At 63.8% G+C, this 225924-nt stretch carries 216 protein-coding genes, 2 pseudogenes and 1 riboswitch (2 of these 219 running past the window's edge); of the genes and pseudogenes, 102 read left to right on the top strand and 116 right to left on the bottom strand.

What is annotated here, in order from left to right; translation table 11 throughout:
* Window positions 1-233 carry the beginning of a GlxA family transcriptional regulator gene (locus tag J4P02_RS05095; protein WP_426188404.1) on the bottom strand. It extends 727 nt beyond the left edge of the window, so the window shows 233 of its 960 coding nt (coding positions 1-233); the start codon lies at window positions 231-233; the stop codon falls past the left edge of the window.
* Window positions 234-426: 193 nt separating this feature from the next.
* Between J4P02_RS05095 and J4P02_RS05090 the strand changes: the two genes are divergently transcribed.
* The 5 genes from J4P02_RS05090 to J4P02_RS05070 all read left to right on the top strand — a co-directional run bounded on the left by J4P02_RS05090 (window position 427) and on the right by J4P02_RS05070 (window position 5191).
* Complete coding sequence (locus J4P02_RS05090; RefSeq protein WP_426188402.1) at window positions 427-1371, top strand: choline ABC transporter substrate-binding protein; 945 nt, start codon at window positions 427-429, stop codon at window positions 1369-1371.
* Between the two features lie 86 nt (window positions 1372-1457).
* Window positions 1458-2345, top strand: coding sequence for a 3-keto-5-aminohexanoate cleavage protein (locus J4P02_RS05085; RefSeq protein WP_426188400.1), 888 nt, complete (start codon window positions 1458-1460; stop codon window positions 2343-2345).
* Window positions 2346-2458: 113 nt separating this feature from the next.
* Window positions 2459-3424: an L-carnitine dehydrogenase gene (locus J4P02_RS05080; RefSeq protein WP_426188398.1), complete on the top strand. Its 966-nt coding sequence runs from the start codon at window positions 2459-2461 to the stop codon at window positions 3422-3424.
* Window positions 3425-3529: 105 nt separating this feature from the next.
* Complete coding sequence (locus tag J4P02_RS05075; RefSeq protein ID WP_426188396.1) at window positions 3530-4006, top strand: thioesterase family protein; 477 nt, start codon at window positions 3530-3532, stop codon at window positions 4004-4006.
* A gap of 24 nt (window positions 4007-4030) precedes the next feature.
* The gene (locus tag J4P02_RS05070) at window positions 4031-5191 is read left to right on the top strand and encodes a gamma-butyrobetaine dioxygenase (RefSeq protein ID WP_426188394.1); all 1161 of its coding nucleotides are present in this window, start codon (window positions 4031-4033) and stop codon (window positions 5189-5191) included.
* A gap of 244 nt (window positions 5192-5435) precedes the next feature.
* Here the strand turns inward: J4P02_RS05070 and J4P02_RS05065 are convergent, their stop codons facing one another.
* Window positions 5436-5864 carry a DUF4952 domain-containing protein gene (locus J4P02_RS05065; RefSeq protein ID WP_426188392.1) on the bottom strand — a complete coding sequence of 143 codons (429 nt, stop codon included), beginning with the start codon at window positions 5862-5864 and terminating at the stop codon, window positions 5436-5438.
* A 264-nt stretch (window positions 5865-6128) separates the two neighbouring features.
* On the opposite strand from J4P02_RS05065, the gene J4P02_RS05060 reads away from it, so the two are divergent.
* Window positions 6129-6392: a hypothetical protein gene (locus J4P02_RS05060; RefSeq protein ID WP_426188390.1), complete on the top strand. Its 264-nt coding sequence runs from the start codon at window positions 6129-6131 to the stop codon at window positions 6390-6392.
* 65 nt (window positions 6393-6457) lie between these two features.
* The gene (gene aac(6') / locus J4P02_RS05055) at window positions 6458-6904 is read left to right on the top strand and encodes an aminoglycoside 6'-N-acetyltransferase (protein ID WP_426188388.1); all 447 of its coding nucleotides are present in this window, start codon (window positions 6458-6460) and stop codon (window positions 6902-6904) included.
* Here the strand turns inward: aac(6') and J4P02_RS05050 are convergent, their stop codons facing one another.
* Both J4P02_RS05050 and J4P02_RS05045 read right to left on the bottom strand, forming a co-directional pair.
* Window positions 6905-8008, bottom strand: coding sequence for a GlxA family transcriptional regulator (locus tag J4P02_RS05050; RefSeq protein ID WP_011063935.1), 1104 nt, complete (start codon window positions 8006-8008; stop codon window positions 6905-6907).
* Window positions 8009-8450: 442 nt separating this feature from the next.
* The gene (locus tag J4P02_RS05045; protein ID WP_426188386.1) at window positions 8451-9827 is read right to left on the bottom strand and encodes an L-serine ammonia-lyase; all 1377 of its coding nucleotides are present in this window, start codon (window positions 9825-9827) and stop codon (window positions 8451-8453) included.
* 427 nt (window positions 9828-10254) lie between these two features.
* Here J4P02_RS05045 and J4P02_RS05040 point away from each other — a divergent pair, with 427 nt between their 5' ends.
* The 3 genes from J4P02_RS05040 to choV all read left to right on the top strand — a co-directional run bounded on the left by J4P02_RS05040 (window position 10255) and on the right by choV (window position 13288).
* A complete protein-coding gene (locus J4P02_RS05040; RefSeq protein WP_426188384.1) occupies window positions 10255-11202 on the top strand; it encodes a choline ABC transporter substrate-binding protein in 948 nt (315 codons plus the stop codon).
* A gap of 65 nt (window positions 11203-11267) precedes the next feature.
* Window positions 11268-12113 (top strand): choline ABC transporter permease subunit, encoded by an 846-nt coding sequence (choW, locus tag J4P02_RS05035; protein ID WP_426188382.1) that lies wholly within the window; start codon window positions 11268-11270, stop codon window positions 12111-12113.
* Window positions 12110-13288, top strand: coding sequence for a choline ABC transporter ATP-binding protein (gene choV / locus J4P02_RS05030; protein ID WP_426188380.1), 1179 nt, complete (start codon window positions 12110-12112; stop codon window positions 13286-13288). The genes choW and choV overlap by 4 nt, the downstream gene beginning before the upstream one ends.
* Window positions 13289-13522: 234 nt before the next feature.
* Here the strand turns inward: choV and J4P02_RS05025 are convergent, their stop codons facing one another.
* Together J4P02_RS05025 and J4P02_RS05020 are read right to left on the bottom strand one after the other, a co-directional pair.
* Window positions 13523-13885 carry a hypothetical protein gene (locus J4P02_RS05025; RefSeq protein ID WP_426188378.1) on the bottom strand — a complete coding sequence of 121 codons (363 nt, stop codon included), beginning with the start codon at window positions 13883-13885 and terminating at the stop codon, window positions 13523-13525.
* A gap of 44 nt (window positions 13886-13929) precedes the next feature.
* Window positions 13930-15475 (bottom strand): annotated as a pseudogene (locus J4P02_RS05020) (BCCT family transporter).
* A 486-nt stretch (window positions 15476-15961) separates the two neighbouring features.
* Here J4P02_RS05020 and betI point away from each other — a divergent pair.
* The 9 genes from betI (at window position 15962) to yccS (ending at window position 29768) form a co-directional block, all read left to right on the top strand.
* Window positions 15962-16555 carry a transcriptional regulator BetI gene (gene betI / locus J4P02_RS05015; protein ID WP_011063941.1) on the top strand — a complete coding sequence of 198 codons (594 nt, stop codon included), beginning with the start codon at window positions 15962-15964 and terminating at the stop codon, window positions 16553-16555.
* A 106-nt stretch (window positions 16556-16661) separates the two neighbouring features.
* Window positions 16662-18134 (top strand): betaine-aldehyde dehydrogenase, encoded by a 1473-nt coding sequence (betB, locus tag J4P02_RS05010; RefSeq protein ID WP_426188376.1) that lies wholly within the window; start codon window positions 16662-16664, stop codon window positions 18132-18134.
* A gap of 196 nt (window positions 18135-18330) precedes the next feature.
* Window positions 18331-20034 (top strand): choline dehydrogenase, encoded by a 1704-nt coding sequence (gene betA, locus J4P02_RS05005; protein WP_426188374.1) that lies wholly within the window; start codon window positions 18331-18333, stop codon window positions 20032-20034.
* Between the two features lie 234 nt (window positions 20035-20268).
* The gene (locus J4P02_RS05000) at window positions 20269-21711 is read left to right on the top strand and encodes a TldD/PmbA family protein (protein WP_426188372.1); all 1443 of its coding nucleotides are present in this window, start codon (window positions 20269-20271) and stop codon (window positions 21709-21711) included.
* A complete protein-coding gene (locus tag J4P02_RS04995; RefSeq protein ID WP_426188370.1) occupies window positions 21711-23048 on the top strand; it encodes a TldD/PmbA family protein in 1338 nt (445 codons plus the stop codon). The genes J4P02_RS05000 and J4P02_RS04995 overlap by 1 nt, the downstream gene beginning before the upstream one ends.
* A gap of 96 nt (window positions 23049-23144) precedes the next feature.
* Window positions 23145-24575 carry a multidrug transporter subunit MdtD gene (gene mdtD / locus J4P02_RS04990; RefSeq protein WP_426188368.1) on the top strand — a complete coding sequence of 477 codons (1431 nt, stop codon included), beginning with the start codon at window positions 23145-23147 and terminating at the stop codon, window positions 24573-24575.
* A 165-nt stretch (window positions 24576-24740) separates the two neighbouring features.
* Entirely contained in the window at window positions 24741-26078 is a 1338-nt protein-coding gene (gene dbpA, locus J4P02_RS04985; protein ID WP_426188623.1) for an ATP-dependent RNA helicase DbpA, read from the top strand.
* Window positions 26079-26203: 125 nt separating this feature from the next.
* On the top strand, window positions 26204-27382 hold the full coding sequence (locus J4P02_RS04980; RefSeq protein WP_426188366.1) for an NAD(P)/FAD-dependent oxidoreductase: 1179 nt from the start codon (window positions 26204-26206) through the stop codon (window positions 27380-27382).
* A 211-nt stretch (window positions 27383-27593) separates the two neighbouring features.
* Window positions 27594-29768, top strand: a complete 2175-nt coding sequence (gene yccS, locus J4P02_RS04975; protein WP_426188364.1) for a YccS family putative transporter — start codon at window positions 27594-27596, stop codon at window positions 29766-29768.
* A 78-nt stretch (window positions 29769-29846) separates the two neighbouring features.
* Here the strand turns inward: yccS and J4P02_RS04970 are convergent, their stop codons facing one another.
* Window positions 29847-30584, bottom strand: coding sequence for a substrate-binding periplasmic protein (locus J4P02_RS04970; protein ID WP_426188362.1), 738 nt, complete (start codon window positions 30582-30584; stop codon window positions 29847-29849).
* Between the two features lie 277 nt (window positions 30585-30861).
* On the opposite strand from J4P02_RS04970, the gene J4P02_RS04965 reads away from it, so the two are divergent.
* Window positions 30862-31314, top strand: coding sequence for a GNAT family N-acetyltransferase (locus J4P02_RS04965; RefSeq protein ID WP_426188360.1), 453 nt, complete (start codon window positions 30862-30864; stop codon window positions 31312-31314).
* Here J4P02_RS04965 and J4P02_RS04960 read toward each other — a convergent pair whose 3' ends face one another.
* The 3 genes from J4P02_RS04960 to J4P02_RS04950 are packed head-to-tail and all read right to left on the bottom strand — an operon-like array spanning window position 31315 to window position 34302.
* Window positions 31315-31611 carry a winged helix-turn-helix domain-containing protein gene (locus J4P02_RS04960; protein WP_426188358.1) on the bottom strand — a complete coding sequence of 99 codons (297 nt, stop codon included), beginning with the start codon at window positions 31609-31611 and terminating at the stop codon, window positions 31315-31317.
* A 21-nt stretch (window positions 31612-31632) separates the two neighbouring features.
* Entirely contained in the window at window positions 31633-32136 is a 504-nt protein-coding gene (locus J4P02_RS04955) for a M48 family metallopeptidase (protein ID WP_426188356.1), read from the bottom strand.
* A gap of 42 nt (window positions 32137-32178) precedes the next feature.
* Window positions 32179-34302, bottom strand: a complete 2124-nt coding sequence (locus J4P02_RS04950) for a putative bifunctional diguanylate cyclase/phosphodiesterase (RefSeq protein WP_426188354.1) — start codon at window positions 34300-34302, stop codon at window positions 32179-32181.
* A 313-nt stretch (window positions 34303-34615) separates the two neighbouring features.
* Between J4P02_RS04950 and J4P02_RS04945 the strand changes: the two genes are divergently transcribed.
* On the top strand, window positions 34616-35287 hold the full coding sequence (locus tag J4P02_RS04945) for a polysaccharide lyase family 7 protein (RefSeq protein WP_426188352.1): 672 nt from the start codon (window positions 34616-34618) through the stop codon (window positions 35285-35287).
* A gap of 156 nt (window positions 35288-35443) precedes the next feature.
* On the opposite strand, the gene fba is transcribed toward J4P02_RS04945, so the two are convergent.
* The 6 genes from fba to tkt all read right to left on the bottom strand — a co-directional run bounded on the left by fba (window position 35444) and on the right by tkt (window position 41775).
* Window positions 35444-36508, bottom strand: a complete 1065-nt coding sequence (fba, locus tag J4P02_RS04940; protein ID WP_003229012.1) for a class II fructose-bisphosphate aldolase — start codon at window positions 36506-36508, stop codon at window positions 35444-35446.
* Window positions 36509-36720: 212 nt separating this feature from the next.
* Window positions 36721-37050 (bottom strand): MliC family protein, encoded by a 330-nt coding sequence (locus tag J4P02_RS04935; RefSeq protein WP_426188349.1) that lies wholly within the window; start codon window positions 37048-37050, stop codon window positions 36721-36723.
* 59 nt (window positions 37051-37109) lie between these two features.
* Window positions 37110-37331, bottom strand: coding sequence for a hypothetical protein (locus J4P02_RS04930; protein WP_426188347.1), 222 nt, complete (start codon window positions 37329-37331; stop codon window positions 37110-37112).
* A gap of 32 nt (window positions 37332-37363) precedes the next feature.
* A complete protein-coding gene (locus J4P02_RS04925; protein WP_426188345.1) occupies window positions 37364-38527 on the bottom strand; it encodes a phosphoglycerate kinase in 1164 nt (387 codons plus the stop codon).
* A 17-nt stretch (window positions 38528-38544) separates the two neighbouring features.
* Window positions 38545-39624, bottom strand: coding sequence for an erythrose-4-phosphate dehydrogenase (gene epd / locus J4P02_RS04920; RefSeq protein ID WP_426188343.1), 1080 nt, complete (start codon window positions 39622-39624; stop codon window positions 38545-38547).
* Window positions 39625-39777: 153 nt separating this feature from the next.
* Window positions 39778-41775 carry a transketolase gene (gene tkt / locus J4P02_RS04915; RefSeq protein ID WP_426188341.1) on the bottom strand — a complete coding sequence of 666 codons (1998 nt, stop codon included), beginning with the start codon at window positions 41773-41775 and terminating at the stop codon, window positions 39778-39780.
* Between the two features lie 261 nt (window positions 41776-42036).
* On the opposite strand from tkt, the gene J4P02_RS04910 reads away from it, so the two are divergent.
* The 4 genes from J4P02_RS04910 (at window position 42037) to J4P02_RS04895 (ending at window position 46638) form a co-directional block, all read left to right on the top strand.
* Entirely contained in the window at window positions 42037-43032 is a 996-nt protein-coding gene (locus J4P02_RS04910; RefSeq protein ID WP_426188339.1) for an ArsR/SmtB family transcription factor, read from the top strand.
* An 18-nt stretch (window positions 43033-43050) separates the two neighbouring features.
* Entirely contained in the window at window positions 43051-44241 is a 1191-nt protein-coding gene (gene metK / locus J4P02_RS04905; RefSeq protein ID WP_426188337.1) for a methionine adenosyltransferase, read from the top strand.
* 212 nt (window positions 44242-44453) lie between these two features.
* Entirely contained in the window at window positions 44454-46121 is a 1668-nt protein-coding gene (gene ligB, locus J4P02_RS04900) for an NAD-dependent DNA ligase LigB (protein ID WP_426188335.1), read from the top strand.
* A 121-nt stretch (window positions 46122-46242) separates the two neighbouring features.
* A complete protein-coding gene (locus J4P02_RS04895; RefSeq protein ID WP_426188333.1) occupies window positions 46243-46638 on the top strand; it encodes a DUF1090 domain-containing protein in 396 nt (131 codons plus the stop codon).
* Between the two features lie 57 nt (window positions 46639-46695).
* On the opposite strand, the gene J4P02_RS04890 is transcribed toward J4P02_RS04895, so the two are convergent.
* Window positions 46696-47145 carry a c-type cytochrome gene (locus J4P02_RS04890; RefSeq protein WP_426188331.1) on the bottom strand — a complete coding sequence of 150 codons (450 nt, stop codon included), beginning with the start codon at window positions 47143-47145 and terminating at the stop codon, window positions 46696-46698.
* Window positions 47146-47277: 132 nt separating this feature from the next.
* On the opposite strand from J4P02_RS04890, the gene mltA reads away from it, so the two are divergent.
* The gene (mltA, locus tag J4P02_RS04885; RefSeq protein ID WP_426188329.1) at window positions 47278-48453 is read left to right on the top strand and encodes a murein transglycosylase A; all 1176 of its coding nucleotides are present in this window, start codon (window positions 47278-47280) and stop codon (window positions 48451-48453) included.
* A gap of 50 nt (window positions 48454-48503) precedes the next feature.
* On the opposite strand, the gene J4P02_RS04880 is transcribed toward mltA, so the two are convergent.
* A complete protein-coding gene (locus J4P02_RS04880; protein ID WP_426188327.1) occupies window positions 48504-48887 on the bottom strand; it encodes an MAPEG family protein in 384 nt (127 codons plus the stop codon).
* A gap of 36 nt (window positions 48888-48923) precedes the next feature.
* On the bottom strand, window positions 48924-49757 hold the full coding sequence (locus tag J4P02_RS04875) for an EamA family transporter (protein ID WP_426188325.1): 834 nt from the start codon (window positions 49755-49757) through the stop codon (window positions 48924-48926).
* A gap of 315 nt (window positions 49758-50072) precedes the next feature.
* Here J4P02_RS04875 and J4P02_RS04870 point away from each other — a divergent pair, with 315 nt between their 5' ends.
* Window positions 50073-51332, top strand: coding sequence for a cation:proton antiporter (locus tag J4P02_RS04870; RefSeq protein WP_426188323.1), 1260 nt, complete (start codon window positions 50073-50075; stop codon window positions 51330-51332).
* 48 nt (window positions 51333-51380) lie between these two features.
* Here J4P02_RS04870 and J4P02_RS04865 read toward each other — a convergent pair whose 3' ends face one another.
* Window positions 51381-51776: an acyl-CoA thioesterase gene (locus J4P02_RS04865; protein ID WP_426188321.1), complete on the bottom strand. Its 396-nt coding sequence runs from the start codon at window positions 51774-51776 to the stop codon at window positions 51381-51383.
* Between the two features lie 205 nt (window positions 51777-51981).
* Window positions 51982-52088, top strand: a riboswitch (S-adenosyl-L-homocysteine riboswitch).
* Between the two features lie 21 nt (window positions 52089-52109).
* Here J4P02_RS04865 and ahcY point away from each other — a divergent pair.
* The 4 genes from ahcY (at window position 52110) to J4P02_RS04845 (ending at window position 57587) form a co-directional block, all read left to right on the top strand.
* Window positions 52110-53519, top strand: a complete 1410-nt coding sequence (gene ahcY / locus J4P02_RS04860) for an adenosylhomocysteinase (protein ID WP_426188319.1) — start codon at window positions 52110-52112, stop codon at window positions 53517-53519.
* Between the two features lie 187 nt (window positions 53520-53706).
* Window positions 53707-54552, top strand: coding sequence for a methylenetetrahydrofolate reductase [NAD(P)H] (gene metF / locus J4P02_RS04855; RefSeq protein WP_426188317.1), 846 nt, complete (start codon window positions 53707-53709; stop codon window positions 54550-54552).
* Between the two features lie 118 nt (window positions 54553-54670).
* The gene (locus J4P02_RS04850) at window positions 54671-55486 is read left to right on the top strand and encodes a substrate-binding periplasmic protein (protein WP_426188315.1); all 816 of its coding nucleotides are present in this window, start codon (window positions 54671-54673) and stop codon (window positions 55484-55486) included.
* Window positions 55487-55709: 223 nt separating this feature from the next.
* Entirely contained in the window at window positions 55710-57587 is a 1878-nt protein-coding gene (locus tag J4P02_RS04845) for a DEAD/DEAH box helicase (RefSeq protein WP_426188313.1), read from the top strand.
* Between the two features lie 162 nt (window positions 57588-57749).
* Here J4P02_RS04845 and J4P02_RS04840 read toward each other — a convergent pair whose 3' ends face one another.
* The gene (locus tag J4P02_RS04840) at window positions 57750-58346 is read right to left on the bottom strand and encodes a YceI family protein (protein WP_426188311.1); all 597 of its coding nucleotides are present in this window, start codon (window positions 58344-58346) and stop codon (window positions 57750-57752) included.
* A 32-nt stretch (window positions 58347-58378) separates the two neighbouring features.
* On the bottom strand, window positions 58379-58930 hold the full coding sequence (locus J4P02_RS04835) for a cytochrome b (RefSeq protein WP_426188309.1): 552 nt from the start codon (window positions 58928-58930) through the stop codon (window positions 58379-58381).
* A 353-nt stretch (window positions 58931-59283) separates the two neighbouring features.
* Here J4P02_RS04835 and J4P02_RS04830 point away from each other — a divergent pair, with 353 nt between their 5' ends.
* Together J4P02_RS04830 and J4P02_RS04825 are read left to right on the top strand one after the other, a co-directional pair.
* Window positions 59284-60690, top strand: a complete 1407-nt coding sequence (locus tag J4P02_RS04830; protein WP_426188307.1) for an adenosylmethionine--8-amino-7-oxononanoate transaminase — start codon at window positions 59284-59286, stop codon at window positions 60688-60690.
* Between the two features lie 173 nt (window positions 60691-60863).
* Window positions 60864-61583 (top strand): 16S rRNA (uracil(1498)-N(3))-methyltransferase, encoded by a 720-nt coding sequence (locus J4P02_RS04825; RefSeq protein ID WP_426188305.1) that lies wholly within the window; start codon window positions 60864-60866, stop codon window positions 61581-61583.
* 90 nt (window positions 61584-61673) lie between these two features.
* Here the strand turns inward: J4P02_RS04825 and J4P02_RS04820 are convergent, their stop codons facing one another.
* Genes J4P02_RS04820 through J4P02_RS04810 form a run of 3 tightly spaced genes read right to left on the bottom strand, consistent with a single transcriptional unit; the run spans window position 61674 to window position 64224 of the window.
* Window positions 61674-62576: a transporter substrate-binding domain-containing protein gene (locus J4P02_RS04820; protein ID WP_426188303.1), complete on the bottom strand. Its 903-nt coding sequence runs from the start codon at window positions 62574-62576 to the stop codon at window positions 61674-61676.
* 2 nt (window positions 62577-62578) lie between these two features.
* A complete protein-coding gene (locus J4P02_RS04815) occupies window positions 62579-62956 on the bottom strand; it encodes a RidA family protein (RefSeq protein WP_426188301.1) in 378 nt (125 codons plus the stop codon).
* 26 nt (window positions 62957-62982) lie between these two features.
* Window positions 62983-64224 (bottom strand): D-amino acid dehydrogenase, encoded by a 1242-nt coding sequence (locus tag J4P02_RS04810; protein ID WP_426188299.1) that lies wholly within the window; start codon window positions 64222-64224, stop codon window positions 62983-62985.
* 106 nt (window positions 64225-64330) lie between these two features.
* Here J4P02_RS04810 and J4P02_RS04805 point away from each other — a divergent pair, with 106 nt between their 5' ends.
* On the top strand, window positions 64331-65236 hold the full coding sequence (locus J4P02_RS04805) for a LysR family transcriptional regulator (protein ID WP_426188297.1): 906 nt from the start codon (window positions 64331-64333) through the stop codon (window positions 65234-65236).
* A 117-nt stretch (window positions 65237-65353) separates the two neighbouring features.
* Here J4P02_RS04805 and trhA read toward each other — a convergent pair whose 3' ends face one another.
* The gene (gene trhA, locus J4P02_RS04800) at window positions 65354-65971 is read right to left on the bottom strand and encodes a PAQR family membrane homeostasis protein TrhA (protein WP_426188295.1); all 618 of its coding nucleotides are present in this window, start codon (window positions 65969-65971) and stop codon (window positions 65354-65356) included.
* Between the two features lie 161 nt (window positions 65972-66132).
* Between trhA and J4P02_RS04795 the strand changes: the two genes are divergently transcribed.
* A complete protein-coding gene (locus J4P02_RS04795) occupies window positions 66133-67050 on the top strand; it encodes a LysR family transcriptional regulator (protein WP_426188293.1) in 918 nt (305 codons plus the stop codon).
* Between the two features lie 21 nt (window positions 67051-67071).
* Here the strand turns inward: J4P02_RS04795 and madM are convergent, their stop codons facing one another.
* The 11 genes from madM to J4P02_RS04740 form a co-directional block, all read right to left on the bottom strand.
* Window positions 67072-67839, bottom strand: coding sequence for a malonate transporter subunit MadM (madM, locus tag J4P02_RS04790; protein WP_426188291.1), 768 nt, complete (start codon window positions 67837-67839; stop codon window positions 67072-67074).
* Window positions 67840-67844: 5 nt separating this feature from the next.
* The gene (madL, locus tag J4P02_RS04785) at window positions 67845-68246 is read right to left on the bottom strand and encodes a malonate transporter subunit MadL (protein ID WP_426188289.1); all 402 of its coding nucleotides are present in this window, start codon (window positions 68244-68246) and stop codon (window positions 67845-67847) included.
* A 67-nt stretch (window positions 68247-68313) separates the two neighbouring features.
* Window positions 68314-69252, bottom strand: coding sequence for a malonate decarboxylase subunit epsilon (gene mdcH / locus J4P02_RS04780; RefSeq protein WP_426188287.1), 939 nt, complete (start codon window positions 69250-69252; stop codon window positions 68314-68316).
* Window positions 69249-69875 carry a malonate decarboxylase holo-ACP synthase gene (locus J4P02_RS04775; RefSeq protein ID WP_426188285.1) on the bottom strand — a complete coding sequence of 209 codons (627 nt, stop codon included), beginning with the start codon at window positions 69873-69875 and terminating at the stop codon, window positions 69249-69251. The genes mdcH and J4P02_RS04775 overlap by 4 nt, the downstream gene beginning before the upstream one ends.
* Window positions 69872-70675 (bottom strand): biotin-independent malonate decarboxylase subunit gamma, encoded by an 804-nt coding sequence (mdcE, locus tag J4P02_RS04770; protein ID WP_426188283.1) that lies wholly within the window; start codon window positions 70673-70675, stop codon window positions 69872-69874. Before mdcE ends, J4P02_RS04775 begins: the two co-directional genes overlap by 4 nt.
* Window positions 70672-71523: a biotin-independent malonate decarboxylase subunit beta gene (locus J4P02_RS04765; protein WP_426188281.1), complete on the bottom strand. Its 852-nt coding sequence runs from the start codon at window positions 71521-71523 to the stop codon at window positions 70672-70674. Before J4P02_RS04765 ends, mdcE begins: the two co-directional genes overlap by 4 nt.
* On the bottom strand, window positions 71516-71815 hold the full coding sequence (locus tag J4P02_RS04760; RefSeq protein WP_426188279.1) for a malonate decarboxylase subunit delta: 300 nt from the start codon (window positions 71813-71815) through the stop codon (window positions 71516-71518). Before J4P02_RS04760 ends, J4P02_RS04765 begins: the two co-directional genes overlap by 8 nt.
* Window positions 71815-72690 carry a triphosphoribosyl-dephospho-CoA synthase gene (locus tag J4P02_RS04755; protein WP_426188277.1) on the bottom strand — a complete coding sequence of 292 codons (876 nt, stop codon included), beginning with the start codon at window positions 72688-72690 and terminating at the stop codon, window positions 71815-71817. Before J4P02_RS04755 ends, J4P02_RS04760 begins: the two co-directional genes overlap by 1 nt.
* Window positions 72690-74366 (bottom strand): malonate decarboxylase subunit alpha, encoded by a 1677-nt coding sequence (mdcA, locus tag J4P02_RS04750; protein ID WP_426188275.1) that lies wholly within the window; start codon window positions 74364-74366, stop codon window positions 72690-72692. Before mdcA ends, J4P02_RS04755 begins: the two co-directional genes overlap by 1 nt.
* A gap of 107 nt (window positions 74367-74473) precedes the next feature.
* Complete coding sequence (locus J4P02_RS04745; RefSeq protein WP_426188273.1) at window positions 74474-74890, bottom strand: hypothetical protein; 417 nt, start codon at window positions 74888-74890, stop codon at window positions 74474-74476.
* Complete coding sequence (locus J4P02_RS04740) at window positions 74853-75482, bottom strand: nucleotidyltransferase domain-containing protein (RefSeq protein ID WP_426188271.1); 630 nt, start codon at window positions 75480-75482, stop codon at window positions 74853-74855. The genes J4P02_RS04745 and J4P02_RS04740 overlap by 38 nt, the downstream gene beginning before the upstream one ends.
* 172 nt (window positions 75483-75654) lie before the next feature.
* Here J4P02_RS04740 and J4P02_RS04735 point away from each other — a divergent pair, with 172 nt between their 5' ends.
* Window positions 75655-76215, top strand: a complete 561-nt coding sequence (locus tag J4P02_RS04735) for an NADAR family protein (RefSeq protein ID WP_426188269.1) — start codon at window positions 75655-75657, stop codon at window positions 76213-76215.
* 130 nt (window positions 76216-76345) lie between these two features.
* Here J4P02_RS04735 and J4P02_RS04730 read toward each other — a convergent pair whose 3' ends face one another.
* The 6 genes from J4P02_RS04730 to pilG form a co-directional block, all read right to left on the bottom strand.
* On the bottom strand, window positions 76346-76804 hold the full coding sequence (locus J4P02_RS04730; protein WP_426188267.1) for a chemotaxis protein CheW: 459 nt from the start codon (window positions 76802-76804) through the stop codon (window positions 76346-76348).
* Window positions 76797-82688: an Hpt domain-containing protein gene (locus tag J4P02_RS04725; RefSeq protein ID WP_426188265.1), complete on the bottom strand. Its 5892-nt coding sequence runs from the start codon at window positions 82686-82688 to the stop codon at window positions 76797-76799. The genes J4P02_RS04730 and J4P02_RS04725 overlap by 8 nt, the downstream gene beginning before the upstream one ends.
* Window positions 82689-82716: 28 nt before the next feature.
* Window positions 82717-84780 carry a methyl-accepting chemotaxis protein gene (locus tag J4P02_RS04720; RefSeq protein WP_426188263.1) on the bottom strand — a complete coding sequence of 688 codons (2064 nt, stop codon included), beginning with the start codon at window positions 84778-84780 and terminating at the stop codon, window positions 82717-82719.
* Between the two features lie 133 nt (window positions 84781-84913).
* The gene (locus J4P02_RS04715; protein ID WP_426188261.1) at window positions 84914-85453 is read right to left on the bottom strand and encodes a chemotaxis protein CheW; all 540 of its coding nucleotides are present in this window, start codon (window positions 85451-85453) and stop codon (window positions 84914-84916) included.
* Between the two features lie 10 nt (window positions 85454-85463).
* Window positions 85464-85829, bottom strand: coding sequence for a twitching motility response regulator PilH (pilH, locus tag J4P02_RS04710; RefSeq protein WP_011064000.1), 366 nt, complete (start codon window positions 85827-85829; stop codon window positions 85464-85466).
* Between the two features lie 57 nt (window positions 85830-85886).
* Window positions 85887-86291 carry a twitching motility response regulator PilG gene (pilG, locus tag J4P02_RS04705; RefSeq protein WP_426188258.1) on the bottom strand — a complete coding sequence of 135 codons (405 nt, stop codon included), beginning with the start codon at window positions 86289-86291 and terminating at the stop codon, window positions 85887-85889.
* A 245-nt stretch (window positions 86292-86536) separates the two neighbouring features.
* On the opposite strand from pilG, the gene gshB reads away from it, so the two are divergent.
* The 7 genes from gshB to J4P02_RS04670 all read left to right on the top strand — a co-directional run bounded on the left by gshB (window position 86537) and on the right by J4P02_RS04670 (window position 92680).
* The gene (gshB, locus tag J4P02_RS04700) at window positions 86537-87508 is read left to right on the top strand and encodes a glutathione synthase (RefSeq protein ID WP_426188256.1); all 972 of its coding nucleotides are present in this window, start codon (window positions 86537-86539) and stop codon (window positions 87506-87508) included.
* A gap of 128 nt (window positions 87509-87636) precedes the next feature.
* Entirely contained in the window at window positions 87637-88536 is a 900-nt protein-coding gene (locus J4P02_RS04695) for a TonB family protein (protein ID WP_426188254.1), read from the top strand.
* A gap of 224 nt (window positions 88537-88760) precedes the next feature.
* The gene (locus tag J4P02_RS04690) at window positions 88761-89330 is read left to right on the top strand and encodes a YqgE/AlgH family protein (RefSeq protein WP_426188252.1); all 570 of its coding nucleotides are present in this window, start codon (window positions 88761-88763) and stop codon (window positions 89328-89330) included.
* A complete protein-coding gene (gene ruvX / locus J4P02_RS04685) occupies window positions 89330-89767 on the top strand; it encodes a Holliday junction resolvase RuvX (protein WP_426188250.1) in 438 nt (145 codons plus the stop codon). Before J4P02_RS04690 ends, ruvX begins: the two co-directional genes overlap by 1 nt.
* A 108-nt stretch (window positions 89768-89875) precedes the next feature.
* Window positions 89876-90382, top strand: a complete 507-nt coding sequence (pyrR, locus tag J4P02_RS04680) for a bifunctional pyr operon transcriptional regulator/uracil phosphoribosyltransferase PyrR (RefSeq protein WP_426188248.1) — start codon at window positions 89876-89878, stop codon at window positions 90380-90382.
* 25 nt (window positions 90383-90407) lie between these two features.
* Window positions 90408-91412: an aspartate carbamoyltransferase catalytic subunit gene (locus tag J4P02_RS04675; RefSeq protein WP_426188246.1), complete on the top strand. Its 1005-nt coding sequence runs from the start codon at window positions 90408-90410 to the stop codon at window positions 91410-91412.
* Window positions 91409-92680, top strand: a complete 1272-nt coding sequence (locus tag J4P02_RS04670) for a dihydroorotase (RefSeq protein WP_426188244.1) — start codon at window positions 91409-91411, stop codon at window positions 92678-92680. The genes J4P02_RS04675 and J4P02_RS04670 overlap by 4 nt, the downstream gene beginning before the upstream one ends.
* A 59-nt stretch (window positions 92681-92739) precedes the next feature.
* On the opposite strand, the gene J4P02_RS04665 is transcribed toward J4P02_RS04670, so the two are convergent.
* Window positions 92740-93159: an NINE protein gene (locus J4P02_RS04665; protein WP_426188242.1), complete on the bottom strand. Its 420-nt coding sequence runs from the start codon at window positions 93157-93159 to the stop codon at window positions 92740-92742.
* Between the two features lie 250 nt (window positions 93160-93409).
* Between J4P02_RS04665 and J4P02_RS04660 the strand changes: the two genes are divergently transcribed.
* Window positions 93410-94036 (top strand): C40 family peptidase, encoded by a 627-nt coding sequence (locus J4P02_RS04660; protein WP_426188240.1) that lies wholly within the window; start codon window positions 93410-93412, stop codon window positions 94034-94036.
* A 78-nt stretch (window positions 94037-94114) separates the two neighbouring features.
* Here the strand turns inward: J4P02_RS04660 and J4P02_RS04655 are convergent, their stop codons facing one another.
* Window positions 94115-95149 carry a type IV pilus twitching motility protein PilT gene (locus J4P02_RS04655; RefSeq protein ID WP_426188238.1) on the bottom strand — a complete coding sequence of 345 codons (1035 nt, stop codon included), beginning with the start codon at window positions 95147-95149 and terminating at the stop codon, window positions 94115-94117.
* Window positions 95150-95319: 170 nt separating this feature from the next.
* Between J4P02_RS04655 and J4P02_RS04650 the strand changes: the two genes are divergently transcribed.
* The 11 genes from J4P02_RS04650 (at window position 95320) to J4P02_RS04600 (ending at window position 102867) form a co-directional block, all read left to right on the top strand.
* Window positions 95320-96018 carry a YggS family pyridoxal phosphate-dependent enzyme gene (locus tag J4P02_RS04650; protein ID WP_426188236.1) on the top strand — a complete coding sequence of 233 codons (699 nt, stop codon included), beginning with the start codon at window positions 95320-95322 and terminating at the stop codon, window positions 96016-96018.
* A gap of 34 nt (window positions 96019-96052) precedes the next feature.
* The gene (proC, locus tag J4P02_RS04645) at window positions 96053-96871 is read left to right on the top strand and encodes a pyrroline-5-carboxylate reductase (RefSeq protein ID WP_426188234.1); all 819 of its coding nucleotides are present in this window, start codon (window positions 96053-96055) and stop codon (window positions 96869-96871) included.
* A gap of 24 nt (window positions 96872-96895) precedes the next feature.
* Complete coding sequence (locus J4P02_RS04640) at window positions 96896-97483, top strand: YggT family protein (RefSeq protein WP_426188232.1); 588 nt, start codon at window positions 96896-96898, stop codon at window positions 97481-97483.
* On the top strand, window positions 97483-97776 hold the full coding sequence (locus J4P02_RS04635) for a DUF167 domain-containing protein (RefSeq protein ID WP_426188230.1): 294 nt from the start codon (window positions 97483-97485) through the stop codon (window positions 97774-97776). Before J4P02_RS04640 ends, J4P02_RS04635 begins: the two co-directional genes overlap by 1 nt.
* Window positions 97777-97937: 161 nt before the next feature.
* Window positions 97938-99077, top strand: coding sequence for a homoserine O-succinyltransferase MetX (gene metX / locus J4P02_RS04630; RefSeq protein ID WP_426188228.1), 1140 nt, complete (start codon window positions 97938-97940; stop codon window positions 99075-99077).
* Between the two features lie 7 nt (window positions 99078-99084).
* On the top strand, window positions 99085-99705 hold the full coding sequence (metW, locus tag J4P02_RS04625) for a methionine biosynthesis protein MetW (protein ID WP_426188225.1): 621 nt from the start codon (window positions 99085-99087) through the stop codon (window positions 99703-99705).
* A gap of 29 nt (window positions 99706-99734) precedes the next feature.
* Window positions 99735-100169 carry a DUF4426 domain-containing protein gene (locus tag J4P02_RS04620; protein ID WP_426188223.1) on the top strand — a complete coding sequence of 145 codons (435 nt, stop codon included), beginning with the start codon at window positions 99735-99737 and terminating at the stop codon, window positions 100167-100169.
* Window positions 100166-100762, top strand: a complete 597-nt coding sequence (gene rdgB / locus J4P02_RS04615; protein ID WP_426188622.1) for an RdgB/HAM1 family non-canonical purine NTP pyrophosphatase — start codon at window positions 100166-100168, stop codon at window positions 100760-100762. Before J4P02_RS04620 ends, rdgB begins: the two co-directional genes overlap by 4 nt.
* Window positions 100759-101961: a radical SAM family heme chaperone HemW gene (gene hemW, locus J4P02_RS04610; protein ID WP_426188220.1), complete on the top strand. Its 1203-nt coding sequence runs from the start codon at window positions 100759-100761 to the stop codon at window positions 101959-101961. The genes rdgB and hemW overlap by 4 nt, the downstream gene beginning before the upstream one ends.
* A 9-nt stretch (window positions 101962-101970) precedes the next feature.
* Complete coding sequence (locus tag J4P02_RS04605) at window positions 101971-102294, top strand: DUF3392 domain-containing protein (protein ID WP_426188218.1); 324 nt, start codon at window positions 101971-101973, stop codon at window positions 102292-102294.
* 24 nt (window positions 102295-102318) lie between these two features.
* Window positions 102319-102867, top strand: a complete 549-nt coding sequence (locus J4P02_RS04600; protein ID WP_426188215.1) for an RNA 2'-phosphotransferase — start codon at window positions 102319-102321, stop codon at window positions 102865-102867.
* A gap of 66 nt (window positions 102868-102933) precedes the next feature.
* Here the strand turns inward: J4P02_RS04600 and trmB are convergent, their stop codons facing one another.
* The 4 genes from trmB to J4P02_RS04580 form a co-directional block, all read right to left on the bottom strand.
* A complete protein-coding gene (trmB, locus tag J4P02_RS04595; RefSeq protein WP_426188213.1) occupies window positions 102934-103659 on the bottom strand; it encodes a tRNA (guanosine(46)-N7)-methyltransferase TrmB in 726 nt (241 codons plus the stop codon).
* Window positions 103660-103668: 9 nt separating this feature from the next.
* A complete protein-coding gene (locus tag J4P02_RS04590) occupies window positions 103669-104463 on the bottom strand; it encodes a thiazole synthase (RefSeq protein WP_007921204.1) in 795 nt (264 codons plus the stop codon).
* Window positions 104464-104625: 162 nt separating this feature from the next.
* Window positions 104626-104826, bottom strand: coding sequence for a sulfur carrier protein ThiS (gene thiS / locus J4P02_RS04585; protein WP_426188210.1), 201 nt, complete (start codon window positions 104824-104826; stop codon window positions 104626-104628).
* Between the two features lie 112 nt (window positions 104827-104938).
* The gene (locus J4P02_RS04580; protein WP_426188207.1) at window positions 104939-105319 is read right to left on the bottom strand and encodes a DUF423 domain-containing protein; all 381 of its coding nucleotides are present in this window, start codon (window positions 105317-105319) and stop codon (window positions 104939-104941) included.
* A 74-nt stretch (window positions 105320-105393) separates the two neighbouring features.
* Here J4P02_RS04580 and mtgA point away from each other — a divergent pair, with 74 nt between their 5' ends.
* The 3 genes from mtgA (at window position 105394) to J4P02_RS04565 (ending at window position 106884) form a co-directional block, all read left to right on the top strand.
* On the top strand, window positions 105394-106116 hold the full coding sequence (gene mtgA / locus J4P02_RS04575; RefSeq protein ID WP_426188205.1) for a monofunctional biosynthetic peptidoglycan transglycosylase: 723 nt from the start codon (window positions 105394-105396) through the stop codon (window positions 106114-106116).
* Window positions 106117-106279: 163 nt separating this feature from the next.
* The gene (locus tag J4P02_RS04570; protein WP_426188621.1) at window positions 106280-106594 is read left to right on the top strand and encodes a hypothetical protein; all 315 of its coding nucleotides are present in this window, start codon (window positions 106280-106282) and stop codon (window positions 106592-106594) included.
* Window positions 106594-106884 (top strand): helix-turn-helix domain-containing protein, encoded by a 291-nt coding sequence (locus tag J4P02_RS04565; protein ID WP_426188203.1) that lies wholly within the window; start codon window positions 106594-106596, stop codon window positions 106882-106884. The genes J4P02_RS04570 and J4P02_RS04565 overlap by 1 nt, the downstream gene beginning before the upstream one ends.
* A 108-nt stretch (window positions 106885-106992) precedes the next feature.
* Here the strand turns inward: J4P02_RS04565 and rpoH are convergent, their stop codons facing one another.
* From rpoH to ftsY, 4 genes are all read right to left on the bottom strand, one after another.
* Complete coding sequence (gene rpoH / locus J4P02_RS04560; protein WP_011064028.1) at window positions 106993-107847, bottom strand: RNA polymerase sigma factor RpoH; 855 nt, start codon at window positions 107845-107847, stop codon at window positions 106993-106995.
* Window positions 107848-107960: 113 nt separating this feature from the next.
* Entirely contained in the window at window positions 107961-108983 is a 1023-nt protein-coding gene (gene ftsX, locus J4P02_RS04555; protein ID WP_426188200.1) for a permease-like cell division protein FtsX, read from the bottom strand.
* Window positions 108980-109651: a cell division ATP-binding protein FtsE gene (ftsE, locus tag J4P02_RS04550; protein WP_426188197.1), complete on the bottom strand. Its 672-nt coding sequence runs from the start codon at window positions 109649-109651 to the stop codon at window positions 108980-108982. Before ftsE ends, ftsX begins: the two co-directional genes overlap by 4 nt.
* On the bottom strand, window positions 109648-111183 hold the full coding sequence (gene ftsY, locus J4P02_RS04545; RefSeq protein WP_426188195.1) for a signal recognition particle-docking protein FtsY: 1536 nt from the start codon (window positions 111181-111183) through the stop codon (window positions 109648-109650). Before ftsY ends, ftsE begins: the two co-directional genes overlap by 4 nt.
* A 352-nt stretch (window positions 111184-111535) precedes the next feature.
* Here ftsY and J4P02_RS04540 point away from each other — a divergent pair, with 352 nt between their 5' ends.
* From J4P02_RS04540 to J4P02_RS04520, 5 genes are all read left to right on the top strand, one after another.
* Window positions 111536-112891, top strand: a complete 1356-nt coding sequence (locus J4P02_RS04540; protein ID WP_426188193.1) for a M16 family metallopeptidase — start codon at window positions 111536-111538, stop codon at window positions 112889-112891.
* Window positions 112884-114374, top strand: a complete 1491-nt coding sequence (locus J4P02_RS04535; protein WP_426188191.1) for a M16 family metallopeptidase — start codon at window positions 112884-112886, stop codon at window positions 114372-114374. The genes J4P02_RS04540 and J4P02_RS04535 overlap by 8 nt, the downstream gene beginning before the upstream one ends.
* Window positions 114374-114994, top strand: a complete 621-nt coding sequence (gene rsmD, locus J4P02_RS04530; protein ID WP_426188189.1) for a 16S rRNA (guanine(966)-N(2))-methyltransferase RsmD — start codon at window positions 114374-114376, stop codon at window positions 114992-114994. Before J4P02_RS04535 ends, rsmD begins: the two co-directional genes overlap by 1 nt.
* A gap of 62 nt (window positions 114995-115056) precedes the next feature.
* Window positions 115057-116058 carry a hydrolase gene (locus tag J4P02_RS04525; protein ID WP_426188187.1) on the top strand — a complete coding sequence of 334 codons (1002 nt, stop codon included), beginning with the start codon at window positions 115057-115059 and terminating at the stop codon, window positions 116056-116058.
* A complete protein-coding gene (locus J4P02_RS04520) occupies window positions 116051-116878 on the top strand; it encodes an AraC family ligand binding domain-containing protein (RefSeq protein WP_426188185.1) in 828 nt (275 codons plus the stop codon). Before J4P02_RS04525 ends, J4P02_RS04520 begins: the two co-directional genes overlap by 8 nt.
* Window positions 116879-116935: 57 nt before the next feature.
* Here J4P02_RS04520 and J4P02_RS04515 read toward each other — a convergent pair whose 3' ends face one another.
* Window positions 116936-117790 (bottom strand): sulfurtransferase, encoded by an 855-nt coding sequence (locus J4P02_RS04515; RefSeq protein WP_426188183.1) that lies wholly within the window; start codon window positions 117788-117790, stop codon window positions 116936-116938.
* A 33-nt stretch (window positions 117791-117823) separates the two neighbouring features.
* On the bottom strand, window positions 117824-118495 hold the full coding sequence (locus J4P02_RS04510; protein ID WP_426188181.1) for a TetR/AcrR family transcriptional regulator: 672 nt from the start codon (window positions 118493-118495) through the stop codon (window positions 117824-117826).
* 100 nt (window positions 118496-118595) lie between these two features.
* Here J4P02_RS04510 and J4P02_RS04505 point away from each other — a divergent pair, with 100 nt between their 5' ends.
* From J4P02_RS04505 to J4P02_RS04485, 5 genes are all read left to right on the top strand, one after another.
* Entirely contained in the window at window positions 118596-120071 is a 1476-nt protein-coding gene (locus J4P02_RS04505; protein ID WP_426188620.1) for a coniferyl aldehyde dehydrogenase, read from the top strand.
* A gap of 29 nt (window positions 120072-120100) precedes the next feature.
* Window positions 120101-120646, top strand: a complete 546-nt coding sequence (locus J4P02_RS04500) for a twin-arginine translocation pathway signal protein (protein ID WP_426188619.1) — start codon at window positions 120101-120103, stop codon at window positions 120644-120646.
* A gap of 101 nt (window positions 120647-120747) precedes the next feature.
* The gene (locus J4P02_RS04495) at window positions 120748-122343 is read left to right on the top strand and encodes a GMC family oxidoreductase N-terminal domain-containing protein (RefSeq protein ID WP_426188179.1); all 1596 of its coding nucleotides are present in this window, start codon (window positions 120748-120750) and stop codon (window positions 122341-122343) included.
* A 115-nt stretch (window positions 122344-122458) separates the two neighbouring features.
* Window positions 122459-122938, top strand: a complete 480-nt coding sequence (gene coaD / locus J4P02_RS04490) for a pantetheine-phosphate adenylyltransferase (protein ID WP_426188177.1) — start codon at window positions 122459-122461, stop codon at window positions 122936-122938.
* Window positions 122939-123073: 135 nt separating this feature from the next.
* On the top strand, window positions 123074-123325 hold the full coding sequence (locus tag J4P02_RS04485; protein ID WP_426188175.1) for a YfhL family 4Fe-4S dicluster ferredoxin: 252 nt from the start codon (window positions 123074-123076) through the stop codon (window positions 123323-123325).
* Window positions 123326-123392: 67 nt separating this feature from the next.
* Here J4P02_RS04485 and mutM read toward each other — a convergent pair whose 3' ends face one another.
* Together mutM and J4P02_RS04475 are read right to left on the bottom strand one after the other, a co-directional pair.
* Window positions 123393-124205 (bottom strand): bifunctional DNA-formamidopyrimidine glycosylase/DNA-(apurinic or apyrimidinic site) lyase, encoded by an 813-nt coding sequence (mutM, locus tag J4P02_RS04480; RefSeq protein ID WP_426188173.1) that lies wholly within the window; start codon window positions 124203-124205, stop codon window positions 123393-123395.
* Window positions 124206-124238: 33 nt separating this feature from the next.
* Window positions 124239-125051: an HDOD domain-containing protein gene (locus J4P02_RS04475; protein ID WP_426188618.1), complete on the bottom strand. Its 813-nt coding sequence runs from the start codon at window positions 125049-125051 to the stop codon at window positions 124239-124241.
* Window positions 125052-125265: 214 nt separating this feature from the next.
* Between J4P02_RS04475 and J4P02_RS04470 the strand changes: the two genes are divergently transcribed.
* Window positions 125266-126462: a class I SAM-dependent rRNA methyltransferase gene (locus J4P02_RS04470; protein ID WP_426188171.1), complete on the top strand. Its 1197-nt coding sequence runs from the start codon at window positions 125266-125268 to the stop codon at window positions 126460-126462.
* Window positions 126463-126599: 137 nt separating this feature from the next.
* On the top strand, window positions 126600-127808 hold the full coding sequence (locus tag J4P02_RS04465) for a multidrug effflux MFS transporter (RefSeq protein ID WP_426188168.1): 1209 nt from the start codon (window positions 126600-126602) through the stop codon (window positions 127806-127808).
* 19 nt (window positions 127809-127827) lie between these two features.
* Here J4P02_RS04465 and J4P02_RS04460 read toward each other — a convergent pair whose 3' ends face one another.
* Window positions 127828-128400 (bottom strand): hypothetical protein, encoded by a 573-nt coding sequence (locus J4P02_RS04460; RefSeq protein ID WP_426188166.1) that lies wholly within the window; start codon window positions 128398-128400, stop codon window positions 127828-127830.
* Window positions 128401-128711: 311 nt separating this feature from the next.
* Between J4P02_RS04460 and ilvD the strand changes: the two genes are divergently transcribed.
* Complete coding sequence (gene ilvD / locus J4P02_RS04455; RefSeq protein WP_426188164.1) at window positions 128712-130553, top strand: dihydroxy-acid dehydratase; 1842 nt, start codon at window positions 128712-128714, stop codon at window positions 130551-130553.
* A gap of 130 nt (window positions 130554-130683) precedes the next feature.
* Here ilvD and J4P02_RS04450 read toward each other — a convergent pair whose 3' ends face one another.
* The 4 genes from J4P02_RS04450 to J4P02_RS04435 all read right to left on the bottom strand — a co-directional run bounded on the left by J4P02_RS04450 (window position 130684) and on the right by J4P02_RS04435 (window position 135773).
* Complete coding sequence (locus J4P02_RS04450; protein WP_426188162.1) at window positions 130684-131907, bottom strand: SGNH/GDSL hydrolase family protein; 1224 nt, start codon at window positions 131905-131907, stop codon at window positions 130684-130686.
* Between the two features lies 1 nt (window position 131908).
* Window positions 131909-133048 (bottom strand): DUF459 domain-containing protein, encoded by a 1140-nt coding sequence (locus J4P02_RS04445; protein ID WP_426188160.1) that lies wholly within the window; start codon window positions 133046-133048, stop codon window positions 131909-131911.
* A complete protein-coding gene (locus tag J4P02_RS04440; RefSeq protein ID WP_426188158.1) occupies window positions 133035-134435 on the bottom strand; it encodes an MBOAT family O-acyltransferase in 1401 nt (466 codons plus the stop codon). The genes J4P02_RS04445 and J4P02_RS04440 overlap by 14 nt, the downstream gene beginning before the upstream one ends.
* Window positions 134436-134717: 282 nt before the next feature.
* Window positions 134718-135773, bottom strand: coding sequence for a haloacid dehalogenase-like hydrolase (locus J4P02_RS04435; protein ID WP_426188156.1), 1056 nt, complete (start codon window positions 135771-135773; stop codon window positions 134718-134720).
* A gap of 240 nt (window positions 135774-136013) precedes the next feature.
* Here J4P02_RS04435 and J4P02_RS04430 point away from each other — a divergent pair, with 240 nt between their 5' ends.
* Window positions 136014-137405, top strand: a complete 1392-nt coding sequence (locus tag J4P02_RS04430; protein WP_426188154.1) for an L-cystine transporter — start codon at window positions 136014-136016, stop codon at window positions 137403-137405.
* A gap of 83 nt (window positions 137406-137488) precedes the next feature.
* On the opposite strand, the gene J4P02_RS04425 is transcribed toward J4P02_RS04430, so the two are convergent.
* Window positions 137489-138001 carry a dihydrofolate reductase gene (locus J4P02_RS04425; protein WP_426188152.1) on the bottom strand — a complete coding sequence of 171 codons (513 nt, stop codon included), beginning with the start codon at window positions 137999-138001 and terminating at the stop codon, window positions 137489-137491.
* 96 nt (window positions 138002-138097) lie between these two features.
* On the opposite strand from J4P02_RS04425, the gene J4P02_RS04420 reads away from it, so the two are divergent.
* A complete protein-coding gene (locus J4P02_RS04420) occupies window positions 138098-139477 on the top strand; it encodes a DUF2868 domain-containing protein (RefSeq protein ID WP_426188150.1) in 1380 nt (459 codons plus the stop codon).
* Window positions 139470-140855, top strand: a complete 1386-nt coding sequence (locus J4P02_RS04415; RefSeq protein WP_426188148.1) for a GTPase/DUF3482 domain-containing protein — start codon at window positions 139470-139472, stop codon at window positions 140853-140855. Before J4P02_RS04420 ends, J4P02_RS04415 begins: the two co-directional genes overlap by 8 nt.
* A 61-nt stretch (window positions 140856-140916) precedes the next feature.
* On the opposite strand, the gene J4P02_RS04410 is transcribed toward J4P02_RS04415, so the two are convergent.
* From J4P02_RS04410 to J4P02_RS04365, 10 genes are all read right to left on the bottom strand, one after another.
* Window positions 140917-141471, bottom strand: a complete 555-nt coding sequence (locus tag J4P02_RS04410) for a phosphonate degradation HD-domain oxygenase (RefSeq protein ID WP_426188146.1) — start codon at window positions 141469-141471, stop codon at window positions 140917-140919.
* The gene (locus J4P02_RS04405) at window positions 141471-142604 is read right to left on the bottom strand and encodes a TIGR03364 family FAD-dependent oxidoreductase (protein WP_426188144.1); all 1134 of its coding nucleotides are present in this window, start codon (window positions 142602-142604) and stop codon (window positions 141471-141473) included. The genes J4P02_RS04410 and J4P02_RS04405 overlap by 1 nt, the downstream gene beginning before the upstream one ends.
* Window positions 142605-142800: 196 nt before the next feature.
* Window positions 142801-143826, bottom strand: a complete 1026-nt coding sequence (locus J4P02_RS04400; RefSeq protein WP_426188142.1) for a putative 2-aminoethylphosphonate ABC transporter substrate-binding protein — start codon at window positions 143824-143826, stop codon at window positions 142801-142803.
* A 47-nt stretch (window positions 143827-143873) separates the two neighbouring features.
* Window positions 143874-145598 carry a putative 2-aminoethylphosphonate ABC transporter permease subunit gene (locus tag J4P02_RS04395; RefSeq protein ID WP_426188140.1) on the bottom strand — a complete coding sequence of 575 codons (1725 nt, stop codon included), beginning with the start codon at window positions 145596-145598 and terminating at the stop codon, window positions 143874-143876.
* A 1-nt stretch (window position 145599) separates the two neighbouring features.
* Complete coding sequence (locus tag J4P02_RS04390) at window positions 145600-146676, bottom strand: putative 2-aminoethylphosphonate ABC transporter ATP-binding protein (protein WP_426188138.1); 1077 nt, start codon at window positions 146674-146676, stop codon at window positions 145600-145602.
* Between the two features lie 130 nt (window positions 146677-146806).
* Window positions 146807-148486: an IucA/IucC family protein gene (locus J4P02_RS04385; RefSeq protein ID WP_426188136.1), complete on the bottom strand. Its 1680-nt coding sequence runs from the start codon at window positions 148484-148486 to the stop codon at window positions 146807-146809.
* Between the two features lie 23 nt (window positions 148487-148509).
* Window positions 148510-149253 (bottom strand): hypothetical protein, encoded by a 744-nt coding sequence (locus J4P02_RS04380; RefSeq protein ID WP_426188134.1) that lies wholly within the window; start codon window positions 149251-149253, stop codon window positions 148510-148512.
* Window positions 149254-149442: 189 nt separating this feature from the next.
* Window positions 149443-149655: a hypothetical protein gene (locus J4P02_RS04375; protein WP_426188132.1), complete on the bottom strand. Its 213-nt coding sequence runs from the start codon at window positions 149653-149655 to the stop codon at window positions 149443-149445.
* A gap of 288 nt (window positions 149656-149943) precedes the next feature.
* The gene (locus tag J4P02_RS04370; RefSeq protein ID WP_426188130.1) at window positions 149944-150813 is read right to left on the bottom strand and encodes a LysR family transcriptional regulator; all 870 of its coding nucleotides are present in this window, start codon (window positions 150811-150813) and stop codon (window positions 149944-149946) included.
* A 121-nt stretch (window positions 150814-150934) separates the two neighbouring features.
* Window positions 150935-153292, bottom strand: coding sequence for a heavy metal translocating P-type ATPase (locus tag J4P02_RS04365; protein WP_426188128.1), 2358 nt, complete (start codon window positions 153290-153292; stop codon window positions 150935-150937).
* An 88-nt stretch (window positions 153293-153380) separates the two neighbouring features.
* Between J4P02_RS04365 and cadR the strand changes: the two genes are divergently transcribed.
* On the top strand, window positions 153381-153830 hold the full coding sequence (gene cadR, locus J4P02_RS04360) for a Cd(II)/Pb(II)-responsive transcriptional regulator (protein ID WP_426188126.1): 450 nt from the start codon (window positions 153381-153383) through the stop codon (window positions 153828-153830).
* Window positions 153831-153845: 15 nt separating this feature from the next.
* Here the strand turns inward: cadR and J4P02_RS04355 are convergent, their stop codons facing one another.
* The 4 genes from J4P02_RS04355 to J4P02_RS04340 all read right to left on the bottom strand — a co-directional run bounded on the left by J4P02_RS04355 (window position 153846) and on the right by J4P02_RS04340 (window position 157299).
* The gene (locus J4P02_RS04355; RefSeq protein WP_426188124.1) at window positions 153846-154433 is read right to left on the bottom strand and encodes an undecaprenyl-diphosphatase; all 588 of its coding nucleotides are present in this window, start codon (window positions 154431-154433) and stop codon (window positions 153846-153848) included.
* A gap of 175 nt (window positions 154434-154608) precedes the next feature.
* A complete protein-coding gene (locus tag J4P02_RS04350) occupies window positions 154609-155580 on the bottom strand; it encodes a thymidylate synthase (RefSeq protein ID WP_426188122.1) in 972 nt (323 codons plus the stop codon).
* Window positions 155581-155626: 46 nt separating this feature from the next.
* Window positions 155627-156436 (bottom strand): prolipoprotein diacylglyceryl transferase, encoded by an 810-nt coding sequence (gene lgt / locus J4P02_RS04345; protein ID WP_426188120.1) that lies wholly within the window; start codon window positions 156434-156436, stop codon window positions 155627-155629.
* 80 nt (window positions 156437-156516) lie between these two features.
* Window positions 156517-157299 carry a sulfite exporter TauE/SafE family protein gene (locus J4P02_RS04340; RefSeq protein ID WP_426188118.1) on the bottom strand — a complete coding sequence of 261 codons (783 nt, stop codon included), beginning with the start codon at window positions 157297-157299 and terminating at the stop codon, window positions 156517-156519.
* A gap of 122 nt (window positions 157300-157421) precedes the next feature.
* On the opposite strand from J4P02_RS04340, the gene J4P02_RS04335 reads away from it, so the two are divergent.
* Window positions 157422-158168 carry an NRDE family protein gene (locus J4P02_RS04335; RefSeq protein WP_426188116.1) on the top strand — a complete coding sequence of 249 codons (747 nt, stop codon included), beginning with the start codon at window positions 157422-157424 and terminating at the stop codon, window positions 158166-158168.
* 37 nt (window positions 158169-158205) lie between these two features.
* On the opposite strand, the gene ptsP is transcribed toward J4P02_RS04335, so the two are convergent.
* Window positions 158206-160485 carry a phosphoenolpyruvate--protein phosphotransferase gene (gene ptsP, locus J4P02_RS04330; protein ID WP_426188114.1) on the bottom strand — a complete coding sequence of 760 codons (2280 nt, stop codon included), beginning with the start codon at window positions 160483-160485 and terminating at the stop codon, window positions 158206-158208.
* Window positions 160486-160507: 22 nt separating this feature from the next.
* Window positions 160508-160987, bottom strand: coding sequence for an RNA pyrophosphohydrolase (locus J4P02_RS04325; protein ID WP_011064073.1), 480 nt, complete (start codon window positions 160985-160987; stop codon window positions 160508-160510).
* A gap of 144 nt (window positions 160988-161131) precedes the next feature.
* On the opposite strand from J4P02_RS04325, the gene J4P02_RS04320 reads away from it, so the two are divergent.
* Window positions 161132-161788 (top strand): HAD family hydrolase, encoded by a 657-nt coding sequence (locus J4P02_RS04320; RefSeq protein WP_426188112.1) that lies wholly within the window; start codon window positions 161132-161134, stop codon window positions 161786-161788.
* A 50-nt stretch (window positions 161789-161838) separates the two neighbouring features.
* Here J4P02_RS04320 and J4P02_RS04315 read toward each other — a convergent pair whose 3' ends face one another.
* The 4 genes from J4P02_RS04315 to ilvA are packed head-to-tail and all read right to left on the bottom strand — an operon-like array spanning window position 161839 to window position 165560.
* Window positions 161839-162306: a DUF2269 family protein gene (locus tag J4P02_RS04315; RefSeq protein WP_426188110.1), complete on the bottom strand. Its 468-nt coding sequence runs from the start codon at window positions 162304-162306 to the stop codon at window positions 161839-161841.
* Window positions 162303-163559 (bottom strand): SDR family oxidoreductase, encoded by a 1257-nt coding sequence (locus tag J4P02_RS04310; RefSeq protein WP_426188108.1) that lies wholly within the window; start codon window positions 163557-163559, stop codon window positions 162303-162305. The genes J4P02_RS04315 and J4P02_RS04310 overlap by 4 nt, the downstream gene beginning before the upstream one ends.
* Before the next feature lie 16 nt (window positions 163560-163575).
* Window positions 163576-164004: a DUF2269 domain-containing protein gene (locus J4P02_RS04305; RefSeq protein WP_426188106.1), complete on the bottom strand. Its 429-nt coding sequence runs from the start codon at window positions 164002-164004 to the stop codon at window positions 163576-163578.
* Between the two features lie 41 nt (window positions 164005-164045).
* The gene (ilvA, locus tag J4P02_RS04300) at window positions 164046-165560 is read right to left on the bottom strand and encodes a threonine ammonia-lyase, biosynthetic (protein WP_426188104.1); all 1515 of its coding nucleotides are present in this window, start codon (window positions 165558-165560) and stop codon (window positions 164046-164048) included.
* A gap of 211 nt (window positions 165561-165771) precedes the next feature.
* Between ilvA and rpiA the strand changes: the two genes are divergently transcribed.
* Window positions 165772-166443 (top strand): ribose-5-phosphate isomerase RpiA, encoded by a 672-nt coding sequence (gene rpiA, locus J4P02_RS04295; protein WP_426188102.1) that lies wholly within the window; start codon window positions 165772-165774, stop codon window positions 166441-166443.
* Between the two features lie 22 nt (window positions 166444-166465).
* On the opposite strand, the gene J4P02_RS04290 is transcribed toward rpiA, so the two are convergent.
* The 4 genes from J4P02_RS04290 to J4P02_RS04275 all read right to left on the bottom strand — a co-directional run bounded on the left by J4P02_RS04290 (window position 166466) and on the right by J4P02_RS04275 (window position 170665).
* Window positions 166466-167374 (bottom strand): SdiA-regulated domain-containing protein, encoded by a 909-nt coding sequence (locus J4P02_RS04290; protein ID WP_426188100.1) that lies wholly within the window; start codon window positions 167372-167374, stop codon window positions 166466-166468.
* Window positions 167375-167471: 97 nt separating this feature from the next.
* Window positions 167472-168398: an SdiA-regulated domain-containing protein gene (locus J4P02_RS04285; protein WP_426188098.1), complete on the bottom strand. Its 927-nt coding sequence runs from the start codon at window positions 168396-168398 to the stop codon at window positions 167472-167474.
* A gap of 162 nt (window positions 168399-168560) precedes the next feature.
* On the bottom strand, window positions 168561-169226 hold the full coding sequence (locus J4P02_RS04280) for a fumarylacetoacetate hydrolase family protein (RefSeq protein ID WP_426188096.1): 666 nt from the start codon (window positions 169224-169226) through the stop codon (window positions 168561-168563).
* Window positions 169227-169270: 44 nt separating this feature from the next.
* A complete protein-coding gene (locus tag J4P02_RS04275) occupies window positions 169271-170665 on the bottom strand; it encodes an FAD-binding oxidoreductase (RefSeq protein ID WP_426188094.1) in 1395 nt (464 codons plus the stop codon).
* A gap of 204 nt (window positions 170666-170869) precedes the next feature.
* Here J4P02_RS04275 and serA point away from each other — a divergent pair, with 204 nt between their 5' ends.
* A complete protein-coding gene (gene serA, locus J4P02_RS04270) occupies window positions 170870-172099 on the top strand; it encodes a phosphoglycerate dehydrogenase (protein WP_426188092.1) in 1230 nt (409 codons plus the stop codon).
* Between the two features lie 88 nt (window positions 172100-172187).
* Here the strand turns inward: serA and J4P02_RS04265 are convergent, their stop codons facing one another.
* Complete coding sequence (locus J4P02_RS04265; RefSeq protein WP_426188090.1) at window positions 172188-172625, bottom strand: DUF4399 domain-containing protein; 438 nt, start codon at window positions 172623-172625, stop codon at window positions 172188-172190.
* 132 nt (window positions 172626-172757) lie between these two features.
* Here J4P02_RS04265 and J4P02_RS04260 point away from each other — a divergent pair, with 132 nt between their 5' ends.
* Window positions 172758-173528, top strand: a complete 771-nt coding sequence (locus tag J4P02_RS04260) for a transporter substrate-binding domain-containing protein (protein WP_426188088.1) — start codon at window positions 172758-172760, stop codon at window positions 173526-173528.
* Window positions 173529-173585: 57 nt separating this feature from the next.
* Here the strand turns inward: J4P02_RS04260 and J4P02_RS04255 are convergent, their stop codons facing one another.
* Together J4P02_RS04255 and J4P02_RS04250 are read right to left on the bottom strand one after the other, a co-directional pair.
* The gene (locus tag J4P02_RS04255) at window positions 173586-174068 is read right to left on the bottom strand and encodes a DUF523 domain-containing protein (protein ID WP_426188617.1); all 483 of its coding nucleotides are present in this window, start codon (window positions 174066-174068) and stop codon (window positions 173586-173588) included.
* 2 nt (window positions 174069-174070) lie between these two features.
* A complete protein-coding gene (locus tag J4P02_RS04250) occupies window positions 174071-174700 on the bottom strand; it encodes a 2OG-Fe(II) oxygenase (RefSeq protein ID WP_426188086.1) in 630 nt (209 codons plus the stop codon).
* A gap of 161 nt (window positions 174701-174861) precedes the next feature.
* Between J4P02_RS04250 and J4P02_RS04245 the strand changes: the two genes are divergently transcribed.
* Window positions 174862-175614, top strand: coding sequence for a DUF2059 domain-containing protein (locus J4P02_RS04245; protein ID WP_426188084.1), 753 nt, complete (start codon window positions 174862-174864; stop codon window positions 175612-175614).
* Window positions 175615-175638: 24 nt separating this feature from the next.
* Here J4P02_RS04245 and J4P02_RS04240 read toward each other — a convergent pair whose 3' ends face one another.
* Entirely contained in the window at window positions 175639-176577 is a 939-nt protein-coding gene (locus tag J4P02_RS04240) for an alpha/beta hydrolase (protein WP_426188082.1), read from the bottom strand.
* 112 nt (window positions 176578-176689) lie between these two features.
* On the opposite strand from J4P02_RS04240, the gene J4P02_RS04235 reads away from it, so the two are divergent.
* From J4P02_RS04235 to J4P02_RS04225, 3 genes are all read left to right on the top strand, one after another.
* The gene (locus J4P02_RS04235; RefSeq protein ID WP_426188080.1) at window positions 176690-177268 is read left to right on the top strand and encodes a DUF6436 domain-containing protein; all 579 of its coding nucleotides are present in this window, start codon (window positions 176690-176692) and stop codon (window positions 177266-177268) included.
* Window positions 177269-177378: 110 nt separating this feature from the next.
* Entirely contained in the window at window positions 177379-179790 is a 2412-nt protein-coding gene (locus tag J4P02_RS04230) for a penicillin acylase family protein (protein WP_426188077.1), read from the top strand.
* 246 nt (window positions 179791-180036) lie between these two features.
* Window positions 180037-180378: a carboxymuconolactone decarboxylase family protein gene (locus tag J4P02_RS04225; protein ID WP_426188075.1), complete on the top strand. Its 342-nt coding sequence runs from the start codon at window positions 180037-180039 to the stop codon at window positions 180376-180378.
* An 81-nt stretch (window positions 180379-180459) separates the two neighbouring features.
* On the opposite strand, the gene J4P02_RS04220 is transcribed toward J4P02_RS04225, so the two are convergent.
* From J4P02_RS04220 to J4P02_RS04185, 8 genes are all read right to left on the bottom strand, one after another.
* The gene (locus J4P02_RS04220; protein WP_426188073.1) at window positions 180460-181350 is read right to left on the bottom strand and encodes an ABC transporter permease subunit; all 891 of its coding nucleotides are present in this window, start codon (window positions 181348-181350) and stop codon (window positions 180460-180462) included.
* On the bottom strand, window positions 181347-182228 hold the full coding sequence (locus J4P02_RS04215) for an ABC transporter permease subunit (protein ID WP_426188616.1): 882 nt from the start codon (window positions 182226-182228) through the stop codon (window positions 181347-181349). The genes J4P02_RS04220 and J4P02_RS04215 overlap by 4 nt, the downstream gene beginning before the upstream one ends.
* 35 nt (window positions 182229-182263) lie before the next feature.
* On the bottom strand, window positions 182264-183406 hold the full coding sequence (locus J4P02_RS04210; RefSeq protein WP_426188071.1) for an ABC transporter ATP-binding protein: 1143 nt from the start codon (window positions 183404-183406) through the stop codon (window positions 182264-182266).
* A 71-nt stretch (window positions 183407-183477) separates the two neighbouring features.
* Window positions 183478-184572, bottom strand: coding sequence for a polyamine ABC transporter substrate-binding protein (locus tag J4P02_RS04205; protein WP_426188069.1), 1095 nt, complete (start codon window positions 184570-184572; stop codon window positions 183478-183480).
* 189 nt (window positions 184573-184761) lie between these two features.
* Entirely contained in the window at window positions 184762-185859 is a 1098-nt protein-coding gene (locus J4P02_RS04200; RefSeq protein ID WP_426188067.1) for a polyamine ABC transporter substrate-binding protein, read from the bottom strand.
* 197 nt (window positions 185860-186056) lie between these two features.
* A complete protein-coding gene (locus J4P02_RS04195) occupies window positions 186057-187421 on the bottom strand; it encodes an aspartate aminotransferase family protein (protein ID WP_426188065.1) in 1365 nt (454 codons plus the stop codon).
* Between the two features lie 56 nt (window positions 187422-187477).
* The gene (locus tag J4P02_RS04190; RefSeq protein WP_426188063.1) at window positions 187478-188836 is read right to left on the bottom strand and encodes a glutamine synthetase family protein; all 1359 of its coding nucleotides are present in this window, start codon (window positions 188834-188836) and stop codon (window positions 187478-187480) included.
* Window positions 188837-188874: 38 nt separating this feature from the next.
* On the bottom strand, window positions 188875-189657 hold the full coding sequence (locus J4P02_RS04185; RefSeq protein WP_426188061.1) for a gamma-glutamyl-gamma-aminobutyrate hydrolase family protein: 783 nt from the start codon (window positions 189655-189657) through the stop codon (window positions 188875-188877).
* A 278-nt stretch (window positions 189658-189935) separates the two neighbouring features.
* Between J4P02_RS04185 and J4P02_RS04180 the strand changes: the two genes are divergently transcribed.
* Window positions 189936-191312, top strand: coding sequence for a glutamine synthetase family protein (locus J4P02_RS04180; protein ID WP_426188059.1), 1377 nt, complete (start codon window positions 189936-189938; stop codon window positions 191310-191312).
* 115 nt (window positions 191313-191427) lie between these two features.
* Window positions 191428-192066 carry a TetR/AcrR family transcriptional regulator gene (locus J4P02_RS04175; protein ID WP_426188057.1) on the top strand — a complete coding sequence of 213 codons (639 nt, stop codon included), beginning with the start codon at window positions 191428-191430 and terminating at the stop codon, window positions 192064-192066.
* Here J4P02_RS04175 and coaA read toward each other — a convergent pair.
* The 11 genes from coaA to argE all read right to left on the bottom strand — a co-directional run bounded on the left by coaA (window position 192063) and on the right by argE (window position 203575).
* A complete protein-coding gene (coaA, locus tag J4P02_RS04170) occupies window positions 192063-192980 on the bottom strand; it encodes a type I pantothenate kinase (RefSeq protein ID WP_426188055.1) in 918 nt (305 codons plus the stop codon). The genes J4P02_RS04175 and coaA overlap by 4 nt on opposite strands.
* Window positions 192981-193099: 119 nt before the next feature.
* On the bottom strand, window positions 193100-193315 hold the full coding sequence (locus J4P02_RS04165; protein WP_011064106.1) for a TOBE domain-containing protein: 216 nt from the start codon (window positions 193313-193315) through the stop codon (window positions 193100-193102).
* A gap of 109 nt (window positions 193316-193424) precedes the next feature.
* Window positions 193425-194231 (bottom strand): aliphatic sulfonates ABC transporter ATP-binding protein, encoded by an 807-nt coding sequence (gene ssuB / locus J4P02_RS04160; protein ID WP_426188053.1) that lies wholly within the window; start codon window positions 194229-194231, stop codon window positions 193425-193427.
* Window positions 194228-195016 (bottom strand): aliphatic sulfonate ABC transporter permease SsuC, encoded by a 789-nt coding sequence (ssuC, locus tag J4P02_RS04155; RefSeq protein ID WP_426188051.1) that lies wholly within the window; start codon window positions 195014-195016, stop codon window positions 194228-194230. The genes ssuB and ssuC overlap by 4 nt, the downstream gene beginning before the upstream one ends.
* Before the next feature lie 9 nt (window positions 195017-195025).
* Window positions 195026-196174, bottom strand: a complete 1149-nt coding sequence (gene ssuD, locus J4P02_RS04150) for an FMNH2-dependent alkanesulfonate monooxygenase (RefSeq protein WP_426188049.1) — start codon at window positions 196172-196174, stop codon at window positions 195026-195028.
* A gap of 24 nt (window positions 196175-196198) precedes the next feature.
* Complete coding sequence (locus J4P02_RS04145) at window positions 196199-197164, bottom strand: sulfonate ABC transporter substrate-binding protein (RefSeq protein WP_426188047.1); 966 nt, start codon at window positions 197162-197164, stop codon at window positions 196199-196201.
* A 90-nt stretch (window positions 197165-197254) separates the two neighbouring features.
* Window positions 197255-197848 (bottom strand): NADPH-dependent FMN reductase, encoded by a 594-nt coding sequence (ssuE, locus tag J4P02_RS04140; protein ID WP_426188045.1) that lies wholly within the window; start codon window positions 197846-197848, stop codon window positions 197255-197257.
* 315 nt (window positions 197849-198163) lie between these two features.
* Window positions 198164-198802 carry a peroxiredoxin gene (locus J4P02_RS04135; RefSeq protein WP_426188043.1) on the bottom strand — a complete coding sequence of 213 codons (639 nt, stop codon included), beginning with the start codon at window positions 198800-198802 and terminating at the stop codon, window positions 198164-198166.
* A 282-nt stretch (window positions 198803-199084) separates the two neighbouring features.
* Complete coding sequence (locus tag J4P02_RS04130) at window positions 199085-200482, bottom strand: OprD family porin (protein ID WP_426188041.1); 1398 nt, start codon at window positions 200480-200482, stop codon at window positions 199085-199087.
* Between the two features lie 500 nt (window positions 200483-200982).
* Window positions 200983-202281: an amino-acid N-acetyltransferase gene (argA, locus tag J4P02_RS04125; protein ID WP_426188039.1), complete on the bottom strand. Its 1299-nt coding sequence runs from the start codon at window positions 202279-202281 to the stop codon at window positions 200983-200985.
* Window positions 202282-202417: 136 nt separating this feature from the next.
* Window positions 202418-203575, bottom strand: coding sequence for an acetylornithine deacetylase (gene argE / locus J4P02_RS04120; protein ID WP_426188037.1), 1158 nt, complete (start codon window positions 203573-203575; stop codon window positions 202418-202420).
* Window positions 203576-203734: 159 nt separating this feature from the next.
* Here argE and J4P02_RS04115 point away from each other — a divergent pair, with 159 nt between their 5' ends.
* A complete protein-coding gene (locus J4P02_RS04115) occupies window positions 203735-205102 on the top strand; it encodes an inorganic triphosphatase (RefSeq protein ID WP_426188035.1) in 1368 nt (455 codons plus the stop codon).
* Window positions 205103-205108: 6 nt separating this feature from the next.
* Here the strand turns inward: J4P02_RS04115 and J4P02_RS04110 are convergent, their stop codons facing one another.
* Window positions 205109-205579 (bottom strand): Lrp/AsnC family transcriptional regulator, encoded by a 471-nt coding sequence (locus J4P02_RS04110; protein WP_426188033.1) that lies wholly within the window; start codon window positions 205577-205579, stop codon window positions 205109-205111.
* A 124-nt stretch (window positions 205580-205703) separates the two neighbouring features.
* Here J4P02_RS04110 and J4P02_RS04105 point away from each other — a divergent pair, with 124 nt between their 5' ends.
* The 7 genes and pseudogenes from J4P02_RS04105 (at window position 205704) to J4P02_RS04075 (ending at window position 211386) form a co-directional block, all read left to right on the top strand.
* The gene (locus tag J4P02_RS04105; RefSeq protein ID WP_426188031.1) at window positions 205704-206027 is read left to right on the top strand and encodes a hypothetical protein; all 324 of its coding nucleotides are present in this window, start codon (window positions 205704-205706) and stop codon (window positions 206025-206027) included.
* Window positions 206028-206130: 103 nt separating this feature from the next.
* On the top strand, window positions 206131-207894 hold the full coding sequence (locus J4P02_RS04100; RefSeq protein ID WP_426188029.1) for a GspE/PulE family protein: 1764 nt from the start codon (window positions 206131-206133) through the stop codon (window positions 207892-207894).
* A 69-nt stretch (window positions 207895-207963) separates the two neighbouring features.
* Window positions 207964-208713: pseudogene (locus tag J4P02_RS04095) on the top strand (HAMP domain-containing protein); the annotation flags it as partial.
* On the top strand, window positions 208705-209568 hold the full coding sequence (locus J4P02_RS04090) for a methyl-accepting chemotaxis protein (protein WP_426188615.1): 864 nt from the start codon (window positions 208705-208707) through the stop codon (window positions 209566-209568). The pseudogene J4P02_RS04095 and the gene J4P02_RS04090, both read left to right, overlap by 9 nt.
* 49 nt (window positions 209569-209617) lie before the next feature.
* On the top strand, window positions 209618-210538 hold the full coding sequence (locus tag J4P02_RS04085; RefSeq protein ID WP_426188027.1) for an SPFH domain-containing protein: 921 nt from the start codon (window positions 209618-209620) through the stop codon (window positions 210536-210538).
* A 10-nt stretch (window positions 210539-210548) separates the two neighbouring features.
* Window positions 210549-210998, top strand: coding sequence for an NfeD family protein (locus J4P02_RS04080; protein WP_426188025.1), 450 nt, complete (start codon window positions 210549-210551; stop codon window positions 210996-210998).
* Window positions 210999-211068: 70 nt separating this feature from the next.
* Complete coding sequence (locus J4P02_RS04075; protein WP_426188023.1) at window positions 211069-211386, top strand: DUF2388 domain-containing protein; 318 nt, start codon at window positions 211069-211071, stop codon at window positions 211384-211386.
* A 71-nt stretch (window positions 211387-211457) separates the two neighbouring features.
* Here J4P02_RS04075 and J4P02_RS04070 read toward each other — a convergent pair whose 3' ends face one another.
* Window positions 211458-212132, bottom strand: coding sequence for a TetR/AcrR family transcriptional regulator (locus J4P02_RS04070; RefSeq protein ID WP_426188021.1), 675 nt, complete (start codon window positions 212130-212132; stop codon window positions 211458-211460).
* Window positions 212133-212272: 140 nt separating this feature from the next.
* On the opposite strand from J4P02_RS04070, the gene phlG reads away from it, so the two are divergent.
* On the top strand, window positions 212273-213157 hold the full coding sequence (gene phlG, locus J4P02_RS04065; RefSeq protein ID WP_426188019.1) for a 2,4-diacetylphloroglucinol hydrolase: 885 nt from the start codon (window positions 212273-212275) through the stop codon (window positions 213155-213157).
* A gap of 51 nt (window positions 213158-213208) precedes the next feature.
* On the opposite strand, the gene J4P02_RS04060 is transcribed toward phlG, so the two are convergent.
* Window positions 213209-213811, bottom strand: coding sequence for a TetR/AcrR family transcriptional regulator (locus J4P02_RS04060; protein ID WP_426188017.1), 603 nt, complete (start codon window positions 213809-213811; stop codon window positions 213209-213211).
* A 459-nt stretch (window positions 213812-214270) separates the two neighbouring features.
* Here J4P02_RS04060 and J4P02_RS04055 point away from each other — a divergent pair, with 459 nt between their 5' ends.
* From J4P02_RS04055 to J4P02_RS04030, 6 genes are all read left to right on the top strand, one after another.
* A complete protein-coding gene (locus J4P02_RS04055) occupies window positions 214271-215359 on the top strand; it encodes a hydroxymethylglutaryl-CoA synthase (RefSeq protein ID WP_426188015.1) in 1089 nt (362 codons plus the stop codon).
* A 29-nt stretch (window positions 215360-215388) separates the two neighbouring features.
* On the top strand, window positions 215389-216585 hold the full coding sequence (locus J4P02_RS04050) for a thiolase family protein (RefSeq protein WP_426188013.1): 1197 nt from the start codon (window positions 215389-215391) through the stop codon (window positions 216583-216585).
* Between the two features lie 12 nt (window positions 216586-216597).
* On the top strand, window positions 216598-217038 hold the full coding sequence (locus J4P02_RS04045; RefSeq protein WP_426188011.1) for a Zn-ribbon domain-containing OB-fold protein: 441 nt from the start codon (window positions 216598-216600) through the stop codon (window positions 217036-217038).
* 208 nt (window positions 217039-217246) lie between these two features.
* On the top strand, window positions 217247-218296 hold the full coding sequence (locus J4P02_RS04040) for a type III polyketide synthase (RefSeq protein WP_426188009.1): 1050 nt from the start codon (window positions 217247-217249) through the stop codon (window positions 218294-218296).
* Between the two features lie 110 nt (window positions 218297-218406).
* Window positions 218407-219684, top strand: a complete 1278-nt coding sequence (locus J4P02_RS04035; protein ID WP_426188007.1) for an MFS transporter — start codon at window positions 218407-218409, stop codon at window positions 219682-219684.
* 6 nt (window positions 219685-219690) lie between these two features.
* On the top strand, window positions 219691-220623 hold the full coding sequence (locus tag J4P02_RS04030) for a fumarylacetoacetate hydrolase (protein WP_426188005.1): 933 nt from the start codon (window positions 219691-219693) through the stop codon (window positions 220621-220623).
* Between the two features lie 6 nt (window positions 220624-220629).
* On the opposite strand, the gene gcvP is transcribed toward J4P02_RS04030, so the two are convergent.
* Complete coding sequence (gene gcvP, locus J4P02_RS04025) at window positions 220630-223503, bottom strand: aminomethyl-transferring glycine dehydrogenase (RefSeq protein WP_426188003.1); 2874 nt, start codon at window positions 223501-223503, stop codon at window positions 220630-220632.
* A 191-nt stretch (window positions 223504-223694) separates the two neighbouring features.
* Between gcvP and J4P02_RS04020 the strand changes: the two genes are divergently transcribed.
* A complete protein-coding gene (locus J4P02_RS04020; protein WP_426188001.1) occupies window positions 223695-224834 on the top strand; it encodes a DegT/DnrJ/EryC1/StrS family aminotransferase in 1140 nt (379 codons plus the stop codon).
* Window positions 224835-224891: 57 nt separating this feature from the next.
* Here the strand turns inward: J4P02_RS04020 and gcvH are convergent, their stop codons facing one another.
* Together gcvH and gcvT are read right to left on the bottom strand one after the other, a co-directional pair.
* Entirely contained in the window at window positions 224892-225275 is a 384-nt protein-coding gene (gcvH, locus tag J4P02_RS04015) for a glycine cleavage system protein GcvH (protein ID WP_426187999.1), read from the bottom strand.
* 52 nt (window positions 225276-225327) lie between these two features.
* Window positions 225328-225924, bottom strand: the 3' portion of a protein-coding gene (gcvT, locus tag J4P02_RS04010) for a glycine cleavage system aminomethyltransferase GcvT (RefSeq protein ID WP_426187997.1). The gene runs 486 nt beyond the window's last position; 597 of the gene's 1083 nt are visible here — the last part of the coding sequence; its start codon lies beyond the right edge, outside the window — the gene reads right to left on this strand; its stop codon occupies window positions 225328-225330.

The following is a 225924-nucleotide window of genomic DNA, read 5'->3' as shown; positions in this document are numbered from 1 at the left end:
TCGAAGCCGGCCACCACCCACAGGGTCGCGCCCTTCTTCAACGGCTCCAGGGCCGCGTCGACATTCACCGACATGCCATTGCTGGCCAGCACCGGGCCGCCATCGGCGCTGAGCACATGCCAGCGGTACAGCTCGCCGCGAAAGCGATTGGCCACCCGCAAGGGCTCGATGGCGGAGATAAAGCCAATGGCGGAAAAACCCGGCATCAGCAGGAAATAGAAGTCCTGGGACATGCAACGCACTCCGGCGACAACCCGCGTGGGCCCTGTGATACGCCAAATGCCCAAGCCTCACAAGGGCCAGGTCGCTGCAGTGCAAGACTCGGTCGCCGCTGTGCGTTTTCCGCCTCCAGGCCCTGCGTACCTTGGCATCACCCGCGCATCAAGACGCCGGGGCCGACAATAACGACCTGCCGAGGGAACCACCATGAAACGACTGATCAGCAGCTGTGTTCTTGCTCTAAGTGGTAGCGTTTTTCTGAGTTCGGGGGCTGTCGCCGCCGACGCCGCCAGTTGTCAGAATGTGCGCCTGGGGGTGGTCAACTGGACCGACGTGATCGCCACCAGTGCCATGACCCAGGTACTGCTCGACGGCCTCGGCTACAAGACCAAGCAGACCAGCGCCTCGCAGCAGATCATCTTCGCCGGCATCCGCGACCAGCGCCTGGACCTGTTCCTGGGCTACTGGAACCCGCTGATGACCCAGACCATCACCCCCTTCGTCGACGCCAAGCAGGTCAAGGTGCTGGCCGAACCCAGCCTCAAGGACGCCCGCGCCACCCTGGCCGTGCCCAGCTACCTGGCGGACCAGGGTTTGAAAACTTTCGCCGATATCAGCAAGTTCGAGAAACAGCTGGGGGGCAAGATCTACGGCATCGAGCCCGGCTCCGGGGCCAATACCCAGATCAAGGAAATGATCGCCAAGAACCAGTTCGGCCTGGGCAAGTTCCAGCTGGTGGAGTCCAGCGAGGCCGGCATGCTCTCGGCGGTGGCGCGGGCGGTGAAGCGCAACGAGGCGATCGTGTTCTTCGGTTGGGCGCCGCACCCGATGAACGTCAATATCAAGATGACCTACCTCAACGGCAGCGACGACGCCCTGGGCCCGAACGAGGGCCAGGCCACGGTGTGGACCGTCACTGCGCCCAGCTACGCCGAGCAGTGCCCGAACGTGCATCGGTTGCTGAGCAACCTGACCTTCAGCGCCGACGACGAGAGCCGCATGATGCAGCCGCTGCTGGATCACAAGGACGCCCTGGAATCCGCCCGGCAGTGGCTCAAGGATCACCCGCAAGACAAACAGCGCTGGCTTGAAGGGGTCACCACCTTCGATGGCAAGCCAGCTGCCGAACACCTGCAACTGACCCGCCAGTAAACCTCAGCCACGCCAAGCGCAGCCCGCCCCGGGCTGCCACCGGCAACCTCACGCCCCCAGCAAACATGCCTGTAAGGAATCGCACCATGAACCACGACGTCATCATCACCTGCGCACTCACCGGTGCTGGCGACACCGCCGCCAAGAGCCCCCATGTGCCGGTCACCCCGAAACAGATTGCCGCCGCCGCGGTAGAGGCCGCCAAGGCAGGTGCCACCGTGGTGCATTGCCATGTGCGTGACCCGGCCACCGGCAAGTTCAGCCGGGATGTGGCGCTGTACCGCGAAGTGATGGAGCGCATCCGCGAGGCCGACGTCGACATCATCGTCAACCTCACCGCCGGCATGGGCGGCGACCTGGAGATCGGCGCCGGCGAGAAGCCCATGGAGTTCGGTCCCCATACCGACCTGGTGGGTCCCCTGACCCGCCTGGCCCATGTCGAGGAACTGCTGCCGGAAATCTGCACCCTGGATTGCGGCACCCTGAATTTCGGCGACGGCGACACCATCTACGTCTCCACCCCGGCCCAACTGCGGGCCGGCGCCAAGCGCATCCAGGAACTGGGGGTGAAGGCCGAGCTGGAGATCTTCGACACCGGCCACCTGTGGTTCGCCAAGCAGATGATCAAGGAAGGCCTGCTGGACAACCCGCTGTTCCAGCTGTGCCTGGGCATTCCCTGGGGCGCCCCGGCCGACACCACCACCATGAAGGCCATGGTCGACAACCTGCCGGCGGACGTGGTCTGGGCCGGCTTCGGCATCGGCCGCATGCAAATGCCCATGGCCGCGCAAGCGGTGCTGCTGGGGGGCAACGTGCGGGTCGGCCTGGAAGACAACCTGTGGCTGGACAAGGGCGTGCTGGCCACCAATGGCCAGTTGGTGGAACGGGCCACGGAGATTCTCAACCGCCTCGGCGCCCGGGTCCTGACCCCCGCCGAGGGCCGCAAGAAAATGGGCCTGACGCAACGCGGCTGAGCCGAACCATTCTCCCCTTGTAGGAGCGAGCTTGCTCGCGAAGAGGCCCGCAAGGCCGCCAACAGCTTCGCTGGCAAGCCAGCTCCTACAGACTCTTTTCTCAGGAAGACGCGATGACCTTTATCACCGAAATCAAGACCTTTGCCGCCCTGGGCAGCGGCGTGATCGGCAGCGGCTGGGTGGCCCGCGCCCTGGCCCACGGCCTGGACGTGGTGGCCTGGGACCCGGCCCCCGGTGCCGAGGCGGCTTTGCGCAAACGCGTGGCCAATGCCTGGGGCGCCCTGGAGAAAAACGGCCTGGCCCCCGGCGCCTCCCAGCAGCGCCTGCGCTTTGTCGCAACCATCGAGGAATGCGTGAAGGACGCCGACTTCATCCAGGAAAGCGCCCCCGAACGCCTGGAACTCAAGCTCGAGCTGCACAGCAAGATCAGCGCCGCGGCCAAACCCAACGCCCTGATCGGCTCCAGCACCTCGGGGCTGCTGCCCAGTGAATTCTACGAAGGCTCGACCCACCCGGAACGCTGCGTGGTGGGCCACCCGTTCAACCCGGTGTACCTGCTGCCGCTGGTGGAGGTGGTGGGCGGCCAGCGCACCGCACCCGAAGCGATCCAGGCCGCGATCAAGGTCTATGAATCCCTGGGCATGCGGCCCTTGCACGTGCGCAAGGAAGTCCCCGGGTTCATCGCCGACCGCCTCCTCGAAGCCCTGTGGCGCGAGGCCCTGCACCTGGTCAACGACGGCGTGGCGACCACCGGCGAGATCGACGACGCGATACGTTTTGGCGCCGGCCTGCGCTGGTCGTTCATGGGCACCTTCCTCACCTACACCCTGGCGGGCGGCGATGCCGGCATGCGCCACTTCATGGCCCAGTTCGGCCCGGCGCTGCAACTGCCCTGGACCTACCTGCCGGCCCCGCAGTTGACCGACAAGCTGATCGACGACGTGGTCGAAGGCACCACCGAGCAACTGGGCAGCCAGAGCATTTCGGCCCTGGAGCGCTACCGTGATGACTGCCTGCTGGCCGTGCTGGAGGCGGTAAAAACCACCAAGGCCAAGCACGGCATGCACTTTCACGACTAACCCCCCGTAGGAGCTGGCTTGCCAGCGAACCGGCCCACACGCCTGGCAGCACTCAGGCAGAAGCCTTCGCCGGCAAGCCAACTCCTACCTTCAACTGGTGACCCCATGCCTGCCCTGACCACCTACAACACCCGCATCAGCCGCGACTGGGTCGACTACAACGGCCACCTGCGCGATGCCTTCTACCTGTTGATTTTCAGCTACGCCACCGATGCCCTGATGGATCGCCTGGGGCTCGACAGCGACCACCGCGAGGCCAGCGGCCACTCGCTGTTCACCCTGGAACTGCACCTGAACTACCTGCACGAAGTGAAGCTCGACACCGAGGTCGAAGTGCGCACCCAGATCATCGGCCACGATCGCAAGCGCCTGCACCTGTACCACAGCCTGCACAAGGTCGGCGACCCGCAGGAGCTGGCCGGCAATGAACAGATGCTGCTCCACGTGGACCTGGCCGGCCCGCATTCGGCGCCCTTCAGCGAGCCGGTGCTGCAACGCCTGCAAGCCATGGCCGCGGAACAGGCCGAACTGCCGCGCCCGGCCTATATCGGCCGGGTAATCGGCCTGCCCGAGGCAAGATAATCAGCTAAAGAACAGGAGATCGCCGTGAACACCGCCGTCCTTGCCGACTACCGCAGTTATCCGTTGATCAGCCCATTGGCCAGCCTCCAGTTGCTGCCGGACCAGGTCCAGGTGCACTGGGCCGACGGCCGCGCCAGCCCCTTTCATCATCAGTGGCTGCGGGACAACTGCCCCTGCCCGCACTGCGTGTACAGCGTGACCCGTGAACAGGTGCTGGAGATCATCGATGTGCCCGACGACCTCGGCTGCGCGGCGGCGCATATCGATGAACAAGGTTGTCTGGCACTGAGCTGGACGGACGGCCACCGCAGCCGCTTCGACCCCGGCTGGCTGCGGGCCCACGCCTACGACCGGCAATCCCGCGAGGAACGCCAGGCCGCCAGGGTTCAACGCCAGCTGTGGGACGCCAGCCTGCAACTGCCGGCATTCGAGTATCAGGCACTGATGGACGATTCCCAGGCACTGCTGCAATGGCTGCTGGCCTTGCGTGATACTGGCCTGACCCAGGTTCGTGGCGCGCCAACCGAACCCGGCTCACTGGCGCAGATCGCCCGACGCATCGCGTTTATCCGCGAGAGCAATTTCGGCGTGCTATTCAATGTGCAGTCCAAGGCCGATGCCGACAGCAATGCCTACACCGCCTTCAACCTGCCGCTGCACAGCGACCTACCGACCCGCGAGCTACAACCGGGGCTGCAATTTCTGCATTGCCTGGTGAATGACGCGGTGGGTGGCGAAAGCATTTTCGTCGACGGTTTCGCCATTGCCGAATCCCTGCGCCGGGAAGATCCCGAGGCGTTCCGCGCCCTGTGCGAGATCCCCGTGGAGTTTCGCAACAAGGATCGCCACAGCGACTACCGCTGCCTGGCGCCGATCATCGCCCTGGATGCCCTGGGCCAGATCGCGGAAATCCGCATGGCCAACTTCCTGCGCGGCCCCTTCGACACCTCGGAACAGCAGATGCCCCTGCTTTACCGCGCCTACCGGCGCTTTATCGGCATGACCCGCGAAGCCCGCTTCCGGGTGATCCGCCGCCTCGATCCGGGCCAGCTCTGGTGCTTCGACAACCGCCGCACCCTGCACGCACGCAACGCCTTCGACCCGGCCAGCGGCGCCCGGCATTTCCAGGGCTGCTATATCGATCGCGATGAGCTGCTCTCACGCATCCTGGTCCTGCAACGTTGACTCGCATCCACCCGGCAAGCCGGCTCCACCTGTAGGAGCCGGCTTGCCGGCGAAGCACTCCACAGGCAAAAAAAAGCCCCGATCAAGCCGTGACAGGATCGAGGCAGGGACTACTTCTGAGGAGCTGCAGTGAGAGGGTGACCAAACCATCACGACGCCAGCTGGGTTCAGTCTGCCCATTCCGCCCAGCCGCGGGTTAGCCGAAAGCGACCTGGCCATAGGTAAAAAGGTCACGGGGCGTGCATCAGATCTCTTCGGTATAAAGCACCACGGTCACATAGAAATAACCGATCTTGGGCCACTGCTCCCGCCGGTTGTAGAGCGTCTCCTCGGAGCCCATGCCGATCTGGTATCCGCGGCCGCTCCTGGGCTCTCGATAGAAGGTGAAGCCCTTGGTTTCCCAACCGCAACAGGCGAATTTCAAGTCGCCCTGCACGCCCCAATGGCGCTGCAGGTAGCGCTCAACTTGATGGGCGTCGCGACCCTTGACCCGGTAGGTGGCGGTCAGCGGTGCCCCCTGGTCCTGCGGCGCGGATTCACAGCGAACAAACTCGAGCACCGCCGGCGGATCGCCAGCCTCGCGCAGAAAGTCGGCACACACAGGCGCCGCCCAGGCAGCACTGCAAAGCATCCACAACCCAGCTGCTAGGCCTCCTTTGAACAGCACTTTCATCGACTACAGCTCCATGGTTTGCAAGTGAGCGGCCACCCTGCCAGACACCGACCGCGTGCGCAGAATACCTCCGCGCGCAACGACCGGTGCTGGTTTCTCTGCAACTCGGGTCGCCACCATGACAAGCAGGCCTGGGTGCCGGACTTAGCCGAAAACGACCTGTTCATAGGTAAACGGGCCATCGCGACAATCTGCCCTTGCCGCCACCTGGACGGCCTACCAGAATCGCCTGACGACCACCGCCCCTGAAAAAGGACAAGCGTCATGATGCATGCGGATTTGATTGATCAGGACGACCTGCTGGGACAACTTCGCGCCCTGGGTTTCGAGATGCCCGCCGGCGCCAGCGCCGAGCAGGCCTGCGAATGTGCGGTAAGGGGCTTGAGCGATGCGCGAGCCAAGGCGCTCAAAGGCATGGTGGAGCAGATGCTCACCGGCAATGCGACCATTCTGCCCGCCGTGCGCCAGGCCATCGACCGCCAGCTGCTGCCGGCCCTGGCCGAGTTCCAGCAGCACAAACGCGCGTGAATTTCCCCGGGGCATGAGCCGGTTGCTAGAGTGCGCAGCCACAGTGCAGAAACAGGTAACCCCTCATGCTCCCCATTCAACCCGGTTCACTCGCCAACGCCAGCGGCTGGCTGCAATTGCGCCAGGAGCTGTGGCCCGATTGCCCGCAGGACAAGCACCAGGCTGAAATCCACCACATCCTCGCCGAGCCTGAGCGCTACGGCTGCTGGTTGTCCTTCAACGAGAAGGGTGACGCCGTGGGCCTGGCCGAAGCGGCCTTGCGCCACGACTACGTCAATGGCACCGACCACTCGCCGGTGGTGTTTCTCGAAGGCATCTATGTAGACCCCGAGCACCGGCGCCAGGGCATCGCCCAGGAACTGATCGAGCAGGTCGCCAATTGGGGACAGCAGCAGGGGTGCGTGGAAATGGCCTCGGACACCAGCCTGGACAACCTGGCCAGCCAGAGCCTGCACCAGGCGCTCGGCTTCGAGGAAACCGAGCGCGTGGTGTATTTCAAGAAACGCCTGTGACTACAGGCGCACGCTGGCGAAGGTCGACTCGTTGCGCGCCTGGCTCAGGGCCGACAGCGGGCCGGACAAAGGCGCCAGGACCATGGCCTGCGGCAGCGGCATCATCGCCACCTGCTGGGTGGTGTTGGAGCCGATGCGCTCGTCCCGCGGCGGAATGCCGAAGTACTCGCGGTAGCACTTGGAGAAGTGCGGCGTGGAGACGAAACCGCACACCGACGCCACTTCGATGATCGACATCGGCGTCTGCTTGAGCAGTTGCCGGGCACGGATCAGCCGCAACTTCAGGTAATAGCGCGACGGCGAGCAGTGCAGGTACTTCTGGAACAGCCGCTCCAACTGGCGCCGGGACACCGCGACATACACCGCCAGCTCGTCGAGGTCGATCGGCTCTTCAAGGTTGGCCTCCATCAGCGCGACGATTTCCTGGAGCTTGGGCTGGTTGGTGCCGAGCATGTGCTTGAGCGGCACGCGCTGATGATCCTGCTCGTTGCGGATGCGCTCGTAGACGAACATTTCCGAGATCGCCGCCGACAGCTCGCGGCCGTGATCGCGGCTGATCAGGTGCAGCATCATGTCCAGCGGCGCGGTGCCGCCGGAGCTGGTGAAACGGTTGCGGTCGAGGGTGAACAGACGAGTGCTCATGGCCACCCGGGGGAAGGCTTCCTGCATCGACGCCAGGCATTCCCAGTGCACGCTGCAATCGAAACCGTCCAGCAGGCCGGCACAGGCCAGGGCCCAGCTGCCGGTGCACACCGCGCCCAGGCGCCGCGACTGGCGGGCCTGGCTCTGCAACCAGGAAACATGCTCGCGGGTTACGGTGCGCTGGATGCCGATACCGCCGCAGACGATCACGGTGTCCAGGCTCGGGGCTTTGTGCATCGCGGCATCGGGGGTGATTTGCAGGCCATCACTGGCCCAGACCTGGCCGCCATCGACGCTGAGGGTGGTCCAGCGGTACAGCTCGCGACCGGACAGTTGATTGGCCATGCGCAGCGGTTCGACTGCGGAGGCCAGGGAAATCAGCGTGAAATTGTCCAGCAGCAGAAAGCCGATGGATTGAGGCGCACGGTTCTGGGGTTGGGCCCCGGAGTTGAACGACGTCATCGCGATATCTCCTCACACAAAGCGGGTGATGGCCTCAGGCGGAGGCTCTTTTTATGTGCCCTGTCACTCGAGGGACGGGCTTGCTGATCACAGAGCAATTGCCATGCCTAAAGTTGAATGGGTATTCAATAACTCCTGAAAACGACGTCGCGATGCGTCTATATAGCCCTTGCCAATGTGCGGATTAGAAGCGCCGTAAACCAGGACGGCAGGCGCGCAGGGAAGGCTGTGAGCAGTTAGGTAGCACTTGCCCGGGGCACACCGCGCGCCAGGCGCGGTGAGTGTCACTCAAAGCACAGTCGGCCGACGAGCGGCGACGCCCTCCCGGCCCCTGGGCAACGTGTCTATTCACGACGCGCTAAAAGGTGGCGTGGGCCCCATCCAGTGAGCGATTTGTGCGCGCATCCGTGGGCAAAGGGCCGGAGTTTCGCCGAGAAAAGCCTTAGCACTCCACCGCACTGACCGCCAGCCCGCCGCGAGAAGTCTCCTTGTACTTGTCGTGCATGTCGGCGCCGGTATCGCGCATGGTGCGAATCACCCGGTCCAGGGAAATGAAGTGCTGGCCATCACCGCGCAGCGCCATCTGCGCGGCGTTGATCGCCTTCACCGCGGCAATCGCATTGCGCTCGATGCAAGGCACCTGCACCAGCCCGCCTACCGGGTCGCAGGTCAGCCCGAGGTTGTGCTCCAGGCCGATTTCCGCGGCGTTGCACAACTGCTCCGGGGTGGCCCCGAGAATCTCCGCCAGGCCGGCGGCGGCCATGGCGCAGGCCGAGCCCACTTCCCCCTGGCAACCCACTTCGGCGCCGGAGATCGAGGCGTTTTTCTTGCACAGGATGCCGATGGCCGCCGCACCGAGGAAGAAGTCCACCACATTGGCGTCGGTGACCTGCTCGCTGAACTTCATGAAGTAGTGCAGCACCGCCGGAATGATCCCTGCCGCGCCATTGGTGGGGGCGGTGACCATGCGCCCGCCGGCGGCGTTCTCCTCGTTCACCGCCAGGGCGAAGAGGTTGACCCATTCCATGGCGCTCAAGGTGGAACCAATCACGTTGGGCTTGTTCAGCTCCTGCAGGCTGCGATGCAGCTTGGCCGCGCGGCGCCGCACATTGAGCCCGCCGGGCAGGATGCCTTCGTGCTTGAGCCCCTGCTCCACGCAGTCCTGCATGGCGCGCCAGAGGGTCATCAGGCCGCTGCGGATTTCCTCCTCGGAACGCCAGACCTTCTCATTGGCCAGCATCAGCTCGGCCACCCGCAGCTGGTGCGTCTGGCACAGGTCGAGCAGTTCCTGGGCGCTGGAGAAGTCGTAGGGCAGCTCGCTGCGATCCAGGTCCGCCACACCGCTGCTGGCCTGGGCCTGGTCGACAACAAAACCGCCGCCCACCGAATAGTAGGTATCACGGTGCAGCTCGCCGCCCGCGCCTTCGGCTACCAGGCGCATGGCATTGGGGTGAAAGGGCAGGTTCTCGTCCAGCAGGCGCATGTCCCGGGACCATATAAAAGGCAGCGGCAGGCGCCCATCCAGCAGCAGCGTGTCGGTTTCCCGCAGGCGCTCGATGCGGGGGCCGATCAGCGACGGGTCGATCGCGTCCGGCCACTCGCCCATCAGGCCCATGATGACCGCGTTGTCGCTGCCGTGGCCGATACCGGTGGCGGACAGCGAACCATAGAGCTGCACCTCGATGCGCCTTACCTGCTCCAGCAGCTGTCGCTCCTTCAGCGCCTGGACGAACAGCGCCGCCGCGCGCATGGGTCCCACGGTGTGGGAACTGGAAGGACCGATACCAATTTTAAACAAGTCGAAAACACTGATAGCCATGGCTGCGCGACTCCTCGATGAGCACAGTCCGGGCGCCAAAAACGCCCACTGACGGAGCTGCTACGCTCAAGCTGCAATCCGCCGAGAAGGGCGCATCATCAGGCTTTTACCAAGGCCCTCGACGTCTGACACCGACTCACTCATGCCCACCAACGCCGCCTGGCGCCAGGCTCGGGTTGCGGGCGTTTTTTGCGGCTCAGATGGAGGAAAAAAGGCCCGAAAACACTGTAAGCGACCTCACCGACACTGGATGCGACCCTCCCTGTACTGGATACGACGCACCCCGTAGGCGACAGTTTTTCACTGGTACATGATCAGTCTCGACTCGATTGCAAGGCACGGTGGTAGAGCTGTCCCCGGCACACCAACCGCCACACTTATAAGCGCGGTCCACACGCCGCCAGAAAAACATCCAGGAGTCCCCCCTATGAAAGGTTCCCCGTCGTTGTTGTTGGCCGCCATGCTGAGTCTGCCGCTTCTGGCACAAGCCGCAGAACCGGCGCAATGCAGCACCGTAAACTTCTCCGATGTCGGCTGGACCGACATCACCGTGACCACCGCCACCACCAGCTTCGTGCTCAACGCCCTGGGCTACAAGACCAAGACCACCATGATTTCCGTGCCGGTGACCTACAAGTCCCTGGCCGACGGCAAGAACATGGACGTGTTCCTCGGCAACTGGATGCCGACCATGGAAAACGACATCAAGCCCTACCGCGATGCCGGCACCGTGGAAACCCTGCGCGCCAACCTGGAGAACGCCAAGTACACCCTGGCGGTGCCCGAGTCGCTGTATGACAAGGGCCTGAAAGACTTCGCCGACATCGTCAAGTTCAAGAAGGAACTGGACGGCAAGATCTACGGCATCGAGCCGGGTAACGACGGCAACCGCACCATCCAGAGCATGATCGACAAGAACGCCTTCGGCCTGAAGGACGCCGGCTTCAAGGTGGTGGAGTCCAGCGAGGCGGGCATGCTGTCCCAGGTCGAGCGTGCCCAGCGGCGCGACACCGCGGTGGTGTTCCTGGGCTGGGAACCGCACCCGATGAACACGCGCTTCAAGATGAAGTACCTGACCGGCGGCGACGACTACTTCGGCCCCAACTTCGGCCAGGCCACCATCTACACCAATACCCGCAAGGGCTATAGCCAGGAATGCAGCAACGTTGGCCAGCTGCTGAAGAACCTGTCGTTCACCCTGAACATGGAAAGCTCGCTGATGGGCAACGTTCTGGACGACAAGATGAAGCCTGACGCGGCCGCCAAGGCCTGGCTGAAGAAGAACCCACAGGTGCTCGATACCTGGCTTGCGGGAGTCACCACCATTGACGGTAAACCTGGCCTGGACGCCGTGAAAGCCAAGCTTGACCAGTAGTCGTTTACGCCGGGCGGGCCTGCCCGCCCGGGCTGTTTTTTCCTCGCATGCGGACGTTCAATACCATGCTCATTGATCAGAAAATCCCCCTGGGTCAGTACATCGCGGCTTTCGTAGAGTGGTTGACGAAGCACGGCGCCAGCACCTTCGACGCGATTGCCACCACCCTGGAAACCATGATCCACGGCGTGACGTTCGCGCTGACCTGGTTCAACCCCCTGGCCCTGATCGGCCTGATCGCCCTGCTCGCGCACCTGATCCAGCGCAAATGGGGCCTGACCCTTTTCGTTGTGCTGTCGTTCCTGCTGATCCTCAACCTGGGTTATTGGCAGGAAACCATGGAGACCCTGGCCCAGGTGCTGTTCGCCACCCTGGTCTGCGTGCTGATCGGCGTGCCCCTGGGCATAGTCGCCGCGCACAAGCCGCTGTTCTACACCATGATGCGTCCGGTTCTGGACCTGATGCAGACCGTACCCACCTTCGTCTACCTGATCCCGACCCTGACCCTGTTCGGCCTGGGCGTGGTGCCGGGGCTGATCTCCACCGTGGTATTCGCCATCGCCGCGCCGATCCGCCTGACCTACCTGGGCATTCGCGATGTTCCACAAGAGTTGATGGACGCGGGCAAGGCCTTCGGCTGTTCGCGCCGTCAGTTGTTGTCGCGCATTGAGCTGCCCCACGCCATGCCGAGCATCGCCGCCGGCATCACCCAGTGCATCATGCTGTCGCTGTCGATGGTGGTGATCGCCGCCCTGGTGGGCGCCGACGGCCTGGGCAAGCCGGTGGTCAACGCACTCAATACCGCCGATATCGCCCTGGGTTTCGAAGCCGGCTTGGCGATCGTGCTGCTGGCGATCATGCTCGACCGTATCTGCAAACAACCTGAAGCCAAAGTAGGAGGTGACGCATGAGCATTATCCGCTTCGACAAGGTAGACGTGATTTTCTCCAAGGACCCGCGCGAGGCGCTCAAGCTGCTGGACCAGGGCATGACCCGCAACGAGATCCTGAAGAAGACCGGGCAGATAGTCGGCGTCGAGAAAGCCAGCCTGGATATCCAGAAAGGCGAGATCTGCGTGCTGATGGGCCTTTCCGGCTCCGGCAAGTCGAGCCTGTTGCGCTGCATCAATGGCCTCAACACCGTGAGCCGCGGCCAGCTGTTCGTCGAGCATGAAGGGCGGCAGATCGATATCGCTTCCTGCACCCCGGCGGAACTGAAGATGATGCGCACCCAGCGCATCGCCATGGTGTTCCAGAAATTCGCCCTGATGCCCTGGCTGACGGTGCGCGAGAACATCAGCTTCGGCCTGGAGATGCAGGGCCGTCCCGAGAAGGAACGGCGCAAGCTGGTGGACGAGAAGCTCGAACTGGTGGGCCTGACCCAGTGGCGTAACAAGAAGCCCGATGAATTGTCCGGCGGCATGCAGCAGCGCGTGGGCCTGGCCCGCGCCCTGGCCATGGACGCCGATATCCTGCTGATGGACGAACCCTTCTCGGCCCTCGACCCGCTGATTCGCCAGGGCCTGCAGGACGAGTTGCTGGAACTGCAACGCAAGTTGAGCAAGACCATCGTCTTCGTCAGCCACGACCTGGACGAAGCCCTGAAGCTGGGCAGCCGCATCGCCATCATGAAAGACGGGCGAATCATCCAGTACAGCAAGCCGGAAGAGATCGTGCTCAACCCCGCGGACGACTATGTGCGCACCTTCGTCGCCCATACCAACCCGCTGAACGTGCTCTGCGGGCGCAGCCTGATGCGCAGCCTGGACAACTGCAAGCGGGTCAACGGCTCGGTCTGCCTGGACCCGGGTGGCGACTCCTGGCTCGACCTGGCCGAGGGCAACACCATCAAGGGCGCGCGACGCAACGGCTCGCACCTGGACCTGCAGAACTGGGTGCCCGGTCAGTCGGTGGAAGAACTGGGCCGGCGCCCGACCCTGGTGGATTCCAATATCGGCATGCGCGACGCCTTGCAGATCCGCTACCAGACCGGCAACAAGCTGGTGCTCCACGACGACCAGAAAGTGGTGGGGATTCTCGGCGACAGCGAGCTCTACCACGCCCTGCTCGGCAAGAACCTGGGCTGATTGGCAGAAACGAAAACGCCGCGAGCAATCGCGGCGTTTTCATTGGTACGACCTTAAGTATGTGTGGCGAGGGAGCTTGCTCCCGCTTGGTCGGGCTGGCGCGCCAGCGCGAAGCAGATGTAAAGCCTGGCTCCGCGATCCGCCTGTTGGAACCCGATGCAGTCATCGGGGTGGCGGTGCCACCCAGCGGGAGCAAGCTCCCTCGCCACAGAGTCGCACCGCCCTCTTCAACCTTCAGCTATAGACACGGCCAAGGAGCTGCCGATGGCTTTCGAACTGATCGAGCACATCACGGGTGATCTGCTCCTGGGTGAAGCCCATCAAGTCGTATTCCTGGCTGCCGTTGTGCAGGTACACCTCGGCCCGGTAGAAACGACTGCGCACTTCGGTTTCAGCGCCTTCAGGCTGGGTCGATTCGCTCGGTGCGGCCAGGTAGCCGTCCAGGCTCACTTCGTAGACGAAGGGATTGCCTTCATCCATTTCCACCCGCAGGCCCAGCAGGCTCTTCGACTTGCCGAGGTTGGTCTGCACCTGCAGGCTCAGGTTGCGCAGTTGCGCCGCCGCTTCTTCCAGCGCGGGGCTGACGTGCTTGTCCATGTAGCGCTGCACCACCGACTGGGTCGGTTGCAGGTCCAGCTGGGTCAGGCGCTCGCTGAAACCGCGACGGCCACGGGCCGCCAGCTCCGCCTGTTCCTGTTCGACCTGAGTGTCCTGGGCCATGGCCTTGTACAGGCCGAACATGAAGAACACCAGCACCACCGAGAACGGCAGGCCGGCCAGCACCACCATGGTCTGCATGGCTTCGAAGTTACCGGCGAACAACAGGCCGATGGTCACCAGGGTGATCACCGCCGACCAGAAGATCCGCAGCCAGTGCGGGGCGTCTTCATCGACGTTACCGCCCTTGCAGGACAGGTTGGCCATCATCACCGCACCGGAGTCGGCGGGGGTCAGGAACAGCACGAAGCCAACGAAAATCGATACACCGATGACGATCTTCGACGCCGGGTAATGCTCGAGCAGCTGGTAGATGGCCATGGACGGCTGTTCCAACGCCGTCTTGCCCAACTCCACCGCCCCCTGGTTGAGCACCAGGTCCAGGGCCGAGTTGCCGAAGATCGACAGCCAGGCCAGGGTGAAGCCCAGAGGAATCAGCAGCACCCCGGCCACCAGTTCACGCACCGTGCGACCACGGGAAATACGCGCGATGAACATGCCTACGAAAGGTGCCCAGGAAATCCACCAAGCCCAGTAGAACAGGGTCCACAGGCCCAGCCAGCGATCGGACTTGGCGTTGTCGCCTTCATACACATAGAGGTCGAAGGTTTTCAGCACCACGCCGTTCAGGTAGTCGCCGATGTTCTGCACGAAGCCGTTGAGCAAGTGCAGGGTCGGGCCGAACAGCAGCACGAAGATCAGCAGGCCGCTGAACAGCACGATGTTCAGGTTGGACAGGCGGCGGATGCCGTTCTCCACCCCGGACACCGCAGCAATGGTGGCCACCGTGCTCATGACGATGATCACGATCAGCAGGTTGGTGTTGCTGTGTTCCATGCCGAACAGGTTTTCCAGGCCGGAAGACACCTGCATCGAGCCGATGCCGAGGTTGGTCACCAGGCCCAGCAGGGTCACGAACATGCCGAAGCCGTCCACCGCGTGACCCGCCGCGCCCTTAACCCAGCGCTCGCCCACCAGCGGATACAACGCCGAACGCAGGGCCAGCGGCTGGTTGTGCCGGTAGGCGAAGTACGCCACCGCCAGGCCCACCAGGGCATAGATGGCCCAGCCATGCAGGCCCCAGTGCAGGAAGGTCAGCTGCAGCGCCTGGCGCGCGGCCAGGTTGCTGCCGGGTACGCCTTCGGGCGGGTTGAAGTAGTGGTCCAGGGGCTCGGAAGCACCGAAGTACAGCAGCGAGATACCGATGCCGGAAGAGAACAGCATCCCGGCCCAGGCGCCATAGCTGAAGTCCGGGGTGTCTTGCTTGGTCCCCAGCTTGAGCTTGCCGTAGGAGGAAAACGCCAGGCCCACCACGAACACCAGGTAGGCGGCGATCACCAGCATGTAGTACCAGCCAAAGCTGCGGGACAGCCAGGCCTGGGCGATACCCAGCATTCTGCCGGCCTCTTGCGGGGCGATGATCAGAATGGCGGTCAACAACAGGATCAGCGCGGTGGAGGTGTAGAACACCCAACCGTTGACCCGCACCTTTTCCGGTGGGGTCTTTATAAGAGAGGCAGAACTCATTGCACAGATGCTCCAGGCAGTGCGAGAGAAGGACACAAGGCAACACGGAACCCGACCAATCGGTTAGTTGGCAGCCGATCGTCGGGTGATATAAAGACACCCCGAAAAAACCCGAAACCGCAAAAGCCGCGTTGCGCACCCGCATCCAAGGTCGGTGACGAACCTGCAGTTCATCCCCTGGTCCCCAGAGCGTCCTGCCCCTTCAACACGTCCGTGCTCGTGCCGCTCCACGCCATGCCAGATGTAGGTTCTGGGCTATTTCGGAGGTCGTTTTCCCGCCGTCCACGAGTAGGAAAAGCTCCTAAGGCAGCGACGATTTGTCGCAGATATTATTCTTTGTTGATTGAACGTTCAATCAAAACAAAATAGACTGGCCCGCAAGTCGACAGGCGTCGTACGCCCGTCGACGGGCCTAAGGAGAGGTGTCAGATGCCCAAGGTCGGTATGCAACCCATACGCCGCCAGCAGTTGATCGAAGCCACGCTGCAAGCGGTCGATCAGGTCGGAATGGGGGACGCCAGCATTGCCCTGATTGCCCGTCTGGCCGGCGTTTCGAATGGCATCATCAGTCACTACTTTCGGGACAAGAACGGCCTGATCGCAGCGACGATGGGTTACATCATGAGCATGCTCAACGAAGGCGTAAGAGCACGCCGTCAGGCCCTGACGGACGACAGCCCGCGCGCTCACCTGAAAGTGATCATCGAGGGCAACTTCGATGCCAGCCAGGTGAACGGCCCGGCAATGAAAACCTGGTTGGCCTTCTGGGCTTCCAGCATGCACCAGCCCGATTTGCACAGGTTGCAGCGGATCAACGACCACCGTTTGTATTCCAACCTGTGTTGCCAGTTCCGCCGCGCCCTGCCGCTCTACCATGCGCGCAAGGCAGCCCGCGGCCTGGCGGCTTTGATCGACGGTTTGTGGTTGCGTGGTGCCTTGTCGGGTGATGCATTCGACACCGACCAGGCGATACGGATCGCTTACGAATACATGGATCTACAACTGGCTAAGCAGGAGCGCTAGAGCACAACTAAGACGCTCGGCCTCTGCACGCCACTGACCAGCGCGCCCAAACTCAAGGGCATGCCCGGTGGCCAAGCCCACAACTTAATGCACTTGCGAGGACACTATGGCCCGTTTCGAACTGCAAAAACTCTACATCGATGGCGGCTACACCGATGCCGGCAGCGATGCCACTTTCGATGCCATCAACCCGGCCAACGGTGAAGTCCTGGCGCAAGTGCAACGCGCCACCAAGGAAGACGTGGAACGCGCCGTGGTCAGCGCCGAAAAAGGCCAGAAGATCTGGGCCGCCATGACCGCCATGGAGCGTTCGCGCATCCTGCGTCGCGCCGTGGACATCCTGCGTGAGCGCAACGACGAGCTGGCCGCTCTGGAAACCCTGGACACCGGCAAGGCGTTCTCGGAAACCAAATACGTCGATATCGTCACTGGCGCCGACGTGCTGGAATACTACGCCGGCCTGGTGCCCGCCATCGAAGGCGAGCAGATCCCGCTGCGCGACACCTCCTTCGTCTACACCCGCCGCGAGCCCCTGGGCGTAGTTGCCGGTATCGGTGCCTGGAACTACCCGATCCAGATCGCCCTGTGGAAATCCGCACCGGCCCTGGCCGCCGGCAACGCGATGATCTTCAAGCCTAGCGAAGTGACCTCGCTGACCACCCTGAAACTGGCCGAGATCTACACCGAAGCCGGCGTACCGGCGGGCGTGTTCAACGTACTGACCGGCAGCGGCCGTGAAGTCGGCACCTGGCTGACCGAGCACCCGCGCATCGAGAAAGTCTCCTTCACCGGCGGCACCGACACCGGCAAGAAAGTCATGGCCAGCGCTTCCAGTTCCTCGCTGAAAGACGTAACCATGGAACTGGGTGGCAAGTCGCCGCTGATCATCTTCGACGACGCCGACCTGGATCGCGCCGCCGACACCGCGATGATGGCCAACTTCTACAGCTCCGGTCAGGTCTGCACCAACGGCACTCGGGTATTCGTACCGAGCCACCTGAAAGCCGCCTTCGAAGCCAAGATCGCCGAGCGCGTAGCGCGCATCCGCATCGGCAACCCGGAAGACGAAAACACCAACTTCGGCCCACTGGTGAGCTTCCAGCATATGGAAAGCGTGCTGGGCTACATCGCCAAGGGTAAGGAAGAAGGTGCCCGCGTACTGTGCGGCGGCGAGCGTCTGACCGACGGCGAATTCGCCAAGGGCGCCTTCGTGGCCCCGACCGTATTCACCGACTGCAGCGACGACATGACCATCGTCCGTGAAGAAATCTTCGGCCCAGTGATGGCGATCCTGACCTACGAAACCGAAGAAGAAGTGATCCGTCGCGCCAACGACACCGACTTCGGCCTGGCCGCCGGCCTGGTCACCCGCGACCTGAACCGCGCCCACCGCGTGATTCATCAGCTCGAAGCCGGTATCTGCTGGATCAACGCCTGGGGCGAATCCGACGCCAAGATGCCAGTGGGCGGCTACAAGCAGTCGGGCGTGGGCCGCGAGAACGGCATCAGCTCGCTGAACAACTTCACCCGCATCAAGTCGGTGCAAGTCGAGCTGGGCGACTACAACTCGGTGTTCTAAGCCGCGATCGAGCCTGGCATGGCCCCTGTGGCGAGGGAGCTTGCTCCCGTCGGGCTGCGAAGCAGCCCCATTCCAGGCACCGCCGTTCTTTCAGACAGAACTCCAGCGCTGACTTTGCGACTGCCATGCAGTCGAACGGGAGCAAGCTCCCTCTCCACAAAAGCAGCCTGAACCAACTTTTACGAGGGTGCATTTAATGGCCAAAGAATACGACTACATCATCGTTGGTGCCGGCTCTGCCGGTAACACCCTGGCGACCCGTCTGACCGAAGACGAAGGCGTCACCGTCCTGCTGCTGGAAGCCGGCGGCCCGGACTACCGTTTCGACTTCCGCACCCAGATGCCGGCGGCACTGGCGTTCCCCCTGCAAGGCCGGCGCTACAACTGGGCCTACGAGACCGATCCGGAACCCTACATGGACGGTCGGCGCATGGAGTGCGGTCGCGGCAAGGGCCTGGGCGGCTCATCGCTGATCAACGGCATGTGCTACATCCGCGGCAACGCCATGGACTACGACGGCTGGGCCAAGCTGCCAGGCCTGGAAGACTGGAGCTACCTGGACTGCCTGCCGTATTTCCGCAAGGCGGAAACCCGCGACATCGGCCCTAACGACTACCACGGTGGCGAAGGCCCGGTCAGCGTGACCACGCCCAAGGCCGGCAACAACCCGCTGTTCCACGCCATGGTCGAGGCCGGCGTGCAGGCCGGTTACCCGCGCACCGAAGACTTGAACGGCTACCAGCAGGAAGGTTTCGGTCCAATGGACCGTACCGTGACCCCAAAAGGCCGCCGCTCCAGCACCGCCCGCGGCTACCTGGACACCGCCAAAAAGCGTTCGACCCTGACCATCGTCACCCACGCCCTGACCGATAAAGTGCTGTTCGACGGCAAGCGCGCGGTTGGCGTGCGCTACCTGCAAGGCAGCACCGAAGAGCGCGTGGAAGCCCGTGCGCGCAAGGAAGTCATCGTCTGCTCCGGCGCCATCGCTTCGCCGCAACTGCTGCAACGCTCCGGCGTCGGCCCGCGCGCCCTGCTGGAAAGCCTGGATATTCCAGTGGTCCACGACCTGCCGGGCGTTGGCGAGAACCTCCAGGACCACCTGGAGCTGTACCTGCAATACGCCTGCACCCAGCCCGTTTCGCTGTACCCCTCGCTGCTGTGGTGGAACCAGCCGGCCATCGGTGCCCAGTGGCTGTTCAACGGCACCGGCATCGGCGCCAGCAACCAGTTCGAGGCCGGCGGCTTTATCCGTACCCGCGAAGAGTTCGAATGGCCGAACATCCAGTACCACTTCCTGCCGGTGGCGATTAACTACAACGGCAGCAACGGCGTACAGGAACACGGTTTCCAGGCCCATATGGGTTCGATGCGTTCGCCAAGCCGCGGTCGCGTGCAGCTCAAGTCCAAGGACCCGCGCCAGCACCCGAGCATCCTCTTCAACTACATGGCCACCGAGCAGGACTGGCAGGAATTCCGCGACGGCATCCGTCTGACCCGGGAAATCATGCAGCAGCCGGCCCTGGACGCCTACCGCGGTCGCGAGATCAGCCCGGGCATCGAAGTGCAGACCGATGCCGAGCTGGACAAATTCATCCGCGAGCACGCCGAAACCGCGTTCCACCCTTCCTGCTCGTGCAAGATGGGCACCGACGACATGGCGGTAGTGGACCATCAGGGTCGCGTGCACGGCATGCAGGGCCTGCGTGTGGTGGATGCCTCGATCATGCCGATCATCACCACCGGCAACCTCAACGCGCCGACCATCATGATGGCCGAGAAAATCGCCGACAAGATCCGTGGTCGCCAGCCGCTGCCACGCAGCAAGGCCGCCTACTACGTGGCGGGCGATGCCCCGGTACGTGGCAAGCCGCTGCGCGATGTAGCTGCAACCGCGCAGTAAGCATCGATGGCGCCGACCGCAAGGGTCGGCGCCATTTCTTTCCCTCCCGCCTTTTTCCTCCTCGCCCATTGCCTGGACTGCATCCTTGATCGCAGCCTTGGGCAGCAGCTACAGTTTCCCAACTGCCTATCCCCTTCACGCCCATCAATACCTATAGCTGTAGGAGCCGCCGGGCGCCGTTGCGCTTGCCGGCGCAAGGCCCGTCCGTTATCGCGCCTCACAAGGAGGTCATCCATGTTCGACTTTCACCCCCAGCTCAAGCAGCGCTTCGCTGCCTTGCGCACGGGCGCCGAATTCTTTTCCCTGCGTTATGTCCGCGAGTCGAACCAGTACCTGTCGGTGCGCAAGAACGTGGCCGAACCGCCGAGCCTGGGCCGTGACGAAGGCGCGATGCTGACGGTGCGGGTGCGCGGCGTGGAGGCCTATGCGGCCACCAACGACCTGTCGCAAAGCGGCCTGCAGGCAGCCCTGGAACGGGCCGAGCAACAGGCCCGGGTGATCGCCGCCCACGCCCTGCTGGATCTGCGCGAGCAGCCGGTGTCCAGCCATCGCGGGGATTACCTCTCGCCCAACCTCGAACAAGCCTTCCCGTCCCTGAGCGATTGCTACCAGCTGCTGGGCGACGAGTCGGCCTCGGTGCCCAAGGACGAACGCCTGGTGAACTGGCAAGTGGGCATCGGCGTGACCCAGGTCGAGCAGATCTACCTCAACAGCGCCGGCGCCGAGCTGCGCCAGGCCCAGCGCTTCGTCTACCCGGGCCTGGACGTCACCGCCTACGACGGCAGCGACAGCCAGACCCGCAGCCTGGGCCGGGAAAACTTCGGCCAGCAGGGCGCCGGCGATGTGATCAGCCGCTGCGGCCTGCTTGGTGCCGCGCCGCGGGTGGCCGAACAGGCCCTGCAACTGCTGCTGGCGCCCAACACCCCACAAGGCCCCCGCGACCTGCTGCTGATGCCGGACCAGATGATGCTGCAGATCCACGAGTCCATCGGCCATCCGCTGGAGCTGGACCGCATCCTCGGCGACGAGCGCAACTACGCCGGCACCAGCTTCGTCAAACAGAGCGATTTCGGCCACCTGCAATACGGCTCGCCGCTGCTCAACGTGACCTTCGATCCGGAAATCCCCGAGGAGCTGGCCAGCTACGGCCATGACGACGACGGCACGGCCGCGCAGAAGCAGTTCCTGATTCGCCAGGGCCTGCTGGTGCGGCCGCTGGGTGGCGCCCTGTCGCAATACCGCAGTGGCCTGGACGGCGTGGCCAACAGCCGCGCCTGTGGCTGGAACCGCGCGCCCATCGATCGCATGGCCAACCTCAATATCGAGCCCGGCGAGCAGTCCCTCAAGCAACTGATCGGCCAGATCGAGCACGGCATCCTGATGTCCACCAACCGTTCCTGGTCCATCGACGATGCGCGCAACAAGTTCCAGTTCGGCTGCGAATGGGGCCAGCTGATCGAAAACGGCGAACTCCAGGGCGTGGTCAAGAACCCCAACTACCGGGGCATTTCCGCGCATTTCTGGCGCAACCTCAGTGCGGTGGGCGACCGCAGCACCTTCCAGGTGCTGGGCACGCCAAACTGCGGCAAGGGTGAGCCTAACCAGGTGATCCGCGTCGGCCATGCTTCGCCGGCCTGCGTATTCAGCAAGATTGACGTATTCGGAGGAGACGCCTGATGACCAGGACGATGAATCAGGCCGAGCAATTCAAGGCCTTGGTGCAGTGGCTCAAGGATGCCCTCAAGGAGTCGGAGCAGTTCACCCTGAGCTACGCCGCCGAGTCCTCGGTGTTTATCCGCTTCAACCATGCCAAGGTGCGCCAGGCCGGCCAGGTGCAGCAGGCCAGCGTGCGCTTCAAGCTGATCGACGAGGGGCGCCACGCCGACCTCGACATCACCCTGAGCAACGACCCCGAAGTGGACCGCCAGCGCCTGGCCGAAGGCCTGCAACAGCTGCGCGAAACCTTGCCGCTGCTGCCGGCGGACCCTTACCTGATGCTCAACCACACCCACTGGCAATCGCAGAATGTGCAGGAGCACCCGCTGCCCGGTAGCGAGCAGGTGGTCGAGGAAATCGCCGGCGCCGGCGCCGGCCTGGACCTGGTGGGCATCTATGCCGCCGGCCCCATCAGCCGTGGCTTCGCCAGTTCCAGCGGAGCCTTCGGCTGGCACCAGGCCAATAGCTTCAACTTCGATTTCAGCCTGTTCCACGCCAATGGCCAGGCGGTAAAAGCCAGCTACGCCGGGCATGCCTGGGACAGCGCGGCCTTTGCCCAGCGCTTCGACCAGGCCCGCCAGCAGCTGGAGTTCCTCGGCCGACCGCTGCGCACCCTGGCCCCGGGCGAGTACCGCGCCTACCTGGCGCCGGCGGCCCTGGAGGAAATCATGGGCATGCTGGCCTGGGGCGGTTTTTCTGCCCAGTCGATTGCCAGCAAGCACAGCCCGCTGCAAAAGCTTTATGCCGGCGATGCCGCCCTGAGCCCGCGGGTGTCCCTCGATGAGCAGGTCAGCGGTTCCCTGAGCCCGGCCTTTTCCGATGAGGGCTACCCGCGCAGCGACCTGTCGCTGATTGCCCAGGGCGCTGCCCAAGCCCAGCTGATCAACTCCCGCAGCGCCGCCGAATACGGCCTGACAGCCAACGGTGCCGGCAGCGGCGAGTACCCCAGCGCGCTGAACATGGCCGCCGGCCAACTGCCGCAGCAGGAGATTCTCCAGCAACTGGGCACCGGCCTGTACATCAGCAACCTGTGGTACCTGAACTACTCGGACCTGCCGGCGGCGCGCCTGACCGGCATGACCCGCTTCGCCACCTTCTGGGTGGAGAACGGCGAGATCCAGGCCCCGGTGAGCACCATGCGTTTCGACGACAGCGTCTTCAGCCTGCTGGGCTCCCAGCTGGAGGCCCTGACCGAACAACGCGAGCTGCTGCTGTCGGCCAGCACCTACGGCCAGCGCCAGACCGCCTCGATGCACCTGCCCGGGGCACTGGTCAAACGCTTGACCCTGACTCTGTAAGCGACAAGCCGCAAGCTGTAAGCGGCAAGCTTGAAGCTTATGCTTTGAAGCTTGAGGCTTGCGGCTTGAAGCTTGCCGCTACCCTTGAGAGGCCCCATGTCCGAACGCCCCGCTCTCGATGCCACCACCCTGCGCTGGCTGCCCTGGGTGGTGGCCATTGCCTTCTTCATGCAGTCCCTGGACGGCACCATCCTCAACACCGCGCTGCCGGCCATGGCCCGCGACCTGACCGAAGACCCGCTGCGCATGCAGGGGGTGATCATCGCCTACATGCTCACCGTGGCCTTGCTGATTCCGGCCTCGGGCTGGATCGCCGACCGCTTCGGCACACGCAAGATCTTCTTCGGCGCCATCTTGCTGTTCAGCATCGGCTCGCTGCTGTGCGCCTTGTCCAACTCCCTGGGGCTGCTGATCGGCGCCCGGGTGATCCAGGGCCTGGGCGGCGCGTTGATGCTGCCGGTGGGGCGACTGGTGGTGCTGCGCGCCTACCCGCGCTCGGAGCTGGTGCGGATCATGGGCTTCATCACCATTCCCGGGCTCTTGGGGCCGCTGATCGGCCCGACCATGGGCGGCTGGATGGTGCAGTACCTGACCTGGCACTGGATCTTCCTGATCAACCTGCCGGTGGGGGCCCTGGGCTGCTATGCGGTGTGGCGCTTCATTCCCGACCTGCGGGGCAGCGAGCGCACCCGTTTCGACGGCCTGGGCTTCCTGCTGTTTGGCGCGGCCATGGTGCTGATCACCATCGCCATGGAGGGCCTGGGAGAACTGCACCTGCCGCACCTGCGGGTGATGTTGCTGCTGTTCGGCGGCCTGGCTTGCCTGGCGGCCTATTGGCTACGGGCCGGGCATATCGACAAGCCGCTGTTCGCCCCTTCGCTGTTTAAGGTGCGGACCTTCGCCGTGGGCATCCTCGGCAATCTGTTCGCCCGCCTGGGCAGCGGCGCCCTGCCGTTCCTGGTGCCGCTGCTGTTGCAAGTGGCCCTGGGCTATTCACCGTCCCAGGCCGGGATGAGCATGCTGCCCCTGGCGGCGGCGGCGATGCTGGCCAAGTCCATCGCCCGGCCGCTGATCGAACGCCTGGGCTACCGCATCGTGCTGACCGGCAACACCCTGGCCCTGGGCATGATGCTGGCAAGCATGGGGCTGGTCAGCGAGCAGACCCCCTACCCGCTGCTGCTGGGCATGCTGGCGGTGTTGGGGGCGATCAACTCGCTGCAGTTCACCGCGATGAACACCGTGACCCTGATCGACCTCGACGATGCCGCTGCCAGCAGCGGCAACAGCCTGCTGTCGGTGGTGGCGCAATTGTCCCTGAGCCTCGGCGTGGCCTGTGCCGGCGCCCTGCTGGGGGGCTTTACCGCGGAGGTGGGGAATGACGGGGTGGACACGGTGCTGGGCGCTTTCCAGCTGACCTTCCTGACCGTGGGCATCATGGCGATGCTGGCGGCGGCGATCTTCCTGCAGCTGTCCCCCAGCGATGGCCGGCGGGCGCGCAAGGTCGAGGAACAACACATAGAGCACTGACCTGCCACACACCCTGTAGGAGCCGGCGGTCGTGCGTTGTGTTGCTCGTCCAGAATTTGCAGCTTGTGGGAGCGAGGCTGGTACACTGCGCGACATTTTGTTTTGCAGGCCCGTCCCGTGACCACCATCGCCACCGCTTTCAACACCTTGCCCCTGTCTCCCGCCATGCTGGCCAACCTCGACTCTCTCGGGTATGCCCAGATGACGCCGATCCAGGCCCAAGGCTTGCCGGTGATCCTCAAGGGCCTGGACCTGATCGCCCAGGCCAAGACCGGCAGCGGCAAGACCGCGGCCTTCGGCATCGGCCTGCTGAACCCGATCAACCCACACTACTTCGGCTGCCAGGCGCTGGTGCTGTGCCCAACCCGCGAGCTGGCCGACCAGGTGGCCAAGGAAATCCGCCGCCTGGCCCGCGCCGAAGACAATATCAAGGTGCTGACCCTGTGCGGCGGTGTATCCCTCGGCCCGCAGATCGCCTCCCTGGAACACGGCGCGCACATCATCGTCGGCACCCCCGGGCGTATCGCCCAGCACCTGCGCAAGGGCACGCTGAAACTCGACGGCCTCAACACCCTGGTGCTCGACGAAGCCGACCGCATGCTCGACATGGGCTTCTACGACCCGATCGAGGAAATCATCGCCTACACCCCGGAACGCCGGCAGACCCTGCTGTTCTCCGCCACCTACCCGGTGGGCATCAAGCAGCTGGCGTCGAAGTTCATGCGCGACCCGCAGCAGGTGAAGGCCGAAGCCCTGCACGCCGACAGCCAGATCGAGCAGCGTTTCTACGAGATTTCCCCGGAAGAGCGCATGGACGCCGTGGTCAAGGTGCTCAACCACTTCCGCCCGCAATCTTGCGTGGCGTTCTGCTTCACCAAGCAGCAGGTGCAGGAAACCGTCGACCACCTGACCGCCAAGGGCATGTCCGCGGTGGGCCTGCACGGTGACCTGGAACAGCGCGACCGCGACCAGGTCCTGGCGATGTTCGCCAACCGCAGCACCTCGGTACTGGTGGCCACCGATGTCGCCGCCCGCGGCCTGGATATCGACGCCCTGGACATGGTGATCAACGTCGAACTGGCACGGGACTCGGAAATCCATATCCACCGGGTTGGCCGTACCGGTCGCGCCGGCGAGAAAGGCGTTGCCATCAGCCTGGTGTCGCCGTCCGAAGCCCATCGCGCCCAGGCCATCGAACAGTTGCAGAAAGCCCCGCTGAACTGGGAACAGATCGACAGCCTGAAGAGCCAGGGCGGCGGGCCACTGCTGCCGGCCATGAGCACCCTGTGCATTGCCGCCGGGCGCAAGGACAAGGTGCGCCCGGGGGACATCCTCGGCGCCCTGACCGGTGAAGCCGGCATCCCCGGCACCCAGGTGGGCAAGATCGCGATCTTCGACTTCCAGGCCTACGTAGCGGTGGAGCGCGGCATCGCCAAGCAAGCCCTGCAGCGCCTCAACAGCGGCAAGATCAAGGGCCGTTCGCTGCGCGTACGCATCTTGTAACGCCACCACCCCCGTAGGAGCGAGCTTGCTCGCAATAGCGTCCGAACAGCCAACATCGAGGTTGAACCCGGCACCGTCATCGCGAGCAAGCTCGCTCCTACAAAGATTTGTGTGAGGACAATGTTTTGCGTTCTACCGAAGTCGTGATCATCGGCGCCGGCGCCGCCGGCCTGATGTGTGCCCTGAGCGCTGCCGGGCGTGGCCGCCAAGTGCTGCTGCTGGACCACGCCAACAAGGCCGGGAAGAAGATCCTGATGTCCGGTGGCGGGCGCTGCAACTTCACCAATATGTACACCGAGCCGGCCAACTTCCTGTCGCAGAACCCTCATTTCTGCAAGTCGGCCCTGGCCCGCTACACCCAATGGGACTTCATTGGCCTGGTGGCCAAGCACGGTGTGCCGTACCACGAGAAGAAGCTCGGCCAGCTGTTTTGCGACAACAAGTCCAGCGACATCCTCGGCATGCTCCTCGACGAGTGCGACCAGGTTGGCGTGGAGCTGCGCCTGGACACCTCGATCCAGCAGATCGAGAAGCTGGAAGCCGGCTACCTGCTGCAAACCACCCTCGGCGCGGTGCAGTGCCAGTCCCTGGTGATCGCCACCGGCGGCCTGTCAATCCCGACCCTGGGCGCCACCGGCTTCGGCTATCAGGTGGCCAAGCAGTTCGGCCACGAGTTGCTGCCAACCCGCGCCGGCCTGGTGCCGTTCACCATCACCGACCAGCTCAAGGAGCTGTGCGGCGAGCTTTCGGGCACTTCGGTGGATTGCCTGGTGAGCTGCAATGAGCAGAGCTTTCGCGAGAACATCCTGTTCACCCACCGTGGCCTCAGCGGCCCGGCGATCCTGCAGATTTCCTCCTACTGGCAGCCCGGCGACAGCGTCGAGATCAACCTGCTGCCAGACCACGACGCCCTGGGCTGGCTGCAACAGCAGCAGGCCGAACGCCCCAACAGCGAACTCAAGACCCTGCTGGGGGAGATCTTCACCAAGAAAATGGCCGGCCTGCTGGCCGATCACTGGTTCGTCTCCAAACCGATGAAGCAGTACACCCCGGCGGAACTGGCGGACGTGGCCGGCAAGCTCGGCAGCTGGCAACTGGTGCCGGCGGGCACCGAGGGCTACCGCACCGCCGAGGTGACCCTGGGCGGCGTCGATACCCGCGAGGTGTCGTCCAAGACCATGGAATCGCTGAAAAGCCCGGGGCTGTATTTCATCGGCGAAGTGCTGGATGTCACCGGCCACCTGGGCGGTTTCAACTTCCAGTGGGCCTGGGCCTCGGGCTACGCGGCGGCGCAGTACGTCTGACTCCGAGCGCGCGTCTGCCCCCATTTTGGAAACTGCTGGCGATGGCGGGTTTTTCGCGAGCAAGCTCGCTCCTACAGCGTGTGGGGTAAGGCTGAGGGCTGGCTTTGGGCATTCACGGAACAGAATTTGCTGGCAGATGTGACGGCGGCATTGCGCCGTCGTCAATACTGGCTCAATTTAGCTGCATCGCCCGGAAGGCCCGCCCCAGTCCATGTCCTCGACCTCTTTTCGTCATTCCCTGCGCCGTCTCTGGGCGCTGGATAAGTTCAGCTACAGCGTGCGGGTGTTTATCGCCCTGACCGGCAGCATGGCGCTGTGCTGGTACCAGGATGAGATGGGCCTGCTGATTCCGCTGTTCCTCGGCATCATCGCCAGCGCCCTGGCCGAGACCGACGACAGCTGGCAGGGCCGGCTCAATGCCCTGGCCGTGACCCTGGTGTGCTTCAGCATCGCCGCGCTGTCGGTGGAGTTGCTGTTCCCCTACCCCTGGATCTTCGCCATTGCCCTGGCCCTGGCCAGCTTTGGCCTGACCATGCTCGGGGCCCTGGGCGAACGTTATGGCGCAATTGCCTCGGCCACCCTGATTCTCTCGGTCTACACCATGATCGGCGTCGACCAGCGCGGCGGCGCGGTGATCGATTTCTGGCACGAACCACTGCTGCTGGTGGCCGGTGCCGCCTGGTATGGCGTGCTTTCGGTGCTGTGGCAGGCGCTGTTCTCCAACCAGCCGGTGCAGCAGAGCCTGGCCCGGCTGTTTCGCGAACTGGGCTTCTATCTCAAGCTCAAGGCCTCGCTGTTCGAGCCCATTCGCCAACTCGATGTGGAAGCCCGGCGCCTGGAGCTGGCGCAGCAGAACGGCAAGGTGGTGGCGGCGCTGAATGCCGCCAAGGAGATCATCTTGCACCGGGTCGGCAATGGTCGTCCGGGGTCCAAGGTCAGCCGCTACCTGAAGCTGTACTTCCTCGCCCAAGACATTCACGAGCGGGCCAGCTCCTCGCATTACCCCTATAACGCCCTGGCCGATGCCTTCTTCCACAGCGACGTGCTGTTCCGCTGCCAGCGCCTGTTGCGCCAGCAGGGCAAGGCCTGCCGGGCCCTGGCGGAATCCATCCAGCTGCGCCAGCCGTTCGTCTACGACGCGACGTTCGCCGAAGCCCTGGCAGACCTGCACGCCTCCCTGGAGCATCTGCGCATCCAGAGCAACCCGGCCTGGCGCGGCCTGCTGCGTTCGCTGCGCGCCCTGGCGGCCAACCTCGGCACCCTCGACCGCCTGCTTAGCGACGCCAGCAACCCCGATGCCCTGGCCGATGCCAGCGACAGCAGCCTGCTGGATCGTTCGCCACGCAACCTCAAGGATGTCTGGACCCGCCTGCGCACCCAGCTGACGCCGACCTCGCTGCTGTTCCGCCATGCCCTGCGCCTGCCCCTGGCGCTGAGCATCGGCTACGGCATGGTGCATCTGATCCACCCGTCCCAGGGCTACTGGATCATCCTCACCACCCTGTTCGTCTGCCAACCCAACTACGGTGCCACACGGCGCAAGCTGGGGCAGCGGATCGTCGGCACCGCCATCGGCCTGACCATTGCCTGGGCCTTGTTCGACCTGTTCCCAAGCCCGCTGGTGCAGTCCTTGTTCGCGATTGCCGCCGGGGTGGTGTTCTTCACCAACCGCACCACCCGCTACACCCTGGCCACGGCCGCCATCACCCTGATGGTGCTGTTCTGCTTCAACCAGGTGGGGGACGGCTACGGGCTGTTCCTGCCGCGGCTGTTCGATACCCTGCTGGGCAGCCTGATCGCCGGCCTGGCGGTGTTTCTGTTCCTGCCGGACTGGCAGGGCCGACGCCTGAACCAGGTGCTGGCCAACACCCTGAGCTGCAACAGCATCTACCTGCGGCAGATCATGCAGCAGTACGCGGCCGGCAAGAGCGACGACCTGGCCTATCGCCTGGCCCGGCGCAACGCCCACAACGCCGACGCGGCGCTGTCCACCACCCTGGCCAATATGCTGATGGAACCGGGGCATTTTCGTAAGGAAGCGGACGTGGGTTTCCGCTTCCTGGTGCTGTCCCACACCTTGCTCAGCTACCTCTCGGGCCTGGGCGCGCACCGTGGTACCGAGCTGCCGGACGAGGTTCGCGAGCACTTGATCAGCGGCGCCGGTTCGAGCCTGGCGGCGAGCATCGACGAGATTGCCCAGGGCCTGCTCAAGCGCACCCCGATCGCCATCCACAGCGATGCCGAGGAAGCCCTGGCCAACGAGCTGGAGCAGATGGCGGACGAGATCGACGAAGGTCAGCGCCTGGTGCAGACCCAGCTGGGGCTGATCTGTCGCCAGCTGGGCCCGTTGCGGACCCTGGCGGCGCACCTCATAAAGGCAGCCTAAAGGCAGTTGTAAGCTGCAAGCTGCAAGACGGACGGATTGGGCTTACCGCTTGCAGCTAGAAGCTTGCCGCTGCCCCTCTTACATTCCGTGTTGGCGCAGCAGTCGCTCGTAGCTGCCGTCGGCTTTCATGGCGGCGATTTCCTTGTCGAAGCGGGCCACGATCTGTGCATGCTCGGGGTTCTTCAGGCTCACCAGGATATGCAGGCTGTTCTCGCTCAGGGGCTTGGGCAGGAACTCCACGGCGTTGCGCACTCGCGGCGATTCACGGGCCAGGTAGTAGCGGGCCACGTATTCATCTTCCAGGGTCAGCTTGACCCGGTCCGCCGCCAGCATGCGCACGGCCATGGCGAAGTTATGCACCGGAACCTTGTGCAGGTCCGGGTCATTGTCGAATTCCGAGGAATAGGCGTAGCCGCGCACCACGGCGATCGGGTACTCGTGCAGCTGCTTGAGGTTGTTGTATTCCAGCGGGGCGTCCTTGCGCTTGAGAAAGCGCACCCGGTTGAGCATGTATTCCGAAGAGAATTGCCCAAGCTGGGTGCGCTCATCGTTGTACCAGGCATTGACCAGCACGTCGTAGCGCCCCTCGCCAATGCCCAGCAGGGCCCGGGCCCAGGGCACCTGCTCGAACTCGCTGGAATAGCCGGCACGGGCCAGGGCGGTGCTGACGATATCGGTGGCGACGCCGCCATTGACCAGGGTCGCGTCGGTAAAGGGGGGCCAGGCATCAGCGACCAGTCGCAGCTTCTCTGCAGAAGCGCCCTGGCCCAGCAACAGCAATACAATCAAAGCCAAAGCCCGATGCAATCGCAGCATGCTTGAAGATCCTTAGCGGGCCTAGTGCCCAGCGCATTCCAGCTCACACTCAAGGGCCCCCAGCTGCAGGCAGAGGAGTGGCCCAGGCCCTAACATTAGCTCATCGAAACCAATGCACAGGACTTGGAAACAGATTACACAAAGAAGACAAATGACAGTGAGCCGAGTAATGGCATTTTGACCTAACTCACAGAAACAAATTCCCCCTACCCGCCCACGAGACATCCCGTGGCGATGTGCTTACTATTTCGCGCAGCACTTTCCATAGGATATGAACATGACCGTTGAATGGGTCTGCAAGCATCACTCCGATCTGGGCAAGGAACAGCTCTACGCCATCCTCCAGCTACGTACCGAAGTTTTTGTGGTGGAGCAGAAATGCCCCTATCAGGAAGTCGACGGCCGCGATCTGGAAGGCGACACCTGTCACCTGATGGCCTGGGACGGCGATCACCTGGTGGCTTACCTGCGCCTGCTGGACCCGATTTCCCAGGGCGGCGACGTGGTCATCGGCCGCGTGGTGATCGCCGAACAGGCCCGGGGCCAGGGGCTCGGCCATGCCTTGATGGAACAGGCGCTGAAACAGGCGCAACGGCACTGGCCCGATACCCCGATCTACCTCTCGGCCCAGGCACACCTGCAAGGCTATTACGGGCGCTACGGTTTCAGCGTGGCCGGCGAGGCCTATCTGGAAGACGGCATCCCGCATATCGGCATGCGCCGGGCCTGATCAGGGGTAGCCCAGCACCGCCTTGATCTGCCGCAGATTGGGCTCGATCCAGCCCTTGTCGATGGCGCCCCAGCTGTGGATGCGGTAGTGCCCGGCATGGTTGCGGGCACCATCCTGCTGCTCGAATTCGCAGCGGATATCCAGGTCCGCCAGGGCGGCGATGGTGTCCTGGGCGGTGCGCCGGGGCATGCCGGTGACCTCGGTCAGGGCCGGCACGCTGCTGGCCAGGCCGCTGTCGATCAGGTACGCCACATACAGGCGGCGGTAGAAACTGCTCTTGGTCTTGCTCACATCCATCGCCCACTCCTTCACTAAGGCTCAGCCCGACGCCCCTTGCAGATCGCGCCAGGTCAGGTAGACCCGCAGGTCGAACTCCAGTTGGTGATAGCCCGGCAGCATGTGCTCGCAGAGCTTGTAGAACGCCTTGTTGTGGTCGGATTCCTTGAAGTGCGCCAGTTCGTGCACCACGATCATCCGCAGAAATTCCGGCGCTGCTTCCTTGAACAGCGAAGCGATGCGGATCTCCTTCTTGGCCTTGAGCTTGCCCCCCTGCACCCGTGACACCGTGGTGTGCAGGCCGAGGGCGCGGTGGGTCAGGTCCAGGCGGTTGTCGAACAGCACCTTGTCGATGGCCGGGGCGTTGCGCAGGTACTCCTGCTTGAGCTCCAGCGCATAGCTGTACAGCGCCTTGTCACTCTGCACCTGGTGCTTGTGCGGGTAACGCCGCTCCAGGTACTCGCCCAGGCGATCTTCGGCCATCAACTGGCGCACCTGCTCTTGCAGGGCGACGGGATAGGCCTGGAGGTATTTGAGTGCGGTCATGGACAGGCAAGGCAAAGGGCAAAGGTCGCCAGTGTAGCGAAATCAGGCTTGCAGCGCGCTCCAGTCGAACGGCTGGCCAAACTCGCTGGCGCTGCTGGCGGTCAGCGGCCGGGCCACCAGGAACCCCTGCACATACTCGCAACCGGCTTCACTGAGCCATTGGTACTGCTCCAGGGTTTCCACGCCTTCGGCGATCACCAGCAGGCCGAACTGCTTGCACAGGTCGATCACGCAGCGGGCGATGGCCGCATCCCGAGGTGAGGTGAGCAGGCGGGCGATCAGGTGCCGGTCGAGCTTGAGGGTGTCCAGTTGCAGGTCCCGCAGGTAGGCCAGGCAGCAACTGCCCGAGCCGAAGTCGTCCAGCGCCACCCGTACCCCCAGCTGGTGCAGTTGCTGCAGCTGCTTGCGGGTGTCGTCGAGGTTCTGGGTCAACGCCGCTTCGGTCACCTCGACCTCCATCTGCCGAGGCTGCAAGCCATGGCGCAGCAACACCTGGCGCAGCTCGCTGACCAGATTGGGCATGGCGAACTGGGTGGCGCTGAGGCTGACCCCAAGCACCAGCTCGGGGCTGAACACCTGCTCCCAATCCTTGCGCTGGGCAGCGCCCTGCTGGTAGATCCAGCTGCCCAGGCGATTGATCAGCCGCGCCTCCTCCAGCAAGGGCAGGAACAATCCCGGCGGTACATCGCCGACACTCGGGTGACGCCAGCGCAGCAGGGCCTCGAAACCCCGCAGGCGGCCGTCGGCGATGGACACCTGGGGCTGATAGACCAGGGTGAATTCCTTGCGCTCCACCGCGCTGCGCACGCTTTCCTCGAGCATCAGGCGCGAACGCGCGCGGCCGTTCATTTCGTGATCGTAGTAGCGGTACTGCTGGCGACCGGCGCGCTTGGCCTCGTACATGGCGATGTCCGCCGCCCGCAGCAGGCCGTCCAGGTTGGAGCCGCAATCGGGGTAGATGGCGATGCCGATACTGGCCCCCAGCACCACATCCAGGCCATCGATCTGCTGGGTGATGGACAGGCGCTCGATCAGCTTCTCGGCGATCTTCGCCGCCTGTTCGGGGAATTTCAGTTCCAGCAGCGCGGTGAATTCATCGCCACCCATGCGCCCGAGCACATCGAATGAATGCAGGCACTCCTTCAACTGCTCCGACACCCAGCGCAGCACCCGGTCGCCGGCATCGTGGCCCAGGGAATCGTTGACCCGCTTGAAGCCGTCCAGGTCCAGGTACATCAGCACCAGGGTCTTTCCCGAGCGATCGCTGCGCAGCAGGATGCCCTCCACCGTCTGGTAGAAGCCACGGCGGTTGAGCAGCCCGGTCAAGGGGTCGGTCACCGCCTGGTACTCCAGCTGCTGATGCAGATGACGCACTTCGGACATGTCCAGCAGGGTCACCACCATGGCCTTCTGATCGCTGGGCAGCGGCGCGCAGGACAGTGCCACGCTGATCTGCTGGCCAGGCACGGTGCGCAGCAAGGCATCATGCAGGCGATAGGTTTCGCCCCGGCGATAACAGGCGTACAGCTCGGACTCGCTCCAGTCAGGCAGGTGGGGTTTTTGCAGGTAATCGAGGAAGGGCGAGCCCTCCAGCTCCTTGACCTGGGCATTGAGCAGGCGCGAGACCGCAGGATTGGCAAACCGCACGTAGCCGTTCTCGTCCACCACCAGGATGCCTTCGGCGGCGTTGTCCAGCACCGAGGCATTGAAGGCCCGGGCCACTTCCAGATCGTGACTCAGGTGCTGCAGTGCCCGGCGGTTGCGCTGGTGCTCCAGCAGGGCCTGGACCTTGGGCTTGAGGATCTGCGGGTCGAAGGGCTTGAACAGGTAATCCACCGCACCGGTGGCATAGCCCTTGATCACGGCGTCCTGGGACTGTTCGTTGGCGGTGAGGAAGATGATCGGCGTCAGCCGGGTGCGCTGGCTGCCACGCATCAGGCGCGCGACTTCGAAACCATCCATGCCGGGCATTTGCACATCCAGCAGCACCAGGTCCACTTCATGCTCAAGCAACAACCCCAGCGCCTCGACACCCGAGGCGGCGGTCATTACCTGCCAATCCTGGCGCTGCAACAGTGCGCGCATGCTGAGAAGATTTTCAGGATAGTCATCAACGATAAGAAGAGTGGAGTGGCCTTCGCCCGGCTCCGGGTGCACGCATTCCATGCTGCTTCTCTTGTCTGTAACCAGACCGAATGGTGAATAAACCCGACAGAAACTGTGAATTCACAATAGACCCGGATCTGCAAAAGCAGTAGCTGTCATCACGCCATCACTCTGCCAATGGCCCCGACTCCCGACTAACGGTCACGGATTTGCCCCATAAAAGTCGGAAAAGATGGCATTTCGACATTTACTTGACGCCATTTATCCGCCGTACGGTTATTGCCAGAAATCCGTCCCGCACTATAAAAAGCCCTGAGAAGCGCAGGCTAAAGCCCCTGCGACCAGCAAACCCGACCCTTGCGGAACCTTCAGCATGATTGACCTGGCAACCTGGAACCTCAGCGTTCCCGTCGGCAACCCGCCGACCACCATCGACACCCCGACCTTGATCAAGGGTTACAAGAACCAGTATTTCCACGCCGACAGCGGCACGCTGTTCTTCTGGTCACCGGTAACCGGCTCGAAAACCGAGAACGCCATCTACCCGCGTACCGAACTGCGGGAAACCTACGCCAACGGCACCTTGCGCAACTGGACCTACCCCGAGGCCGACAACCTGCTGCGCGCCACCCTGGCAGTGAACCAAGTACCGTCGACGGGCAAGATCGTCATCGGCCAGATCCATGCCTACAACAGCAACAAGCCTTTGCTGAAACTGGAGTACCAGTACAAGACCAGCAAGGGCAGCGGCAATATCGTGGCCAAGGTGCGCCTGCGCCCGGACGACGAGGAAGGCCGAGTCATCACCATTGCCCAGAACGTGCCGCTGGACCGCGAGTTCTCCTACCTGATCCACCTGAGCCCGGCCGGCGCCCTGGGCATCAGTGCTGCGGGCGCGCAATGGGACACCCGACTGGGCGCCGCCTGGCGCGACAAGCCACTGTATTTCAAGGCCGGGGTCTACCTTCAAGACAACACCGGCTACACCAGCGAGGGCGGCAAGGTGAGCTTCAGCAAGCTGGATATCGACCACAACAAAAGCTGACAACCCCGCAGCCGCCTGCGCCTCTGTAGGAGCCGGCTTGCCGGCGAAGAGGTCCCAGAGCCTTGCACCCGCCCGCAAGCCAGCGCGTGCCTAGACAGGAATGCCAGGCACAAAAAAACCCGCATCGCTGCGGGTCTTTTCGTGCAACGCCTGGGCTTAGTTGACCTTGGCGTTCAGCTCACCCTTGAGGTAGCGCTGGAACATGGCTTCCAGGGAGATCGGCTTGATCTTCGAGGCGTTGCCGGCGGTGCCGAAAGCTTCGTAACGGGCAATGCACACGTCGCGCATGGCGGTCACGGTGGCGCCGAAGAATTTGCGCGGGTCGAACTCGCTCGGGTTGGTGGCCATCAGGCGACGCATGGCACCGGTGGACGCCAGGCGCAGGTCGGTGTCGATATTGACCTTGCGCACGCCGTACTTGATGCCTTCGACGATTTCCTCAACTGGCACGCCGTAGGTTTCCTTGATGTCGCCACCGTACTGGTTGATGATCGCCAGCCACTCCTGCGGCACCGAGGAGGAACCGTGCATCACCAGGTGAGTGTTGGGGATGCGCTTGTGGATTTCCTTGATGCGGTCGATCGCCAGCACGTCGCCGGTAGGCGGCTTGGTGAACTTGTAGGCACCGTGGCTGGTACCGATGGCGATGGCCAGGGCGTCGACCTGGGTCTTCTTGACGAAGTCCGCGGCCTCTTCCGGGTCGGTCAGCATCTGGCTGTGGTCCAGCACGCCTTCGGCGCCGATGCCGTCTTCTTCACCGGCCATGCCGGTTTCCAGGGAACCCAGGCAGCCCAGCTCGCCTTCCACGGAAACGCCACAGGCATGAGCCATGGCCACGGTTTGCTGGGTAACGCGCACGTTGTATTCGTAGTCGGTCGGGGTCTTGCCGTCTTCGCCCAGGGAACCGTCCATCATCACCGAGGAGAAGCCCAGCTGGATCGAACGCTGGCACACGTCGGGGCTGGTGCCGTGGTCCTGGTGCATGCACACCGGGATATGCGGGAATTCTTCGATGGCGGCCAGGATCAGGTGACGCAGGAAAGGTGCACCGGCGTATTTGCGCGCACCGGCGGAGGCCTGGACGATCACCGGGGAGTCAGTCTTGTCAGCGGCTTCCATGATGGCGCGCATCTGCTCAAGGTTGTTGACGTTGAAGGCTGGAACGCCGTAGCCGAATTCGGCTGCGTGGTCCAGCATCTGGCGCATGCTGATGAGTGCCATTGTGTGTGTCTCTCCCGGACGAGGGTCGTTAATCGTGCAAGCCTGCCGGAGCGGCGGCTGCTATTCAAGTGATTGCAGATCGGGGGTAAACCCGCTCTGTTCTATACCGTTAAAACCAAATCTCTACAGCCTTGTAGGCGCCGGCTTGCCGGCGAAAGGGGCCCTTGAGCCTTGCACAGGTCTCGACGCCGCCTTTGCTGGCAAGCCAGCTCCTACTTGGCCTTGCAACCGCGGCCGATCAAGTCATTGGTGGCGACCCAGTACACCAGGCCTTCCTCACCCTTGACGTGAAACGCCAGCATGTCATCGCTGTACAGCGTGCCCGAACCGCTCGGTTCGAGTTGCAGGCGGCGTACCTGATCATCGCCCGCCAGACGCACGTCGACCGCCTTGCGGCTGTCGTCGCTGTAACGCCAGAGCACCTGTGCCTGGCTGTCGCAGACCCAGGTGGTCCACTGCTCGGGAGCGGGCGACTTGAGCAGGTTGAGGTTGGCGCAGCCACCCAGCAAACCCAGCATCGCCACGGCGATCAAAGCTTTCATCGATGTTCCTCGGCTGGCGGCCCACGGCCCCAGCGCCTCGCGTTATCCGATCAGACCCGTCAAGGGCAACCCTGTTCCCTGGCCTTTGACGGCGTCTCGTACTTCTCCAGGCCCTCGGGGCCCAGGCGCTTGTTGATCACCGGCGCAGTCTCGGCTTGCCAGTCGGCCTGGTAACAGCCTTTCTCCGGCTCGCCGCCTTGCTCCGCAGGCTGGACCTGCGGGGCGCTGGAGCACCCCGCAAGCCAGGCCACGGCAATCAACAGGGGCAACATCTTGACCATCAGAACACTCCTTTGCCCGGCCAAGCCGCGCTTCAGGCCTTGGCCCGGGCTTCCAGGACTTCGACCGCGGGCAATACCTTGCCTTCGACGAATTCGAGGAAGGCGCCGCCGCCGGTAGAAATGTAGGAGATCTGCTGGGCCACGCCATATTTGTCGATGGCCGCCAGGGTGTCACCACCGCCGGCAATGGAGAACGCGGCGCTGTCGGCGATGGCCTGGGCCAGCACCTGGGTGCCGTTGCCGAACTGGTCGAATTCGAACACGCCCACCGGACCGTTCCAGAGGATGGTCTTGGAAGACTTCAGCAACTCGGCAAACTGCGCCGCGGTTTGCGGGCCGATGTCGAGGATCATGTCGTCAGCGGCCACGTCGGCGATCAGCTTGACGGTAGCTGCAGCGCTCTCGGCGAATTCCTTGGCCACCACCACGTCCACCGGCAGCGGCACGCTGACCTTGGCGGCGATGGCGCGAGCGGTGTCCAGCAGGTCCGGCTCGTACAGCGACTTGCCCACCGGATGGCCGGCAGCGGCGAGGAAGGTGTTGGCGATGCCGCCACCGACGATCAGCTGGTCGCAGATCTGGCTCAGGCTGTTGAGTACATCCAGCTTGGTCGAGACCTTGGAACCGGCAACGATGGCGGCCATCGGCTTGGCCGGGTTGCCCAGGGCCTTGCCCAGGGCATCCAGCTCGGCAGCCAGCAGAGGACCGGCAGCGGCCACCTTGGCGAACTTGGCCACGCCATGGGTCGAGCCCTCGGCGCGATGCGCGGTGCCGAAGGCGTCCATCACGAACACATCGCACAGGGCGGCGTATTGCTGGGCCAGTTCGTCGGCGTTCTTTTTCTCGCCCTTGTTGAAGCGCACGTTCTCGAACAGCACGATATCGCCGGCCTTGACCTCGACCCCACCCAGGTAGTCGGCCACCAGCGGCACTTCACGGCCCAGGGCACGACTCAGGTAGTCGGCCACCGGCTTGAGGCTGTTCTCGGCGGAAAACTCGCCTTCGGTCGGGCGGCCCAGGTGCGAGCAGACCATCACGGCCGCACCCTTTTCCAGGGCCAGCTTGATGGTCGGCAGCGAAGCCAGGATACGCGCGTCGCTGGTGACCACACCGTCCTTGACGGGGACGTTGAGGTCTTCGCGGATCAGCACGCGTTTACCTTGCAGATCGAGGTCGGTCATCTTCAACACGGTCATGGGTCGCAATTCCTGGGTTACTGTTGTTCAGAAACAGAGAGTTTAGAGTCGGTACGCGGGGCGGCGGCCTGCAGGTAGTGCCCGGCCACGTCCAGCATCCGGTTGGCAAAGCCCCATTCGTTGTCGAACCAGGCCAGGATGTTCACCAGCCGAGGGCCGGAGACGCGGGTCTGACTGGCATCGACGATCGCCGAATGGGGATCATGATTGAAATCACAGCTGGCGTGGGGCAGCTCGGTGTACGCCAGCAGGCCCTTGAGCGGACCGCTGGTGGCGGCCTCGCGCAGGATCCGGTTGACCTCGGTGGCATCGGTATCACTCACGGTTTGCAGAGTGATATCGAGGCACGACACATTCACCGTCGGTACCCGCACTGCTTTGGCCTGAATCCGCCCGGCAAGTTCCGGCAACAAGCGCTCGATGCCCCGCGCCAGACCAGTGGACACCGGGATCACCGACTGGAAGGCCGAACGGGTACGCCGCAGGTCTTCGTGGTGATAGGCGTCGATCACCGGCTGGTCGTTCATCGCCGAGTGAATGGTGGTGATCGATACGTATTCCAGGCCGATGGCCTGATCCAGCAGGCGCAACAGCGGCACACCGCAGTTGGTGGTGCAGGAGGCGTTGGACACCAGCAGCTCGGCACCGCTCAGGCAATCCTGGTTCACCCCGTAGACGATGGTGGCGTCGACATCCGCCTCGCTGGCCATCGGCTGGGAGAACAGCACCCGCGGCGCGCCGGCGTCGAGAAAACGCTGGCCGTCTTCACGGGTGTGGTAGGCACCGGAGCACTCCAGCACCAGATCGACATCCAGAGATGCCCAATCGATGCCTTCGGGGGTGGCACTGCGCAGGACCTTCACGCAGTTGCCATTGATATGCAGACAATCGCCGTCGACCTTCACCTCGCCGGGAAAGCGCCCGTGGGTGGAGTCGAAGCGTGTCAGGTATTCGATGCTGGCCATATCGGCCAGATCGTTGATGGCGACAATCTCGAACCCGGCCGCGGCCCCTCGCTCGAACAGAGCACGCAAGACGCAACGACCAATCCGGCCGTAGCCGTTGAGTGCAACTTTATAGGGACGCGGTTGAGGCATGGGGTTCTCGATGACCGGTAATGAAACCGTCAGCTTGGTGCTGCCTGCGCCATTGTCATCGCGAGCAAGCTCGCTCCCACAAGGACGGTAGATATCCCTGTAGGAGCGAGCTTGCTCGCGATTGCGTCAGTGCAGACAACCCGGCTTGCGGATTTAGTCTTCCAGCAGCTCTTCGGCCTGGCCCAGGATGTTCTCCAGGGTGAAGCCGAATTCTTCGAACAGCGCCGGCGCAGGCGCCGATTCGCCGTAGGTGGTCATGCCGATCACCCGGCCTTCCAGGCCCACGTACTTGAACCAGAAGTCGGCGTGAGCCGCTTCGATGGCGATCCGCGCGCCAACCTGCAGCGGCAGTACCGACTGCTTGTAGCCCGCATCCTGGGCATCGAACACGCTGGTGCACGGCATGGAAACCACACGTACCTTGCGGCCCTGCTCGGTCAGCTTGTCGAAGGCCTGAACCGCCAGGCCCACTTCCGAACCGGTGGCGATCAGGATCAGCTCAGGCTCGCCTGCGCAGTCTTTCAACACGTAGCCACCGCGGCTGATGTCGGCGATCTGGCCGGCGTCGCGGGTTTGGTGCTGCAGGTTCTGGCGGGAGAAGATCAGCGCCGACGGGCCGTCCTTGCGCTCCAGGGCGTGCTTCCAGGACACCGCCGATTCCACGGCGTCGGCTGGACGCCAGGTGTCGAGGTTCGGCGTGGTGCGCAGGCTGGTGAGCTGCTCGATCGGCTGGTGAGTCGGGCCGTCTTCGCCCAGGCCGATGGAGTCGTGGGTGTAGACATGGATCACCCGCTGCTTCATCAGCGCCGACATGCGCACTGCGTTGCGCGCGTATTCCATGAACATCAGGAAGGTCGCGCCGTAAGGCACCAGGCCGCCGTGCAGGGCCACGCCGTTCATGATTGCGGTCATGCCGAACTCGCGCACGCCGTAGTACATGTAGTTGCCGCTGGCGTCTTCAGCGCTGACGCCCTTGCAACCTTTCCACAGGGTCAGATTGGAACCGGCCAGGTCCGCCGAACCGCCGAGGAACTCGGGCAGCAGCGGGCCGAAGGCGTTCAGGGTGTTCTGGCTGGCCTTGCGGCTGGCGATGGTTTCACCCTTGGCCGCCACTTCAGCGATGTAGGCGTTGGCTTTCTCGGCGAAGTCCGCCGGCAGGTCACCGGCCAGGCGCCGCACCAGTTCGTTGGCTTCGGTCGGGAAGGCTGCGGAGTAGGCTGCGAAACGCTGGTCCCATTCGGCTTCCACCGCGCGACCGGCTTCCTTGGCGTCCCACTCGGCATAGATATCGGCCGGGATCTCGAACGGGCCGTGATTCCACTTCAGGGCGGCGCGGGTCAGGGCGATTTCCTCGGCGCCCAGTGGCGCGCCGTGGCAGTCTTCCTTGCCCTGCTTGTTCGGCGAACCGAAGCCGATGGTGGTCTTGCAGCAGATCAGGGTCGGCAGCGGGCTCTTGCGCGCGGTGTCGATGGCGGTCTTGATCTCTTCCGGATCGTGACCGTCGACATTGCGAATCACCTGCCAGTTGTAGGCTTCGAAACGCTTTGGCGTGTCGTCGGTGAACCAGCCTTCGACTTCGCCATCGATGGAGATGCCGTTGTCATCGTAGAAGGCAATCAGCTTGCCCAGGCCCAGGGTGCCGGCCAGGGAAGCCACTTCGTGGGAAATGCCTTCCATCATGCAGCCATCACCCAGGAACACATAGGTGTGGTGATCGACGATGTTGTGGCCAGGACGGTTGAACTGCGCCGCCATGACCTTCTCCGCCAGGGCGAAGCCCACGGCATTGGCCAGGCCCTGACCCAATGGGCCGGTGGTGGTTTCCACGCCTGCGGTGTAACCGAACTCCGGGTGGCCCGGGGTACGGCTGTGCAGTTGGCGGAAGTTCTTCAGGTCGTCGATCGACAGATCGTAGCCGGTCAGGTGCAGCAGCGAGTAGATCAGCATCGAGCCGTGACCATTGGACAGCACGAAGCGGTCACGGTCGGCGAAGGATGGATTGCTCGGGCTGTGCTTCAGGTAGTCACGCCAAAGTACTTCGGCGATATCCGCCATACCCATGGGGGCACCGGGATGGCCGCTGTTGGCTTTTTGCACGGCATCCATGCTGAGGGCACGAATGGCGTTGGCACGCTCACGACGGCTTGGCATCGCTGATCTCCTGGGGATTCAAATAGAACGAAACGGAAAAAAGGCCTGCATTTTCCCTCAGGCGCCAGGCGGGGGCAATCACAGATAGTCACTCAGGCACGTTTTTCCCACGGATGGCCGCGCAATCGCCTGAAGAACCGCGCTTGCCGTTCGTTGTTCAAGCAAGCGCAGGCTCTGGCCAAGGCCCCGCGCCGACCAATATCAAAACTTTTTGATATTGGCCTTGCAGGTTCAGGGGGGCACCTCTAGACTGCTGCCCCTATGAATATGCGCGCACCCTCCATCGCCCCTGATGATTGCGACGAACTGGCCGCCCTGTGCAAGGCCAGTGGCGATCCGCTGCGGCTGAATGTATTGCGCGTGCTGAGCAACGATTCGTTTGGCGTGCTGGAACTGGCGCAGATCTTCGCCATCGGCCAATCGGGCATGAGCCATCACCTGAAGGTCCTGGCCCAGGCCGGCCTGGTGGCGACCCGCCGTGAGGGCAACGCGATTTTCTATCGCCGCGCCCTGCCCCATGGCGAACGCCTGGGCGGCAAGCTGCATGCAGCGCTGCTGGATGAAGTCGATCAACTGCAGTTGCCCGGCGAGGCCCTGGCCCGTATTGGCCTGGTGCACCGCCAGCGAGCTGCGGCCAGCCAGGATTTCTTTGCCCGGGTGGCGGAAAAATTCCGCGCCCAGCAGGACCTGATCGCAGGACTGCCGCAATACCGTGACAGTGTTCTGGCATTGCTGGACAAACTGAGTTTCAAGCCAATGGCCACGGCCATTGAAGTCGGGCCTGGCGACGGCGGATTTCTCCCCGACCTGGCCCAGCGCTTTACCCAGGTCACGGCCCTGGACAACAGCCCGGCGATGCTCGAACTGGCACGCCAGCTGTGTGAACGAGAAACACTGGCTAACGTCAGCCTGCAACTGGCCGATGCATTGAATGGCGTGCAACTGAAGGCCGACTGCGTGGTGTTGAACATGGTCCTGCACCATTTCGCCGCGCCGGCCGAAGCCCTCAAGCTGATGGCGCAATTGCTGCAGCCAGGCGGCAGCCTGTTGGTAACAGACTTGTGCAGCCACGACCAGAGTTGGGCCAAAGAGGCTTGCGGCGATCTCTGGCTAGGGTTCGAACAAGATGATCTGGCCCATTGGGCCACCGCTGCGGGACTGCTTCCCGGGGAAAGCCTCTATATAGGCTTACGTAATGGTTTCCAGATCCAGGTCCGCCATTTTCAGCGACCGGCTGGCGACACTCACCATCGGTAAATTTAGGAAACCTTCGAGATGAGCGAATACTCCCTTTTCACCTCCGAGTCCGTGTCCGAAGGGCATCCGGATAAAATCGCCGACCAGATCTCCGACGCGGTACTGGACGCCATCATTGCCCAGGACAAGCACGCCCGCGTAGCGGTCGAGACCCTGGTCAAGACCGGCGTGGCCATCGTTGCCGGTGAAGTCACCACCAGCGCCTGGGTCGACCTGGAGCAGATCGTTCGCGATGTGATCAGCGACATCGGCTACACCAGCTCCGACGTCGGCTTCGACGGCGCCACCTGCGGCGTGATGAACATCATTGGCAAGCAGTCCCCCGACATCAACCAGGGTGTGGACCGCGCCAAGCCTGAAGATCAGGGCGCCGGCGACCAGGGCCTGATGTTCGGCTACGCCAGCAACGAAACCGCGGAGCTGATGCCAGCCCCTATCGCGTTCTCCCACCAGCTGGTGCATCGCCAGGCCGAAGCCCGCAAATCCGGCCTGCTGCCATGGCTGCGTCCGGACGCCAAGTCCCAGGTCACCTGCCGCTATGAAAACGGCATCGTGGTCGGCATCGACGCAGTTGTGCTGTCGACCCAGCACAACCCTGAAGTCTCCTACAACGACCTGCGCGAAGGCGTGATGGAACTGATCGTCAAGCACGTGCTGCCAGCCGAGCTGCTGCACAAGGACACCCAGTTCCACATCAACCCAACCGGCCAGTTCATCATCGGTGGCCCGGTGGGCGACTGCGGCCTGACCGGCCGCAAGATCATCGTCGACAGCTACGGCGGCATGGCCCGTCACGGCGGTGGCGCGTTCTCCGGCAAGGATCCATCCAAGGTCGACCGTTCGGCTGCCTACGCCGGCCGCTACGTGGCCAAGAACATCGTGGCCGCCGGCCTGGCCCAGCGCTGCGAGATCCAAGTGTCCTACGCCATCGGCGTGGCCCAGCCAACGTCGATCTCGCTGAACACCTTCGGCACCGGCAAGATCAGCGATGACAAGATCATCAAGCTGGTCCGCGAGATCTTCGACCTGCGCCCATACGCCATCACCAAGATGCTCGACCTGCTGCACCCGATGTACCAGGAAACTGCAGCCTACGGTCACTTCGGCCGCACGCCGCAGACCAAGACCGTGGGTGAAGACACTTTCAGCACCTTCACCTGGGAAAAAACCGACCGCGCCGAAGCCCTGCGCGCCGCTGCCGGCCTGTAAGTTTCAGCTGGCAACCCCAAGCCCCGCCCGGTACGCCCGGCGGGGCTTTTTTGTCGCTGAAGATTTCCCCAAACGCCCCGCAACCCACGACAAACGGCATACCGACGGCGCTGTTGTGCCTCGACGAAACAACCCGCAACCACCTGCGCCGAATACTTCCCCGCAAGCCCCTACCCTTAGCAGCATCACTACTCAGGGCAAGGACGCTCCCCATGCTGCCAAGACTCCTGCTTTTTCTCTGCCTGGCGCAGCCTGCCTGGGCCACGTGCCCGAGCTGGACGGCCGAGCGCGCCAGCCTGGAAATCGGCGCCCTGCAGCAACAGCTGCAACAGTGGGATAACCGCTACCACCGCCACGGCCAGTCGCCGGTGGCCGACGAGCTCTACGATCAGTCCCGACAACGCCTGCTCAGCCTGCAAGGCTGTTTCCCGCAGATTCCCCGGGCAGCCGCACAGCCGCTACTCAGTGCCCGTGGCGAGATTCCACACCCCATCGCCCACACTGGCGTGGAGAAACTCCCCGACGCCAGCGCCGTGCAGCTCTGGCTAAAACACCGCAGGGAAGTCTGGGTACAACCCAAGGTCGACGGCGTGGCGGTGACCCTGATCTACCGCCAGGGCCGCCTGCACCAGGCCCTGAGCCGGGGTGACGGCCAGCTCGGGCATGACTGGAGCCAAGCGGCGCAACGGATCGCGGCCATCCCCAAGCAGTTGCCCCAACCCCTTGACCTGCTCCTGCAAGGCGAGCTCTACCAGCGCCTGGAGCAACACGTTCAGGCCCACGCCGGTAGCCGCAATGCCCGCAGCCGGGTGGCCGGCTGGCTGGCGCGCAAACAGCTGGCCGCTGCGGACGCGGCGCAGATCGGCCTGTTCGTCTGGGACTGGCCCCAGGGCCCCGCCACGCTCGAGCAGCGCCTGGAACAGTTGGCGGCCCTGGGTTTTGCCGAAGGCCGCGAGTACAGCCGCGCCATCGCCGGGTTCAACCAGGCACGACAGTGGCGGGAGCACTGGTATCGCTCGCCCCTGCCCTTCGCCAGCGACGGCATCATCCTGCGCCAGAGCCGGCGCCCGGCCGCCGAACGCTGGCAGGCCAAGGCCCCGCACTGGATCGCTGCCTGGAAATACCCTTATGCCCAGGCCCTGGCCAATGTCCGCCGGGTCGACTTCCGCATCGGCCGCACCGGACGCATCAGCCCCTTGCTGGAGATCGACCCGGTGCCCCTCGATGACCGGCAGATCCGCCGCGTCAGCGTTGGTTCATTACAGCGCTGGCAGGCCCTGGACATAGTGCCGGGGGATCAGGTAGCCATCAGCCTGGCCGGGCTGACCATCCCGCGCCTGGACCAGGTAGTGCTCAGGAGCCAGCAGCGCCAGACCATCCAGGCCCCGGCCCAGGAAGACTTCCACACCTTGAGCTGCTGGCAGCCGACAGCGGGCTGCGAAAGCCAGTTTCTCGCGCGCCTGACCTGGCTCAGCGGCAAACAGGGCCTGGACCTGCAGAATGTCGGTAGCCGAACCTGGGCCAGGCTGATTGAAACAGGCCGAATCAAAGGCCTGCTGGATTGGCTGACCCTGGACCGGGCAGAGCTTGCTAACATTGCCGGCTTCGGCGAACGCAGCAGCGCTCGCCTGCTCGACAGCCTGCAACGCGCCAGGGCCCAGCCCTTTTCACGCTGGCTGAAATCCCTGGGCCTGCCACCCAGTGGCTCGGCCGACCTGAGCGGGCCATGGCAGGAACTGGCGCTCAGAAGTAGCCAGGACTGGCAGCGCGAAGCGGGCGTCGGCGCGGAACGAGCGGCACAGTTGCAGGCGTTTTTTCGTGATCCACAGGTACTGGCCTTGCGCGCCAGCCTGAATGCGGCCGGTATCGAAGGTTTTTAGTCGTCACCCTGGGTGCAGGTTGAACCACCCGGGCGGGAATGGGCTCCAACAGCCCACTCCCCGTGTCATTGCCAGTGTTTTCAATGGTTATTTTTTGATCTTTCTTCACCTGGAGCCATCCATGAAACTTTTTCCATCCCTGGTCGCCCTGACCCTGTGCAGCCTGATCAGCACGCCCCTGCTGGCCACCGAACAAGCCCCGCAACTGACCGGCTGCGCCGCCAAGCGCCAGGCCATCATGGAGCAGATCGAACAGGCCAAGGCCCATGGCAACAGCGATCAACAGGCCGGCCTGGAGCGCGCCCTGAGCGAGGTCACCAGCCACTGCACCGACGCCTCGCTGAGAAAGGAGCGGGAGAACAAGGTGCTGGACGCCAAGCATGAAGTGAGCCGACGCCAGGCCGACCTGGAAAAGGCCATGAAGAAGGGCGATTCGGAGAAGATCAACAAGCGCAAAGACAAGCTCGCCGAGTCCCGCAAGGAACTGCAGCAAGCCCTGGACGAACTGGATAAATAAGCATCCCTGCTGTTACCGCGGCGCCTGTTCGGCAGAAGGATCTCGGCAGAACCGCGGTCAGTGATTACGGAATTCCTTGTGACAGGCACTGCACACATCCTCGACCTTCTGCACCGCCGGCCCCAGGTTGCTGGCCTTGTAGGGCTGAACCTGGCTGATGGCGGCCAGTTCGCCCGTGGCGGCCTCAAGGTTGCGCGCCAGTTCCTGGAACCGTGCCTGCCGGCGCCAGACATCGTCGGTGGCGCTGGTCTGGTCTTGTTCCTTGACCTCGGGGAAATGCTTCCAGGGCTCATGGGACAGGCTGTCGAGCTTCACTGCACCCTCGGCAAAACGTGCGCCATCGAAAGGAATCCGCCCACGCAACATGCCCCCCAGGTCTTCGCCGGTCTTGAGCATCTGTTTGAAGATCGCCTTGCGCTGGCCCAGGGGAGAATTGGGATCGACACCGCCACAGGCGGAAAGCGTCAGGCAGGCCAGCAGTACAACGGAAAGTCTTTTTAGCGTCATGGTGGCTTCAGGTCAGGTCACGGAAACGGCGGCCAGTATCCTCGCCTCCCCGGCAAACACCAATAGCCCTATTGTTAATAAGGTCTGCCCAGGGGCCTCGAAACCCTGGATAGACCTTCAAGGAACCACCCCATGAACCCGAACTTTCCCCGCTGGCGCCGCCATCTGATATGGGCCTTGCCGACCCTGGCGCTGCTGGCCGGCTGCAACGGTGGCGACAGCGGCAAACCGTCGCAGACCCACGCCCTGGCCACCTACAACAGCGCCACCTGGGAGTCGCTGCCCAGTGTGGCCGACAACGACCTGCTGGCCGGTTTCGGCTCCTGGCGCAGTGCCTGTACCCGGCTCAAGGCCGACCCGGTATGGGGCAGCACCTGCGCCGCCGCAGCCAATGTGGCGCAAACCCCGAGCGCCATCCGCGGCTTTCTCCAGGAGCACCTGCAGGTCTACGGCCTGCGCTCAGGCAGCGGCAGCAGCAGCGGCCTGATCACCGGTTACTACGAGCCGGTATACCCCGGCAGCCTGACCCAGACCCGCACCGCCAATGTGCCGGTGTATGGAGTGCCGGAGGACATGATCATCGTCGCTCTGGACAGCATCTATCCCGAACTCAAGGGCAAGCGCCTGCGGGGCCGTCTCGAGGGTCGGGTGCTCAAGCCCTATGACGACGCCGCCACCATCGAGAACAAGGGCGTCAAGGCGCCGGTGCTGGCCTGGCTCACCGACCCGATGGACCTGCAGTTCCTGCAGATCCAGGGCTCGGGCAGGATCCAGCTGGACGATGGCCGCCAGTTGCGCATCGGCTATGCCGACCAGAATGGCCACCCCTATCGCCCTATCGGCCGCTGGCTGGTGGAACAGGGCGAGCTGCAGAAGGAAGAGGTGACCATGGGCACCATCGCCGCCTGGGCCAAGGCACACCCGACGCGAATTCCCGAGCTGCTGGGCAGCAACCCGAGCTATGTGTTCTTCAACCGCAATCCAGACAGCAACGAAGGCCCGCGGGGGTCGTTGAACGTGCCGCTGACTTCCGGCTACAGCGTCGCGGTGGATCGCAAGGTGATTCCCCTGGGCAGCCTGCTGTGGCTGTCCACCACCCGCCCGGACGGCAGCGCCCTGGTGCGCCCGGTGGCGGCCCAGGATACCGGCGGCGCGATTACCGGCGAGGTGCGGGCCGACCTGTTCTGGGGCACGGGTGACGCCGCCGGGCAATTGGCCGGCGACATGAAGCAGTCGGGGCAGATCTGGATGCTCTGGCCCAAGGGCGCAGCGCTGCCCACGGTACCCCAGGTTGCCGACACGCCATGATTGCACCTGCAGGAACCGGCTTGTCGGCAAGCCGGTTCCGGCAACGGCACTCACATTGAAACGAAGAAGAAGCTGGCGATCAGCCCCATGCCGACGAACCACACCAGGGAGCGCAGCACTCCCCAGTTGGCCAGGTAGCAGATCATGTACAGCAGGCGACTGGTGATGAACAGCACCGCCAGCACGTTGATGGTCACCAGCTCGGCATTACCGGCCACATGGGCAATGATCACCGCCGCGGCAAATGCCGGGGTCACTTCGAAACCGTTGAGCTGAGCGTTATGCGCGCGTTTGGGCAGCCCCTCCAGGGTGTTCAGGAACGCCCGTGGATCATGATTGTGGCGCAGCCCGTATTTGCCGGCGCCCTTGGCAATAGCGGTACACAGGTACGGCAGGACAATTGCGATCAACACACACCAGAAAGCGACAGTCATGGAGCAATTCCTTTTTTAGAGTTTTTAGGGGGGTCTTCAGAACTTCATCACCAACATGCCAATCAGCACCAAGCCACACGCCAAGAGCCGTGGTCGGCCGAAAGGTTCCTTGAGGTAGCGCATGCCGAACAGCACCACCAGAATCACACTGATCTCGCGCAAGGCCGCCGCCTCGGCGATCGAGCCCAGCTGCATGGCCCAAAGCACCAGAGCGTAGCTGAACAACACACAGAACCCGACGCTCAGGCCCAGGCGCCATTGCTCGCGCCAGAACAGGGCGAAGGCCGGGCGCTTCCACAGCAGCGCCACCAGGGGAAAGGGCCAGGCGCTGAGCAGCGTGACCCAGGTCAGGTAGTCCAGCGGGTGCCCCCAGCGGCGCAGTGCCTGACCGTCGATATAGGTGTAGCAACCTATGCACAGGCCGATCAGCAGCACCACCGGCACCATGCTCCAGGGCAGGCGCGCGCCGCCACCGCCCTGCCACAGCAGGCACAGCATGCCGAAGGGAATCAGCAGGATGCCGAAGACCTGCTGGTTGCTCAGGTGCTCGCCGGCAAACAACAGGGTCAGGGCCAGCACCACCAGCGGCGACAAGCCGCGCATCAGCGGATACACCAGCCCCAGGTCACCCACCCGATAGGCCTGGATCAGTAAATAGCGATACAGCAGCTCGAAGGCGGCCGAGGCGATGATCCAGGGCCAGATCTCCAGGGGCGGCCATTGCAGGAAAAACAGCATGATCGCCACGAACAGCAACGCCACGCTGTCCATGCAGGCCACCACTAGCAGCCGCTCACCGCTGAACTTGATCAGGGTGTTCCACGCCGCATGCAACAGCGCCGCCACCAGAACCAGAGTTGTCGCCAGCACTCCACACTCCCTGTCTGCCTGAAGAGAATCGATTCACCCAGCACCTTCGACTGCCTATACTCGCGTCAGCCGCAGCGCGGGATCCTCGCACGCCACCGGCCCCGCTTGCACGGGCTTACAACACTTTTGGCAGCGACACCGGCGAATTCGTCAGCATGGACCTGCCGCCCAGACTTTTTGTCCCGCGCCTGCAACGTTGTGCCACTACTGCGGTCAATCAAACCCGCTGCCACAACTGCAAGCCCCGGGTATCAGCCGTGCCCTGGTCGCTTGCCGCTGGCAACTTTCTTCCTGCAATCATCCAAAGGAGTCCGGATGCTTGAGCTTGTCGCTGCCTTTATCTGCCTGACCACCCTGCTCACCTACGTCAATTTCCGCTTTATCGGCCTGCCGCCGACCATTGGCGTGATGGTCACCGCCCTGCTGTTTTCCCTGCTGCTGCAAGGCCTGAGCTTCCTGGGCTTTCCCGGGCTTGAAGAACATGTCGAGGAACTGATCGGCAAGATCGACTTCGGCGACCTGCTGATGAACTGGATGCTGTCGTTCCTGCTGTTTGCCGGCGCCCTGCACGTCAACCTCAACGACCTGCGCAGCTACCGCTGGCCCATTGGCTTGCTGGCCACGGTCGGTGTGCTGATCGCCACTTTCGTCATTGGCAGCCTGGCCTACTGGATCTTCGGCCTGTTCGGCTGGCAGGTGAGCTTCCTCTACTGCCTGCTGTTCGGCGCGCTGATTTCCCCCACCGACCCGATCGCCGTGCTGGGTGTGCTGCGCACCGCCAACGCCTCCAAACCGCTGAAAACCACCATTGTCGGCGAGTCGCTGTTCAATGACGGCACCGCGGTGGTGGTGTTTACCGTACTGCTGGGCATCGCCCAGCTGGGCGAAACCCCCACCGTCAGCGCCACCGCCTGGCTGTTTGTGCATGAAGCCATTGGCGGCGTGCTGTTCGGAGCGCTGATCGGCTACCTGGTGTACCTGATGATCAAGAGCATCGAGCAGCACCAGATCGAGGTGATGCTGACCCTGGCCCTGGTGATTGGCGGTTCGGCAATGGCCAGCGAGATTCACGTCTCGGCGCCGATCGCCATGGTGGTGGCCGGCCTGATCATCGGCAACCTGGGGCGCAACCTGGCGATGAACGACATGACCCGGCGCTACCTGGACGGTTTCTGGGAACTGCTGGACGACATGCTCAACGCCCTGCTGTTCGCGCTGATCGGCCTGGAACTGTTGCTGCTGCCCTTCAACTGGCTGCACCTGGCGGCGGCCAGCCTGCTGGCCGTGGCCATCATCGCCTCGCGCCTGCTCACCGTGGCCCCGGCGATCCTGCTGCTGCGGCGCTGGCGCAGCGTGCCCCGGGGCACCATCCGCGTGCTGACCTGGGGCGGCTTGCGCGGCGGGGTCTCGGTTGCCCTGGCCCTGGCCTTGCCCCTGGGCCCGGAGCGGGACCTGGTGCTGAGCATCACCTACATCGTGGTGCTGTCGTCGATCCTGTTGCAGGGTCTGAGCATCGGCAAGCTGGTACGACATGTCACCAACGATGCCCCGGCAGCCAAGGCCGAGGCCCACTGACCAGCCATCGTTCCAACAGGGGGCCGGGCAACCGGCCCCTTCCTGGCCTCAGGCCTCGTCCTTGAACTGATCCTTCACGTACTTGATTTCGGTACGCCCATGGGGCGCCGGCAAGCCATCCTCGCCGAGGTTGACGAAGACCATCTTCTCCACCGTGAGGATGGACTTGCGGGTGATCTTGTTGCGCACTTCGCACATCAGGGTGATGGACGTACGACCGAACTCGGTGGCGGTGATACCCAGCTCGATGATGTCGCCCTGGCGCGAGGCGCTGACAAAGTTGATCTCCGAAATGTACTTGGTGACCACGCGCTGGTTGCCCAGCTGGACAATGGCGTAGATCGCCGCTTCCTCGTCGATCCAGCGCAACAGGCTGCCGCCGAACAGCGTGCCATTGGGGTTGAGGTCTTCGGGTTTGACCCATTTGCGGGTGTGGAAATTCATTTGCACTCCTGACCGTCCTGCCATTTGATGGCCGGCATAATGGCAGACCGAATGATCATGCTCTATGCAACATCGACTATGGTCGCGATTAACATTAACGATCTTCATCCAGGCAACAGAAACACTTTTGGAAGTCTGGCTCAGGCGGCTATAATCGCCACCGTTTCAAAACGGTCATCTGCACTTGATACCGTTTTCCCGCCACCTGTCCGAGGGGCGCTGCAGCAGGCATGACCTGTCAGGCTCGGATGGGGCGTTGTCGGTACGGGGTTCCCTGTACGGACACTAAACGCACAACGGCGCCCATTCGCACACTACGAATGGAGGCTCTTCATGAGCGCTGTAAACACGCCTGCAGATTTTACCGATTACAAAGTCGCCGATATGTCCCTGGCTGCCTGGGGCCGCCGCGAAACCATCATCGCCGAATCGGAAATGCCGGCCCTGATGGGTCTGCGTCGCAAGTACGCCGGTGAGCAGCCACTCAAGGGCGCGAAAATCCTCGGCTGCATCCACATGACCATCCAGACCGCCGTGCTGATCGAAACCCTGGTTGCCCTGGGTGCCGAAGTGCGCTGGTCGTCCTGCAACATCTTCTCCACCCAGGACCAGGCCGCTGCCTCCATCGCCGCTGCCGGCATCCCGGTATTCGCCTGGAAAGGCGAGACCGAGCAGGAGTACGAGTGGTGCCTGGAGCAGACCATCCTCAAGGACGGCCAGCCTTGGGACGCCAACATGATCCTCGACGACGGCGGCGACCTGACCGAACTGCTGCACAAGAAATACCCACAGGTGCTGGACCGCGTTCACGGCGTGACCGAAGAAACCACCACCGGTGTGCACCGCCTGCAGGACATGCTGGCCAAGGGCGAGCTGAAGATCCCGGCCATCAACGTCAACGACTCGGTGACCAAGAGCAAGAACGACAACAAGTACGGCTGCCGTCACAGCCTGAACGATGCCATCAAGCGCGGCACCGACCACCTGCTGTCTGGCAAGCAAGCGCTGGTGATCGGCTACGGTGACGTGGGCAAGGGTTCGGCCCAGTCCCTGCGTCAGGAAGGCATGATCGTCAAGGTGTCCGAAGTCGACCCGATCTGCGCCATGCAAGCCTGCATGGACGGTTTCGAACTGGTTTCGCCATTCATCGACGGTATCAACGATGGCACCGAAGCCAGCATCGACAAGGCCCTGCTGGGCAAGGTCGACCTGATCGTGACCACCACCGGCAACGTCAATGTTTGCGACGCAAACATGCTCAAGGCCCTGAAAAAGCGCGCCGTGGTCTGCAACATCGGTCACTTCGACAATGAAATCGACACCGCTTTCATGCGCAAGCACTGGGCCTGGGAAGAAGTGAAGCCGCAGGTGCACAAGATCCACCGCACTGGCCATGGCGATTTCGACCCACAGAACGACGACTACCTGATCCTGCTGGCCGAAGGCCGTCTGGTGAACCTGGGCAACGCCACTGGTCACCCAAGCCGCATCATGGATGGCTCGTTCGCCAACCAGGTTCTGGCGCAGATCTTCCTGTTCGAACAGAAGTACGCCGACCTGTCGCCCGCTCAGAAAGCCGAGCGCCTGACCGTTGAAGTACTGCCCAAGAAGCTCGACGAAGAAGTGGCCCTGGAAATGGTCCGCGGTTTCGGTGGCGTGGTCACTCAACTGACCAAGCAGCAGGCCGACTACATCGGCGTGACCGTCGCTGGCCCGTTCAAGCCTGACACCTACCGTTACTAAGAGCAGCTGCAAGCGACAAATCATGAGCGGCAAGCGCAGAGCCAAAAGCCCTGCTTGCCGCAACTGGCCCGGCGCTTGTCCTAATCGCTATAACAGTTTCAGGCAGCAGGCTGCAGGCACAAGGCAAGCGCACCTCCGCTTCCTCTTGGCGCTTGCCGCTTGCCGCTTGTAGCTGGAGGTTTCCTCCATGTCCCAAGACCGTCGTTACAGCTTCGAGTTCTTTCCTACCAAGACCGATGCTGGGCATGAAAAACTGCTCGCCACTGCTCGTCAGCTGGCCGACTACAACCCCGATTTCTTCTCTTGCACCTATGGTGCCGGCGGCTCGACCCGTGATCGCACGGTCAATACCGTGCTGCAACTGGAGAGCGAAGTAAAAGTCCCTGCGGCACCGCACTTGTCCTGTGTCGGCGACAGCAAGGACGACCTGCGTGGCCTGCTCCAGCAATACCAGGCAGCCGGCATCAAGCGTATCGTCGCCCTGCGCGGCGACCTGCCTTCGGGCATGGGCATGGCCAGCGGCGAACTGCGCCACGCCAATGACCTGGTGAGCTTCATCCGTGAAGAAACCGGCAGCCATTTCCATATCGAAGTGGCCGCCTACCCGGAAATGCACCCGCAAGCGCGCAATTTCGAAGACGATCTACGCCACTTCGTCAACAAGGCCAATGCCGGCGCCGACAGCGCCATCACCCAGTACTTCTTCAATGCCGACAGCTACTTCTACTTCGTCGAGCGCGTGCAGAAGATGGGTGTGAGCATTCCTGTAGTGCCGGGCATCATGCCGATCACCAACTACAGCAAGCTGGCACGTTTCTCCGACGCCTGCGGCGCCGAAATTCCACGCTGGATCCGCAAGCAGTTGGAGGCCTACGGTGACGACAGCGCCAGCATCCAGGCCTTCGGCGAGCAGGTCATCAGCGAAATGTGCGAACGCCTGCTGCAGGGCGGCGCACCAGGGTTGCACTTCTATACCCTGAACCAGGCCGAACCGAGCCTGGCAATCTGGAACAACCTGAAGCTGCCGCGCTAACCCGCCAGGCTCCAGCAGGCCCCGCCAGTCGGGGCCTTTTTTATTTGCCCAAGCCTTGAGCTAGAGCGGCAGGCGCTACCCCTAGCATTTGCCTGTTGTCTCGTCGTAATCTCCAGCAATGTCCGTCATCGCCCAGTTGCTGACAGCTCTCCTCTGCACTTGCCTGAGCCTCGCCGCCCATGGCGAGAAGCTGCGTATTGTCACCGAACCCTGGGCTCCCTACGTCTACGAAGAACATGGCAAGGCCCAAGGCCTGGACTACGAAACCACCGCCATTGTCTTCCAGCGCCTGGGCATCGAGGTGGAATGGCAGTTCCTGCCCTGGAAACGCTGCCTGGCGATGCTCGATACCGGCCAGGCCGACGGCGCCCTGGACATCTTCCACAGCGACCAGCGCGAAAGCACCCTGCTCTACCCCAGCGAACCGCTCTCAGTGGTGGAGTTCGTGATGTTCTATGCCAACCAGCGCCCCCACCCGTTCAAGCGCCTGGAAGAGCTCAAGGGCCTGACCATCGGCACCTCGCCCGGCTACCTGTACAGCGACGACTTCAGCCATTCGACCCTGTTCAACCGCGAGCCGGCACCCACCCACGAGGCCAACTTCGGCAAGCTGCTGCTGGGAAGGATTGACCTGCTGATCACCGACAAACGGGTGGGCCAGCACCTGCTGGACAGCCTCGGGGTACGCGAGCAGATCAGCCAGAACCCAACAGTCATCAGCCGCCAGAGCCAGTACCTGGCGGTACGCCGCAACGCCGGCATGGACCTGCTAGTGCAGCGCTTCGGCGCCGAACTCAAGCGTTTCAAGCGCGAACCGGCCTATGCCGAACTCAGCGCCAAGTACGGCGCGGAACCTTTTATCCCGGCCCTGCGTTCGTCCTCGACCCGGGAATCGGAAAAAACCGTTGAGCAGCAGGAAAGCAGCGCACACTGAATGCTCTGTTATACTCCGGCCTCCCGCCAGGCTCACGCCCGGATGCCGGACCCTGTTCAAGACCTCTCCACCACGCTACGGCGCAGCCAAGCAGCCCGCGCGAGCCAGCGGTGGATGGGTTTTCAGGCCAGCAGGACCGGACGGGATTGCGTCCTCTTGAACGCCATTCGCGCCCGGCAAGATTATCCCTTTGGGCCAAGCCCTCACTAAAACAGGATTACTCATGTCCTTTGCTTCCCTCGGTCTCTCCGAGGCTTTAGTCGGTGCCATCGAAGCCGCCGGCTATACCCAGCCTACTCCGGTGCAACAGCGGGCCATTCCCGCCGTGTTGCAAGGTCGCGATCTGATGGTCGCGGCACAGACAGGTACTGGTAAGACCGGCGGTTTCGCCCTGCCGATCCTGGAACGCCTGTTCCCCAACGGTCACCCGGACAAGTCCCAGCGTCACGGCCCGCGCCAACCCCGGGTACTGGTCCTGACCCCGACCCGCGAACTGGCCGCGCAGGTGCATGACAGCTTCAAGCTGTACGCCCGCGACCTGAAGTTCGTCAGCGCCTGCATCTTCGGCGGTGTCGGCATGAACCCCCAGGTACAGGCCATGGCCCGTGGCGTCGACGTCCTGGTGGCGTGCCCCGGTCGCCTGCTGGACCTGGCCGGCCAGGGCAGCGTCGATCTGTCCCACGTGGAAATCCTGGTGCTCGACGAAGCCGACCGCATGCTCGACATGGGCTTTGTCCATGACGTCAAGAAGGTCCTCGCCCGCCTCCCGGCCAAGCGCCAGAACCTGCTGTTCTCCGCGACCTTCTCCAAAGACATCACGGACCTGGCCGGCAAGCTGCTGCACAACCCCGAGCGCATCGAAGTCACCCCGCCGAACACCACGGTGGAGCGTATCGAGCAGCGGGTGTTCCGTCTGCCGGCCAGCCACAAGCGCGCGTTGCTGGCGCACCTGATCACCGCTGGCGCCTGGGAACAGGTACTGGTGTTCACCCGTACCAAGCATGGTGCCAACCGCCTGGCCGAGTACCTGGACAAGCACGGCCTGAGCGCCGTGGCGATCCACGGTAACAAGAGCCAGAACGCCCGCACCAAGGCCCTGGCCGACTTCAAGGCCGGCGACGTACGTATCCTCGTGGCCACCGATATCGCCGCCCGCGGCCTGGATATCGACCAGCTGCCCCACGTGGTCAACTTCGAGTTGCCCAACGTCGATGAAGACTACGTGCACCGTATCGGCCGTACCGGCCGCGCCGGTCGCTCGGGCGAGGCCATCTCCCTGGTGGCTCCGGACGAAGAGAAGCTGCTGAAAAGCATCGAGCGCATGACCAAGCAGAAGATCGCCGACGGCGACCTGATGGGCTTCGATGCCAGCGCCGTGGAAGCCGAGAAACCGGAAGTGCGTGAGCGGCCGGACGTGCGCAACCCGCGCAACGCCCGGGGTCCTCGTGGCGAGGGCGCCAACACCGGCGCCAGCGGGCGCAAGGACAAGGGCAAGGACAAGGGCGGCAAGGACAAGCCGGCCCGTGGCGAACGCCCGGCCCGCGAGCAGAAGCCGCGCGAAGGCACCCCGGCCCGCGAACAGCGCCAGGCTGCCCCTCGTGCTGATCGGGCTCCGGACGAGTTCCTCGATGACGACGTGGACAACTTCGGCAACCGCGCCGACTACGTCAGCCCTTACCAGAACAAGGGCGGCCAGGGCCGCGGTCGTCGTCCTGGGGCTCCGGCCCAGGGTGCTGGCGCCGGCAACCCACCGCGTGGCGGTGCTGGTGGTGCTGGCGGCGGCCAGGGTCGCTCCGGCAACCCGCGCAACAGTGGCGCTGGCGGCACCGGCAGTGCGCCGGCCAAGCGCACGGGCGGCCAGCGCAATGGCGCGGCCCGTGACGGCCAGGGCCAGGGTCGTCGCGAAGAATCGCGCAACCGCCGCCCGAACCGTGACGACCAGGGGCGCCAGGAGCCTGCGGTGCAGAATACTCGGAGCACTCAGCCGAAGATCATGCACAAGGAGTCCAAGGCCGATCGTTTCCCTACGCCTGAGCAGCTGGACCAGCTGCCAAGCCGTCCACGGGGCGAGAAGCCAGCGCTGCTGACCCGCAACCGCTGAGCCTCCCACGGCAATGAAAAACGCCCCTGGTCGCAAGACCCGGGGCGTTTTTTTGTGGGCGCCGACTGACCGGTGAAAACCGCCTTCGCCAGCAAGCTGGCTCCTACAGGCAGCAAAAAAAACGCCGACACGAGGTCGGCGTTTGTATTGCTGCCAGCGAAATTACTTCGCTTTCACACCTTCGAAGCTGATGTACAGGTCGACGTTGTTGGACGCCGGGCCCAGGTCCATCATCTTGCCGAAATCCTGGCGATTGATGCTGGTGGTGCCTTCGAAGCCGGCACGGTAGCCGCCCCATGGATCCTTGCCTTCGCCCAGGAAGGTGGCCTTGACCACTACGGGCTTGGTCACGCCGTGCAGGGTCAGGTCGCCGGCCACGTCGGCGGTCAGCTTGCCATCGGCGTTCTTACCGGTGGGCTTGACGCTGGTGGAGACGAACTTGGCATCGGCGAATTTGCTCGATTCCAGGAAGTCCTTGCTGGTGATGTGCTTGTCACGCTCGGCGTGGTTGGTGAACACGCTGGCGGTGCGCACGTTGACTTCGATCTTGGCATCTTCGGGCTTGGCTGCGTCGAAGCTGAACTTGCCGTCCAGGTCCTTGAAGGTACCGGTGATGAAGCTGTAGCCCAGGTGGCTGATCTTGAAATCGACGAAGGCGTGCTGGCCTTCCTTGTCGATCACGTAGTCGGCAGCCATTGCCTGGCCGGCCAGCAGTGCAGCGGAACCGAATGCCAGAGCGGCGAGAGTCTTTTTCAACATGCTTTCTATTCCTTTTGAGTCAAGGTTGAACATCAGGCTTTGCGGCCCAGCATACGGGTCAGGGTCGCGTCACGATCGATAAAGTGGTGCTTCAGCGCGGCCAGGCCATGCAGGCCGGCGAAAATCACCAGCGCCCAGGCCAGGTACAGATGCACCACACCAGCTACATCTGCCTGGTCCGGCAGTCCGGAAACCAGGGCAGGTACTTCAAACAAGCCAAACACCGGGATACCCACGCCATCGGCGGTGGAAATCAGGTAACCGGCAATCATCACCGCGAACAGGCCCAGGTAAAGCAGGCCATGCCCCAGCTTGGCGCCCAGGCGGGTCAGGGCCCCATGGCTGACCGGCGCCGGTGGCGGCGGGCTGACAAAGCGCCACAGCACCCGCAGCAACATGATCGCCAACAGCGTCAGGCCAATACTCTTGTGCAGGTCCGGAGCGTCTTTGCGCCAGGTGCTGTAGTAGTCCAGACCGACCATCCACAAGCCCAGGGCAAACAGCCCGAACACTGCCAAAGCCACGCCCCAGTGCAGAACAATGCTGACCCAGCCGTAGCGCGAAGAAGAATTACGTAACTGCATCGAGTTGCATCCTGTAAGAAACGCTGACCAAGACTAGCGATTTACCTATCGAATTAAAGCGGAAATTTTCGCTTTGAAATATCGAGAAATACGATCGAAAGTCTGGACCTGGCTCGTTAAGAAAAGATTAAGGGCATTTTCAGACCCGTCAGATATACCCAAGGACTCGTGCCCTGGTCACCCCCGGATACGTCTTTGCCCACAAGGCGCATGCGCCCCCGATACAACAGGTTGTCCCGCGGCCATGCATTGCATAGGCTTGCCCGATTGTTCGCCCGCGTCGTCAGCACCTGCCCAAACGCCCACCCGAGGCACCGGCAGGTTCTCGGCGAACCGCCCCCAGGAGACTCTACATGGGCCTGAATAACCAGTGGATGCAACGCGACCTCGCCGTGCTCTGGCATCCCTGCACCCAGATGAAAGACCACGAACAACTGCCTTTGATCCCGATCAAGCGCGGAGAAGGCGTGTGGCTGGAAGATTTCGAAGGCAAGCGCTACCTCGACGCGGTCAGTTCCTGGTGGGTCAATGTGTTCGGCCACGCCAACCCGCGCATCAACCAGCGCATCAAGGACCAGGTCGACCAGCTGGAACACGTGATCCTTGCCGGCTTTAGCCACCAGCCTGTGATCGAGCTGTCCGAGCGCCTGGTGCAGATCACGCCCGAGGGCCTGACCCGCTGTTTCTATGCCGACAACGGTTCGTCGTGCATCGAAGTGGCGATGAAGATGAGCTTTCACTACTGGATCAACCGCGGCCAGCCGGCCAAGAAGCGCTTCGTCACCCTGAGCAACAGCTACCACGGCGAAACCATCGCCGCCATGTCGGTGGGCGATGTGCCGCTGTTCACCGAAACCTACAAGGCCCTGCTGCTGGACACCCTCAAGGTGCCAAGCCCCGACTGCTACCTGCGGCCCGAGGGCATGAGCTGGGAAGAACACTCGCGGAACATGTTCGCCGCCATGGAACAGACCCTGGCCGAGCATCACGCCAGCGTGGCCGCGGTGATAGTCGAGCCGCTGATCCAGGGCGCTGGCGGCATGCGCATGTACCACCCGGTGTACCTCAAGCTGCTGCGTGAAGCCTGCGACCGCTACGGCGTGCACCTGATCCACGATGAAATCGCCGTGGGCTTCGGCCGCACCGGCACGATGTTCGCCTGCGAGCAGGCCGGCATCCGCCCGGATTTCCTCTGCCTGTCCAAGGCCCTGACCGGTGGCTACCTGCCCCTGGCCGCATGCATGACCACCGATGAGGTCTACAGCGCCTTCTACGACGACTACCCGACCCTGCGCGCCTTCCTCCACTCCCACAGCTACACCGGCAACCCCCTGGCCTGTGCTGCGGCCCTGGCGACCCTGGACATCTTCGAGCAGGACAACGTCGTCGACAACAACCGCGCCCTGGCCCAGCGCATGGCCAGTTCCACGGCGCACCTGGTGGACCACCCGCACGTCGCCGAAGTGCGCCAGACCGGCATGGTGCTGGCCATCGAGATGGTCCAGGACAAGGCCAGCAAGGCCGCCTACCCCTGGCAGGAACGGCGTGGCCTGAAAGTCTTCCAGCACGCCCTGGAACGCGGTGCGCTGTTGCGTCCCCTGGGCAGCGTGGTGTATTTCCTGCCGCCTTACGTGATCACCCCGGAGCAGATCGACTTCCTCGCCGAAGTGGCCAGCGAAGGCATCGATATCGCCACCAGCGACAAGGTCAGCGTGGCGGTGCCCAAGGACTTCCATCCGGACTTCCGCGATCCGGGCTAGAGCGGACCATTGATTGTGGCGAGGGAGCTTGCTCCCGCTGGACCGCACAGCGGTCCCAGCATCAGGTAGTGCGAGCGCCCCGGCAGATTCAACGACGGCTTCGCCGCCGAGCGGGAGCAAGCTCCCTCGCCACAGAATGCTTTTCACCGATTCAAATTCAACAGAGAACCCAGATGAGATTGTCCCGCTTCTTTATCGACGCCCCCCTCGGCCTCGGCGAACATCAGTTGCCGGAAGCCCAGGCCCACTACATCGGCCGCGTGCTGCGCATGGCCGAAGGTGATGCCTTGCAACTGTTCGACGGCTCGGGCATGGAGTATCGCGGCAACCTGGTGGAAGTCGGCAAGAAGCAGGTACGGGTGCGCCTGGATGAAAGCTTCGCCGGTCAGCAAGAGTCACCGCTGCAGATCCACCTGGGCCAGGGCCTGTCCCGGGGCGAACGCATGGACTGGGCGATCCAAAAAGCCACCGAGCTGGGTGTCAGCGAGATCACCCCGATCTTCAGCGAGCGCTGCGAAGTGCGGCTCAAGGACGAACGCGCTGACAAGCGCCTGCTGCACTGGCGCCAGGTGGCCATCAGCGCCTGCGAGCAATGCGGTCGCTCCCGCGTACCGCTGATTCACCCACCGCTGCTGCTGGCGGACTGGATCAAGCAGACCCAGGCCAACCTCAAGCTGGTGCTGCATCCGGTGGCCGAGCCCCTGGAAAGCCACGCCAAGCCTTCGACCCTGGCCTTCCTGATTGGCCCGGAAGGGGGTCTTGGCGACGCCGAGGTGGAGCAGGCCCATGGCGCCGGCTTCCTCCCGGCGCGCCTGGGCCCCCGCGTGCTGCGCACCGAAACCGCCCCCGTGGTGGCCCTGGCCGTGGCCCAGCAACTCTGGGGCGATTTTTAACGAACTGGCCGGGCGGCGTTCCGCTTGCCAGCGAAGGCGCCGGCAAGCGCAGCGCAAGGTTCAAGGACCTATTCGCCGGCAAGCCGGCTCCTACTGCACCGGGTCGCTGGTGGGCTGGGCGATGATCGCCTTCAGCTCGCTGGTCATGGGGAACTCCAGGTTCAGGCCCTTGGGCGGAATCGGCTGCTGGAACCAGCGCTGGTAGATGCCGTCGATCTCCCCGGAGCGGTAGAGGTCCGCCAGGGCACCGTTGACCAGGGCCAGGAACTGCGGGTCGTCCTTGCGCACCATGCAGCTGTAGATCTCCCGCGACTGCTCCTCGCCCACCACCACCCAGTTGTGCGGGTCACGCGCCTTGGCCCGCTCGCCGTAGAGCAGCGCATCGTCCATGTAGAAGGCCGCGGCCCGCCCCGACTGCAGCATCTGGAAGGCCTCGCCATGGTCCTTGGCGCTGATCACGAACATATCCACCTTGTGTTCGATGTTGTAGCTCTTGAGAAAGCGTTCGTTGGTGGTGCCGGCGGTGGTTACCACGTTCTTCCCGCGCAGGTCGGCGAAACTCTTGATCCCGCTGTCCTTGGCGGTGAGCAACTGGCCTTTGACATAGATGAAGCCATAGGAAAACGCCACCTGCTTCTGCCGTTCGGCGGTCACCCCGGTGGAGCCGCATTCCAGGTCTACGGTGCCGTTCTGCACCAGGGGAATGCGCGTCTGCGAAGTCACCAGGTTGTACTTCACCGCCAGCCGCGGCAGCTGCAATTGCTGCTGGATGCGTTCCACCACCTTGCCCGCCAGCGCCACCGAGTAGCCCATGGGCTTGCCGCTGTTGTCACCGATATAGGAAAACGGCACCGAAGCATCGCGATAACCCAAGGTGATGCTGGCGTTGTTGGCGATCTTCGCCAAGGTGCCGTCCAGGGGCGCCTGATTGGCTTGGGCGACGGCGCTGAACAACAGCCCCAGGGTGCAGCCGAGCAACGTGATCTTATGCATTGTTATTCTCCGTTGGGGTTGAGGGCGCTGGCGCGACGAGCCGCGATAACGCTGATTTCGACAAGGATTTGCGGCCGTGCCAGGGCCGCTTGCAGCGTGGTGCGGGCCGGTGCCTGGCCGGCAGGCAACCAGGCCGCCCAGACCTCGTTCATGGCGCCGAAGTCGGCCTGGATATCCTTGAGGTAGAGGGTCGCGCTGAGCAAATGATGCTTGTCGCTGCCGGCCTCGGCCAGCAAGGCGTCGATCTTCTCCAGCACCTCGCGGGTCTGGCCGGCGATATCCGTACTGGCCCCCGGCACCTGGCCAGAAAGGAACACCAGGTCGGCGAAGGTCACGGCGCCGCTAAGGCGCGGGTTGCTGTGGAGACGCTGGATACTCATGAAAAACTCCTGGGGCAAGGGAAGGTTCAGGCGGCGCGGGGCGCCAGGCCCTGCATGTCGATACTGGTGGGGCGCTGGGCGATCAGTTCGCCCAGCAGCTGGCCACTGCCACAGGCCAGGGTGAAACCCAGAGCGCCATGACCGAGGTTGAGCCACAGGTTGCGATAGGCGCTGGCGCCGATCAGCGGCACCCCGCTGGGGGTCGCCGGGCGCATGCCGGCCCATTCGCTGGCGGCGGCGTAGTCACCGGCGTTGGCGAAGGTCTCTGCCGCCTGGCGCCGCATCAGGGCTAGGCGCTGCGGGTCCGGCGCGGGGTCGAAGCCGACGATATCGACCATGGCCGCTACCCGTAGCTGCTGGCCGATGCGCGCATAGACGATCTTGCGGTTGTAGTCGGTGATGCTGATGTCCGGCGCCCGGTGCTGCGCGCCGATGGGCACGCTGAGGCTGTAGCCCTTGAGCGGATAAAGCGGCAGCGCCAGCCCCGGCAGGCGCAATTCGGCGCTGCGATGCCCGGCCGCCAGCACCAGATGCTCCACCGGCAACAGGCGCTCGCCCAGATCGATGGCCTGCACCCGGTCGCCCCGATGATGAATGCCCCGCACCCGCTGCCCCAGGAGAATTTCGCAACGCCCCGAGGCCCGCAGCCGTGCTGCCAGTTGCTGGCAGAAGGCATGACAGTCGGCCACCTCTTCGTCCGGGGTGTAGATGCCACCCATGAAGGATGTCTCTCCCAATGTCGGCTCCAGGGCCGCGCATTCGGCAGCCGACAGTACCTGCTGCTGGCGGCTGTCGGCGAGGTTGTGCCGGGCATGCTCGAAGCTGCCGGGTTCACGAAAGGTCACCAGCTTGCCATTGCGCCGCCAGTCGAAGTCTTCCAGGGCATCCTCTTCGCGCCAGCGTTGCAGGGTGGCCTGGCTAAGCAGCGCCAGACGCAACAGATGCGCGCCATTGCGCTGGTTCACCGAACGCCGGCAGGCGCCGAGAAACCCCGCCAGCCAGCGCCACTGCGCCGGGTCCAGGCGTGGCCGCAGCTTGAGCGGCGAATCTCCCTTGAGCATCCAGCCCAGGGCCTGCCAGGGCACCCCGGCATCGGCCAGGGGTGCCACATAGCGATAGGACAGTTGCCCGCCATTGGCGAAGCTGGTCTGGCTGCCCAGGGACTCCTGGGCCTCCACCAGGGTCACCTCGAACCCCTGGCGCACCAGGGCATAGGCGCTGGCCAGGCCTATGACTCCACCGCCGATAATGCACACCTGCTGACTCATGACCGCCCCTGCCCGGAAATTCAATGAGCCGAGGTTAGGGCCAGGTGACAGGCGCCGGACAATGAATAAAGATGGCCCTCCCATAAACCAAGGTTATGGACTGCCCATGCGCCTTCGGCATATCGAGATTTTCCAGGCCATTCGCCAGGCCGGCTCCATCAGCGGCGCCGCGCAGCTTCTGCACGTCTCGCAACCGGCGGTGACCAAGGTGCTGCAACACGCCGAGCAGCAGCTGGGTTTTGCGCTGTTCCTGCGGGTACGGGGCAAGCTGCAGCCCACCCCGGAAGCCCTGGAGCTGGAACGCGAGGTGGACAAGGTCAGCGAAAGCCTGCAAGGCGTGCGGCGCCTGGCTCAGAGCCTGCGCCGGGCCCCGGGCCACAGCCTGCGCATCGGTGCCACCCCGGCCCTGGCCCTGGCCCTGCTGCCGCCGGCCATCAGCCAATGGACCCGCCTCTACCCCGAGAGCCTGTGCGAACTGTCCAGCGCCCATAGCCGCGAGCTGGTGCAGAACCTGTTGATGCGCGAAATCGATGTCGCCCTGACCCTGCAACGCCCGGATCACCCTGGCTTGAGTGCCCAGGCCCTGGCTCAGGGGGTGCTGGTGGCGCTGGCGCCGCAGGGCTACTGGCCACAGGAAGCGCTAGGCCAGCCGCTGGCGCTGCAGGAACTGGCAGATGCGCCACTGATCGGCCTGAGCAGCGCCGACCCGCTGTCAGCCAGGCTCGACAGCTACCTCAAGACCGTAGAGCCGCCACCGCGAATCAGCATCGCGGTGCAGACCTACTCCCTGGCCCGGGCCATGGTGGAATCCGGCGCCGGCCTGGCCTTGATCGATCCCTTCACCGCCCTGGGCGCCGCACCGGCCAGCACCGCCATCCGGCCCCTGCGCCCGGCGCTGCCGATCACCCTGTACGCCGTGACCCGCGCCACCGAACCGCCGCCCCACACCCTGGCCAGCCTGCTGCAGATCTTCGCCCAACAGGCCCAAGCCCAGCTCGACAGCCCCCTGTAGCAGCTGGCCGGGCGGCGTTCCGCTTGCCAGCGAAGGCGCCCCTGAGTTTGGTGCAAGTCTTGCGGGCCTTTTCGCCAGCAAGCTGGCTCCTACAACAGCCCCCGTGCATGCCGGCGCCTACAGGACGTAAAACAGGATGGCGACGAAATGCAGCAGGCTGCCGGCGATCACGAACAGGTGCCAGATGCCGTGGGCATGGCGCAACCGGCTGTCCAGGGCAAAGAAGATGATGCCCACCGTGTACAGCACCCCGCCCGCCGCCAGCCAGGCAAAACCGGCAGGCCCCAGGGCCGCCAGCAGCGGCTTGACCGCCACCAGCACGATCCAGCCCATCACCGCATAGATCACGATGGAGAGGATGCGCGCCTCGGAACGTGGCTTGATCTCTTGGAGAATGCCGATCAGCGCCAGCCCCCAGACGATGCCGAACAGCGCCCAGCCCCAAGGCCCGCGCAGGGTCACCAGGCAGAATGGCGTGTAGCTGCCGGCAATCAGCAGGTAGATGGAAAAGTGATCGAGCTTCTGCATGATGCTTTTCTTGCGGCCACGCACGCTGTGGTAGACCGTGGACACGCTGTACAGCACCAGCAGGGTGAAGGCGTAGATCGCCACGCTGACGATCTTCCACGCGCTGCCATCGAGGCTGGCCAGAACCACCAGCCAGATGCCGCCGATAAACGCCGCGACCGCCCCCAGCAGGTGGGTCCAGGCGTTGAATCTTTCTCCGTGATACATCCGTCGCTCACCCTGTAAACCTGAAAAATCAAAAAAGCACGCAAGCCTCAGGCCTGCAGTCTGACTACGCAATATGTCCATTGGGGCACAACCGGGAAAAAACCAGCGGCCACCGCCTGACTCATCGGGCATCATCAGGCCTCCTCACCAGAGTCCGGACCATGCTCATCGACGAAGAGTTGACCCTGAAGAAGCTCGAAGTGTTTCTGGCCTTTATGCGCACCGGCAACCTGGCCCGTGCCGCCAGCGAACTGCAGACCAGCAATGTCAGCGTGCACCGGGCCATCCATTCCCTGGAAAACGCCCTGCGCTGCCCGCTGTTCAAGCATGAGGGGCGCAACCTGACGCCCCTGGAAAGCGCCTTCGTGTTGGAAGAGCGGGCGCAGAAACTGGTGCAGGACGTGGTCGAGAGCGTACGCCTGACCCGCGAAGCCGCAGGCTTCTCGGCAGAACGTTTCAAGCTTGGCGCACTTTACTCACTGACGGTGAAAACCGTGCCGCAGCTGATCATGGGCCTCAAGCTGCGACGCAGCGAGCTGAATATCGACCTGATCCTGGGCTCCAATATCGACCTGTTGTACAAGCTCAAGAACATGGAAACCGACGCCATCCTGATTTCCCTGGACGACAGCGTCAATGACCCGGACTGCGAGCAGCTGCCGCTGTTTTCCGATGACATCTTCCTCGCCACGCCCGCCGACTCACCCTTTGCCCAGCAGGGCGAAGTCGACCTGGCCGACGTGCGCGATGCCACCTTCATTACCCTGACCCAGGGTTTTGCCACCCATCAGGACGGCGTGCGGGTGTTCAAGCAGGCGGGGTTCGAACCCAAGGTGGCGATGCAGGTCAACGACATCTTCACCCTGTTGAGCATGGTCAGCTCCGGGGTGGGCTATGCCTTGCTGCCAGGGAGGATTGCGGCGGTGTATGAAAACCGGGTGAAGCTGATCCCGCTGCAGGCGCGCTACCGCCTGCAGCAGCATATCGGCGTGGTCTTCCTCAAGGCCAAGGAGCGCGACCCGAACCTGCTGGCGCTGCTGGCCGAATGCCGGATGTACGCCAACCGCCAGGAGCCGTAGGCGTACTCGAGCGTCCGACAGTTAGGAACCCAGCAGCCCACGCATCAACAGGAACAGCAGCGAAGGCCCCAACAGGCAGCCCAGGGCGGTATAGAACGCCGCTGTCAGGCAACCGTAAGGCACCAGCTTCGGATCGGTGGCCGCCAGCCCCCCGGCAACACCGCTGGAAGTGCCCATCAGGCCGCCGAAAATCACTGCGGCGCGCGGGTTGTTGAGGCCGATCAGCGGTGCCACGAAAGGCGTCATGACCATCACCAGGATCGCCTTGATCAACCCCGCGGCAATCGACAGCGCCATGACCTCGGAACTGGCGCCGATCGCCGCGCCCGTCACTGGCCCGACAATGTAGGTCACCGCCCCGGCGCCGATGGTGGTCAGGCTCACCGCATCGGTATAACCGAAAGCCATCGCCACCCCGACTCCCGCCACAAAGGACGAGCCGACCCCGACGAACAGCGCTAGCACACCAACGAAACCAGCCCGCTTGAGCTCCTCGACACTGACCCCGAAGGCCGTGGCGACAATCGCGAAATCCCGCAGCATGGCCCCACCTAACAGGCCGATGCCCGACAGCAACGGGATATCCACCACGCCCTTCTGCCCGCCGGTAAAGGCACCGCCCACATAGGACAGCACCAGCCCCAGCAGGATGGCGATGGCCGAGCCATGCAGGCGGCCTTTGGTAAAGGTGTTGGAGATCCAGTAAGAGACCCACATGGTGATCCCGATCACCGCAAAACCGCTGATCAATCCGTAGCCGGTAATGACCTTCATCATCGATTCGTACATGGCCCTTACCCCACTGACTTCTGAGCAACGGCCGCGTCGGCCACATCCGGCGCCTTGTTGCCAATGCGCACCAGTACCGGTACCAGGGCAAAGGCGATCACCACCGCCAGGGTTCCCGCAAGGATCGCCATGGGCCCGCCCTTGAGCGCGCCATAGACATTCTGCTGTGCCGCCATGGCCACCACGATGGGGATATACACCGCGCCCCAGAACTCCACGCCCTGTTCGGACTTGCCAGTGAACAAGCCGCGCTTGTTCAGGTAGCTGCCCAGGCCGATCAGCAGCAGCATGGCAATGCCCACCCCGCCGACATTGGCCGGAACGCCGATCAGTTTGCCCAGCAGCTCACCGATGAAAATACCCACCAGGGTACAAAAGGCCAGGAAGGCCACACCGTAGATAATCATTGTTGTAGTCCTCAAAGTGCATCGTCGAAGTTGTTGTTCTTGTGCTTCGTCAGCCTGAGTCGGTGCTCTATCGGTCGCGGCGTTCCTCCTCTCGCAACAGCGCCTGCAAGGTGTCCAGGCGCGCGCCGTCGAAGGCGATCACCGAACCCTGTTCGAACACCCGGCGCGCCAGGCCGCTGAGCACGGCGCCGGGAGGCAGTTCGATCTGCAGGCGCACCCCACGCTCGTAGGCGCTCTGCACAGTGCCGCGCCAGTCCACGACCCGGCACATGTTGAACGCCAGGTCATCACGCAGCGCTTCCAGTGAACGTATCGGCCGCGCCCGGCTGCCGCTCAGGTAGCCGAGCCTGGGCAGTTGCAGGGGTACCTGGGCAAAGGCCGCGGCCAGGGCCTGGGCCGGTTGCTCCAGCAACGGGCAGTGGGACGGCACGCTGACAGCCAGGCGCCTGGCCACGCCCACCCCGCAACCCCGGGCCAGCTCGGCCACGGCCTGCATGGCGGCATCGCTGCCGGCGATCACCACCTGGTTGTCGGCATTGATATTGGCCAGGTACACCGGGCTCTGCGGGCTGTGGACCTGGGCCAGCAACCGCTCCACCTGGGCCAGTTCCAGGCCGATCAGCGCGGTCATGCCATAGCCCTGGGGATAGGCCTGCTGCATCAACTCGCCACGCAGGCTCACCAGGCGCAGGGCATCGGCAAATGACAAGGCCCCGGCCACCACCGCTGCCGGATAAGCCCCAATGGACAGCCCCGCCACACAGTCCGCGCGCAAGGTTTCGCCTTGCAGCAGGGTCCGCGCACAGGCCACCCCGGCGATCAGCAGGCACAGTTGCACCGCCCGGGTGTCGGCCAGGGCCTGCGGCGTATCCAAGGCCAGCACGTTTTCTCCCAGCACCTCGCCGGCCTCTTGCAGGCAGGCCAGCGCCTCGGGGCTCTGCGGCAGGCGCTGAAGCATGCCCGGCTGCTGCGCGCCCTGGCCCGGAAACACCAGCAGGCTGCTCATGCCACAGACTCCAGAACACCCCAGGGATCGTCCACCAGGCATGCGCCACTGGCGCTCTTGAGCAGCACCCGGGGTGCTGCCCCGGCCCATTCGCGCAGCGCCAGGGCGCCGGCCGGCACTTGCAATTGCATATCCACCGCACAGTCGGCGCGCTCCAGCCGCGCCAGCAACGCCCGGGCCCGCGCCCGGGAAAAGGCTTCGGGAGTGCGCAGTATCAGGTCCAGGTCGCTGCCTTGATGCAGCGCGCCAACCCCCGAGGCCAACTCATAGCCGGCGCTGCCACTGACGCCCCAGACCAGCCCCGTGGCGTCCAGTTCGTCACGCAGTTGCTGCAAGGCCCGCAGCGCCGGCCAAGGCTGCGCCACGGGCACCCGGCACAGGTCTTCGGGACGGACCCCGCGCTGCACCCGGTGCAACTCCAGCAACGCTGCATAACGCTGCTCCCGAGTCGCCCCGCGTAGCCCCACGGCAATCAACCCTGGCGCCGTCAGGGCGCGGCGCACCACCACCGGCTGGCCGGCCTCCAGCACCTCACGGGCCCAGTGCGGCGCATCGGCCGGCAACTGCGCCGGGTCCATGCCCCACAGCAGGTCGTGGGGCAGCCAGGGGCCGCGGGCGCTCACCACTGCTCCCGCAGCAATTGCCGCACTCGGCTCGACGCCGCACGGTTCGGCGCCCCCAGGCGGCTGCCCAGATCGACGCCCGTGGCGCGCACATCGGCAATCGCCGCCAGCAGGCACTGGCGCACCGCAGCCAGGTCCTGCGCCGTCGGCTGCTCGATCTGCTGCACCGACAAGGTTTCCCAGAGCAGGCCAAGGCCGGCATAGCTGTCGATGTCATAGGCCATGGGCGGCACGCTGGCGGCCAGGGCTTCGAGTTCCTCGACACTGCGCAGGGTCACCCGCGCCGCCGAAGCCTTGCCCATGGCATGCACCATCACCCCCGGGTCGCGCAGGGCGATCAGCCGGTTGGCCTGATAACCGTGGGCCAGGAAGGCCCCGGACATGGCCTTGCCCACCAGCAGGGCAATCACCGGATGCCCGGCCAGGCGTGCCCGGGCGTAGCTGTCGGCGGCCGCGGCCAGGGCCTGGTGAATGCCCAGGGCCTCTTCGCGGCGGCCATAGGCCTGGCTCGGTACATCCACCAGGGCGATCAGTGCCCGCTTGTGGGGTTGCTCGCGGTCGGCATCGATCAATTCGTCCACGGCCTTGGCCAGGCCCCAACCTTCCAGCAGGCCGACTTCCCCTTGGCGGGCACGAGGGAAGCGGTTTTGCGGATCACTGACCACGGCGATAAAGCGCACCGGTTGAGCGTCCAACTGGCCATCGGCAACCTTCAGCGAAGGCGGCAGGCCGGTCACGGTGGCGGCACCGTTGCTCAAGGCGTTGAACCAGTTCAGGCCCCTTGGGGAACTCGCACTCATGGACGGTCTCCTTGATACAGATCGCGAACGGTCGCCGCGTCGATTTGCGGCCCGGTATCCAGCCGCGCCAGGCGCTCCAGGAACCTTTCGGCCTCGCGGCTGCGTTGTCGTTCGGGCAGGCCCAGGGCCAAGAGCTCGCGGAGCTGGGCCCGGATCTGCGCCACATCGTCGGCCACATAACGGTCCGCCAGTTCACTGGCAAAGCGCTGTTCGCCGCCGCTCAGGCTCCAGATAAAGGGCCGGTCGCGGGAGTCGTACTCCTCGATCCCGGCTTCCTGTTCGATCACCTGCGGGCCGTTGAGCCCCAGGCGCGCTTCCTGGGTCACCAGCAGGTAGCTGCACAACCCGGCGGCGATCGACATGCCGCCAAAGCAGCCCACGCTGCCGGCCACCAGGCCGATCACCGGCTGGTACTGGCGCAGGTCGACTATGGCCGCGTGAATGTCGGCAATCGCCGCCAGCCCCAGGTTGGCTTCCTGCAAGCGCACGCCGCCGGTTTCCAGCAACAGCACGGCGCGGGTCGGGATGCCCTGGCGGTTATCCTCGGCGGCCAGCTCCAGGGCGCCGGCGATCTTCGCCCCGCCCACTTCTCCCAGGCTGCCGCCCTGGAACGCACCTTCGATGGCGGCGATCACCACCGGCAGGCCATCCATGCTGCCCTTGGCGATCACCACCCCGTCATCGGCCTGGGGCACCACGCCCTGACGCTCCAGCCAGGGCGACATCAGCCGTTGGAAAGGGTCGAGCAACTCGCGAAAGCTGCCGGCATCCAGCAAGGCTCGGGCCCGCTGCCGGGCGCCCAGCTCGACGAAACTCTGGGTGTTCAACAACGCCGTGCTGTCAGTCATGGCCGATCTCCTCGAAGCCCTGTTCCAGGCGCAGGCGCACCACCCCGGGGGTGGCGCCGAAATCATGGATATCGATCAGCAAGGCCGGCGGCGTCTGGCCGTCGAACATGCGCTCGAACAGGTGCTGCCAACGGGCCGCGCTGCCATTCACCGAGGTCTTGACCCGGATCGTCAGTTGGCCGGCCGCGGCCGGTTCCAGCAGTACTTCCAGGTCGCCGGAACCCACACAGCCCACCAGCGCCCGCCCACGACCGGGCTGGCCGGCGGGGAATTGAAAATTCAATGTTTCCATCAGAAGGCTCCCTGGGTAGAGGTTTCGCCGGATTCGATCCGGTCCAGCAGCAGGCTGGCCGCCAGCAGGTCGGCGGCGCCGCCGGGCGAGGCGTTCAGGCTCAACAGTTGCAGGTCCAGCTCATGCAGGCGGCGACGACCGGCCAGGCTGGCGCTGCCGCCAGCATCGAGCACCGCCTGGGCGCCCTGCTGCATGGCCACCAGGCCCGCTTCGCCAGCGCGATAGAGCACGCAGGTGTCCGCCAGCCGGCTCATGATCGCCAGCAGCGCATCGAGCCGGGCGTTCTGCTCGCCATGGCCCCGGGCCCGGCTGCGCTTGAGCTGCGGCAGCCCCCGCTGCAACACGGCGGGAAAGCCCTGCTGCGCCTCTTCGCGGGCGCCGTGCACGCCGTAGCGCAGTGCCACCTGGGCGCCGTGGCTGAGGGGACGTGGCGCGTAACGGTCGTCCAGCAGGGCCAGGCGCGCGGCCCGCAGTGCAACACTTTCGGCACTTCTGGATCGAGGCTCCAGGGCGGCAGCCGCCACCAACAGGCCCAGGGCCCAGATCGCCCCGCGATGGGTATTGACCCCGCCGGTGGTGGCCAGCATGGCCTGTTCGCCCTCGCGACCGATGCGCCCCAGGGCCTCGCGCAGGGGCAGGCCGACTGCGCCGAGCGCCAGGGCCGCTTCGGCCATTTCCTTGAACGCCGGCCACAGGGCCAGTGCCGAGGCGTGCATCAGGCCCAGGTGCAGGTCGCTATGGGCGCCGTTGCCACGACGGTCCACCAGGGCCGGCTTGGGTGAGAGGTCGGCCTCGTCGATCAAGGCGTCCACCGCCAGGTCCGCCAATTGCTCGGCCAGGCTCAGGGAAGGTGATTGCAGGTTGAGTGCGTGCATTACCAGCTCCTGAACTTGGCGGGCGGGTGGTACAGGCCGCCGGACCACTGCACCAGATCGGCGACGCTTTTCGCCGCCAGCAGCTCGCGACTGGCATCGGTGCGACGGATGCCCAGGTCTTCCGGCAGGGCAATCAGGCCCTCGCGGCGCATGCGTGCGGTGTCCTTGGGGTTGTGCCGCAGGCCGATGGCGGTGACCCCGGCCACCGCGGCGATCATCGCTCGGCGCTCCTCCAGGGAACGGGCCTTGTACAGGTAGGCGATGCCCTCCTCGGTGAGCAGGTGGGTGACGTCGTCGCCGTAGATCATGATCGGCGCCAGGGGCATGCCGCTGTTGCGCGCCACCTCCACCGCATCGAGGGTGTCGACGAAGGTCGGTTTGCCGCCTTCCTGGAAGGTTTCCACCATCTGCACCACCAGCTTCTTGCCGCGCTCGAGCATGGCCTCTGGCGCATCGCTCGGGTCTAGGCGCATGTCCAGCCAGGCCGGGGTGCCGTGGCGCCGCCCACGGGGGTCGTGGCCCATGTTCGGCGCGCCGCCGAAACCGGCCAGGCGGCCACGGGTCACGGTGGAGGAATGGCCATCGCCGTCCACCTGCAAGGTGGCGCCGATAAACAGGTCCACCGCGTACTGCCCGGCCAGTTGGCAGAACATCCGGTTGGAGCGCAGGGAGCCGTCGCGGCCGGTGAAGAACACGTCCGGGCGCGCAGCGATGTAGTGCTCCATGCCCAGTTCGGTGCCGAAGCAATGCACGCTTTGCACCCAGCCGCTTTCGATGGCCGGAATCAGGGTCGGATGGGGGTTGAGGGTCCAGTTGCGGCAGATCTTGCCCTTGAGCCCCAGGGATTCGCCGTAGGTGGGCAGGATCAGCTCGATGGCCGCGGTGTTGAAGCCGATACCGTGGTTCAGCGACTGCACATTGTGTTTTTCGTAGATGCCGCGGATCGCCATCATCGCCATCAGCACATGCACCGGCTTGATATGCCGCGGATCGCGGGTGAACAGCGGCTCGATATAGAACGGCTTGTCGGCCACCACCACGAAGTCCACCCAGGACGCCGGGATATCCACCCTGGGCAGCTCGCTGACATCGTCCACCAGCTGGTTGACCTGGACGATGACAATGCCGTCGCTGAAGGCCGCCGGCTCGATCAGCGCCGGGGTGTCCTCGGTGCTCGGGCCGGTGTAGATGTTGCCGGCGCGGTCGGCCATGAAGCCGGCACTGAGCACCACATTGGGGATCAGGTCCACCACCAGCCGCGCATAGAGTTCGATGTAGGTATGGATGGCGCCGACTTCCAGCAACCCGTCTTCCAGCAACTGGCTGATGCGCAGGCTCTGGGTGCCGGCGAAGGAAAAGTCGAGCTTGCGGGCGATGCCGCGTTCGAACAGGTCCAGGTGCTCGGCGCGGCCGACGCTGGGCATGATCATGTGCAGGTCATGCAGCTTGGCCGGGTCGGCCTTGGCCAGGGAGCGGGAGAGGAAGTCCGCTTGTTTCTGGTTGTTGCCCTCCAGCACCACCCGGTCGCCGGGCAGGATCAGGGCTTCCAGGGCCTGGACTATCTGGTCGCTGGGCAACACCACACCATCGGCGATGGCCCGCACCTGCTCGAGGCGGCGCTGCTTTTCGCCACGCCGCCGCGACCAGCGCGGCTCGGGGGATATTGTTGTTGTCATGCTCGCTCCACGGGTTCGCTGTCGTGGCGCTCACCATAGGAGTGAAACCCGGGGCCATCAATCAAGCCCGATGGCGGACAGTTACGCTGAGCGTAATGATCGAGCGGCTACAAGCGCGCCATGACCTGCTGCAGCAGGTGCTGGGTATTGGCCAGCAGCTCATCGAACAATGCTTCGTCTTCCTCCATGTAGCCTTCGTATTCCGCCAGGTTGCGGCGCTCGTGACACAGGGCGAACAGGCGCACTTGCAGCCGGCTCAAGCCGGCAGTCAATTCCAGGCACTGGAACACCAGGTAACGCTGCTGCGAGCGATACCCCCGCAGGCGCAAGGCGCAGAGCGCAAGCCCATGGGCCGCGTTGTGGGCAAGGTCGAAACGACTGGCGAACGACAGCCGGGGTATGCGGGCATCCGCCAGACGCGCGGTCGCCGAGCGCATCAGCCCTGCGCACTCCTGAGCATCATGGGGCTCGACCTTGAGGGCCCCGCTACGTAACAGGTTCTCCAGCCTCAGTTGTCCGTCCATCCGTGGACTCCAGGGGATCGCTCCCCATCAGGGTGAACTTCTCCTGCTGCCTGACCCGCTGCACAAAGCTGTTCCCGGCACCGTGCTTGGCGGACCACTCTTCGGGGGTGTACAGGGTCGGGTTGATGGGCCGGCCAAGCTGCTCTTCCAGAGGCAGTAGCCGTTCCATCAGGTCACTGTAGTGCAGCCCCCGACCAATCAACATCAGATCAATGTCACTGGATGCGTGGGCCTGCCCCCTGGCCACCGAGCCATAGACAAAGGCCCAGGCCAACTGCTCGGCAAATGGCAACAGCGCATCGCGCAGCGGCTCGGCGAGGCCCAGGGTCTTGCGCACTATGCTCAGCAGCTCGTGGTAGATCGGGCACTGCGGATTGACCTGATAGTGCGTCTGATTGCCCTGGCGGTTCATCAGCAAGATGCCCGCTCCTTGCATGCGCTCCAGTTCACGCAACAGGCTGCCCTTGCCCACCTGCGCCCAACGGGCAATTTCATTGGTGTAGAAACTCTGCTCCGGCTTGCCGAAAAGCAGCCCGAGGATCTTTTGCTGGGTGGCGGTGAAGAACACCTGGCTCAGGGCATGGCTGGGCATATTGATCTCGAAAGGTCCCAAAAAAGGAACGATAGGTCCCTTTTTTAGACTTATCAATGTCACCCGCCGAACCCGGACTTCTCACAACCATGGCAGCCCGCCCTGCTCCCGGTACACAATGCCCACCGGACCGGCCGCTCAATGGCCGGGGCATACACGCATGAGAGTCAGCATGGACACACCGATTCGCTCGAACCAGGCGCTGCTGGAGCAGATCAAGCGCGGCCTGAAGCCCGATTACCTGATGTTCTGGGGCCACCAGCCAACCCGCGACGGGCGTATTTCAGCCAGTTGCTTCAGCCAGTGGTTCGACACTGGCTTCGAGATCGATGGCATTCACTACCCCACCGCCGAGCACTACATGATGGCCGGCAAGGCCCTGCTGTTCGATGACCAGCAGACCCACGCACGGATCATCAAGGCCGTGGCGCCCGCCGACGTCAAGCAGCTGGGCCGCGAGGTGCGCGGCTTCGATGACGCGCGCTGGAGCGAGGAACGCATGGCTATCGTGGTGCGCGGCAACCTGGCCAAGTTCAGCCAGCATCAGGCCCTGGGCGAGTACCTGCTCTCGACCCGCGACCAGGTGCTGGTGGAAGCCAGCCCGGTGGATCGGATCTGGGGCATCGGCCTGGCCGCCGACGACGTCAAGGCCGAACAGCCGGAGAAATGGCGCGGCCTGAATCTGTTGGGCTACGCCCTGATGGAAGTGCGCGACAGGTTGCACAAGGCTTGATGGGCAATACCCAGGCGCTGTTGTAGGCGCCGGCTGGCCGGTGAAGAGGCCCGCAAGCCTTGCACCAGGCTCAGGGACGCTTTCGCTGGCAAGCCAGCTCCTACGTGTGCCGTGAGATCGGCGAGGGTTGCTAGAGAGCCAGGCCCGCGCCCACCAGCAACTCTTCCAGCGCCAGCAGGTCCGGCACCTTGGCCACCTGCTCGGCCACCTGCACCGCGGCTTGCTCCAGAGCGGCCAGGGGCACGTCGACATAGCTCAGTTGGCTGTCGAGCTTGCAGGAACGGGGAATGCCCTGCACCAGCAGGGCGATGAACTTCAGCTCCGGACGCCCGCCCAGGGCATTGAGCACGACGATCCGCGCCCGCTCGCCGATCACCGTCCGTTGCCCGCAGGCCGATTCGAAACTGATCAGCGCTATCTGCCGCTCGCGCCAACGCACCCGGCCCAGGTACCAGGGCGGTGAATCCAGGTCGAAGGCACCCTGCTGGTAATCGATCAGTTCCGCCACCGCCACATTGGGCAGGATCAGGGTCCGGTCGGCCAGGGGCAACAGCAGCCCGGTCAGGCTGCTTGCGCGGTGGTCAAGCATGGGTCTTGCTCCACAGGGCGATGCTTTCCAGCAGCACCGACTCTTGATAAGGCTTGCCAAGGTAGTCGTTGACGCCAATGGCCATGGCCCGGTCGCGGTGTTTCTGCCCGGTGCGGGAAGTGATCATGATGATCGGCAAGTGCTGCAGGCGCGGGTCGTTACGCACCTGGATCGCCACTTCGAAACCGTCCATGCGCGGCATCTCGATATCCAGCAGCATCAGGTCCGGGGTGTGCTCGGCCAGCAGCGCCATGGCATCGACCCCGTCCTTGGCGGTGAGCACGTTCATGCCGTGACGTTCCAGCAGGCGACTGGTGACCTTGCGTACGGTGACCGAGTCGTCCACCACCAGCACCAACAACGGCCGTGCCGGTTCAACCTCGCCCACCGGCTCGTCCCCGGCCCGTTGCGCCACCGGCACCAGGGCCTGCTGGGCGCGGATATGCGCCAACAGATCGAGAATCAGCACCACCCGGCCGTCGCCGAGGATGGTCGCCCCGGACAGCCCCTGCACCGCCGCGAACTGCGGCCCCAGGCTCTTGACCACGATTTCCCGGGTGCCCGCCGTGACGTCCACCTGCACCGCGATGCGCTGCTCGTTGCAGTGCACCAGCAGCACCGGCAAGGGCTGCACCTGGCCCAGCAGTTTCGGCCGCGGCACGGTGTGCAGCAGCTCGCCGAGGTAGCACAGCTGATAACACTGGCCGGCGTATTCATAGCGTGGCGGGTCGAGCTGGTAGTAGCCGTCCAGTTCCCCGGGCAGCACCCGGACTATGCCTTCCACGGTGTTCAGCGGAATCGCGTATTGCTCGTCGGCGCACTGCACCATCAACGCCCGGTTGACCGAAACGGTAAACGGCAGGCGAATGCGGAAGTGCACCCCACGCCCGGGCACCGAGTCGATGCTCATGCTGCCGCCCAGCTGGCGCACCTCTTCATGGACCACGTCCATGCCCACCCCGCGCCCGGAAATCTGGGTGATCTTCTCGGCGGTGGAGAACCCCGGCTGCATGATGAACTGCAGCACCTCGCGGTCGCTGAGCTGGGCTTGCGGGTCCAGCAGGCCGCGCTTGATGGCCTTGTTGCGCACGGCCTCCAGGGGCACCCCGGCGCCGTCGTCACGCATGTCGAAAATGATATCGCCACCCTCGCGGGACAGGTCCAGGCTGATCCGTCCCTGGGCCGGCTTGCCCGCCGCACGGCGTGCCTCGGCGGGTTCCAGGCCGTGGTCCACGGCATTGCGCAGCATGTGCTCCAGGGGCGCGACCATGCGTTCGAGCACGCTGCGGTCCATTTCCCCTTCGGCGTTGCCGACCACGAACTCCACGTCCTTGCCCAGCTCTTCGGCCACCTGGCGGACGATGCGCTTGAGCCTGGGCACCATGCGTTCGAACGGCACCATGCGGGTGCGCATCAGGCCTTCCTGCAATTCGGTGTTGATCCGCCCCTGCTGCTGCAACAGGTTCTCGGCGTCATGGTTGCGCCGGTCGAGGGTTTCCTTGAGATCCAGCAGGTCCGAGGCGGATTCGAACAAGGCCCGGGACAGCTGCTGCAGCTGGGAATGGCGGTCCATTTCCAGGGGGTCGAACTCTTCGTAGCCCAGGCGCTCGGCCTCCACCTGCTGGCGGCTGAGAATCCGCCCCTGGGTTTCGGTATCCAGCCGGCGCAGTTGGTCGCGCATGCGTTCGATGGTGGTTTCCATCTCGCCCAGGGCGGTTCGCGCATCGTTGACCTGCTGCTCGATACGGCCACGGAAGATCGAGGTCTCGCCGGCCAGATTCACCAGGTCGTCCAGCAGTTCCGCCGACACCTTGACCATGTCCGCGGCAACCGCAGCTTCCACCGCAGGTGCCGCCAGCTCGGGCTTGGCCGCTGGCACCGGCGCCTCGACGGCAGGCGTGGACGGCACCCGGGGATGGCTCAGGTCGTGGATGGCCTCGAGCAGTTTCTGCGCCGGCTCGATGGGTTGCCCGGCCCGCGCCGCGTCGAGCATCTGTGCCAGGCGGTCGTGGCTCTTCTGCAACAGAGTGAACAGCGCCGGGCTGGGTTGCAGCAGCCCGGCGGACAAGCCTTCGAAGAGAAACTCCAGCTCATGGGCCAGGTCGCCGATGGCGGCGATCTCCACCATCCGCGCACCACCCTTGAGGGTGTGCAGGTCGCGCAGCAGCGTCTCCACCTCCTGGCGCGCCTGGGGGTCGGCCTGCCAGCGGCCCAGGGCCGCGGCGGAGCTGTCGATGATGTCGAAACCTTCTTCGAGGAAAATCTCCAACAGCTCCGGGTCCTGGGCCGAGCTGTCTGGCGGCGGGGCATTTTCAGCGGCCTCCGTGGGGCTCGCGGCCTGCTGCCGATAGGCGCGAACGGCCTCGACCTGGGCCCGGGAATCGTCCAGTGGCCGTTGCCCCTGCAATTGCTCCAGCAGCAACGCCAGTTGTTCATGGCTGCTGCGCAACAGCAGGCCCAGGTGCTGGCTGTGGCTGTAGCGCCGGTCCACCAGGCCCTCGTACAACGATTCCAGCTCATGGGCCAGCTCGGCCACCGGCGCCACTTCGGCCATCCGCGCGCCGCCCTTGAGGGTGTGCATGTCCCGTTGCAGCGACGACAACGGCGCGATGCCTTCAGGGTCGGCCAGCCAGCGCTGCAGGGCCTGGTCGGCACTGTCGAGGATATCCACCGCTTCTTCGAGGAAGATCTCGACGATTTCATCGTCCGCCGCCAGTGGCGTTGGCGCCTGCTCCAGGCGCGCGGTAGCAGCTCCCAGCTCGCTGATGCTCAGGGTGCGACTGCCATCGCTCTTGATCAGCCCCGTGGCGGAAGGGTCCAGCGCGTCGTCGAGCAGTTCGCGCAGGGCCTGCAGCCGATCCGCACGCGGGCTGACTTCCTGGCCGGCGGCCAGTTCATCGAGCATGTTGAGCAAGGCTTCATGGGCGCTTTCGGCTTCATCGAAGAAACGCTCGCTGACCGCCAGGCTGCTCTCCTCCACCGCGCCATAGAGGTCGAGCAGGGCTTCGCACAGTTCATCCACCGGGTGCAGGTCGGCCAGGTGCGCGCCTTCGCCCAGGGTGGTCAGCTCGTCCAGCAGCGCACTGAGTTCCTGGCGTTCGCCGGGATGCTGCTGCCAGCGCCGCAGCAGGCTTTCGGCGTCCAGCAGAATGTCCATGCCCTGGGCCAGGAAGTTGTTGATCAGTTGCGGATCGCGCTTGGCCCGAGGCGCGCTGTCGGCGGCGTCGAGCAGGCTTTGCAGGCGTTCACCAAGCAGGGCCAGGGCGCGTCCGGCCAGGCCCCGGGCACCGTCGATCGGCGCCAGCGGGGCGCTGTCGAGCTGGCGCAGGCCTCGGCGCAGCAGGCCTTCGGCTTCCAGCAGCAGCTCCACTTCATCCAGGTCCAGGGGAATCTGGTGCGCGCGGTATTCCCGGGCCAGCTGGTCGAAGGGGCCAGCCAGTTCGGCGATCGGCAGCACCCCGGCCATGGAGGCGCTGCCCTTGAGGGTATGCAGCGCCCGTTGCAGTTCATCGCTGGCCTGCAGCGGCACCTGCTCGGCGGCCTGATCGAGAAAACGGTTGATGCTGTCCAGGTGGGTCTGGGCTTCGGCGCGGAAGATCTCCAGCAACTGCGGGTCCAGGGCCGCCTCTTGCGGTGCCGCGCCGACGACTTCCTCGGTGCCCTTGGCCAGGGCGTGGGCGCGGGCCGCCAGGCGATCGACATCGTCGCGCTGGCGCTGGGCCTGGGCGGCGAACTCGGCAATCAGCTCCGGCAACAGCGCCAGGGTGTCGGCCACCAGTTGGCGGACTTCGGCACTGGGAGCAACGCTGTGCTCCAGCACCCGGTTGAGCAGGTTTTCCACGGCCCAGGCCAACTCCCCCAACACCAGGGCGCGAACCATACGCCCACTGCCCTTGAGGGTGTGGAAGGCCCGGCGCAGCTCGCTCAGGGCCGACTTGCCCTGGGGCTCGGCGGTCCAGCGCGGCAGGTACTCGCGGAGCATGTCCAGCACTTCCTCGGTTTCCTCGAGGAACACCTCGCGCAGCTCGTCGTCCACCGGGGCCTCGTCCAGCGGCGGTGGCAGCAGGCTGTCCGGGGTGATCAGGGCCGGCGGGTTGAGGGCCGACAGCGGCAGCGCCAGCACTTGCGCCAGGGATTGCGAGTCCTCGACGGGCGGCTCGGGCGCGAGCGATAGCTGCGGGGCAGGTGCCGGCGATACCGGCTCCTGGGCGACATAACCCAGGTCGGCAAGCCCCTGCTGGGCCATGTCGAGGATCTTCTCTCCCGGTGCCAGGGGGTCTTCGCTGAGGCGTTCCAGGTAGTACTCCAGGCTGCTGAGCACATCCGCCAGGCTGTCCATCTGCCGCCAACCCGGCCGCGGCAGAGGTGCCAGCAGGCGTTCGCCGATGAACTGGTTGCAGGCTTGCAGCAGGCTCGCCGCCCGGGGCAGCGGGATCATCGCCAGGGCCCCGCGAACCTGGGTCAGCAGCTCCGGCAATGCGACCAGTTGCTCGCGCTCCCAGCCGGCCTCGATGTATTCGCTGATCAGGTCCTTGGCCTGTTGCAGGCAGACTCGCGCCTCCTGGATCACCAACTGGTGGATCTGGGTCAGGTCGGTGGTGGGCAGGCGGCTGTCCTCGCGGCTTTCCGGCTCGGCGGTGCCGACCATCCCGGACAGGGTCGCCTCCACATACAGCAGCGCCCCGGCCACATCCATCAGCACTGCATCGTCCGGCGCACGCTGGCCCTGGGCCAGGCTCTGGACCACCGCCAGCTGGTCGATGATCACCTTGCGCGGCTGGCCGAAACCCAGCACCGCCAGGGTGTCGGCGATCTGTCGCAGGGGCGAGAGCAGGCTGTCCAGGTCGCCGGTGTGCTGGCGATCGCTGCGCACGAACAGGTCCAGGCGCTCCTTGACCCGTACCAGGCCATCGCACAGCGCCGCCAGCACCGAGCGCATGGCATCGCGGTCGGGGCCGGCCAGGCGTGCCCGCTCTTCATCGACCACCGCGCTGTCGGGCAAGGCGTCATCCAGTCCGTATCGTTCTTTCATGGTCAGCATCAATGGGGTGGGATGGCGCGCCTTGGCGATGTAGAACAGCAGGCTCTTGAGCAATTCGTCGGGCGCTGGCTGGTTGATGCCCGGCATGCCCTGTTCCAGCAGGCGCTTGAGCTCCTTGTCGGCGTCCTTGAGCAGGCTGCGCACCGCCGGGCTGTTGGCGATGACGTCCTGGCGCATGCCTTCCACCAGGGCCGAGGCGATATGCCACAAGGGCGCCAGCGGCGCGTCCTGGCACAGCGCTTCCAGGCGCTCGAAGACCTTGGCCATATGGCCCAGGCTGGTGCTGTCGTCCTGCTCGCGCAGCAGGTCCACCAGGGCGCTCTGCAACATGTGCCGCAGCTTGCGCATCTGAGTCGGGAATTCCAGGGGTTCGAGGGCTGCCAGGGCCTTGTCGGACAGCGCCGGCAGGCGCGGCAGTTGCGGGCTGAACAGGCTGGTTTCCGACAGCAGGCTTTCGCCCCGGGCACTGCGCAGGTCGTTGAGCAGCGGCAGCACCACCAGCGGCAGGTCGCGGCGGGCGCTCTGCACCCGGTCCAGGTACTGGGGCAATTGGCCGATGGCCTGGCGCAGCAGGCGCAGGGCTTCGTCGCGCTGGGCCACGCGCTGTTGTTGCAGGGCCAGGGCGAGTTTTTCCATTTCTTCGGCCAGCAGCGCCGCGCCGTAGAACTCGACCATCTGCAGGCTGCCGTGCACCAGGTGGATGCCTTCCAGGCACTGGTCGATGGCGTCCAGGGCCTGGGGATCGTCCGCCAGATGCTCCAGCGCCTGGTAGGCCTGCCTCAGGGTTTCGGCAATTTCGCCCTTGACCCATTCCAGGGCCACATAGTCATGCCGGTCAACCATAGCCACTCCAGTCAAAACCTTCTGCGCGTCAGCGGTTGTCATTCGGGGCCGGGCCCCGGGTGGCCGGCAGGGTGAAGCCGGACACCGAGCGGCGTAGCTGGCTGGCCATCTTCGCCAGGTTGCCAATGCTCTCGGCGGTCGCGGTGGAGCCGGAGGAGGTCTGCGAGGTGATCTGCTGGATCACGTTCATGGTCAGGGAAATCTGCCCGGCCGAGGACGTCTGCTGCTGGGCCGCATTGGAAATGCTCTGGATCAGCGCCGCCAGGGTCTTGGACACGCCTTCGATTTCCTCCAGGGCCACCCCGGCATCCTGGGCCAGGCGCGCGCCACGCACCACTTCGGTGGTGGTCTGCTCCATGGAGATCACCGCCTCGTTGGTGTCGGTCTGGATCGCCCGCACCAGGGTCTCGATCTGCCGCGTGGCCGCCGAGGAGCGCTCGGCCAGACGCTGCACCTCGTCGGCCACCACGGCGAAACCGCGCCCGGCATCACCGGCCATGGAAGCCTGGATCGCCGCGTTAAGGGCGAGGATATTGGTCTGATCGGCAATGTCGTCGATCAGGCTGACGATGTCGCCGATTTCCTGGGAAGACTCGCCCAGGCGCTTGATGCGCTTGGCGGTGTCCTGGATCTGCTCGCGAATGTTGTCCATGCCGTGGATGGTGTTGTGCACCACCTCGTTGCCCTTGTTGGCGATTTCCACCGAACGCTCGGCCACTGCCGAGGATTCCGCGGCGTTGGCCGACACCTGGTCGATGGACTGGGCCATTTCATTGATCGCCGTGGAGGCTTCGGAAATCTGCTGGGCCTGATGCTCCGAGGCTTCCGCCAGTTGCATGGCCGTGGCCTGGGTTTCCTGCACCGCGCCGGCCACCTGGCCCGCCGTGAGGTTGATGGTGGCCACCAGGTCGCGCAACTGGTCGACGGAATAGTTGATGGAGTCGGCGATGGTGCCGGTGAAGTCCTCGGTCACCGAGGCGGTGACCGTGAGGTCGCCGTCGGCCAGGTCTTCGATTTCATCCAGCAGGCGCATGATCGCGTTCTGGTTGCGCTCGTTCTTTTCCGCGGTCTCGCGCAGCTGGCGGTTGGTCTCGCGCACCATCACCAGGCCGATGAGGATGATCGAGGCCAGGGCCAAGAGGCCCAGGACATAACCGCCGATGGTGTCCAGCTTGCGGCTGCCGGCCAGGTTCTCGAAGCCGATGGCCAGGCGCGAGGCCTCGTCCAGCAGGGTCTGCGACAGGCTGAAGATATTGCTCGCCGACTCGCGAACCTGGAACAGCTCGGGGGAGGTTTCGAGGATTTCGTCCACGGAACCGGAAACGAACTCGAACAGCTCGGAGATTTCACCCAGGCGGGCGCGGGCGTCCGGGTCCTCGACCTGGCTGATCTTCAACCCCGGGTTGCCCTGCAGCATGCCGTTGAGCACCTGGCCAAAGCGCGCGGCATCGCGGCCAAAGGCATCGGCGGCCTGCACGGCGTTCTCGTCGCCGGCCAGCACCGTGTTGACCGCACCGAGAATCCGCTCGGCCAGCAGCGACTGGCGCTGGGCCATGGCCACCTGGCCGGCCGGAGCACCACGCTGCAACAGGATCTCCACCACCTTCTCGTATTCCACCTGCAACTGCGGCACGGTTTCGGCCAGGGTCGCGGCCACCTGATGCAGCGACAGCACCGTCTGTTCGCTGGCCAGGATGGCGTCGGTGTTCTTCAGCAGTTTTTCCCAATCCAGCTGCACCGCGCGCATTTCCTCGCGCAGCACCACCGGCGCACCCGGCAGGCCGGTGCCTGGGTCGCCCTTCTTCAGGTAACCCCAGCGCTGGGCGAAATCGTTGCGCGCATCGCCGAGCAGCTTGAACGCCGCGGCCTTGCCCGCCGCCGCCTCGGTGGCGTTCTTGGCAATGCGCTGGGACAGCACCCGCAGCTCGCCGGCATGGCCGATGTACTGCTTGTCGTAGGTGGCCTGGGTGTTGAGGTAAGCGAAGTTGGCGAACAGCAGCATGATGAACACGATCAATGCGATGAACAGCACGATGATCTGCGAACGACTGCGGGAGCCTTCCAGGGGCTTGCCGGTTTTGGCTTTGGTCATCGATCAGGCCTGTGGCGGGCGTTGAATCCCGCGTTCAGGTGCCCGGAGCGCGGGCAGCGCCGGGGCAGCATGGGTTGATCCGGGAAAACACAGGTTTCCCTTGATAGGAGGCATGGACGGCGGCGGCAACCGCTCACGCCGCCACCTCCAGGAACCCCGGCGAACGGGCCAGGGCGAAGGGACTGAAGACCTGCCACAGCTGATCACCGCGAAACTGCCCCTGCAGGTAGGGATTGATCGCCGGGTCGGCGCAATCGGTCGGGCCGGGCTCCAGGCTGTCCTGGGAAAAGTGCTGCAGGCCCGCCACCTCGTCCACCAGCAGGCCGGCGAACAGCTCCTTGTATTCCACCACCAGCACCCGCCGCTGCTTGCGCAGGGGCGACAGCTCGCGGCCGAAGAAGGCGCACAGGTCCATGATCGGCAACAGCCGCCCGCGCAGGTTGGCCACGCCCTTGACCCAGGGCCTGACCCCGGGCAGCAGGGTGTAGCGCGGCTCGTGCAGCACTTCGCTGATCTCGCCCATGGCGGCCACGTACCAGTGCTCGCCCAGGCGGAAGCCGATGCCGCTCCAGCCGTGCTGGCGGGTTTCCTGGGACGGCAGGTCGGCGGCCAGCAGGCGGCAGCGCTGATCGATGTCCAGCAGCAGTTCGAAGGCGGTCCGGGACTCACTCATGGCGCGGCGGTCAGCCGGCCAGGACGTTGTTCAGGGTCTTGATCAGGGTTTCTTCGTCCACCGGCTTGGTGAGGTAGTCCTTGGCGCCCTGGCGGGTGCCCCAGACCTTGTCGGTTTCCTGATCCTTGGTGGTGATGATGATCACCGGGATATGGCTGGTCTCGGCGTCCTTGGTCAGTTGGCGGGTGGCCTGGAAGCCGTTGAGGCCGGGCATGACGATGTCCATCAGTACCGCGTCGGGCTTTTCTTCCCGGGCCAGGGCCACGCCGTCGGCGCCATTTTCCGCCTTGAGCACTTCATGGCCGTGCTTTTCCAGCATGCCGGTGAGTTTGTACATTTCGGTCGGCGAGTCATCGACGATCAGGATACGAGCCATGGTCTTCCCCATACGGTATAAGCGCGCGGCCTGCTGGCCGGGCGCCGCTGTGCGTGTCTACTGTGGCGCCAGCGCGACAAAGTCCGGGACATGGGCCTTGATCGCGCTCAGCAGTTCTTCCTTGCTGAAGGGCTTGGTCAAAAACTGGTCGGAACCGACGATGCGCCCCTTGGCCTTGTCGAACAGTCCGTCCTTGGACGACAGCATGATCACTGGAATGGACTTGAACGCGCTGTGGTTCTTCACCAGCGCGCAGGTCTGATAGCCATCGAGCCGCGGCATCATGATGTCGACGAAAATGATTCCGGGATGATGGTCGACGATCTTCGACAGGGCCTCGAAACCGTCGACGGCGGTGATGACTTCGCAACCGACGCTCTTGAGCAGCATCTCGGCGGTGCGCCGGATGGTCTTCGAGTCGTCGATCACCATCACCTTCAAGGCGTTGGAATGCTGTTCCATATCTGCTCTGCCATCGCCCCAGCGAATGATTTGCCCCGATAGCGCCGGACAACCCCTAGAACCCTTGAACTTCAAGGCCTGGGCCGGCATGCGAGCCTTTTTAGCACACTCTCGCCCCTGCAATCTATGGACCACGCCAGGCAGTGGTTTTTCCTTGACCCAGGCCCCTGTCAGCGCCACTCTGACGCCACTTTTTTTCGCCTTGCACGGCCTTGCGCCGACTACTTATCTGAAGGAATCCACCCATGAGCGTTCGCCTCGGGATTGTCATGGACCCCATCGCCAGCATCTCCTACAAGAAGGACAGCTCGCTGGCCATGCTGCTGGCCGCCCAGGAGCGCGGCTGGTCCCTCTTCTATATGGAGCAGCGCGACCTGTATCAGGGCGCCGGCGTGGCCCGGGCGCGCATGCGTCCGCTGCAGGTGTTCGCCAACCCGGAAAAATGGTTCGAGCTGGAAGCCGAGGTCGACTGCCCCCTGAGCGACCTGGACGTGATCCTGATGCGCAAGGACCCGCCCTTCGACATGGAGTTCGTCTACTCCACCTACCTGCTGGAACAGGCCGAGAGCGCCGGGGTGCTGGTGGTCAACAAGCCCCAGAGCCTGCGCGACTGCAATGAAAAGCTGTTCGCCACGCTGTTTCCCCAGTGCACCCCGCCGACGGTGGTCAGCCGCCGCGCCGACGTGCTGCGCGAGTTCGCCGCCGAACATGGCGACGTGATCCTCAAGCCCCTGGACGGCATGGGCGGCACCTCGATCTTCCGCCACCGCGCCGGCGATCCGAACCTCTCGGTGATCCTGGAAACCCTGACCGCCCTGGGCAGCCAGCAGATCATGGCCCAGGCCTACCTGCCGGCGATCAAGGACGGCGACAAGCGCATCCTGATGATCGACGGCGAGCCAGTGCCCTATTGCCTGGCGCGCATCCCCGCGGCCGGCGAAACCCGTGGCAACCTGGCCGCCGGAGGGCGTGGCGAAGCCCGGCCCCTGAGCGACAAGGACCGCTGGATTGCCGCCCAGGTCGGCCCGACCCTGCGGGCCAAGGGCCTGCTGTTCGTCGGCCTCGACGTGATCGGCGAGCACCTGACGGAAATCAACGTCACCAGCCCCACCTGCATCCGCGAGATCGACAACGCCTTCGGCACCCGCATCGGCGTACTGCTGATGGATGCCATCGAGAGCAAGCTGCAAGCCGCCAGCAACAAGCCGCAAGCTTGACGCACGTCACTTGCAGCTTGTCGCTTGCAACTTTGCACTCGAGGCTTGAAACCAACATTGGGTTATCATGCGCCGCCCGTGAAACCTGATGTTGGTTGTGTGATGCCTGCCGTGATGTCGAACCGCCAATGAGCCTTCCGTCCGATCTGCCCCCAGAGCTTGCCCATAGCGGCGTGCGTGCGGCCGATCGCCTGGGTTTTACCCTGTTCCTGGCGGCGCTGCTGCACCTGGCGCTGATCCTCGGCCTGAGCTTTTCCTTCGCCGAACCGCAACAGATCAGCAAGACCCTGGAAATCACCCTGGCCACCTTCAAGAGCGAGACCAAGCCGAAGAAGGCCGATTTCCTCGCCCAGGAGCACCAGGAAGGCAGCGGCACCCTGGACAAGAAGGCGATTCCCAAGACCACCGAAGTGGCGCCGTTCCAGGACAACAGGGTGAAGAAGGTGGTGCCGCCGCCCTCGGTCAAGCCAGAGGTCAAGGAAGCCGCACCCAAGGCCGCCGTGGCCACTACCGCGCCCAAGCCGAAGAAGACCGTGACCCAGCGCGAAGAGGTCAAGAAAGACCCGACACCCAAGGCCGACACCCCGAGTTTCGACAGCTCGCAGCTGTCCAGTGAGATCTCCAGCCTGGAGGCCGAGCTGGCCAACGAACAGCAGCTGTACGCCAAGCGCCCGCGCATCCACCGCCTGAGCGCCGCTTCCACCATGCGCGACAAGGGTGCCTGGTATAAGGACGAATGGCGCAAGAAGGTCGAGCGCATCGGCAACCTCAACTACCCCGAGGAAGCCCGGCGCAAGCAGATCTACGGCAACTTGCGGCTGATGGTCTCGATCAACCGCGACGGCTCCCTGTATGAGGTGCTGGTGCTGGAATCGTCCGGCCAGCCGCTGCTGGACCAGGCGGCCCAGCGCATCGTGCGCCTGGCCGCGCCGTTTGCGCCCTTTACCGGTGACTTGTCGGATATCGACCGCCTGGAAATCATTCGCACCTGGCGCTTTGCCCGGGGCGACAAGCTGTCCAGCAACTGACCCCAGGGCCTGAACGCCCCCTTCACGCCACACCCCCCCCCGGCGAAGAGGCCCACCAGACCGGCGCACGTCTCCAGCCCCCATTCGCTGGCAAGCCAGCTCCTACGCTCCAGACGCCTCTGTAGGAGCCAGCTTGCTGGCGAATGGGCCCGCCACCCAGGCAAGCCAGTTCCCGCGCAGGGTGGCGCTTGTCAGCCGGGCCCGCCACCGCCACACTAGCGCTCATGAAAAATGTCAGCCCCAGCTACCTCAAGCATCACTTCCTGATCGCCATGCCGCATATGGCCGACCCGAACTTTGCCCAGACCTTGACCTACCTGGTGGAGCACAACGCCCATGGCGCCATGGGCCTGGTGATCAACCGGCCGCAGGACCTCAGCCTGGCCGATATCCTCGAGCAATTGCGCCCCGATGAAGAGGCGCCGCTGCTGTGCCAGCATGTGCCGATCTTCAGCGGTGGCCCGGTGCAGACCGATCGCGGCTTCGTCCTGCACCCCACCGGCCCGGTCTACCAGGCCACGGTGGAGCTTGAAGGGCTGTCGCTGTCCACTTCACAGGATGTGCTGTTCGCCATCGCCGATGGCGTGGGCCCGGCCAAGAGCCTGATCGCCCTGGGCTACGCTGGCTGGGAAGCCGGGCAGTTGGAAGCCGAGCTGGCGGACAACGCCTGGCTGACCTGCCCCTTCGACGCCGACATTCTGTTCAACACCAGCAGCGAATTGCGCCTGGAAGCCGCGGCCAAGCACCTGGGGGTCAACCTCAGCCTGCTCACCAGCCAGGCGGGCCACGCCTGATGGCCTTGCGACTGATCCTCGGCTTTGACTACGGCACCAAGCAGATCGGCGTTGCCGTGGGCCAGGCCATCACCGGCCAGGCTCGCGAGCTGTGCACCCTGAAAGCACAGAATGGCGTGCCCGACTGGAACCAGGTCGAGGCCCTGTTCAAGGAATGGCAACCCGACGCCGTGGTGGTGGGCCTGCCGCTGAACATGGACGGCAGCCCCAGCGAAATGTGCGCCCGTGCGGAAAAATTCGCCCGGCGCCTGAACGGCCGTTTCAATGTGCCCTTCTATACCCACGATGAACGCCTGACCACCTTCGAGGCCAAGGGCGAACGCCTGGCCCGCGGTGGGCAAAAAGGCAGTTACCGCGACAACCCGGTAGACGCCATCGCCGCCGCCCTGCTGCTGCAAGGCTGGCTGGATGAAAACCCCACACTGCTGAACCACTGAAAGACCCGAATCCTGAAGGTGCATGGCCCCGGGGCCGTGCGCCTCCTGGCCCAACACCCGCGCGCCCCTCTGCCCGCCAGGGCGGCGCGAGTCCACGAAGGAGCCACCATGAGTCTGCCCAATCCCGCCGCCCTGATCAGCCAGATGGCCGCTGATCTCAATGCCCACCTGACCCGGCGCACCATCAGCGAGCCGCGCTTCATCGGTATCCGCACCGGTGGCGTCTGGGTGGCCCAGGCCCTGCTGGAAGCCCTGGGCAGCGACGCGCCCCTGGGCACCCTGGACGTGTCTTTCTACCGCGACGACTTCAGCCAGAATGGCCTGCACCCGCAAGTGCGCCCTTCGGAGCTGCCGTTCGAGATCGAAGGCCAGCACCTGGTGCTGATCGACGACGTGCTGATGAGCGGCCGGACCATCCGCGCCGCCCTCAACGAGCTGTTCGACTATGGCCGCCCGGCCAGCGTGACCCTGGTCTGCCTGCTGGACCTGAACGCCGCCGAATTGCCGATCCGGCCGAATGTGGTGGGTGCGACTCTGTCGCTGGCCGCCCACGAGCGGGTAAAATTGTCCGGTCCTGCGCCGCTTCAACTCGAGCTCCAAGACCTCGCCCTCTAACTCGCCCTTTTAAGAGTCCATTGCGATGACGCCTCTAGACGCCAAGCGCCCGCTGCAGCTCAACGATCAGGGCCAGCTGCGCCACTTCCTGTCCCTCGACGGCCTTGACCGCGAGCTGCTGACGGAAATCCTCGACACCGCCGACTCCTTCCTCGAAGTGGGCGCCCGGGCGGTGAAGAAAGTCCCGCTGCTGCGGGGCAAGACCGTGTGCAACGTGTTCTTCGAGAACTCCACCCGCACCCGTACCACCTTCGAACTGGCGGCCCAGCGCCTGTCGGCGGACGTGATCACCCTGAATGTCTCGACCTCCTCGGCGAGCAAGGGTGAAACCCTGCTGGACACCCTGCGCAACCTCGAAGCCATGGCCGCCGACATGTTCGTGGTACGCCACGGCGACTCCGGTGCCGCGCATTTCATTGCCGAGCACGTGTGCCCGCAGGTGGCGATCATCAACGGCGGCGACGGCCGTCACGCCCACCCGACCCAGGGCATGCTCGACATGCTGACCATCCGCCGGCACAAGGGCGGTTTCGAGAACCTCTCGGTGGCCATAGTCGGCGACATCCTGCACTCGCGGGTGGCGCGCTCGAACATGCTGGCACTGAAGACCCTGGGCTGCCCGGACATCCGCGTGATCGCGCCGAAAACCCTGCTGCCGATCGGTATCGAGCAGTACGGGGTCAAGGTCTACACCGACATGACCGAAGGCCTGAAGGATGTCGACGTGGTGATCATGCTGCGCCTGCAGCGCGAGCGCATGCAGGGCGGCCTGCTGCCCAGTGAAGGCGAGTTCTACCGCCTGTTCGGCCTGACCACCGCGCGCCTGGCCGGGGCCAAGCCCGACGCCATTGTCATGCACCCGGGCCCGATCAACCGCGGCGTGGAGATCGAATCGGCGGTGGCCGACGGTCCGCATTCGGTGATCCTCAATCAGGTGACCTACGGCATTGCAGTGCGCATGGCCGTACTGTCCATGGCCATGAGCGGGCAGACCGCCCAGCGACAATTCGAGCAGGAGAACGCCCTTTGAAACTCAGCATTCTCGGCGCCCGCGTCATCGACCCGAGCAGCGGCCTGGATCAAACCACCGACCTGCACCTGGAGGCCGGCAAGATCGTTGCCATTGGCGCCGCCCCGGCCGGCTACAACGCCGTGACCCAGATCGACGCCAAGGGCCTGGTGGCCGCGCCCGGCCTGGTGGACCTGAGCGTCGCCCTGCGCGAGCCGGGCTACAGCCGCAAGGGCAGCATCGCCAGCGAAACCCGCGCCGCCGCCGCCGGTGGCGTCACCAGCCTGTGCTGCCCGCCACGCACCAAGCCGGTGCTGGACACCTCGGCCGTGGCCGAGCTGATCCTCGACCGCGCCCGCGAAGCCGGCAACAGCAAGGTGTTCCCCATCGGCGCCCTGAGCAAGGGCCTGGAAGGTGAGCAACTGGCCGAGCTGATCGCGCTGCGTGACGCCGGTTGCGTGGCCTTCGGCAATGGCCTGGAAGGTTTTCGCAGCACCCGCACCCTGTGCCGCGCCCTGGAATACGCCGCCACCTTCGACCTGACGGTGATCTTCCACTCCCAGGACCGCGACCTGGCCGAAGGCGGCCTGGCCCACGAAGGCGCCACGGCGAGCTTCCTCGGCCTGCCGGGGATTCCGGAAAGCGCGGAAACCGTGGCCCTGGCCCGGGACCTGCTGCTGGTGGAGCAAAGCGGCGTGCGTGCGCACTTCAGCCAGCTGACCAGCGCCCGCGGTGTGGAACTGATCGCCCAGGCCCAGGCCCGCGGCCTGCCGGTGACCGCCGATGTAGCGTTGTATCAGCTGATTCTCACCGACGAGGCGCTGATCGACTTCTCCAGCCTGTACCACGTGCAGCCGCCGCTGCGCTCGCGGGCCGACCGCGATGCGCTGCGCGAGGCGTTGAAGTCCGGGGTGGTGCAAGCCATTTCCAGCCATCACCAGCCCCATGAGCGGGATGCCAAGCTGGCGCCATTCGGTGCTACCGAGCCGGGCATCAGCAGCGTCGAGCTGTTGCTGCCCCTGGCCCTGACCCTGGTGCAGGACGGCCTGCTGGACCTGCCAACCCTGCTGGCACGCCTGAGCGCCGGCCCGGCCACGGCCTTGCGCCTGCCAGCGGGCCAGTTGGCAGTGGGCGGCGCGGCAGACCTGGTGCTGTTCGACCCGGCCAGCTCCACCGTGGCCGGCGAACGCTGGCTGTCCAAGGGCGAGAACTGCCCGTTCCTCGGCCATAGCCTGCCGGGCGCGGTGCGCTACACCCTGGTGGACGGGCATATCAGCTACCAGGGCTGAGGTCCGCAGCGCCTGTGCTTGCCAGCGAGCCGGCTCCTACGTGGGGCCGGCTCTATGGGTCAGCGACGCTTGGCGTTTTCCAGCGAGACCTGATCGTTCAGGGTCCAGAAGTCGTACAGCACCCCCAGGAAGAACAGGCCACCGGTGAACAGGTAGAGCACCCCGCTCAGCCATTTGCCCTGGTACATGCGGTGTACGCCGAACACCCCGAGGAAGGTCAGGAGTATCCAGGCCACGCTGTATTCCAGGGGACCAGAGGTGAAACGCAGGTCCGCCTCGCGATCCATCGACGGGATCAGGAACAGGTCGATCAGCCAGCCGATACCCAGCAGGCCAAAGGTGAAGAACCACAGCGTTCCAGTCACCGGCTTGCCGTAATAGAAGCGGTGGGCGCCGGTAAAACCGAAAATCCACAACAGATAACCGATCACCTTGCTATGGGTGTCGTGGGTCGATGCATCCTGACGATAGCCGTTCATTCAGTGCCTCTTTGCAGGTGATAGATAAATATTCTTGAAAACTTTGTGACTTTTTTACGAGCTTCAAGCATGTGGCCAGTGCTACCGTCTCTCCCGTGAAACCCTTGTACTGCCTGACTTCTGACGATTTTCTGCGTCAAGTTGCCACCTCTTTGCCGAAGTTGACCCCAAGGTTGAATCGACAAACGGCCTCGGAACTGACCTGAAAGCTGTTATAAAGTTGCGCGCTAACCCATATGAGCCTTGCCTAATGCGTCCATTTTTCAAGACATGGCTAACCATTTGCCTATTAATGCCACTGGCCGCCCACGCCACCAACCGTGAGCAACGACTTCCCAATGTTAATGGCTACACCCCGAAACCTCATGTTTCTACGGTCAGCGCCAAGAACAAGCTTGCCACCCGGCACTCTACCCATCTGGTCAAGGCCGACAACAGCAAACTGGTGCCGCAGATGGCTGCCAAGCAGAGCAGCAACGTGCTCAGCCGCGCCGTCAACGCCCTGGGCACGCCCTATCGCTGGGGCGGTAGCAGCCCGAGCAAGGGTTTCGATTGCAGCGGCCTGGTGAAATACGCCTTCAATGACGTTGCCGCCGTCGATCTGCCACGCACCTCCAATGCCATGGCTGCCGGCCACGGGCAGAAGGTCGAGCGCAAGGATCTCAAGCCCGGCGACTTGCTGTTCTTCAATATCAAGAGCCGCAAGGTCAACCACGTCGCCATCTACCTGGGCAACGACCGCTTTATCCACGCCCCGCGACGCGGCAAGTCGGTGACTATCGATACCCTGAAGAAACCCTATTGGGACAACCATTACGTGGTGGCCAAGCGGGTCCTGCCCAAAGAGCAGAACAAACTGCGCGTCGTGCAGCGCTGATCCCCCGATTCGCCGGCCTGCCGGCTCCTGCAACAACCTGTAGGAGCCGGCTGGCCGGCGAATGCATTTTCTGCCCGATCAAAAACTCTCCGGCAGGCGCGCCTGCTCCCGCGCCCGTTCAGGGCTGATCAGCCCCTGCCCGAGCAATGCCTTGAGGCTCATGTCCAGGGTGCACATGCCCTGGGCCCCGCCGGTCTGGATCGCCGAATAGATCTGCGCCACCCGGCCCTCGCGAATCAGGTTGCGAATCGCCGCACTGCCCAGCAGCACTTCATGCGCCGCGACCCGGCCGCCACCGACTTTCGGCAACAGCACCTGGGCAATCACCGCCTGCAGCGATTCGGCCAGCATCGAGCGCACCAGGGCCTTCTCCTCTCCCGGAAATACATCCACCAGCCGGTCGATGGCCTTGGCCGCCGATGCAGCGTGCAGGGTGGCGAACACCAGGTGCCCGGTTTCCGCAGCGGTGAGGGCCAGGCGGATGCTTTCCAGGTCCCGCAGCTCGCCCAGCAGGATCACGTCCGGGTCTTCCCGCAGGGCCGCGCGCAGGGCCGTGGCGAAACTCTGGGTATCGCGCTGCACCTCACGCTGGTGAATCAGGCAGTTGTGCTGCGGATGAATGAACTCTATGGGGTCCTCGATGGTGAGGATATGTTGCTGCCGGTGCCGGTTCAGGTGGTCGATCAGCGCCGCCAGGGTGGTGGACTTGCCGCTGCCGGTGGGGCCGGTGACCAGCACCAGCCCACGGGGCATTTCGGCAATCTGCTGAAACACTTGCCCCAGGCCCAACTCGGCCAGGCTTAGCATGCGGGACGGGATCAGCCGCAGCACCGCCCCAGTGCCTCGGGAATGCACAAAGGCGTTGACCCGGAACCTGGCCACACCCGGCAGTTCATAGGCGAAATCCAGGTCCTGCTGGCTGGCGAACGCCTGCCGCTGTGGCTCGCTCATCAGCCCGTGAATCAGGCCCAGCACCTGCTGCGGCTCCAGCGGCGGTGCCGGCAGCGGGCGAATCTCGCCATCGATACGCAGCAGCGGCGCCAGCCCGGCCGACAGATGCAGGTCGCTGGCGCCCCGGGAAACGCTCAAGCGCAGGAGTTCGTCGATATCCATAGAGCCCCCCAATTCCAGTAGAATGCCGCGAGCTTCAGACCCGCCAGCCCCATAAAGGCGATACCTGCCACGGCCCTTGAGCGCTGCTCGGGCCGGTGGCGGTTGAGGGTCTGGTGGATTCACGCGGCAGCCGGCAGCCAAGGCCGCCGGTACTTTTGAGATGAAATCGAATGTCCACGATAGCAGACAACATCGCCCAGCTCGCCGAGCGCATCCGCAGCGCCTGCCAGGCCGTACAGCGTGATCCGGCCAGCGTCCGGCTACTGGCCGTGAGCAAGACCAAGCCCGCCGCCGACCTGCGCCAGGCGCATGCCGCCGGCTTGGTGGATTTCGGCGAGAACTACCTGCAGGAAGCCCTGGGCAAACAACAGGAACTGGCCGACCTGCCCTTGAGTTGGCACTTCATCGGCCCCATTCAGTCGAACAAGACTCGTGCCATCGCCGAGCACTTTGCCTGGGTGCACTCCGTGGATCGCTTGAAAATCGCCCAACGCCTGTCCGAGCAACGCCCTGCCGAGCTGCCGCCGCTGAACATCTGCATCCAGGTGAATGTCAGCGGCGAGGCCAGCAAGTCCGGCTGCACTCCGGCCGACCTGCCAGCCCTGGCCAGCGCCATCAGCGCCCTGCCACGCCTGCGCCTGCGAGGTTTGATGGCGATTCCCGAGCCCACCGAGGAGCGTGCGGAGCAGGAGGCGGCCTTCGCCGCGGTGCAAGCCTTGAGCAACGACCTGCAGGGCAGCCTCAAGCTGCCCCTGGATACCCTTTCCATGGGCATGAGCCACGACCTCGAAGCGGCCATCGCCCAAGGCGCCACCTGGGTGCGGATCGGCACCGCGCTGTTTGGCGCCCGCGACTACAGTCAGTCCTGATGCGACTGACACCGACCTCTTATAAGGACCTGTCATGAACACCACACGTATCGCTTTTATCGGTGCCGGCAACATGGCGGCCAGCCTCATCGGCGGCCTGCGGGCCAAGGGCCTGGAGGCTTCGCAGATCCGCGCCAGCGACCCCGGCGCCGAGACCCGGGCCAAGGTGGCTGCCGAACATGGCATCCAGGTATTTGCCGATAACGCCGAGGCCATCGACGGCGTCGAAGTGATAGTGCTGGCGGTCAAGCCCCAGGCCATGAAGGCCGTGTGCGAGGCCCTGCGCCCGAGCCTGCAGGCCCATCAGCTGGTGGTGTCGATCGCCGCCGGCATCACCTGCGCCAGCATGGCCAACTGGCTCGGCGAGCAGCCCATTGTGCGCTGCATGCCCAACACCCCGGCACTGCTGCGCCAGGGTGTCAGCGGCCTGTACGCCACCGCCCGGGTGAGCGCCGAGCAACGCCAGCAAGCCGAAGAACTGCTGTCCGCCGTGGGCATCGCCCTGTGGCTGGAGCAGGAGCAGCAGCTGGATGCGGTAACCGCCGTCTCCGGCAGCGGCCCGGCGTACTTCTTCCTGCTGATCGAAGCCATGACCGCCGCCGGCGAGAAGCTCGGCCTGCCTCGGGAAACCGCCGCCCAGCTGACCCTGCAGACTGCCTTGGGCGCAGCCCAGATGGCGGTTGCCAGCGATGTCGACGCCGCCGAACTGCGCCGCCGCGTGACCTCGCCGGCCGGCACCACGGAAGCTGCGATCAAATCGTTCCAGGCCAACGGCTTCGAAGCCCTGGTGGAACAAGCATTGGCTGCCGCCGCGCAGCGCTCGGCTGAAATGGCCGAACAACTCGGTCGTTAACTCGCCCTTACCAAGGAACCCATAATGTTCGGACTCAACGACGCTGCCATTTTCGTGATTCAGACCCTGGGCAGCCTGTATCTGCTGGTGGTCCTGCTGCGCTTCATCCTGCAAGTGGTACGGGCCAACTTCTACAACCCGATCTGCCAGTTCATCGTGCGCGCCACCCAGCCCCTGCTCAAACCCATGCGCCGGGTGATTCCCAGCGTGTTCGGCCTGGACCTGTCGTCGCTGGTACTGGCGCTGATCGTGCAGATGCTGCTGTTCGCCATCATCCTCACCCTCAGCTACATCCCCTTCAACGTCCTCGGGTTGCTGCTCTGGGCACCGATCGGCATTTTCGCCCTGCTGCTCAAGGTATGGTTCTTCGCCATGATCATCAGCGTGATCCTGTCCTGGGTCGCCCCCGGCAGCCAGAGCCCGGGCGCCGAGCTGGCCTACCAGATCAGCGAGCCCTTCCTGGCGCCGTTCCGCCGCATAGTGCCGAACCTGGGCGGCCTGGATATCTCGCCGATCCTGGCCTTTATCGTGATCCAGCTGCTGCAGCAGTGGCTGATTCCACGCATGGCCTTCTACACCTTCATGCCCCGTGAGCTGTTCGGGCTGATCTGATGAGCTATTACCGCTGGGACGGTGACGATCTGCTGCTCGATTGCCACCTGCAACCCAAGGCCAGCAGCGATGAGTTCGCTGGCCTGCACGGCGACCGCTTGAAGATCCGCCTTACCGCGCCGCCGGTGGAAGGCAAGGCCAATGCCCACCTGATGGCGTTCCTGGCCAAGGCCTTCGGCATTCCCAAGAGCCATGTCAGCCTGGTCAGTGGCGAGTTGAATCGGCAGAAGCGGGTGCGCCTGCAAGCACCGAAGAAGCTGCCGGAACTGCCCGGGCTGACACGCCCGGCCTGATTCGCCGGCAAGCCGGCTCCTACACCCCGCTTCGCCTGTAGGAGCTGGCTTGCCAGCGAACCGCCCCGCCCTTTGCCCAAGGCAATACAGCCCCGGGCTTTGCTTGCCGCTGGGGGCAGCGGTCTTTAGACTTACGCCTCATTTAAATGAGAGCAGGGTCGATGCCAACTGCCTTCCCCCCAGATTCCGTTGGGCTGGTCACACCGCAAATAGCGCACTTCAGCGACCCTCTGGCCCTGGCCTGCGGGCGCGCGCTGCCGGCCTACGACCTGATCTATGAAACCTATGGCCAGCTCAATGCCAGCGCCAGCAATGCGGTGCTGATCTGCCATGCGCTGTCCGGCCATCATCACGCTGCCGGCTATCACAGCCCCGACGACCGCAAGCCCGGTTGGTGGGACAGCTGCATCGGCCCCGGCAAGCCAATCGACACCAACAAGTTCTTCGTGGTCAGCCTCAACAACCTCGGCGGTTGCAACGGTTCCACCGGCCCCAGCAGCCTCAACCCGGACACCGGCAAGCCGTTCGGCGCCGATTTCCCGGTGCTCACCGTGGAAGACTGGGTGCACAGCCAGGCACGCCTGGCCGATCGCCTGGGCATCAAGCAGTGGGCCGCGGTGATCGGCGGCAGCCTGGGCGGCATGCAGGCCCTGCAATGGACCATCACCTACCCGGACCGGGTGCGCCATTGCCTGGCCATCGCCTCGGCGCCCAAGCTGTCGGCGCAGAACATCGCCTTCAACGAAGTGGCACGCCAGGCGATCCTCACCGACCCGGAATTCCACGGCGGCTCGTTCCAGGAACAGGGGGTGATCCCCAAGCGCGGGCTGATGCTGGCGCGGATGGTGGGGCATATCACCTACCTGTCCGACGACTCCATGGGCGAGAAATTCGGCCGTGGCCTGAAGAACGAGAAACTCAACTACGACTTCCACAACGTCGAGTTCCAGGTGGAAAGCTACCTGCGCTATCAGGGCGAGGAGTTTTCCGGGCGTTTCGACGCCAACACCTACCTGCTGATGACCAAGGCCCTGGACTACTTCGACCCGGCGGCGCACTGCAACGACGACCTGGCCAAGACCTTTGCCAACGCCACTGCCAAGTTCTGCGTGATGTCCTTCACCACCGACTGGCGCTTCTCACCGGCCCGTTCCCGGGAACTGGTGGACGCACTGATGGCCGCCCGCAAGGACGTCTGCTACCTGGAGATCGATGCGCCACAGGGGCACGACGCCTTCCTGATCCCGATCCCGCGCTACTTGCAGGCCTTCAGCCACTATATGAACCGCATTACCTTGTGAGGACACGATGAGAGCCGATCTGGAAATCATCCAGGAATGGATCCCCGCCGGCAGCCGCGTCCTCGACTTGGGCTGCGGCAACGGCGAACTGCTGAGCTGGCTGCAGGAACACAAGCAAGTGACCGGCTATGGCCTGGAAAACGACGCCGACAACATTGCCGAGTGCGTGGCCAAGGGCATCAACGTGATCGAGCAGGACCTGGACAAGGGCCTGGGCAACTTCGCCAGCAACAGCTTCGATATCGTGGTCATGACCCAGGCCCTGCAGGCCGTGCACTACCCGGACAAGATCCTCGATGAAATGCTTCGGGTCGGCCGCCAGTGCATCATCACCTTCCCCAACTTCGGTCACTGGCGCTGCCGCTGGTACCTGGCCAGCAAGGGCCGCATGCCGGTGTCCGAATTCCTCCCGTACACCTGGTACAACACCCCGAACATTCACTTCTGCACCTTCGAAGACTTCGAGGAACTGTGCCGCGAGCGTGAAGCCCGGGTGATCAACCGCCTTGCCGTCGATCAACAGCACCGCCATGGGTGGGCCAGTAAGCTATGGCCTAATCTCTTAGGAGAGATCGGCATCTACCGCGTCAGCAGCCCCGGTCTGCTGGATCACAAGGTCGCGGTATAAACCACCTGGCATCTGTAAGGAGAACGATCATGGGACGTCTGGCTACTTTTCTACTGGCCGCCTGCTTGAGCTTCAGCGCACTGGCGGCAGACCCGATCAAAGGCGAGCGCAAGGAAGTCTTCGGCGACCTCACCGTGCACTACAACACCTTCAACTCCACCTACCTGCAGCCTGACATCGCGCGGGCCGCGGAACTGGTGCGGAGCAAGAACCAGGGCGTGATCAACGTCTCGCTGATCAAGGACGGCAAGCCGCTGGTCGGCCAGGTCAGCGGCACGGTCAAGGACCTGACCAGCAAGAGCATCCCGCTGAACTTCCGCCAGATCACCGAGCAGGGCGCGATCTACTACATCGCCCAGTTCCCGGTGGAGCAGCAGGAAAACCGCACCTTCAACATCACCGTGCAGGCTGCAGGCGACACCAACAGCTTCAGCTTCAACCAAGAGCTATTCCCGGGCGAATAATGAACCTCACGCAACTCGTACTGGCCAGCCACAACGCCGGCAAACTCAAAGAACTCCAGGCCATGCTCGGCGCCTCGGTGCAACTGCGCTCGATCGGCGAATTCAGCAGCGTCGAGCCGGAAGAAACCGGCCTGTCGTTCGTCGAAAACGCCATCCTCAAGGCGCGCAATGCGGCGCGCATTTCCGGGCTGCCGGCGCTGGCCGACGATTCCGGCCTGGCGGTGGATTTTCTCGGCGGCGCGCCGGGCATCTACTCGGCGCGCTACGCCGATGGCCAGGGCGATGCGGCGAACAACGCCAAGCTGCTTGAAGTACTGCAGGATGTGCCTGAGGAGCAACGTGGTGCGCAGTTCGTCTGCGTGCTGGCCCTGGTGCGACACGCCGACGACCCCTTGCCGATCCTCTGCGAAGGCCTGTGGCACGGGCGCATCCTCACGGCGGCCAGCGGCGAACACGGCTTCGGCTACGACCCGCTGTTCTGGGTGCCGGAACGCAACTGCTCCAGCGCCGAACTGGGCCCCGTGGAGAAAAACCAGCTCAGCCACCGCGCTCGCGCCATGGCCATTCTGCGGCAACGCCTGGGCCTGAAATGAGTCATGACCGGTCCGCGTCGCCGCTGATTCTCGGCGGCGCGCCAGCGCCCCGGGCGGCCCTGCCACAACTGCCGCCCCTGGCGCTGTACATCCACATCCCGTGGTGTGTACGCAAATGCCCCTATTGCGACTTCAACTCCCACGCCGCCAGCCCGACCCTGCCGGAAGAAGAGTATGTGGACGCCCTGCTGGCCGACCTCGACCAGGACCTGCACGCGGTGTACGGCCGCGAGCTGAGTTCGATCTTCTTCGGCGGCGGCACCCCGAGCCTGTTCAGCGCCCAGGCCCTGGGCCGGCTGCTGGCAGGGGTCGAGCAGCGCATCCCGTTCGCCGCGGACATCGAGATCACCCTGGAAGCCAACCCCGGGACCTTCGAGCAGGAGAAGTTCACCGCTTATCGCGCCCTGGGGATCAACCGCCTGTCCATCGGCATCCAGAGTTTCCAGGAGCAGAAGCTGCAGGCCCTGGGCCGCATCCACAGCGGCGCCGAAGCCATACGCGCTGCCGACATGGCGCGCCAGGCCGGCTTCGACAACTTCAACCTGGACCTGATGCACGGCCTGCCGGACCAGTCCCTGGACGATGCCCTGGACGACTTGCGCCAGGCCATCGCCATGCAGCCCACCCATCTGTCCTGGTACCAGCTGACCCTGGAACCCAACACGGTGTTCTGGAACCAGCCGCCCCTGCTGCCGGAAGACGACATCCTCTGGGATATCCAGGAAGCCGGGCAGGCCCTGCTGGCCGAGCACGGCTATGCCCAGTACGAAGTCTCGGCCTACGCCCAGCCAGGCCGTGCAGCGCGGCACAACCTGAATTACTGGAGCTTCGGTGATTTCATCGGCATTGGTGCCGGTGCCCACGGCAAGCTCAGCCACCCGGACGGGCGCATCCTGCGCACCTGGAAAACCCGCCTGCCCAAGGACTACCTGAACCCGGCCAAGCAGTTCAAGGCCGGCGAGAAAGCCCTGGGCAACGATGAGCTGCCGTTCGAGTTCCTGATGAACGCCCTGCGCCTCACCGATGGCGTGGACGCCGCATTGTTCGCCCAACGCACCGGCCTCGACCTGGCCAGCCTCGCCGAAGGCCGGCGCCAGGCCGAACAAAGCGGCTTGTTGCAGGTCGAACCGTCACGCCTGGCGGCCACGGCCCGTGGGCAGCTCTTCCTCAATGACCTGCTGCAATACTTTCTGATCTAAGGAAATCACATGGATCTGGTACTCGACCTGCTCGCCACCGTGTCCCGCTGGAGTCGCAGCAACCTCTCGGAAATCGCCCTGGCGCTGGTGGGTTGCCTGCTGGTGCTGTTCGGCGCGGACATCAAGGGCTGGGTCGAGCAACGCCTGGGCGGCATCGCCGGCGCCCTGCGCGTGCCACTGATGGCCCTGCTGTGCATGGTCGGCAGTGGCCTGGCGCTGATCTACGCCACGCCGTGGATCATCCGCGGCCTGAGCCAGTTCAACAACTACAGCCTGGCCCCGGTGCTGCTGGTGGTGCTGGTACTGATTGGCGTGGTGGCGGATCGTCGCTGACCCGCACCTCTATCAAGGATGAACATGAGCAAGAAAATCATCGAGGACACCAGCAAGTTCCTCAGCTACGTGCTGCGCCACGAACCCCAGGCCATTGGCCTGGAGCTGGACAGCGAAGGCTGGGGCGATATCGACCAGCTGATCGAGGGTGCCGCCAGAGACGGTCGGCCATTGACCCGGGAGCTGATCGCTCTGGTGGTCGAAGGCAACGACAAGAAACGCTTTGCCCTGTCCGCCGACGACCAGCGCATCCGCGCGGTGCAGGGACACTCCAACAAGGCCGTGCAGCTGCAACTGGAAGAAAAACAGCCGCCCGCCGTGCTCTACCACGGCACCGCCACGCGCTTCATGGATTCGATCAATGAGAAAGGGCTGATCCCGGGTTCACGTCTTCACGTGCACCTGTCCCAGGACATCGACACCGCCAGGGCCGTGGGACAGCGCTACGGCAAGGTGGTGATCCTGCAGATCGACGCCCAGGCCATGCAGGCCCAGGGCTTGAAGTTCTATCAGGCGGAGAATGGGGTGTGGCTCACCGACCAGGTGCCGGTGAGTTTCATCAAAGCGCTGTAGGAGCCAGCTTGCTGGCGAAGGCGTCCTCAAGGGCCCCTTCGCCGGCAAGCGCCTACGACAGCAGGCTCAGGCCAGCTTTTCGAACTTCAGGTCCCACACACCATGGCCCAGGCGTTCGCCACGACGCTCGAACTTGGTGATCGGGCGTTCGGCCGGGCGCGGTACGCATTTGCCGTCTTGCGCCAGGTTGCGATAACCCGGGGCGACGTTCATCACTTCCAGCATGTATTCGGCATAGGGCTCCCAGTCGGTGGCCATGTGCAGGACGCCGCCGACCTTGAGCTTGCTGCGCACCAGTTCGGCGAAGGAAGCCTGGACGATGCGGCGCTTGTGGTGCCGGCTCTTGTGCCACGGATCGGGGAAAAACAGCATCAGGCGATCCAGGCTGTTGTCGGCGATGCAGCGGTTGAGCACTTCGATGGCGTCGCAATCGTAGACCCGCAGGTTGGTCAAACCCTGGGTCAGCACGCCATTGAGCAGCGCGCCGACACCCGGACGGTGCACTTCCACGCCGATGAAATCCTGCTCCGGGGCCGCCGCCGCCATTTCCAGCAGCGAGTGGCCCATGCCGAAGCCGATTTCCAGGGAACGTGGCGCCGAACGGCCAAACACCTGGTCGTAATCCACCGGGGCATCGGCCAGGGGCAGCACGTACAGCGGCGCGCCCTGGTCCAGGCCGCGTTGCTGGCCTTCGGTCATGCGCCCGGCGCGCATCACGAAACTCTTGATGCGGCGGTGTTGGCGCTCGTCGCCGGCTTCCGGCTGGCTTGGCGTGTCGTTTGATTCAGTCATCAATGGCTCTTACTTGATCAGACCATCCAGCGGCGAAGAGGCGCTGGCATAGAGTTTCTTCGGCATGCGACCGGCGAGGTACGCCAGGCGGCCCGCAACGATCGCGTGTTTCATGGCTTCAGCCATCAGCACCGGTTGCTGTGCGTGGGCGATGGCCGAGTTCATCAGCACCGCTTCACACCCCAGCTCCATGGCGATGGTGGCATCGGAGGCGGTGCCCACACCGGCATCCACCAGCACCGGAACCTTAGCTTCCTCGAGGATGATCTGCAGGTTGTAGGGGTTGCAGATGCCCAACCCGGTGCCGATCAGGCCGGCCAGCGGCATCACCGCGATGCAGCCCATCTCCGCCAGCTGGCGGGCGATGATCGGGTCGTCGCTGGTGTAGACCATCACGTCGAAACCTTCCTTGACCAGCACTTCGGCGGCCTTGAGGGTTTCCAGCACGTTGGGGAACAGGGTCTTCTGGTCAGCCAGCACTTCCAGCTTCACCAGGTTGTGGCCATCGAGCAGCTCACGGGCCAGGCGGCAGGTGCGCACGGCTTCCACCGCGTCATAGCAACCGGCAGTGTTGGGCAGGATGGTGTAGCGATCCGGCGGCAGGATATCCAGCAGGTTCGGTTCGCCCGGGTTCTGGCCGATATTGGTGCGGCGCACGGCGACGGTGACGATCTCGGCACCCGAGGCCTCGATGGCCAGGCGGGTTTCTTCCATGTCGCGGTACTTGCCGGTGCCTACCAGCAAACGCGACTGGTACGTCCGACCGGCCAGGACGAAAGGCTTGTCACTACGAACGTTGCTCATCGGAAATCCTCTGTTGGGGTGAGGTTCTTGCAGAATTCTGAATCAGGCCCGGGGGCGGGCGACCCTCGATCCGGGGCCGGTGAACGTATTGGCTCCGTGAGAAGGCCCTGAGTCGAGCCAGGGCGCTGCGCAGATCAGCAGCAGCGCTGTGGACATGGCTGGCTAGCCGCCGCCGATGGCGTGGACCACTTCCACCTGGTCACCCTCGTTGAGGGTGGTTTCGCCATGCTGGCTGCGCGGAACGATATCCAGATTGAGCTCCACTGCGATCCGCCGTCCGCTCAGGTCCAGCTGGTTCAGCAGGGCCGCGACGGTGGCGCCGTCGGGCAATTCAAAGGATTCACCGTTCAACTGAATGCGCATGCTCGAGGCCGCCATCATTTTTAGGGGCCAGCATTCTAGCCCGATCATGACCTAAAGGTCAGCTACAAGCCGCACCTTGCAGGCGACAGGCGACAGGCGACAGGCTGCGATTTCAAGCGCCAAGCTGCGAACGCCAGGCGGCCAGCCCCAGCAGGAACCAGCCGGTCAGGAAGGCCACGCCGCCAAAGGGGGTGATGATGCCCAGCTTGCTGGTGCCGGTCAGGGTCAGCAGGTACAGGCTGCCGGAGAACAGCAGGATGCCCAGGGTGAAGGCACCGCCGGCCCAGGCCACCAGGCGCCCCGGAAGCTGCGTGGCCAGCAGGGCAACGCCGAACAGAGCCAGGGCGTGCACCAGTTGGTAAGTGACCCCGGTGTGGAAAATCGCCAGGTACTCGGTGCTCAGGCGGTTTTTCAGGCCATGGGCGGCGAAGGCGCCAAGGGCGACCCCGGTAAAACCGAAAAAGGCGGCCAGCAACAGGAAGCCACGCAACATGAGGAACTCCAGTCAGATTCAGCGCAAAGGGTCTGTATAATGGCGCCCTCAACGGGTTCGGCCAAGCCATCTCTATGCTGCGTTATCTGTTTCGTCGTCTGCTAAAAGCCTTGATGTGGTTCGTGGTCGGCAGCGTTCTGCTGGTGCTGCTGTTTCGTTTCGTGCCGCCACCAGGCACCGCCCTGATGGTGGAGCGCAAGATCGATTCCTGGATCGATAGCGACCCCATCGACCTGCAGCGTAGCTGGACACCCTGGGAAGAGATCTCCGACAACCTCAAGCTGGCGGTGATCGCCAGCGAGGACCAGAAATTCCCCGAGCATTGGGGTTTCGACTTCGACGCCATCCAGGCCGCCCTGGCCCACAACGAGCGTGGCGGCAGCATCCGTGGCGCCAGCACCCTGAGCCAGCAAGTCTCGAAGAACCTGTTCCTGTGGTCGGGCCGCAGCTACCTGCGCAAGGGCCTGGAAGCCTGGTTCACCGCACTGATCGAGGTGCTCTGGCCCAAGCAGCGGATTCTCGAGGTCTACCTCAACAGTGCCGAATGGGACGAGGGCGTGTTCGGCGCCGAAGCCGCCGCCCGCCACCACTTCGGGGTCAGCGCGGCCAACCTGTCCCGCCAGCAGGCCAGCCTGCTGGCCGCGGTCCTGCCCAACCCCAGGGTCTGGAGCGCGGGGCGTCCTGGCACCTATGTAGCCCAGCGCGCCGGCTGGATACGTCGGCAGATGAGCCTGCTGGGCGGGACTGATTACCTGAGCCGCCTGGAGCAGCCGCGCAAGGCGCCCTGGGCGGGATAGGTCCAGGGCGAACGCTTTGCAACTATTGGCTCTCCTGCCGCATCGCCATACCGATCAAACCAGGAAACGACCCCTCTCCCGTCACGTCTCGTCGGCTCAATATTGCTAGTTGGCCAAGCAGTCACTAGCCTCTATGTACGCCATTGACGGACAGACCGTAGAGATGATCTTTATCGAGTCGCCTATTTTCACGGAAGACTTGCAGGAACTTCTGAGCGATGAGAGTTACGGCGAATTTCAAGAGTACCTGGCATTGCACCCAACCGCCGGTGACGTCATCCGAGGCACCAACGGCCTGCGGAAAGTTCGCTGGACAGCCAGTGGGCGCGGCAAGAGCGGCGGAGTCAGGGTGATCTATTATCACGTCACCCTGGCCCAGCAGATCCGCTTGATCCTGATCTACCGCAAGGGCATCAAGGACGACCTGTCAGCCAGCGAGAAAAAGATCCTCAGCGAAATCAACAAAGAGTGGCAATGATGGAAAAGAACCTCTTCAACCGCTTGGTCGAAAGCATGACCCAGATGGACGAAATCCAACGCGGAGAACGCTCGCCCTCTCGCGAATTTCACATCGATGCTCTCAAGGTCAAAATGATCCGCCAGGCGTCGGGGCTTTCCCAGGCTCGTTTTGCCAAAGCCATCGATGTGCCTGTGGGCACCTTGCAGAACTGGGAGCAAGGCCGCCGCGAACCTGAAGGACCGGCGCGAGCCTTGCTGCGAGCCATACACAATGACCCAGTGCACGTGCTGGCGGCGCTGGAGCGCTGAAACCAAGCGGGACAAACGTGCAAACCGCGTGGGGACGCAACGGCTACAAAAGCTGCACAAACAAAAACGCCCCGATCATCTCGGGGCGTTTTGCATGGCGCCTGACACTTAGGCGGCGATGGACAGCTTGAGCTTGTTCATCGCGCTCTTTTCCAACTGGCGGATACGCTCGGCCGAAACGTTGTACTTCTGCGCCAGGTCGTGCAGCGTGGCTTTCTCCTCGGCCAGCCAGCGCTGGTAGAGGATGTCGCGGCTGCGTTCGTCCAGCACTTCCAGCGCCTCGTGCAGGTTGCTGGTGGAGTTGTCGCTCCAGTCGGCATCTTCCAGTTGCAGCGCCGGGTCGTAGCGGTGGTCTTCCAGGTAGTTGGCCGGCGATTGGAAGGCGCTGTCGTCATCGGCTTCGGCAGCCGGGTCGAAGGCCATGTCCTGGCCGGTCAGGCGACTTTCCATCTCGCGCACTTCACGAGGCTCGACACCAAGGCTTTCCGCCACGCGATGGACTTCCTCGTTGTTCAGCCAGGCCAGACGCTTCTTCTGGCTGCGCAGGTTGAAGAACAGCTTGCGCTGGGCCTTGGTGGTCGCGACTTTGACAATCCGCCAGTTACGCAGGATGAACTCGTGAATCTCCGCCTTGATCCAGTGCACGGCAAAGGACACCAGGCGCACCCCCATCTCGGGGTTGAAGCGCTTCACGGCTTTCATCAGGCCGACATTGCCTTCCTGGATCAGGTCGGCCTGGGCCAGCCCGTAGCCGGAATAGCTGCGGGCGATATGTACGACAAAACGCAGGTGGGCGAGCACCATCTGCCGAGCCGCCTCAAGATCCTGCTCATAGTAGAGACTCTCGGCCAGTTCACGCTCCTGCTCCGGCGTCAGCAATGGAATGCTGTTCACCGTGTGCACATAAGCCTCCAGGTTTGCGCCTGGAACCAATGCGTAAGCAGGTTGCAAAGAAGTGGTCATACGAAAAAACCTCCGACTCACATAACTCGTGCAGTTCAGCACTGCGAAAATTGACCGGGAACCGCGAAACAAGTTCCCATAAACGCTGAAAGGTCAATACAAGCAAAAAGACATTACTTCGGTGCCAGCTCCCTCAGGTGGCGGGCCACCGCAATCCACGCACCGATATAACCCAACAGCACCGCCCCTAGCAAGAGCGATAGACCATCGGCAACCGGCACCCCGGCCAGGGCAAAATCACTGCCATACAAGCCGGCCAGGCCGATCACCGCGTCGTTCAACCAGTTCAGGCCGAACGCCAATACCCCCCAGGACAGAATCCCCGCACCCAGACCATAGAGCGCGCCCATATAGAGGAAGGGGCGCCGGACATAACTGTCCGTGCCGCCGACGAGTTTAATCACTTCTATCTCGGTGCGGCGGTTTTCAATATGAAGACGAATGGTATTGCCTATCACCAAAAGTAATGCAGAAACCAGCAGTACCGTCAGGCCGAAGACAAACCTGTCGCCCAATTTGAGGATGGCCGCCAGCCGCTCGACCCACACCAGGTCCAGCTGCGCCAGTTGCACCTTGGGCATCTCCGACAAACGCTGGCGCAAGGCTTCAAGGGCAGCCTTGTCCACCTGGTTCGGGGTCACCAGCACCACGCCCGGCAAGGGGTTGTGGGGCAATTCGCGCAAGGCTTCGCCCAGCCCGGACTGCTGCTGGAACTCTTCCAGGGCCTGTTCCTTGCTGATGAACTCGGCCTCCGCCACGCCGGGCAGGCCCTTGATTTCGGTACTGAGCTTCTCGCCCTCGGCGGCTGAAGCACCAAGATCCAGGTACAGCGAAATCTGCGCCGCGCGCTGCCAGGAACCACCCAGGCGCTCGACATTGCCCAGCAACAGCGACAGGCCCATGGGCAGGCTCAAGGCCACGGCCATCACCAGGCAGGTAAAGAAGCTGCCGATAGGCTGCTTGCCCAGGCGCCGCAGGCTGTCCAGCAGGCTGGCGCGATGGCTTTCAACCCAGGCGTGCAGCAGGGTGGCGAAATCCGGACCATCGTCCTCGTCGCGCTTCTTCTTCGGTGGCGGTGCATCGGAGGCCTTGGGCGCTACGCGCTCCGCCACTTTAGGGGTACGTGTAGCACTCATACGCCGGCCTCCCCGTCGCCGATCAAGCGACCGCGTTGCAGGGTCAACATGCGATGGCGCATGCGCGCGATCAGCGCCAGGTCGTGACTGGCGATCAGCACGCTGGTGCCCAGGCGGTTGATATCTTCGAACACGCCCATGATTTCCGCCGCAAGACGCGGGTCGAGGTTACCCGTGGGTTCGTCTGCCAGCAGCAAGGCCGGACGATGGACGATGGCCCGGGCAATGCCCACGCGCTGTTGTTGGCCGGTGGACAGGTCGCCAGGGTAGAGCTCGGCCTTGTCCGACAGGGCCACGCGCTCCAGGGCCGAATCCACCCGCTTGGCGACTTCCGCCTTGGACAGGCCAAGAATCTGCAACGGCAGAGCGACGTTATTGAACACGGTGCGATCGAACAGCAGCTGGTGGTTCTGGAACACAACGCCGATCTGTCGCCGCAGGAAGGGGATCTGCGCATTGCTGATCTGCCCCAGGTCCTGCCCGGCCAGCAGCAGCTTGCCCGAGGTCGGGCGCTCCATGGCCAACAGCAGGCGCAACAAGGTGCTTTTACCGGCGCCGGAATGGCCGGTGACAAACAGGAATTCGCCGCGGCGAACGCGAAAGCTCAGTTCATGCAGACCAACGTGACCGTTGGCATAGCGCTTACCGACCTGTTCGAAACGAATCATGAAGGCTCCCGCTCGGCAAACAAGGCCTGGACAAAGGGTTCGGCTTCAAAGGTACGCAGATCGTCGATGCCCTCGCCCACCCCGATATAGCGGATCGGCAAGCCGAACTGCTTGGCCAGGGCGAAGATCACCCCGCCCTTGGCGGTGCCATCGAGCTTGGTCAGGGCCAGGCCGGTCAATTCCACGGTTTGGTTGAACTGCTTGGCCTGGTTGATGGCGTTCTGGCCGGTGCCGGCGTCCAGCACCAACAGCACTTCGTGGGGCGCGTCGGCATCCAGCTTGCCAATCACCCGACGGACCTTCTTCAGTTCTTCCATCAGGTTGTCCTTGGTGTGCAGGCGCCCGGCGGTGTCGGCGATCAGCACATCGATACCCCGGGCCTTGGCGGCCTGCACCGCATCGAAGATCACCGAGGCCGAGTCGGCGCCGGTGTGCTGGGCGATCACCGGGATCTTGTTGCGCTCACCCCAGACCTGCAACTGCTCCACCGCCGCGGCACGGAAGGTGTCGCCGGCGGCCAGCATGACTTTCTTGCCTTCCAGTTGCAGCTTCTTCGCCAGCTTGCCGATGGTGGTGGTCTTACCGGCGCCATTGACGCCTACTACCAGGATCACGAAGGGTTTGTTCGGTGCGACGATTTGCAGCGGCTGCTCAACCGGCTTGAGCATGCCGGTTAGTTCCGCCTGCAGCGAGGTGTACAGCGCATCGGAGTCGGTAAGCTGCTTGCGCGCCACCTTCTGGGTCAGGTTCTGGATGATCACCGAAGTGGCCTCGACCCCGACGTCGGCGGTCAGCAGGCGGGTTTCCAGGTCTTCCAGCAGCTCGTCGTCGATGGCTTTCTTGCCCAGGAACAGGCTGGCCATGCCTTCGCCGATGCTGGCGCTGGTCTTGGACAGGCCCTGCTTGAGGCGGGCAAAGAAACCGACCTTGCTCTCTTCGCTGGGGCGAGCAGGCTCGGCGACCGGAGCAGGAGCAGGAGCAGGAGCAGGAGCAGGAGCAGGAGCAGGAGCAGGAGCAGGAGCCACAGGCTCGGGGCTGACGAAAACCGGGGCAACCGGTGCAGCCGCCTCGACCACAGGGGTCGGGGTCGGAACAGAAGCCTGAACCGGAGTCGAAACCGCTGCCGCTACTGGCGCTTCGAGCACCGGCGCCGTGACCGGCGCGGCCGGAATCGGCGGCACCACGTGCTCGGCCTGAACATCCTCCACCAGGGCCACCGGCTCTTCCGCCACCGGCAGGTTCAGCCAGGGCTTGTGCTCGGGGCTTGGCGTCAAGGGCAACTCGGGGGCTGCCAGCGCTACCGGCGCAGGCTCGACCTGGGGCTGCAGCAGCGGTTCGGCAGACGGCATGACCACCGGCTCGACCGGAGCGACATTCGGTGCGGCTTCCACCACTGGAGCCGGCACCGGCTCCACAGGCACTTGCGGCTGTTCGACGACGGTTTCCTGCGGCTTTCTGCGCAGCCATCCGAACAGGCCTTTCTTTTCACCAGCCGCGGCTGGGGTCTTTTTGTCGTCGTTGGAACCAAACATGGAGACGGCTATCTCAAGGTAGCGATGCGCCATCGGGCGCTTCGGTAATAAAAATTCGATGCAGAACAGACTGTGTTTTAGCCAGCTTGTTCACGCGCAACATGTTGTCGAAATGCCCAAAAGCACTTCAAGGAGCGATTTCACTCAAGGACTGGAATGGCAAAATCGGCGAAAAGTCGCAGTTTAGCTGACAAATCAGGGCTTCTTGCCGGTAACTCATACAACCTGATCAAGTAGCGGCTGATCCGCGAAGACCTGATAGGCGTGGCCGCCAGTAAAACGGATCAGTATCCTAGCATCTCCTCGCCCGCAGGCTAAGACCAAGCGGGCAGCCCAACAGGTTTAAAAACGAATGAATGCTCTAGCCCGCCGCGCCGCAGGCCTGCTGCTCAGCACAGTTTGTCTGCCCCTTGCAGCCCTGGCTGCCGACCCGCAACCCACCCACGAATTCACCCTCGACAACGGCCTCAAGGTCGTGGTCCGCGAAGACCATCGCGCGCCGGTGGTGGTGTCCCAGGTTTGGTACAAGGTCGGCTCCAGCTACGAAACCCCGGGTCAGACCGGTTTGTCCCACGCCCTGGAACACATGATGTTCAAGGGCAGCGAAAAGGTCGGCCCCGGCGAAGCCTCGTTGATCCTGCGGGACCTGGGCGCCGAAGAGAACGCCTTCACCAGCGACGACTTCACCGCTTATTACCAGGTCCTGGCCCGCGACCGCCTGGGCGTGGCCCTGGAGCTGGAAGCCGACCGCATGGCCAACCTGCGCCTGCCGGCCGACGAGTTCAGCCGCGAAATCGAGGTGATCAAGGAAGAACGCCGCCTGCGCACCGACGACAAGCCCATGTCCAAGGCCTACGAGCGCTTCAAGGCCATGGCCTACCCGGCCAGCGGCTACCACACGCCGACCATCGGCTGGATGGCCGACCTCAACCGCATGAAGGTCGAGGAACTGCGCCACTGGTACCAGGCCTGGTACGTGCCCAACAACGCCACCCTGGTGGTGGTCGGCGATGTCACTCCGGATGAGGTGAAAGCCCTGGCCCAGCGTTACTTCGGTGCCATCCCCAAGCGTGACGTGCCACCGGCGAAGATCCCCATGGAACTGGCCGAGCCCGGCGAGCGCCTGATCACCCTGCACGTGAAGACCCAGCTGCCAAGCCTGATGCTGGCGTTCAATGTGCCAAGCATCGCCACCGCCGAGGATAAACGCTCGGTGAACGCCCTGCGTCTGGCCGCGGCCCTGCTGGACGGTGGCTACAGCGCACGCATGCCGAGCCAGCTGGAGCGTGGTGAAGAGCTGCTGTCCAACGGTTCCAGCAGCTACGACGCCTACACCCGGGGCGACAGCCTGTTCCTGCTCTCGGCCACCCCCAACAGCCAGAAGAAGAAAACCATCGCCCAGGCCGAAGCCGGCCTGTGGCGCCTGCTGGACCAGCTGAAAACCACCCCGCCGTCCGCCGAGGAACTGGAACGGGTGCGGGCCCAGGTAATTGCCGGGCTGGTCTACGAGCGTGACTCCATCACCAGCCAGGCCACCGCCATCGGCCAGCTGGAAACCGTCGGCCTGTCGTGGAAGCTGATGGACAGCGAACTGGCGGAACTGCAAAGCGTGACCCCGGAAGACATCCAGAAGGCCGCTCGCACCTATTTCACTCGGGAACGTATGAGCGTGGCCCACGTACTGCCTGAGGAGTCCGCTCATGAGTAAGCGCAAGAATGCTTCGCCGATCCTGCTGGGGCTGGCCCTGGTGGCCCTGCTCAGCGCCGGTGGCCTGTACTTGTCGCGTTCCGGCGAGAGCAACGCCAGCCAGGCCCTGGACAACGCCAAGAGCAGCCAGAAGCTGCAATCCCTAGCCGAGCTGGACGGCAAGGAACCCAGCCATCGCAGCCTGAATGTGCAGACCTGGAGCACCGCCGAAGGCGCCAAGGTGCTGTTCGTCGAAGCCCGCGAGCTGCCGATGTTCGACATGCGCCTGATCTTCGCCGCCGGCAGCAGCCAGGATGGCAATGTTTCCGGCCTGGCCCTGCTGACCAACGCCATGCTCAACGAGGGCGTGGCCGGCAAGGACGTCGGCGCCATCGCCCGGGGCTTTGAAAGCCTGGGCGCGGATATCGGCAACGGTGCCTACAAGGACATGGCCGTGGTCTCGCTGCGCAGCCTCAGTGCTGTGGATAAACGCCAGCCGGCGCTGAAGCTGTTCGCCGAGGTGGTGGGCAAGCCGACCTTCCCCGCCGACTCCCTGGCGCGGATCAAGAACCAACTGCTCGCCGGTTTTGAATACCAGAAGCAGAACCCCGGTAAGCTGGCCAGCCTGGAGCTGATGCAGCGCCTGTACGGCAACCACCCTTATGCCCATGCCAGCGAAGGCAATGCCAAGAGCGTCCCGGCCATTACCCTGGCGCAATTGCAGGCGTTCCACGCCAAGGCCTATACCGCCGGCAACGTGGTGATCGCCTTGGTGGGCGACCTCTCGCGCAGCGATGCCGAGGCGATTGCCGCACAGGTTTCCGCCGCCCTGCCCAAGGGCCCGGCCCTGGCGAAGATCGAGCAACCCAGCGAACCCAAGGCCAGCATCGGCCATATCGAGTTCCCGTCGAGCCAGACCAACCTGCTGCTGGCACAACTGGGCATCGACCGTGACGATCCGGACTATGCAGCGGTGTCCCTGGGCAACCAGATCCTCGGCGGCGGCGGTTTCGGCACGCGCCTGATGAGTGAAGTGCGCGAGAAGCGCGGCCTGACCTACGGCGTGTATTCCGGCTTCACCCCGATGCAGGCCCGCGGCCCGTTCATGATCAACCTGCAAACCCGCGCCGAGATGAGCGAAGGCACCCTCAAGCTGGTGCAGGACGTGTTCGCCGACTACCTGAAGAACGGCCCGACCCAGAAGGAACTGGACGACGCCAAGCGTGAACTGGCCGGCAGCTTCCCGCTGTCCACCGCCAGCAACGCCGATATCGTCGGCCAGCTGGGCGCCATGGGCTTCTACAATCTGCCCCTGAGCTACCTGGAAGATTTCATGCGTCAATCCCAGGCGCTGACGGTGGAGCAGGTCAAGGCCGCCATGAACAAGCACCTCGGCGTCGACAAGATGGTCATCGTCAGCGCCGGCCCCACTGTCGCGCAAAAGCCGTTGCCGCCCCCCACTGACAAACCCGCCGAGCAGCCGCTCGGGGTTCCGGAGCACTGATGGCCCGTCCAGCCCGTCCCAGCAAGAAACCCGTCCACAACCAGCACAATGGCGTGGGCCAGTTGCGCATCATCGGTGGTGAATGGCGCAGCCGTAAGCTGAGCTTCCCCGACCTGCCGGGCCTGCGCCCGACCCCGGACCGGGTGCGCGAAACCCTGTTCAACTGGTTGGCGCCCTATGTTGCCGGGGCCAAGGTCATCGACCTGTTCGCCGGCAGCGGCGCGGTATTCCTTGAAGCCCTGTCCCGGGGCGCCAGCTCCGGCCTGGCCCTGGATGCCAGCAGCGTGGCCATTTCCGCCCTGCGCGAACACCTGGGCACCCTGCGCTGCACCGTGGGCCAGGCGCAGACCGCCGATGCCCTGCGCTACCTGGAAGCCCAGCCGGCGACGCCGTTCGACCTGGCCTTCCTCGACCCGCCGTTCAACCAGAACCTGCTGCCCGCCGCCTGCGCCCTGCTGGAAGAACGCGGCTGGCTGGCGGAGGACGCCTGGATCTACACCGAAAGCGAGTCCGCACCTTCGACCCTGGGCCTGCCCGGGAACTGGCGCCTGCACCGCGAGCAAAAATCCGGGCAAGTGTATTACTCGTTGTGGCAACGTATGGCAGACAACGCCGCCTAACGCGGCCGGAACAAGGTGCGCAGCCCGCCCGGGTTGCGCACCGCTGCATCGAGATACTCCCCGTGCCCGATTCCTCAGATCGCTTTATCCCCGCCTTTGGCCTGGGCAATCCGCACCTGCAAACCCTGTGGGGCCCACTGTGGCGCCCTACCACCCACCTCGAGCGCCAGCGCGAACGCCTGTGGCTGGACGACGGCGACTTTCTCGATCTCGACTGGCACGGCCCGCATAGCGCCGAAGCCCCGCTGGTGCTGGTGCTGCACGGCCTGACCGGTTCGTCCAACTCGCCTTATGTGGCCGGCCTGCAACAGGCCCTGGCCGCCCGGGGCTGGGCCAGTGCGGCACTGAACTGGCGCGGCTGCTCCGGCGAGCCCAATCTCCTGCCCCGCAGCTATCACTCCGGCGCCAGCGAAGACCTGGCCGCGGCCGTGGCCCACCTGCGTGCCCAGCGCCCCCAGGCGCCGCTGTATGCGGTGGGCTATTCCCTGGGCGGCAATGTGCTGCTCAAGTACCTGGGGGAAAGCGGCAGTGCCAGCCCGCTGCAGGGCGCCGTGGCGGTGTCGGTGCCGTTTCGCCTGGACCAGTGCGCCGATCGCATCGGCCAGGGTTTTTCCAAGGTCTACCAGGCGCACTTCATGCGCGAAATGCTGGCCTATATCAGGGACAAGCAGCGCCAGTTCCAGCACGACGGCCGCCATGAGGGCCTGGCCACCCTGGCGCAACTGGGCCCGCTGAGCAAAATGCGCACCTTCTGGGATTTCGACGGCCGGGTCACCGCGCCGCTGCACGGTTTCGCCGATGCCGAGGACTACTACCGACGTGCCTCCAGCCGCTATTTCCTCGGTGAAATCCGCACCCCGAGCCTGATTATCCAGGCCGCCGACGACCCCTTCGTGTTCCGCCACAGCCTGCCCGAAGCCAACGAGCTGTCGGCCTCTACCCAGTTCGAACTGCAGGCCAAGGGCGGCCATGTGGGTTTTGTCGACGGCAGCCTGAAGCGCCCCGGCTACTACCTGGAACGGCGCATTCCGCAATGGCTGACGGACCTTGGTCGACATGGCTAAGCCCGATCGCGAATCGATCCGTTTCTGGCAGGCCGCGCCCCTGGCCGGGGTCGAGTTGCTGGCGGCGCGCTATATCGAACAGCGCTTCGTGCCCCATGTGCATGAGGGCTATGTGATCGGCATGATCATGGCCGGCGCCCAGCGCTACCGCTATCGCGGCGCCGAGCACCTGGCGGGCAGCGGCACCCTGGTGCTGATCAATCCGGACGAGCTGCACACCGGGGCCAAGGGCGTCGAGGACGGCTGGCTGTACCGCGCCTTCTACCCGGACAACCGGCAGATTCTTGGCCTGCTGGAAGAGCTGGAACTGCCCAACGGCAGCCTGCCGATGTTTGCCGCCACCCTGTACCGCGACCCGGACCTGGTGAAGGGCTTTGCCCGCCTGCACCACCTGCTGGAGAGCCCGGCCACGGCCCTGCAGCAACAGACCCAATGGCGGGAAATGCTTTTGCTGCTGTTGCAGCGTCATGCCCAGGTCAAATCCCCCAGGGAACCTGGCCAGGAACACCGGGCAATCATCCAGGCCAAGGAACTGCTGCGCTCGCAACTGGCAGCGCCACCCTCGCTGGAGGATCTGGCGACGGCGGTGAACCTGTCGCCCTTCCACTTCGCCCGGGTATTTCGCAAGGCCACGGGCATTCCCCCCCACACCTGGCTGATGCAGCAGCGCATCGCCCGGGCCCGAGCCCTGCTGCGCGATGGTTGCCTGCCCCTGGAAGTGGCGACACAGCTGGGTTTTGCCGACCAAAGCCATCTCAGTCGGCAGTTCAAGCAGGTGTATGGCGTGGCGCCAGCGGCTTATCGCAGCGCCGTGGTGTAGGCGGCGCGGCTTTCGCGAGCAAGCTCGCGCCTACAGAGCCTTGGGTGTACCTACAGGTCAGTCACCGGTGGCGACAGGTCGCTGGGCATCGGTGATCCACTCGCTCCACGAGCCGGCATACAGCCGTGCCAGGGGATAGCCGGCCAGGCACAGGGCGAACAGGTTGTGGCAGGCGGTAACCCCGGAGCCGCAGTAGGCCACCAGATGCTCCGGGGAACGCCCGGCGAGTTTCTGCGCGAAACGCTGCTTGAGCTGCTCGGCCGGCAGAAAACGCCCGTCCGCCCCCAGGTTGTCGGTGAAGGCCGCGCATTGCGCCCCGGGGATATGCCCGGCCACCGGGTCGATGGGTTCCACTTCGCCACGAAAACGCGGCAGGCCGCGGGCGTCCAGCAGGGTCAGCTCGGCCTGGCCCAGGCGTTTTTGCAGGTGCTCGGCGTCCAGCAGCAGGCGCTGGTCCGGTTCGCCGTCGAAGTTTCCGGGGGCATTGTCCGGGGCATCCAGGCTCAGGGGCAGGCCCTCGGCGTGCCAGGCTTTCAGGCCGCCATCGAGGATAAACACGCCATCGCGCTTGCCGAGCCAGGCCAGCAGCCACCAGGCGCGGGCGGCAAAGGCGCCGGGGCCATCGTCATAGAGCACGATATCGCTGCAGTTATCGATGCCCCAGTCCCGCAGCCGTTGCAGCAGTTGCGCCGGCTCCGGCAACGGATGGCGACCGGTCACGCCCTTGATCACCGGTGCGCTCAAGTCCCGGTTCAGATCGGCGAAATGCGCCCCGGCAATATGCCCCTCGGCGTAGCTGCGCTGGCCGTAGTCCGGGTCTTCGAGGGCAAAGCGACAATCCAGAATCACCAGCCCTGGCTGCTGTTTCTTCTGTTCCAGGGCAAGCGGGCTGATCAATTGCGCGAGAGGCATGGCGGGCTCCTGTGAATAAGTCGGAGGTTGATCCTACTGCACTTCTTCCAGGGCCTGGGCCAGGGGCACGTAAAACTCTTCGAACAACTCGTTGACCGCGTCCCGGGCCTGGTCGGTGACGAAACCCGCCTCCAGCACCAGCACCTGGTACACCCCGCGCTTGATGGCTTCTTCGCTCAGGTGCGTGGAGTTTTCCCGGGTGGTGCAGAGGAAACGCACCCAGGAAGTGAGGATGATCCAGGCGTTAAGGGTCAGGGATTCGATCTGCACCTTGTCCATGGCGATGATCCCCGCCTCGACGAAACGCCCATAGATGGCAATGCCCTGGATCAGGCAGCGCTGGGAGAAGCGCCGGTAGCGCGCGGCCAGCTCGGGGTCGCTGTCGAGCAGGTGTTCCAGGTCGCGGTGCAAGAAGCGGTAGCGCCACATGGCCGCCAGCAGGGCCTGCAAGTAGTAGCGCTTGTCCTGCACCGTGACGGCACGCCCGGGCGGTGGCCGCAGGAAGCTGTCCACCAGGTTTTCGTACTCGGCGAACAGCACGGCGATAATCGCCTGCTTGTTGGGGAAGTGGTAGTACAGGTTGCCCGGGGAAATCTCCATGTGCGCCGCAATATGATTGGTGCTGACGTTGCGTTCGCCCTGCTGGTTGAAGAGCTCGAGGCTGAACTGGACGATGCGTTCGCGGGTTTTTATGCGTGGGGCCATGGCTGTGGGCTTTAATTCAGGAGGCTGGGGTGCATCTTACGATCTATCCCACCTGGGATAAATCGCGAGTGGCACAGGAGGGTAATTGACAATTTAGAGCATAAGCTCTAAAAAACTAGCCAGCCAACAAAACCGGAGCCCGTCCATGTCTGCCGAAATCGCCTACCTGCAGGATTCCCTTCAGCAACAGGACGAGCTACTGGAGCTGTTCGAAGCCCAGCGCCGGGCCTTTGCCGCCAACCCCATGCCGCCCGCCGGGCAACGCCTGCAATGGCTCAAGGCCCTGCAAGAAATGCTCGACACAGAGCGCCAGGCGCTGATCGACGCCATCAGCCAGGACTTCAGCAACCGCAGCGCCGACGAAACCCTGCTGGCCGAGCTGATGCCCAGCCTGCATGGCATTCATTACGCCAGCAAACACCTCAAGCGCTGGATGAAGCCCTCGCGCCGCGCCGTGGGCCTGGCCTTCCAGCCGGCTTCGGCCAAGGTGGTGTACCAGCCGCTGGGGGTGGTGGGGGTGATAGTGCCCTGGAACTACCCGCTGTACCTGTGCATGGGGCCGCTGGTGGGCGCCCTGGCCGCCGGCAACCGGGTGATGCTGAAACTCAGTGAATCGACCCCGGCCACCGGCCAGTTGCTCAAGCAACTGCTGGCGCGGGTCTTCCCCGAGGACCTGGTGTGCGTGGTGCTGGGCGAGGCGGATGTGGGCATCGCCTTCTCCCGTTTGCGCTTCGACCACCTGCTGTTCACCGGCGCCACCAGCATCGGCAAGCATGTGATGCGCGCCGCCGCGGAGAACCTCACCCCGGTGACCCTGGAGCTGGGCGGCAAGTCCCCGGCCATCGTCTCCCACAGCGTTCCGCTCAAGGACGCTGCCGAGCGCATCGCCTTCGGCAAGACCATCAACGCCGGGCAGACCTGCGTCGCCCCGGACTACGTGCTGGTACCGGAGGAACGGGTCGGGGCCTTTGTCGAAGCCTATCGCCAGGTGGTGCGCGGTTTCTTCCCAACCCTGGCGGACAACCCCGACTACACCGCGATCATCAACCAGCGCCAACTGAGCCGGCTCAATGGCTACCTGAGCGACGCCACCAGCAAGGGCGCATCGCTGGTGCCGCTGTTCGAGCAGAACCAGGAACGCCGCCTGGGCCACAGCCTGCTGCTCAACGTCACTGACGAGATGACGGTGATGCAGGACGAGATCTTCGGCCCGATCCTGCCCATAGTTCCCTACAAGACCCTGGACCAGGCCTTCGCCTATATCACCCAGCGTCCACGCCCCCTGGCCCTCTACTACTTCGGTTACGACAAGGCCGAACAGCAGCGGGTGCTCGATGAAACCCATTCCGGTGGCGTGTGCCTGAACGACACCCTGCTGCATGTGGCCCAGGACGACCTGCCGTTTGGCGGCGTCGGCCCCTCCGGCATGGGCCACTACCACGGCCATGAGGGCTTCCTGACCTTCAGCAAGGCCAAGGGGGTATTCGCCAAGCAGCGTTTCAATGCCGCCCGGCTGATCTATCCGCCCTATGGCAAGCCCATCCAGAAACTCATCCAGAAGCTGTTCATTCGTTAATCAGTAGATGCCGGGTAACAACAATAATGATGACCCCTAGCCTGTCTGAAACACCCGCGCTGTCACGGCGCGGCCTGCTGAAAATCAGCCTCTGCGCCAGCGCCTTCCTGGCCACCGCCGGGTTGGGCGCAAGCCTCAGCGGCTGCTCCGCCAGCACCCCCGCCAGCGGCTTTGCCATGCTGCGCAGCAACGACCTGCCGTTCCTGCGGGCGCTGATCCCGGTGATGCTCGAAGGCGCCGTGGCCGCGGAGCAGATGCCCGCCGCCATCGACGGCACCCTGGCCAACCTGGACAACGCCCTCAATCACCTGTCGCCGGAGATGTTCAAGCTCACCCAGCAACTGTTCGATGTGCTGGGCATGGCGGTTACCCGGGGCCCGCTGACGGGGATCTGGGGCAGTTGGGAAAACGCCAGCGCCGAGGCCATCCGCACCTTCCTCGGGCGCTGGGAAAACAGCTACCTGTCGCTGCTGCGCATGGGGCACGCCTCGTTGCTGCAATTGGTGATGATGGCTTGGTACACCCGGGCCGAATCCTGGGCCCAGTGCGGCTACCCGGGGCCACCCAAGGTTTGAGTCGTAGCCGCATCCCGTTCTGCCTCCCTCTGCAAAGCCCTGTCAGCGACAGCGGCTAGAGTGGATTGCGCCACGCCCTGAATAATAAGAGAGCACCGAATATGCCCGTACCCGATCTGTTCCGTGAAGGCCTGAACCGTGGCTGGAAAACCTACAACGGCTCGCAGCTGGAGCAGGACCTGACCCTGGAAGCCGATGTCGCCATCATCGGCAGCGGCGCCGGTGGTGGCACCACTGCCGAAATCCTCAGCGCCGCCGGCTACAAGGTGCTGCTGATCGAGGAAGGCCCGCTGAAGACCAGCGACGACTTCAAGATGCTGGAAGACCAGGCCTACACCAGCCTCTATCAGGAAGGCATCGGGCGCATGAGCAAGGACGGCGCCATCACCATCCTCCAGGGCCGCGCCGTGGGCGGCACCACCCTGATCAACTGGACCTCGAGCTTTCGCACCCCCGACCCGACCCTGGAGCACTGGGCCCGGGAGCACGGGGTGGTGGGCCACAGCTCGGCCGAGATGGCGCCCTGGTTCGAGAAGATGGAACAGCGCCTCGGGGTCGCGCCCTGGGTCATGCCGCCCAACGCCAACAACGACGTGATCCGCAAGGGCTGCGAAGCCCTGGGCTACAGCTGGCACGTGATTCCGCGCAACGTGCGCGGCTGCTGGAACCTGGGTTATTGCGGCCTGGGCTGCCCGACCAACGCCAAGCAGTCGATGCTGGTGACCACCATTCCGGCGACACTGGAGAAAGGCGGCGAACTGCTGTACCTGGCCCGGGCCGAGCGCCTGGAACTCAAGGGCGACCAGGTGACGGGCCTGGAATGCCAGGCCATGGACACGCGCTGCGTAGCGCCCACCGGGCGCAAGATCAGGGTCAAGGCCCGGCACTACGTGCTGGCCGGCGGCGGTATCAACAGCCCGGCCCTGCTGCTGCGCTCCGACGCCCCGGACCCGCACTCGCGCCTGGGCAAGCGCACCTTCCTGCACCTGGTTAACTTCTCCGCCGGGCAGTTCGACGAAGTCATCAACCCCTTCTACGGCGCACCGCAATCGATCTACTCCGACCACTTCCAATGGCAGGACGGCACCACCGGCAAGATGGCCTACAAGCTCGAAGTGCCGCCCCTGCAGCCGGCCCTGGCCAGCACCTTGCTGGGCGGCTTCGGGCCCCAGAGCGGGCTGACCATGGAGCAGTTGCCCCACACCCACGCCATGCTCGCCCTGCTGCGCGATGGCTTTCACCCGGACAGCAGCGGCGGCACGGTCGAACTGCGTGGCGATGGCACCCCGGTGCTCGACTATCAGGTTTCGCCCTACGCCTGGGATGGCCTGCGCCGGGCCTTCCACAGCATGGCCGAGATCCAGTTCGCTGGCGGCGCCAAGGCGGTCAAGCCGCTGCACGCCGACGCGCGCTTCGCCAAGACCCTGAATGAAGTCCGTGCGCAGATCGACGGCCTCGACCTGGCGCTGTACCGCACCCGCCTGGGCAGCGCCCACGTGATGGGCGGCTGTGCCATGGGCGAAGAGCCGAAAACGGCCGTGACCGACAGCCTCGGGCGCCATCATCAACTGCGCAACCTGTCGATCCACGACGGCTCGCTGTTCCCCACCAGCATCGGCGCCAACCCGCAGCTATCGGTGTACGGCCTGACCGCGCAACTGGCCACGGCCCTGGCGCAACGCCTGAAAAGCGCCTGAGAAGGCTCGGTATTCGTCGCGTCTATAGTGCTTTCTTCCCTAAAAGGCGACTTGGCCGACCGGAACGGCTGCGCTACCATCCGACTCCCCAACGGATTCCCGCCAGGACGACGCGATGAACCGAGTGTTGTACCCAGGTACCTTCGACCCTATTACCAAGGGCCACGGCGATCTGGTCGAGCGCGCCTCGCGGCTGTTCGACCACGTGATCATTGCCGTTGCCGCCAGCCCCAAGAAAAACCCGTTGTTCCCCCTGGAACAGCGCGTGGAACTGGCGCGCGAGGTGACCAAGCATCTGCCCAACGTTGAAGTGGTCGGCTTCTCCACGCTGCTGGCGCATTTCGCCAAGGAACAGAACGCCAATGTGTTCTTGCGCGGCCTGCGAGCGGTTTCGGACTTCGAATACGAGTTCCAGCTGGCCAACATGAACCGTCAGCTGGCCCCGGACGTGGAAAGCCTGTTTCTCACGCCGTCCGAGCGCTACTCGTTCATTTCCTCGACCCTGGTGCGTGAAATCGCGGCCCTGGGCGGCGATATCAGCAAGTTCGTGCACCCGGCGGTCGCCGAGGCCCTGACCCTGCGCTTCAACAAGTAAGCCCTCTTTGGCCCCGCTCGGGGCCATCGCCCGGCGTCAGCCATCGCGCCCGCGTGCACTGCGGGCGGCAATACGGCACAATTGCGCGCATTCGTTTTTACATGCCCGGGCCTGCTGCCCAGGCCGGAGTACCCCATGTCCCTGATCATCACCGACGATTGCATCAACTGCGACGTCTGCGAACCCGAGTGCCCCAACGCGGCGATTTCCCAAGGCGAAGAGATCTACGTCATCGACCCGAACCTGTGCACCCAATGCGTCGGCCACTACGACGAGCCGCAGTGCCAGCAAGTGTGCCCGGTGGATTGCATTCCGCTGGACGAGAGCCGTCCGGAAACCGAAGAAGAGTTGATGGCCAAGTACCGCAAGATCACCGGCAAGGCTTGAGAAATTGCGCGGCAAACCGGCTCTTACAGCTGTAGTCCCGTAGGAGCCGGCTTGCCGGCCAAGCGTCTCAGCTCTGGCAACGCGGGCAGAAGACGCTGGCACGCTGGCCCAGCTTGACCTCCCGCAGCTCCGTGCCGCAGACCTTGCAGTGTTCCCCGCCACGCCCGTAGACGAACAGCTCTTGCTGGAAGTAGCCGGGCTGGCCGTCGCCGCCGATAAAGTCCCGCAGGGTGGTGCCGCCACGTTCGATGGCCGCCACCAGGATGCGCTTGATCTCGATCGCCAGCCGCAGGTAGCGGGCCCGGGAAATGCCCTTGGCCTCGCGGCGCGGGTCGATGCCCGCGGCGAACAGCGCCTCGGTCGCATAGATATTGCCCACCCCCACCACCACCGCGTTGTCCATGATGAATGGCTTGACCGCCATGGAGCGCCCGCGAGACAGCTGGAACAGGCGTTCGCCATCGAACAGGTCGGTCAAGGGCTCCGGCCCCAGGCGCGCCAGCAACTCGTGGTGCAGCGGGTCCAGGCTCCAGAGCATGGCGCCGAAGCGGCGCGGATCGGTGTAGCGCAGGGCCAGGCCGGATTCCAGTTCGATATCCACATGCTCGTGCCGTGCGGCCGGCAGCCCCACTTCCACCAGGCGCAGGTTGCCCGACATCCCCAAATGGCTGATAAGCGTGCCGACCTCGGCATTGATCAGCAGGTACTTGGCACGGCGCTCCACCTGCACGATGCGCTGACCGGACAGGCGCACGTCCAGATCCTCGGGAATCGGCCAGCGCAGGCGCCGTTCACGGACAATGACCCGGCTGACCTTCTGCCCTTCCAGGTGCGGCGCGATCCCGCGGCGGGTGGTTTCGACTTCCGGTAATTCAGGCATAGCGGTCCCGGGCACTCATCGCGCCATCAACTGTCAGTGGGCGCCCAGCTCGCGCACGGTGGCCTTGAGGCTCTCGAAGTCGTAGTCCGAGAGGCCGACGTAATCCAGAACCAGATGACTGATGCTGTTCCACTCATGGTCTTCCACCTGGTTGCCCAGCACCCGGTAGGAGGAGCAGATGTGCTCGGCCATCTTGAGGATCGCCAGCAGGTTCTTCAGCTGGCTGTTGCGCGAAGACTCGTCGCTGAAGATCGCCAGGGCGTTGTGGTGATTGGCGATGGCGTTGGTCACATGTTCCGGCAGGCGCCACGACTTGGCGGTGTAGTAGCCCACTACCGCATGGTTGGTGTTGAACACGCGGTTTTCCGTGTCCACCACTCGTTGCTCGGGCCCAGCGTTGCCATAGGCCTGCTCCAGCACCGTCATGTAGTCGGGGAAACGCTTGAGCATCAGCGGCACACCGCAATCGTGGAACAGGCCCAGGGCATAGGCCTCATCCACCGCCTGGATGCCGGTACGCTTGGCCAGGGTCAGGCAGGTCATGGCCACATCCTGGGCGGTGTCCCAGAAACGGTTGAGGGTGACGATGGTTTCATCGCTCATCTCGCCCTTGATCGACTGCGCATTGATCAGGTTGACGATCGAGCGGCTGCCCAAGAGGTTCACCGCGCGCTGGATCGAGGCAACCTTGTTGCTCAGGCCGTAATAGGGCGAATTGACGATCTTCAGCAGTGCGCCGGACAGGCCCGGGTCCTGGGATATCAGCTTGGCAATCACTTCCAGGTCGGGATCGGGCATGTACTGCTCCATCTGCAAATCCACCATGATCTGCGGTTGGGGCGGCACGCTGATGCCTTGCAAGGCCTGTTGAATCTGTTCGGCTGATAGCTCTTGGGACATAAGTACACACTCTGGCTGAGGCCGCGATTCTAACCCCTAAGTCGGCAAAGTTGGGCAAACGGACAGGAACTTTACCTTGTACATTTGGCCGCAGGTCCAATGGCCACCGCGCTGCCTGCGTGAAGAGGTATAATCGCGCCCTTTTTTCCGGAGCGACGTCATGTCCCTGCCAAGCCTGCGCCTCAAAGCCAATGCCGACCGCCGCCTGCGCGCCGGCCACCTGTGGGTCTACAGCAACGAAATCGATGTGGCCGCCACCCCGCTGCACGGTTTCAAGGCAGGCGACCAGGCACTGCTGGAAGCCGCCGGCGGCAAGCCCCTGGGCATCGTGGCCATGAGCCCGAACAACCTGATCTGCGCTCGCCTGCTGTCCCGGGACGCCAAGCTGGCCCTGGACAAGTCGCTGCTGGTGCACCGCCTCAATGTGGCCCTGTCGCTGCGCGAGCGGCTGTTCGACAAACCTTTCTACCGCCTGGTGTATGGCGATTCCGACCTGCTGCCGGGCCTGGTGGTGGATCGTTTCGGCGACATCCTGGTGGTGCAACTGGCCTCGGCCACCATGGAACGGCACAAGGACGAGGTGATCGCCGCCCTGGTGCAGGTGCTCAAGCCCAGCGGCATCCTGTTCAAGAACGACTCCGCGGCGCGTGACGCCGAAGGCCTGGAGCGCTACGTGGAAACCGTGTTCGGCCTGGTGCCGGAGTGGGTGGCCCTGGAAGAGAACGGGGTGAAGTTCGAAGCCCCGGTGATGGAAGGCCAGAAGACCGGCTGGTTCTACGACCACCGCATGAACCGCGCGCGCCTGGCGCCCTACGTCCAGGGCAAGCGCGTACTGGACCTGTTCAGCTACATCGGTGGCTGGGGCGTGCAGGCCGGCGCATTCGGCGCCAGCGAAGTGTTCTGCGTCGACGCCTCGGGCTTTGCCCTCGACGGCGTGGAGCGCAATGCCGCCCTCAACGGCATCGCCGACAAGCTCACCTGCGTCGAAGGCGATGTGTTCGAAGCCCTGAAGGAACTCAAGGCCGCCGAAGAGCGTTTCGACGTGATCGTTGCCGACCCGCCCGCCTTCATCAAGCGCAAGAAAGACCTGAAGAACGGTGAAGGCGCCTACCGCCGCCTCAACGAGCAGGCCATGCGCCTGTTGAGCAAGGACGGCATCCTGGTCAGCGCGTCCTGCTCGATGCACCTGCCCGAGGACGATCTGCAGAACATCCTGCTCACCAGCGCCCGCCACCTGGACCGCAATATCCAGCTGCTGGAACGCGGCGGCCAGGGCCCGGATCACCCGGTACACCCGGCGATCCCGGAAACCCGCTACATCAAGAGCATCACCTGCCGCCTGCTGCCCAACAGCTGAGCCACGGCCTGACACAGGCCAACGGTGAAAAAACCCCGCGCCGGCCCGATCGCCGGCGCCACGGGGCCAGGGATGACACACTGATTGCTTTGCGCCCGGCAGCGACCGCCGCCGGCTAATTCGCACAGGACTGATCGATGCCTGCAGTCAAGGATGACTCTGCCACCACGCCCCGCAAGACCGGCGCCATCGTGCTGCTGATGAGCATGGTGATGCTCGGGGTGTTTCCCATCGACGTGCTCTTGCCGTCCTTTACCGCACTGTCGCAACACTTTGCCAGCAGCACCGCGGACATCGCCCTGTCCGTCAGCCTGTTTGCCATTGGCATCTCGATTTCCCAGCTGTTGATCGGCCCGCTGTCGGATGCCCTGGGCCGCAAGACCCTGCTGCTGATCGGCATGGCCGTGGCCATCGGCGGTGCCCTGGGGTGTGTCTGGGCCCCGGACTACAACTGGTTCCTGGCATTTCGCCTGCTCCAGGCCCTGGGCTGTGGCTGCTTCGTGCTGTCCCAGGCCCTGATCCAGGACCTGTTCGTCGGCAAGCAACGCGACCGCCTGCGCATCCTCATGGTCACCCTCAGCGGCCTGTGCATTTCCCTCTCGCCGCTGGCCGGAACCCTGCTGCAGGCCTGGATGAACTGGCCGGGCAGCTTCTATGTATTCAGCGCGATTGCCATCCTGGTGTTGTTCAAGGCCCTGGCGACCCTGGAGAATCCGCCGCGCAACAACAACCGACACACCGGCATCGTGCAGGCCTATCGGCGGGTTTGCGGCGACTTCAGCTTCATCGCCTACTGGCTGATCTCGGCCATCGTGTTCGCCTGCCACTTCTCGTTTATCGTGGTCTCGCCGCTGATCTTCATGGAGCAGTTGCACCTGAGCAGCTACCAGTTCTCCCTGACCCTGCTGCTGTACGGCGCGGCCTATGTGATAGGTGGGGTGGTCGCCGGAATACTCAACAAACGCCTGGAGCCCGGCACCCAGATCATCAGCGGCTTGGGCCTGATCTTTTTCGCCGGGCTGGTGATGCTGCTACTGGCCAGTCAGTTCGGCCTGTCCACCGCTACGGTGCTGGTGCCGATGATCATCTGCACTGCCGGCACCACCATCACCCGCCCTGCCGCCACCTCCCGAGCCATGGAACTGTTCCCGGAACATGCCGGCACCTCGGCCTCGGCCGGCAACACGCTGATTTTCGTCAGCGGCGGGCTGATCAGCGCCTTGATCAACCTCAGCGCCAGTGACCTGCAAACCACCCTGGCCCTGAGTTTCCTGGTGCTAAGCAGCCTTGGCCTGCTGCTCAACCGGCTCATCAGTCGCCGCGCCCGGGATCTGCGCCTGGCATAGGCGGCGCACCCTGAGCATTTCAAGCAGCGGCCGCGCGACGCCCGGCCACGCTACTCAGCACCCGGCCGGCCAGGTACAGGCCGAGGGCGAACGCCAGGGTCGGGCCGGCAAAGAACAGCAGCGACAGCAGGCCGTGCTTGAATGGGTCGAGGTGCTGGCTGGAGGTCCAGTGCTTGAACGCCGCCTGGGCGATCCAGGGCATGGGCAGCGCCAGCAGCGCCCGCAATGCATAAGCGCCAAGCCGCCGCCCGAAGCCTGCACGTCCGTGCAACGCCGCGGCGCTAAGTAGAGTCAGCAAGATCAGGCCGAAGGCCACGCAAGCCAGCACCGGGTAGGTCAAGGGCAGCCCGCGGCACAGCATGACCAGCCCCGCCGCTGCCAGGGCCAGGAGCAGCGCCGCCCACCAGGTGCGCGACTGGTACCGATGCTCGGACACCAGTTGCAGCAAGCCACCGCTCAGCAACAGCCCCGCGCAGGCCGCGCCGATGACCAGGTGTTCCAGCCCGCCGGACAGCACCGCCGCCTGCAGCAACAGCCCTTGTAGCAGTCCCACGCCCAGGTAAAACCTCAGAGTACGAAGTGTCGCGGTCATTCCAGTTCCATTGGCGAGCAGTCGAAGGGCGCGCAGTCTACCGCAGCGCCCCGGCACCGGGCAGCCGGCAGCGGGCCTGAACACTCTTCGCGCCGCAGAGCGGCCACGGCATTCCTTCCTGACGCCAGCGGTGTAGAATCGGCAGATTCATCGCCAGTCATCCCCCGGCGGGTTTATGAGCTCCGGCTGAGTCTCGCGGCGATCCCGCGGGGTCATCGGCAGCTTCGGACACACGGCCATTTCTGAGTGTTCCCGAGGTCAATAGAAGCTCACTCCCCATTTGTCATCTGATTAGCCGCCCGGAGTGCTTCATGCCTGATTACCGTTCGAAAACATCCACCCATGGCCGCAACATGGCCGGTGCTCGCGCCCTGTGGCGCGCCACGGGGATGAAAGATGCCGACTTCAAGAAGCCGATCATCGCCATTGCCAACTCTTTCACCCAGTTCGTCCCGGGGCACGTGCACCTGAAGGACCTGGGCCAGCTGGTGGCCCGCGAGATCGAGCGCGCCGGTGGCGTGGCCAAGGAATTCAACACCATCGCCGTGGACGACGGCATCGCCATGGGCCATGACGGCATGCTGTATTCCCTGCCGAGCCGCGAGATCATCGCCGACTCCGTGGAGTACATGGTCAACGCCCATTGCGCCGACGCCATCGTGTGCATTTCCAACTGCGACAAGATCACCCCCGGCATGCTGATGGCCGCCCTGCGCCTGAACATCCCGGTGATCTTCGTTTCCGGCGGCCCGATGGAAGCCGGCAAGACCAAGCTCGCCTCCCACGGCCTGGACCTGGTGGACGCCATGGTCATCGCCGCCGACTCCAGCGCTTCTGACGAGAAGGTTGCCGAGTACGAGCGCAGCGCCTGCCCTACCTGCGGTTCGTGCTCCGGCATGTTCACCGCCAACTCGATGAACTGCCTGACCGAAGCCCTGGGGCTGGCCCTGCCGGGCAACGGTTCGACCCTGGCCACCCACAGCGACCGCGAACAGCTGTTCCTGCAGGCCGGGCGCACCATCGTCGAGCTGTGCCAGCGCTACTACGGCGACAACGACGAGTCGGTGCTGCCGCGCAATATCGCCAACTTCAAGGCGTTCGAGAACGCCATGATGCTGGACATCGCCATGGGCGGTTCGACCAACACCATCCTGCACTTGCTGGCCGCTGCCCAGGAAGCCGAGATCGACTTCGACCTGCGCGACATCGATCGCCTGTCCCGCAGCGTGCCGCAGCTGTGCAAGGTGGCGCCGAACATCCAGAAGTACCACATGGAAGACGTGCACCGCGCCGGCGGCATCTTCAGCATCCTCGGTTCCCTGGCCCGTGGTGGCCTGCTGCACACAGACCTGCCCACCGTGCACAGCCGTTCCATGGAGGAAGCCATCGCCAAGTGGGACATCACCCAGACCACGGACGAAGCCGTGCACCACTTCTTCAAGGCCGGCCCGGCGGGCATTCCGACCCAAACGGCGTTCAGCCAGTCGACCCGTTGGGACACCCTGGACGACGACCGTGAAAACGGCTGCATCCGCAGCTTCGAACATGCCTACTCGAAAGAAGGCGGCCTGGCCGTGCTCTACGGCAACATCGCCCTGGACGGCTGCGTGGTGAAGACCGCCGGGGTCGACGAGTCGATCCATGTCTTCGAAGGCAACGCCAAGATCTTCGAAAGCCAGGACAGCGCGGTGCGCGGCATCCTCGCCGACGAGGTCAAGGAAGGCGATATCGTGATCATTCGCTACGAAGGCCCGAAAGGCGGCCCGGGCATGCAGGAAATGCTGTACCCCACCTCCTACCTGAAGTCCAAGGGCCTGGGCAAAGCCTGCGCCCTGCTCACCGACGGCCGCTTCTCCGGCGGTACTTCGGGCCTGTCCATCGGCCACGCTTCGCCGGAAGCGGCGGCTGGTGGTGCCATCGGCCTGGTGCAGGACGGCGACAAGGTGCTGATCGACATCCCCAACCGCTCGATCAACCTGCTGGTCAGCGACGAGGAACTGGCGGCGCGCCGGGTCGAACAGGACAAGAAAGGCTGGAAGCCGGTGGAAGTGCGTCCACGCAAAGTGACCACCGCACTCAAGGCCTACGCCCTGCTGGCCACCAGCGCCGACAAGGGCGCGGTGCGCAACAAGGCCATGCTCGACGGGCTGTGATTGGCATGGCGCTGAAATGAAAAGGCCCCGCTGATGCGGGGCCTTTTTTTGACCTTGCGTTGCTCCTGAGGGCGCCTTCGCTGGCAAGCCAGCTCCTACAACAGCATTCGGGGTGGCGGTATCCAGGGGCTCAGGGCATGCGCTCGCCCAACTGCCCGCGCAGGAAGCGATACAACCCATCGGCACTCTTGCGATAGCCATCGGCGGTCAGGTGAATCAGGTCGTTGCGCGCCAAGTCGCTGCCCTGCCATTTGCTGATGGAGCAATCCCCACCCATAAACGCCTGCCAGTCCCAGAACAGGGTACGGCTGTTTTTCGCCACATCCTTCTGGATCTGGATGATCTGGCGCAACGGCAGCGGCTGCGAGGCCGCGCAACTACCGGCATTACGGCGCTTGATGGAATCCGGTGGGCCTACCAGCAGGATCACCGTCTTGGGCAGGTTCTTGCGCAACAGCGCCACCTTCTGCTGCAACTGGCTGCGGTACAGCTGCAGGTCCAGGTCATCGTCGAAGGCTTCGTTGGTGCCGTAGGCCAGCACCACCATGTCCGGGCGCAGGGCCTTGAGGGTTTCCAGCCAGCCGGGCTGCCACTTGTCCAGCACATCCAGGCGCGCGCCGTTGATCCCCAGGGAGGAATAGATCACCCCGGCGCTCTTCTGCCCGAGAATGTTCCAGCCCCCCAGCAGCAGGCCCTGGCTAGCCCCGATATTCAGGTCCAGGGGCATCCTCAGGTTGTTGAATGGCGGGCTGAAGCGCCATTGCCCACCGGTGGCGGCCAGCATGCGAGTGCTTTTGTTGAGGTTGTCGCGGGCGGTCACGCTGCTGTTGCTCGAGGCCTGGTACAAGGCGGAAATGCGGTACTGCTGGTTGCTCGGCTGGCGCTCGGCAATATGCACCCGCGCCCCCGGCGTCAGCGGCTGCGCCAGGTAGCCACCCAGGGGGAACTGCGTGCTCTGCTGGTTGCGCGCCGACACCAGCGACCACTGGCGCTTGGCAACGCCGAGGATCACCCGCTCATAGCGAGTGCCGGGCACCGGGGTGGCTGCCACGAAACCAATGCCGCCGTCGCCGTACTGGGCCTGCAGCAAGCGCCGCATCTCGCCGCTGAACAGGTCGGCGGCGGTGTGGGAGTCGCCCAATTGCACGATGTTGATCGGGGTCCGATCGGCGGTGCTGAACTTGCGCGCCAGCAGCGCCAGGTTCGGATCACTGCCCGCCGCCACAGCCTTTTTCGCTCCGACTCCCGACCGTCCCAGGGCCGAAGCCGGTGTGGCTTGGACCTCGGTGGTCGGACTGCAACTGCTCAGCAAGGTGATGCCCAGCAACAGCGCAATACCTTGCAGCCGCCCCATATCAGTGCTCCGTCAATTGTTGGCTGGGAAAGCTGATCAGCGAGATCACCCGTTCAGCGATCAGCTTTTGCCCAGTGGTAGTGAAATGCACACCGTCGTCGACCCGGGTCTTGACCTTCTTGCCATCGCCGGTGGTGCGGTAATAGGAAAATTCGTCGCTCTGGTAACCGAGAATCTCGTTGGCCGAGACGAAGTGCTGGTGGTACAGCTCGATCTGGCTCTTGTACAGGTCGCTCAGGTAGGCCATGGCCGTAGACAGCTTGGCCTTCTCCATGTTCGGCGGACCGACCCAGATCACTTGCACATTATGCGCCTGGGCGGTATCGAGGATCGAATCGATGCGCTGGCGGTAGGTGACTTCCCAGTCCGGGGTCTTGAAGCGCAGGAACGGCTTGCCCTTGGCCACGGGCATGTCCCAGGGGTCGTTGGGACCAAGGAAGATCACCATCAGGCGAATGTTCGGGTTGCTGGCCAGGGTGCTTTCAACGGTCTTGGGCCAGTTGAAGAAGCTTGGGTAGGCAAGCCCAGTGCTCTGCTTGCTGAGGTTCAGGCTCTTGACGTTGTAACGCTTGCGCAGGGTATTGGCCATGTGCGGCGCCACGCCCTGCATCAGCGAATCGCCAACGAAGAACACCTCGTCGCCAGTGGCCAGGCTGGCCATCAACGGCGCCGCGCCAGGCGCGACCTTGGGCGGATGACTGACGGTAGGGGCCGTCGCCACTGCTTGCGGCTGGACCTGTGCCACGGCCGGGGCCTGGGCCGGTGCATGCGCAGGCACTGCCGGCTGATGCACGGGCTCTGGCGCGGCGGCCACCTTGGGCGCGGAAACGATCTCCGGCTCCTCATCCACCGCCGCTTCGGCCTGGGCCACCAGGCTCAGGTCGGCCTCACCGCCAAAGCTGCCGACAAAGGCCAGCCGGGCATTTTCCAGGGCCTGGTTGAGCTGCCCGCCAAAGCGCCATTGCGGGTTCTGCGACAACCCGGGGATCTCGCAGCTCTCGTGGTACTTCTGCTGGCAGTAGAGGCGGATCGACTGCTGGTTGAACCACACCAGCAACAGGCTGGTGACCACCAGGGCATAGAACACCTTGGCGGCGCTGCCCAGGCTGATCGACAAGGGCGAAGGCTTAGAAACTGGCATAGATGAACCCCGGCACGCCCGACGGAGAGGCGAAGATGACCACGCAGATAAACAGCCCCAGCGGCACTGGATAGAACAGCCACGGCAAACCGGTGGCGGCGTCGAACAGGCGGCGCAACAACGCCACTATCCGTGGGTAGAAGGCGACGAACAGCAAGCAGCCCAGCAGGCTCGCGGCGCTGGCGGCCAGGCCGGCGAACGACAGGCCGCCCAGGCCGGCGAGCATGTCCATGGCATCGGACAGGGTCGCGCAGCGGAAAAAGATCCAGGCAAAAGCCACGTAATGGAACGTCAGCAGGCGTGCGGCGAGGTCGGAACCTATCCAGCTCGGGCCGCGGGCCAGCATCGGGCTGCAGACCTTGTACAGCGCCAGGCCGATGCCGTGCAGCGCGCCCCAGATGATGAAGTTGGCGCTGGCGCCGTGCCACAGGCCGGAAATCAGCATCGCCAGCAGCATGTTCAGGTTGCCGCGCCAGACCGGGCCCCGATTGCCGCCCAGGGGGATGTACACGTAGTCGCGAATAAAGGTCGACAGGCTGATATGCCAGCGGCCCCAGAATTCCTTGAGGTTGCGTGCGGCATAGGGGTAGTTGAAGTTTTCCGGCAGGCGGAACCCCAGCAGCAGGGCGATGCCGGTCACCAGGTCGGTGTAGCCGCTGAAGTTGAAATAGATCAGGAACGAATAGCCGTACACCGCCCGCAGGATCTGCTCGGCAGAAAACGCCACCGGGCTCTCGAACACCGGGTCGACCCATTCATTGGCCAGCCAGGAGCTGAGGAAGAACAGCTTGACCACCGCCACTGCGATCAGCCCCAGGGCCCGTTGCGGCTCCAGCACCTGGCGCAGCTGAGGCGGGTTGATCTGCCCCAGCATGGGCACCGCGCGGTTCACCGGGCCGGCGATCAGGCTGGGGAAGAAGGCCAGGTACAGCGCCAGGTCGAATGGTGAACCGGGGGTCAGTTCTCGGCGATGGATCGACACCAGGTAGCTGACCGAGTGGAAGGCATAGAACGACAGCCCCACCGGCAACAGCACCTCCAGCAGCGGCAGCGACACCTCGACGCCGAACTGGGCGAAGGCGTTCTGCACCGTGCTGGTAAAGAAGTCCTGGTACTTGAACAGGTAGAAAGCCCCCAGCACCAGCAACAGCATCAGCCCGTTGACCCAGCCGCGCCCGGGGTAACGCTGGCTCAACAGGCCGAGCAGGTACACCAGGGCCGTGTAGCCCAGCAGGATATACAGGAAGTTCAGGCTGAAACTGGCGAGGATTGCGTAGCTGGCAGCCAGCAGCAGGCCATTCTGCAGGCGCAGGCTGAAGCCCAGCCCCCAGTACAGAATGAAGAACAGGATGAAGCACAGGCCGAATTCGATCGAGAGATAGCTCACAACGTAGTCCATTACGTGCAGTCGGGGGCGAACCCGGCACAAGGGAGAGCAGGCGGGGGGAAGTCAAAACGGTGGCAATTATGGCAGAGGGGGTTTGGCGGTCACAAGTTGAAACATTCTCCGCCTATTGCGAACAAGGCTCTTGTAGGAGCTGGCTTGCCAGCGAAGACGTCCGTAAGAACAACGCCAAGCTCACGGGCCTCTTCGCCGGCAAGCCGGCTCCTACAAAAGCCAGCGAAGGCGTGCGCAAACGCAACGTCCATTCGCCGGCAAGGTAGAGGCTTACTGGATATCTTCCGGCTTGACGATCACCCAGTTCTTGTCGGCGGTCACCGGCAGCCCTTCCTTGGCCTGGGCCGCGGCGTGCTTGGCGATCATGCCGTTGAGCTGGGTCATGTACTTGTCCTTGCGGTTGACCCACAGGTGGACGCCGCCCTTGGCCACATCGACGCTGTGGAACAGCATGTAGCCGTCGCTGGTCGGCGTGTCGCCGCCCACCAGCACCGGCTTCTTCCATTCGTCGATGTAGGTCAGGATCGCCGCATGCTTGCCCGCCATCCAGGTGGCCGGGGTCCATAGGTAAGGCGTGAGTTCCAGGCCGAGGTTGGCCTTCTCGTCATACTTGCCATCGGTGATCTGCTTGCGTGCGGTGGTCAGGGCGCCAGTCTTGCGGTCCTTGAGCAGGGTGGTCACGCCGATCACGTTCTGCGGCTTGACGTTGTAGCCGTACTTGGGATCGGAAGCGACCATGCGCACCAGCTCTTCGGAGGCGGCGGTCATCACATAGACCTCGATGCCGTTCTCCATCAGCTTGTTGTACAGCTCGGCCTGGCCGGTGAAGACCTTGGGCGGGTTGACCTCAATGGTCTTCACCACGTCACCGTCGTAGTAGGTGCTGGGCACCGGCTTGCCGGAGGCCATCAACTCGTCGACATAACCCTTGAGCTCCTTGAGGGTGAAGCCCGAGAACACCTGGGCCACCCAGGGGTAGCAGACCATGTCGTCGATTTCACAAAGACGGTAGTAGTAGCTGAACAGGCTTTCCTTGTGCTCGGCGGTGTCCTTGAACGGAATCAGCTTGAGCGAGGGGTCGAGCTTGTCACGCGTGATCAGGCCCTTGTTCTCCATAAAGGGCAGCAGGGATTCTTCCAGGTCATAGCGGTAACTGGTGTTGTCCATGTCGAACACCGCGTAGTTACCCTTGTTGGCATTGGCCGCAATCATCGCGTCCAGCTGCTTGGCCTGCTCGGCGGGCCAGTGCTTCAACTCGGTGGCTAAGGCCTGGCCGGCAAGGCCCAGGCAGAGTGCAACGGCTAGGAATTTCGGCGCGAACTTCATCTGCGGTTTCTCCCTGAGTTAAAGCATTCGACGCTAACAAATCCCTGTGACAGTTCTCGTCTCTACACGACCGCCTGTGTCCCGTAAGCGCCAGCCACATGCGTCTTTGCGCCAGGCGCTTATTCCAAAAACGACAGTTGCCATGCGATATCGTTATTAATTCATTAGATTTCAAGCTGTTAGGCTTCCCGGTTCGCAATCGCCCCGAGCTGCGATTGGCACATGTTTACCGGAGCCCCAATGAATCTGCCGCTGATCCTCAACCTGCTGGTGTTCCTGGCCCTGCTGCTGGGCCTGGCACAAACCCGCCACACCACCTGGAGCCTGGCCAAGAAGGTGCTGCTGGCCCTGGGCCTGGGCGTGGTGTTCGGCACCGCCCTGCACAGCCTCTATGGCGCCGGCCACCCGGTGCTCAAGGCCTCCATCGGTTGGTTCGACCTGGTGGGCAACGGCTACGTGCAATTGCTGCAGATGATCGTCATTCCCCTGGTGTTCGCCTCGATCCTCAGCGCCGTGGCCCGCCTGCACAATGCCTCGTCCCTGGGCAAGATCAGCTTCCTGACCATCGGCACCCTGCTGTTCACCACCGCCATTGCGGCGCTGGTGGGTATAGGTCTGACCAACCTGTTCGGCCTGACTGCCGAAGGTTTGGTGGCCGGCACCCAGGAAATGGCTCGCCTGCAAGTGATCCAGAGCGATTACGCGGGCAAGGTTGCCGACCTCAACGTGCCGCAGCTGCTGCTGTCGTTCATTCCGCAGAACCCCTTCGCCGACCTGGCCCGGGCCAAGCCGACCTCGATCATCAGCGTGGTGATCTTCGCCGCCTTCCTGGGTGTGGCGTCGCTGCAACTGCTCAAGGATGACGCCGACAAGGGCCAGAAAGTGCTCAACGCCATCGACACCCTGCAAGCCTGGGTGATGCGCCTGGTGCGCCTGGTGATGAAGCTCACACCGTACGGCGTGCTGGCGCTGATGACCAAGGTGGTGGCCGGCTCCAACCTGCAGGACATCATCAAGCTCGGCAGTTTCGTGGTGGTTTCCTACATTGGCCTGGGCCTGATGTTCGTGGTCCACGGTGTGCTGGTGTCCCTGGCCGGGATCAACCCGCTGCGCTTCTTCCGCAAGGTCTGGCCAGTGCTGACCTTCGCCTTCACCAGCCGCTCCAGCGCCGCCAGCATTCCCCTGAGCATCGAAGCCCAGACCCGGCGCCTGGGCATTCCCCAGTCCATCGCCAGCTTCGCCGCCTCGTTCGGCGCCACCATCGGCCAGAACGGCTGCGCCGGCCTGTACCCGGCCATGCTGGCGGTGATGGTTGCGCCTACCGTGGGTATCAACCCGCTGGACCCGCTGTGGATCGCCACCCTGGTGGCCATCGTCACCCTGAGCTCGGCCGGTGTGGCCGGCGTGGGTGGTGGCGCGACCTTCGCCGCGCTGATCGTGCTACCGGCCATGGGCTTGCCGGTATCGTTGGTGGCGCTGCTGATTTCCGTGGAGCCGCTGATCGACATGGGTCGTACCGCGCTCAACGTCAGTGGTTCGATGACCGCCGGGGCGATCACCAGCCAGATCATGCAGCAGACCGATAAAGAGCTGCTCGATGCCAACGAGCATTCAGAGCTGGAACACGCCTAAGGCAGAAGACAGCGGCAAGTTGCTAGCTGCAAGCTGCAAGAAAGAGCACTCGGCTTTCACTTGCAGCTTGCCGCTTGAAGCTTTCAGCTTCTCTCCCACACCTCAAAGCTGTAGGCCGGCTTGTCGCCTTCCGCCGGATGCAGCTCCTCCGACACCAGCTGCCACTGGGCCAGGTCGAACGCCGGGAACCAAGCATCGCCTTCCGGGCTCAGTGCCACCCGCGTCAGGTACAGGCGCTCGGCCTGCTCCAGGCCTTGGGCATACAGCTGCGCGCCGCCGATCAGCATCAGCTCATCGACCCCCTGCTCCTGCGCCCATTCCTCGGCCCGCGCCACTGCGGCCGCCAGCGACGGGTAGACCTCGGCACCTTCGAGCGCCAGATCGGTCTGACGACTGACCACGATATTCAATCGCCCCGGCAAAGGCCGGCCGATGGAATCCCAGGTCTTGCGCCCCATGATGATCGGCTTGCCCAGGGTGGTGGCCTTGAAATACTTGAAATCCGCCGGCAAATGCCAGGGCATGCTGTTGTCGACGCCGATCACGCGGTTTTGTGCAAGGGCCGCGATCAGGCTGAGAGGGAGAGATTTTTTCATGCCGGCGAGGATACCAGAGGGCCCAAGGCTGGCAACTTAACCCGACCGCCGCTGCAGCAGTTATGCTCAGCGCACTTTCGAACGACGGACTGACGCGTGACTGCACTGACTCCCCTGCAACGCCTGTGGCTGACCGAAACCCTGCGCCTGCGCGAGGAACACGCCGGCCCCCTGGAAGATCAGGAAGCCAATCGCCTGGCCCGCAACCAGGGCGGCGACCTGGCCACCCGGATTCAGCATCGCGCCCTGTGGCTGGCCCAGCGCGATGGCCTGTACAGCGCCCTGCAGCATTGGCTGCAAGGCGCGCGCCTGGCGCTGCTGGCCCTGGCGCTGCTGGCGATTCTCAGCGGCACCGGCCTGGCCTTCAGCGCCCTGGGCGACACCCGCGAGCCAGTGAATGTGTTCTGGGCCCTGGGCAGCCTGCTGGGCCTCAACCTGCTGCTGTTGCTGGGCTGGCTGAGCGGCCTGCTGCTTGGTGGCGAATACAGCGCCAGCCTGGGCCGCCTGTGGTTATGGCTCAGCGAGAAATTCGCCCGCGACGCCAAGGCCGCGCAATTGCCACCGGCCCTGCTGCTGTTGCTGCAACGGCACAAACTCAACCGCTGGGCCCTGGGCAGCCTGATCAACGGCCTGTGGTGCCTGGCCCTGTTCAGCGCCACGGTGATGCTGCTGGTGCTGTTGATTACCCAGCGCTACAGCTTTATCTGGGAAAGCACCCTGCTGGGCGCCGAAGCCTTCGCCGCCATCACTGATGCCCTCAGCGCCCTGCCCCGTGGGCTGGGCCTTGGCGCGCCGAGCCTGGCGAGCATCCAGGCCAGCACCCGGGATGTCTACAACACCGAACTGGTGCGCCAGGGCTGGGCCATCTGGCTGGTGGTCCTGGTGCTGGTCTACGGCGTGGTGCCCCGCCTGGTGCTGGCGCTGTTCTGCCACTGGCGCTGGTTGCGCGGCCAGGCGCGCCTGCAACTGGACCTCAACCTGCCGGGCTACAGCCAACTGCGCGAACGCCTGATGCCCAGCAGCGAACGCCTGGGCATCAACGACGCAGCGCCCGAGCAACTGCACCGGGTCGACGCTGGGGTCAGCTCTCAACAGAGCAGCGGCGCACTGCTGGTGGCCATCGAGCTGGACCCGCAGCGTCCCTGGCCGCCGCAGTTGCCAGACAGCATCAAGGACGCCGGCATCCTCGACAGCCGCGAATCGCGCAACCGCTTGCTGGAGCAGATGAGCCACTTCCCCCCGGCACGCCTGGTGATTGCCTGCGACCCGCGGCGTTCGCCGGATCGCGGCAGCCTGGGGTTGATTGCCGAACTGGCGCGCAATGCCGGTGCCACCCGGATCTGGCTGTTGCAGGCACCGCCCGGCCAGGCCCTGGACGCCGACCGCCTGGGCGACTGGCACACCGCCCTGCAGCAGTTGCAACTGCCGTTCGCCGATTGCGCGCCCCTCGACTGGCTGGAGCAGGGTCATGACTGATACTCGCCACAAACCGCTGAAGCTGGCGGTGGTCGGCCACACCAACGTCGGCAAGACCTCGCTGCTGCGCACCCTGACCCGGGACGTGGGCTTTGGCGAAGTCTCCCATCGCCCCAGCACCACCCGGCATGTGGAAGGCGCGCGCCTGTCGGTGGACGGCCAGCCCTTGCTGGAGCTCTACGACACCCCGGGCCTGGAAGACGCCATCGCCCTGCTGGATTACCTGGAGCGCCTGGAGCGCCCCGGCGAACGCCTCGACGGCCCGGCCCGGCTGGCGCGCTTTCTCGATGGCAGCGAGGCCCGGCAACGCTTCGAACAGGAAGCCAAGGTACTGCGCCAGCTGCTGGCCTCGGACGCCGGGTTGTATGTGATCGATGCCCGGGAGCCGGTGCTGGCCAAGTACCGCGACGAACTGCAGGTGCTGGCCAGCTGCGGCAAGCCGCTGCTGCCGGTGCTGAATTTTGTCAGCAGCGCCGAGCAGCGCGAAGGCGACTGGCGCGACGCCCTGGCCCGCCTGGGGCTGCATGCCCTGGTGCGGTTCGACAGCGTGGCACCACCGGAAGACGGCGAGCGGCGGCTCTATGAAAGCCTGTCGCTGCTGCTGGAATATGCCCGCCCGGCCCTGCAACGGCTGGTGGACGACCAGCAGGCCCAGCGCCTGGCCCGCCGGCACAGCGCGGCGCTATTGATCGCCGAACTGCTGGTGGATTGCGCCGCCTGCCGCCGCAGCGTGGCCAGCGACGCCCAGCAAGAACAGCAGGCCATCGGCGACCTGCGCCAGGCCATCCGCCAGCGCGAGCAGCGCTGTGTCGAGGCCTTGCTCAAGCTCTATGCCTTTCGCCTCCAGGACGCCTCGGCCAGCGACCTGCCCCTGCTCGACGGGCGCTGGGGCGACGACCTGTTCAACCCGGAAACCCTCAAGCAACTGGGGGTGCGCCTGGGTGGCGGAATGGCCGCCGGCGCGGCGGCCGGGGCCGGGGTGGACTTGCTGGTGGGCGGCCTGACCTTGGGCGCGGCGGCCCTGGCCGGGGCCATTGCCGGTGGCGCCCTGCAAACCGCGCGCAGCTACGGCAGCCGCTTGCTGGGCAAGCTCAAGGGCCAGCGCGAACTGACGGTGGATGACAGTGTGCTGCGGCTCCTGGCCCTGCGTCAGCGGCAATTGGTACAGGCCCTGGAGCGCCGCGGGCACGCGGCCATGGACAGCATCCAGCTGGCCACCCCAGAGGACAAGAACTGGCGCCAAGGCAAGTTGCCGGACGCCTTGAACAAGGCCCGGGCCCATCCGCAATGGTCGGCGCTCAATCCGCAGCCGCGCCTGAACCAGGCCGAGCGCCAGGAACAGATCGAGGCGCTGGCCGAGGCATTGGTGGTGGCGTAGACCTATTCGCCGGCAAGCCGGCTCCTTATCTGTAGGAGCGGGCTTGCCCGCGAAAGAGCCCTCAAGCCAGCAACGCCAGGGCCTTGTCCTTGAGCACCTGCAAATCCATCACTGGCACCTGCATCTCCTTGGCCTGCTCGTCCCAGTGCCGCAGGCGCACGCTCACCGCGCACAAAGGATCAGCCTCGAAGGCCGCCGCTTCCTCGGCGCTCATCACCCCGCCCTGATACTCCAGGGTGCGGCGGCTGGCTTGGCTCAGGCGCTGGAAATACCCGGGCTGCTTGAAGGTCAGGTAGCGCTTGGCCTGCACGTGATACTCCACCAGCCGCGCCAGGCGCTCGCTGAACCCGGCCCGACGCAGGTAATCGGCCCCCAGGCGCTCATGGCTGACCACGCCGAAACCGCCCATGCTCTGCGCATCCTGCTGGCAGATATGCCCGATATCGTGGAAGAACGCCGCCAGCACCACCTCATCGTCATAACCTTCCGCCAACGCCAGCTGCGCCGCCTGGGACATATGCTCGATCTGCGACACCGGCTCGCCGATGTAGTCGCTGCGGCCAAATCGTTCATACAAGCCGAAGACCTCGGCAACCACCTGCTGTTGTCGTTGCATCACGCCTCCTCCAGCACCCGGGCGATGTTGGCCTCGGCCATGGCCGGGCCAACGCTCATGCCCACCCCGGTGTGCATCAGGGCCACATGGACCCCCGGCGCCGCTTCGAGCAAGGAGAACGGCCCGGGCCCGCGAGCACCATAGACGCCCTGCCAGCGCTCCACCACCTGCACCTTGCAGCCCAGGGTCTGTTCGGCCAGCTGCAGCAGCCAGTTGTCCACCTGTTCGGCATTGAAGGGCGAAGGATCGCTGCCGTAGTCATGGGAATCGCCGATGATCAGCTCGCCATAAGGGGTCGGGCTGATCAGCAGGTGAATGCCGTGCTCGTGCAGGTGCGGCGTCTCGCGCAGGATCTGCGCCTGCACCGCGGCGGCTTCCGGCAGGTCGGCGAAGGCCCCGTAGTGCACGCAGCTCAGGCCGGTGAGCAAGGCGTGTTGCAGGTTCAGCTGGATCTGCGGCCGGGCGCGGAGCATTTGCAGGCGGCACACCTGGGGTTGCAGGGCCGCGATCGGCTCGGCCAGCAGGGTCTGATAATCGTGCCCGGAGCACAGCACTATGTGCGGCGCACGGAAGCTGCCGGCGGTACTGTGCAACTGCCCCGGCTGGATATCCCGCACCAGGGTCGAGAAGTGGAACTGCACCCCCAGGTCGCGGCGCAGGTAATCGATCAGCATCGGCAGCGCTTCCCGGGAATACAGCTGCTGGTCGTCGAGGCCGTGCAGGGCTGCCCGGTGGTGGCAGAACTGGCCGCCATACAGATCATTCAGGGCCGCGCCGCGCAGCAGTTCCACGCGGTAGCCGTGCTCCCGCGCGCGACCGACGCAGAAGGCCTGGAGCAGGTGCTCTTCGGCCTCGCTGCGGGCGAACAGGTAGGAGCCGTTGCGCTTGAGTTGCAGGCCGGCCAGTTGCTGCCAGTCGGCCCAGATATCGCGGCTGGCTCGGGCCAGCTCCAGCATCACCCCCGGTGGCTGGCCGGTGACCAGGGCCTGGCCGAAGTTGCGCACCGAAGCGCCCAGGGGCGTGGCGCTGCGCTCGAACACCTGTACCCGCAGGCCGCGCTTGGCAGCGGCATAGGCATGGGACAGGCCGAGGATGCCGGCGCCGACGATCAGCAGATCGCTGTTGTGGGTCATGTTCATGCCTCATTGATTGTGGCGAGGGAGCTTGCTCCCGCCGGAGTGCGCAGCACGCCCCGGCAGATCCCTCGCCGACAGGGTTGAGGGCCGCTTCGCGGCCCGGCGGGAGCAAGCTCCCTCGCCACAGAAAGCTCCTTCACCACAGCAAGCTCCCTTGCCACAGCAAACTCCCTTGCCAGAGTTGGCCCGGGCGTTACTGCGCGGCGACCTTTTCCGACTTGCCGTCATAGCGCTTGCGCCATTCAGTGAGGATTTCGTCGCGGTTCTTCGAGGCCCAGGCGAAGTCGTTCTTGATAAGGCGCTGTTCGTAGTCGGCCGGCAGTTCGGTCTGCGGCTTGGCGATGCCCGGCTGGGCCAGCACGGCGAAGTTTTCCTTGTACAGCTCCATGGCCGCCGGGCTGGCGGAGAAGTCGGCGAGCTTCTTCGCCGCCTCTTCATGGGGGGTGCCTTTGATCACGGCGGTGGCTTCGATTTCCCAACCCAGGCCTTCCTTGGGCAGCACGATATCCAGCGGTGCGCCCTTGCGCTTGAGCTGTACAGCCGGGTACTCGAAGGAGATGCCGATGGGGAACTCGCCGGCGGCGGCCAGCTTGCACGGCTTGGAACCGGAGTGAACGTACTGGCCGATGTTCTGGTGCAACTCATCCATGTACTGCCAGCCCTGCTTCTCGCCGAAGGTCTGCAACCAGGCGCTGACATCGAGGAAGCCAGTGCCCGAGGACGCCGGGTTAGGCATCACGATCTTGCCCTTGTACTCGGGCTTGGTCAGGTCCTGCCAGCTCACCGGCTTGCTCAGGCCCTGCTTCTCGGCTTCCACGGTGTTGAAGCAGATAGTGGCGGCCCACACGTCCATGCCGACCCAGGCCGGCGGGTTGGCGGCATCGCGGTAGTTCGGGCCGATCTTGCCCAGATCCTTGGGCGCGTAGCTTTGCAGCATGCCCTGCTGGTCGAGGATCGCCAGGCTGGAAGCCGCCAGGCCCCAGATCGCATCGGCCTGTGGCCGGGCTTTTTCCGCCAGCAGCTTGGCGGTGATGATCCCGGTGGAATCACGCACCCACTTGATCTCCACGTCCGGGTTGGCCGCTTCGAAGGCTTGCTTGTAGGACTTCAGTTGCTCGGCTTCGAGGGCGGTGTACACCGTCAGCTCGGTTTTCGCAGCAAAGGCGTTCAGGCTGACAGCAGAGAGGACAGCAGCGGCAAGAGCCAGGGGCTTGAACATGGTGCGGTTCCTTGGTGAGTGCGGATCGGAGGGTGGGTGAGCAAGGGTCAATGGCCGGGGCTGGTCTGACGCCAGGCCTGGGAACGACGCAGCAGCCCGCGCGAAGCCCAGGCCAGCAGCAGTGAAACGCCGGCCGAGGTGAACAGGATCAGGGTCGACATGGCCGCGGCGCCGCCGACATTGCCGGCATCGTCCATATTCAGCACGGCCACGGCAGCCAGGATGGTGTCGGGGCTGTAGAGGAAGATTGCCGCCGACACCGTGGTCATGGCCGAGACAAACAGGTAGCGCAGGATATCCAGCAGGGCCGGCAGGCAGATCGGCAGCGTGACCCGCAGGTAGTGGCGGTACAGCGGTGCCTTGAGCGACAACGCGGCGGCCTCGAACTCGGCGTCCAGCTGGCGCAGGGCGGTGGTGGCGGTCATCTGTGCGGTGGTCAGGTAGTGGGCGATGGTGCACACCACCAGCAGGGTCATGGTTCCGTAGAACACATGCAGCGGGTTGCCGTTGAGGTTGAAGAAGAACACGTAGCCCAGGCCCAGCACCAACCCGGGCACCGCCATGGGCACGAAGCTGAGCATCCGCAGCGCCAGGTTCAGGCCGCGCTGGCCGCTGGTCTTCTCCATCAGGTAGGCGCCGGTGAAGATCAGCAGGCTGCCGATCAGCGCCGTGCACAGGGCCATGGTCAGGCTGTTGCGATAGGCCAGCCAGCCGCCGCCGGCAGTTTCATCGAACTGGTAGTGGTTCAGCGACAGCGACAGGTTGTAGGGCCAGAACTTCACCAGGGAGGAATACACCGCCATGCCGAACACCAGCAGCAGCGCCGCGCAGATCAACAGCACTATGGCCAGGTAGCAGGCATCCCGCAGCCGCGACGGCGCCGGCTGGAACACCTGGGCGCGGCCGCTCATAGAGTCGCCATGACGGCGGCGCAGCCAGGCATCGACACAAAAACTCAGCAGCGCCGGCAGCAGCAGGATCATGCCGATCAGTGCGCCACGGCCGAACTGCTGCTGGCCCACCACCGCCTTGTAGGCCTCCAGGGCCAGCACCTGATAGTCGCCGCCCACTACCACCGGCACGCCGAAGTCGGTGATGGTCAGGGTGAACACCAGGCAGAAGGCGGCGAATACCGCTTGCCGGGTGGCCGGCCAGGTGATGCTGCGAAAGGCCCTGGCGGGGCTGGCGCCCATGCTGGAGGCGGCATCGAACAGCCGCGCGTCCGCCAGGGACAGGGCCGACAGCAGAATCATCAAGGCATGGGGAAAGGTGTAGATCACCTCCCCCAGGACAATGCCCCAGAAGCCGTAGATATTCTCGGCGAACAGGCCGCGCAACAGGCCCTGGTTGCCGAACAGATAGACCAGGGCAATGCCCGGCAGCATCGATGGCGCCATCAGCGGCAACAGCGACAGCCCGCGCCAGATGCCCTTGCCGGGAATCAGCGTGCGTTGCAGCGCATAGGCAAACAGGTAGGCCAGGGGCACCACGATGGCGGCCACACTGAGGGAAACCTTCAGGCTATTGCCCAGCAACCAGTGGAAGTTGGCGCTGCCCACCAGTTCCCGGGCCGCCAGCCAGCCACCGCCCTGCCCAGCCTCAGCACTGAAGCCACGCCAGAAGATCGCCAGCAGCGGCAGCAGCACCGCGATGCCCAGCAGGAGCAGCAGCAGGAGCTTGCCGCCGACGACAAAGAAGCGATCGAAGGTTTCGGCACGGGAAGCCTGGCGCGCCCGCTTGGCAGGTAGCGGCAGGGACATGGGCAGGCTCATCTCAGGCAAACACCTGCAGGCTGCGGGGCGGCAAGGCCACCCAGATATCCTGGGCGCCCAGGCGCGGCATGGCTTCGGGGGCCAGTTCCGCCAGCAGTGCATGCCCCGGCAGGTGGTTGAGCTCGAAGCTCATGCGGCAGCGGTTGCCGAGAAAGGTGATCTCGCGGACCTTGGCCGCAAACAGGTTTTCCTCGTGCACCGGCGGGTTCACGCTGATGGCTTCAGGACGGCAGAACAGCCGGCCCGAAGCGGCCTTGGCCGAGTCGTCGGCCAGGCGCACATTCAACCCGCCAACCTGGGCCTGGCTGTCGCCGGTACGGCTGAAAGGCAGCCAGTTGCCCTGGCCGACAAATTCGGCAACGAAGGGCGTGGCCGGCTTGTCGTAGATTTCCTGGGGAGTGGCGTACTGCTCGACCTTGCCGTTGTTCATCACCGCAATGCGGTCGGCCATCAGCATGGCCTCGTCCTGGTTGTGGGTGACCATCAGGGTGGTGATGCCCAGGCGGCGTTGCAGTTGGCGCAACTCGGTGCACAGGTGCTCGCGGACCCGGGCATCCAGGGCTGACATCGGCTCGTCCAGCAGCAACAGCGAAGGCGCCGGCGCCAGGGCGCGGGCCAGGGCGACGCGCTGCTGCTGGCCGCCAGACAGTTGCCCGGGGTATTTCTTCTCGCTGCCGGACAGGCCCACCAGTTCCAGCATCTGCGCCACGCGCTGGCGCACTTCCTCGCGACCGCTGCCGGCCAGGCCGTAGGCGATATTGGCTTGCACCGTGAGGTTGGGAAACAAGGCATAGGACTGGAACAGAATGCCGTAGTCCCGAGCCTGGGGCGCCAGTTGCGACACATCCCGAGTGCCCAGGTACAACTCGCCCTGGTCCTGGCGCTCCAGCCCGGCAATGCAGCGCAGCAGCGTGGTCTTGCCGCAGCCGGAGGGCCCCAGCAGGCACACCAGCTCACCGGCGGCGACATCCAGGGACACATTGTCCAGGGCGGTGAAGGCGCCGAAACGCTTCTGGATGCCGCGCACCTTCATCGGCGCGCCGGGGTTGCTCAGGGCTGTTGCAGTCGGGTGGTTCATGGGCGGACCTCATCAAGCAGATGCAGGCCATCCTAGAGAGCGAATGCGTAGCTCATATGGCAATCGGGCAAAAGCTACCGATAGTGGTATTGGCGGATTTGGGTTGCGGCAAAAGCGGCCAGCCGCGCCGCTACTGGAATGACATGGTCATCGATTGCTTGAGGCGCATGCTCAAGGAGTGCTTGGTCGACTCCACCAGGGCCCGTAGCGCTTGCACATTGCGCTTGCCGTGGGCACCGGGCGCCTGCTCGGCCAGCGCTTGCCAGCCGTCACTCAGGCACGCTTCCAGCTGCGGCAGGTCCAGCCCCAGGTGGCGGATGAAAAAATGCATCACCGGGTAGAGATGCCCACGCAACAGCGCATGGACCAGCCGCCGCTGGCCAATGGCAAACGCCGGCATATGGGCCCAGGTATCCGGCGCCAGCGCCAGGCCCTGCTCCCGGCACATGCCGCGGACGCTCTGCGGGTCCAGGATCGAGTTGTCCAGGTCGCGCACTATCACCCGCACCGGCAAGCCATCGCGGACCACCACATAGCTGTTCTGCAGATGCGGTTCCAGGGCGATGCCCCACTGCGTGCAAAACGGCACCACAGCGCCCATCAGCAGCCGGCAGTAGCGATCGAAAGTATCGAGCGCCTGCTGGCGATTGCCGAGCTTCAACCAACCACTTGCCTGTTCCCGCGAGGCCCACAGGTTCAGCGCCGGCACCACCGTCTCATTGCTGGCGGCCACACAAGGCGCCCTGACAATCGCGCTCAAGTGCGGGCCGATCAGGGGATCGTCCCAGTACAGGGACGCAACATCGTATTGAAAATCCAGGGTGCTGATTTCGCTGCAGCGCAGCACCTGGCGAATCAGGCTGGAAACCAAGGGCGCGTTGTAACTGTTGAGCCGGTAGAGCAAGCGACGCTCCCCAGTCAGGGTGGCATCCAGGGACAGTTTGAGGTCATGACCGGTGGCCAGTACCCGGCAGGTGCGCTGGGATGCCAGGGGCATCATTGGCACGTGCAGGGGCGCCAGGCTGATCTGCTTGCTGTGCAGCATCTGCCTGATCACCGGCGACAACCTGAACTGCCAGGGATGAACCGGCAGCAGGCATTGCTCAGCCACCGCAGCGGCGGCACTCCAGTGGGCGGCACAGAGCTTGGGGTCGGCATAGTCCGTGGAGTTGAAGCTGTAGCCGGGAACCCGCACGAACAACAGCGGCACCGGTTGCGGCGAGAGGTTCGAGACTGCCACCACCTCCTCGATGGACGGCCCTATGCGCAAGGCCGGGAACGGGTAATACCCATGCCCGCGGCACACCGGCTCGATGGCGCAACTGTGGGCCGCTCTGGTGCGGCCCAGGGCCAGATTGAGGATCAGGTTGCACAAGCTGTTGCGGTAATCCAGTGCCAGGGCCGGCAGATCCTCCCCATAGTCGGTAGCGGCCAGGACCTTGCCCAATGCCCGCAGGAAACTGCCGCAGGAAGCCAGTTCCCGACGCTGCCCCTCCTCATGCCAGCTGGGGTTGGCCAGCAGCTCGAAATAGATCCGTGGGGCATGGCCTGCCAGCGGCACTTCCAGCCGTGGGCCATGGCCCAGGTAGAGCCGCTGATCGGCTCCCCAGGGCTCGATGGACAAGCATGCGTCGCAGCGCTGCTCAAGCAGCACATAGTGCAACAGGCGCGCCATGCAGATCAGCTGGGCCTCGCCGTGCAGCGCCCTGAATGCAGCGCGGTCCAGGCCATGCTGCAGGCACCAGCGGCGCACTTTGCCCAGCGACACCAGCTCGCGCAGGTCCGGCGCCTGAGCCTTGCACGCAGTCATCGCCGACACTCCAGGCGCCGGGTTCATTCGAACACGCGCAGCTCGAGTTCCTGCCGGGTGATGGCATCGAAATCATCCATGCGCTCCAGCAGCAGCTTGCGCGCCTCGGCCGCTTCGCCACTGCCGCAGAAGCCCTCGATCAGCCGAGCGGTGTAGGCAATATGCCTGGTTTCGTCGTACAGCAGCCGGTCGAGGATGCGCGCCAACTGAGGCCTGCTGTAGGCAGGGCAGAACTGCAGGAGAATCGGCCGCTGCAGCAGGTGATGAACCCGGGTGCGGATCTCGGCGATGTTCATCTGGATCAGGTCATCCAGGGTGATGGCATGGGCGAAGGCCGAACCGGGGGTCGCCTGGGGTGCCTGTTGCCGGGAATAACCAGGGGACAGGCTGAGGAGTTCGGCGTGCAGCTTTTCATCCACCGCCCCGGGAAAGGCCATGTCGAGCAGTTGAATGTAGGCCCGGGAATGATGGGATTCGTCGATGGCGTGCTGGCGAATCTGCCCGGCCTGGTCCGCATCGGGCGTGCAGGCCGCCAGGCTCCACAGCCGCGTTGCGCCATCGCCTTCGCGCTCGGCATTGGTAATCAGCGAAATGGCCAGCCACTGCGGGTCGGCAGCCGCCTCATGGTAGATATCGGCATAAACCCTCTGGCCAAAAAGCGGCGAGCACTGGCGGCAGGCATGCTGCAGCAGCTCGTCGTAATAAGGCAGAACGGGAACCCCTTGTTCGCGCAGTGCATAAAGTGTTGAACCGGCGATATCGCTCATAACGCAACCCATCCACTGTGGTAACGCAAGAGGGAAGATCGATCTGGCCGCTGCAGCAAGCATTCGCCGCGCAAAGAACCAGGCCGCGAAAGAATTGGGGTATTGAATACTTCCTGCATACCCCAATTGCTCCAGGCATCAGTGTTTCAGGCAGCCATGATCAATAGTTATTGCACAACGGTTACTTGCCTAGAGACTCTTGAACGGTGCATTCACCGCAACAAAGGACAAGTTGGCTTGCGGGTGGGCTCTATTCAGCTCCGCCAGAGATTCAGGGTCGATCTCCAGCTTGCCGTTCTTTATTGAACCGACAATCTTTACCGTATGCCCATCGTCGCTCAACTTCTTCAGCGACTCGGTCAGGCGCCCGGGTCTTTTTGCAGCATCCTCAGTCTTTTTCATGATTCCTTCCTCGTTGTTTCGCTAACCCCCTCGCGCAACGTTAGTGCAGAACTTTATATAAAATTGAAAAGCCGACAAACGGAATAAGTTCAATACAATTGGCACTTTGACTTATGCAGAATCACTATTAACCCAACTCACTGGCACACGGGAATAGTTGGAAGTGTATATATCCATGGTCGTGTTCTATCGATGGCTAGTTATTCAGTACTGATGGAAATTATCGCGAACTGCGCCCGTAATCTTTCGCCCTATGACGGGTGACGCAGGCTTGAGCAATACCGGCACTCAGGGCAAGGCGGGGGCCATTTCCTGGGCCAGGCCGAGAAAAGCCGCGGGCAGGCGGGCGTTCCTGCGTTCCTTGAGGCAGTACAGGTACTCGGCGATCTGCGGGGCATTCTCGATGGTCAGCACCCGCAGTTGCGGGTCGTGGGGCACTTCTTGGCGAGCAATGATGCTGATGCCGATATTGCGCAGCACCGCCTCGCGGATCGACTCGCGGCTGCCGATCTCCAGCAGCGGGCCAAAACCGACATTAGCGTTCTTCAGCAATGCCTCGGTGAGGCTGCGGGTGGTGGAGCCGGGCTCGCGCATCAGCAGGGTGTGGCCCGCCAGGGCTTGCAGCGGCACATGCTGCAGCGCCGCCAGGGGATGGTTGCGGTGCACCGCCAGTACCAGCGGATCAGTGCCCAGCAAGCGGCGGACCAACCGCGAGTCTTCCAGCAGTTGCGAGGAGGCGGCCACATCCACCCGATATTCCTCCAGGGCTTCGAGCACCTGCTGGGAGTTGCCGATCTCCACCGCCACTTCCACCTGTGGCAGGCGCTGGCGGAAGGTCTTCACCAGATCGAGGATGTAGTACGGCGCGGTAGCGGCAATGCGCAGCGTGCCCTGGACCTGCCCGCTGTTGCGCAGGAAGAACTCGATATCGGCTTCCTTCTGCAGCAACTCCTTGACCATCGGCAGCAGGCGCGCGCCTTCTTCGCTGAGGCTCAGGCGACGCCCGCCACGGTAGAACAGCTCCACCGAATACTGGTTTTCCAGGTTGCGGATCTGGGTGGTCACGGTCGGCTGGCTGAGGCCGAGTTTCTTCGCCGCCAGGGTAATGCTGCCCAGGCGCGCCACCATGTAGAACGCCTTCAGCTCGGCACTCAGCATGGCCGGCGCACGCAGCTGCAAGTTTTCAGCGGCAAGCCGCAAGCTGAAGCGGGTGCATTCATCACTCTGGTTCTCCCCTCAGTCGCTTGCCGCTTGTAGCTTGAGCTTGCCGCTGCCGCGGCTACTTGCGCAGCAGGCGCAAACCGTTGAAGACCACCAACAGGCTGACGCCCATGTCGGCGAACACGGCCATCCACATGGTGGCCAATCCGGCAAAGGTTACCCCAAGAAAGATCGCCTTGATGACCAGTGCCAGGGCGATATTTTGCTTGAGCACCACCGAGGTCTGGCGTGACAGGCGGATGAATGCCGGGATCTTGCGCAGATCGTCGTCCATCAGCGCGACATCCGCGGTCTCGATGGCGGTATCGGTGCCGGCCGCGGCCATGGCGAAACCTATCTCGGCTCGGGCCAGGGCCGGGGCATCGTTGATGCCGTCGCCCACCATGCCCACCCGATGACCCTGGGCATACAGGCCTTCGATGGCTTGCAGCTTGTCGGTGGGCAGCAGGTCGCCACGGGCCTGGTCGATCCCCACCTGGGCGGCGATGGCCTGGGCGGTATGGGGGTTGTCGCCGGTGAGCATCAGGGTCTTGATTCCCAGCTCATGCAGTTGCTGGATGGCTTCGCGGCTCGACTCCTTCACCGTATCGGCCACCGCGAACAGCGCCAGCGGGCCATGGCTGTCCAGCAGCAGGACCACAGTCTTGCCTTGTTTTTCCAGGGCGAAGAGTTGCTCTTCCAGGGCCGGCGAGCACAGGCCCAGCTCTTCCACCAGGCGATGGTTGCCCAGGTGATACAACTGGCCATTGATTTCGCCGCGCACCCCGCGCCCGGTCAGGGCCTCGAAGTTATCCACAGGGAGCATGGCCAGCTGTTTATCCACAGCCGCCTGGGCGATCGCCAGGGACACGGGGTGATCGGAACGTCCGGCCAGGCTGGCGGCCAGGGCTGGGGCACGGTCTTGGGCGAGCGGGTCCAAGGGCAGGAAATCGGTCTGCACCGGCTTGCCGTGGGTGATGGTGCCGGTCTTGTCCAGGGCCAGGTAGTCGAGCTTGTAGCCGCCCTCCAGGTAGACCCCGCCCTTGACCAGGATGCCCTTGCGCGCCGCCGCGGCCAGGCCGCTGACGATGCTCACCGGGGTGGAAATCACCAGGGCGCACGGGCAGGCCACCACCAGCAGCACCAGGGCGCGGTAGATCCAGTCGAACCAGACACCGGCCATGAACAGCGGTGGAATCAGCGCCACCGCCAGGGCAAAGGCGAACACTGCCGGGGTGTAGATTTTCGAGAAGCTGTCGACGAAGCGCTGGGTCGGCGCCCGTGCGCCCTGGGCCTGTTCCACGGCGTGGATGATTCGCGCCAGGGTCGAGTTGTTGGCCGCAGCGGTGACCCGATACTCCAGGGAGCCGGCCTGGTTGATGGTGCCGGCGAACACCTTGTCCCCCAGGGTCTTCTCCACCGGCAGGCTTTCACCGGTGATCGGCGCCTGGTCGATGGTGGAATTGCCGGCAACCACCTCGCCATCCAGGCCGATGCGCTCACCGGGCCGTACCCGTACCCGGGCGCCCAGCTCGACGCTGCTCGCCTCTTGTTCGAGCCAGCTGCCATCGGACTGTTGCACCGTCACCTGTTCCGGGGTCATCTGCATCAGGCCGCTGATGGCGTTGCGCGCCCGGTCCAGGGAGCGGGCCTCGATCAGCTCGGCCACGGTGAACAGGAACATCACCATCGCCGCTTCCGGCCATTGGCCGATCAGCACCGCACCGGTCACGGCGATGCTCATCAGGGCATTGATATTCAGGTTGCGGTTCTTCAGGGCGATCCAGCCCTTCTTGTAGGTGCCCAGGCCGCCACTGAGGATCGACACCAGGGCCACCAGGGCGATTACCCAGTCGGGCGCGGCATTGGTGAAATGGATGACTTCAGCGGCCAGCGCGCCGATACCCGACAGGGCCAGCGGCCACCAGGGTTTCTTCACCGCCTCGGCGGCGGGTGCGGCGGCGGCGCCATCCTGCTCCAGGGGCTCGGCGTGCATGCCCAGGGACTTGACCGCCTCGATGATCGGCGCGGTGCTCGGCAGGTCGTGGGTCACCCCCAGCACACGGTTCATCAGGTTGAACTCCAGGGCCTGGACCCCGGCCAGCTTGCCCAGCTTGTTCTGGATCAGGGTCTGCTCGGTGGGACAGTCCATGGCCTCGATGCGGAAGCTGCTCAGGCGTGCGCCTGCACTGGGCTTCTCGCTCAGGGTGACCTTCGCCGGCGCCAGGCTGGCGGAACCGCAGCAGGAACCGCCGTGGGCAGCGTGGTCATGGGCCTTGAGCGGCTGCAACTTGCCCGCCGGGGCATGGGAATGGCCATGCTCGTGATCGTGATCGTGATCGTGATCGTGATCGTGATCGTGATCGTGATCGTGATCGTGATCAGCATGGGGAGGCTGGGTGCCGGGTGTACGCGGGCTGTGCAGGGAGTCGCTCATAAGGGTCGCGTCCGAATAAAGGTGCTTGTTGCCAAGTGAACACCCTGTAGCCACTATAGGGTCAAGCACCCATTCGGAGACTGCGGACATGAAAATTGGCGAACTGGCGAAACTCACCGACTGTCAGGTCGAGACCATCCGTTACTACGAACGCGAAGGGCTGCTGCCGGAACCGGCTCGCAGCGAAGGCAACTACCGCCTCTACACCCAGGCCCACAGCGAGCGCCTGACCTTTATCCGCAACTGCCGCAGCCTGGACATGACCCTGGAGGAAATCCGCAGCCTGCTCGACCTGCGCGACAGCCCCGAAAGCCAGTGCGCCAGCGTCAACGCCTTGATCGACGAGCATATCCATCACGTCAAGGCGCGCATCGACGGCCTGCTGGTGTTGCAGGAACAGTTGCTGGACCTGCGCCAGCGCTGCAGCGAAAGACCGGGCCTGGAGCACTGCGGCATTCTCCAGCGCCTGGAGGTCAGCGGCTCGGTGGCCCCCAGTGAAACCGAACCCTCCCATGTCGGCCGCAGCCACGGCCATTGAGGCCAGGGCGCGCCCTCAGGAGCCGCGCCGCACGCTGGCCAGCAGCCGCAGATAGGCACCTTCCACGATCGCCAGCAGGCGCTGGTCGAACTCACGCCAAGCCAGCGTCAGGTGCACCATGCAGGCGCTGAACAGGCCCACCAGGCAGCCACCGAGAATATCCAGGGGGAAATGCACCCCCAGGTAGACCCGCGCCCAACTCACCAGCAACGCCAGCGCCAGCAGTACCAGGCCGGTCTTGCGCAGGTTCACCAGCAGCAGGGCAAAGGCCATGGCGAACATGCCGCTGGCGTGGTCGCTGGGGAAGGAGGCACCGGGGGCATGGGCGAGGAAGTTCTGCCCCAGGCCCAGCATGAAGGGACGCGGGTGGAACCACAGTTCACGGATCAGCAGGTTGCAGGCCAGGGCCAGGACGATGCTCAGGGTGGCGTAGAGCACGATCATCCGTTGCCGGCGCTCGCCCAGTACCCAGAACACCAGGAGCATCAGCGGCACGCAAAGGACCACCCATTGCGCCAGGAACACCGCCAGCTCGCGCATGGCCAGTGATGCATCGGCGCTGGCATTGATGGCCAGGAAAAGGCTGCGGTTGAATTCTTCCATTCAAGGGCTCGCGTTGAAAATCACATGAACAACGCCCCGCACTGCACGGGGCCCCTGCTGAGAGCTTAGTCGCCCATCAGACACGGCAATGCCCGGAAAAATCCCGGGCATCGGTCGGTAAAGGTCAGAGAATCGACAGGGGCCACGCGGCCCCTGGGTAACGCCGGGGTAAGAGCTAGACCGCCATTGGCGCGGTCATCGGCGCGTGGTGTTGGTAGCCTTCCAGGGAGAAGTCGCCGGGCTCGATCAGCTCCAGCCACTCGGGCTGGTAGACGCCGGTCTTGGCGAACTCCGGCACGCGCTCGGAAATCACCAGCTTGGGCATGGGGAACGGCTCGCGCTTGAGCTGCTCGTTGAGCATGTCCAGGTGGTTCTCGTAGACGTGGGCATCACCGATGAAATAGGTGAACCAGCGCGGCGTGTAGCCGGTCAGGCGGCCGATCAGGCTCAGCAGCGCCGCACCCTCGGTGAGGTTGAACGGCGTGCCCAGGCCCAGGTCGTTGGAGCGGATGTAGAGGGTCAGGGAGATTTCCCGGGTCTCGACATTGGGGTGGAACTGATACAGCAGGTGGCACGGCGGCAGGGCCATTTCGTCCAGCTGGGCGCAGTTCCAGCCGTGGAACAGGATCCGCCGGCTGCCCGGGTCGTTGATGATGGTGTCGACGCACTGGCGCACCTGGTCGATGGCCTTGTACAGCACCACATAACCCTGGCCTTCTTCCTCGCCGGCGGCGATCTGCCGGTAGCCCTGGCTCAACGCCAGGTCGATGGCCGCCTGGTTGCTGACCTTGATCTGCTTGTAGGCCGGCCACTTGCGCCATTGCACGCCGTAGATCTCGCCCAGGTCGTCAGCGCCCTGGCGGAACGGGTTGGCCAGCCATTGCGCGTTCTCGTTGGCGTTCTGGTCCCAGACCTTGCAGCCCAGGGCGCGGAACTCGGCGGCGTTGTTCACCCCACGGAGGAAGCCGACCATTTCGCCGATGGCCGACTTGAAGGCCATCTTGCGGGTGGTGATGGCCGGAAAACCTTCCTTGAGGTCGTAGCGCAGCATGGCCCCGGGGAAGCTGATGGTGTTCACCCCAGTGCGGTTGGCCTGCTTGGTGCCGTTGTTGATGACATGAGCCACCAGGTCAAGATATTGCTTCATGAGTTACCTGCATCCTTGAACCCGGGGCGCGCCCCGGGGTTCGAATTTATTGCGCCGCGCTCTGGGCCGGAGCGCGATGATAGGCCAGCCAGATCAACCCCAGGCCACCGAGGATCATCGGCACGCAGAGAATCTGACCCATGGTCAGCCAGTTCCAGGCCAGATAGCCGAGCTGGGCGTCCGGCACCCGGACGAACTCGACGATAAAGCGGAAGATCCCGTAGAACAGGGCGAACATGCCGGACACCGCCATGGTCGGCCGCGGCTTGCGCGAGAACAGCCAGAGGATCAGGAACAGCGCCACCCCCTCCAGGGCGAACTGATACAGCTGCGATGGGTGGCGAGGCAGCTGCGCCGGGTCGCTGAAGGGCGGGAAGATCATGGCCCAGGGCACATCGGTGGCCTTGCCCCACAGCTCGGCGTTGATGAAGTTGCCGATGCGCCCGGCGCCCAGGCCGATCGGCACCATGGGCGCGACGAAGTCCATCAGCTCGAAGAAGCTCTTGTTGTTGCGCTTGCCGAACCACCAGGCAGCCAGCATCACCCCGATAAAGCCGCCGTGGAACGACATGCCACCCTTCCACACTTCGAAGATCAGGGTCGGGTTGGCCAGGTAGGCGCTCAGGTCGTAGAACAGCACATAGCCCAGACGCCCGCCGACTATCACGCCCATGGACATCCAGAACACCATGTCCGAGAGCTTCTCCTTGCTCCAGGTCGGATCGAAGCGGTTCAGCCGGCGCGACGCCAGCAGCCAGGCGCCGCCGATGCCGATCAGGTACATCAGGCCGTACCAGTGGATTTTCAGCGGGCCGATGGCCAGGGCCACCGGATCGATCTGCGGGTAAGGCAGCATTGCGACTCCTCGTAGGGGTTAGAGCGGTCAATTCCGGGAGAAACTGTCACGCCAGGATTAAGCCAGGATTGCGTCAGACCTCAGAACAGAAAGCTGATTCCCACGCTGAACAGTAGCGCGGCGAACAGGCGTTTCAACAGGCGTGGCGACAGTTTATGGGCCAGGCGCGCGCCGATCCGGGCGAACACCATGCTGGTCAGGGCAATGCCCAGCAGCGCCGGCAAATACACGAACCCCAGACTATGGGCCGGAAGCTGCGGATCATGCCAGCCCAGAATCATGAAACTTAAGGCACTGGCCAGGGCGATGGGCAGGCCGCAAGCCGAAGAGGTGGCCACCGCCTGCTGCATCGGCACGCTGCGCCAGGTCAGGAAGGGCACCGTCAGCGAGCCGCCGCCGATGCCGAAAATCGCCGAGGCCCAGCCGATCACCGAGCCGGCCACCGTCAGGCCAAGCTTGCCGGGCACCTGGCGACTGGCCTTGGGCTTGAGCTCCAGGGTCATTTGCAGGGCCACTACCAAGGCGAAGACGCCGATGATTTTCTGCAGGTTCGGACCGGAAATGGCTTCGGCGGTCAGCGCGCCAAAACCGGCGCCCAGCAGAATGCCCACCGCCATCCAGGTAAAGATCGGCCAGCGTACCGCGCCACGCCGGTGGTGTTCGCGCACCGCATTGACCGAGGTGAAGATGATGCTGGCCAGGGACGTGCCGACCGCCAGGTGAGTCAGCACTGCCGCATCGAAACCTTGCACAGTGAAGCTGAACACCAGCACCGGGACTATGATGATCCCGCCGCCCACGCCGAACAGCCCGGCCAGCACGCCCGCGCAGGCGCCCAGCAGCAGATAGAGCAGAAATTCCATGGAAGCATCCGAAAATAAGAGCGGCATGTTAACGGATGCGCCGCCCCGGACTCCACAGGCGGACGTGGATAGCCGCTGGCTGGATGGGTAGAGTGGGCAAAAACACACAGGGGGCCACCTTAATGTGCTTGATCGTTTTCGCCTGGCGACCGGGTCATGCCCAACCGCTGATCGTCGCGGCCAACCGTGACGAATTCTATGCCCGGCCCAGCCTGCCCCTGGGGCAATGGCCGGAATCGCCGCAGATCCACGCCGGTCGCGACCTGGAAGCCGGTGGCACCTGGCTGGGAATCGGCGCCGACGGACGCTTTGCCGCCCTGACCAATATTCGCAACCCCCATCAACCGCCCGCCCGACGTTCCCGCGGCGAGCTGGTGGCGCGCTTTCTCGCCGGCACTGTGCCGCTGGAAGACTACTTGCAGGATGTGGTGGGCCGTTCGGTGGAGTACGCCGGTTTCAACCTGCTGCTGGGTACCGCCGAGCAGCTGTGGCACTACAACGCCCAGGACCTGGAGCCACAACGGCTCAAGCCCGGGGTCTATGGCCTGTCCAATGCCGGGCTCGATACGCCCTGGCCCAAGCTGCTCAAGGCCAAGGCCGCCTTGCAGGAAGTGCTGGCCGACCCGCAGCCCCAGGCACTCCTGGCACTGCTCAGCGACCCGCAGACGGCGCCCTTCGCCGAGCTGCCGGACACCGGCGTGGGCCTGGCCACGGAAAGCCTGCTATCGAGCGTGTTTATCGCCAGCCCCAGCTACGGCACCCGCGCCAGCACCGCGCTGATCGTCAGCGCCGACGGTTCACGGCATCTGCTGGAGCGCAGCTTCGGGCCTTATGGCGGGCATTTGGGAGAGGTGGAGCTGAAGGTCTGAAGCCTTCGCCGGCTAGCCGGCGAAGAAAACACCTTGATTACAGGGTCTTGGTCGAAGCCGGATTGATCATCCGCGCCAGCCCGAGCTTCTTCAGTGCCAGCTGCAGCGAACTGTGGATCACCTGCGGGTTGTCGATGGTCATCATCTCGTCCAGCAGTTCCTTGGCCTTGCTCATGCTGATCTGGCGCAGCATCCACTTGACCTTCGGCAGGTTGGTGGCGTTCATCGACAGGCTGTCGAAACCCATGGCCATCAGCAGCACCGCCGCCGCCGGATCACCGGCCATCTCGCCGCAGATGCTCACCGGCTTGCCTTCGGCGTGGGCGTCGCGCACCACGTTTTGCAGGGCTTGCAGCACCGCAGGGTGCAGGTAGTCGTAGAGGTCGGCGACCCGCGGGTTGTTGCGATCCACGGCCAGCAGGTACTGGGTCAGGTCGTTGGAGCCCACCGAGAGGAAGTCCGCCTGGCGCGCCAGTTCCCGGGTCTGGTAGACCGCCGCGGGAATCTCGATCATTACCCCCACCGGCGGCATCGGCACATCGGTGCCTTCGTCGCGCACTTCGCCCCAGGCGCGGTGGATCAGGTGCAAAGCCTCTTCCAGCTCGTGGATACCGCTGATCATCGGCAGCAGAATGCGCAGGTTGTTCAGGCCCTCGCTGGCCTTGAGCATGGCCCGGGCCTGCACCAGGAAGATTTCCGGGTGGTCGAGGGTCACGCGGATACCGCGCCAGCCCAGGAAAGGGTTGTCTTCCTTGATCGGGAAGTAGGACAGCGCCTTGTCGCCGCCGATGTCCAGGCTGCGCATGGTCACCGGCTGCGGATGGAAGGCCGACAGTTGTTCGCGGTAGATCGCCAGCTGTTCTTTCTCGCTGGGAAAGCGCTGGTTGATCATGAACGGTACTTCGGTGCGGTACAGGCCCACACCCTCGGCGCCGCGCTTCTGCGCCCGGGCCACATCCGCCAGCAGGCCGGTGTTGACCCACAGCGGCATGCGGTGGCCATCGGGGGTCACGCACGGCAGGTCGCGCAGGGCATCCAGGCCCTGGGCCAGTTGCCGCTCCTCTTCCACCACATCGGCGAACTGCTTGCGCAGCACTTCGCTGGGGTTGGTGTAGACCTCGCCGTGGTAGCCGTCGACGATCATCTGGATGCCGTCGACCTTGGAGTACGGCAGGTCCACCAGGCCCATCACCGTCGGGATGCCCATGGCCCGGGCCAGGATCGCCACGTGGGAGTTGCCCGAGCCCAGCACCGAGACCAGGCCCACCAGCTTGCCTTCCGGCACTTCGCCGAGCATGGCCGGGGTCAGCTCTTCACTGACCAGGATGGTGTTGTCGGGGTAGACCAGGGTCTGCTGGCGCTCTTCCTGCAGGTAGGCCAGGAGCCGGCGGCCCAGGTCCTTGACGTCCGAGGCGCGCTCACGCAGGTAGGCGTCGTCCATCAATTCGAAACGGTTGACGTGATCGGTGACCACCTGGCGCAACGCGCCCTGGGCCCATTGCCCGGTCTTGATCACGGTTTTCACTTCGCTGCCCAGGGAAGCGTCGTCGAGCATCATCAGGTAGACGTCGAACAGCGCGCGTTCTTCCGGGCGCAGCTGGGTGGCGAGTTTTTCCGACAGCGCGCGCATGTCGGCGCGCACCCCTTCCAGGGCACTCTTGAACAGCGCCAGTTCGGCGTCGATATCGCTGATGTACTTGTCCGGCACCACATCCAGATCGGCGGGCGGCAGCATCACCACCGCGCTGCCCACCGCCGCACCGGGCGCGCCCGGTACACCGACGAACTTGGCTTCCTGGATGCCCTTGCCCTGGCGCCCCAGGCCGCGGATCGAACCAGTGGCCTCGGCATGGGCGATAACCCCGGCGAGCTGGGCGCTCATGGTCACCAGGAAGGCCTCTTCGCCCTCGTCGAACTGGCGGCGCTCCTTCTGCTGGATCACCAGTACGCCCACCACTCGGCGGTGATGGATGATCGGCGCCCCCAGGAACGAGGCATAGCGTTCCTCGCCGGTTTCGGCGAAGTAGCGGTAGCGTGGGTGATCGGCGGCGTTTTCCAGGTTCAGCGGTTCTTCCCGAGTGCCCACCAGGCCCACCAGGCCTTCGTTGGGGGCCATGCTGACCTTGCCGATGGAACGCTTGTTCAGACCCTCGGTGGCCATCAGCACAAAACGATTGGTTTCCGGGTCCAGCAGATAGACCGAGCAGACCTGGCTGCCCATGGCCTCTTTGACGCGCAAGACAATGATCCCCAACGCCGTCTTGAGATCCTTGGCGGAGTTAACTTCCTGGACGATCTTGCGCAGCGTATTGAGCATGGCTCGGGGTCGAACTCCGTCGTCAGTCGCGCACTAAGAGGCGCGGGGCAAGCTCTTTGAGAGCGCGGCGATACACCTCGCGCTTGAATGTCACCACCTGGCCCAACGGATACCAATAACTGACCCAGCGCCAGCCATCGAACTCCGGTTTACCGGTCAAATCCATCCGCACCCGCTGCTCGTTGGAGATCAGGCGCAGGAGAAACCATTTCTGTTTCTGGCCGATGCACAGCGGCTGGCTGTGGGTCCTGACCAGGCGCTGCGGCAAACGATAGCGCAACCAGCCCCGGGTGCAGGCGAGAATTTGCACATCTTCGCGCTCCAGCCCGACTTCTTCGTTCAACTCGCGATACAAGGCGTCTTCCGGCGTTTCGTCGGGGTTGATGCCCCCCTGGGGAAACTGCCAGGCATCTTGATTGATACGGCGAGCCCATAGCACCTGGCCGGCATCATTGGTCAGAATAATCCCGACATTGGGGCGGAAACCATCGGGGTCGATCACGGCTACAACCTCGCAAACGCATGTCGCCGCATTGTTCCACAAAGCTTGGGAATGCAGCAACGAGGCTGCTTAGCTTATGTGCACTCTTGTGAAAAGACCGTATTCTGGGCACCTTTTTCCGCGACTTTTCAGTGAGTAACTGCAATGCGCCTGGCTTTATTCGACTTGGACAACACGCTTCTGGGCGGCGACAGCGACCACGCCTGGGGCGACTACCTGTGCGAACGTGGCTTCCTCGACCCGATCGCCTACAAGGCCCGCAACGACGAGTTCTACCAGGACTACCTGGCGGGCAAGCTCGACAACGCCGCCTACCTGAACTTCTGCCTGGAAATCCTCGGCCGCACCGAGATGGCGGTGCTCGAGGAATGGCATCGCGACTACATGCGCGACTGCATCGAGCCGATCCTCCTGCCCAAGGCCCAGGCCCTGTTGGACAGTCATCGCGAGGCCGGCGACAAGCTGGTGATCATCACCGCCACCAACCGTTTCGTCACCGCGCCGATTGCCGAGCGCCTGGGGGTGGAAACCCTGATCGCCACCGAATGCGAAATGCACGACGGCCGCTACACCGGGCGCAGCACCGACGTGCCGTGTTTCCGCGAAGGCAAGGTGACCCGCCTGCAGCGCTGGCTGGAGGAAACCGGCCACAGCCTGGACGACAGCTACTTCTATAGCGACTCGATGAACGACCTGCCGCTGCTGGAACAGGTGACCACCGCCGTGGCCGTGGACCCCGATCCGAACCTGCGAGCCGAAGCGCAGAAACGCGGTTGGCAGGTGATCAGCCTGCGCGACTAGAGCGTTCGCCGGAGAGCCGGCTGTAGGCGCTGGCTTGCCAGCGAAAAAACCTACGCCGGCTTGGCCACCATCAGGTAGAAAATCACCATGAAGGCCAGGAACGCCGGCCAGCCCAGGGCGAACCACCAGCGCATATAAAGGGTGGCTCGCAAGGGCATCGGCGTGCCGTCGCGCAGTGCCTGTTCGGCCATCTTGTGCACCCGGATCTGCAACCAGACCACCGGCAGCCAGCACAACCCCGCCACGCCATACAGCCCCAGGCTCCACAGCAGCCAGGACTGCTGCAATGGCCAGCCCGCCAGGTGCACCAAACCCAGCCCGCTCAGCGGCTGGAATACCGCCGTGGTGGCGGTGAAGGCCCAGTCGGCGAACACCAGGTGCTTGAAGGTCACGGCAATCACTTCCAGCTTGCCGCTGCGCCAGGCCCGCAGCGCGTAGTAGGCCGAGCCCGCGCCCAGGCCGAAAAGCACGGTGGAAGACAGGATATGCAGGGTTTTCAACAGCAGATAAGCACTCATCGGCAAGGTTCGGTCCACAACAGCCAAAGGGTCGCCACCATCAGCACCAGGTTCTTGGCCACGGCGGCATAAGGGTCAAACCAGAAGTGCGGCAGAATCAGGCTGATGATCAGGGTGTAGCCGAGCATCAAGGCCAACTGCGCCTGCAAGGCCCGTCGACGCCAGCGCCGCAGCAACAGGCCGACACCCAGCAGCGCGTCGCAGAGCGAGCCGCCGATCACCGCCAGGCTCGCCCACACCCCCTGCACCGAGGCTTCGGCCATGATCCGCAGGCCCCAGTCGTAGCCGGGGCCGATGCACACCGCCGCCGTGCCCAGCCAGATCAGCACCAGCACCGCCAGCAGCAGTGGGCGCAGGGCCAGCTGGGTGCTTTGCGCGGCCTGCGGCCAATCCTGCAGGCGCGCCGCCAGGGGTGCCGCATGGTAGCCGCAGACCGAGGCCAGCACTTCGGGGTCGGCCAGGTTATCGCTGCGGGCCATGGCCAGGCTTTGCCGATTCAGGGCACGCCAACCCAGACGATCACCCAGGGCCGCGGCCCCGCTGAGGAGCAGCGCGGGCACTTGGCAGTAACGGCCCGGCGCCCAGCCCTGGGCCTGGCGCAGATAATCGAGCAACTGCGCCATGCTCATCCGCTGCGGCCCCACCAGGGGCAGCACCATGGATTCATGCGGCCAGTGCCGGAGCAGCGCCAGCACTGCGGCGCCCAGGTCCTCCACATGCAGCGGCTGCATTTGCGCCCGGGACGACAGCAGCGGAATCAGCGGCCAGGGCGACAGCCGCGCCAGCCAGCCACTGCTGGCGCCACCGGCCCCCAGCACCAGCGACGGACGCAGCACCACCGCCGGCACGCCCAGGCGCAGCAGGTAGTCATCGGCCGCGGCCTTGCTCGCCAGAAAGGGCACATGGGGCTGGGTGCCGGCGCCCAGTGCGGAAATCTGCAACACCCGCACGCCCCGGGCCGCAGCCAGGTCGAATAGCGCCCGGGTGCCCAGGTCCTGGGTCAGGGTCAGCGCCCGGGCATCGCTGCTCAACAGCCCGGCGGCATTGATCAGCAGGTCGGTATCGGCAGGCAGGACAAAGGGCGTGGGCTCATGGCCCAGGCGATCGAGATCCAGTTGCCGCCACTCCACTCCCGGCAGGCCGGGCGCTTGTGGATGGCGGCTGGTGGCGATCAGTTGATGACCGGCGGCGTGCAGCACTGACAGCAGATGGCGACCGACAAACCCTGTGGCCCCCACCAGAACGACCTTCATGGCAATCCTTAACGGCTCAGACCGGCTTGGCGCCCATCAGCCCGGCAATGGTGACGAAACACAGGGCGCTGAAGATCGCCAGCACCAGGGTGAAGGCCAGGCCGCTGGCAGCCTTGGCCTGCCGCAGGCGGTTGAGCCGCACCATTAGCCACAGCCAGGCCAGGGCGCCCAGGGTGTAGAGCACACTGGAACCCAGCAGCCAAGTCTGCCCCAGGGGCCAGCCCACCAGGTGCACCAGCCACCAGCCGCTGAACGGCAGGGTGATCAGGCCCAGCGCCAACAGCAGCCAGCCGAACAGCCCCGGGCGTTGCAGCACTCGGCTGTAGACAGTCGCATCACCCTGGCGACGCAGGCGCCAGACCCAGATCGCCAGGCCCAGCGCACTGCCCAGCACCAGCACAGTGGCCAGTACATGCAAGGTCTTCAGCGTGGTCAGTGTTTCCATGTGCGTGCTTCCTTAAAGGCCCCGTTTCTCAGCGTAGCCGCTCAGCCGAGGAACAGCTGATAGGCCGGGTTGTCGCTTTCATCCCAGTACGGGTAGCCGATCTGCTCCAGGGCCGCCGGCACCAGATGGCGCTCCTCGGCCGGCACTTGCAGGCCCGCCACCACCCGGCCGTCCGCGGCGCCGTGGTTGCGGTAATGGAACATCGAGATGTTCCAGCGCCCGCCGAGCTTGTTGAGGAAGTTGAACAGCGCTCCCGGACGCTCCGGGAACTCGAAGCGCAGCACCACTTCGTCGCTGACCTTCTCGGCCCGGCCGCCGACCATGTAGCGGATGTGCAGCTTGGCCAGTTCGTTGTCGGTCAGGTCGATCACCGGGAAGCCCTGTTCGCCGAGGCTGGCGATCAGCGCGCTGCGCGGATCGTTTTCCGGGTGGGTCTGCACGCCAACGAAGATATGCGCCTCGCTGCCGGTGTTGTAGCGGTAGTTGAATTCGGTGATCTGGCGCTTGCCCACGGCCTCGCAGAAAGCCTTGAAGCTGCCCGGCTTCTCGGGAATGGTCACGGCGATGATGGCTTCGCGGCCCTCGCCCAGTTCGGCGCGCTCGGCCACATGGCGCAGGCGGTCGAAGTTGACGTTGGCCCCGGAATCGATGGCCACCAGGGTCTGCCCGGTTATACCGCGCTGCTCGACGTACTTCTTGATCCCGGCCACGCCCAGGGCGCCGGCAGGTTCGGTGATCGAGCGGGTATCGTCGTAGATATCCTTGATGGCGGCGCAGATCTCGTCGGTGCTGACGGTGATCACTTCGTCCACATAGTCTTTGCAGATGTCGAAGGTGTGCTGGCCGATCTGCGCCACCGCCACGCCGTCGGCGAATATGCCCACAGTCGGCAGCACCACCCGCTCACCGGCGGCCATGGCGGCCTGCAGGCAGTTGGAGTCGTCCGGTTCGACGCCGATGATCTTGGTGTCCGGACGCAGGTATTTCACATAGGCGGCGATGCCGGCGATCAGCCCGCCGCCGCCCACCGGAACGAAAATCGCGTCCAGCGGCCCCGGGTGCTGGCGCAGAATCTCCATGGCCACCGTGCCCTGCCCGGCAATGGTGTGGGGATCGTCGTAGGGATGGATGTAGACGTAGCCTTTTTCGTCCACCAGCTTCAGCGAATAGGCCAGCGCCTCGGGGAAGCTGTCGCCATGCAGCACCACCTTGCCGCCCCGGGAACGCACGCCTTCGACCTTGATCTCCGGGGTGGTCTTGGGCATCACGATGGTGGCCTTGACCCCCAGCACCTTGGCCGCCAGCGCCAGGCCCTGGGCATGGTTGCCCGCCGAGGCGGTGACCACGCCACGGGCGCGCTCGGCGTCGCTGAGCTGGGTCAACTTGTTGTAGGCGCCGCGAATCTTGAACGAGTACACCGGCTGCAAGTCTTCGCGCTTGAGCCAGATCTGATTGCCCAGCCGCTCGGAGAGCTGGCGGGCAGTCTGCAATGGGGTTTCTACGGCAACGTCGTAAACGCGCGAGGTGAGGATCTTCTTAACGTACTGTTCGAGCATCGGAAAGCATCACTGAGCGGGTTGGGCAGGGCCAAGGAGTCTAACCCAGCGTTTGCCCGGGCGACCACACGAATACCGAGGTTTAGCCTGCCCCCATTGCCTTTGCCGCTCCGCCGGCAATCGGCCGGGAAGCCAAACGGGCAATGACCTGATCGGCTCCGGCGCCTATAATGCCGGCCTTTGTGCCCCCCCTGCCCGCTTCGGAGCCCGCATGACCCAGGATCAACTCAAACAGGCTGTTGCCCAGGCCGCCGTCGACCTTATCCTCCCGAAACTCGACGACAAGAGCATCGTCGGGGTCGGCACCGGCTCCACCGCCAACTGCTTTATCGATGCCCTGGCCCAGCACAAGGCCGCCTTCGACGGCGCCGTGGCCAGCTCCGAAGCCACCGCCGCACGCCTCAAGGGCCATGGCATTCCGGTGTATGAACTCAATACCGTCAGCGACCTGGAGTTCTACATCGACGGCGCCGACGAAAGCGACGAGCACCTGAACCTGATCAAGGGCGGTGGTGCAGCCCTGACCCGGGAAAAGATCGTCGCCGCCGTGGCCAAGACCTTTATCTGCATCGCCGACGCCAGCAAGCTGGTGCCGGTACTGGGCAACTTCCCGCTGCCAGTGGAAGTGATTCCCATGGCCCGCAGCCATGTCGCCCGCGAACTGGTGAAGCTGGGTGGCGATCCGGTGTACCGCGAAGGGGTGATCACCGACAACGGCAACATCATCCTCGATGTGCACAACATGCAGATCACCGACCCGGTGGCGCTGGAAAGTCGGATCAATGCCATTGTCGGCGTGGTCACCAACGGCCTGTTCGCCGCGCGCCCGGCCGATGTGCTGCTGCTGGGCACCGCTGACGGGGTGAAGACCCTCAAGGCCTGAAGCGACAGACAAGAGCCGGCCCCTAGGGCGCCGGTTTCTTGAAGACGTAGAACAGGTTCGGTTCGCTCACCAGGTACAGGGTACCGGCGTCATCCATGGCGATACCCTCGGCCTGGGGCACCGACTGTTTCAAGCCCTGGCGGCCCTTACCCAGGGCCAGGGTGCTCAACGGGCGCCCCTGTACATCCAGCTCCACCACCAGTCGCGACTCATCCGACAGGGCCAGCAAGTGCCCGCTGCGCTCGTCGTATTGCAGGCTCGACAAGTCCCGCACGAACAGCCCCGCGTCGCGTTGGGGATCGTTCAACACCTGCAGCCCGGCCGCCTTGCCCGGGATTTCGCCGGGAAAACCCTGCACTTCATAGATCAGCATCGGGTCGCGCTCCTTGGCGACGAACAGGCGCTTGCCCCGGGAATCGTAGGCCAGCCCTTCGAAGCCCTTGTTGCCGGGCAGATGCAGGCCCAGGGTGATCTGCTCGGCCTCGCGCGCATCCACCGCGGTGGTCTCGTCGTCGAGATGGATCTTCACCAAGCGCTGCTGGCGCTCATCGCTGATCACATAGGTATTGGCGGCGATAAACTCCACCGCCTCCGGATCGCCGAAGCCCATCAGGGCGATGCGTCGCAGCACCTGACCTTCCAGGGACAGCTCCACCAGCTCGGCATTCTGGTTGGTCACAGTGAACAGGCTATTGCGCAGCGGGTCGTAGGTCAGCGCCGAAACTTCATCCAGGCCCTCGATGGGCTGCGCCTGCAGCACCGCCCGATAGTCGCCCAGGCCCAGGGACTGGGGGGCGGCCACCTGCCAATGGGCTTGCCAATCGAACCAGGCGCGCTGCCACAGCCGATGGTTATGGGCGAACGCCGCCAGCAGCACGGCCAACAGGCCAAGAATCAGATAGAGGGGTTGCAGACGGGTCAAGCGATACATGGCGGGCCGGCTCGAAATCAGGACAGGCGAATGAAATATCACGGCCGCCTGAATTCAAGCTTAACCAGCGGTCCGGCCAGGGCGCCGGACCACCGGTTCATTGTTTCTCGAAGCGATAGAACAGGTTGGGCTCACTGACCATGTAGAGGTTGCCCGCTTCATCCATGGCTACCCCTTCGGCCCGGGGAATGGTGTTCTTCAGGCCATTGAAACCGCCAAGCAGGGCCATGAAGCTGACCTGCTCGCCCTGCTCGTCCAATTCCAGCAACAGATGGGAGTCGGCGGACAGCACTAGGGTATGCCCGGTGCGCGGATCGATGCCCAAGGCAGAAAGATTGCGCAGGTCGAGTTCATCGCTGGCCAGCTTCTGCTTGTCGCCCTTGAGCACCGCACTGCCGTCGCTGCTCCAGGTGAACAATGCCGGCGGCCGCTCTTCCCCCAGCAGCAGCTGTTGCTTGCGCGGGTTCCAGGCGATGGCTTCGAAGGCCTTGTTCTGGTCTGCCGAGGGGCCCAGGTCGTAAGTCGGGAAATCCTTGATGTTCAACGCCTGGGTATTGGCCTCGAGCTTGACCATCACCAGCGAATGCTGACGCTCGTCGACAATCGCCAACAAGCCGTTTTCCAGGACCGCCACCCCTTCAGGGTTGGCCCAGCCCACCAGGGGAATCTTGCGCAGGACGTCACCTTGCAGGGTCAACTCCACCAGGAACGGGTTCTTGCCCATCACCGAGAACAGGGTCTTGGTTTGCGGGTTATAGGCAAGGTCGGAGGCCTCGTCGCGCTCCATGCCCGGCAGTGCCTTGGCATCGATCACCACGCGGTAATCGGGCAGCCAGACGCTGGCGCTGCGCTCGGCTGGGCTGACAAAACCTTCCTGGACCCAGAGCACGCCACGGTCGTCCCAATGCAGGACACTGGCAACGCCATAACAGATGACGCCGGCCAGCAGCAGCCAGGAATACCAGCGCATGCGCAGTTTCAGCCGACGGGCAACTTGAGGTTTAGGCAGGGGGTGGGCGTCCATCACACAGATTCCAGAAGCTCGGCCATGGGTAATAGCACACGAATTTCACATCCGCGAACCCTAAGCTCTGGAATTATCCGCAGAGGATGTGAAAAAACGGTTAACACACCCTCCTTGGCCTGAGGTGTCCGGTATTTCCGGGCCCTCAGGCAAGGATCAGGTTCAGCGCACGCTGCTGCTGAAACGGCTGGCACCCGGCAATTCCAGCACCAGTTCGTCACCGACATTCAGCGGACCGACCCCGACCGGGGTACCGGTGAGGATCACATCGCCGGCCTGCAGGGAGAAGCAACCAGCCATGTACTGGATCATCGGCACTATGGGGTTGAGCATGATGCTGCTGTTGCCGTCCTGGCGCACTTCGCCGTTGATGGTCAGGCGGATGCCGATATCGCTCAGGTCGGGGAAGGTGCTGCCCACCACGAAAGGCGCGATCACCGCCGCGCCATCGAAGCACTTGGCGACTTCCCAGGGCAGGCCCTTGGCCTTGAGCTCGGCCTGCTTGTCGCGCAGGGTCAGGTCCAGGGCCGGCGCGAAGCCGGAAATGGCGTCCAGTACCTCTTCACGGCTGGGCTTGGTGGACAGCGGCTTGCCGATCAGCACCGCGATCTCGGCCTCGTAGTGCACCGAACCGCGCTCGGTGGGAATGGCAAAGCCGCCTTCCAGCGGCACCACGCAACTGCCCGGCTTGATAAACAGCAGGGGCTCGGTGGGAACCGGGTTATCCAGTTCCTTGGCGTGCTCGGCGTAGTTGCGGCCGATGCACACCACCTTGCCCACCGGAAAATGAATCCGGGTACCGTCGACATACTGGTGCTGATAGCTCATTTACCGACTCCTGCTCGTGTACTTCATCAGGACGCTGCCTGCTCTCAAACAGCGAAGATCTTGCCCGGGTTCATGATGCCGTTCGGGTCGAACGCCGCCTTGACCGCCTTCATATAGTCGATTTCCACCGGCGAGCGGCTGTAGGTCAGGTAATCGCGCTTGGTCATGCCCACGCCGTGTTCGGCGGAGATCGAGCCGTTGTACTTCTCGACCGTCTCGAACACCCACTTGTTGACCGTGGCGCACTTGGCGAAGAACTCGTCCTTGCTCAGGTTGTCCGGCTTGAGGATGTTCAGGTGCAGGTTGCCGTCGCCGATATGGCCGAACCAGACAATTTCGAAATCCGGGTAATGCTTGCCGACGATGGCGTCGATTTCCTGGAGGAAGGCCGGCACTTTCGACACGGTGACCGAAATGTCGTTCTTGTACGGGGTCCAGTGGGAGATGGTCTCGGAGATGTACTCGCGCAGCTTCCACAGGTTGTGCAGCTGGGTTTCGCTCTGGCTCATCACCCCGTCCAGCACCCAGCCCTGCTCCACGCAGTGCTCGAAGGTCTCCAGGGCGTGGTTGGCCACTTCCTCGGTGGTGGCTTCGAATTCCAGCAGGGCGTAGAACGGGCAGTCGGTCTCGAACGGCGCCGGCACATCGCCACGGGCGAGGATCTTGGTCAGGGCCTTGTCGGAGAAGAATTCGAAGGCGGTGAGGTCGAGCTTGCCCTGGAAGGCGTGCAGCACCGGCATGATCGAGTCGAAATCCGGGGTGCCCAGGACCATCGCGGTGAGGTTCTTCGGTGCCCGGTCCAGGCGCATGGTGGCCTCGACCACGAAGCCCAGGGTGCCCTCGGCGCCGATAAACAGCTGGCGCAGGTCATAGCCGGTGGCGTTCTTGATCAGGTCCTTGTTCAGTTCCAACAGGTCGCCCTTGCCGGTGACCACCTTCATGCCGGCCACCCAGTTGCGGGTCATGCCGTAGCGAATCACCTTGATCCCGCCGGCATTGGTGCCGATATTGCCGCCAATCTGGCTGGAACCTGCGGAAGCGAAATCCACCGGGTAGTACAGGCCGTTGTCTTGCGCGAGGTTCTGCAACTGCTCGGTGACCACCCCGGGCTGGCACACGGCGGTGCGGTCGGTGAGGTTCAGGTCGAGAATCTGGTTCATGTAGTCGAAGGACACCACCACTTCGCCATTGGCCGCCACAGCCGCCGCCGACAACCCGGTACGCCCGCCCGAAGGCACCAGGGCAACCTTGTGCTGATTGGCCCAGCGCACAATGGCCTGGACCTGCTCGGTGGTCTTGGGAAACACGATGGCCGCCGGGGCCGGAGCGAAATGCTTGGTCCAATCCTTGCCGTAAGCATTCAGGGAGTCAGCGTCGGTCAGCACCTTGCCAGGCTCAACCAGGGTCTTCAGCTCATCAATCAGGGCAGGATTGGTCATCGACAGAACTCTCGAACAATTCATGGTCATCCTGAGAACGCTTCACGTCGCAGGAATGAGTGTTTAGCGGGGCGCGTATGCTAGCATACCGCCCCCGCAGCAGAGTGCCCAAGGGCCTTTCTGTGGTGGCGGTCACGTGCCGTCCAGGTCAGCTCAAGCTGTCCATTTCCCTGCCAATTTTCTCCGGGACACAGGTTTACGCAGATGAGCAAGACTTCTCTCGATAAGAGCAAGATCAAGTTCCTTCTCCTCGAAGGCGTCCACCAATCCGCTGTCGACGTCCTCAAGGCCGCCGGCTACACCAGCATCGAGTACCTCACCGGTTCTCTGCCGGAAGCCCAGCTCAAGGAAAAGATCGCCGATGCACACTTCATCGGTATTCGCTCCCGCACTCAACTGACCGAAGAGATCTTCGACCACGCGAAGAAACTGGTCGCAGTGGGCTGTTTCTGCATCGGCACCAACCAGGTTGACCTGGAAGCGGCACGCGAACGCGGCATCGCGGTGTTCAACGCGCCTTACTCCAACACCCGTTCGGTGGCCGAGCTGGTGCTGGCCGAGGCCATCCTGCTGCTGCGCGGCATCCCGGAGAAAAACGCATCCTGCCACCGTGGCGGCTGGATCAAGAGCGCGGCCAACTCCTTCGAAATCCGCGGCAAGAAGCTGGGTATCGTCGGTTATGGTTCCATCGGCACTCAGCTGTCGGTTCTGGCCGAAGGCTTAGGCATGCAGGTGTACTTCTACGACACCGTGACCAAGCTGCCGCTGGGCAACGCCACCCAGGTGGGCAACCTGCACGAACTGCTGGGCATGTCCGATATCGTCACCCTGCACGTGCCGGAAACCGCGGCCACCCAGTGGATGATCGGCGAGAAGGAAATCCGCGCGATCAAGAAGGGCGGCATCCTGATCAACGCCGCCCGCGGCACCGTGGTCGAACTGGACGCCCTGGCGGACGCGATCAAGGACAAGCACCTGATCGGCGCAGCCATCGACGTGTTCCCGGTGGAGCCACGCTCCAACGACGAAGAGTTCGAAAGCCCGCTGCGCGGCCTGGACAACGTGATCCTGACCCCGCACATCGGCGGCTCCACCGCCGAGGCCCAGGCCAACATCGGCCTGGAAGTGGCAGAGAAACTGGTCAAGTACAGCGACAACGGTACCTCGGTGTCCTCGGTCAACTTCCCTGAAGTGGCACTGCCGGCTCACCCGGGCAAGCACCGCCTGCTGCACATCCACGAGAACATCCCGGGCGTGATGAGCGAGATCAACAAGGTCTTCGCCGAAAACGGCATCAACATCTCCGGCCAGTTCCTGCAGACCAACGAAAAGGTCGGCTACGTGGTGATCGACGTCGACGCCGAGTACTCGGACCTGGCGCAAGAGAAGCTGCAACACGTCAACGGCACCATCCGTTGCCGCGTGCTGTTCTAAGAGCAGCTGCGAGCGGCAAGCTGTGAGCCGCAAGCGGTACAAAAAAGGGAGCCTTGATAGGCTCCCTTTTTTTGTACCGTGTTTACGATTATTTCACTGTGACTGTGATTTTCTTGGAGACGATCACCGGGTCGAACGGCACGTGGTTCTTGTCGCCCAGCTCCAGTTGCAGGGTGTGCTTGCCCGGCGCCAGGGTCACTTCGGTTTCGGTCTGGGCCTTGCCGAAGTGGATGTGCTTGGCATCGGCTGGAATCGGCAGGTTTTCCGCCGGCAGCTGGTCGACATCGATCAGCAGGTGGTGATGGCCGGTGTTGGCGGTCTGGTCGCCGGCCGGTGCCAGGGCGATGCCTTCAACCCCGAACTGGACCTTGAAGGTCTTGTCCACGGTAGCCCCGTCAGCCGGGGAAACGATGAATACCTTGGCCTGTGCAGGGGCCGCAGTACGAGGAATATCCGCAGCAACAGCCAGTGTCGAGGCTCCCAGCAACAGACCGGCCAAGGCCGCACGAGACATAAAATTTTTCATTATCTTCTCCAGTTTTTCCGCAAATCTTTTACGGTGATGACAACTTCATGGCAATTCGTTGTCGAAGGCACTCAACACCTTAGCAAAGCGAGCCTGAACGGCGCATCGCTCATATAAATTCAAGGAGTGACCATGCGTTTCCTGCCTGGCCTGATACTTTTGCTGCCCCTTGTGAGCACTGGCGCTCAAGCCGAACTGATGGACGACATCAATGACCGCGGGGAACTGCGCATCGCCCTGGAAGCCGATACGCCGCCCTTCAACTTCAAGGATGAGGGCAAGCTCAGCGGCTTCGAGGTGGAGCTGGGGCAACTGCTGGCCCGCGAGCTGGACGTACGCGCCGACTTCGTCGTAACGCCAGCGGCCGAGTTGCTGCCCGGGGTCGAGAGCGGCAGGTTCGACGTGGCCATCAACCACATAGCAGTGACCGCGGAACTCAAGGATCGTTTCGACTTCAGCGAACCCTACAGCTACACCAGCGCACAATTGATAGTGCGCAAGGAAGAACAGCGCCCGCTGCTTTCACTCCAGGCCCTGGGCGTGGCGCAAGGCAGCCGGTTCGTCGACCAGGCGCGGACCGTGGAAGGCACCAACCTGCGCAGCTACGCCGATGCCCAGCAACCGATCAAGGATGTGGCGGACAAACAGATCGACGCCGCCATCAGCGACCGCCTGCTGATTCCCTATGCCATTCGCGACAGCCACCTGCCGGTGAAGGAAGGGGCCAAGGTAGGGCCGACCCTGAGCCTGGCGATCCCCTTCCAGAAGGGCAACCCGGCGTTTCGCGCCAGCCTGGACAGCGCCCTGCAGCGGATCAAGGCCGATGGGCGGCTGATGGCGCTGTCGGAGAAGTGGTTCGGCATGGATGCGAGCAAACCGCCCAAGGCGCAAGCCGAGGAGTAACTCGCCCCACCGCTGGCGACCGACTGCAAAAGCCGGCGCCGCGCTGGTGCACGGCGACTACAGAGCCGCCAGGGCGGCAGCGGCCTCGGGCAGTTGCAGCTCGCTGAAGACCTGCACGCCGTGGCGCTTGAGCAGGGCCGCGGTAACCCCCTCCCCCGGCACTCGGACGCCGCTGAAGCTGCCGTCATAAGTCAGGAGATTGCCGCAGGACGGGCTGTTGGCCTTGAGTACGGCGATCCGGATGCCGTGTTTTTCCACCAGTTCCAGGGCCAGCCGAGCGCCCCTAAGGAATTGGGCGCTGACATCCTCGCCTGCCGTGGTCAGCACCCGGGCCGTGCCCTCGAGCACCTGTACGCCCTGCCCGCCGGGAATTTCCGCCGCCGCCCGCGGAGTTGGCAAGCCACCGGCCACTTCCGGGCACAGCGCCACCACCCGCCCTTCCTGCAACCACGCCGCCAACTGATCGAAGGGCCCACTGGCCCCACCGTCGTAGCGCACGCGGTGGCCCAACAGGCAGCGGCTGACCAGGACTTTATGCATCATCAGAACGGCTCGTTGCCGCGGCGCCGGAACCAGCCGGTCAAGGACAGCCGCTCGCGGGTCGCCGGCAGCACTTCATGGGGTAGCTCGCCGGAAAGAAACACCACCAGCCGGCCGCCCACCGGGTCCACGTCATGCTCCTGGCCCGCCAGGTACATGCGCAACTGGCCGCCATGTTCCGGCAACCACTGCGAGTTGAGGTAGATCACCGCCGAGACCATGCGCCGGTCGTCATCGCGAAAACGATCGACATGGCGCTTGTAGAAGGCCCCCGGCGGATACAGGGCAAAGTGGCACTCGAAATCTTCCAGGCCCAGGAACAGGCCGCGATTGAGCGCCTCGCGCAGGCTGTCCATCAGCCCCAGGTAGGTATCGCTAGCCTCGGCCTGGCCGGGTTCGAGCCACTGGATATGGTCGCCACGAATACCCTCGCGAATCTCCTGGGCCGGGCCGCGCCCCACTCCGGCCGGCGCCAGCTCGCCTTCGGCGGCACGTTTACGGCACTCAGCCGCCAGTTCGAGGGTCAGAGCCTCGGACAGGAATAGATTCTGTTGCGACCAGCCACAGGCGGCCAGGTCGTCGACGATGCGCAACAACAGCGGATGATCAGAGGGTATGTGCATGGCGCGCATAGTATCCAGCCTCAGATAAATCTGACAGAGCCACAGAGCAGGGGATCGAGCATTTTTTTCAATGGGCTTACACATCATCGGTTTGCCGAGCGATGCTGATACGAATTCTCGACAACCAGCCCCTTGCCCCGGAGAATAGTCGCCTGCTGACAGGAGTCCCTATGCGTCGTTTGCTTTTCTCACTGTTGATGTTCTGCACCTTGCCTGCCTGGGCAGACAGCCACGACCAGTTGTACAAGGTCGCCGGTTGGGCGGAGCAGCGCGCGCATTTCAACGATGCCTTGAGCGCCGCCCAGCAGCGCTACCAGAACAGCCTGCCACCAGCGGTGTACCAGGCCCTCGTGGACAACAGCAACCAGCGCTTCGCGCCCCAGGCGGTGGACCGGCGCGCCGAAGCGCAGCTGCGTCAGCACCTGGCCGACCCGGCCCCGGCCCTGGCCTTCTTCCAGTCGCCCCTGGGGCGCAAGATTGTCGCCGCCGAACTGCTGGCCACCCGCCGCGACCAGTTGGCCAAGAACGCCCAGGGCTTGCCGAAGATGCAGGCCAGCGACAACCGTCAGTTGATCATCGGCCACCTGGCCCAGGCCTTGCCGGCCAAGGAGGCGGGTGCGGAAGTCAGCCTGGCGATCGCCGGGGTCGCTGCCGACAGCCTGAGCCAGATGATTCCCGGCCTGCTGGGCAATGGCCAGGCACAGGGCATGCTCAACGGCCAGCGCCAGCGGCTGATGCAGCAAATCGGCAACGACCTGAACAACACCCTGCTGTATGTCTACCGGGACCTTTCCGACACCGAACTGGAAGAATTCGCCACCTTTGCCGAGTCCAGCGAGGGCAAGGCCTATTACCAGGCCGCCCTGGCGGCAATTCGTGCTGGCCTGGCGGTTGGCCAGAGCAGCTCCAGCCTCGCGCCCTGAAGCCAGAACCGCTGCCTGAACAGATCAGAGATGCCGAGTGAGAAAGGCGAAGTACTGATCGCGGTACAGGGGAATCTCGTTGGCCAGGTGATGCCGCGCCTGGGGCAGCAGCAGAATCTCGGGGGTAGCGAACTTGCTGCGAATCACCTGCAGGTTGTGCTCCCAGTCCACAGTCATGTCTGCCTGCCCCTGGACGATCAGTGGCTGCCTTGAACTCTGCGGCGCCGCCTCCAGACGCTTGATCCAGCGCGCCAATGCGCCCACCCAGGCGGTGGGCAGGCGCTGCGGTTGCAAGGGGTCGGCCTGGAGAAAGGCCAGGAAGTCCGCATCGTTGGAGTTCTCGCTGAAGCGCCGGGCAATGCCTTTGACAAAGGGCCGCAGCAGGTAATAGCTGAGCAACGACCAGCCCCAGGCCCGCGGGCGCACCAGCGGCGACAGCAGCAGGACCTGGCCCTGGGCCGGGCTGTCGGCGCCCTGGTTGAGCAGGTGGTCGATGATGATCGCGCCACCGGTGCTTTGCCCGAACAGGTGCCAGGGCTGGGGCAGATCCAGGGACCGGGCCTGTTCGAACAAGCCCTGCAGCACCCGTTGGTACACCGCGAAATCATCGATGCTGGCGCGCTCGCCACTGGACAGGCCGTGCCCGGGCAGGTCGCAGGAAATCACCACGAAATGGCGCTGCAGCGCCCATTCGATCACATGCCGGTACAGGCCCATGTGGTCATAGAAACCGTGGAACAGAAACAGCGTTGCCCGGGGCTGCGGCGGCCACCAGACCTGAGCGACCACCTCGAAGCCATCCACCTGGAAACGTCCCAGGCGGCTCTGCGGCACCAGCGCCCGAGCGGCAAAATCCAGCCCGTAGAAGCGCTGGTAGGCCTGCCCCTCTGCCGACAGGGGTTGCCCGGCGGCCAGGAGTTGCAGGCTGGCGCGCAGGTGGTCGGGGTCGAACGTCGGGGGCATGGGCAGTTCCAAGACAGCGGTATCGGGGGATAAAACAGGCTTTGTGAGGCTGCGATATTCATCTGTCGCGACAAGCATGGCAAGCTACGCGACCTTCGAGGACCGATCGCCCATGCCCAAGCCCTACCGCACGCCCCTGCTTGCCAGCCTGCTGGTGCTGATCTGCGCCGTCGTGCTGTGGAGTGCCTACGACTGGTTCCAGGGCCGCTACCTGCGGGCCTTCAGCGAACACACCGCAGTGTTCTCCGGCGACCCGCTGCAACTGCCGGCCGACCTGGCCGGCCCTGGGGCGATCCGCCTGGTGCACTTCTGGGACCCGGCCTGCCCCTGCAACGTCGGCAACCAGCAACACCTGGCCGAGCTGATCGAAATCTACGGCGCGCGGGGCGTGGAGTTCTACTCGGTACAGAAGCCAGGCAGCCACGGCCAGCTACCCGCCAACCTGGCGCGCCTGAAGACGCTCGACAGCCTGCCCGGCGCGGAGCAGATTCCCGCCAGCCCGGCGGTGGCAATCTGGGATCGCAGCGGCAAGCTGGCCTATTTCGGCCCCTACAGCGAGGGCCTGACCTGCAACTCCAGCAACAGCTTTATCGAGCCCATCCTCCAGGCCCTGGAACAGGATCGCCAAGTCAGCGCCACCCACACCCTGGCGGTAGGCTGCTACTGCCCCTGGAATAGCGGCGCCCACTAAGGCATACGCGACTATTCGAGGACTGCCACCTGCGCCAGCCCCGCCACTTGTGCTAAATCTTTGCAGTTCTCCCAAGGCGGCATTGAACACAACAACAGCAAGGAGCCCGCATGAAACGTAGCCTGACTGTCATTGCCGTCCTGATCCTGGCCCTGTTGGCCGCTGTCGCCGGTTATCTGTACAGCAAGCAGCCGACGCGCCAGGGCCAGGTGGCAATCAACAGCCTGCAAGGCTCGGTCAGCGTGCGCTACGACGAGCGCGGCGTGCCGCATATCCGCGCGGAAAACGAAGCCGACCTGTACCGTGCCCTGGGCTACGTGCATGCCCAGGACCGCTTGTTCCAGATGGAAGTACTGCGGCGCCTGTCTCGGGGCGAGCTGGCAGAAGTCCTGGGCCCCAAGCTGCTGGACACCGACAAGCTGTTTCGCAGCCTGCGCATTCGCGAACGGGCCGACAGCTATGTGGCCGGGCTCGACCGCCAGTCCCCGGCCTGGAAGGCCCTGGAAGCCTATCTCGATGGTATCAACCAGTATCAGGACAGCCACGCCAGCCCCATCGAGTTCGACGTCCTGGGCATCCACAAACGCCCCTTCACCGCCGAAGACAGCGTCAGTGTCGCCGGTTTCATGGCCTACAGCTTCGCCGCGGCCTTCCGCACCGAGCCGCTGCTGACCTATGTCCGCGACCAGTTGGGCAACGACTACCTGAAGGTCTTCGACCTCGACTGGCAGCCCAAGGGCGTGCTGGCCAAGGGCAAGACGCAAGCTGGCCTGCCCCTGGCCGGCATCGACTGGCAGGACCTGGGACGCATCGCCCGCCTGAGCCAGGAGGCCCTGAGCGAGGCCGGGCTGCCGCAATATGAGGGCAGCAACGCCTGGGCAGTGTCTGGCAGCCGGACCAAGAGCGGCCGCCCGCTGCTGGCCGGTGACCCGCATATCCGCTACTCCCTGCCGTCGGTGTGGTATGAGGCGCAGCTGTCGGCGCCGGGCTTCGAGCTCTATGGCCATCACCAGGCCCTGGTGCCCTTCGCGTTCCTGGGCCACAACCTGGACTTCGGCTGGAGCCTGACCATGTTCCAGAACGACGACCTGGACCTGATCGCCGAGAAGCTCAACCCGGATAACCCCAACCAGGTCTGGTTCCACGATAAATGGGTCGACATGACCAGCAGCGAGCAACAGATCGCGGTCAAGGGCCAGGCCCCGGTGACCCTGACCCTGCGCCGGTCGCCCCATGGCCCGATCATCAACGACATGCTCGGCAGCACCGTGGGCAAGGCGCCGGTGGCCATGTGGTGGGGTTTCCTGGAAACCCCGAACCCGATCCTCGACGGTTTCTACCAGCTCAACCGCGCCGATACCCTGGCCAAGGCCCGTGCAGCGTCGGCCAAGGTTCATGCGCCGGGGCTGAACATCGTCTGGGCCAATGCCAAGGGCGATATCGGCTGGTGGGCCGCGGCGCTATTGCCCAAGCGCCCGGCCGGGGCCAAGCCGGCGTTTATCCTCGATGGCAGCACCGGCATGGCGGACAAGGAAGGCTTCTACCCCTTCAGCGCCAACCCCCAGGAAGAGAACCCGGCCCGGGGCTATATCGTCTCCGCCAACTTCCAGCCGGTATCCCCCACCGGCATGGAGATTCCCGGTTACTACAACCTGGCCGACCGTGGCCAGCAACTGGACCGGCAGCTCAGCGACAAAAGCCAGAAGTGGGACCTGGAGAACACCCAGAAACTGCAACTGGGCACCACCACCGCCTACGGCCCACGCCTGCTGGCGCCACTGTTGCCCGTGCTACGGGAAGTGGTCAGCGACCCCGAGGAACAAAAACTGGTGGAGCAGTTGGCCAAATGGCAGGGCGACTATCCGCTGGAGTCCACCAGCGCCACCCTGTTCAACCAGTTCCTGTTCCAGTTGGCCGATGCCGCCTTCCACGAAAAACTCGGCGATGCCTATTTCGACGCGCTGATCCAGGCCCGGGTGGTGGATGCCGCCCTGCCCCGGCTGGCCGCGGACCCGGACTCGCCCTGGTGGGACAACCGCACCACGCCCCAGCGTGAAACCCGGGCCGACACCGTCAAGGCGGCCTGGCGCGCCAGCATCGACCACCTGCGCCTGATCCTCGGCGCCAACCCGGCTCAATGGCGCTGGGGCAAGGCTCACACCCTGACCCACGGCCATCCGCTGGGCATGCAGAAGCCCCTGGACCGGATTTTCAATGTCGGCCCCCTGGATGCACCCGGTAGCCATGAGGTGCCGAACAACCTCACGGCGAAGATCGGCCCGGCGCCCTGGTCGGTGATCTATGGCCCCTCGACCCGGCGCATCATCGACTTCACCGACCCGGCCCACAGCCTGACCATCAACCCGGTGGGCCAGAGCGGGGTGCTGTTCGACAAGCACTACGACGACCAGGCCGAGGCCTATATCGAAGGGGTCTACCAGCAGGCACATTTCAGCGAAGAGGAAGTCACGGCCAATACCCGCAGCACCCTCAAGCTGCTGCCGGCGCGCACGCCCCGGTAAGTGGCGACAGGGTTGCCTACCGCGTCCAAGGCACCGCCCCAGGGCGTGCTCGCAAGCCTCAGCCCCGAAGGTCAGGGGGAACAAGACCGAGGATGGCGCAGCAGGCAAGAGCTGCGCCCAACCGGCCAGGGCGGTGAGCCTGTCATTTGGCTTCATTTGGACGAATCAGGCGGCCCGAAACGCCAGGATGGTCAAGACTGAAGGTGTTACGACAGCACACCCTCAACCCATCCCGGAGTGAATGCGATGTTCCATAACTGGTCCGAACTGCTGCCTACCGTGAAAAAAGCCTTTGGCTCCCTGGGCAAGAGCAACCCGAAAATGGTCCAGGCCTATATGGCCCTGGGTGAAGCCGCTGAAGAAAACAACGTGCTCGATGCCAAGACCCGCGAGCTGATTTCCATAGCCGTGGCCATCACCACCCGCTGTGACGGCTGTATTGGCGTACACGCCGACGCCGCGATCAAGGCCGGCGCCACCCGCGAAGAAGTGGCTGCGGCCCTGGCCACGGCGATCTCGTTGAATGCCGGTGCCGCCTACATCTACTCGCTGCGCACACTGGAGGCCTATGACAGCCTGAAGTCTTGAGCGCCCCGGGCGGGACAGTTCAGGGCATAAAAAAACCTCGCTCCCGGTAACGGGGCGAGGTTTTTTATTGCCTGGTGCAGGTCAGGCGGCTTCCGCTGCCTGGGAGCGACGTACTTCCGGCTGCTTCCAGGAATCGGCGGCGCTCTCTTCGATGGCCTGCTGGATCGCCCGCTTGCGCGCCTCTTCGGCACGACGGCTGAAGAACCACACCAGGAAGGTCACCAGGGACACCGCCAGCAGGATCAGGCTGGCCACGGCGTTGATCTCCGGCTTGACCCCCAGGCGTACCGCCGAGAAGACTTCCATCGGCAAGGTGGTGGAACCCGGGCCCGAGACGAAGCTGGCCAGCACCAGGTCGTCCAGGGACAGGGCGAAGGACATCATGCCGCCCGCCGCCAGCGACGGCGCGATCATCGGGATGGTGATCAGGAAGAACACCTTCCACGGCCGCGCACCCAGGTCCATGGCCGCCTCTTCAATGGACAGGTCCAGCTCGCGCAGGCGCGCCGAGACCACCACCGCCACATAGGCCGCGCAGAAGGTGGTGTGGGCGATCCAGATGGTGACGATGCCGCGCTCCTGGGGCCAGCCGATGGCCTGGGCCATGGCCACGAACAGCAGCAGCAAGGACAAGCCGGTGATCACTTCGGGCATCACCAGCGGCGCGGTGACCAGGCCGCCGAACAGGGTACGGCCCTTGAAGCGGGTAATCCGTGTCAGCACGAAGGCCGCCAGGGTGCCCAGGGCCACCGCGGCCACTGCGGTGTAGCAGGCGATCTCCAGGGAGCGCAGCACCGAACCCATGAGCTGGGTGTTGTCCAGCAAGCCCACGTACCAGTTGATCGACCAGCCGCCCCACACCGTCACCAGTCGCGAGGCGTTGAACGAGTAGATCACCAGGATCAGCATCGGCAGGTAGATGAACAGCAAGCCCAGCACCAGCATCAGGCTGGAAAAACTGAAGCGCTTCATTCCTTGCCCTCCATTTCCTTGGCCTGACTGCGGTTGAACAGGATGATCGGCACAATCAGGATCGCCAGCATCACCACCGCCAGGGCGGAAGCCACCGGCCAGTCACGGTTGTTGAAGAACTCTTGCCACAGCACCTTGCCGATCATCAGGGTTTCCGGGCCACCCAGCAGTTCCGGAATCACGAACTCGCCCACCACCGGGATGAACACCAGCATGCAGCCGGCGATGATGCCGTTCTTGGACAGCGGCACGGTGATCTGCCAGAAGCTGTTGAAGGTGCTCGAACCCAGGTCGGCGGCCGCCTCCAGCAGGCTCTGGTCGTGCTTCACCAGGTTGGCGTAGAGCGGCAGGATCATGAACGGCAGGTAGGAATAGACCACGCCGATATACACCGCGATGTTGGTGTTGAGGATCTGCAGCGGCTCGTTGATCCAGCCCATGGACATCAGGAAGCCGTTGAGCAGGCCGTTATTGCTGAGGATGCCCATCCAGGCGTAGACGCGAATCAGGATCGCGGTCCAGGTCGGCATCATGATCAGCAGCACCAGCACCGTCTGCAGCTCCTTGCGGGCACTGGCGATGGCATAGGCCATCGGGTAGCCGATCAGCAGGCAGAGGATGGTGCTGAAGAACGCGGTTTTCAGCGAGCCGAGGTAGGCGGCGATATACAGCTGGTCGTCGCCCAGCATCGCGTAGTTGCCGAGGTTGAGCAGCAGCTGCAGCTTCTGGTCGACGTAGCTGTAGATCTCGGTGTACGGCGGAATGGCCACGTCCGCTTCGGCGAAGCTGATCTTCAGGACGATGAAGAACGGCAGCATGAAGAACAGGAACAGCCAGATGAACGGAACCCCGATGACCAGCTGGCGGCCACCGGGAATTATTCGATTGAGTCGGCGCTTGAGCTTTCGCATGTTCATGAGCGCAGTACCACGCCGCTGTCGTCTTCCCACCAAACGTAGACCTGGTCGCCCCAGGTCGGCCGGGTGCCACGGCGTTCGGCGTTGGCGACGAAGGATTGCACCAGCTTGCCGCTCGGCAGCTCGACGTAGAACACCGAGTGGCCGCCCAGGTAGGCAATGTCATGCACCTTGCCGCTGGACCAGTTGTGCTCGCAGGTGGGCATCTCGGCGGTGACCAGCAGCTTTTCCGGGCGGATCGCGTAGGTAACCGATTTGTCCTGCACCGAGGTGCTGATGCCGTGGCCGACGTAGATATTGCGGTCCAGGTCCTTGCAGGTGATCAGCGCATGCCCCTCGGCGTCGTCCACCACTTCGCCCTCGAAGATGTTGACGTTGCCGATGAATTCGCAGACCAGGCGGCTGACCGGGGTTTCATAGATGTCGATCGGGCTGCCGATCTGGGCGATCCAGCCCAGGTGCATGATGGCGATGCGCTCGGCCATGGTCATGGCCTCTTCCTGGTCGTGGGTCACCATCACGCAGGTCACGCCCACGCGCTCGATGATCTCCACCAGCTCCAGCTGCATCTGCGAGCGCAGCTTCTTGTCCAGGGCGCCCATGGGTTCGTCCAGCAACAGCAGCTTGGGCCGCTTGGCCAGGGAGCGGGCCAGGGCCACGCGCTGGCGCTGGCCACCGGACAGCTGGTGCGGCTTGCGCTTGGCGTACTGGCTCATCTGCACCAGCTTGAGCATCTCCGCCACCCGGGCGTCGATCTCGGCGGACGGGATCTTGTCCTGCTTGAGGCCGAAGGCGATGTTCTGCGCCACGGTCATGTGCGGGAACAGGGCGTAGGACTGGAACATCATGTTGATCGGCCGCTCATAGGGCGGCATGTCGGTGATGTCCACGCCATCGAGGAAGATCCGCCCCTCCGTGGGCCGTTCGAAACCGGCGAGCATGCGCAGCAGGGTGGACTTGCCCGAACCCGAGCCACCCAGCAGGGCGAAGATCTCGCCTTTCTTGATTTCCAGGGACACATCGTCCACGGCCACCGTCTCGTCGAACTTCTTCGTGACCCGGTCGATCTTGACCAGCACCTGCTTGGGTGTCTGGTCGCCCTCGAGGGCTTTCTTATAGGCGCCGGAGGCAACTGCCATTTGCGGAACTCCCAACAGAATTTGCAGCCCGCCGCACGCCGGCGGGCCTTGGATAGTTTGTGCCTGTGAAACTATTTACCCGTCTTGACCTTGGTCCAGCTGCGGGTCATCAAGCGTTGGATATTGGCTGGCAGCTCGATGGACACATAGGTCTTGTCGAGCACGGCCTGCGGTGGATAAACCGCTTCATCGGTGCGGATGGACTGCTCCATCAGCTTGTCCGACCCGGGGTTGGGGTTGGCATAACCGACGTAGTCACTGACCTGGGCGATCACCTCAGGCTGCAACACGTAGTTGATGAAGGCATGGGCCTCTTTGACATTGGTCGAATCCTTGGGGATCGCCAGCATGTCGAACCACAGGGCACCGCCCTCCTTGGGGATCGCGTAGGCGATGTTCACGCCCTTGCCGGCATCGGCGGCCCGGGACTTGGCCTGGAAGATGTCGCCGGAAAAGCCGATGGCCACGCAGATATTGCCGTTGGCCAGGTCAGAGATGTACTTGGACGAGTGGAAGTAGGTCACGTAGGGACGCACCGCCAGCAGCTTGGCCTCGGCCTTCTTGTAGTCCTGGGGGTTGGTGCTGTTGGCGTCCAGGCCCAGGTAGTTGAGTACCGTGGGCATCATCTCATCGGCGGAATCGAGGAAGGCCACGCCGCAGCTGTTGAGCTTCTTGATGTTCTCCGGCTCGAACAGCACGCTCCAGGAGTCGATCTTGTCCACGCCCAGCACGGCCTTGACCTTGTCGACGTTGTAGCCGATGCCGTTGGTGCCCCACAGGTACGGCACCGCGTACTGGTTGCCCGGGTCGTTCATTTCCAGGCGCTTGAGCAGCACCGGATCGAGATTCGAATAGTGGGTCAACTGGCTCTTATCGAGCTTCTGGAAGGCCCCGGCCTTGATCTGCTTGCCCAGGAAGTGGTTGGACGGCACCACCACGTCATAGCCGGTACGCCCGGCCAGCAACTTGCCTTCCAGGGTTTCGTTGGAATCGAAAACGTCGTACACCGGCTTGATCCCCGTGGCTTTTTCAAACTCCGCCAGGGTGTTCTGCCCGATGTAATCGGACCAGTTATAAATATGCACGGTCGATGCAGCCTGGGCGCCGACCATCAGCGTCAGGCCGGCAGCGGCCAGCACGGCTTTGCGAAATAAAGAAATAGGCAAGTGGAGGTCCTCTTAAATAGTTGGGCCCAAGTTGCCCCGCGCTACCTGACAGCCCCCAAGCTGCCCAGCAACAAAACCGGCGCGCAACTTACCCTCGATAAACCAATCCAGCAAAACTTTCTGTCATTTAATTGTTTCCTGTTGCCGCCCTCGCCAAGACGACGGCAACAGGAGATGCCACAAATCGGCTTATTTACCGGATTTGATCTTGGTCCAGCTGCGGGTCAGGATGCGCTGGGTTGCGGCCGGCAGGTCGGCAATCGCATACAGCTTGGCCTGCACATCCGCCGGTGGGTAAACGCCCGGGTCGCTGGTGATGTCTTTATCGACCAGCGCGGTTGCAGCGGCGTTACCGTTGGGGAAGCGCACGGCGTTGGTGATCTCGGCCATGATTTCCGGCTTCTGCAGGAAGGTCATGAACTTGTAGGCGCCCTCGACGTTTTCCGCGTCTTTAGGGATAGCGACCATGTCGTAGAAGCTGCCGGCACCTTCCTTGGGAATGTTGTAGCTGACCTTGACCTTGTCACCGGCTTCGGCAGCGCGGGCCTTGGCCTGGTAGATGTCACCCGAGTAGCCGACGGCTACGCAGATGTTGCCGTTGGCCAGGTCAGAGATGTACTTGGAGGAGTGGAAGTAGCCGATCGATGGACGAATCTTGAGGAACAGCTTCTCGGCTTCATCCAGTTGCTTCTTGTCCTGGCTGTCGGTTGGGTAGCCCAGGTAATGCAGCGCCACCGGGATCATCTCGGTTGGCGAATCGAGGAAACTGATGCCGCAAGACTTCAACTTCTCGGCGTTTTCCGGCTTGAACAGCAGGTCCCAGGAGTTGGTTGGCGCGTCGGCACCCAATGCAGCCTTGACCTTCTCGGCGTTGAAGCCGATGCCGATCGAACCCCACATGTAAGGGAAGGCATGCTTGTTGCCCGGGTCGCTCACCGATACCGCCTTGAGCAGCGATTCGTTGAGGTTCTTCCAGTTCGGCAACTTGGACTTGTCCAGTTCCTGATAGACGCCAGCCTTGATCTGCTTGGCCAGGAAGTTGTTGGAAGGCACTACCACGTCGTAGCCGGACTTGCCGGCGAGCAACTTGGCTTCCAGGGTTTCGTTGCTGTCGAACACGTCATAGACAACTTTGATGCCGGACTCGGCTTCAAACTTCTTGATGGTGTCCGGGGCGATGTAATCGGACCAGTTGTAAACGTGCAGCACTTTATCATCCGCCTGAACCGCCGCCGCCATCACGCCCATCAGGGACATGGCGAGGAGGGTCTTGCCAGCTAACTTCATACCTAATGCCTTCATGCGTAATGCTCCAATTATTCTTTTTTAACCACATTCCTGATAACCAGGAGCCAGCGACCGGTACTGGCCATCAAGAACGGCGGCTAGTCTGGCAAGATCCACGGCCGGCTTTCAACAAGCACCCGACCTTTATATCCACTTCGAACGCAGTGCCCGCAAGCACCGCGCTCAAAGCCTAGCACTCAGTTCTGCAGCGCACTCAAGGTCAGGTCCAGGCACTTGCGGGCCTTGGTCACCAACTCGTCGATTTCCGCCTCGCTGATCACCAGCGGCGGCGCAATGATCATGGTGTCGCCCACGGCGCGCATGATCAGGCCGTTATCGAAGCAGAACTGCCGGCAGATCATGCCCACACCGCGCCCGGTGTAGCGCTCTCGGGTGGCCTTGTCCTTGACCAGCTCGATGGCCCCCAGCAGACCGACGCCCCGAACCTCGCCCACCAACGGGTGGTCGCTGAGCTCGCGCAGACGTTTCTGCAAATACGGTGCCGCTTTTTCCTGGACGCGCTGGACGATTTTCTCTTCGCGCAGGATACGGATATTTTCCAGAGCCACGGCGGCGGCCACCGGATGCCCGGAATAGGTGAAGCCGTGGTTGAAGTCACCGCCCTCGTTGAGCACCGCCACCACTTCGTCGCGCACCACCAGGCCACCCATGGGGATGTAGCCCGAGGTCAGGCCCTTGGCGATGGTCATCATGTCTGGCTTGAGGTCGTAGAAATCGCTACCGAACCACTCACCGGTGCGGCCAAAGCCACAGATCACTTCGTCGGCGACAAAGAGGATGTCGTACTTGGCGAGGATTTCCTTGATCCGCGGCCAGTAGCTGTCCGGCGGAATGATCACGCCGCCCGCGCCCTGGATCGGCTCGGCAATAAAGGCACCGACGTTGTCCACGCCCAGCTCGAGAATCTTTTCTTCCAGCTGGTTGGCGGCCCAGATGCCGAATTCCTCGGGGCTCATGTCGCCGCCTTCGCCAAACCAGTAGGGCTGCGCAATATGCACAATGCCCGGAATCGGCAAGTCACCCTGCTCGTGCATGTAGGTCATGCCGCCGAGGCTGGCGCCGGCCACGGTGGAGCCGTGGTAGCCGTTGACCCGGCTGATGATGGTCTTCTTGTTCGGCTGGCCCTTGATCGCCCAATAGTGGCGGACCATGCGCAGCATGGTGTCGTTGCCCTCGGAACCGGAGCCGGTGAAGAACACGTGGTTCATGCCTGGCGGGGCCACCTCGGCAATTGCCTTTGACAGCTCCAGCGCCGGCGGGTGGGCGGTCTGGAAGAACAGGTTGTAGTACGGCAGTTCGCGCATCTGCTTGCTGGCGGCCTCGGCCAGCTCATCGCGACCATAGCCCACGGCCACGCACCAGAGGCCGGCCATGCCATCGAGAATCTGATTGCCTTCACTGTCCCAGAGGTACACACCCTTGGCATGGGTGATGATCCGCGGCCCCTTCTCCTTCAATTGCTTGAAGTCACTGAAAGGCGCCAGGTGGTGATCACTGCTGAGGGTTTGCCACTCGCGGGTTTGCGGGTTTTTATGAGTCATCAATGTCTCCTAAGTGTCAGTGAAGGCGCCGCCGGCGGGAAGCGGCGCCCGGCGCATCAGACGGCGAACAGCAGGAATTCCCGCTCCCACGAACTGATCACGCGCTTGAAGTTTTCGTGCTCGGCCCGCTTCACCGCGACGTAGCCGGTGATGAACTTCTGGCCCAGGTACTTCTCGATGGTCTTGCTGTTTTCCATGCGCTCCAGGGCATCCTCGATGGTCAGCGGCAGGCGCAGATTGCGTCGCTCGTAGCCACGACCGACCACCGGCGCGCTCGGGTTGTGGCCCTCGACCATGCCGATGAAGCCGCACAGCAGGCTGGCGGCGATCGCCAGGTAGGGGTTGGCGTCGGCACCTGGCAGGCGGTTTTCCACCCGGCGGTTCTGCGGCCCGGCATCCGGTACCCGCAGGCCCACGGTGCGGTTTTCCTCGCCCCACTCGACATTCACCGGCGCCGAGGTATCGGGCAGGAAGCGGCGGAACGAGTTGACGTTGGGGGCGAACAGCGGCAGCAGCTCGGGGATGAACTTCTGCAAGCCGCCGATGTGGTTGAGGAACAGCTGGCTCATGGTCCCGTCTTCATTGGAGAAGACGTTCTTGCCGGTGTTGATGTCGATGATGCTCTGGTGTAGGTGCATGGCGCTGCCAGGCTCGCCGGTCATGGGCTTGGCCATGAAGGTGGCGGCCACATCATGCTTGAGCGCGGCTTCGCGCATGGTGCGCTTGAACACCAGGATCTGGTCGGCCAGGGACAGGGCATCGCCGTGACGGAAGTTGATCTCCATCTGCGCCGTACCGTCTTCGTGGATCAGGGTGTCGAGGTCCAGCTCCTGCAGCTCGCACCAGTCGTAGACGTCTTCGAACAGTGGATCGAATTCGTTGGCCGCCTCGATAGAGAACGACTGGCGACCGGTTTCCGGGCGCCCGGAGCGGCCGACGGGAGGCTGCAGCGGGTAGTCCGGGTCGTCACTGCGCTTGGTCAGGTAGAACTCCATCTCCGGCGCGACAATCGGCTGCCAGCCGTGATCGGCATAGAGCTTGAGGACCTTCTTCAGCACGTTGCGCGGCGACAGCTCAATGGGGTTGCCCTGCTTGTCGTAGGTGTCGTGGATCACCTGGGCGGTAGGCTCGATGGCCCAGGGCACCAGGTATACCGCGTTGTGGTCGGGACGGCAGACCATGTCGATGTCTGCCGGGTCCAGCAACTCGTAATAGATGTCGTCTTCGACATAGTCGCCGGTCACGGTTTGCAGCAGCACGCTCTCGGGCAGGCGCATGCCCTTTTCGGCGATGAACTTGTTGGTCGGCGAGATCTTGCCCCGGGTGATGCCGGTCAAGTCGCCGATCATGCATTCGACTTCTGTGATCTTGTGGTCTTTCAACCAATCGGTGAGCTGGTCGAGGTTGTTACTCATAAATGCCTCTAGGCTGAGTTTCCTGACTCTCTATTAAGTCAGGCCTTGTGTGACGCTTCGGCGTCGCGTTGTCTTGCCCGCTTGCGGCAGGCCTCCCCAAATGCCTGGAAGATGGCCAGGTAGTGAGGGTTGCAGCTTACCTGCCATTCGGGGTGCCATTGCACCCCCAAAGCAAAAGCCTTGCTGGCTTCGACAGAAACCGCTTCCACCAGGCCGTCGGGAGCCCGCGCCTCGACCCGCAGGCCCGGCGCCAGACACTCAATGCCCTGGGCATGAATCGAATTGACCTGGATTGTCTCCGGCAGGCCCATAGACGCCAGCAGGCCGCCAGCCTGGATGTGCAGATCGTGGGCCGGCGCGTACCAGGCATCCAGGGGCTGGTCGGGCACTTCATCGTGCCGGTGATCGAAGAAGGGCCCCACCTCATGCACCTGCTGATGCAGGCTGCCGCCCAGGGCCACGTTCATTTCCTGGAAGCCACGGCAGATGCCCAGCAGCGGAACCCCGGCGGCCACGGCGGCGGCCAGCAGCGGCAAGGTCGCCGCGTCCCGTGCAGAATCATGAGCAGTGCCCGGCGCGCTGGCCGGCCCCTGGTAATGGGAAGGTTCGATATTGGAAGGTGAACCGGTAAAGAGAAGGCCGTCCAGACCGTCCAGAATATCGGACGGGGAAATCAGCTCGGCCATGGATGCAAGGATTACCGGCAGGCCCTGGGCCGCACTGGCCACCGCCTGGACATACTCGTCGCCACTGATGTGATAGGCATGCAGACCGATCTGCCTGGAGCAGGCGGTGATGCCGATTAACGGCAGGCGAGACATGAAACACCCCGGTATTATTGCTGTTATGGGTTTGAATCGAGCTTAGCCTTGTTCATTTTTTTACACAACACCCCCGTAAAAAATACAACACGGCCCGCTCAAGCCTGCGGTACCCAAGGTGCTCGCAAGGTAAAAAACGCCCTGTTTTGCCGCAAAAGAGCCATGCCAGCCCTTTATTAGGGCGTAAAAGGCCTCGCTTGACTTCGGCATGCCGTTCGGGTTGACTGAAACCAGAAAAGATCAATGATTGATATTTTTAACAAAAAAGGTGTTGCATCATGTCGGTACCCCCGCGTGCCGTTCAGCTCAACGAAGCGAACGCGTTCCTTAAGGAACATCCTGAGGTTCTGTACGTTGACCTTCTGATTGCGGATATGAATGGTGTGGTGCGCGGCAAGCGCATCGAACGCACCAGCCTCCACAAGGTTTACGAGAAAGGCATCAACCTGCCGGCCTCCCTCTTTGCCCTGGATATCAATGGCTCTACGGTGGAAAGCACCGGCCTGGGCCTGGACATCGGCGACGCCGACCGGATCTGCTATCCAATCCCCGATACCCTGTGCAACGAGCCCTGGCAGAAGCGCCCGACCGCGCAACTGCTGATGACCATGCACGAACTCGAAGGCGATCCCTTCTTCGCCGACCCGCGAGAAGTACTGCGCCAGGTCGTGGCCAAATTCGACGAACTGGGGCTGACCATCTGCGCCGCGTTCGAGCTGGAGTTCTACCTGATCGACCAGGAGAATGTGAACGGCCGTCCACAGCCACCACGCTCGCCGATCTCCGGTAAACGTCCGCATTCCACCCAGGTTTACCTGATCGACGACCTCGACGAATACGTCGATTGTCTGCAGGACATTCTCGAAGGCGCCAAGGAACAAGGCATCCCGGCCGACGCCATCGTCAAGGAAAGTGCCCCGGCGCAGTTCGAAGTCAACCTTCACCACGTGGCCGACCCAATCAAGGCCTGCGACTACGCGGTACTGCTCAAGCGCCTGATCAAGAACATCGCCTACGACCATGAGATGGACACCACCTTCATGGCCAAGCCTTACCCAGGCCAGGCGGGCAACGGTCTGCATGTCCACATTTCGGTTCTGGATAAAGATGGCAAGAACATCTTTACCAGCGAGGATCCCGAGCAGAACGCCGCACTGCGTCACGCGATCGGCGGTGTGCTCGAGACCCTACCGGCGCAGATGGCTTTCCTCTGCCCGAACGTTAACTCCTACCGTCGTTTCGGCGCACAGTTCTACGTGCCGAACTCGCCGAGCTGGGGCCTGGACAACCGTACCGTAGCCATTCGCGTACCGACTGGTTCCGCTGATGCGGTACGCATTGAGCACCGGGTCGCCGGCGCCGACGCCAACCCGTACCTGCTGATGGCTTCGGTCCTGGCGGGCGTGCACCACGGTCTGACCAACAAGATCGAGCCTGGCGCGCCTACCGAAGGCAACTCCTACGAGCAGAATGAACAAAGCCTGCCGAACAACCTGCGTGATGCCCTGCGCGAGTTGGATGACAGCGAAGTCATGGCCAAGTACATCGATCCGAAGTACATCGATATCTTTGTCGCCTGCAAGGAAAGCGAGCTGGAGGAGTTCGAACACTCCATCTCCGACCTCGAGTACAACTGGTACCTGCACACCGTGTAAAAGCGGTCGCTGCAAACAACAACGCCGCGGAGCTCAACGCCCCGCGGTTTTTTTTTTTGCGTCAGTGATCACCGGCGCCTCGCGTACAATGCCCGCGGTCCATAAGGAGATACAGATGACGCGCACCGCTCCCCTTCGCAAACCCCGCGCCCGCAGCCAGGCCCGCATCGACTCGATCCTCGACGCCGCCCGCACCCTGCTGGCCAGCGAGGGCGTGGCCAGCCTGTCGATCTACAGCGTGGCCGACAGGGCGCAGATTCCGCCCTCCTCGGTCTATCACTTCTTCGCCAGTGTGCCGGCCCTGCTGGAAGCCCTGACCGCCGATGTCCACGCCGCGTTCCGTGCCTGCCTGCAAGCCCCTATCGAGCATGACCGGCTGGGCAACTGGCGCGACCTGTCACGCCTGGTGGAACAGCGCATGCTGGACATCTACGGCGAGGATGCCGCGGCCCGCCAACTGATCCTCGCCCAGCACGGCCTGACCGAAGTGACCCAGGCCGACCGCCAGCACGATATCGAGCTGGGGGACCTGATGCACAAGCTGTTCAATCAACACTTCGAGCTGCCGACCCTGCCCCAGGACGTGGACGTATTCGCCCTGGCTATGGAGCTGGGGGACCGGGTGTACGCGCGCTCGGTGCAGTTGCATGGGCAGATCACCCCACGCATGGCCGAGGAAGGCATGCGGGTGTTCGACGCCTACCTGGGGCTCTACCTGCCGCCCTACCTGGCCAAGCGCCCGGCCCCGCTCTAGACCTGCCGCAACAACAGGCGGTCGATGCTGTGGTCGGCCGACTTGTGGAGAATCAGGTTGGCCCGCTCCCGGGTCGGCAGGATATTTTCCACCAGGTTCTTCAGATTGACCCGATCCCAGGTATCGGACGCCACCGACAGCGCCTCGCTGTCGGAAAGCTCCTTGTACTTGTTGAAGTAAGAGTCTGCCGACTGGAAGGCAGTGTTCTTCAGGTAGACGAAACGCTCCAGGTACCAGGTCTTGATGGTGGCCTCGGCAGCATCGACGTAGATCGAGAAGTCGATGAAATCCAGCGGATTCGGGCCCGCCCCCTGCTCGCCCTGCAGCACATTCAAGCCTTCCAGGACGATGATGTCCGGCGCCTCCACCGACTGCATCTCATCGGCCAGGATGTCGTAGCGCACATGGGAATAGATGGGAATCCGCGTCGCTTGCCCGTCGCGGCACACCGCCTGGAGAAACTCCACGAACAACGGCTCATCGTAGGACTCGGGAAAACCCTTGCGATGCAGGATATTTTTCTCCTGCAGGGCCGCCAGCGGGAAAAGAAAGGAGTCGGTGGTCACCAGATGCACATTGGGCTTGCCCGGCCAATAGGCCAGCAACGCCGCCAGCACTCGGGCAAAACTGCTCTTGCCCACCGCCACGCTGCCGGAAATGCCGATCACATAAGGCGCCTTGAAACCTGTCGGCGAGCCTTTGCAGGCTTGCACCTGCGCCGCGTGCAAATGCAGCAGGCGCGACAGCGGCAGGAGGATCTGCCACACCTCGTCGGCCGCCATAGGCTGGGTCGGGCTGGTCAGCGAATCCATCTCGGATGCTGACAGACTCATAGGTTCAGCGGCCCGGAGAGCGGCCCAGTGGTCGCGATCAAACTCCAGAAACCCCACGTTTGGACCCTGCTCTGTTGTCATGTCTGTACTGTTCAGGCCTTGCCGAAAGCAGGGAAAGTATCAAATCTGACCGTTATTTACAGCGCCCATGAAAAAGCCCCGCAGGGCTGGCACCCTCCGGGGCTGTGCTATTGCCCTGTTCACAGCTTGGCGATCGACACCTCGGTGGACTTCACAAAGGCGATCACTTCGCTGCCGATGGACAGTTCCAGCTCCTTGACCGAACGGGTAGTGATCACCGAAGTGACAATCCCGGAAGCGGTCTGCACGTCGATTTCCGACAGCACATCGCCCTCGACTATCTCCTTGATGGTGCCCTTGAACTGGTTGCGTACGTTGATGGCTTTAATGGTCATGGTATTTCTCCTGGGGTCGAAAAACGGAGCTGCAAGCCTCAAGCGGTCAGCTGCAAGCAGAAGCACGACGCTCTTGCTTGCCGCTTGCAGCTGGAAACTCGCCGCTGCTCTAAAGCGCCCAACGCAATTGCGTGGGCAAGGGTGAAACGGGTTCCGGTTGCGGCGGTGCGCCGGGCAGTGACAACACACGATTGAGCACTTCGGCTTCCAGCGCCGCCAGGCGATGGGAACCCCGCACCCGCGGCCGCGGCAGCTCCACATGCAGGTCGAGGCCAACCTCGCCGTCCTCAATCAGGATCACCCGATCGGCAATCGCCACCGCCTCGCTCACATCGTGGGTCACCAGCAGCACGGTGAAGCCATGCTGTTGCCACAGGCCTTCGATCAATTGCTGCATCTCGATCCGGGTCAGGGCGTCCAGGGCCCCCAGCGGCTCATCCAGTAACAGCAGGCGCGGCTGATGGATCAGCGCTCGAGCCAGGGCCACCCGCTGCTTCTGGCCACCGGACAGCGCCGCCGGCCATTCATTGGCACGATCCGCCAGGCCCACGGCTTCGAGAGCCTCCAGGGCCTGAGGCCGCCAGTGGCCCTTGAGGCCCAGGCCAACGTTGTCGATGACCTTCTTCCAGGGCAGCAGGCGTGCCTCCTGGAACATCAGCCGGGTGTCGTCACGGGCTGCGCTCAAGGACCCAGAGCCCGCCAGCAACTCGCCGCCTGTGGGCTGGTCGAGACCGGCCAGCAGGCGCAGCAAGGTGCTTTTGCCGCAACCGCTGCGCCCCACCACCGCAACGAACTGACCGGCAGGAATATGCAGGTCGATTTCCCGCAGCACCTGGCGCGAGCCAAAGGTTTTCTGCAATTTGCGCACGGCCAGGGGAATGCCCCGCAACAGCCGTGGAGGTTGTTGAGCCGTCATTGGGCACCACCCCTGGCCACTTGGTAGGCCGGATGCCAGCGCAGCCAGGCCCGCTCCAGGCCCCGTGCGGTCAGGTCCGCCAGCTTGCCGAGCAGCGCATACATGACGATCGCCAGTACCACCACATCGGTTTGCAGGAACTCCCGGGCATTCATCGCCAGGTAGCCGATGCCGGAACTGGCGGAAATGGTTTCGGCGACGATCAGCGTCAGCCACATCAGCCCCAGGGCAAACCGCACCCCCACCAGGATCGAGGGCAAGGCCCCCGGCAGGATCACCTGGCGAAACAGCGCGAAGCCGGACAGGCCATAGCTGCGGGCCATCTCCACCAGCGCCGGGTCGACATTGCGAATGCCGTGGTAGGTATTGAGGTAGATCGGGAACAGGGTGCCCAGGGCCACCAGGAAGATCTTCGCCGACTCATCGATGCCGAACCACAGGATCACCAGCGGGATCAGCGCCAGGTGCGGCACATTGCGGATCATCTGCACCGAGCTGTCCAGCAGGCGCTCGCCCCATGTCGACAGGCCGGTGATAAAACCCAGGGCCAGGCCAATGCCGCCACCGATGACGAACCCCAGCCCCGCACGCCAGCCGCTGATGGCCAGGTGGCTCCAGATATCGCCACTGCGCACCAGGCTGATCCCGGCTTCGATCACCGCGCTCGGCGCCGGCAGGATACGGGTCGATAGCCAACCCGCCGACACTGACAACTGCCACACCGCGAGCAGCAGCAACGGCAACCCCCAGGGCGCCAGCCGTTGCACTATGCGTTGTCCACTCATGGCCACACCTCAGCTCTGGGACGCGGCTTTGGGGATGATGTCGTTGGCCACCATCTCGCCAAACGGGCTGACATAACCGGCGGCTTCAGGCAGCTTGGGGCGCTCGATATCCAGGTGCGGGAACAGCAGCTCGGCCACCCGGTAGGACTCTTCCAGGTGTGGATAACCGGAGAAGATAAAGGTATCGATGCCCAGGTCCGCATACTCTTGCATCCGCGCCGCCACCGTGGGGCCGTCGCCCACCAGGGCGGTGCCGGCCCCACCGCGCACCAGGCCGACGCCGGCCCAGAGGTTGGGGCTGACTTCCAGCCGGTCGCGACGCCCGCCATGCAGCGCGGCCATGCGTTGCTGGCCCACCGAGTCGAAGCGCGCCAGAGAGGCTTGGGCCCGAGCGATGGTGTCGTCGTCCAGATGGGAGATCAGGCGCTCGGCGGCCTGCCAGGCCTCGGCGTTGGTTTCCCGCACAATCACATGCAGACGGATGCCAAAGCGCACCGTGCGCCCGAGCTTGGCGGCCTTTTCCCGTACCTGCTGGATCTTCTGGGCCACCGCAGCCGGCGGCTCGCCCCAGGTCAGGACCATTTCCACCTGCTCGGCGGCCAGGTCCTGGGCAGCTTCCGAAGAGCCGCCAAAGTACAGCGGCGGGCGGGGTTGTTGCAGTGGCGGATAGAGCAGCTTGGCGCCCTTCACGCTGATGTGCTGGCCGTCGTAGTCCACGGTTTCGCCTTCCAGCACCCGGCGCCAGATACGGGTGAACTCCACCGAGGCCTGATAGCGCTCTTCGTGATCGAGGAACAGGCCGTCACCGGCCAGCTCATCCGGATCACCGCCGGTCACCAGGTTGAACAGCGCGCGGCCGCCGGACAGCCGGTCCAGGGTCGCCGCCTGGCGCGCTGCTACGGTCGGGGAGATGATCCCCGGGCGCAGCGCCACCAGGAACTTCAGGCGTTGGGTCACCGGAATCAGCGAGGCCGCCACCAGCCAGGAGTCCTCGCAGGAGCGTCCGGTGGGGATCAGCACGCCGCCAAAGCCCAGGCGGTCGGCGGCCTGGGCGATCTGCGTCAGGTAGGCATGATCGACAGCGCGTGCGCCTTCGGCGGTGCCAAGGTAATGGCCGTCGCCGTGGGTGGGCAGAAACCAGAAAATATTCAGGCTCATGGAGTGGTCTCCTAAGGGGTCGGGTTACGGCGCTTTGGCCACAGCGGCGGTGGGCGTCCAGATCACGTCTTTGATGCTCAGTGGCTTGGGAATCAGCTTGAGCTGGTAGAAGCTGTCGGCGATCTTCTGCTGCGCAGCGATCACTTCCGCGGTCAGGAAGCCGGCACCGTAGCCCTGGCGCTTCACCGAGGTCAGGGTGATGTCGGCTGGCAGGCCCAGGAGCGGCGCCACCTGCTGGGTGACCTCCTGCGGGTTGGACTTGGACCACTCACCCACCGCCCGCACTTCTTCCACCAGGGCGGTGATCACCTCGGGGTGTTGCTGGGCATAGGGCTTGGTGGCCAGGTAGAACTGATGGTTGTCGACGATGCCGCGGCCATCACGCAGGGTGCGCGCCTGCAACTGCTGCTCGGCGGCGGCCTGGTAGGGGTCCCAGATCACCCAGGCATCGACGCTGCCACGCTCGAAAGCGGCGCGGGCATCGGCCGGGGGCAGGAACACGGTCTGGATATCGCTGTATTTCAGACCTGCGTCTTCCAGGGCGCGGACCAGCAGGTAATGGACGTTGGAGCCCTTGTTGAGCACCACCTTCTTGCCCTTGAGGTCCTGCACCGACTGGATCGGCGAGCCTTTGGGCACCAGGATCGCCTCGCTGCCTGGGGCTGGCGGTTCATAGGCGACATAGAGCAAGTCGGCACCGGCCGCCTGGGCGAATACCGGCGGGGTTTCGCCGGTCACGCCGAAGTCGATGGAGCCGACATTCAGCCCTTCCAGCAACTGCGGGCCGCCGGGAAACTCGGTCCACTGCACGTCGACACCCTGCTGCGCCAGGCGCTTCTCCAGGGTGCCCTTGGCCTTGAGCAGCACCAGGGTGCCGTACTTCTGATAGCCGATCCGCAGGGTTTCGGCTTGAGCTTGAACGATGGCGCCGAAGGACACAGCCGCAGCAAACAGAGCGACCAGACCTCGACGCAAAATGACCGGGCGCATGGCGCTCTCCTTTTTGCAATGGGGTTGTGGCTGCACCTGCTTGCCCGTTGGCGGGCGAGTAAGGCCAGTACTTCAAATCAGGGGCGTGGCTCAGATGCTCCAGCGAGCACTCAACAGACGTTCATTCAACAGATGCGGGTCCAGCGGCTTGGGACGCCGCGCCATGGCGCTGTGGAACTGCTCCAGGGCTTCCCGCAAGCGTTGCTCCAGGGCCTCGGCCAGTTGCGGCTGGGCACTGCCCTCGCCATAGGCGATCTGGCTGTCCTCGGCAAAGATGCCCTGGAGCATTTCCTGGGCCTTGAGCGCCGAGAGCACCGGCTTGAGGGCGTAATCCACCGCCAGCATATGGGCGATGCTGCCGCCGGTGGCCATGGGCAGCACCACCTTGTGGCTCAAGGCGCGTTCGGGCAGCAGGTCGAGCAGGGTTTTCAGCGCCCCGGAGAACGAGGCCTTGTACACCGGAGTGGCGATCAGCAGGCCGTCGGCCTGTTCGATCTGTTGCAGCAGGTCGATGACCTTGGGGCTGTCGAAGCGCGCGTGGAGCAAGTCCTCGGCCGGGAAATCCCGTACCTGGTAACTCACCACTTCCACGCCTTGCTGCTGTAACCAGCGTTTGGCCAACTCCAGCAGCACCCCGGAACGGGAGCGTTGGCTGGGACTGCCACCGAGAGAGACCACCAGCATGCAGGGGATTCCTTGAACTAAAGAAAGCGATTCGCGGGATGCGATCTCGCCGGACTGAAGAGACCTTAACAGTCTATTTTTATATCCATAAATCTTATTTTTTTATTTGTTTATTCCTTATATGAATATAAGAAACAACAACTCACAGGCAAAAAAACAGGCCGTCGAAACGGCCCGAAACCCCCTGCTTTATGGATCTGTTACCCCCGCGCTTTGCGTAGGAGCCGGCTTGCCCGCGAAAAGGCCGTCAAACCTTGCATCAGCCTCGCAAGCGCCTTCGCCGGCAAGCCGGCTCCTACGCCAGGTGATTAATAGTCAACGATTGGGTTGCGGCGTCAGACGCAGGTAGGGCTTCACTGCGCGATAGCCCTTGGGAAAGCGGCGCTTGATCTCTTCCTCGTCCTTGAGCGACGGAACAATCACCACCTCGTCACCGTCCTCCCAGTTGGCCGGGGTGGCCACCTTGTAGTTATCGGTGAGTTGCAGCGAATCGATCACCCGCAGGATCTCGTTGAAATTGCGCCCGGTGCTGGCCGGGTAGGTGATGGTCAGGCGGATCTTCTTGTTCGGGTCGATAACGAACAGCGAGCGCACGGTCAGGGTGTCGCTGGCATTGGGGTGGATCAGGTCGTAGAGATCAGAGACCTTGCGATCGGCATCCGCCAGGATCGGAAAGTTGACGAGGGTGTGCTGGGTTTCGTTGATGTCCTCGATCCAGCGGTGATGGGAGTCCACCGGGTCCACCGAGAGGGCGATGGCCTTGACCCCGCGCTGGGCGAACTGCTCCTTGAGCTTGGCGGTAAAGCCCAGCTCGGTGGTGCACACCGGGGTGAAGTCCGCCGGATGGGAAAACAGCACGCCCCAGCTGTCGCCCAGCCACTCGTGGAAACGAATCTTGCCGGCGCTGGAATCCTGTTCGAAGTCGGGGGCGATATCGCCGAGTCTGAGGCTCATGGGTGCTGCTCCTGTGAGTGCGTTATGGGCCTACTCTGCCTGCACAGGGATTTATTTAAAAAGAATAAATATCGATTTATTAATAGCCATTTTGCATATTAAAAATCTCTTCACTGGACGCACAGGCAGCCGCAGACCACCCTGCCAGGCAAGGTTCGAGAAGGCCTTGAGTCGCTGTAGACGCTGTAGAAAGAGGGGAACTCAGGAAGGGCTCACGGGGGTGGGCCTGACTTGACGCAACACCTCGCCCGGCATTGCGCCGGGCGAGGTTTTATCACGCTATTACAGCAGCGGGATCGAGTAGCTGACGATCAGGCGGTTTTCGTCCTGGTCGCGCTGGCCCGGGATGTCGTTACGCCACATGGCGTTTTTCCAGGTCAGGCCAAGGTTCTTCAGTGGGCCTTGCGGAACCACGTAAGACAGGGTCAGGTCGCGCTCCCACTCGGTGCCGCCAGTACCCAAGGTAGTCACTTGAGCAGAACCAACTTTACCAGCGGTGTTGATGTTGTTGCCGCGCAGGTAAATGATGCCAGCGGTCAGGCCAGGCACACCGACCTTGGCGAAGTCATAGGCGTAGCGAGCCTGCCAGGTACGCTCGCCGGCACGGGCGAATTTCTGGATCTGCATGTCGGTGATGGTGCTGTTGGACGAGCCGTCACCCTGGTTCAGCCAAGGGAAATCGCTGTCACCATTGCTGTACTGATAGCCACCGCCGAAGGTGTGACCTTCAACCGAGTACAGCGCCAGATAGCTGTACAGGTTGTTGTCGACTTTACCCTTGGTGATTGCCGACAGGCCTTTGTCCGGGTAGTAGCCGGTGGTGTAGTAGGCTGCGGTGTCGCCGTTGGAGCCGTTGTCGCGGCTGCGGTAGTAGCGCAGGTCGCTTTTCAGCACGCCAGGACCGATCGACCAGTTATGCACCAGGCCCAGGAAATTCTGCGAGTAGAAGTCTTTCAGCTCGCCGTAGTAGTACGAAGCGGTCAGATCTTTGGTGATCTTGTAGTCGGCACCACCATAGTAGAACTTGTTGCTGAACTTGCCGGCGTCGTAGTTGGAGCTGGCGTTGGCACCAGCGATCGACAGGCCTTCATTGTTAGTCGAGTTACGCCCTTTGGCGTGTTCAATCTGACCGGCAGTCAGGGTCAGGTCCTTGATCTCGTTCGAAGTGATCTGGCCACCCTGGAAGGTTTGTGGCAGCAGACGACCGTCGTTGTACTTGATCACCGGGTTGTTCGGTTGCAGGGTGCCAATCTTCAGCTCGGTCTGGGAAACCTTGACCTTGCCGGTCAGGCCCAGGCTGGAGAAGTCGTTCACGGCTTCAGCATTGTTGCCACTGCTGGAATGGGTCGGGAATACCGTACCGCCGGAAGAGGTCTTGGTCGCGCCGTTGGTGCCACCACCGGAATCCAGGCGCACGCCCAGCAAGCCGATTGCATCCAGACCGAAACCTACGGTGCCCTGGGTGTAGCCGGAGGTGAAGTTGAAGATGAAGCCTTGGCCCCACTCTTCCTGTTTGTTCTGCGCTTTGGCGGCTTTGGTGTCACCATCGCGGTTATCGGTATTGATATAGAAGTTACGCAGCCCCAAGGTGGCCTTGCTGTCTTCAACAAAACCGGCGGCGCCTGCCTGCTGCGCCAAAACCCCTACGGCCACAGCCAGGGCCAAGGTGGACTTGTTCATGTATCGCTCCTCTCGTTTCTAATTCTTGTGGTTCCTGGCCCCAGATCGAACGTCCGGGTGCCACAGATGCGCGATTAGCGCCAGACCGTGACTGATAAGTCAATCGTAACGATCTGTGTCTACGACCATGGTCTAATCGCCGTTATTTGGTCCATGCAGGGTAATGAATTACTCATAAACCCAAAAAGAATTGTTTAATTCTTTTTCATACCTTTCAGGAATAAAGCTCGCTACTGTCAAACGCAAAGTCCCAGCCTAGACACTTGCAAGCTTATTTCTGAAAACTATTTTCCTGCTTCAGCCCCCAAGATCCCCCGCGCCTACGGGCGCAAAACGTCATCCAGGATCAAAAAAGCGACGCAATCATGGCGAAGAGCCTATCCTCCCGTCAATTTGTTACAGTTTTTGTGTCGAAATGAAATTTTTCTGACATGTGCATAAAACACCAACGCCTCGATCCCAGGATCGAGGCGTTGGTGTTTGCAGAACCGAAGAAGGATTCAGAGGGCCTTTTCGAAGATCTTCGAATTGCGCTGATAGTTGTACAGCGAAGCCCGCGCCGAAGGCAGGCGCTCGACGCTGCTGGGCACAAAACCCCGCTCGCGGAACCAATGGGCAGTGCGGGTGGTGAGCACGAACAGGGTCTTCAAGCCCTGGGCCCGGGCCCGGGCTTCGATGCGCTCGAGCAATTCATCACCGCGCCTGCCGTGGCGATACTCAGGGTTCACCGCCAGGCACGCCAGCTCACCGGCATCGGAATCGGCAATCTGATACAGCGCCGCGCAGGCGATGATCATGCCTTCGCGCTCGACCACGCTGAACTGCTCGATCTCGCGCTCCAGCACCTCGCGGGAGCGCCGCACCAGAATACCCTGCTCTTCCAGCGGGCTGATCAAGTCCAGCAGGCCGCCAACGTCTTCGATCGCCGCCTCGCGTACCCGCTCGAACTGCTCCTGAGCCACCAGGGTGCCGCCGCCATCACGGGTGAAGAGTTCGGTGAGCAAGGCACCGTCTTCGGCATAGCTGACGATATGACTGCGCCCCACTCCGCCCCGGCAGGCTTCGGCGGCGGCATCCAGCAGCTCGGCCTGATAGTTGGCGCCCAGGCGTTGCAGGTGCGCCGGTACCTGCTGCGGACGCAGCTCGCGTACCAGCTTGCCGTTTTCATCCAGCAGCCCCGGATCGGCACCGAACAGCAGCAGCTTGTCAGCCCCCAAGTCGATGGCGGCGCGGGTGGCCACGTCTTCGCAGGCCAGGTTGAAGGTTTCCCCGGTAGGCGAGTAGCCCAGGGGCGACAGCAGCACGATGGAGCGCTCGTCCAGCAGGCGGTTGATGCCCTTGCGATCGACCCGGCGAACTTCGCCGGTGTGGTGATAGTCGACCCCCTCCAGCACGCCGATCGGCCGTGCGGTTACCAGGTTGCCGCTGGCCACCCGCAGCCGCGAGCCCTGCATCGGCGACGAGGCCATGTCCATGGACAGCCGCGCCTCGATGGCAATGCGCAACTGGCCCACGGCGTCGATCACGCATTCCAGGGTCGCGGCGTCGGTGATCCGCAGGCCGTGATGGTAATGCGGGGTCAGGCCGCGGGACGCCAGGCGCGCTTCGATCTGCGGGCGCGAACCGTGTACCAGCACCAGGCGCACCCCCAGGCTGTGGAGCAGCACCAGGTCGTGGACGATATTGCCGAAATTGGGGTGTTCAACGCCGTCGCCGGGCAGCATCACCACGAAGGTGCAGTCACGGTGGGCGTTGATATAGGGAGACGCGTGGCGAAGCCAATTGACGTATTCGGGCATGAACCTGAGCCTGTAATAAGAAGCAGCCTATAAAAGGACGAAACGGAAAAACGCACAGCGGGCTGATGGTTATCGTCGAAACAGGCTTGGCAACACGCTTACTCTCCTCATGGGTACGGACAGGGGCGCCGGCAATTTACTGAAATTGGGCCGGCGTCAGGCAGTAATGTTCAATCAATTCCCGTAGTAGATGCACGGTAGGCTGCAAGCGTGACATTTCCAGGTATTCCCCCGGCTGGTGGGCACAGGCGATATCCCCGGGGCCGAGCACCAGGGTCTCGCAGCCAAGGCGCTGAAGATAAGGTGCTTCGGTGCCAAAGGCTACTGCTTCGGCGCGATGTCCGGTCAGGCGCTCCGCCACCCGGACCAACTCGGCATCCTCGGGCTGCTCGAACGGCGGCACGGCAGGAAACAGCGGCGCATAGTCGATCTGCACCTCGTGGCGCTCGGCAATCGGCCGCAGCTTCTGGGCAATGGCATCGCGCAGGGCCTGCGGGTCCATGCCCGGCAGGGGCCGCAGGTCGAACTCCAGGGAACACTGGCCACAAATACGGTTGGGATTGTCGCCACCATGGATGCAGCCGAAGTTCAGGGTTGGCTGCGGCACGCTGAACTGCGGATTGCGAAACTCCCGCTGCCACGCCAGGCGCAGCCCGCGCAGCTCGCCTATGGCGTCGTGCATCGCCTCCAGAGCACTGCGGCCCAGGCTCGGGTCCGAGGAGTGGCCGCTGCGGCCGAGAATATCGATGCGCTCCATCATCACCCCCTTGTGCAGGCGAATCGGCTTGAGGCCCGTGGGCTCGCCGATCACCGCCGCGCGCCCCAGGGGTCGCCCGGCCTCGGCCAGGGCTCGCGCCCCGGCCATGGAGCTTTCCTCATCGCAGGTGGCAAGCACCAGCAGCGGCTGCTTGAAGGGCTGGTCCAGCAAGGGCCGCACCGCCTCGATGATCAGGGCGAAAAAGCCCTTCATATCGCAACTGCCCAGGCCCACCCAGCGGCCGTCGACCTCGGTCAGTTGCAACGGATCGGTCTGCCACAGCGCGCTGTCGTAGGGCACGGTATCGCTGTGTCCAGCCAGCACCAGGCCGCCGGGCCCACTGCCGAAACTGGCCAGCAGGTTGAATTTGCCGAGGCTGACCTGCTGGATATCGCAAGCGAACCCGAGATCGCCCAGCCAGCCGGCCAACAGGTCGATGACTGCACGGTTGGACTGGTCCAGCGCCGCTTGGGTGCAGCTCACCGAAGGCGTGGCGATCAGTGCGGCGAACTGCTGCTTCATGGACGGCAATGGCATGAGCGGGCTCCGGGAGTTCCAAGGTGGAGCTCATCATAGAGGCATCTCGCCAGAGGAAGGAACCGCCGTGGCGCCTCCGGGCGCCGGGTCCTGTACACTGCACGGCCTTGGCAGCCAACATCTCCTGCGGCTGCACTCCCGATCCTGGATTTTCCGGCCATGCAGAAAGAAACCGAAATCAAACTCCGCGTCAGCCGCGAAACCCTCGCCGCCCTGCGCGAGCACCCGCTGCTGAAAAAACGCAACAAAAGTGGCTGGGAACGCCGTGAACTGATGAACCAGTACTTCGACACCCCGGAGCGCGACCTGGCCCGGGCCAAGGTCGCCCTGCGCCTGCGCCGCGACGGCGACGTGGTGATCCAGACCCTGAAGACCAGCGGTCAGAGCGTCGCCGGCCTGTCCGAACGCAACGAATACGACTGGCAACTGGCCAAGGCCAAGCTCGACCTGAAGAAGCTCGAAGGCGACTGCTGGCCCGAAGCCCTGGCCGAGCTGGACAAGAAGAGCCTCAAGCCGCTGTTCACCACCGACTTTGTCCGCGAGCGTGCGGAAATCGCCTGGGGTCGTGGCAAGGCCAAGGTGGTGATCGAGGCCGCCCTGGACCTGGGCCAGGTGATTGCCGGCAAGCACAAGGAAGAAATCTGCGAACTGGAACTAGAACTGCGTGAAGGCGAGCCGGCCGCCCTGCTGGAACTGGCGGCGGAACTGGCCCTGACCCTGCCGCTGATGCCCTGCGATATCAGCAAGGCCGAACGCGGCTATCGCCTGTTTGATGCCGGCAGCTACTCGCTGAGCCTGCCCGCGCCACAACTGAGCGCCGAAACGCCCCTGGATGACGCCTTCGCCGCCCTGGCCTGGCATCTGCTGGGCAGCAGCCAGCGCCTGGCCGAGCAGTATCGCTTCAATGGCCACTGGCGCCTGCTGCAGGACTGGGTGGACAACCTCGCCGAACTGCGAGCCCTGACCAGCAGCCTGGGCCAGGCCGCGCCGCGCCAGTCCAGCGCCGAGCTGCGCAGCGCCCTGGATGCCCTGCTGGAAGACTGGCGGCCACTGGTGCAAGCCGGCCTCGACGATGAAGACGTGCGCAAGGCCGCACCGGAGCAATTCCTCGAAGAGCTGCAGGACGTACGCTGGGGCCTGTTCTCCCTGAACACTTCGCGCTGGCTGCTGGCCCGCGCCTGGAGCGCCGAGCGCAACACCCGCGGTAACCGTCAGGGCGCCGCACAACTGGCCAGCTGGCTACCGCGCCTGCTGGCCGAGGAAGCCTCTTCCCTGCAATTGCCGCGCTACCAGCAGCAACCCGAAGACCTGGCCGAGCAGCTGCCGCGTATCGAGCGCATCCAGGCCTGGCTGCACCATGCCCGTAACGTGCTGGAAATCCCGGAGCTGGACCGTCTTTACGGCGAACTGAACAAACTGGTGCAACTGGCCAACGAGCCGATCAGCGACGAAGTGCTGGACGCGCGCAAGCAGCAAGCCATCGCGGTGTTCCAGAACCGCGCCTGGAAAACCCTGCTGCGCCTGTAATTCCTCTCAGCGCGCCAGCGGCAGACTGGTGGTGGACTTGATCTCCGAAAGGGCGACGATCGAGTTCACCTCCTGGATGCCCGGCACATTGGACAGCTTCTCGAAGAAGAAGCGTTCATAGGCCTCGATATCGGCGGTGACGATGCGCAACAGAAAGTCCACCGCCCCCATCAGCACATAACACTCCAGCACCTCCGGAAACTCGCGGATCGCCTCGGTGAATTCGGTGAAGTTGGAGCGCCCGTGGGCGTTGAGCTTGACCTCAGCGAAGATCTGCGTGTTGAGGCCAATCTTCTTGCGGTCAAGCAGGGTCACCTGACCACGAATCACCCCCTCATCCTTCAAGCGCTGAATCCGCCGCCAGCACGGCGACTGGGAGAGCCCTACCCGCTCGGCGATCTGTGCGCTGGAAAGCGCCGCATCCTCCTGCAGCAGGGCAAGAATCCGCCGATCGTAGACATCCAGCTCGCTTTGCATAATCAATCCCCCAAAAAACACAATTCAGAATCGTTCAATTCGTATTTATTGCAATACGCTGCATCTTAGATAAGAAATGCCCGCAATCTAATGCAAAAATTTCTCCACTGACCTGGAGACCGCCATGCCCCCTCTCGACCACAGCCCTGCCCCCCGCGCCGATGTCTGGCATGTCGACAACAGCCACTGCCCCGTGCATTACCAGGTCACGGCCGAAGCCGAGGCCGATGTCCTGTGCCGAGTGCTCAACCATTTCGCCCTGCAGTTCCTGGTGCCGCAGCGCGTCACGGTGGTCCAGGAAGACGCCATGTTGCATATCGACATGCAACTCGACGGTCTGAGCTGGCACCGGGCCCGGGTGATCGGCGACAAGCTGCGCAACCTGATCAGCGTCGCTTCGGTGCAGTTGCAACGGGCACAGCCGTCGCACCTGCAAGCCGCTAGCTGAGCTCGGTAAAACCTCGCAATCCTTGGCCGCCAGCCCTCAGGCCCGGCGCGACTATCCTTGGCGATGGGTGATCAGGACCCTGGATCCCGACCAAGGAAGCCCCATGAGCGCAGTGCAGAATTTCCCGGACCGTTGGCTGCAACTGGGCGAATTGCTGGATCAGTTGCTGGCCCAGGGCTGTATCAGCCAGGAAGCCGCCGATCAGGCAATCACCGCCCGCCAATACGGGACCGACAACAGCCAGCATCCGCTGGAACTGATCGCCAGCCTGAACCTGCCCGACCTGCAGCAGCCAGGAAAACAGCTGGACCTGGAACAGCTCAGCGCCTGGCTGGCCCGGCAAGCCGGCCAGCCCTATATGCGCATCGACCCACTGCGGATCGACGTCGTCCGGGTCACCCCGCTGATGTCCCATGCCTTTGCCCGCAGGCACCGCATCCTCGCCTTGGCGCTGGATGCCCAAGGCCTGACCGTGGCCAGCGCCCAGCCTTATGTGCGCAGCTGGGAGACGGACCTGGCCCGAGTGCTCAAACGCCCGATCCGCCGGGTGGTGGCCAACCCGCAGGAAATCGCCCGCCTGACCCAGGAGTTCTATCGCCTGGCCCGCTCGGTCAGCGGCGCCAGCCAGCAGCAGGCCAGCAGCCCGGACACTGTCGAGGCGACGCCGAAGTTCGGGGCCGACGCCACGGACGACGCCCATGTGGTGAATATCGTCGACTGGCTGTTGCAGTACGCCTTCCAGCAACGGGCCAGCGATATTCATCTCGAGCCGCGCCATGAACACGGCAGCCTGCGCTTGCGCATCGACGGCGTGCTGCACCACGCCTATCAGTTCCCGCCCCAGGTGACCCTGGCCATCGTCAGCCGCCTCAAGGGCCTGGGACGGATGAACATCGCGGAAAAACGCAAACCCCAGGACGGCCGGGTCAGAACCCGTACCCCCGCGGGCGACGAGGTGGAACTGCGGCTCTCGACCCTGCCCACGGCCTTCGGCGAGAAACTGGTGATGCGCCTCTTCGACCCCCAGGTTCTGGGCAAGAGCTTCGACCAGCTGGGGTTCTGCGCCGAAGACCTGGACCGCTGGCAGGCCATGAGCGCCCAGGCCCACGGCATGATCCTGGTGACCGGCCCCACCGGTTCAGGCAAGACCAGCACCCTCTACGCCACTCTCAAGCAACTGGCTTCTTCCGAGGTCAACCTGTGCACCATCGAAGACCCGATCGAGATGATCGAACCGGCGTTCAACCAGATGCAGGTCCAGCACAATATCGACCTGGATTTCTCCAGTGGCGTGCGGGCGCTGCTGCGCCAAGACCCGGACATCATCATGATCGGCGAGATCCGCGACCTGGAAACCGCCAGCATCGCCATCCAGGCAGCGCTGACCGGGCACCTGGTGCTGTCCACCCTGCACACCAGCGACGCCCCCGGAGCCATCAGCCGGCTGCTGGAACTGGGCGTGCCGCACTACTTGATCAGGGCCACGCTGATCGGGGTCATGGCCCAGCGCCTGGTGCGGGTCTTGTGCCCGCACTGCAAGGCGCCCGCCGAACTGGCCGCGGACGCCTGGCACAGCCTGGTCCAACCCCAGCCATGGCCACCGCCGACGCTCAGCCAGCGCGCCGTGGGCTGCACGGAGTGCCGGGGCAGCGGTTATCACGGGCGCACCGGAGTCTACGAAATCATGCCGCTGAATGCCCGGCTCAAGGCCCTGATCCAGGCCGACCTCGACCTCGCCAGCCTGCGCCGCCAGGCCTGCGAGGACGGCATGCGCAACCTGCGCCAGGCCGCGGCGCACAAGGTCGCGCAGGGCCTGACCAGCCTCGAGGAAGTGCTGCGGGTAATCCCCCATAACGAACATCAATAGCTCGCCAAAGGCGAACCACGCGCGCTGAACTACGCTCTAACCACCGCCGCAACGAGCAGGGAGCCGGGCATGAATATTCGTCACAATCTGATCACCAGCGGGGTTATCAGCCTGCTGGCCATTGCCCTGGTGGCCGGCCTTGGCCTGTGGGGCCAGTCGCGTCTGGCCAAGGCGCTGGGGGACAACGAACTGAATGCCAGCGCCCTGCGCAATCACCTGGAAGCCGACATGATGCACGACGCCCTGCGGGCCGATGTGCTCGAAGCCCTGAGCAGCGAGGGTAACGCCAGCACCGCAGAAGAGGTGCGCAACAGCCTGCGCGAGCACGGCGACTGGTTCCGCAAGGCCCTGGCGGAAAACGCCCGGCTGCCCCTGGCGCCGGAAATCCGCGCCGCCATCGGCGAATTGCAGCCGGTGCTGGAAAAGTACATCCAGGCCGCGCAAAGCATTGCCGAGCAGGCCCTCAAGGACCCTCAGGCCGCGCGCCTGCAGATGCCCGAGTTCTCCCAGCGTTTCAGCGAGGTGGAAACTCGCAATACTGCCCTCAGCAGCCTGATCGAAAGCAGCACCGCGCAAACCCGCGAACGCGGAGAGCATGCGGTCAAGCAGGCCACCTGGTGGCTGCTCGGCGGCAGCCTGATCGCCGCCCTGGCCCTGGGCCTGCTGACCCGCCAGTTGCTCAACCGGGTGCTCAAGCCGCTGGAGAAATCCGTGTCCACCGCGCGGGCCATCGCCCAGGGCAACCTGACCACCCCCATCAGTGTCGACAGCCGGGACGAAGCCGGGCAGTTGCAGCAGGCCCTGGGCGAGATGCAGGAAAACCTGCGGCAGATGATCACCACCATTCGCCATGAGAGCGAGGAGTTGCGCGGTCGCTCCCACAGCCTCAGCGATACCTCGCTGAGCATTGCCGATGGCGCCACCGAACAGGCCGACGGCGCCACCAACATGGCCGCCGCCATGGAGCAGATGATCAGCAATATCGCCCAGGTCGCCGAGCATGCACGCAATGCCCAGGGTATTGCCGCCCAGTCCGAGTCCCTGGCCGGCAGCGGCGGCCAGGTGATTCTCGGAGTCGTGGACGGCATGAGCCATATTGCCGAAGCGGTGAACCAGTCGTCCCAGAGCATCACCGCCCTGGGCCAGTCCTCGGAGGAGATCCATTCGATCATCCAGGTAATCAACGGCATCGCCGAGCAGACCAACCTGCTGGCCCTGAATGCCGCCATCGAAGCGGCCCGGGCCGGCGAGGCCGGGCGTGGGTTCGCCGTGGTCGCCGATGAGGTGCGTAACCTGGCGGCACGCACGGCGCACTCCACCCGAGAGATCACCGGCATGATCGAACGCATTCGGGAAACCACCGAACAGGCGGTGAGCAGCATGCAAACCGGGGTCAGCCGGGTCAATGACGGGGTGCACATGGCCCAGCAAGCAGGCACGTCGATCAACGAGATTCGCCAGGGCGCCCAGCGTTCGGCGCTGATGGTGGGGGAGATCTCCCACACCATCGGCGAGCAGTCCAAGGCCAGTGGCGAAGTGGCGCAGCGGGTGGAAATGATCAGCCAGGTGGCGCGGCGCAATAGCCAGGCCATGCGCGAGCTGACCCAGACCGTGGAACAGATGGAAAGCTCCGTGGCCACCCTGCAGACCTCGGTCACGCGCTTCCAGTTATGAAGGCTCCATACCCCAAGACGATTGATCAATATTCGAGCAGGTGAACGTAATGCAGACTGGCAGCGTGCTGTTTCTTTTCGTCGGCCTGGCGGTGGCCCTGGTGTTCATGGGTTTCAAGGTCGTGCCCCAGGGGTTCCAGTGGACCGTGGAGCGTTTCGGCCGCTACACCAACACCCTCAAGCCGGGGCTCAATATCATCATTCCGGTGATGGACCGCATCGGGCGCAAGATCAACGTCATGGAAAGCGTGCTGGACATTCCGCCCCAGGAGGTCATCACCGCCGACAACGCCACGGTGCAGATCGACGCCGTGTGCTTCTTCCAGGTGGTCAACGCCGCCCAGGCCGCCTATGAGGTGAACAATCTCGAGCACGCCATCCGTAACCTGTTGCAGACCAATATCCGCACCGTGCTCGGTTCCATGGAGCTGGACGCGATGCTCAGCCAGCGTGATGCAATCAACGAGAAACTGCTGAAAACCGTCGACGAGGCCACCGCACCCTGGGGCATCAAGATCACCCGGATCGAAATCAAGGACATCAGCCCGCCCACCGACCTGATGGCCGCCATGTCCGGGCAGATGAAGGCCGAGCGGGTCAAGCGCGCGCAGATCCTCGAGGCCGAGGGCCTGCGGGCGGCGGCCATTCTCACCGCCGAGGGCAAGAAACAGGCACAGATCCTCGAAGCCGAGGGCGAGCGCCAGGCGGCCTTCCTCGAAGCCGAGGCCCGGGAACGCCAGGCCGAGGCCGAAGCCCGCGCCACCCAGGTGGTGTCCGAGGCGATCGCCAGCGGCAACGTCCAGGCGATCAACTACTTCGTGGCGCAGAAATACGTCGACGCCCTGGCCAAGCTGGCGTCGGCCAACAACAGCAAGGTGATCCTGATGCCTCTGGAGGCCAGCCAGGTCATAGGCGCCGTAGGCGGCATCGGCGAGATAGTCAAAGCCACGTTCGACGGCAAGAAGGCCTGAGGCGCTCTCCATGTTGGCTTTTGTGCAAGGCATATCGTTCTGGGACTGGCTGGCGCTGGGCACCGTGCTGCTGATTCTCGAAGTGTTCGGCGCCGGCGGCTACCTGCTGTGGATCGGCCTGGCCGCTGCGGCCGTGGGCGTCCTGAGCTTCCTGATACCCGGCCTGGGGTGGGAAGTGCAGTTCTTCCTGTTCGGCCTGCTGTCGGTACTCACCGCGCTCTACTGGTGGCGCCGCCAGCGCACTGTGGTGCGCTCCAGCGAGCAGCCGAACCTCAACCTGCGGGGCCAGGAACTGATCGGCAAGACCTTCGTGGTGCAGCAGGCGATCGTCAACGGCCGCGGGCGGATCAAGGTTGCCGATGGGGTGTGGATCGCCAAGGGCGCCGACGCACCGGTGGGCGCCCGGGTAAGGGTGGTGGGCCAGGAGGGCGCGGTTCTGCTGGTCGAAAACCTCGACTGAGCGGTCACGGAACTACCAGGGGTTATCTAGAATCAAAAGGTGCAGTTCCCCCTCGTTGGAGTCACCCATCATGCGTCTGAAAATAGCTGTCGCCACCCTTGCCCTGCTGTCTCTTCCCGTTGGTTCGGCAATGGCCGACACCTTCTGGCGTAACGTCATTTCCTCCGGTGCCACCACCGGCTCCACCTACCTGACCTTCAAGGACCACAAGCTGATCGTCGCTGCCCAGGACGACGCCGGCAGCTTCGTGGCCAGCGAAGGCAGCATCCGTGGCCCTTACCTGGAAGCCGCGATGCAGAAGGTTCGCGCCGACAATCCTGGCCTCAAGGCCACCGATATGGAGCTGGCCAACGCCATCCTGGCGAAAAACGCCGTGGCTGAAGAATAAGCGCCGTACCAGGGAAGGGACGACAGCCAACGCCGACCTCAGGGTCGGCGTTTTTTTGCCCGCAAGGCACTCTAGAGCGCCTTGGCGGCCCCGGAAACCGCCTGCAGGCCGGCCCGGGCGTAATTCATCATGTGCTCGATCAGCGCCGGCGGGTCGAGTTCCAGGCCCGGCAGCACGTTGCGCGCCAGCGGCTCATGGGCGATCAGCAGAAACAGGCAAGGCGCAAACACGCTGACCGCGCTGCGCAAGGTGGCCGGATCGTCCGGCGGCAACTGCATGATCTGGCCGAGGATCTCGCGCACTATCTTCGCCTTGGGAAAGGCCTGCTCCTCGAGCACCTCCGGCAGCACCGAGGATGGCGACAGCAGCTCGCGGGTCAGCACTTTCAGCGCCCAGCCCTCGCGCTGATTGCCCAGCCCTCCGATCAGTACAGTGATGATCGCCCGCAGCTTGTCCTCGGGGCTGGCGGGGCTTTCGCTCAGGCTGATCATGGTCTCGATCCTCACCAGGCGATCGTGGGCCTCGTGCAGCACCGCCCGGTACAGGCCGTCCTTGTTCTCGAAGTGGTAGTTGACCGAGGCGTTGTTGGCCCTGGAGCTCTCGCAGATCTGCTTGCTGGTGGTGTTGGCATACCCCAGCTCGGCGAAAAGCTGGCCGGCCGTTTCCAGAATCTGCTGGCGAGTCGCCTGACCATCCTGACGTGGCGCGCGGGCCACGACTGTCTGCGGGGAAACGGGAACGACCATAGGTTCTCTCATTAATTTAAATTCAAATTTGACTTTTAGTTATGGACTGCTTAGATACAAAGCGCCAGTTTCTCCCTCAACCCGGAGCCGGGCCCCCAGAGAAATGGCCAATACCGTCGATCAAGCCAGAGGATATCAGCATGGAAGCGCGCGTCATGACCCCCTTCACCTACTTCTCGTTACCCATGCAGAAGCTCTTCCTGCGCAACCAGGCCGCAGTCAAGAACAAGCCCTACGCCAAGTATTTCCGTTCGGAGATGAAAGTGCCGCTGGCCGCCGTCCGCAAGATCCAGCAAGGCCCCATGGACCTCAAGGACACCCTGACACCCAGCGTCGAGGACATCAATCGCCTGCTCGACCCGGACTTCGTCAGCGAAGAGTCCGGCTACGCCCTGCTGCCGGGCCCCATGGCCTACGTGCAAAGCCGCAAGTTCTTCCCCGGCTGCACCGCGCAGATGTTCAAGTGGTGGTTCATGTGGCACCCGGCGGAAGCCGAGCGCTACACCCTGTGGTTTCCCTATGCCCATGTCAGCAACCCCTGCGTGAACCATCAGCGCCTGTGTGATGAATCCCTGAGTTTCGAAGAGCGGTTGTACGGCAACACTTTCTGCGCATCGGAGTATGTCGGCGACCGCCTGATGCACTTGCATATCGACTTCCAGGAACCGGCCAGCCTCGGCCTGAACCCCGATCTGTACCGTGAAGCGAAAATCGACGGCAGCGTCAGCGCCCTGATGAGCCTGGCCGATCATCCGCAGGTACCCGTGTCACTGATGGTGCATCTGTTCAAGGAAGTGCCTGGCGGCATGTACCTGACCAGCCGTTACTGGGTCGGCTCGCACCCTTCAATGGCCCGCTTTCCGGGGGCAGAAAAAGCCGCGGCGCTGCTCAAGGAAACGGGCCTGGGTGAAACCGAGCTGGAAACCCTGGCCTATGAATTCGCCGTGCACGACATGTGCGAGTTCAATCACCTGGCCAGCTTTCTGCCAGACCTGTATCGGGAGTTCGGCAGCGCCGCAATCTGAAGCAAAAACCCCGAAGCCCGCGAAATTCGCGGGCTTCGCAAGCTGAATCAATCAACGTTGGGCTGCAGGGCAAACACCGTTGATCAGCAAAGCAGTGAACTCCTCGATGTCCTGTTCCGCATTCAACTGTTCAGTCAGCAACCGATACCAGCAAAAGCCGAAGATCATATCGAGCAGCAGTTCACGGTTGGTGTCCTTGGGCAGTTCGCCATTGCTGATGGCGTTTTCCACCAGTTTTCTCGGCAACTCCCTTCGGCGTTCCATGAACTGATCCTTGAGCTGGGTCAATGTTGCTGGATCCAATTGCGCTTCAGCTATGACGCAGCGAAAGGCTTCACCACAAATGGTTTCGCGCCAGACTTTCCAGAGATTGTGCAGCAAAAAGTCGAGATCGGCCTTGAAAGAGCCAAGATCAGGCGACTTTCTGACCTGTTCGCTCTCGTTTTCGTAAACTTCCGCGATCAATGCCGCCTTGTTCGACCACCAACGGTAGATAGTCGGTTTGCTGGCTCCCGCACGACGGGCGACAGATTCGATACTGAGCCCGGAATAACCACATTCCTTAAGGATTTCGATGGTGGAACTGAGGATGGCTTTATGAGTATGAGGACTTCGCAAAGAGCCGATGGAGCTGCGAGATGGGGTTCGAGCCACAATAAAAATCTCCAGACAGGGCGCTTGACAAACGTAACGCAGGGTATAGGATTCCCACAAATCGGAATGAAACGGTCCGTTTCGTTTCATTTCTGATAGAAGCACGATCTTCTTAATATCGTTCCATCTAGTTTTTTTGTATCTCGTTAAGGCCTAGCTGATAAGGCTTTAGAACATAGGGTTCCTCGGATTTGAGGTCGATGCCCTTTGCCCTGACGAAGATCAAAGTGCCTTGAATTATTATTAAACGAAACGTTCCGTATCATAGCATGGTGAGGTGAAGAAAAACAGCTTTCAAGCAGGTTTCCTCCTATTGGGAGCGTCCCGCTGTACCCCTCTGGCCCGCGGGTTTGCGCTGTGCCGAAGCGGTAAGGGCTGCAAAAGAGTTTCCGTATGTTTCAAGGGTGCTTCAGAGCAGGCACGACCCAGTTTTCTGAAAAGAATGGAATCAAGAGGAAAATGAACGTGAAAAAAGTAGGCATAGTCAGCTATGGCGCGGGTATTCCGGTATGCCGCCTCAAAGTGCAGGAAACCATCAATGTCTGGAAAAACACCGATCTGAAGCTGGTCGAGGAAAACCTCGGCGTGACTGAAAGAGCGGTGCTGCAGCCGGATGAAGATGTCATCACTCTCGGCGTACTGGCCGCGCAACGGGCCCTGGATAAAGCGCCGGCTCATGAACTCGAGGCCCTGTACCTGGGCACCTGCACCAACCCCTACGACTCGCGGGCCTCGGCCTCGATCATCCTGGAAATGCTCGGCAGCGGTTACGACGCCTACTGCGCCGACGTGCAGTTCTCCGGCAAGTCCGGCACTTCCGCCCTGCAGATCTGCCAGGCCCTGGTGGCTTCCGGCATGACCGGCAGCGCCCTGGCCATCGGCGCCGACACCATTAACCGCAACACCGCACCGGGTGACCTGACCGAGTCCTACGCCGGAGCCGGGGCCGCTGCGCTGTTGATCGGCACGGAAAATGTCATCGCCGAATTCGACGGCAGCTTCTCCTGTGCCGCCGATATCGCCGACAACATCCGCCCCCAGGGCGACCGCTATATCCGTTCCGGCATGGGCCTGGGCTCGGACAAGAACAGCATCGGCCTGGAAGACCAGACCCGCCGCGCCGCCGAAGGCCTGATGGCCAAGCTGCATACCAGCGCCGCCGACTACGACTATGTAGTGTTCCAGCAAAACCTGGTTTCCACGCCCTACTCCCTGGGCAAGCACCTGGGCTTCAACGCCAAGCAGATCGAACCGAGCATCTACGCCGGCAGTGTCGGTGACGCCGGTGCGGCCAGTCCGTTGCTGGGGCTGATCAGTGTGCTGGACCAGGCTCGCCCGGGTCAGAAGATTCTTCTGGTGTCCTACGGTTTCGGCGCCGGCAGCGACGCCATCGCCCTGACCGTCACCGATGCCATCGTGCAGTATCAGAAGCACAACAAGCCGTTGCGCGAACTGCTCGAAGCCAAGACTTATGTCGATTACGGCACGTCCATCAAGTACGAGTTCAAGTACCTGCGGGCTGACTACGCCCTGACCGCCTATCTCTGATTACGCCTGTCTACGCAAGGAGCATGTACATGTGCGCACGTCGTGTTGCAATAGTTTCGGCCGCCTATACGCCGAAGCCCGGTAGTTCACGAGTTCGGCAGACGTTCAAGGAAATGATCGTCGAGTCGGCCTACAAGGCCATCAAGGATGCCAAGATGCACCCCCGGGAAATCCAGGGCGTGGCCTACGGTTATCACGGTGAAGGCATCTCCGAATATGGCGGCCTGGGCCCGACCATTTCCGACGCCCTGGGCATCAGCCCGGCGCCAACCTTCATGAGCACCGCCAACTGCACCAGCAGCTCGGTATCTTTCCAGATGGGCCATCAGATGGTGGCTTCCGGAGAGTACGACATCGTCCTGTGCGGTGGTTTCGAGAAGATGACCGACCACTTCAACTACGCCGAATACATCGGCTCCAGTACTGAATGTGAGTACGACTACTTCCTCGGCATCTCCCACACCGATGCCTTCGCCCTGGCCACCGCCGAATACTTCCAGAAGTTCGGCTACGCCGGTCGCGAGGCCGATGTGCTGGCCACTTTCGGCCGGCAAATGCGCATCTATGCGCAGAACACGCCGAACGCCACCCGCTACGGCCAGCCGATTCCCTCCCTGGAAGCGCTGAAGAACAGTGAAGCCTGCGGTTCCATGCTGGCCTGGGGTGAAGCCAGTGGCTGCGCGATCCTGGTGGCCGAGCACTTGGCCCACAAGTACACCGACAAGCCGGTGTTTATCCGCGGCGCTGCCTACACCGGGGTTTCCCACTACTTCGGCACACGCTTCCACAACCCCACCCTGCATCATCCGGGCCTGCCCAAGGATGTGGGCATGGCTGTCTCGGCCAACTCCATCGCCTGTGCGGAAATTGCCTACAAGAAAGCCGGGATCACCGCCAAGGACATCGACGTGGCACAGGTCTACGACCTGCTCGGCGCCGGGCTGATCCAGATGGAATCCATGGGCATTTGCGGCAAGGGCCAGGCCGGTGACTTCGTGCTCGAAGGCGGTATCGCCCTGGATGGCCAACTGCCGTTGAACACCGACGGCGGCAACATCGGCCGTGGCCACGCTTCCGGCTGCGACGGCATCCTGCATATCACCGAACTGTTCCGGCAACTGAGGGGTGAAGCCGACAACCAGGTCAAGGGCGCACGCATCGGCGTGTCGCAGAACCTTGGCGGTTACGCGGCGCACAACTCGGTAATTGTCCTCTCGAACGACTAAGGAGCCCGGACCATGTCCATGTACCCAGAACAGATCCACAGAATGACCACCGCCAGCATGCTCCGTGAATGGCGCGAGCATGGCGGCAAATACCGCCTCGAAGGCAGCCAGTGCGAAGAATGCAACGAGATCTTCTTCCCCCGGCGTACCGTCTGCGGCGCTTGCAACTCCCTGAGCGTGAAGCCTTACCGCTGCAAGCGCAGCGGCAAGATTGAAGTCATGGCCCATGCCGAGAACCCGATCCTGGCGGCCATGGGTTATGGCGAGACCGTGCCGCGCATCATGGCTATGGTGCGCCTGGATGACGGCCTGGTGATCGCTTCGGAAATTGTCGATGTCTGCGATCCGCAGCACCTGAAAGTGGGCGCGCCGGTGCGCATGGTAGTGCGCAAGCATGTCCGTGAAAGCAACTTGGCCTGGCAATACGCCTACAAGTTCGTACTGGATTTATAAGTTGTTGTTCAAGGTGCCTTGCTTAAAGGCACCTTGAAGTTAGCCATTAAAATAAAATCCAACTTAAAAGTTGCATCAACGGCAGCCTTACGTCCGTAAGTTGCCTTAAGGCCCTGATTTCCTTTAGGACCTAGAGATTCCTTTGCCTATTTAACGGGGACTAACCCCACCACTTAATTATTGGCCTACTTATAGCCAAGGACCCATCATGTCTACTCTTTGCCTTCCACACGTAATGTTTCCGCAACACAAGATCACCCAACAGCAAATGGTTGATCACCTGGAAAACCTGCACGCCGATCATCCGCGCATGGCCCTGGCCAAGCGCATGATCGCCAACACCGAGGTCAACGAGCGGCACCTGGTACTGCCGATCGACGAACTGGCGGTGCACACCGGCTTCACCCACCGCAGCATCGTCTACGAGCGTGAAGCCCGGCAGATGTCGTCGGCCGCAGCGCGCCAGGCGATCGAGAATGCCGGCCTGCAGATCAGCGATATCCGCATGGTGATCGTCACTTCCTGCACCGGTTTCATGATGCCGTCGCTGACCGCGCACCTGATCAACGACTTGGCCCTGCCGACCTCCACCGTGCAGCTGCCGATTGCCCAGCTGGGCTGCGTGGCCGGTGCCGCGGCAATCAACCGGGCCAACGATTTTGCCCAGCTCGATGCACGCAACCATGTGCTGATCGTGTCCCTGGAGTTCTCCTCGCTGTGCTACCAGCCGGACGACACCAAGCTGCACGCCTTCATTTCCGCGGCGCTGTTCGGTGATGCGGTTTCGGCTTGCGTGCTGCGCGCCGACGATCAGGCCGGCGGCTTCAAGATCAAGAAGACCGAGTCGTTCTTCCTGCCCAAGAGCGAGCACTACATCAAGTACGACGTAAAGGACACCGGCTTCCACTTCACCCTCGACAAGGCGGTGATGAACTCCATCAAGGACGTGGCGCCGGTCATGGAGAAGCTCAACTACGACAGTTTCGAACAGAACTGCGCGCACAACGACTTCTTCATCTTCCACACCGGCGGGCGCAAGATCCTCGACGAGCTGGTCAAGCACCTGGACCTGGCGACCAACCGCGTCTCGCAATCGCGCAGCAGCCTGTCGGAAGCCGGCAACATCGCCAGCGTGGTGGTGTTCGACGTGCTCAAGCGTCAGTTCGACTCCAACCTCAACCGTGGCGATGTCGGCCTGCTGGCAGCCTTCGGCCCGGGCTTCACCGCAGAAATGGCGGTGGGCGAGTGGACCGCTTGATGTGATCCCCGCGTCTGTCCACTCCGAGGTTGCCAGGCGACAAGGCCACCTCGGGGCGGACCCTTTCGGCGCAGTGCGCCGGGTTCATGGTTTGCCAAGGAAGCTGAGCGATGAACACTGCAATGCCAAGCACGGCGGCCAACAGCCGCTACGAAAGAACCATGGTGCTGTTGCTGTCACTGAGTTTCGGGCTGGTGGGGCTGGATCGCTTCATCATCCTGCCGTTGTTCCCGGTGATCATGCACGACCTGCAACTGGATTATCAGGACCTGGGCAACCTGTCCGCCGCGCTGGCCTTCACCTGGGGGCTGTCGGCCTTGGGCATGGGCAGCGTGATCGACCGCCTGGGCACCCGCCGCGTACTGGTGGCCTCGATCGCCATCCTGTCGCTGCTTTCCGGCTTCTCCGCGCTGGCCACCGGCGTGCTGGGGCTGATTATCTTGCGCGGGCTGATGGGCATCTGCGAAGGCGCCTTCACCCCCACCAGCATTATCGTCACCGACGAAGTCTCGCGCCCCGACCGACGCGGGCTGAACCTGGGCATCCAGCAGGCCCTGTTCCCGATTCTCGGCTTGTGCCTGGGGCCGTTGATTGCTGCCTACCTGCTGGAGCTGTCCGGCTCCTGGCGGGCGGTCTTCGCGATCATTTCCCTGCCCGGCCTGCTGCTGGCCGGTTACTTGTGGAAAGTCTACCGACCGCTGCCGGCCAACCCCGCCGAGCGTCCTGTCGGCACGGCCAGGGAGCGCTGGCTGGCGGCGTTCAAGAGCGGCAACGTGAGCCTGAACATTCTCATCATGTTCTGCATCCTCACCTGCCAGTTCGTGCTCTGCGCCATGCTGCCCAGCTACCTGACCGACTATATGCACCTGGACACCCTGTCCATGGCCTTCGTCATCTCGGCCATTGGCCTGGGCGGTTTCATCGGCCAGCTGATCATTCCCGGCATGTCCGACCGCCTCGGGCGCAAGCCGGTGGTGTCGGTGTGTTTCATGACCAGCAGCACCCTGGTGGGCTTGCTGATCGTCAGCCCGGCCATTCCCTGGCTGCTGTTCCTGTTGCTGTTCCTGCTGTCGTTCTTCAACTTCAGCCTGATCTGCATGACGGTCGGCCCGCTGACCAGCGAGTCGGTAACCCCGGCCCTGCTGCCGACCGCCACCGGCATAGTCGTGGGTTTCGGCGAGATCCTCGGTGGCGGGCTGTCGCCGGCCGTGGCCGGGTTCGCCGCCAGCCACTTCGGCCTGCCGTCGATTCTCTACGTGGCACTGAGCGGCAGCCTGCTGGGCCTGCTGCTGTCATTCGTACTCAAGGAAAATGCCCTCGAGACTCGCCGGACGCGAGACCTCGAAGCACTTCCCATACTCCCCGCCTCCCTGCCTCTGAAGGATTAGAGAACCATGGACGATTACCTGCTGTTGCTGGATGTCTGCCACAAGGAGCAGCGCGCCATCGGGCTGTTCGACTTGCACAACGGCCAGAGCCTGCGCGCCCTCTCCGAACACGGCGGGCTGTACGAGACCCTGCAGTTCTGCGCCCGCCGCCACCTGGGCTTCGGCGAACACCTGCGTGGCCTGCCGGCCCATCCGCAACTGCCACCCGCCGGGCGCCAGGAAGGGCCACTGCGCCCACCGCTCAAGCCCAGCGACAACCTGCTGACCCAGGTCAGCGAGGTCAGCCTGAACACCCCGCATACCCGCCAGGGCTGGTTCTACAAGGGTAACGGCAGCCTGCTGAAGACCGATGGCGAGGCGCTGATGATTCCGTATCACGCCCTGAGCATCGCCAGCCAGCCCGGTGTGGTCTGCGTGTACCTGGTGGATCACTTCAGCCAGCTGCGCTTTGTCGGTTTCAGCCTGGGCCAGGGTATCCACGACCCACTGCTGAGCCGCCAGGACGCCAGCTCCAGCGCGCAATCGCGCCTGCGCCAGTGCGCCATCACCCCGGCACTGATCCTCGGCGAACTGCAGAACAGCCTGACGCTGAATGTCCGGGTCGAGCGCCAGGGCGCCCAGCTGTCCTACCTCGGCTATCACCTGGACCTGCAGAACTGGTGGGCGATCCGCAAGTATTCCCAGGCCTTCCTCGAACAGCATGAGCAGTTCTTGCAACCGGGCATGGTCCACTATGTGTTCCACAGCGCCAGCCGCCGCGAAAGCGATGTGCAATTGCAGCACGGCGACTGGCTCGACCTGGATTGCCCGGAACTGGAGCTGGGCCTGAGCAACCAGGTGATCGAGGAGGAGCTGCTGCACCTCTACCCGCTCAACGCCCAGCAACGCCCGCACAGTGCCGTGGGTAGCCGCGTCAACGGCAAGCGCCACCAGTACTGAGGCCGCTCAGCGGTAATCCTCCAGCGGTACGCAGGCACAGAAGAGGTTGCGATCGCCGTAGACGTTGTCCACCCGGTTCACCGCAGGCCAGTACTTGTGGGCCCGGGTGTGGGCACTGGGCTGCACCGCCTGGGCGATGCTGTAGGAACGCTCCCAGACCCCGCTGATATCCGCCAGGGTATGGGGCGCGCCCTTGAGCGGATTGTCCTCGGCCGGCCAGTTGCCCTCCTGCACCTGGGCGATCTCCGCGCGAATGCTCAGCATGGCCTCGACAAAACGATCGAGCTCGGCCTTGGACTCGCTCTCGGTGGGCTCCACCATCAAGGTCCCCGGCACCGGAAAAGACATGGTCGGCGCGTGGAAACCGTAGTCCATCAGGCGCTTGGCCACGTCCTCCTCGGTGATGCCGGTCAGGGCCTTGAGCGGCCGCAGATCGAGGATGCATTCGTGGGCCACCCGGCCATTGCGCCCGCTGTAGAGCACCGGGAAGGCACCGCCCAATTGCTCGGCCAGGTAGTTGGCGGCAAGGATCGCCACCTCGCTGGCATCGGCCAGTTGCGGGCCCATCATGGCGATGTACATCCAGCTGATGGGCAAGATGCTGGCGCTGCCCCAGGGCGCCGCACTCACCGCGTCGTTCTGCGCCAAGGGCCCGTCCAGCGGCACCACCGGGTGGTTGGCGACAAAGGGCGCCAGGTGCGCCCGCACGCCGATGGGCCCCATGCCCGGCCCGCCGCCGCCGTGGGGAATGCAGAAGGTCTTGTGCAGGTTCATGTGGGACACGTCGGCGCCGATATCCGCCGGCCGGGCCAACCCTACCTGGGCATTGAGGTTGGCGCCGTCCATATACACCTGGCCGCCGTGGCTGTGGATAACCTCGCAGATCTGGCTGATGCCCTCTTCATACACGCCATGGGTCGAAGGATAGGTGGCCATCAGGCAGGACAGCTGCTCGCCGGCGGCCTCGGCCTTGTCCTTGAGGTCTTGCAGGTCGACGTTGCCGGCCTCGTCGCAGTCGACTATCACCACCTGCATCCCAGCCATCTGTGCCGAGGCCGGGTTGGTGCCATGGGCCGACGCCGGGATCAGGCAGATATGCCGTTGCCCCTGGCTTCGACTCTCGTGGTAACGGCGGATCGCCAGCAGCCCGGCGTACTCGCCCTGGGCCCCGGAGTTGGGCTGCATGCAGATGGCATCGAAACCGGTGATGGCGCACAGCCAATGCTCCAGCTCGGTGATCATCAAGCTGTAGCCGGCCGCTTGCTCCCGCGGTGCGAAGGGGTGCAGGTTGGCGAATTCCGGCCAGGTGATGGGAATCATCTCGCTGCTGGCATTGAGCTTCATGGTGCAGGAGCCCAAGGGGATCATCGACTGGTTGAGCGCCAGGTCCTTGTTTTCCAGCTGCTTGAGGTAGCGCAGCATCCGGGTTTCGCTGTGGTGGGCGCTGAACACCGGGTGGGTCAGGTAGCGGCTGCGGCGCAACAGGGCTTCGGGCAGGCCCGACTCCAGCTCCTCGGCATCCAGTTCGGCAACGTCCAGGCCATGGTCGGCGCCGAGGAACACATCCAGCAGCCGGGCCACGGTGGTTTCATCGCAGGTCTCGTCCAGGCTCAGGCCCAGCTGGCCGCGACCGAGAATCCGCAGGTTGATCTGCAAGGCCCTGGCGCTGTCGATGATCGCGGTCTGGCTGCCGCCCACTTCCAGGGTCAGGGTGTCGAAGAAGTGCCGGTTGATCCGGGTGATGCCATGGCGCTCAAGCCCGGCGGCGAGGATGCAGGTCAGCCGGTGTACCCGCTGGGCGATGCGCTTGAGCCCCGCGGGGCCATGGTAGACCGCATAAAAACTGGCGATATTGGCCAGCAGCACCTGGGCGGTGCAGATGTTGGAGTTGGCCTTCTCCCGGCGAATATGCTGCTCGCGGGTTTGCAGGGCCATGCGCAGGGCGACCTGCCCGCGGGCATCCCGGGATACACCGATGATGCGCCCGGGCATGGCCCGCTTGTACTCTTCGCGGCAGGCGAAGAACGCCGCATGCGGCCCGCCGTAACCCATGGGCACGCCAAAACGCTGGGACGAGCCCAGCACCACATCGGCCCCCAGCTCACCGGGTGGGGTCAGCAACAGCAGGCTGAGCAGGTCGCTGGCCACGCAAGCCAGGGCCTGCTGGGCATGCAACTGGTCGATCAACGGCCGCAGGTCGCGGATCTCGCCGTGGGTATCCGGGTACTGCAACAGCGCGCCGAACACCTGATGCGCGGGCAGGTTCTCCACCGCATCGACTATCAGCTCGAAACCGAAACCTTCGGCTCGGGTGCGCACCACGGAAATGGTCTGCGGATGGCAGTGCTCGTCGACGAAGAACAGGTTGCTTCTGGACTTGGCCACGCGCTTGGCCAGGGCCATGGCCTCGGCCGCGGCGGTGGCTTCGTCCAGCAACGAGGCGTTGGCCAGGTCGAGGCCGGTGAGGTCGATGGTCATCTGCTGGAAATTCAGCAGGGCTTCGAGCCGGCCCTGGGCGATTTCCGGTTGATAGGGGGTGTAGGCGGTGTACCAGCCGGGGTTCTCCAGCACATTGCGCAGGATCACCGGCGGCGTCAGGGTGCCGTGGTAGCCCATGCCGATCAGGCTGGTATAGATCTGGTTCTGCGCGGCATAACCCTTGAGCTTGGCCAAGGCCGCCTGCTCATCCAGGGCTGCGGGCAGCTCCAGGGCCCGGTTGAGGCGAATGCCCGGCGGCACCGTCTGCTCGATCAGCTCGACCCGGCTGCCCAGGCCGAGGCTGGCGAGCATCGCCTGCTGCTCCTCGGCGTCGGGCCCCAGGTGCCGGTTGAGAAAGGCGTTGGGCTCACGTAGCTGGCTCAAAGATGGCGACCGGGACATGACAGGCTCTCTCCGATAAACGGCGCTCAGCGTCGATGCAACAGGGTGCCAAGCAGCATAGCAGTCGATTCTTCAGGTCGACGCCCTGGCGTCGCGCAGCAATCGGGACCATCATGCTCGGCGTCGGCGCACCTGCCCGGTGTGCTTCAACCTTGCTCTTATCGTCCGCTTCTATCGGGTGTCCCATCGTCATGAGCCAACTGCCTTTCCTGCCGTTCTCCAAACCCACCATCGATGAATCCACCATCGCCGCCGTCGGCGAGGTGCTGCGTTCGGGCTGGATCACCAGCGGCCCCAAGGTCCAGGCCTTCGAAGCCCAGCTCTCGGAGTACTTCGGCGGGCGCCCGGTGCGTACCTTCAACTCCGGCACCTGCACCATGGAGATCGCCCTGCGTATCGCCGGCATCGGCCCCGGGGATGAAGTGATCACCACGCCGATTTCCTGGGTCGCCACCGCCAACGTGATTCTCGAAGTAGGCGCAACGCCGGTATTCGCCGACATCGACCCGATCACCCGCAATATCGACCTGGCTCAGGTCGAGGCCGCCATTACCCCGCGCACCAAGGCCATCATCCCGGTGTTCCTGGCCGGCCTGCCGGTGGACATGAGCCGCCTCTACGCCCTGGCCAAGAAGCACAACCTGCGGGTGGTGGAGGACGCCGCCCAGGCCCTGGGCTCCAGCTGGGATGGCCAGCGCATCGGGGCTGGCGGCGATTTCGTGTCATTCAGCTTCCAGGCCAACAAGAACGTCACCTCATCCGAGGGTGGCTGCCTGGTGCTCAACACCCCGGAGGAAGTGCGCCTGGCCGAGAAGTACCGCCTGCAGGGCGTGACCCGCAACGGCTTCGACGGCCTGGATGTGGATGTGCTGGGTGGCAAGTTCAATATGACCGACGTGGCGGCCGCCATCGGCCTGGGGCAATTTGCCCATATCGAGGCGATCACCGCCCACCGTCGTGAACTGGCCAAGCACTACTTCGAATGCTTCGGCAGCGATTTCGAAGCCCGCTACGGCGCCCAGCTGCCGCCGGCAGACTTCAACAACAGCAACTGGCACCTGTTCCAGCTGGTGCTGCCGGAACGCGCCGATGGCAAGCCGGCCCGCGCCACCTTTATGGAGCAGATGCAGGAACGAGGGATCGGCATCGGCTATCACTACCCGCCGATTCATTTGCTCAGCCTGTACCGCGAGCGCGGCTTCAAGGAGGGGATGTTCAAGGTGGCGGAGCGAGTCGGTCGGCTGATCGTCTCGTTGCCGATGTTCACCGCGATGAACAAGGCCGATGTGGAGCGCGCAGTGGCTGCGGTGAAAGAGGTGTTACAGGCTTGACGGCCTTCGCCAGCAAGCTTGCTCCCGCAACAGGAGCGGCTTGCTGGCGAGAACGGCTTATTCGCCGATGGCGGCCTTGTAGCCGGCGGCGTCCAGCAGCTTGTCCAGGTCGGCCGGGTTGCTTGGCTTGAGCTTGAAGATCCAGGCGTCGTAGGGCTCGCTGTTGAGCAGCTCGGGGTTGGCGCTCAGTTCCTCGTTGACCGCGATCACTTCGCCGGCCACCGGGGCATAGATGTCGGAAGCGGCTTTTACCGACTCCACCACACCGGCCTGGTCCCCTGCGCCAAACACATTGCCGACTTCGGTCAGCTCGACGAATACCACATCGCCCAGGGCTTGCTGGGCGTGGTCGCTAATACCCACGGTGACACTGCCGTCGGCTTCCAGACGGGCCCATTCGTGGCTTTCGGCAAAACGCAGGTCGGCAGGGATATCGCTCATGTTCTGTGTCCTCAGGAAGTAATGTCAGCGGCGCAGTGCCGGCTGCAGAAAGTTAGATCAAGGTTTTGCCATGGCGCACGAAGGTCGGCTTGACCACTCGCACCGGATACCACTTGCCACGGATTTCCACTTCGGCTCGGTCGGCGGTGGCCATCGGCACCCGCGCCAGCGCGATCGATTTACTCAGCGTAGGGGAGAAACTACCACTGGTGATCTCACCTTCGCCAACATCGGCGATACGCACCACCTGATGGGCGCGCAAAACCCCGCGCTCTTCCAGCACCAGGCCCACCAGTTTCTGCTTCACCCCTGCTGCCCGCTCGGCCTCCAGGGCGGTGCGGCCAATGAATCGGCGCGAAGCCGGTTCCCAGGCGATGCTCCAGGCCATGTTCGCCGCCAGTGGCGAAACGTCCTGGTGAATGTCCTGGCCGTAGAGGTTCATCCCGGCCTCCAGGCGCAAGGTGTCCCGGGCGCCCAGGCCGATGGGCGAGATCCCCGCCCCGACCAGGTCGTTGAAAAAGGCCGGGGCCTGAGCGGCGGGCAGGAAGATCTCCAGGCCATCCTCGCCGGTGTAGCCGGTACGGGCGATAAACCAGTCGCCATCGCTGCCGGCTTCGAACGGCTTGAGTTGCTGGATCAGGGTGCCGCG

Origin of the sequence: Pseudomonas sp. NFXW11 (assembly GCF_049887815.1) — a bacterium.
Lineage (GTDB): Bacteria > Pseudomonadota > Gammaproteobacteria > Pseudomonadales > Pseudomonadaceae > Aquipseudomonas.
Note: the sequence above shows the minus strand (reverse complement) of the source record. Positions and strands in the feature narration are given on the sequence as shown.

Coding starts and splice junctions, on each gene's coding strand:
- J4P02_RS05090 (WP_426188402.1), top strand. CDS start 427: ATGAAACGACTGATCAGCAGCTGTGTTCTTGCTCTAAGTGGTAGCGTT.
- J4P02_RS05085 (WP_426188400.1), top strand. CDS start 1,458: ATGAACCACGACGTCATCATCACCTGCGCACTCACCGGTGCTGGCGAC.
- J4P02_RS05080 (WP_426188398.1), top strand. CDS start 2,459: ATGACCTTTATCACCGAAATCAAGACCTTTGCCGCCCTGGGCAGCGGC.
- J4P02_RS05075 (WP_426188396.1), top strand. CDS start 3,530: ATGCCTGCCCTGACCACCTACAACACCCGCATCAGCCGCGACTGGGTC.
- J4P02_RS05065 (WP_426188392.1), bottom strand. CDS start 5,864: ATGAAAGTGCTGTTCAAAGGAGGCCTAGCAGCTGGGTTGTGGATGCTT.
- J4P02_RS05060 (WP_426188390.1), top strand. CDS start 6,129: ATGATGCATGCGGATTTGATTGATCAGGACGACCTGCTGGGACAACTT.
- J4P02_RS05050 (WP_011063935.1), bottom strand. CDS start 8,008: ATGACGTCGTTCAACTCCGGGGCCCAACCCCAGAACCGTGCGCCTCAA.
- J4P02_RS05045 (WP_426188386.1), bottom strand. CDS start 9,827: ATGGCTATCAGTGTTTTCGACTTGTTTAAAATTGGTATCGGTCCTTCC.
- J4P02_RS05040 (WP_426188384.1), top strand. CDS start 10,255: ATGAAAGGTTCCCCGTCGTTGTTGTTGGCCGCCATGCTGAGTCTGCCG.
- choW (WP_426188382.1), top strand. CDS start 11,268: ATGCTCATTGATCAGAAAATCCCCCTGGGTCAGTACATCGCGGCTTTC.
- choV (WP_426188380.1), top strand. CDS start 12,110: ATGAGCATTATCCGCTTCGACAAGGTAGACGTGATTTTCTCCAAGGAC.
- J4P02_RS05025 (WP_426188378.1), bottom strand. CDS start 13,885: ATGGACAAGCACGTCAGCCCCGCGCTGGAAGAAGCGGCGGCGCAACTG.
- betI (WP_011063941.1), top strand. CDS start 15,962: ATGCCCAAGGTCGGTATGCAACCCATACGCCGCCAGCAGTTGATCGAA.
- betB (WP_426188376.1), top strand. CDS start 16,662: ATGGCCCGTTTCGAACTGCAAAAACTCTACATCGATGGCGGCTACACC.
- betA (WP_426188374.1), top strand. CDS start 18,331: ATGGCCAAAGAATACGACTACATCATCGTTGGTGCCGGCTCTGCCGGT.
- J4P02_RS05000 (WP_426188372.1), top strand. CDS start 20,269: ATGTTCGACTTTCACCCCCAGCTCAAGCAGCGCTTCGCTGCCTTGCGC.
- J4P02_RS04995 (WP_426188370.1), top strand. CDS start 21,711: ATGACCAGGACGATGAATCAGGCCGAGCAATTCAAGGCCTTGGTGCAG.
- mdtD (WP_426188368.1), top strand. CDS start 23,145: ATGTCCGAACGCCCCGCTCTCGATGCCACCACCCTGCGCTGGCTGCCC.
- dbpA (WP_426188623.1), top strand. CDS start 24,741: ATGCTGGCCAACCTCGACTCTCTCGGGTATGCCCAGATGACGCCGATC.
- yccS (WP_426188364.1), top strand. CDS start 27,594: ATGTCCTCGACCTCTTTTCGTCATTCCCTGCGCCGTCTCTGGGCGCTG.
- J4P02_RS04970 (WP_426188362.1), bottom strand. CDS start 30,584: ATGCTGCGATTGCATCGGGCTTTGGCTTTGATTGTATTGCTGTTGCTG.
- J4P02_RS04965 (WP_426188360.1), top strand. CDS start 30,862: ATGACCGTTGAATGGGTCTGCAAGCATCACTCCGATCTGGGCAAGGAA.
- J4P02_RS04960 (WP_426188358.1), bottom strand. CDS start 31,611: ATGGATGTGAGCAAGACCAAGAGCAGTTTCTACCGCCGCCTGTATGTG.
- J4P02_RS04955 (WP_426188356.1), bottom strand. CDS start 32,136: ATGACCGCACTCAAATACCTCCAGGCCTATCCCGTCGCCCTGCAAGAG.
- J4P02_RS04950 (WP_426188354.1), bottom strand. CDS start 34,302: ATGGAATGCGTGCACCCGGAGCCGGGCGAAGGCCACTCCACTCTTCTT.
- J4P02_RS04945 (WP_426188352.1), top strand. CDS start 34,616: ATGATTGACCTGGCAACCTGGAACCTCAGCGTTCCCGTCGGCAACCCG.
- fba (WP_003229012.1), bottom strand. CDS start 36,508: ATGGCACTCATCAGCATGCGCCAGATGCTGGACCACGCAGCCGAATTC.
- J4P02_RS04935 (WP_426188349.1), bottom strand. CDS start 37,050: ATGAAAGCTTTGATCGCCGTGGCGATGCTGGGTTTGCTGGGTGGCTGC.
- J4P02_RS04930 (WP_426188347.1), bottom strand. CDS start 37,331: ATGGTCAAGATGTTGCCCCTGTTGATTGCCGTGGCCTGGCTTGCGGGG.
- J4P02_RS04925 (WP_426188345.1), bottom strand. CDS start 38,527: ATGACCGTGTTGAAGATGACCGACCTCGATCTGCAAGGTAAACGCGTG.
- epd (WP_426188343.1), bottom strand. CDS start 39,624: ATGCCTCAACCGCGTCCCTATAAAGTTGCACTCAACGGCTACGGCCGG.
- tkt (WP_426188341.1), bottom strand. CDS start 41,775: ATGCCAAGCCGTCGTGAGCGTGCCAACGCCATTCGTGCCCTCAGCATG.
- J4P02_RS04910 (WP_426188339.1), top strand. CDS start 42,037: ATGAATATGCGCGCACCCTCCATCGCCCCTGATGATTGCGACGAACTG.
- metK (WP_426188337.1), top strand. CDS start 43,051: ATGAGCGAATACTCCCTTTTCACCTCCGAGTCCGTGTCCGAAGGGCAT.
- ligB (WP_426188335.1), top strand. CDS start 44,454: ATGCTGCCAAGACTCCTGCTTTTTCTCTGCCTGGCGCAGCCTGCCTGG.
- J4P02_RS04895 (WP_426188333.1), top strand. CDS start 46,243: ATGAAACTTTTTCCATCCCTGGTCGCCCTGACCCTGTGCAGCCTGATC.
- J4P02_RS04890 (WP_426188331.1), bottom strand. CDS start 47,145: ATGACGCTAAAAAGACTTTCCGTTGTACTGCTGGCCTGCCTGACGCTT.
- mltA (WP_426188329.1), top strand. CDS start 47,278: ATGAACCCGAACTTTCCCCGCTGGCGCCGCCATCTGATATGGGCCTTG.
- J4P02_RS04880 (WP_426188327.1), bottom strand. CDS start 48,887: ATGACTGTCGCTTTCTGGTGTGTGTTGATCGCAATTGTCCTGCCGTAC.
- J4P02_RS04870 (WP_426188323.1), top strand. CDS start 50,073: ATGCTTGAGCTTGTCGCTGCCTTTATCTGCCTGACCACCCTGCTCACC.
- J4P02_RS04865 (WP_426188321.1), bottom strand. CDS start 51,776: ATGAATTTCCACACCCGCAAATGGGTCAAACCCGAAGACCTCAACCCC.
- ahcY (WP_426188319.1), top strand. CDS start 52,110: ATGAGCGCTGTAAACACGCCTGCAGATTTTACCGATTACAAAGTCGCC.
- metF (WP_426188317.1), top strand. CDS start 53,707: ATGTCCCAAGACCGTCGTTACAGCTTCGAGTTCTTTCCTACCAAGACC.
- J4P02_RS04850 (WP_426188315.1), top strand. CDS start 54,671: ATGTCCGTCATCGCCCAGTTGCTGACAGCTCTCCTCTGCACTTGCCTG.
- J4P02_RS04845 (WP_426188313.1), top strand. CDS start 55,710: ATGTCCTTTGCTTCCCTCGGTCTCTCCGAGGCTTTAGTCGGTGCCATC.
- J4P02_RS04840 (WP_426188311.1), bottom strand. CDS start 58,346: ATGTTGAAAAAGACTCTCGCCGCTCTGGCATTCGGTTCCGCTGCACTG.
- J4P02_RS04835 (WP_426188309.1), bottom strand. CDS start 58,930: ATGCAGTTACGTAATTCTTCTTCGCGCTACGGCTGGGTCAGCATTGTT.
- J4P02_RS04830 (WP_426188307.1), top strand. CDS start 59,284: ATGGGCCTGAATAACCAGTGGATGCAACGCGACCTCGCCGTGCTCTGG.
- J4P02_RS04825 (WP_426188305.1), top strand. CDS start 60,864: ATGAGATTGTCCCGCTTCTTTATCGACGCCCCCCTCGGCCTCGGCGAA.
- J4P02_RS04820 (WP_426188303.1), bottom strand. CDS start 62,576: ATGCATAAGATCACGTTGCTCGGCTGCACCCTGGGGCTGTTGTTCAGC.
- J4P02_RS04815 (WP_426188301.1), bottom strand. CDS start 62,956: ATGAGTATCCAGCGTCTCCACAGCAACCCGCGCCTTAGCGGCGCCGTG.
- J4P02_RS04810 (WP_426188299.1), bottom strand. CDS start 64,224: ATGAGTCAGCAGGTGTGCATTATCGGCGGTGGAGTCATAGGCCTGGCC.
- J4P02_RS04805 (WP_426188297.1), top strand. CDS start 64,331: ATGCGCCTTCGGCATATCGAGATTTTCCAGGCCATTCGCCAGGCCGGC.
- trhA (WP_426188295.1), bottom strand. CDS start 65,971: ATGTATCACGGAGAAAGATTCAACGCCTGGACCCACCTGCTGGGGGCG.
- J4P02_RS04795 (WP_426188293.1), top strand. CDS start 66,133: ATGCTCATCGACGAAGAGTTGACCCTGAAGAAGCTCGAAGTGTTTCTG.
- madM (WP_426188291.1), bottom strand. CDS start 67,839: ATGTACGAATCGATGATGAAGGTCATTACCGGCTACGGATTGATCAGC.
- madL (WP_426188289.1), bottom strand. CDS start 68,246: ATGATTATCTACGGTGTGGCCTTCCTGGCCTTTTGTACCCTGGTGGGT.
- mdcH (WP_426188287.1), bottom strand. CDS start 69,252: ATGAGCAGCCTGCTGGTGTTTCCGGGCCAGGGCGCGCAGCAGCCGGGC.
- mdcE (WP_426188283.1), bottom strand. CDS start 70,675: ATGAGTGCGAGTTCCCCAAGGGGCCTGAACTGGTTCAACGCCTTGAGC.
- J4P02_RS04765 (WP_426188281.1), bottom strand. CDS start 71,523: ATGACTGACAGCACGGCGTTGTTGAACACCCAGAGTTTCGTCGAGCTG.
- J4P02_RS04760 (WP_426188279.1), bottom strand. CDS start 71,815: ATGGAAACATTGAATTTTCAATTCCCCGCCGGCCAGCCCGGTCGTGGG.
- J4P02_RS04755 (WP_426188277.1), bottom strand. CDS start 72,690: ATGCACGCACTCAACCTGCAATCACCTTCCCTGAGCCTGGCCGAGCAA.
- mdcA (WP_426188275.1), bottom strand. CDS start 74,366: ATGACAACAACAATATCCCCCGAGCCGCGCTGGTCGCGGCGGCGTGGC.
- J4P02_RS04745 (WP_426188273.1), bottom strand. CDS start 74,890: ATGGACGGACAACTGAGGCTGGAGAACCTGTTACGTAGCGGGGCCCTC.
- J4P02_RS04740 (WP_426188271.1), bottom strand. CDS start 75,482: ATGCCCAGCCATGCCCTGAGCCAGGTGTTCTTCACCGCCACCCAGCAA.
- J4P02_RS04735 (WP_426188269.1), top strand. CDS start 75,655: ATGGACACACCGATTCGCTCGAACCAGGCGCTGCTGGAGCAGATCAAG.
- J4P02_RS04730 (WP_426188267.1), bottom strand. CDS start 76,804: ATGCTTGACCACCGCGCAAGCAGCCTGACCGGGCTGCTGTTGCCCCTG.
- J4P02_RS04725 (WP_426188265.1), bottom strand. CDS start 82,688: ATGGTTGACCGGCATGACTATGTGGCCCTGGAATGGGTCAAGGGCGAA.
- J4P02_RS04720 (WP_426188263.1), bottom strand. CDS start 84,780: ATGACCAAAGCCAAAACCGGCAAGCCCCTGGAAGGCTCCCGCAGTCGT.
- J4P02_RS04715 (WP_426188261.1), bottom strand. CDS start 85,453: ATGAGTGAGTCCCGGACCGCCTTCGAACTGCTGCTGGACATCGATCAG.
- pilH (WP_011064000.1), bottom strand. CDS start 85,829: ATGGCTCGTATCCTGATCGTCGATGACTCGCCGACCGAAATGTACAAA.
- pilG (WP_426188258.1), bottom strand. CDS start 86,291: ATGGAACAGCATTCCAACGCCTTGAAGGTGATGGTGATCGACGACTCG.
- gshB (WP_426188256.1), top strand. CDS start 86,537: ATGAGCGTTCGCCTCGGGATTGTCATGGACCCCATCGCCAGCATCTCC.
- J4P02_RS04695 (WP_426188254.1), top strand. CDS start 87,637: ATGAGCCTTCCGTCCGATCTGCCCCCAGAGCTTGCCCATAGCGGCGTG.
- J4P02_RS04690 (WP_426188252.1), top strand. CDS start 88,761: ATGAAAAATGTCAGCCCCAGCTACCTCAAGCATCACTTCCTGATCGCC.
- ruvX (WP_426188250.1), top strand. CDS start 89,330: ATGGCCTTGCGACTGATCCTCGGCTTTGACTACGGCACCAAGCAGATC.
- pyrR (WP_426188248.1), top strand. CDS start 89,876: ATGAGTCTGCCCAATCCCGCCGCCCTGATCAGCCAGATGGCCGCTGAT.
- J4P02_RS04675 (WP_426188246.1), top strand. CDS start 90,408: ATGACGCCTCTAGACGCCAAGCGCCCGCTGCAGCTCAACGATCAGGGC.
- J4P02_RS04665 (WP_426188242.1), bottom strand. CDS start 93,159: ATGAACGGCTATCGTCAGGATGCATCGACCCACGACACCCATAGCAAG.
- J4P02_RS04660 (WP_426188240.1), top strand. CDS start 93,410: ATGCGTCCATTTTTCAAGACATGGCTAACCATTTGCCTATTAATGCCA.
- J4P02_RS04655 (WP_426188238.1), bottom strand. CDS start 95,149: ATGGATATCGACGAACTCCTGCGCTTGAGCGTTTCCCGGGGCGCCAGC.
- J4P02_RS04650 (WP_426188236.1), top strand. CDS start 95,320: ATGTCCACGATAGCAGACAACATCGCCCAGCTCGCCGAGCGCATCCGC.
- proC (WP_426188234.1), top strand. CDS start 96,053: ATGAACACCACACGTATCGCTTTTATCGGTGCCGGCAACATGGCGGCC.
- J4P02_RS04640 (WP_426188232.1), top strand. CDS start 96,896: ATGTTCGGACTCAACGACGCTGCCATTTTCGTGATTCAGACCCTGGGC.
- J4P02_RS04635 (WP_426188230.1), top strand. CDS start 97,483: ATGAGCTATTACCGCTGGGACGGTGACGATCTGCTGCTCGATTGCCAC.
- metX (WP_426188228.1), top strand. CDS start 97,938: ATGCCAACTGCCTTCCCCCCAGATTCCGTTGGGCTGGTCACACCGCAA.
- metW (WP_426188225.1), top strand. CDS start 99,085: ATGAGAGCCGATCTGGAAATCATCCAGGAATGGATCCCCGCCGGCAGC.
- J4P02_RS04620 (WP_426188223.1), top strand. CDS start 99,735: ATGGGACGTCTGGCTACTTTTCTACTGGCCGCCTGCTTGAGCTTCAGC.
- hemW (WP_426188220.1), top strand. CDS start 100,759: ATGAGTCATGACCGGTCCGCGTCGCCGCTGATTCTCGGCGGCGCGCCA.
- J4P02_RS04605 (WP_426188218.1), top strand. CDS start 101,971: ATGGATCTGGTACTCGACCTGCTCGCCACCGTGTCCCGCTGGAGTCGC.
- J4P02_RS04600 (WP_426188215.1), top strand. CDS start 102,319: ATGAGCAAGAAAATCATCGAGGACACCAGCAAGTTCCTCAGCTACGTG.
- trmB (WP_426188213.1), bottom strand. CDS start 103,659: ATGACTGAATCAAACGACACGCCAAGCCAGCCGGAAGCCGGCGACGAG.
- J4P02_RS04590 (WP_007921204.1), bottom strand. CDS start 104,463: ATGAGCAACGTTCGTAGTGACAAGCCTTTCGTCCTGGCCGGTCGGACG.
- thiS (WP_426188210.1), bottom strand. CDS start 104,826: ATGCGCATTCAGTTGAACGGTGAATCCTTTGAATTGCCCGACGGCGCC.
- J4P02_RS04580 (WP_426188207.1), bottom strand. CDS start 105,319: ATGTTGCGTGGCTTCCTGTTGCTGGCCGCCTTTTTCGGTTTTACCGGG.
- mtgA (WP_426188205.1), top strand. CDS start 105,394: ATGCTGCGTTATCTGTTTCGTCGTCTGCTAAAAGCCTTGATGTGGTTC.
- J4P02_RS04570 (WP_426188621.1), top strand. CDS start 106,280: ATGATCTTTATCGAGTCGCCTATTTTCACGGAAGACTTGCAGGAACTT.
- J4P02_RS04565 (WP_426188203.1), top strand. CDS start 106,594: ATGGAAAAGAACCTCTTCAACCGCTTGGTCGAAAGCATGACCCAGATG.
- rpoH (WP_011064028.1), bottom strand. CDS start 107,847: ATGACCACTTCTTTGCAACCTGCTTACGCATTGGTTCCAGGCGCAAAC.
- ftsX (WP_426188200.1), bottom strand. CDS start 108,983: ATGAGTGCTACACGTACCCCTAAAGTGGCGGAGCGCGTAGCGCCCAAG.
- ftsE (WP_426188197.1), bottom strand. CDS start 109,651: ATGATTCGTTTCGAACAGGTCGGTAAGCGCTATGCCAACGGTCACGTT.
- ftsY (WP_426188195.1), bottom strand. CDS start 111,183: ATGTTTGGTTCCAACGACGACAAAAAGACCCCAGCCGCGGCTGGTGAA.
- J4P02_RS04540 (WP_426188193.1), top strand. CDS start 111,536: ATGAATGCTCTAGCCCGCCGCGCCGCAGGCCTGCTGCTCAGCACAGTT.
- J4P02_RS04535 (WP_426188191.1), top strand. CDS start 112,884: ATGAGTAAGCGCAAGAATGCTTCGCCGATCCTGCTGGGGCTGGCCCTG.
- rsmD (WP_426188189.1), top strand. CDS start 114,374: ATGGCCCGTCCAGCCCGTCCCAGCAAGAAACCCGTCCACAACCAGCAC.
- J4P02_RS04520 (WP_426188185.1), top strand. CDS start 116,051: ATGGCTAAGCCCGATCGCGAATCGATCCGTTTCTGGCAGGCCGCGCCC.
- J4P02_RS04515 (WP_426188183.1), bottom strand. CDS start 117,790: ATGCCTCTCGCGCAATTGATCAGCCCGCTTGCCCTGGAACAGAAGAAA.
- J4P02_RS04510 (WP_426188181.1), bottom strand. CDS start 118,495: ATGGCCCCACGCATAAAAACCCGCGAACGCATCGTCCAGTTCAGCCTC.
- J4P02_RS04500 (WP_426188619.1), top strand. CDS start 120,101: ATGACCCCTAGCCTGTCTGAAACACCCGCGCTGTCACGGCGCGGCCTG.
- J4P02_RS04495 (WP_426188179.1), top strand. CDS start 120,748: ATGCCCGTACCCGATCTGTTCCGTGAAGGCCTGAACCGTGGCTGGAAA.
- coaD (WP_426188177.1), top strand. CDS start 122,459: ATGAACCGAGTGTTGTACCCAGGTACCTTCGACCCTATTACCAAGGGC.
- J4P02_RS04485 (WP_426188175.1), top strand. CDS start 123,074: ATGTCCCTGATCATCACCGACGATTGCATCAACTGCGACGTCTGCGAA.
- mutM (WP_426188173.1), bottom strand. CDS start 124,205: ATGCCTGAATTACCGGAAGTCGAAACCACCCGCCGCGGGATCGCGCCG.
- J4P02_RS04470 (WP_426188171.1), top strand. CDS start 125,266: ATGTCCCTGCCAAGCCTGCGCCTCAAAGCCAATGCCGACCGCCGCCTG.
- J4P02_RS04465 (WP_426188168.1), top strand. CDS start 126,600: ATGCCTGCAGTCAAGGATGACTCTGCCACCACGCCCCGCAAGACCGGC.
- J4P02_RS04460 (WP_426188166.1), bottom strand. CDS start 128,400: ATGACCGCGACACTTCGTACTCTGAGGTTTTACCTGGGCGTGGGACTG.
- ilvD (WP_426188164.1), top strand. CDS start 128,712: ATGCCTGATTACCGTTCGAAAACATCCACCCATGGCCGCAACATGGCC.
- J4P02_RS04450 (WP_426188162.1), bottom strand. CDS start 131,907: ATGGGGCGGCTGCAAGGTATTGCGCTGTTGCTGGGCATCACCTTGCTG.
- J4P02_RS04445 (WP_426188160.1), bottom strand. CDS start 133,048: ATGCCAGTTTCTAAGCCTTCGCCCTTGTCGATCAGCCTGGGCAGCGCC.
- J4P02_RS04435 (WP_426188156.1), bottom strand. CDS start 135,773: ATGAAGTTCGCGCCGAAATTCCTAGCCGTTGCACTCTGCCTGGGCCTT.
- J4P02_RS04430 (WP_426188154.1), top strand. CDS start 136,014: ATGAATCTGCCGCTGATCCTCAACCTGCTGGTGTTCCTGGCCCTGCTG.
- J4P02_RS04425 (WP_426188152.1), bottom strand. CDS start 138,001: ATGAAAAAATCTCTCCCTCTCAGCCTGATCGCGGCCCTTGCACAAAAC.
- J4P02_RS04415 (WP_426188148.1), top strand. CDS start 139,470: ATGACTGATACTCGCCACAAACCGCTGAAGCTGGCGGTGGTCGGCCAC.
- J4P02_RS04410 (WP_426188146.1), bottom strand. CDS start 141,471: ATGCAACGACAACAGCAGGTGGTTGCCGAGGTCTTCGGCTTGTATGAA.
- J4P02_RS04405 (WP_426188144.1), bottom strand. CDS start 142,604: ATGACCCACAACAGCGATCTGCTGATCGTCGGCGCCGGCATCCTCGGC.
- J4P02_RS04400 (WP_426188142.1), bottom strand. CDS start 143,826: ATGTTCAAGCCCCTGGCTCTTGCCGCTGCTGTCCTCTCTGCTGTCAGC.
- J4P02_RS04395 (WP_426188140.1), bottom strand. CDS start 145,598: ATGAGCCTGCCCATGTCCCTGCCGCTACCTGCCAAGCGGGCGCGCCAG.
- J4P02_RS04390 (WP_426188138.1), bottom strand. CDS start 146,676: ATGAACCACCCGACTGCAACAGCCCTGAGCAACCCCGGCGCGCCGATG.
- J4P02_RS04385 (WP_426188136.1), bottom strand. CDS start 148,486: ATGACTGCGTGCAAGGCTCAGGCGCCGGACCTGCGCGAGCTGGTGTCG.
- J4P02_RS04380 (WP_426188134.1), bottom strand. CDS start 149,253: ATGAGCGATATCGCCGGTTCAACACTTTATGCACTGCGCGAACAAGGG.
- J4P02_RS04375 (WP_426188132.1), bottom strand. CDS start 149,655: ATGAAAAAGACTGAGGATGCTGCAAAAAGACCCGGGCGCCTGACCGAG.
- J4P02_RS04370 (WP_426188130.1), bottom strand. CDS start 150,813: ATGCTGAGTGCCGAGCTGAAGGCGTTCTACATGGTGGCGCGCCTGGGC.
- J4P02_RS04365 (WP_426188128.1), bottom strand. CDS start 153,292: ATGAGCGACTCCCTGCACAGCCCGCGTACACCCGGCACCCAGCCTCCC.
- cadR (WP_426188126.1), top strand. CDS start 153,381: ATGAAAATTGGCGAACTGGCGAAACTCACCGACTGTCAGGTCGAGACC.
- J4P02_RS04355 (WP_426188124.1), bottom strand. CDS start 154,433: ATGGAAGAATTCAACCGCAGCCTTTTCCTGGCCATCAATGCCAGCGCC.
- J4P02_RS04350 (WP_426188122.1), bottom strand. CDS start 155,580: ATGAAGCAATATCTTGACCTGGTGGCTCATGTCATCAACAACGGCACC.
- lgt (WP_426188120.1), bottom strand. CDS start 156,436: ATGCTGCCTTACCCGCAGATCGATCCGGTGGCCCTGGCCATCGGCCCG.
- J4P02_RS04340 (WP_426188118.1), bottom strand. CDS start 157,299: ATGGAATTTCTGCTCTATCTGCTGCTGGGCGCCTGCGCGGGCGTGCTG.
- J4P02_RS04335 (WP_426188116.1), top strand. CDS start 157,422: ATGTGCTTGATCGTTTTCGCCTGGCGACCGGGTCATGCCCAACCGCTG.
- ptsP (WP_426188114.1), bottom strand. CDS start 160,485: ATGCTCAATACGCTGCGCAAGATCGTCCAGGAAGTTAACTCCGCCAAG.
- J4P02_RS04320 (WP_426188112.1), top strand. CDS start 161,132: ATGCGCCTGGCTTTATTCGACTTGGACAACACGCTTCTGGGCGGCGAC.
- J4P02_RS04315 (WP_426188110.1), bottom strand. CDS start 162,306: ATGAGTGCTTATCTGCTGTTGAAAACCCTGCATATCCTGTCTTCCACC.
- J4P02_RS04310 (WP_426188108.1), bottom strand. CDS start 163,559: ATGAAGGTCGTTCTGGTGGGGGCCACAGGGTTTGTCGGTCGCCATCTG.
- J4P02_RS04305 (WP_426188106.1), bottom strand. CDS start 164,004: ATGGAAACACTGACCACGCTGAAGACCTTGCATGTACTGGCCACTGTG.
- ilvA (WP_426188104.1), bottom strand. CDS start 165,560: ATGCTCGAACAGTACGTTAAGAAGATCCTCACCTCGCGCGTTTACGAC.
- rpiA (WP_426188102.1), top strand. CDS start 165,772: ATGACCCAGGATCAACTCAAACAGGCTGTTGCCCAGGCCGCCGTCGAC.
- J4P02_RS04290 (WP_426188100.1), bottom strand. CDS start 167,374: ATGTATCGCTTGACCCGTCTGCAACCCCTCTATCTGATTCTTGGCCTG.
- J4P02_RS04285 (WP_426188098.1), bottom strand. CDS start 168,398: ATGGACGCCCACCCCCTGCCTAAACCTCAAGTTGCCCGTCGGCTGAAA.
- J4P02_RS04280 (WP_426188096.1), bottom strand. CDS start 169,226: ATGAGCTATCAGCACCAGTATGTCGACGGTACCCGGATTCATTTTCCG.
- J4P02_RS04275 (WP_426188094.1), bottom strand. CDS start 170,665: ATGACCAATCCTGCCCTGATTGATGAGCTGAAGACCCTGGTTGAGCCT.
- serA (WP_426188092.1), top strand. CDS start 170,870: ATGAGCAAGACTTCTCTCGATAAGAGCAAGATCAAGTTCCTTCTCCTC.
- J4P02_RS04265 (WP_426188090.1), bottom strand. CDS start 172,625: ATGAAAAATTTTATGTCTCGTGCGGCCTTGGCCGGTCTGTTGCTGGGA.
- J4P02_RS04260 (WP_426188088.1), top strand. CDS start 172,758: ATGCGTTTCCTGCCTGGCCTGATACTTTTGCTGCCCCTTGTGAGCACT.
- J4P02_RS04255 (WP_426188617.1), bottom strand. CDS start 174,068: ATGCATAAAGTCCTGGTCAGCCGCTGCCTGTTGGGCCACCGCGTGCGC.
- J4P02_RS04250 (WP_426188086.1), bottom strand. CDS start 174,700: ATGCGCGCCATGCACATACCCTCTGATCATCCGCTGTTGTTGCGCATC.
- J4P02_RS04245 (WP_426188084.1), top strand. CDS start 174,862: ATGCGTCGTTTGCTTTTCTCACTGTTGATGTTCTGCACCTTGCCTGCC.
- J4P02_RS04240 (WP_426188082.1), bottom strand. CDS start 176,577: ATGCCCCCGACGTTCGACCCCGACCACCTGCGCGCCAGCCTGCAACTC.
- J4P02_RS04235 (WP_426188080.1), top strand. CDS start 176,690: ATGCCCAAGCCCTACCGCACGCCCCTGCTTGCCAGCCTGCTGGTGCTG.
- J4P02_RS04230 (WP_426188077.1), top strand. CDS start 177,379: ATGAAACGTAGCCTGACTGTCATTGCCGTCCTGATCCTGGCCCTGTTG.
- J4P02_RS04225 (WP_426188075.1), top strand. CDS start 180,037: ATGTTCCATAACTGGTCCGAACTGCTGCCTACCGTGAAAAAAGCCTTT.
- J4P02_RS04220 (WP_426188073.1), bottom strand. CDS start 181,350: ATGAAGCGCTTCAGTTTTTCCAGCCTGATGCTGGTGCTGGGCTTGCTG.
- J4P02_RS04210 (WP_426188071.1), bottom strand. CDS start 183,406: ATGGCAGTTGCCTCCGGCGCCTATAAGAAAGCCCTCGAGGGCGACCAG.
- J4P02_RS04200 (WP_426188067.1), bottom strand. CDS start 185,859: ATGAAGTTAGCTGGCAAGACCCTCCTCGCCATGTCCCTGATGGGCGTG.
- J4P02_RS04195 (WP_426188065.1), bottom strand. CDS start 187,421: ATGACTCATAAAAACCCGCAAACCCGCGAGTGGCAAACCCTCAGCAGT.
- J4P02_RS04190 (WP_426188063.1), bottom strand. CDS start 188,836: ATGAGTAACAACCTCGACCAGCTCACCGATTGGTTGAAAGACCACAAG.
- J4P02_RS04185 (WP_426188061.1), bottom strand. CDS start 189,657: ATGTCTCGCCTGCCGTTAATCGGCATCACCGCCTGCTCCAGGCAGATC.
- J4P02_RS04180 (WP_426188059.1), top strand. CDS start 189,936: ATGTCGGTACCCCCGCGTGCCGTTCAGCTCAACGAAGCGAACGCGTTC.
- J4P02_RS04175 (WP_426188057.1), top strand. CDS start 191,428: ATGACGCGCACCGCTCCCCTTCGCAAACCCCGCGCCCGCAGCCAGGCC.
- coaA (WP_426188055.1), bottom strand. CDS start 192,980: ATGACAACAGAGCAGGGTCCAAACGTGGGGTTTCTGGAGTTTGATCGC.
- J4P02_RS04165 (WP_011064106.1), bottom strand. CDS start 193,315: ATGACCATTAAAGCCATCAACGTACGCAACCAGTTCAAGGGCACCATC.
- ssuB (WP_426188053.1), bottom strand. CDS start 194,231: ATGACGGCTCAACAACCTCCACGGCTGTTGCGGGGCATTCCCCTGGCC.
- ssuC (WP_426188051.1), bottom strand. CDS start 195,016: ATGAGTGGACAACGCATAGTGCAACGGCTGGCGCCCTGGGGGTTGCCG.
- ssuD (WP_426188049.1), bottom strand. CDS start 196,174: ATGAGCCTGAATATTTTCTGGTTTCTGCCCACCCACGGCGACGGCCAT.
- J4P02_RS04145 (WP_426188047.1), bottom strand. CDS start 197,164: ATGCGCCCGGTCATTTTGCGTCGAGGTCTGGTCGCTCTGTTTGCTGCG.
- ssuE (WP_426188045.1), bottom strand. CDS start 197,848: ATGCTGGTGGTCTCTCTCGGTGGCAGTCCCAGCCAACGCTCCCGTTCC.
- J4P02_RS04135 (WP_426188043.1), bottom strand. CDS start 198,802: ATGAGCCTCAGACTCGGCGATATCGCCCCCGACTTCGAACAGGATTCC.
- J4P02_RS04130 (WP_426188041.1), bottom strand. CDS start 200,482: ATGAACAAGTCCACCTTGGCCCTGGCTGTGGCCGTAGGGGTTTTGGCG.
- argA (WP_426188039.1), bottom strand. CDS start 202,281: ATGCCCGAATACGTCAATTGGCTTCGCCACGCGTCTCCCTATATCAAC.
- argE (WP_426188037.1), bottom strand. CDS start 203,575: ATGCCATTGCCGTCCATGAAGCAGCAGTTCGCCGCACTGATCGCCACG.
- J4P02_RS04115 (WP_426188035.1), top strand. CDS start 203,735: ATGCAGAAAGAAACCGAAATCAAACTCCGCGTCAGCCGCGAAACCCTC.
- J4P02_RS04110 (WP_426188033.1), bottom strand. CDS start 205,579: ATGCAAAGCGAGCTGGATGTCTACGATCGGCGGATTCTTGCCCTGCTG.
- J4P02_RS04105 (WP_426188031.1), top strand. CDS start 205,704: ATGCCCCCTCTCGACCACAGCCCTGCCCCCCGCGCCGATGTCTGGCAT.
- J4P02_RS04100 (WP_426188029.1), top strand. CDS start 206,131: ATGAGCGCAGTGCAGAATTTCCCGGACCGTTGGCTGCAACTGGGCGAA.
- J4P02_RS04090 (WP_426188615.1), top strand. CDS start 208,705: ATGCAGGAAAACCTGCGGCAGATGATCACCACCATTCGCCATGAGAGC.
- J4P02_RS04085 (WP_426188027.1), top strand. CDS start 209,618: ATGCAGACTGGCAGCGTGCTGTTTCTTTTCGTCGGCCTGGCGGTGGCC.
- J4P02_RS04080 (WP_426188025.1), top strand. CDS start 210,549: ATGTTGGCTTTTGTGCAAGGCATATCGTTCTGGGACTGGCTGGCGCTG.
- J4P02_RS04075 (WP_426188023.1), top strand. CDS start 211,069: ATGCGTCTGAAAATAGCTGTCGCCACCCTTGCCCTGCTGTCTCTTCCC.
- J4P02_RS04070 (WP_426188021.1), bottom strand. CDS start 212,132: ATGGTCGTTCCCGTTTCCCCGCAGACAGTCGTGGCCCGCGCGCCACGT.
- phlG (WP_426188019.1), top strand. CDS start 212,273: ATGGAAGCGCGCGTCATGACCCCCTTCACCTACTTCTCGTTACCCATG.
- J4P02_RS04055 (WP_426188015.1), top strand. CDS start 214,271: ATGAACGTGAAAAAAGTAGGCATAGTCAGCTATGGCGCGGGTATTCCG.
- J4P02_RS04050 (WP_426188013.1), top strand. CDS start 215,389: ATGTGCGCACGTCGTGTTGCAATAGTTTCGGCCGCCTATACGCCGAAG.
- J4P02_RS04045 (WP_426188011.1), top strand. CDS start 216,598: ATGTCCATGTACCCAGAACAGATCCACAGAATGACCACCGCCAGCATG.
- J4P02_RS04040 (WP_426188009.1), top strand. CDS start 217,247: ATGTCTACTCTTTGCCTTCCACACGTAATGTTTCCGCAACACAAGATC.
- J4P02_RS04035 (WP_426188007.1), top strand. CDS start 218,407: ATGAACACTGCAATGCCAAGCACGGCGGCCAACAGCCGCTACGAAAGA.
- J4P02_RS04030 (WP_426188005.1), top strand. CDS start 219,691: ATGGACGATTACCTGCTGTTGCTGGATGTCTGCCACAAGGAGCAGCGC.
- gcvP (WP_426188003.1), bottom strand. CDS start 223,503: ATGTCCCGGTCGCCATCTTTGAGCCAGCTACGTGAGCCCAACGCCTTT.
- J4P02_RS04020 (WP_426188001.1), top strand. CDS start 223,695: ATGAGCCAACTGCCTTTCCTGCCGTTCTCCAAACCCACCATCGATGAA.
- gcvH (WP_426187999.1), bottom strand. CDS start 225,275: ATGAGCGATATCCCTGCCGACCTGCGTTTTGCCGAAAGCCACGAATGG.